At 72.0% G+C, this 225505-nt stretch carries 221 protein-coding genes, 6 tRNA genes, 1 other RNA gene and 1 riboswitch (2 of these 229 cut by a window edge); of the genes, 149 read left to right on the top strand and 79 right to left on the bottom strand.

Features of this window, described 5'->3' with window-relative positions; translation table 11 throughout:
• Positions 1-344, top strand: the end of a protein-coding gene (locus K4G59_RS05955) for a thermonuclease family protein (protein WP_231250019.1). The gene continues 358 nt to the left of window position 1, outside the view; the window shows 344 of its 702 coding nt (coding positions 359-702); its start codon lies off the left edge, out of view; it ends in the stop codon at positions 342-344.
• A gap of 106 nt (positions 345-450) precedes the next feature.
• Here K4G59_RS05955 and K4G59_RS05950 read toward each other — a convergent pair whose 3' ends face one another.
• Positions 451-903 carry a hypothetical protein gene (locus K4G59_RS05950; protein WP_231250018.1) on the bottom strand — a complete coding sequence of 151 codons (453 nt, stop codon included), beginning with the start codon at positions 901-903 and terminating at the stop codon, positions 451-453.
• A 35-nt stretch (positions 904-938) separates the two neighbouring features.
• Here K4G59_RS05950 and K4G59_RS05945 point away from each other — a divergent pair, with 35 nt between their 5' ends.
• From K4G59_RS05945 to K4G59_RS05850, 20 genes are all read left to right on the top strand, one after another.
• Positions 939-1481 (top strand): ATPase, T2SS/T4P/T4SS family, encoded by a 543-nt coding sequence (locus tag K4G59_RS05945; RefSeq protein WP_231250017.1) that lies wholly within the window; start codon positions 939-941, stop codon positions 1479-1481.
• Complete coding sequence (locus K4G59_RS05940) at positions 1481-2335, top strand: type II secretion system F family protein (protein ID WP_231250016.1); 855 nt, start codon at positions 1481-1483, stop codon at positions 2333-2335. Before K4G59_RS05945 ends, K4G59_RS05940 begins: the two co-directional genes overlap by 1 nt.
• Positions 2332-3273, top strand: a complete 942-nt coding sequence (locus K4G59_RS05935) for a type II secretion system F family protein (protein ID WP_231250014.1) — start codon at positions 2332-2334, stop codon at positions 3271-3273. The genes K4G59_RS05940 and K4G59_RS05935 overlap by 4 nt, the downstream gene beginning before the upstream one ends.
• A 49-nt stretch (positions 3274-3322) precedes the next feature.
• The gene (locus K4G59_RS05930; RefSeq protein WP_231250013.1) at positions 3323-3520 is read left to right on the top strand and encodes an RNA-binding protein; all 198 of its coding nucleotides are present in this window, start codon (positions 3323-3325) and stop codon (positions 3518-3520) included.
• A 9-nt stretch (positions 3521-3529) separates the two neighbouring features.
• Positions 3530-3931, top strand: a complete 402-nt coding sequence (locus K4G59_RS05925; protein WP_231250011.1) for a TadE/TadG family type IV pilus assembly protein — start codon at positions 3530-3532, stop codon at positions 3929-3931.
• Positions 3928-4395 carry a hypothetical protein gene (locus tag K4G59_RS05920; RefSeq protein ID WP_231250009.1) on the top strand — a complete coding sequence of 156 codons (468 nt, stop codon included), beginning with the start codon at positions 3928-3930 and terminating at the stop codon, positions 4393-4395. Before K4G59_RS05925 ends, K4G59_RS05920 begins: the two co-directional genes overlap by 4 nt.
• Entirely contained in the window at positions 4392-4841 is a 450-nt protein-coding gene (locus tag K4G59_RS05915; RefSeq protein ID WP_231250007.1) for a pilus assembly protein TadG-related protein, read from the top strand. Before K4G59_RS05920 ends, K4G59_RS05915 begins: the two co-directional genes overlap by 4 nt.
• A 124-nt stretch (positions 4842-4965) precedes the next feature.
• On the top strand, positions 4966-7146 hold the full coding sequence (gene glgX / locus K4G59_RS05910; protein ID WP_231250006.1) for a glycogen debranching protein GlgX: 2181 nt from the start codon (positions 4966-4968) through the stop codon (positions 7144-7146).
• Complete coding sequence (treY, locus tag K4G59_RS05905) at positions 7143-9464, top strand: malto-oligosyltrehalose synthase (protein WP_231250004.1); 2322 nt, start codon at positions 7143-7145, stop codon at positions 9462-9464. The genes glgX and treY overlap by 4 nt, the downstream gene beginning before the upstream one ends.
• Positions 9465-9469: 5 nt before the next feature.
• Positions 9470-11209: a malto-oligosyltrehalose trehalohydrolase gene (gene treZ, locus K4G59_RS05900; RefSeq protein ID WP_231250003.1), complete on the top strand. Its 1740-nt coding sequence runs from the start codon at positions 9470-9472 to the stop codon at positions 11207-11209.
• 59 nt (positions 11210-11268) lie between these two features.
• Positions 11269-12045 carry a hypothetical protein gene (locus K4G59_RS05895; RefSeq protein WP_231250001.1) on the top strand — a complete coding sequence of 259 codons (777 nt, stop codon included), beginning with the start codon at positions 11269-11271 and terminating at the stop codon, positions 12043-12045.
• A 144-nt stretch (positions 12046-12189) separates the two neighbouring features.
• A complete protein-coding gene (gene prfB / locus K4G59_RS05890; RefSeq protein WP_231250000.1) occupies positions 12190-13305 on the top strand; it encodes a peptide chain release factor 2 in 1116 nt (371 codons plus the stop codon).
• 61 nt (positions 13306-13366) lie between these two features.
• The gene (gene ftsE / locus K4G59_RS05885; RefSeq protein ID WP_231249998.1) at positions 13367-14056 is read left to right on the top strand and encodes a cell division ATP-binding protein FtsE; all 690 of its coding nucleotides are present in this window, start codon (positions 13367-13369) and stop codon (positions 14054-14056) included.
• A 62-nt stretch (positions 14057-14118) separates the two neighbouring features.
• Positions 14119-15030, top strand: a complete 912-nt coding sequence (ftsX, locus tag K4G59_RS05880; RefSeq protein ID WP_231249996.1) for a permease-like cell division protein FtsX — start codon at positions 14119-14121, stop codon at positions 15028-15030.
• A 54-nt stretch (positions 15031-15084) separates the two neighbouring features.
• On the top strand, positions 15085-16347 hold the full coding sequence (locus K4G59_RS20400; RefSeq protein WP_231249994.1) for a M23 family metallopeptidase: 1263 nt from the start codon (positions 15085-15087) through the stop codon (positions 16345-16347).
• 31 nt (positions 16348-16378) lie between these two features.
• Entirely contained in the window at positions 16379-16858 is a 480-nt protein-coding gene (smpB, locus tag K4G59_RS05870) for an SsrA-binding protein SmpB (RefSeq protein WP_231249992.1), read from the top strand.
• Positions 16859-16862: 4 nt separating this feature from the next.
• Positions 16863-17741: an amidohydrolase family protein gene (locus K4G59_RS05865; protein WP_231249990.1), complete on the top strand. Its 879-nt coding sequence runs from the start codon at positions 16863-16865 to the stop codon at positions 17739-17741.
• A gap of 34 nt (positions 17742-17775) precedes the next feature.
• Complete coding sequence (locus K4G59_RS05860) at positions 17776-19536, top strand: hemolysin family protein (RefSeq protein ID WP_231249988.1); 1761 nt, start codon at positions 17776-17778, stop codon at positions 19534-19536.
• A 76-nt stretch (positions 19537-19612) separates the two neighbouring features.
• Positions 19613-19982: a transfer-messenger RNA gene (ssrA, locus tag K4G59_RS05855) on the top strand.
• 169 nt (positions 19983-20151) lie between these two features.
• Positions 20152-20850, top strand: coding sequence for a type 1 glutamine amidotransferase domain-containing protein (locus K4G59_RS05850; RefSeq protein ID WP_231249986.1), 699 nt, complete (start codon positions 20152-20154; stop codon positions 20848-20850).
• A gap of 12 nt (positions 20851-20862) precedes the next feature.
• On the opposite strand, the gene K4G59_RS05845 is transcribed toward K4G59_RS05850, so the two are convergent.
• Both K4G59_RS05845 and K4G59_RS05840 read right to left on the bottom strand, forming a co-directional pair.
• Positions 20863-22149 carry a nucleotide disphospho-sugar-binding domain-containing protein gene (locus K4G59_RS05845; RefSeq protein ID WP_231249985.1) on the bottom strand — a complete coding sequence of 429 codons (1287 nt, stop codon included), beginning with the start codon at positions 22147-22149 and terminating at the stop codon, positions 20863-20865.
• Between the two features lie 13 nt (positions 22150-22162).
• On the bottom strand, positions 22163-24274 hold the full coding sequence (locus K4G59_RS05840) for a glycosyltransferase (RefSeq protein WP_231249983.1): 2112 nt from the start codon (positions 24272-24274) through the stop codon (positions 22163-22165).
• An 89-nt stretch (positions 24275-24363) separates the two neighbouring features.
• On the opposite strand from K4G59_RS05840, the gene K4G59_RS05835 reads away from it, so the two are divergent.
• A complete protein-coding gene (locus K4G59_RS05835) occupies positions 24364-24855 on the top strand; it encodes a GNAT family N-acetyltransferase (RefSeq protein ID WP_231249982.1) in 492 nt (163 codons plus the stop codon).
• A 7-nt stretch (positions 24856-24862) separates the two neighbouring features.
• Here the strand turns inward: K4G59_RS05835 and K4G59_RS05830 are convergent, their stop codons facing one another.
• The 3 genes from K4G59_RS05830 to K4G59_RS05820 form a co-directional block, all read right to left on the bottom strand.
• Positions 24863-26047 (bottom strand): glycoside hydrolase family 6 protein, encoded by a 1185-nt coding sequence (locus K4G59_RS05830; protein ID WP_231249980.1) that lies wholly within the window; start codon positions 26045-26047, stop codon positions 24863-24865.
• A gap of 64 nt (positions 26048-26111) precedes the next feature.
• Positions 26112-26984 (bottom strand): cobalamin-binding protein, encoded by an 873-nt coding sequence (locus K4G59_RS05825; RefSeq protein WP_231249979.1) that lies wholly within the window; start codon positions 26982-26984, stop codon positions 26112-26114.
• A gap of 9 nt (positions 26985-26993) precedes the next feature.
• A complete protein-coding gene (locus K4G59_RS05820) occupies positions 26994-28355 on the bottom strand; it encodes a hypothetical protein (RefSeq protein ID WP_231249977.1) in 1362 nt (453 codons plus the stop codon).
• A 111-nt stretch (positions 28356-28466) separates the two neighbouring features.
• On the opposite strand from K4G59_RS05820, the gene uvrA reads away from it, so the two are divergent.
• Both uvrA and K4G59_RS05810 read left to right on the top strand, forming a co-directional pair.
• Positions 28467-30905, top strand: coding sequence for an excinuclease ABC subunit UvrA (gene uvrA / locus K4G59_RS05815; protein WP_231249976.1), 2439 nt, complete (start codon positions 28467-28469; stop codon positions 30903-30905).
• Positions 30906-30921: 16 nt separating this feature from the next.
• On the top strand, positions 30922-31338 hold the full coding sequence (locus tag K4G59_RS05810) for an HIT family protein (RefSeq protein ID WP_231249975.1): 417 nt from the start codon (positions 30922-30924) through the stop codon (positions 31336-31338).
• Here K4G59_RS05810 and K4G59_RS05805 read toward each other — a convergent pair.
• Positions 31335-32381, bottom strand: coding sequence for a phosphatase PAP2 family protein (locus K4G59_RS05805; protein WP_231249974.1), 1047 nt, complete (start codon positions 32379-32381; stop codon positions 31335-31337). The two genes, K4G59_RS05810 and K4G59_RS05805, sit on opposite strands and share 4 nt — an antisense overlap.
• A 71-nt stretch (positions 32382-32452) precedes the next feature.
• Between K4G59_RS05805 and K4G59_RS05800 the strand changes: the two genes are divergently transcribed.
• The 7 genes from K4G59_RS05800 (at position 32453) to K4G59_RS05770 (ending at position 38598) form a co-directional block, all read left to right on the top strand.
• Entirely contained in the window at positions 32453-33220 is a 768-nt protein-coding gene (locus K4G59_RS05800; RefSeq protein ID WP_231249973.1) for an SDR family NAD(P)-dependent oxidoreductase, read from the top strand.
• 373 nt (positions 33221-33593) lie between these two features.
• Complete coding sequence (locus K4G59_RS05795) at positions 33594-34136, top strand: C40 family peptidase (protein WP_231249971.1); 543 nt, start codon at positions 33594-33596, stop codon at positions 34134-34136.
• A gap of 87 nt (positions 34137-34223) precedes the next feature.
• A complete protein-coding gene (locus K4G59_RS05790) occupies positions 34224-35234 on the top strand; it encodes a DUF3048 domain-containing protein (protein ID WP_231249969.1) in 1011 nt (336 codons plus the stop codon).
• A 66-nt stretch (positions 35235-35300) separates the two neighbouring features.
• The gene (locus tag K4G59_RS05785; RefSeq protein ID WP_231249968.1) at positions 35301-35855 is read left to right on the top strand and encodes a YqgE/AlgH family protein; all 555 of its coding nucleotides are present in this window, start codon (positions 35301-35303) and stop codon (positions 35853-35855) included.
• A gap of 23 nt (positions 35856-35878) precedes the next feature.
• Positions 35879-36160, top strand: a complete 282-nt coding sequence (locus K4G59_RS05780; RefSeq protein ID WP_207082229.1) for a DUF3039 domain-containing protein — start codon at positions 35879-35881, stop codon at positions 36158-36160.
• On the top strand, positions 36157-37935 hold the full coding sequence (locus K4G59_RS05775) for a DEAD/DEAH box helicase (RefSeq protein WP_308189353.1): 1779 nt from the start codon (positions 36157-36159) through the stop codon (positions 37933-37935). The genes K4G59_RS05780 and K4G59_RS05775 overlap by 4 nt, the downstream gene beginning before the upstream one ends.
• 27 nt (positions 37936-37962) lie before the next feature.
• Positions 37963-38598 carry an IclR family transcriptional regulator gene (locus tag K4G59_RS05770; protein WP_231249966.1) on the top strand — a complete coding sequence of 212 codons (636 nt, stop codon included), beginning with the start codon at positions 37963-37965 and terminating at the stop codon, positions 38596-38598.
• 29 nt (positions 38599-38627) lie between these two features.
• On the opposite strand, the gene K4G59_RS05765 is transcribed toward K4G59_RS05770, so the two are convergent.
• Positions 38628-39113, bottom strand: coding sequence for an Lrp/AsnC family transcriptional regulator (locus K4G59_RS05765; RefSeq protein ID WP_231249964.1), 486 nt, complete (start codon positions 39111-39113; stop codon positions 38628-38630).
• Positions 39114-39195: 82 nt separating this feature from the next.
• Between K4G59_RS05765 and hppD the strand changes: the two genes are divergently transcribed.
• The 4 genes from hppD (at position 39196) to K4G59_RS05745 (ending at position 42359) form a co-directional block, all read left to right on the top strand.
• Entirely contained in the window at positions 39196-40428 is a 1233-nt protein-coding gene (gene hppD, locus K4G59_RS05760; protein WP_231249963.1) for a 4-hydroxyphenylpyruvate dioxygenase, read from the top strand.
• Between the two features lie 234 nt (positions 40429-40662).
• Positions 40663-41295 carry a DUF2975 domain-containing protein gene (locus tag K4G59_RS05755; protein WP_231249961.1) on the top strand — a complete coding sequence of 211 codons (633 nt, stop codon included), beginning with the start codon at positions 40663-40665 and terminating at the stop codon, positions 41293-41295.
• On the top strand, positions 41295-41549 hold the full coding sequence (locus K4G59_RS19905; protein ID WP_269209643.1) for a helix-turn-helix domain-containing protein: 255 nt from the start codon (positions 41295-41297) through the stop codon (positions 41547-41549). Before K4G59_RS05755 ends, K4G59_RS19905 begins: the two co-directional genes overlap by 1 nt.
• 12 nt (positions 41550-41561) lie before the next feature.
• Positions 41562-42359, top strand: coding sequence for a helix-hairpin-helix domain-containing protein (locus K4G59_RS05745; protein ID WP_231249960.1), 798 nt, complete (start codon positions 41562-41564; stop codon positions 42357-42359).
• A 12-nt stretch (positions 42360-42371) separates the two neighbouring features.
• Here the strand turns inward: K4G59_RS05745 and K4G59_RS05740 are convergent, their stop codons facing one another.
• Positions 42372-42971, bottom strand: coding sequence for a LysE/ArgO family amino acid transporter (locus K4G59_RS05740; protein ID WP_231249958.1), 600 nt, complete (start codon positions 42969-42971; stop codon positions 42372-42374).
• Between the two features lie 72 nt (positions 42972-43043).
• On the opposite strand from K4G59_RS05740, the gene K4G59_RS05735 reads away from it, so the two are divergent.
• Together K4G59_RS05735 and K4G59_RS05730 are read left to right on the top strand one after the other, a co-directional pair.
• The gene (locus K4G59_RS05735) at positions 43044-43955 is read left to right on the top strand and encodes a LysR family transcriptional regulator ArgP (protein ID WP_231249957.1); all 912 of its coding nucleotides are present in this window, start codon (positions 43044-43046) and stop codon (positions 43953-43955) included.
• 112 nt (positions 43956-44067) lie between these two features.
• Entirely contained in the window at positions 44068-44874 is an 807-nt protein-coding gene (locus K4G59_RS05730) for a hypothetical protein (protein ID WP_231249955.1), read from the top strand.
• Positions 44875-44883: 9 nt separating this feature from the next.
• On the opposite strand, the gene K4G59_RS05725 is transcribed toward K4G59_RS05730, so the two are convergent.
• The 3 genes from K4G59_RS05725 to K4G59_RS05715 are packed head-to-tail and all read right to left on the bottom strand — an operon-like array spanning position 44884 to position 47272.
• The gene (locus K4G59_RS05725; protein ID WP_231249953.1) at positions 44884-45651 is read right to left on the bottom strand and encodes an amino acid ABC transporter ATP-binding protein; all 768 of its coding nucleotides are present in this window, start codon (positions 45649-45651) and stop codon (positions 44884-44886) included.
• Entirely contained in the window at positions 45651-46445 is a 795-nt protein-coding gene (locus K4G59_RS05720; RefSeq protein ID WP_231249951.1) for an amino acid ABC transporter permease, read from the bottom strand. Before K4G59_RS05720 ends, K4G59_RS05725 begins: the two co-directional genes overlap by 1 nt.
• Before the next feature lie 29 nt (positions 46446-46474).
• Entirely contained in the window at positions 46475-47272 is a 798-nt protein-coding gene (locus K4G59_RS05715; protein ID WP_231249950.1) for a basic amino acid ABC transporter substrate-binding protein, read from the bottom strand.
• Between the two features lie 146 nt (positions 47273-47418).
• On the opposite strand from K4G59_RS05715, the gene K4G59_RS05710 reads away from it, so the two are divergent.
• On the top strand, positions 47419-47955 hold the full coding sequence (locus K4G59_RS05710; RefSeq protein WP_231249948.1) for a DUF1697 domain-containing protein: 537 nt from the start codon (positions 47419-47421) through the stop codon (positions 47953-47955).
• A 3-nt stretch (positions 47956-47958) separates the two neighbouring features.
• Here K4G59_RS05710 and K4G59_RS05705 read toward each other — a convergent pair whose 3' ends face one another.
• Positions 47959-48534 (bottom strand): isochorismatase family protein, encoded by a 576-nt coding sequence (locus K4G59_RS05705; protein ID WP_231249947.1) that lies wholly within the window; start codon positions 48532-48534, stop codon positions 47959-47961.
• Between the two features lie 9 nt (positions 48535-48543).
• Entirely contained in the window at positions 48544-49824 is a 1281-nt protein-coding gene (locus K4G59_RS05700) for a nicotinate phosphoribosyltransferase (protein ID WP_231250133.1), read from the bottom strand.
• A gap of 44 nt (positions 49825-49868) precedes the next feature.
• Between K4G59_RS05700 and clpS the strand changes: the two genes are divergently transcribed.
• From clpS to K4G59_RS05685, 3 genes are read left to right on the top strand one after another with little or no spacing between them, the layout of a single operon-like run.
• Positions 49869-50165: an ATP-dependent Clp protease adapter ClpS gene (clpS, locus tag K4G59_RS05695; protein ID WP_231249946.1), complete on the top strand. Its 297-nt coding sequence runs from the start codon at positions 49869-49871 to the stop codon at positions 50163-50165.
• A gap of 1 nt (position 50166) precedes the next feature.
• Positions 50167-50757, top strand: a complete 591-nt coding sequence (locus K4G59_RS05690; RefSeq protein ID WP_231249944.1) for a DUF2017 domain-containing protein — start codon at positions 50167-50169, stop codon at positions 50755-50757.
• Positions 50754-51953: a DUF429 domain-containing protein gene (locus K4G59_RS05685; protein WP_231249943.1), complete on the top strand. Its 1200-nt coding sequence runs from the start codon at positions 50754-50756 to the stop codon at positions 51951-51953. Before K4G59_RS05690 ends, K4G59_RS05685 begins: the two co-directional genes overlap by 4 nt.
• Before the next feature lie 10 nt (positions 51954-51963).
• Here K4G59_RS05685 and K4G59_RS05680 read toward each other — a convergent pair whose 3' ends face one another.
• A complete protein-coding gene (locus K4G59_RS05680) occupies positions 51964-52584 on the bottom strand; it encodes a hypothetical protein (protein ID WP_231249941.1) in 621 nt (206 codons plus the stop codon).
• A 141-nt stretch (positions 52585-52725) separates the two neighbouring features.
• Positions 52726-53976: an MFS transporter gene (locus tag K4G59_RS05675; protein WP_231249939.1), complete on the bottom strand. Its 1251-nt coding sequence runs from the start codon at positions 53974-53976 to the stop codon at positions 52726-52728.
• An 86-nt stretch (positions 53977-54062) separates the two neighbouring features.
• On the opposite strand from K4G59_RS05675, the gene K4G59_RS05670 reads away from it, so the two are divergent.
• Genes K4G59_RS05670 through K4G59_RS05660 form a run of 3 tightly spaced genes read left to right on the top strand, consistent with a single transcriptional unit; the run spans position 54063 to position 55776 of the window.
• Entirely contained in the window at positions 54063-54515 is a 453-nt protein-coding gene (locus K4G59_RS05670; protein ID WP_231249937.1) for a M67 family metallopeptidase, read from the top strand.
• On the top strand, positions 54515-54811 hold the full coding sequence (locus tag K4G59_RS05665; protein ID WP_224278806.1) for a MoaD/ThiS family protein: 297 nt from the start codon (positions 54515-54517) through the stop codon (positions 54809-54811). Before K4G59_RS05670 ends, K4G59_RS05665 begins: the two co-directional genes overlap by 1 nt.
• Entirely contained in the window at positions 54811-55776 is a 966-nt protein-coding gene (locus tag K4G59_RS05660; protein WP_231249935.1) for a PLP-dependent cysteine synthase family protein, read from the top strand. The genes K4G59_RS05665 and K4G59_RS05660 overlap by 1 nt, the downstream gene beginning before the upstream one ends.
• Positions 55777-55780: 4 nt before the next feature.
• On the opposite strand, the gene K4G59_RS05655 is transcribed toward K4G59_RS05660, so the two are convergent.
• Together K4G59_RS05655 and K4G59_RS05650 are read right to left on the bottom strand one after the other, a co-directional pair.
• Entirely contained in the window at positions 55781-56623 is an 843-nt protein-coding gene (locus K4G59_RS05655) for a DUF3152 domain-containing protein (protein WP_231249933.1), read from the bottom strand.
• Between the two features lie 14 nt (positions 56624-56637).
• Positions 56638-57684 carry an alkaline phosphatase family protein gene (locus tag K4G59_RS05650; RefSeq protein WP_231249931.1) on the bottom strand — a complete coding sequence of 349 codons (1047 nt, stop codon included), beginning with the start codon at positions 57682-57684 and terminating at the stop codon, positions 56638-56640.
• Between the two features lie 103 nt (positions 57685-57787).
• Here K4G59_RS05650 and murI point away from each other — a divergent pair, with 103 nt between their 5' ends.
• Complete coding sequence (murI, locus tag K4G59_RS05645) at positions 57788-58600, top strand: glutamate racemase (protein WP_231250132.1); 813 nt, start codon at positions 57788-57790, stop codon at positions 58598-58600.
• The gene (locus tag K4G59_RS05640; protein WP_231249929.1) at positions 58597-59367 is read left to right on the top strand and encodes an MBL fold metallo-hydrolase; all 771 of its coding nucleotides are present in this window, start codon (positions 58597-58599) and stop codon (positions 59365-59367) included. The genes murI and K4G59_RS05640 overlap by 4 nt, the downstream gene beginning before the upstream one ends.
• 1 nt (position 59368) lies before the next feature.
• Here the strand turns inward: K4G59_RS05640 and K4G59_RS05635 are convergent, their stop codons facing one another.
• Both K4G59_RS05635 and K4G59_RS05630 read right to left on the bottom strand, forming a co-directional pair.
• The gene (locus tag K4G59_RS05635; RefSeq protein WP_231249928.1) at positions 59369-60019 is read right to left on the bottom strand and encodes a response regulator; all 651 of its coding nucleotides are present in this window, start codon (positions 60017-60019) and stop codon (positions 59369-59371) included.
• The gene (locus K4G59_RS05630) at positions 60016-61185 is read right to left on the bottom strand and encodes a sensor histidine kinase (RefSeq protein WP_231249926.1); all 1170 of its coding nucleotides are present in this window, start codon (positions 61183-61185) and stop codon (positions 60016-60018) included. Before K4G59_RS05630 ends, K4G59_RS05635 begins: the two co-directional genes overlap by 4 nt.
• 232 nt (positions 61186-61417) lie before the next feature.
• Here K4G59_RS05630 and rph point away from each other — a divergent pair, with 232 nt between their 5' ends.
• Both rph and rdgB read left to right on the top strand, forming a co-directional pair.
• The gene (rph, locus tag K4G59_RS05625) at positions 61418-62158 is read left to right on the top strand and encodes a ribonuclease PH (protein ID WP_231249924.1); all 741 of its coding nucleotides are present in this window, start codon (positions 61418-61420) and stop codon (positions 62156-62158) included.
• Positions 62155-62769, top strand: coding sequence for an RdgB/HAM1 family non-canonical purine NTP pyrophosphatase (gene rdgB / locus K4G59_RS05620; protein WP_231249923.1), 615 nt, complete (start codon positions 62155-62157; stop codon positions 62767-62769). The genes rph and rdgB overlap by 4 nt, the downstream gene beginning before the upstream one ends.
• On the opposite strand, the gene K4G59_RS05615 is transcribed toward rdgB, so the two are convergent.
• The 3 genes from K4G59_RS05615 to bcp all read right to left on the bottom strand — a co-directional run bounded on the left by K4G59_RS05615 (position 62761) and on the right by bcp (position 64244).
• Positions 62761-63633: a bile acid:sodium symporter family protein gene (locus tag K4G59_RS05615; protein WP_231249922.1), complete on the bottom strand. Its 873-nt coding sequence runs from the start codon at positions 63631-63633 to the stop codon at positions 62761-62763. The two genes, rdgB and K4G59_RS05615, sit on opposite strands and share 9 nt — an antisense overlap.
• A gap of 54 nt (positions 63634-63687) precedes the next feature.
• A tRNA-Leu gene (locus K4G59_RS05610) sits at positions 63688-63763 on the bottom strand.
• Between the two features lie 10 nt (positions 63764-63773).
• Positions 63774-64244 carry a thioredoxin-dependent thiol peroxidase gene (gene bcp, locus K4G59_RS05605; RefSeq protein ID WP_231249921.1) on the bottom strand — a complete coding sequence of 157 codons (471 nt, stop codon included), beginning with the start codon at positions 64242-64244 and terminating at the stop codon, positions 63774-63776.
• Positions 64245-64411: 167 nt separating this feature from the next.
• Between bcp and K4G59_RS05600 the strand changes: the two genes are divergently transcribed.
• The 9 genes from K4G59_RS05600 to K4G59_RS05560 all read left to right on the top strand — a co-directional run bounded on the left by K4G59_RS05600 (position 64412) and on the right by K4G59_RS05560 (position 69638).
• On the top strand, positions 64412-65101 hold the full coding sequence (locus K4G59_RS05600; protein WP_231249919.1) for an energy-coupling factor ABC transporter permease: 690 nt from the start codon (positions 64412-64414) through the stop codon (positions 65099-65101).
• Complete coding sequence (locus tag K4G59_RS05595; protein ID WP_231249917.1) at positions 65098-65430, top strand: PDGLE domain-containing protein; 333 nt, start codon at positions 65098-65100, stop codon at positions 65428-65430. The genes K4G59_RS05600 and K4G59_RS05595 overlap by 4 nt, the downstream gene beginning before the upstream one ends.
• A complete protein-coding gene (gene cbiQ / locus K4G59_RS05590) occupies positions 65430-66113 on the top strand; it encodes a cobalt ECF transporter T component CbiQ (RefSeq protein ID WP_231249915.1) in 684 nt (227 codons plus the stop codon). Before K4G59_RS05595 ends, cbiQ begins: the two co-directional genes overlap by 1 nt.
• Complete coding sequence (locus K4G59_RS05585) at positions 66110-66865, top strand: energy-coupling factor ABC transporter ATP-binding protein (RefSeq protein ID WP_231249913.1); 756 nt, start codon at positions 66110-66112, stop codon at positions 66863-66865. Before cbiQ ends, K4G59_RS05585 begins: the two co-directional genes overlap by 4 nt.
• A complete protein-coding gene (locus K4G59_RS05580) occupies positions 66862-67110 on the top strand; it encodes a DUF3618 domain-containing protein (RefSeq protein ID WP_207082198.1) in 249 nt (82 codons plus the stop codon). The genes K4G59_RS05585 and K4G59_RS05580 overlap by 4 nt, the downstream gene beginning before the upstream one ends.
• Before the next feature lie 17 nt (positions 67111-67127).
• A complete protein-coding gene (locus tag K4G59_RS05575) occupies positions 67128-67427 on the top strand; it encodes a GroES family chaperonin (protein WP_207082197.1) in 300 nt (99 codons plus the stop codon).
• 31 nt (positions 67428-67458) lie between these two features.
• A complete protein-coding gene (locus tag K4G59_RS05570; RefSeq protein ID WP_231249911.1) occupies positions 67459-68832 on the top strand; it encodes a flavin-containing monooxygenase in 1374 nt (457 codons plus the stop codon).
• Positions 68819-69379, top strand: coding sequence for a 1-acyl-sn-glycerol-3-phosphate acyltransferase (locus K4G59_RS05565; RefSeq protein ID WP_231249910.1), 561 nt, complete (start codon positions 68819-68821; stop codon positions 69377-69379). Before K4G59_RS05570 ends, K4G59_RS05565 begins: the two co-directional genes overlap by 14 nt.
• A 115-nt stretch (positions 69380-69494) precedes the next feature.
• Positions 69495-69638 carry a GPGG-motif small membrane protein gene (locus K4G59_RS05560; protein ID WP_231249908.1) on the top strand — a complete coding sequence of 48 codons (144 nt, stop codon included), beginning with the start codon at positions 69495-69497 and terminating at the stop codon, positions 69636-69638.
• Between the two features lie 120 nt (positions 69639-69758).
• Here the strand turns inward: K4G59_RS05560 and K4G59_RS20395 are convergent, their stop codons facing one another.
• The 8 genes from K4G59_RS20395 to K4G59_RS05520 all read right to left on the bottom strand — a co-directional run bounded on the left by K4G59_RS20395 (position 69759) and on the right by K4G59_RS05520 (position 80203).
• The gene (locus tag K4G59_RS20395) at positions 69759-70934 is read right to left on the bottom strand and encodes a glycoside hydrolase family 16 protein (protein ID WP_231249906.1); all 1176 of its coding nucleotides are present in this window, start codon (positions 70932-70934) and stop codon (positions 69759-69761) included.
• Positions 70935-71054: 120 nt separating this feature from the next.
• Positions 71055-71127: transfer RNA gene (locus K4G59_RS05550), tRNA-Lys, on the bottom strand.
• A 127-nt stretch (positions 71128-71254) separates the two neighbouring features.
• A complete protein-coding gene (locus tag K4G59_RS05545) occupies positions 71255-73048 on the bottom strand; it encodes a calcium-binding protein (protein WP_231249905.1) in 1794 nt (597 codons plus the stop codon).
• An 85-nt stretch (positions 73049-73133) separates the two neighbouring features.
• Positions 73134-74216, bottom strand: coding sequence for a DUF4915 domain-containing protein (locus K4G59_RS05540; RefSeq protein ID WP_231249903.1), 1083 nt, complete (start codon positions 74214-74216; stop codon positions 73134-73136).
• Positions 74213-75277 (bottom strand): TIGR03032 family protein, encoded by a 1065-nt coding sequence (locus K4G59_RS05535; protein ID WP_231249902.1) that lies wholly within the window; start codon positions 75275-75277, stop codon positions 74213-74215. Before K4G59_RS05535 ends, K4G59_RS05540 begins: the two co-directional genes overlap by 4 nt.
• Positions 75274-77463: an Ig domain-containing protein gene (locus tag K4G59_RS20390; RefSeq protein WP_231249901.1), complete on the bottom strand. Its 2190-nt coding sequence runs from the start codon at positions 77461-77463 to the stop codon at positions 75274-75276. The genes K4G59_RS05535 and K4G59_RS20390 overlap by 4 nt, the downstream gene beginning before the upstream one ends.
• 51 nt (positions 77464-77514) lie before the next feature.
• A complete protein-coding gene (locus tag K4G59_RS05525; RefSeq protein WP_231249900.1) occupies positions 77515-79086 on the bottom strand; it encodes a phytoene desaturase family protein in 1572 nt (523 codons plus the stop codon).
• A 52-nt stretch (positions 79087-79138) separates the two neighbouring features.
• Entirely contained in the window at positions 79139-80203 is a 1065-nt protein-coding gene (locus K4G59_RS05520) for an NAD(P)-dependent alcohol dehydrogenase (RefSeq protein ID WP_231249898.1), read from the bottom strand.
• A 159-nt stretch (positions 80204-80362) separates the two neighbouring features.
• Here K4G59_RS05520 and K4G59_RS05515 point away from each other — a divergent pair, with 159 nt between their 5' ends.
• Entirely contained in the window at positions 80363-81265 is a 903-nt protein-coding gene (locus K4G59_RS05515) for a universal stress protein (RefSeq protein WP_231249897.1), read from the top strand.
• 140 nt (positions 81266-81405) lie between these two features.
• Here the strand turns inward: K4G59_RS05515 and K4G59_RS05510 are convergent, their stop codons facing one another.
• The 5 genes from K4G59_RS05510 to K4G59_RS05490 are packed head-to-tail and all read right to left on the bottom strand — an operon-like array spanning position 81406 to position 86390.
• On the bottom strand, positions 81406-81591 hold the full coding sequence (locus K4G59_RS05510; RefSeq protein ID WP_231249895.1) for a DUF8730 family Cys-rich protein: 186 nt from the start codon (positions 81589-81591) through the stop codon (positions 81406-81408).
• A 47-nt stretch (positions 81592-81638) separates the two neighbouring features.
• Positions 81639-83825, bottom strand: coding sequence for an MMPL family transporter (locus K4G59_RS05505; RefSeq protein ID WP_231249893.1), 2187 nt, complete (start codon positions 83823-83825; stop codon positions 81639-81641).
• 38 nt (positions 83826-83863) lie between these two features.
• A complete protein-coding gene (locus tag K4G59_RS05500; protein WP_231249891.1) occupies positions 83864-84685 on the bottom strand; it encodes a sulfite exporter TauE/SafE family protein in 822 nt (273 codons plus the stop codon).
• Positions 84682-86073, bottom strand: coding sequence for an MBL fold metallo-hydrolase (locus K4G59_RS05495; protein WP_231249889.1), 1392 nt, complete (start codon positions 86071-86073; stop codon positions 84682-84684). Before K4G59_RS05495 ends, K4G59_RS05500 begins: the two co-directional genes overlap by 4 nt.
• Positions 86073-86390 carry a rhodanese-like domain-containing protein gene (locus tag K4G59_RS05490; protein ID WP_231249887.1) on the bottom strand — a complete coding sequence of 106 codons (318 nt, stop codon included), beginning with the start codon at positions 86388-86390 and terminating at the stop codon, positions 86073-86075. The genes K4G59_RS05495 and K4G59_RS05490 overlap by 1 nt, the downstream gene beginning before the upstream one ends.
• Positions 86391-86508: 118 nt before the next feature.
• Here K4G59_RS05490 and trxA point away from each other — a divergent pair, with 118 nt between their 5' ends.
• From trxA to K4G59_RS05470, 4 genes are all read left to right on the top strand, one after another.
• A complete protein-coding gene (gene trxA, locus K4G59_RS05485; protein WP_231249886.1) occupies positions 86509-86883 on the top strand; it encodes a thioredoxin in 375 nt (124 codons plus the stop codon).
• Complete coding sequence (locus K4G59_RS05480) at positions 86883-87293, top strand: DUF302 domain-containing protein (protein ID WP_231249885.1); 411 nt, start codon at positions 86883-86885, stop codon at positions 87291-87293. The genes trxA and K4G59_RS05480 overlap by 1 nt, the downstream gene beginning before the upstream one ends.
• On the top strand, positions 87293-87556 hold the full coding sequence (locus tag K4G59_RS05475; RefSeq protein ID WP_231249883.1) for a metal-sensitive transcriptional regulator: 264 nt from the start codon (positions 87293-87295) through the stop codon (positions 87554-87556). The genes K4G59_RS05480 and K4G59_RS05475 overlap by 1 nt, the downstream gene beginning before the upstream one ends.
• Positions 87557-87617: 61 nt before the next feature.
• On the top strand, positions 87618-88730 hold the full coding sequence (locus K4G59_RS05470; RefSeq protein ID WP_231249881.1) for an FUSC family protein: 1113 nt from the start codon (positions 87618-87620) through the stop codon (positions 88728-88730).
• Between the two features lie 51 nt (positions 88731-88781).
• On the opposite strand, the gene K4G59_RS05465 is transcribed toward K4G59_RS05470, so the two are convergent.
• Both K4G59_RS05465 and orn read right to left on the bottom strand, forming a co-directional pair.
• Positions 88782-88857, bottom strand: a tRNA-His gene (locus K4G59_RS05465).
• 47 nt (positions 88858-88904) lie between these two features.
• Positions 88905-89549: an oligoribonuclease gene (orn, locus tag K4G59_RS05460; protein ID WP_308189351.1), complete on the bottom strand. Its 645-nt coding sequence runs from the start codon at positions 89547-89549 to the stop codon at positions 88905-88907.
• A gap of 75 nt (positions 89550-89624) precedes the next feature.
• On the opposite strand from orn, the gene K4G59_RS05455 reads away from it, so the two are divergent.
• The 3 genes from K4G59_RS05455 to K4G59_RS05445 are packed head-to-tail and all read left to right on the top strand — an operon-like array spanning position 89625 to position 91990.
• Positions 89625-90185, top strand: coding sequence for a MauE/DoxX family redox-associated membrane protein (locus tag K4G59_RS05455; RefSeq protein ID WP_231249879.1), 561 nt, complete (start codon positions 89625-89627; stop codon positions 90183-90185).
• Positions 90151-90924 (top strand): DsbA family protein, encoded by a 774-nt coding sequence (locus K4G59_RS05450; RefSeq protein ID WP_231249878.1) that lies wholly within the window; start codon positions 90151-90153, stop codon positions 90922-90924. The genes K4G59_RS05455 and K4G59_RS05450 overlap by 35 nt, the downstream gene beginning before the upstream one ends.
• A 22-nt stretch (positions 90925-90946) precedes the next feature.
• On the top strand, positions 90947-91990 hold the full coding sequence (locus K4G59_RS05445; protein ID WP_231249877.1) for an adenosine deaminase: 1044 nt from the start codon (positions 90947-90949) through the stop codon (positions 91988-91990).
• Positions 91991-92155: 165 nt separating this feature from the next.
• On the opposite strand, the gene K4G59_RS19890 is transcribed toward K4G59_RS05445, so the two are convergent.
• The 4 genes from K4G59_RS19890 to K4G59_RS19885 form a co-directional block, all read right to left on the bottom strand.
• Positions 92156-92287 (bottom strand): hypothetical protein, encoded by a 132-nt coding sequence (locus tag K4G59_RS19890; protein ID WP_269209641.1) that lies wholly within the window; start codon positions 92285-92287, stop codon positions 92156-92158.
• Positions 92288-92508: 221 nt separating this feature from the next.
• Positions 92509-92584: transfer RNA gene (locus K4G59_RS05440), tRNA-Arg, on the bottom strand.
• A 58-nt stretch (positions 92585-92642) separates the two neighbouring features.
• Positions 92643-94040, bottom strand: coding sequence for a dicarboxylate/amino acid:cation symporter (locus K4G59_RS05435; protein WP_231249875.1), 1398 nt, complete (start codon positions 94038-94040; stop codon positions 92643-92645).
• 66 nt (positions 94041-94106) lie between these two features.
• Positions 94107-94235 (bottom strand): hypothetical protein, encoded by a 129-nt coding sequence (locus tag K4G59_RS19885; RefSeq protein ID WP_269209640.1) that lies wholly within the window; start codon positions 94233-94235, stop codon positions 94107-94109.
• Between the two features lie 80 nt (positions 94236-94315).
• On the opposite strand from K4G59_RS19885, the gene K4G59_RS05430 reads away from it, so the two are divergent.
• Positions 94316-94918, top strand: coding sequence for a hypothetical protein (locus K4G59_RS05430; RefSeq protein WP_231249874.1), 603 nt, complete (start codon positions 94316-94318; stop codon positions 94916-94918).
• Position 94919: 1 nt separating this feature from the next.
• Here K4G59_RS05430 and K4G59_RS05425 read toward each other — a convergent pair whose 3' ends face one another.
• Positions 94920-95981, bottom strand: a complete 1062-nt coding sequence (locus tag K4G59_RS05425; RefSeq protein WP_231249873.1) for a methyltransferase domain-containing protein — start codon at positions 95979-95981, stop codon at positions 94920-94922.
• A 55-nt stretch (positions 95982-96036) separates the two neighbouring features.
• The gene (locus K4G59_RS05420; RefSeq protein ID WP_231249871.1) at positions 96037-97422 is read right to left on the bottom strand and encodes an aminopeptidase P family protein; all 1386 of its coding nucleotides are present in this window, start codon (positions 97420-97422) and stop codon (positions 96037-96039) included.
• A gap of 106 nt (positions 97423-97528) precedes the next feature.
• Between K4G59_RS05420 and K4G59_RS05415 the strand changes: the two genes are divergently transcribed.
• The 5 genes from K4G59_RS05415 (at position 97529) to ettA (ending at position 104469) form a co-directional block, all read left to right on the top strand.
• On the top strand, positions 97529-98638 hold the full coding sequence (locus tag K4G59_RS05415; protein ID WP_231249869.1) for a PrsW family intramembrane metalloprotease: 1110 nt from the start codon (positions 97529-97531) through the stop codon (positions 98636-98638).
• Positions 98635-100428: a dynamin family protein gene (locus K4G59_RS05410; RefSeq protein ID WP_231249868.1), complete on the top strand. Its 1794-nt coding sequence runs from the start codon at positions 98635-98637 to the stop codon at positions 100426-100428. The genes K4G59_RS05415 and K4G59_RS05410 overlap by 4 nt, the downstream gene beginning before the upstream one ends.
• 43 nt (positions 100429-100471) lie before the next feature.
• Positions 100472-102127 carry a YfjP family GTPase gene (locus K4G59_RS05405; RefSeq protein WP_231249867.1) on the top strand — a complete coding sequence of 552 codons (1656 nt, stop codon included), beginning with the start codon at positions 100472-100474 and terminating at the stop codon, positions 102125-102127.
• Between the two features lie 148 nt (positions 102128-102275).
• Positions 102276-102686 (top strand): single-stranded DNA-binding protein, encoded by a 411-nt coding sequence (locus K4G59_RS05400; RefSeq protein ID WP_231249865.1) that lies wholly within the window; start codon positions 102276-102278, stop codon positions 102684-102686.
• Positions 102687-102786: 100 nt separating this feature from the next.
• Positions 102787-104469 (top strand): energy-dependent translational throttle protein EttA, encoded by a 1683-nt coding sequence (gene ettA / locus K4G59_RS05395; RefSeq protein WP_231249863.1) that lies wholly within the window; start codon positions 102787-102789, stop codon positions 104467-104469.
• Between the two features lie 65 nt (positions 104470-104534).
• Here the strand turns inward: ettA and K4G59_RS05390 are convergent, their stop codons facing one another.
• A complete protein-coding gene (locus tag K4G59_RS05390; protein WP_231249861.1) occupies positions 104535-105029 on the bottom strand; it encodes a MarR family winged helix-turn-helix transcriptional regulator in 495 nt (164 codons plus the stop codon).
• Positions 105030-105064: 35 nt separating this feature from the next.
• A complete protein-coding gene (locus K4G59_RS05385) occupies positions 105065-106279 on the bottom strand; it encodes an acetyl-CoA C-acetyltransferase (RefSeq protein WP_231249859.1) in 1215 nt (404 codons plus the stop codon).
• A gap of 155 nt (positions 106280-106434) precedes the next feature.
• On the opposite strand from K4G59_RS05385, the gene K4G59_RS05380 reads away from it, so the two are divergent.
• On the top strand, positions 106435-107283 hold the full coding sequence (locus tag K4G59_RS05380; RefSeq protein ID WP_231249858.1) for an acyl-CoA thioesterase: 849 nt from the start codon (positions 106435-106437) through the stop codon (positions 107281-107283).
• On the opposite strand, the gene K4G59_RS05375 is transcribed toward K4G59_RS05380, so the two are convergent.
• Together K4G59_RS05375 and K4G59_RS05370 are read right to left on the bottom strand one after the other, a co-directional pair.
• A complete protein-coding gene (locus K4G59_RS05375; protein ID WP_224279898.1) occupies positions 107267-107644 on the bottom strand; it encodes a globin in 378 nt (125 codons plus the stop codon). The genes K4G59_RS05380 and K4G59_RS05375 overlap by 17 nt on opposite strands.
• 43 nt (positions 107645-107687) lie before the next feature.
• Positions 107688-108812 carry a mechanosensitive ion channel family protein gene (locus K4G59_RS05370; protein ID WP_231249856.1) on the bottom strand — a complete coding sequence of 375 codons (1125 nt, stop codon included), beginning with the start codon at positions 108810-108812 and terminating at the stop codon, positions 107688-107690.
• 31 nt (positions 108813-108843) lie between these two features.
• On the opposite strand from K4G59_RS05370, the gene K4G59_RS20385 reads away from it, so the two are divergent.
• Together K4G59_RS20385 and K4G59_RS20380 are read left to right on the top strand one after the other, a co-directional pair.
• On the top strand, positions 108844-109236 hold the full coding sequence (locus K4G59_RS20385) for a hypothetical protein (protein ID WP_231249854.1): 393 nt from the start codon (positions 108844-108846) through the stop codon (positions 109234-109236).
• A complete protein-coding gene (locus tag K4G59_RS20380) occupies positions 109223-109606 on the top strand; it encodes a DUF5130 family protein (protein ID WP_231249853.1) in 384 nt (127 codons plus the stop codon). The genes K4G59_RS20385 and K4G59_RS20380 overlap by 14 nt, the downstream gene beginning before the upstream one ends.
• A 133-nt stretch (positions 109607-109739) precedes the next feature.
• On the opposite strand, the gene pepN is transcribed toward K4G59_RS20380, so the two are convergent.
• Positions 109740-112295, bottom strand: a complete 2556-nt coding sequence (pepN, locus tag K4G59_RS05355) for an aminopeptidase N (RefSeq protein ID WP_231249851.1) — start codon at positions 112293-112295, stop codon at positions 109740-109742.
• A 79-nt stretch (positions 112296-112374) separates the two neighbouring features.
• On the opposite strand from pepN, the gene K4G59_RS05350 reads away from it, so the two are divergent.
• The gene (locus K4G59_RS05350) at positions 112375-112974 is read left to right on the top strand and encodes a mycothiol-dependent nitroreductase Rv2466c family protein (RefSeq protein WP_231249849.1); all 600 of its coding nucleotides are present in this window, start codon (positions 112375-112377) and stop codon (positions 112972-112974) included.
• On the opposite strand, the gene K4G59_RS05345 is transcribed toward K4G59_RS05350, so the two are convergent.
• Positions 112967-114544: a cation:proton antiporter domain-containing protein gene (locus K4G59_RS05345; protein WP_231249847.1), complete on the bottom strand. Its 1578-nt coding sequence runs from the start codon at positions 114542-114544 to the stop codon at positions 112967-112969. The two genes, K4G59_RS05350 and K4G59_RS05345, sit on opposite strands and share 8 nt — an antisense overlap.
• 100 nt (positions 114545-114644) lie before the next feature.
• Here K4G59_RS05345 and metG point away from each other — a divergent pair, with 100 nt between their 5' ends.
• The 9 genes from metG (at position 114645) to tig (ending at position 122310) form a co-directional block, all read left to right on the top strand.
• Complete coding sequence (gene metG, locus K4G59_RS05340; RefSeq protein WP_231249846.1) at positions 114645-116450, top strand: methionine--tRNA ligase; 1806 nt, start codon at positions 114645-114647, stop codon at positions 116448-116450.
• A 10-nt stretch (positions 116451-116460) separates the two neighbouring features.
• Positions 116461-117030, top strand: a complete 570-nt coding sequence (locus K4G59_RS05335) for an LURP-one-related family protein (protein WP_231249844.1) — start codon at positions 116461-116463, stop codon at positions 117028-117030.
• Positions 117030-117932, top strand: coding sequence for an alpha/beta hydrolase (locus K4G59_RS05330; protein ID WP_231249843.1), 903 nt, complete (start codon positions 117030-117032; stop codon positions 117930-117932). Before K4G59_RS05335 ends, K4G59_RS05330 begins: the two co-directional genes overlap by 1 nt.
• Positions 117933-117945: 13 nt before the next feature.
• Positions 117946-118482 (top strand): ribose-5-phosphate isomerase, encoded by a 537-nt coding sequence (locus tag K4G59_RS05325; RefSeq protein WP_231249842.1) that lies wholly within the window; start codon positions 117946-117948, stop codon positions 118480-118482.
• The gene (locus K4G59_RS05320) at positions 118475-119365 is read left to right on the top strand and encodes an Fpg/Nei family DNA glycosylase (RefSeq protein WP_231249840.1); all 891 of its coding nucleotides are present in this window, start codon (positions 118475-118477) and stop codon (positions 119363-119365) included. Before K4G59_RS05325 ends, K4G59_RS05320 begins: the two co-directional genes overlap by 8 nt.
• Complete coding sequence (locus tag K4G59_RS05315) at positions 119362-120450, top strand: PP2C family protein-serine/threonine phosphatase (protein WP_231249838.1); 1089 nt, start codon at positions 119362-119364, stop codon at positions 120448-120450. The genes K4G59_RS05320 and K4G59_RS05315 overlap by 4 nt, the downstream gene beginning before the upstream one ends.
• Before the next feature lie 96 nt (positions 120451-120546).
• Positions 120547-120620 (top strand) — tRNA-Gly (locus K4G59_RS05310).
• A gap of 46 nt (positions 120621-120666) precedes the next feature.
• Positions 120667-120739: transfer RNA gene (locus K4G59_RS05305), tRNA-Pro, on the top strand.
• Positions 120740-120876: 137 nt separating this feature from the next.
• Complete coding sequence (gene tig / locus K4G59_RS05300) at positions 120877-122310, top strand: trigger factor (protein ID WP_231249837.1); 1434 nt, start codon at positions 120877-120879, stop codon at positions 122308-122310.
• Positions 122311-122374: 64 nt separating this feature from the next.
• On the opposite strand, the gene K4G59_RS05295 is transcribed toward tig, so the two are convergent.
• Complete coding sequence (locus K4G59_RS05295; RefSeq protein WP_231249835.1) at positions 122375-123580, bottom strand: phosphotransferase; 1206 nt, start codon at positions 123578-123580, stop codon at positions 122375-122377.
• A gap of 24 nt (positions 123581-123604) precedes the next feature.
• On the opposite strand from K4G59_RS05295, the gene K4G59_RS05290 reads away from it, so the two are divergent.
• The 5 genes from K4G59_RS05290 (at position 123605) to K4G59_RS05270 (ending at position 127621) form a co-directional block, all read left to right on the top strand.
• Positions 123605-124096, top strand: coding sequence for a MarR family winged helix-turn-helix transcriptional regulator (locus K4G59_RS05290; protein WP_231249833.1), 492 nt, complete (start codon positions 123605-123607; stop codon positions 124094-124096).
• Positions 124097-124142: 46 nt separating this feature from the next.
• Positions 124143-124748, top strand: coding sequence for an ATP-dependent Clp protease proteolytic subunit (locus K4G59_RS05285; RefSeq protein WP_207085578.1), 606 nt, complete (start codon positions 124143-124145; stop codon positions 124746-124748).
• Between the two features lies 1 nt (position 124749).
• A complete protein-coding gene (locus K4G59_RS05280; RefSeq protein ID WP_207082143.1) occupies positions 124750-125358 on the top strand; it encodes an ATP-dependent Clp protease proteolytic subunit in 609 nt (202 codons plus the stop codon).
• A gap of 146 nt (positions 125359-125504) precedes the next feature.
• The gene (gene clpX / locus K4G59_RS05275) at positions 125505-126785 is read left to right on the top strand and encodes an ATP-dependent Clp protease ATP-binding subunit ClpX (protein WP_231249832.1); all 1281 of its coding nucleotides are present in this window, start codon (positions 125505-125507) and stop codon (positions 126783-126785) included.
• A gap of 128 nt (positions 126786-126913) precedes the next feature.
• Entirely contained in the window at positions 126914-127621 is a 708-nt protein-coding gene (locus tag K4G59_RS05270) for a hypothetical protein (RefSeq protein ID WP_231249830.1), read from the top strand.
• Positions 127622-127720: 99 nt separating this feature from the next.
• Here the strand turns inward: K4G59_RS05270 and valS are convergent, their stop codons facing one another.
• On the bottom strand, positions 127721-130339 hold the full coding sequence (gene valS / locus K4G59_RS05265; RefSeq protein ID WP_231249829.1) for a valine--tRNA ligase: 2619 nt from the start codon (positions 130337-130339) through the stop codon (positions 127721-127723).
• A gap of 93 nt (positions 130340-130432) precedes the next feature.
• Here valS and K4G59_RS05260 point away from each other — a divergent pair, with 93 nt between their 5' ends.
• From K4G59_RS05260 to K4G59_RS05190, 15 genes are all read left to right on the top strand, one after another.
• A complete protein-coding gene (locus K4G59_RS05260; protein WP_231249827.1) occupies positions 130433-131338 on the top strand; it encodes a GNAT family N-acetyltransferase in 906 nt (301 codons plus the stop codon).
• 34 nt (positions 131339-131372) lie between these two features.
• Positions 131373-132758: a bifunctional tetrahydrofolate synthase/dihydrofolate synthase gene (gene folC / locus K4G59_RS05255; protein WP_231249826.1), complete on the top strand. Its 1386-nt coding sequence runs from the start codon at positions 131373-131375 to the stop codon at positions 132756-132758.
• Positions 132755-133159: a DUF4233 domain-containing protein gene (locus K4G59_RS05250; RefSeq protein WP_231249824.1), complete on the top strand. Its 405-nt coding sequence runs from the start codon at positions 132755-132757 to the stop codon at positions 133157-133159. Before folC ends, K4G59_RS05250 begins: the two co-directional genes overlap by 4 nt.
• A 38-nt stretch (positions 133160-133197) precedes the next feature.
• The gene (gene ndk / locus K4G59_RS05245) at positions 133198-133626 is read left to right on the top strand and encodes a nucleoside-diphosphate kinase (RefSeq protein WP_231249822.1); all 429 of its coding nucleotides are present in this window, start codon (positions 133198-133200) and stop codon (positions 133624-133626) included.
• A 130-nt stretch (positions 133627-133756) separates the two neighbouring features.
• The gene (locus K4G59_RS05240) at positions 133757-134800 is read left to right on the top strand and encodes a rod shape-determining protein (RefSeq protein ID WP_231249820.1); all 1044 of its coding nucleotides are present in this window, start codon (positions 133757-133759) and stop codon (positions 134798-134800) included.
• On the top strand, positions 134800-135738 hold the full coding sequence (gene mreC, locus K4G59_RS05235) for a rod shape-determining protein MreC (protein WP_231249819.1): 939 nt from the start codon (positions 134800-134802) through the stop codon (positions 135736-135738). Before K4G59_RS05240 ends, mreC begins: the two co-directional genes overlap by 1 nt.
• Positions 135735-136247 (top strand): rod shape-determining protein MreD, encoded by a 513-nt coding sequence (gene mreD, locus K4G59_RS05230; RefSeq protein WP_231249817.1) that lies wholly within the window; start codon positions 135735-135737, stop codon positions 136245-136247. Before mreC ends, mreD begins: the two co-directional genes overlap by 4 nt.
• A complete protein-coding gene (mrdA, locus tag K4G59_RS05225; protein ID WP_231249815.1) occupies positions 136244-138358 on the top strand; it encodes a penicillin-binding protein 2 in 2115 nt (704 codons plus the stop codon). The genes mreD and mrdA overlap by 4 nt, the downstream gene beginning before the upstream one ends.
• Before the next feature lie 15 nt (positions 138359-138373).
• Positions 138374-139576, top strand: coding sequence for a rod shape-determining protein RodA (rodA, locus tag K4G59_RS05220; protein WP_231249814.1), 1203 nt, complete (start codon positions 138374-138376; stop codon positions 139574-139576).
• Between the two features lie 117 nt (positions 139577-139693).
• Positions 139694-141667 (top strand): TIGR03960 family B12-binding radical SAM protein, encoded by a 1974-nt coding sequence (locus K4G59_RS05215; protein WP_231249812.1) that lies wholly within the window; start codon positions 139694-139696, stop codon positions 141665-141667.
• A gap of 75 nt (positions 141668-141742) precedes the next feature.
• Positions 141743-142489 (top strand): FkbM family methyltransferase, encoded by a 747-nt coding sequence (locus K4G59_RS05210; RefSeq protein WP_231249810.1) that lies wholly within the window; start codon positions 141743-141745, stop codon positions 142487-142489.
• On the top strand, positions 142486-143541 hold the full coding sequence (locus K4G59_RS05205) for a glycosyltransferase domain-containing protein (RefSeq protein WP_231249809.1): 1056 nt from the start codon (positions 142486-142488) through the stop codon (positions 143539-143541). Before K4G59_RS05210 ends, K4G59_RS05205 begins: the two co-directional genes overlap by 4 nt.
• A 108-nt stretch (positions 143542-143649) precedes the next feature.
• Positions 143650-144735 (top strand): class I SAM-dependent methyltransferase, encoded by a 1086-nt coding sequence (locus K4G59_RS05200; RefSeq protein WP_231249807.1) that lies wholly within the window; start codon positions 143650-143652, stop codon positions 144733-144735.
• Positions 144732-146393 carry a glycosyltransferase family 2 protein gene (locus tag K4G59_RS05195; RefSeq protein ID WP_231249806.1) on the top strand — a complete coding sequence of 554 codons (1662 nt, stop codon included), beginning with the start codon at positions 144732-144734 and terminating at the stop codon, positions 146391-146393. The genes K4G59_RS05200 and K4G59_RS05195 overlap by 4 nt, the downstream gene beginning before the upstream one ends.
• A gap of 31 nt (positions 146394-146424) precedes the next feature.
• Positions 146425-147117, top strand: coding sequence for a class I SAM-dependent methyltransferase (locus tag K4G59_RS05190; protein WP_231249804.1), 693 nt, complete (start codon positions 146425-146427; stop codon positions 147115-147117).
• Positions 147118-147136: 19 nt separating this feature from the next.
• Here K4G59_RS05190 and K4G59_RS05185 read toward each other — a convergent pair whose 3' ends face one another.
• Positions 147137-148207, bottom strand: coding sequence for an acyltransferase family protein (locus tag K4G59_RS05185; protein WP_231249802.1), 1071 nt, complete (start codon positions 148205-148207; stop codon positions 147137-147139).
• A gap of 28 nt (positions 148208-148235) precedes the next feature.
• Positions 148236-149108, bottom strand: a complete 873-nt coding sequence (locus K4G59_RS05180; RefSeq protein WP_231249801.1) for a glycosyltransferase — start codon at positions 149106-149108, stop codon at positions 148236-148238.
• A 22-nt stretch (positions 149109-149130) separates the two neighbouring features.
• Between K4G59_RS05180 and K4G59_RS05175 the strand changes: the two genes are divergently transcribed.
• Both K4G59_RS05175 and K4G59_RS05170 read left to right on the top strand, forming a co-directional pair.
• Positions 149131-150426: a hypothetical protein gene (locus K4G59_RS05175; RefSeq protein WP_231249799.1), complete on the top strand. Its 1296-nt coding sequence runs from the start codon at positions 149131-149133 to the stop codon at positions 150424-150426.
• Positions 150413-151189: a glycosyltransferase gene (locus K4G59_RS05170; protein ID WP_231249797.1), complete on the top strand. Its 777-nt coding sequence runs from the start codon at positions 150413-150415 to the stop codon at positions 151187-151189. The genes K4G59_RS05175 and K4G59_RS05170 overlap by 14 nt, the downstream gene beginning before the upstream one ends.
• On the opposite strand, the gene K4G59_RS05165 is transcribed toward K4G59_RS05170, so the two are convergent.
• From K4G59_RS05165 to K4G59_RS05150, 4 genes are read right to left on the bottom strand one after another with little or no spacing between them, the layout of a single operon-like run.
• The gene (locus tag K4G59_RS05165) at positions 151179-152069 is read right to left on the bottom strand and encodes a glycosyltransferase family 2 protein (RefSeq protein ID WP_231249795.1); all 891 of its coding nucleotides are present in this window, start codon (positions 152067-152069) and stop codon (positions 151179-151181) included. The two genes, K4G59_RS05170 and K4G59_RS05165, sit on opposite strands and share 11 nt — an antisense overlap.
• Positions 152066-152440, bottom strand: coding sequence for a DUF2304 domain-containing protein (locus K4G59_RS05160; protein WP_231249794.1), 375 nt, complete (start codon positions 152438-152440; stop codon positions 152066-152068). Before K4G59_RS05160 ends, K4G59_RS05165 begins: the two co-directional genes overlap by 4 nt.
• Complete coding sequence (locus K4G59_RS05155; RefSeq protein WP_231249792.1) at positions 152437-153252, bottom strand: glycosyltransferase family 2 protein; 816 nt, start codon at positions 153250-153252, stop codon at positions 152437-152439. The genes K4G59_RS05160 and K4G59_RS05155 overlap by 4 nt, the downstream gene beginning before the upstream one ends.
• A gap of 10 nt (positions 153253-153262) precedes the next feature.
• Positions 153263-155176 (bottom strand): DUF7657 domain-containing protein, encoded by a 1914-nt coding sequence (locus K4G59_RS05150; RefSeq protein ID WP_231249790.1) that lies wholly within the window; start codon positions 155174-155176, stop codon positions 153263-153265.
• 73 nt (positions 155177-155249) lie between these two features.
• Here K4G59_RS05150 and K4G59_RS05145 point away from each other — a divergent pair, with 73 nt between their 5' ends.
• From K4G59_RS05145 to proB, 6 genes are all read left to right on the top strand, one after another.
• Positions 155250-155978 carry a TIGR03936 family radical SAM-associated protein gene (locus K4G59_RS05145; RefSeq protein WP_231249788.1) on the top strand — a complete coding sequence of 243 codons (729 nt, stop codon included), beginning with the start codon at positions 155250-155252 and terminating at the stop codon, positions 155976-155978.
• A gap of 325 nt (positions 155979-156303) precedes the next feature.
• Positions 156304-159555, top strand: coding sequence for an Rne/Rng family ribonuclease (locus tag K4G59_RS05140; RefSeq protein ID WP_231249787.1), 3252 nt, complete (start codon positions 156304-156306; stop codon positions 159553-159555).
• A gap of 185 nt (positions 159556-159740) precedes the next feature.
• Positions 159741-160043 (top strand): 50S ribosomal protein L21, encoded by a 303-nt coding sequence (rplU, locus tag K4G59_RS05135; RefSeq protein ID WP_231249785.1) that lies wholly within the window; start codon positions 159741-159743, stop codon positions 160041-160043.
• A gap of 55 nt (positions 160044-160098) precedes the next feature.
• Positions 160099-160353: a 50S ribosomal protein L27 gene (gene rpmA / locus K4G59_RS05130; protein WP_135840891.1), complete on the top strand. Its 255-nt coding sequence runs from the start codon at positions 160099-160101 to the stop codon at positions 160351-160353.
• Between the two features lie 87 nt (positions 160354-160440).
• Positions 160441-162006, top strand: a complete 1566-nt coding sequence (gene obgE / locus K4G59_RS05125; RefSeq protein WP_231249784.1) for a GTPase ObgE — start codon at positions 160441-160443, stop codon at positions 162004-162006.
• The gene (proB, locus tag K4G59_RS05120; RefSeq protein WP_231249782.1) at positions 161996-163120 is read left to right on the top strand and encodes a glutamate 5-kinase; all 1125 of its coding nucleotides are present in this window, start codon (positions 161996-161998) and stop codon (positions 163118-163120) included. The genes obgE and proB overlap by 11 nt, the downstream gene beginning before the upstream one ends.
• Positions 163121-163154: 34 nt before the next feature.
• On the opposite strand, the gene K4G59_RS05115 is transcribed toward proB, so the two are convergent.
• On the bottom strand, positions 163155-163526 hold the full coding sequence (locus K4G59_RS05115) for a hypothetical protein (RefSeq protein ID WP_231249780.1): 372 nt from the start codon (positions 163524-163526) through the stop codon (positions 163155-163157).
• A 255-nt stretch (positions 163527-163781) separates the two neighbouring features.
• On the opposite strand from K4G59_RS05115, the gene K4G59_RS05110 reads away from it, so the two are divergent.
• Entirely contained in the window at positions 163782-165044 is a 1263-nt protein-coding gene (locus K4G59_RS05110) for an HNH endonuclease signature motif containing protein (RefSeq protein ID WP_231249779.1), read from the top strand.
• Between the two features lie 611 nt (positions 165045-165655).
• Here K4G59_RS05110 and K4G59_RS05105 read toward each other — a convergent pair.
• Together K4G59_RS05105 and K4G59_RS05100 are read right to left on the bottom strand one after the other, a co-directional pair.
• Positions 165656-165973 carry a MazG nucleotide pyrophosphohydrolase domain-containing protein gene (locus tag K4G59_RS05105; protein ID WP_231249777.1) on the bottom strand — a complete coding sequence of 106 codons (318 nt, stop codon included), beginning with the start codon at positions 165971-165973 and terminating at the stop codon, positions 165656-165658.
• Between the two features lie 14 nt (positions 165974-165987).
• Complete coding sequence (locus K4G59_RS05100) at positions 165988-166344, bottom strand: HIT family protein (RefSeq protein WP_308189367.1); 357 nt, start codon at positions 166342-166344, stop codon at positions 165988-165990.
• A 98-nt stretch (positions 166345-166442) separates the two neighbouring features.
• Between K4G59_RS05100 and K4G59_RS05095 the strand changes: the two genes are divergently transcribed.
• Entirely contained in the window at positions 166443-167039 is a 597-nt protein-coding gene (locus K4G59_RS05095; protein ID WP_231249776.1) for a nucleotidyltransferase domain-containing protein, read from the top strand.
• Between the two features lies 1 nt (position 167040).
• On the opposite strand, the gene K4G59_RS05090 is transcribed toward K4G59_RS05095, so the two are convergent.
• Positions 167041-168288 carry a hypothetical protein gene (locus K4G59_RS05090; RefSeq protein WP_231249774.1) on the bottom strand — a complete coding sequence of 416 codons (1248 nt, stop codon included), beginning with the start codon at positions 168286-168288 and terminating at the stop codon, positions 167041-167043.
• 73 nt (positions 168289-168361) lie between these two features.
• Between K4G59_RS05090 and K4G59_RS05085 the strand changes: the two genes are divergently transcribed.
• The 4 genes from K4G59_RS05085 to K4G59_RS05070 are packed head-to-tail and all read left to right on the top strand — an operon-like array spanning position 168362 to position 172590.
• A complete protein-coding gene (locus K4G59_RS05085; protein WP_231249773.1) occupies positions 168362-169543 on the top strand; it encodes a cysteine desulfurase family protein in 1182 nt (393 codons plus the stop codon).
• 10 nt (positions 169544-169553) lie between these two features.
• Positions 169554-170657 (top strand): tRNA 2-thiouridine(34) synthase MnmA, encoded by a 1104-nt coding sequence (mnmA, locus tag K4G59_RS05080; RefSeq protein ID WP_231249771.1) that lies wholly within the window; start codon positions 169554-169556, stop codon positions 170655-170657.
• Positions 170654-171604 (top strand): serine hydrolase domain-containing protein, encoded by a 951-nt coding sequence (locus tag K4G59_RS05075; RefSeq protein WP_231249770.1) that lies wholly within the window; start codon positions 170654-170656, stop codon positions 171602-171604. Before mnmA ends, K4G59_RS05075 begins: the two co-directional genes overlap by 4 nt.
• Entirely contained in the window at positions 171601-172590 is a 990-nt protein-coding gene (locus K4G59_RS05070) for a uroporphyrinogen decarboxylase/cobalamine-independent methonine synthase family protein (RefSeq protein ID WP_231249769.1), read from the top strand. The genes K4G59_RS05075 and K4G59_RS05070 overlap by 4 nt, the downstream gene beginning before the upstream one ends.
• Here the strand turns inward: K4G59_RS05070 and K4G59_RS05065 are convergent, their stop codons facing one another.
• Genes K4G59_RS05065 through K4G59_RS05050 form a run of 4 tightly spaced genes read right to left on the bottom strand, consistent with a single transcriptional unit; the run spans position 172591 to position 176671 of the window.
• Positions 172591-173634 carry a hypothetical protein gene (locus K4G59_RS05065; RefSeq protein ID WP_231249768.1) on the bottom strand — a complete coding sequence of 348 codons (1044 nt, stop codon included), beginning with the start codon at positions 173632-173634 and terminating at the stop codon, positions 172591-172593. It lies immediately after the preceding gene.
• Positions 173635-173688: 54 nt separating this feature from the next.
• The gene (locus tag K4G59_RS05060; RefSeq protein WP_231249766.1) at positions 173689-174342 is read right to left on the bottom strand and encodes an alpha/beta hydrolase; all 654 of its coding nucleotides are present in this window, start codon (positions 174340-174342) and stop codon (positions 173689-173691) included.
• Between the two features lie 50 nt (positions 174343-174392).
• On the bottom strand, positions 174393-176012 hold the full coding sequence (locus tag K4G59_RS05055; protein WP_231249765.1) for an MFS transporter: 1620 nt from the start codon (positions 176010-176012) through the stop codon (positions 174393-174395).
• Positions 176013-176056: 44 nt separating this feature from the next.
• Entirely contained in the window at positions 176057-176671 is a 615-nt protein-coding gene (locus K4G59_RS05050) for a TetR/AcrR family transcriptional regulator (RefSeq protein WP_231249763.1), read from the bottom strand.
• 189 nt (positions 176672-176860) lie between these two features.
• Between K4G59_RS05050 and ligA the strand changes: the two genes are divergently transcribed.
• The 7 genes from ligA to K4G59_RS05015 all read left to right on the top strand — a co-directional run bounded on the left by ligA (position 176861) and on the right by K4G59_RS05015 (position 187387).
• Positions 176861-179023 (top strand): NAD-dependent DNA ligase LigA, encoded by a 2163-nt coding sequence (gene ligA / locus K4G59_RS05045; protein ID WP_231249761.1) that lies wholly within the window; start codon positions 176861-176863, stop codon positions 179021-179023.
• 91 nt (positions 179024-179114) lie between these two features.
• Positions 179115-180362 carry a calcium-binding protein gene (locus K4G59_RS19875; protein ID WP_269209636.1) on the top strand — a complete coding sequence of 416 codons (1248 nt, stop codon included), beginning with the start codon at positions 179115-179117 and terminating at the stop codon, positions 180360-180362.
• A 75-nt stretch (positions 180363-180437) separates the two neighbouring features.
• On the top strand, positions 180438-180737 hold the full coding sequence (gene gatC / locus K4G59_RS05035; protein WP_207082100.1) for an Asp-tRNA(Asn)/Glu-tRNA(Gln) amidotransferase subunit GatC: 300 nt from the start codon (positions 180438-180440) through the stop codon (positions 180735-180737).
• On the top strand, positions 180737-182278 hold the full coding sequence (gene gatA, locus K4G59_RS05030) for an Asp-tRNA(Asn)/Glu-tRNA(Gln) amidotransferase subunit GatA (RefSeq protein WP_231249759.1): 1542 nt from the start codon (positions 180737-180739) through the stop codon (positions 182276-182278). The genes gatC and gatA overlap by 1 nt, the downstream gene beginning before the upstream one ends.
• On the top strand, positions 182275-183783 hold the full coding sequence (gatB, locus tag K4G59_RS05025; RefSeq protein ID WP_231249757.1) for an Asp-tRNA(Asn)/Glu-tRNA(Gln) amidotransferase subunit GatB: 1509 nt from the start codon (positions 182275-182277) through the stop codon (positions 183781-183783). The genes gatA and gatB overlap by 4 nt, the downstream gene beginning before the upstream one ends.
• Positions 183784-183942: 159 nt before the next feature.
• Positions 183943-185352 (top strand): prenyltransferase/squalene oxidase repeat-containing protein, encoded by a 1410-nt coding sequence (locus tag K4G59_RS05020; protein ID WP_231249755.1) that lies wholly within the window; start codon positions 183943-183945, stop codon positions 185350-185352.
• Positions 185353-185456: 104 nt separating this feature from the next.
• Positions 185457-185595: riboswitch (cobalamin riboswitch) on the top strand.
• 76 nt (positions 185596-185671) lie between these two features.
• Positions 185672-187387 (top strand): hypothetical protein, encoded by a 1716-nt coding sequence (locus tag K4G59_RS05015; RefSeq protein WP_231249754.1) that lies wholly within the window; start codon positions 185672-185674, stop codon positions 187385-187387.
• Positions 187388-187790: 403 nt separating this feature from the next.
• Here K4G59_RS05015 and K4G59_RS05010 read toward each other — a convergent pair whose 3' ends face one another.
• Positions 187791-188363 carry a hypothetical protein gene (locus tag K4G59_RS05010; RefSeq protein ID WP_231249752.1) on the bottom strand — a complete coding sequence of 191 codons (573 nt, stop codon included), beginning with the start codon at positions 188361-188363 and terminating at the stop codon, positions 187791-187793.
• A gap of 82 nt (positions 188364-188445) precedes the next feature.
• Between K4G59_RS05010 and K4G59_RS05005 the strand changes: the two genes are divergently transcribed.
• From K4G59_RS05005 to K4G59_RS04995, 3 genes are read left to right on the top strand one after another with little or no spacing between them, the layout of a single operon-like run.
• On the top strand, positions 188446-189558 hold the full coding sequence (locus K4G59_RS05005; protein ID WP_231249751.1) for an energy-coupling factor transporter transmembrane component T family protein: 1113 nt from the start codon (positions 188446-188448) through the stop codon (positions 189556-189558).
• A complete protein-coding gene (locus K4G59_RS05000; RefSeq protein ID WP_231249750.1) occupies positions 189555-191147 on the top strand; it encodes an ABC transporter ATP-binding protein in 1593 nt (530 codons plus the stop codon). The genes K4G59_RS05005 and K4G59_RS05000 overlap by 4 nt, the downstream gene beginning before the upstream one ends.
• Entirely contained in the window at positions 191144-191965 is an 822-nt protein-coding gene (locus tag K4G59_RS04995; protein ID WP_231249748.1) for an ECF transporter S component, read from the top strand. Before K4G59_RS05000 ends, K4G59_RS04995 begins: the two co-directional genes overlap by 4 nt.
• A 13-nt stretch (positions 191966-191978) precedes the next feature.
• Here the strand turns inward: K4G59_RS04995 and K4G59_RS04990 are convergent, their stop codons facing one another.
• From K4G59_RS04990 to K4G59_RS04980, 3 genes are read right to left on the bottom strand one after another with little or no spacing between them, the layout of a single operon-like run.
• The gene (locus tag K4G59_RS04990; protein WP_231249746.1) at positions 191979-193112 is read right to left on the bottom strand and encodes a PQQ-dependent sugar dehydrogenase; all 1134 of its coding nucleotides are present in this window, start codon (positions 193110-193112) and stop codon (positions 191979-191981) included.
• Positions 193109-194020: an EamA family transporter gene (locus tag K4G59_RS04985; protein ID WP_231249744.1), complete on the bottom strand. Its 912-nt coding sequence runs from the start codon at positions 194018-194020 to the stop codon at positions 193109-193111. Before K4G59_RS04985 ends, K4G59_RS04990 begins: the two co-directional genes overlap by 4 nt.
• 9 nt (positions 194021-194029) lie before the next feature.
• A complete protein-coding gene (locus K4G59_RS04980) occupies positions 194030-194611 on the bottom strand; it encodes a PadR family transcriptional regulator (protein WP_231249742.1) in 582 nt (193 codons plus the stop codon).
• A gap of 53 nt (positions 194612-194664) precedes the next feature.
• On the opposite strand from K4G59_RS04980, the gene K4G59_RS04975 reads away from it, so the two are divergent.
• The 8 genes from K4G59_RS04975 (at position 194665) to K4G59_RS04940 (ending at position 201707) form a co-directional block, all read left to right on the top strand.
• Complete coding sequence (locus K4G59_RS04975; protein ID WP_231249740.1) at positions 194665-195768, top strand: WD40/YVTN/BNR-like repeat-containing protein; 1104 nt, start codon at positions 194665-194667, stop codon at positions 195766-195768.
• An 8-nt stretch (positions 195769-195776) separates the two neighbouring features.
• A complete protein-coding gene (locus tag K4G59_RS04970; RefSeq protein ID WP_231249738.1) occupies positions 195777-196232 on the top strand; it encodes an SRPBCC family protein in 456 nt (151 codons plus the stop codon).
• Positions 196233-196487: 255 nt separating this feature from the next.
• Positions 196488-197096, top strand: a complete 609-nt coding sequence (locus K4G59_RS04965) for a helix-turn-helix domain-containing protein (RefSeq protein WP_231249737.1) — start codon at positions 196488-196490, stop codon at positions 197094-197096.
• A gap of 54 nt (positions 197097-197150) precedes the next feature.
• Positions 197151-198842 carry a dihydroxy-acid dehydratase gene (gene ilvD, locus K4G59_RS04960; RefSeq protein ID WP_231249735.1) on the top strand — a complete coding sequence of 564 codons (1692 nt, stop codon included), beginning with the start codon at positions 197151-197153 and terminating at the stop codon, positions 198840-198842.
• Positions 198843-198897: 55 nt separating this feature from the next.
• The gene (gene kynU, locus K4G59_RS04955; protein WP_231249734.1) at positions 198898-200103 is read left to right on the top strand and encodes a kynureninase; all 1206 of its coding nucleotides are present in this window, start codon (positions 198898-198900) and stop codon (positions 200101-200103) included.
• Positions 200100-200852 (top strand): GNAT family N-acetyltransferase, encoded by a 753-nt coding sequence (locus K4G59_RS04950; protein ID WP_231249732.1) that lies wholly within the window; start codon positions 200100-200102, stop codon positions 200850-200852. The genes kynU and K4G59_RS04950 overlap by 4 nt, the downstream gene beginning before the upstream one ends.
• 1 nt (position 200853) lies before the next feature.
• A complete protein-coding gene (locus K4G59_RS04945; protein WP_231249731.1) occupies positions 200854-201270 on the top strand; it encodes a VOC family protein in 417 nt (138 codons plus the stop codon).
• A complete protein-coding gene (locus tag K4G59_RS04940; protein ID WP_231249729.1) occupies positions 201267-201707 on the top strand; it encodes a deoxycytidylate deaminase in 441 nt (146 codons plus the stop codon). Before K4G59_RS04945 ends, K4G59_RS04940 begins: the two co-directional genes overlap by 4 nt.
• On the opposite strand, the gene K4G59_RS04935 is transcribed toward K4G59_RS04940, so the two are convergent.
• Entirely contained in the window at positions 201708-202151 is a 444-nt protein-coding gene (locus K4G59_RS04935) for a DUF6973 domain-containing protein (RefSeq protein ID WP_231249728.1), read from the bottom strand.
• A 25-nt stretch (positions 202152-202176) separates the two neighbouring features.
• Here K4G59_RS04935 and K4G59_RS04930 point away from each other — a divergent pair, with 25 nt between their 5' ends.
• The 7 genes from K4G59_RS04930 to K4G59_RS04900 all read left to right on the top strand — a co-directional run bounded on the left by K4G59_RS04930 (position 202177) and on the right by K4G59_RS04900 (position 209992).
• The gene (locus K4G59_RS04930) at positions 202177-203193 is read left to right on the top strand and encodes a S66 family peptidase (protein WP_231249726.1); all 1017 of its coding nucleotides are present in this window, start codon (positions 202177-202179) and stop codon (positions 203191-203193) included.
• A gap of 49 nt (positions 203194-203242) precedes the next feature.
• Positions 203243-203935, top strand: coding sequence for a 4a-hydroxytetrahydrobiopterin dehydratase (locus K4G59_RS04925; RefSeq protein ID WP_231249724.1), 693 nt, complete (start codon positions 203243-203245; stop codon positions 203933-203935).
• A gap of 252 nt (positions 203936-204187) precedes the next feature.
• Positions 204188-205945, top strand: coding sequence for an acetolactate synthase large subunit (locus K4G59_RS04920; RefSeq protein WP_231249723.1), 1758 nt, complete (start codon positions 204188-204190; stop codon positions 205943-205945).
• Entirely contained in the window at positions 205945-206499 is a 555-nt protein-coding gene (gene ilvN / locus K4G59_RS04915) for an acetolactate synthase small subunit (RefSeq protein ID WP_231249721.1), read from the top strand. The genes K4G59_RS04920 and ilvN overlap by 1 nt, the downstream gene beginning before the upstream one ends.
• Before the next feature lie 75 nt (positions 206500-206574).
• Positions 206575-207603: a ketol-acid reductoisomerase gene (gene ilvC, locus K4G59_RS04910; RefSeq protein ID WP_308189348.1), complete on the top strand. Its 1029-nt coding sequence runs from the start codon at positions 206575-206577 to the stop codon at positions 207601-207603.
• 91 nt (positions 207604-207694) lie between these two features.
• Positions 207695-209167, top strand: a complete 1473-nt coding sequence (locus K4G59_RS04905; protein WP_231249719.1) for a purine-cytosine permease family protein — start codon at positions 207695-207697, stop codon at positions 209165-209167.
• A gap of 108 nt (positions 209168-209275) precedes the next feature.
• Positions 209276-209992, top strand: a complete 717-nt coding sequence (locus K4G59_RS04900) for a DsbA family oxidoreductase (RefSeq protein WP_231249718.1) — start codon at positions 209276-209278, stop codon at positions 209990-209992.
• A gap of 14 nt (positions 209993-210006) precedes the next feature.
• Here K4G59_RS04900 and K4G59_RS04895 read toward each other — a convergent pair whose 3' ends face one another.
• Positions 210007-210582 (bottom strand): YdeI/OmpD-associated family protein, encoded by a 576-nt coding sequence (locus K4G59_RS04895; protein ID WP_231249716.1) that lies wholly within the window; start codon positions 210580-210582, stop codon positions 210007-210009.
• Between the two features lie 179 nt (positions 210583-210761).
• Between K4G59_RS04895 and serA the strand changes: the two genes are divergently transcribed.
• A complete protein-coding gene (serA, locus tag K4G59_RS04890; protein ID WP_231249715.1) occupies positions 210762-212357 on the top strand; it encodes a phosphoglycerate dehydrogenase in 1596 nt (531 codons plus the stop codon).
• Positions 212358-212364: 7 nt separating this feature from the next.
• Here serA and yczR read toward each other — a convergent pair whose 3' ends face one another.
• The gene (yczR, locus tag K4G59_RS04885) at positions 212365-213825 is read right to left on the bottom strand and encodes a MocR-like transcription factor YczR (protein ID WP_231249714.1); all 1461 of its coding nucleotides are present in this window, start codon (positions 213823-213825) and stop codon (positions 212365-212367) included.
• A gap of 61 nt (positions 213826-213886) precedes the next feature.
• Here yczR and yczE point away from each other — a divergent pair, with 61 nt between their 5' ends.
• Positions 213887-214564 (top strand): membrane protein YczE, encoded by a 678-nt coding sequence (gene yczE / locus K4G59_RS04880; RefSeq protein WP_231249713.1) that lies wholly within the window; start codon positions 213887-213889, stop codon positions 214562-214564.
• Positions 214565-214567: 3 nt separating this feature from the next.
• Here the strand turns inward: yczE and K4G59_RS04875 are convergent, their stop codons facing one another.
• The 4 genes from K4G59_RS04875 to K4G59_RS04860 form a co-directional block, all read right to left on the bottom strand.
• On the bottom strand, positions 214568-216058 hold the full coding sequence (locus tag K4G59_RS04875) for a signal peptidase I (protein WP_231249711.1): 1491 nt from the start codon (positions 216056-216058) through the stop codon (positions 214568-214570).
• A 31-nt stretch (positions 216059-216089) separates the two neighbouring features.
• On the bottom strand, positions 216090-216698 hold the full coding sequence (locus tag K4G59_RS04870; RefSeq protein ID WP_231249710.1) for a hypothetical protein: 609 nt from the start codon (positions 216696-216698) through the stop codon (positions 216090-216092).
• Positions 216699-216807: 109 nt separating this feature from the next.
• Positions 216808-218337 (bottom strand): gamma-glutamyltransferase, encoded by a 1530-nt coding sequence (locus K4G59_RS04865; protein ID WP_231249708.1) that lies wholly within the window; start codon positions 218335-218337, stop codon positions 216808-216810.
• A gap of 29 nt (positions 218338-218366) precedes the next feature.
• A complete protein-coding gene (locus K4G59_RS04860) occupies positions 218367-218933 on the bottom strand; it encodes an O-methyltransferase (RefSeq protein WP_231249707.1) in 567 nt (188 codons plus the stop codon).
• A 399-nt stretch (positions 218934-219332) separates the two neighbouring features.
• Between K4G59_RS04860 and K4G59_RS04855 the strand changes: the two genes are divergently transcribed.
• Genes K4G59_RS04855 through K4G59_RS04845 form a run of 3 tightly spaced genes read left to right on the top strand, consistent with a single transcriptional unit; the run spans position 219333 to position 221663 of the window.
• Positions 219333-219473, top strand: a complete 141-nt coding sequence (locus tag K4G59_RS04855) for a hypothetical protein (RefSeq protein ID WP_231249705.1) — start codon at positions 219333-219335, stop codon at positions 219471-219473.
• A gap of 10 nt (positions 219474-219483) precedes the next feature.
• Positions 219484-220575: a 3-isopropylmalate dehydrogenase gene (locus K4G59_RS04850; RefSeq protein ID WP_231249704.1), complete on the top strand. Its 1092-nt coding sequence runs from the start codon at positions 219484-219486 to the stop codon at positions 220573-220575.
• Between the two features lie 14 nt (positions 220576-220589).
• Complete coding sequence (locus tag K4G59_RS04845) at positions 220590-221663, top strand: branched-chain amino acid aminotransferase (RefSeq protein WP_231249702.1); 1074 nt, start codon at positions 220590-220592, stop codon at positions 221661-221663.
• Positions 221664-221778: 115 nt separating this feature from the next.
• Here the strand turns inward: K4G59_RS04845 and K4G59_RS04840 are convergent, their stop codons facing one another.
• Complete coding sequence (locus K4G59_RS04840) at positions 221779-223518, bottom strand: DEAD/DEAH box helicase (RefSeq protein ID WP_231249701.1); 1740 nt, start codon at positions 223516-223518, stop codon at positions 221779-221781.
• Between the two features lie 41 nt (positions 223519-223559).
• The gene (locus tag K4G59_RS04835; RefSeq protein WP_231249699.1) at positions 223560-223901 is read right to left on the bottom strand and encodes a TraR/DksA family transcriptional regulator; all 342 of its coding nucleotides are present in this window, start codon (positions 223899-223901) and stop codon (positions 223560-223562) included.
• Between the two features lie 104 nt (positions 223902-224005).
• On the opposite strand from K4G59_RS04835, the gene K4G59_RS04830 reads away from it, so the two are divergent.
• Positions 224006-225505 carry the 5' portion of a serine/threonine protein kinase gene (locus tag K4G59_RS04830; RefSeq protein ID WP_231249697.1) on the top strand. Its footprint extends 216 nt past the window's final position, so the window shows 1500 of its 1716 coding nt (coding positions 1-1500); the start codon lies at positions 224006-224008; its stop codon lies beyond the right edge, outside the window.

Here is a 225505-nt window from a genome sequence, read left to right as displayed (position 1 = left end):
GCGGCGCACTGGTCAGCGTCCGCATGCTCGGCATCAACACGCCCGAACGCGGCCGCTGCGGCGCAGCAGACGCCACCCGCAACCTCCGCAGGCTCGCACCCGTCCGCTCCACCGTCGACCTCGTCTCCGACCGCAGCCAGGCCGCTAAGGACCGCTACGGCCGCCTGCTCCGCTACGTGGCCAAGCGCGGCGGCTTCAAGGACCTCTCCTACCGGCAGGCCTACAACGGCTACACCAAGCGCTACGTCTTCGGCGGCAAGCCCGTCGCGCGCGACGGTCAGTACGTCCGCGCCATCAACCAGGCCCGCAACAAGAACCGCGGCCTGTGGAACTCCTGCTGGTGATCAACGGGCGCATCCACGCGGCACCCGCCGCTGCCTAGACCGAACGGCGAACCGCCCCCGGCGCTACCTTCGCCGGGGGCGGTTTCTCTTTCGTACGGAGGGAGCGTCAGCCCTTGCCCCCTGCGACGTCGGCGAGGTGCGTCAGGACGAGGGCCAGCTCTCGAGCGTCCTCGACCGTGAGTCGCAGGCGGTCGGGGTCGTAATGCATGACCGAGGAATAGAGGCCGTTGTCTCTCCGCTCGCGCTTGTAGTGCCGTAGCGCCACCTCGATCTGCGGGTCCTCGCAGCCGTCCTGCTCGATGGCGACCTCCAATGTGGCGGACCTGACGACGTCCCCCTTCTCTTGGTCCGCGCCGTACAGGCTCGCGCGCACGTCGATGGGGTCCCCGGTCGTGTGGCGAGCCACAGTGATCCGGTCGGGGTCGGTCTCGTGCGGGTACCTGTTGACGTTGTCGGTGGCGACCCAGCACCACGACGGGCAGGGCCGAGTGTCGAGGTGGTTGTCCTCGGAGAGCTCCTTGCTTCGGAGCGGGATTGCGGTGTGAATGGACGTGGTCACGGTGACTCCTAGTGGTCTGTAGTAGCCGCTTGTTTGTGCTGCGGTTCAACCACCCCGACTGGGTCGCCATGCAGACCCGCCAGGCGGGCCTCGAGCAGACGGGCGCGATCGTGCTGCGTGACCTGGTCAAGGAGGCGCTCCGGATGCGTCCGAGCCGGATCCTGGTCGGAGAGGTGCGCGCCGCGGAGTGCCTCGACCTGCTGCTGGCGCTCAACTCCGGCCTGCCGGGCATGTGCACCCTCCACGCCAACAGTGCGCGCGAGGCGCTGGTGAAGATGTGCACGCTCCCGCTGCTGGCCGGGGACAACATCTCGGCGCGCTTCGTCGTGCCGACGGTGGCGAGCTCGGTGGACCTCGTCGTCCACCTCGGCCTCGGCGCTGACGGCGTACGCCGTGTCAACGAGATCGTGGCCGTCCCGGGCCGCGTCGAGGCGGACGTGATCGAGGTGGAGCCGATCTTCGTGCGCGACGGTGCGGAGCTGCGCCGCACCGGGGGAGTGCCCGCGCGGGTCGAGCGCTACGAGCGGGTCGGCATCGACATCCACCAGGTCCTGGCAAGCACGGCCGGAGAGCTCTGATGGGTGCGCTGGTCGGCCTCGGCGTGGGCGTGGGGCTGATGCTCGTCTGGTCGGCCTTCGCGTTGCCGCGCCGGCCGCGCACCCCGACCCGCACGTCCACGGCGCTGGGGAGGCTGCTCGGCCGGGCCGGCCTGGGGGACGTCACCTCCGCGAGCGTGCTGTCGCTGTGCGCGGCCCTTTTCGTGGTCGCATTCGTGCTGGTGCAGGCCGTCTCCCGCACCGCCCCGGTGGCCTTCGTCTTCGCGGTGATGGCGGCCTACCTGCCGATCGCGGTCCTGCGCCAGCGGGCCGCGCGGCGCCTGCGCGACTTCGCCGAGGTGTGGCCCGAGGCCGTCGACAACCTCGCCAGCGCCGTGCGCGCGGGGCTGTCCCTGCCCGACGCCGTCGCCGCGCTCGGCGCCACCGGTCCCGAGGCGCTGCGCGCCGACTTCGCACGCTTCGCCCTCGACTACCAGGTCACCGGCCGCTTCGGCGAGTGCCTCGACCGGCTCAAGGACCGCCTCGCCGACCCGGTCGGGGACAGGGTGGTCGAGGGCCTGCGGCTCGCCCGCGAGGTGGGTGGCGGTGACCTCGGTCGCCTGCTGCGCAACCTCTCGGGCTTCCTGCGCGACGACGCCCGCACGCGCTCCGAGCTCGAGTCGCGCCAGGCGTGGACGGTCAACGGCGCCCGGCTCGCTGTCTCGGCACCCTGGATCGTGCTGCTGCTGATGTCGTTCCAGACCACGGCCATCCGGCACTACGCCTCGCCCGGCGGCGTGGTCGTCCTCGGGATCGGAGCAGGTGTCTGCGTGCTCGCCTACACCGCGATGATGCGCATCGGCCGGCTCCCGGTCGAGAAGCGGATCCTGTCGTGAGCGCCGCGATCTGGGGTGGAGCGCTCGGCGGCGTCGCCGCGGTCGGCCTGCTGATGGTCGTGCTCCGGGTGATGGTGCTGCGCCGTCCGCAGCTCGACGTGCGGGTCCTGCCCTACCTCCGTGACGTCCCGCTACGTGACCAGCCCCGCGCGCTCCACCCGGCGCCGAGCAGCCCGACGTCAGCCGCAGCCGGGATCTTCGGGCCTGTGCTGCGCTCGGCCGCCGACATGGTCGAGCGCGTCCTGGGCGGCGGCACGTCCGTACGCCGTCGCCTGCAGCGCGCCGGGCTCGATCGGACCGTTCAGGACTTCCGCATCGAGCAGGTGGTGTGGGGCCTGGTCGGCTTCAGTGCAGCCGCCGCGGTCGCGCTGCTCCGCGCGCTCGGCGGTGTCGGCGGCGTCGGGTCGGCGGTGGTGTTCTGCCTCCTGGGCTTCGTCTGCGGACTCTTCCTGCGCGACAACCGGCTCAGCACCCAGGTGAAGAACCGCGAGCGCCAGGTGCTCACCGAGTTCCCCACGGTCGCCGAGCTGCTCGCGCTCTCGGTCGCAGCGGGGGAGAGCCCGGTCGCCGCGCTCGACCGGGTGGTGCGCCGCAGCCACGGCGCGCTCTCGGAGGACCTGGCCACGGTGCTCGCCCGGATCCGCACCGGTGAGCCGGTCGGCCAGGCCTTCGAGTCCCTCGCCCGCTCCACCGGGCTGCCGATCGTGGCGCGCTTCGCCACGGGCATCACCGTCGCGATGGAGCGCGGCACACCCCTGGCCGATGTGCTGCACGCCCAGGCCGCCGACGTACGCGAGGCCGGACGCCGCCTGCTCATCGAGACCGCCGCGCGCAAGGAGATCGCGATGATGGCGCCCGTCGTCTTCTTCGTCCTGCCGGTGACCATCCTGTTCGCCTTCTACCCCGGCGTGCTGGGCCTGCGCCTCACCACGCCCTGACACCGCCGACTCCCCTCCGCCGACCTGTCGCACCCTGAAAGGACACGACATGCACCACTTCATCTCGGGACTCCTCCTCCAGGTCGCCCTCCCGACCGCCGACCGACCACGCGACGACCGGGGCGACGTCCCCGGCTGGGTGATGGTCACCCTGATGACCGCCATCGTGGTCGCCGCGCTGACGCCGTTCGTGAGCGACGAGCTCATGCGGCTGCTGCGCCAGGCCTTCTCGATGGTGCAGGGCTAGGCCGGACCCGTGTCGGCTCGCGCCCGGACCGGAGAGCGCGGGGCGGCGGTCGTGGACTTCGTCCTCGTCCTGCTGGTCCTGCTGCCGCTGGTCCTCGGCATCCTCCAGCTCGCGCTCGTGCTCCACGTGCGCAACACCCTCGCCTCGGCCGCGTCCGAGGGGGCGCGCCATGCAGCCGTCGCGGGATCATCGGCGCCCGCCGGTGCGGCCAAGGCGCAGGAGCTGGTCGACGGCGCGCTGTCCGAGGAGTTCTCCCGCTCGGTCAGCGTGCGACCCGCCCTCGTCGGTGGCGCACCGGGCTTCGAGACGGTCATCGAGGCGGAGGTCGCCGTCCTCGGCCTCGGCGACACGGGAATCCGCGTCCGCGTCGAGGGCCACGCCATCGCCGAGCGGGCTGCGGTGCAGCCATGAGGAGCCGCGACGACTCCGGCTCCGCGCTCGTCGAGTTCAGCTGGCTGGCGATCATCCTGATCGTCCCGCTGGTCTGGATCATCCTGTCGGTCTTCGAGGTCCAGCAGGGCGCGTTCGCCACGACGGCCGCGGCGCGCGCAGCCGGACGGGCGTACGCCCTCGCTCCCGACGACGCGACCGGCCAGGCGCGGGCCGAGGCGGTGGTGCAGCAGGTCCTCGCCGACCAGGGCGCCCCCGGACAGCGGGCCCGCGTCCAGGTCACCTGCGAGTCGCCGACCGGCAGCTGCCACGCCGGCACGGCGGTGATCACCGTACGGGTCGACTCCGGTGTGGACCTGCCGCTCTTCCCGGCGGTCCTCGACGCGGAGGGCGCACCCAGCTTCTCCCTCGACGCCACCCACACCGTGCCCATCGGCCAGTACGTCGAGAGCGCGCCGGACGACGACGAGGAGCCCGAACCGTGAGGCGGCGGGTGCGCGACGAGGCCGGCCAGGTCACGATGTTGATCCTCGGTCTCGCCGGCATCCTGGTGATGGCAATCGTGGTCGTCGTCGACGCCTCGGCGGCGTACCTCCAGCGGCAGGGGCTCGACAACCTCGCCGACGGAGCTGCCCTCCACGGCGCGGACCTCGGTTCGGCAGGGGTCTACGAGCAGGGCCTCGACGGGCAGCGGCTGCTGCAGCAGGAGGCCGCGGTCGAGGCTGCCGTGCGCGACTACCTCGGCCGTGCCGGGGCCGGCGCGAAGTACCCCGGCATCGACGTGGCCGTGCGGGTCGATGCAGCCGGTCGCTCGGTGACGGTGCTCCTGCGAGCGCCGCTCGACCTGCCGCTGCGGATCCCGGGCTCTCCCGCCAGGCCGGAGATCGGTGCGAGCAGCACGGCCGCGGTGACGGTCGTGCCTGCCGGGTGAAGCCCCGGGCAGGGGAGGGACGTCCGGAAAGGCAGCCGGAGGTCGAGGTGACGACCGCCACCGGCTCCCACCCCATGAGATGAGCCATGAGGAACTACCGGCCGGTCGCCGGTAGCGTCGTGCCATGACCGAGACCTGGCCCGGCACGGCCTACCCCCTGGGCGCCACCTTCGACGGCAGCGGCACGAACTTCGCGCTCTTCAGCGAGGTCGCCGAGCGCGTCGAGCTCTGCCTTTTCGACCCCGACCCGGACAACCCCGGCAGCTTCGTGGAGACGAAGCTCGAGGTCACCGAGGTCGACGCCTACGTCTGGCACTGCTACATCCCGACGGTGCAGCCCGGCCAGCGCTACGGCTACCGCGTCCACGGGCCGTGGGACCCGACGCAGGGGCAGCGATGCAACCCCAACAAGCTCCTCCTCGACCCGTATGCCAAGGCCACGGCCGGCGAGATCGACTGGGACCAGTCGCTGTTCGCCTACAACTTCGGCGACGAGGACAGCAGGAACGACGACGACTCCGCGGCGCACATGACGCACGGCGTGGTCATCAACCCGTTCTTCGACTGGGAGGGCGACCGCCGCCTCGGGATCCCCTACAACGAGTCCTTCATCTACGAGGCGCACGTCAAGGGCCTGACCCAGCTGCACCCCGACGTGCCCGAGGAGCAGCGCGGGACGTACGCCGGACTGGCGCACCCGGCGATCACCGGCCACCTGGCCAAGCTCGGGGTCACCGCCATCGAGCTGATGCCGGTGCACCAGTTCGTCCAGGACTCCACCCTGCTCGACCAGGGCCTGCGCAACTACTGGGGGTACAACACCCTCGGCTTCTTCGCCCCGCACGCCGACTACGCCTCGAGCAACCAGGGCCAGCAGGTCCAGGAGTTCAAGGCGATGGTCAAGGCCATGCACGCCGCCGGCATCGAGGTCATCCTCGACGTGGTCTACAACCACACCGCCGAGGGCAACCACCTCGGCCCGACGCTGAGCTTCAAGGGCATCGACAACGCGGCCTACTACCGCCTCGTCGAGGACGACCAGCGCTACTACATGGACTACACCGGCACCGGCAACACCCTCAACGTGCGCCACCCGCACTCGGTGCAGCTGATCATGGACTCCCTGCGCTACTGGGTCACCGAGATGCACGTCGACGGCTTCCGCTTCGACCTCGCCGCGACCCTGGCCCGCGAGTTCTACGACGTCGACAAGCTCTCCACCTTCTTCGAGATGGTGCAGCAGGACCCGGTCGTCAGCCAGGTCAAGCTGATCGCCGAGCCGTGGGACATCGGCCCCGGCGGCTACCAGGTCGGCGGCTTCCCGCCCCAGTGGACCGAGTGGAACGGCGACTACCGCGACACCGTCCGCGACTTCTGGCGCGGCGAGCCCTCGTTGGGCGACTTCGCCTCGCGCCTGTCCGGCTCCTCCGACCTCTACGAGCACTCCGGCCGCCGCCCGTTCGCGAGCATCAACTTCGTCACCGCCCACGACGGCTTCACGCTGCGCGACCTCGTGTCCTACAACGAGAAGCACAACGACGCCAACGGCGAGGACAACAACGACGGCGAGAGCCACAACCGCTCCTGGAACCACGGCGTCGAGGGCCCGACCGACGACCCCGAGATCCTCGGGGCGCGCGCCCGCGAGCAGCGCAACTTCATCGCCACCCTGCTGCTCAGCCAGGGCGTGCCCATGCTGCTGCACGGCGACGAGCTCAGCCGCACCCAGGACGGCAACAACAACACCTACGCCCAGGACAGCGAGATCAGCTGGGTCCACTGGGACGACGCCGACAAGCCGCTCATCGAGTTCACCGCCGCGGTCGCCAAGCTGCGCGCGGAGCACCCGACCTTCCACCGCAAGCGCTTCTTCACCGGCCACACGGTGCGCACCGGCGACGGCGAGCGCCTCAACGACATCGTGTGGCTCGACCTCGACGGCGAGCCGATGGAGGACGGCGACTGGGAGGGCGGCAAGGCGATCGGGATGTACCTCAACGGCAACGGCATCGCCGGCAAGGACGCCCGCGGCGGCACCATCACCGACGACCACTTCCTGCTCTACTTCAACGCCGACGGCGACGCGCAGGTGACGCTGCCGACGGAGGAGTACGCCGGCGCGTGGGACGTCGTCATCGACACCGGCGGTGACGCCGACGCCGAGACGGCGCTGCAGGCCGGCGGCACGTTCGCGCTCGGCACCCACAGCCTCGTCGTGCTCCGCGAGCACTCCGAGCCCGAGGGAAGCCCGGACCACTCGGTCGCCGCATCGCTGGCGGCCCGGACGGGTACGGAGACCTCGTGACCGATCCGGCCAGCGAGACGCGTACGCCCCACAGCACCTACCGGCTCCAGGTCAGCCCCGACTTCGACCTGTACGCCGCGGCGCGGGTGCTGCCCTACCTCCACGACCTCGGCGTGGACTGGGTCTACCTCTCGCCGCTGCTGGCGTCGGAGCCGGGCAGCACGCACGGCTACGACGTGGTCGCCTTCGACCACGTCGACCCCGAACGGGGCGGCGAGGAGGGGCTGGCCGCGGTCTCCGCCGAGGCGCGCCGCCTCGGCATGGGGATCCTGGTCGACATCGTGCCCAACCACGTCGGTGTGGCCACACCGAGCGAGGACCCCTGGTGGTGGGACGTGCTGCGGCTGGGTCGTGCCTCCGAGCACGCCAACGCCTTCGACGTCGACTGGGCCGCAGGCGACGGTCGCATCGTGATCCCCGTGATCGGTGACGACGACGAGGACGCGATCAAGGTCGTGGTCTCGGCCAGGGGCGGAGGCGAGGTGCGCTACCACGACCAGCGCTTCCCGCTCGCGCCCGGCACCACGACGCTGGAGGAGCAGCACTACGAGCTGGTCAACTGGCGCGCGGCCGACGAGGACCTCAACTACCGCCGTTTCTTCGCGGTCAACAGCCTCGCCGCCGTCCGTGTCGAGGACCCCGAGGTCTTCGCCGAGACCCACGTCGAGATCAAGCGCTGGTTCGACGAGGGCCTCGTCGACGGCCTCCGCGTCGACCACCCCGACGGCCTGCGCGACCCCAAGCGCTACCTCGACGACCTCGCTGCCCTCACCGGTGGCGCCTACGTCCTGGTCGAGAAGATCCTCGAGCCGGGGGAGGAGCTGCCGTCGGAGTGGGCGACCGCCGGCACCACCGGCTACGACGCGCTCGCGCTCGTCGACCGGGTGCTCACCGACCCCGCCGGCGAGGCGCCGCTGTCGGCGCTCGAGGACCGCCTCCGCGGCGCCCCCGTCGACTGGGCCCGGATGGTCCACGACAACAAGCGCGCCGTCGCCGACGGGATCCTGCACTCGGAGGTCCTGCGGATCTCCCGCGAGGTGGACACCTACCTCGAGGCCCGCGACGAGAGCGCCGACGAGGACGCCGTCGCCGACGCGATCGGGGAGCTGCTCGCCTGCTTCCCGGTCTACCGCTCCTACCTCCCCGAGGGCCGTCACCACCTCGACGAGGCCTTCGCCGCGGCGCGCGCCGAGCGGCCCGACCTCGCGGGGACCTTCGACGTCCTCGAGCCGGTCATGAATGACGAGTGGGGCCAGCCGGCCCGCCGCTTCCAGCAGACCTCCGGCATGGTGATGGCCAAGGGCGTGGAGGACTGCTCGTTCTACCGCTGGTCCCGCCTCACCTCGCTCAACGAGGTCGGCGCCGACCCGTCGGTCTTCTCCGTCGACGTCGCGACGTTCCACGACGCGATGGCCGCCCGCCAGCGCGACTGGCCGGTCTCGATGACCACCCTGTCGACCCACGACACCAAGCGCGGCGAGGACGTTCGAGCCCGCATCACGGTGCTGGCCGAGGAGCCGGGCCACTGGAAGCAGGCGCTCGAGGAGCTGCTGCGCCTCGCGCCCGTCCCCGACCCCGCCTTCGGCTCGCTGCTGTGGCAGGCCGTGCTCGGCGCGGTCTGGACCTGGGAGACCCCCGACCACCTGCCCGACCTCCCCGAGCGCCTCCACGGCTACGCCGAGAAGGCGATGCGCGAGGCCGGCGACCGCACCACGTGGACCGAGCCCGACGAGGCGTACGAGGCCGCGGTGCACGCCGCGGTCGACGCGGTCTTCGCCTCCGAGGAGGTCCGTGCGGTGCTGACCGACCTCGCGGCCCGCATCGACGCACCGGCCCAGGCCAACTCGCTCGCGGCCAAGCTGCTCGCCCTGACGATGCCGGGTGTCCCCGACGTCTACCAGGGCAGCGAGCTGTGGGAGACCTCGCTCGTCGACCCCGACAACCGCCGCCCGGTCGACTTCGGCCACCGCGCCGCGGTGCTCGCCGGCACGGCCGAGGACGACGCCGCCGCCAAGCTCCACGTCACCTGCTCGGCGCTCACCCTGCGCCGCGAGCGGCCCGAGCTGTTCACCGGCTACACCCCGGTCGCCGCGACCGGCTCCGCCGCGGGCCACGCGGTGGCGTACAACCGCGGCGGCGCGATCACGGTCGTCACCCGGCTCCCCGTCGGCCTCGCGGCCGCCGGCGGCTGGGGCGACACGACGCTCGACCTCCCGTCCGGGACGTGGCACGACGTGCTCACCGGGCTCGACACCGACGGCCGGCTGGCCGACCTGCTGGCGGTGCACCCCGTCGCCCTGCTGGTGAGGAAGGACTGATCCGCATGCGTGGTCCGTACGACGTCTGGGCCCCGCGGCCCGAGCGCGTCCGCCTGCAGGTGGCCGGCGAGGTCGTCGCGATGACCCGCGGTGACGACGACTGGTGGACCCCGACCGGCCCGGTGCCGGACGGGGCACTCGACTACGGCTACCTCCTCGACGACGAGCCCGACCCGCGGCCCGACCCGCGCTCGCGCCGCCAGCCCGACGGCGTGCACGGGCTGTCGCGGCGCGACGTGACGGCGCACGAGTGGGCCGACGGCTCCTGGACCGGCCGTCAGCTCGCCGGGTCGGTGGTCTACGAGCTGCACGTCGGCACGTTCACCCCCGGCGGCACCCTCGACTCCGCGATCGAGCGGCTCGACCACCTCGTCGACCTCGGTGTGGACCTGGTGGAGGTGATGCCGGTCAACGCCTTCAACGGCACCCACAACTGGGGCTACGACGGCGTCGCCTGGTTCGCGGTCGCCGAGCCCTACGGCGGCCCGGACGCCTACCGCCGCTTCGTCGACGCGTGCCACGCCCGCGGACTGGGCGTCGTGCAGGACGTCGTGCACAACCACCTCGGCCCCTCGGGCAACTACCTCCCGCTGTTCGGGCCCTACCTCAAGGCCGGGCGCAACACGTGGGGCGACCTGGTCAACCTCGACGGCGAGGGCTCGGCCGAGGTGCGGCGCTACATCCTCGACAACGTGCGGATGTGGTTCGAGGACTTCCACGTCGACGCGCTCCGCCTGGACGCGGTGCACGCGCTCAGCGACACCTCCGAGGTCCACCTCCTCGAGCAGATGGCGATCGAGACCGCCGCCCTGTCCGCGCACCTGCGCCGGCCCTTGACGCTCATCGCCGAGTCCGACCTCAACGACACCACCCTCGTCACCCCGCGCGAGGCCGGTGGGCGTGGCCTCGACGCGCAGTGGAGCGACGACTTCCACCACGCCGTCCACGTCGCGCTCACCGGCGAGACCACCGGCTACTACGCCGACTTCGAGCCGCTCGAGGCGCTGGCCAAGGTGTGCGAGAAGGGCTTCTTCCACGACGGGACCTTCTCCTCGTTCCGCGACCGCGACCACGGCCGGCCGGTCGACACCGCGCACATGCCGACGTGGCGCCTCGTCGTTGCCAACCAGAACCACGACCAGGTGGGCAACCGCGCCCGCGGCGACCGTCCGGCCGAGCATCTCGACGACGACCAGGTCGTCTGCGCCGCGCTGCTGACGCTGGCCGGACCGTTCACCCCGATGCTCTTCATGGGGGAGGAGTGGGCGGCGTCCTCGCCCTTCGCCTTCTTCACCTCCCACCCCGAGCCCGAGCTCGGCAGGGCGACGGCGGACGGCCGGATCGCCGAGTTCGAGCAGATGGGGTGGGACCCCGACGAGGTGCTCGACCCGCAGGACCCCGAGACCTTCCACCGCTCGCGCCTCGACTGGGACGAGCGGGCCGGCGGCCGCCACGCGGTGGTCCTCGACTGCTATCGCCGCCTCGGCCGGCTGCGGCGCGAGCTGCCCCAGCTCACCGACCCCGAGTTCGGCGCCGTGTCGTGCACCGTGGACGGGCGGCTGTTCACGATGCGGCGCGACGACGTGCTGGTCGTCGTCAACACCGGCGACTCCGCGACCGAGCTGGAGGTCGGTGACCGCGAGGTGCTCTTCGAGACGCCGGCGGGAGTCGTCGTACGCGACGGGGTGCTGTCGGTGCCCGCACACGCGGGCGCGCTGCTCGGACCGGTCGCAACTTTCCCCTGAGTCGGCGCGTCTCCCACGTGAACGGCCCGCACACAGGGCCCCACACGACGGGGAACGTCATGAACCGCATCACCGCACTCGCCGCCACCGTGGCACTCACCGCAGGATCGCTCGCCCTGACTGCTCCGGCCGCCCAGGCGGCGCCGGCGAAGTACAAGGTCACGGCCAAGGCGAACACCGAGATCGCCATCGTCAAGGAGGACACGGTCAAGGTCCGCGGCCGGGTGACCCCCAAGGCCGCCGGCCAGAAGGTCGTCCTGCAGCAGCGCGTGGGCAACAAGAAGTCGTGGAAGGTCACCGCGAGCACGAAGGTCAAGCGTAACGGCACCTACGTCCTCAAGGACAAGCCCACCACGCCCGGGTCGCGCGAGTACCGCGTGGTCAAGCCCGCCAGCAAGGGCATCAGGAAGGGCATCAGCACGTCCATGCCCGTCGAGGTCTACCGCTGGCAGACCCTGACCTCGCGCACCCCCGGCCCGATGACCAACATCGCTCCGATCGGCGTCAACATCGGGGCTGAGTTCTACGGCCAGAGCCTCGCCACCACGACCGCCGGCACGCCGTCGACGGTGGAGTACACCCTGGGTCGCAAGTGCCTCGAGATGCGCGCGTCCTACGCGCTGACCGACGAGTCCGCCTCGGGCGCGACCGGCCTGGTCGCCGTGTCTGCGGACGGGAAGGTCCTCGCCAGCCACGCGCTGGCCGTCGGCACGCTCGTCGCCGACGAGACGCTCGACCTCGACGGCGTCTTCCGCCTCAAGTTCGACGCCACCACCACCGCGGCCCCGGCGGCGACCGTCGCCGTCGCCACTCCCGAGGTTCTCTGCACCCGCTGACCGGGAGCAGCACGGTCCGCAGCGGCGGGCGCCACCGGGAATCACAGGCCCGATGGCGTCCGCCGTTGCCTGAGGCCGTCCCGCCCGCCGACGCCGGACCGCCGATCAGCAGCGTGCGTGGGTTTGCCCGTAGGCTTGGCTCTTGTGGCAGGCATCGACTACGAAGCAGAGATCAAGCAGCTCCAGGCGACGATGAAGACCATCGGCTCGGTGCTGAACATCGACCGGATGCGCGGCGAGATCGCCGACCTCAGCGAGCAGGTCGCCGCGCCCGACCTCTGGGACGACGTCGAGAGCGCGACCCGCATCACCGGCCGCCTGTCCGCGCTCCAGGGCGAGCTCGACCGCTTCACCGGCCTGGAGTCCCGCATCGAGGACCTCAGCCTGATGGTCGAGATGGCCCAGGACGAGGGCGACGCCGACTCGCTCGCCGACTCCGAGGCCGAGCTCGCCCGGATCAAGAAGTCCGTGGAGTCGCTCGAGATCCGCACCCTGCTGTCGGGGGAGTACGACGAGCGTGAGGCGATCGTGACGATCCGTTCGGGCGCCGGTGGCGTCGACGCCGCCGACTTCGCCGAGATGCTGATGCGGATGTACACCCGCTGGGCCGACCAGCACAAGTACGGCGTCGAGGTCTACGAGGTGTCCTACGCCGAGGAGGCGGGGATCAAGTCCGCCGAGTTCGCCATCCACGCGCCCTACGCCTACGGCACGCTCTCGGTGGAGGCCGGCACCCACCGCCTGGTGCGGATCAGCCCCTTCGACAACCAGGGCCGCCGCCAGACCTCCTTCGCCGCGGTCGAGGTGGTGCCCATGCTCGAGCAGACCGACGAGATCGAGGTCGACGAGAACGAGATCCGCACCGACGTCTTCCGCTCCGGCGGTCCCGGCGGCCAGTCGGTCAACACCACCGACTCCGCGGTGCGCCTGACCCACATCCCGACCGGCATCGTCGTGTCCTGCCAGAACGAGAAGTCGCAGCTGCAGAACAAGGCCTCGGCGATGGTCGTGCTCAAGGCCAAGCTCCTCGCCCGCAAGAAGGCCGAGGAGGCCGCGCTCAAGAAGGACCTCAAGGGTGACGTGCAGGCCAGCTGGGGCGACCAGATGCGCAACTACGTCCTCAACCCCTACCAGGTCGTCAAGGACCTCCGGACCGGCCACGAGTCGGGCAACCCCAGCGCCGTCTTCGACGGCGACCTCGACGACTTCATGGAGGCCGGCATCCGCTGGCGGCGCGGGGCGGACAAAGTCGATGCCTGAGTCCGGCAGCGCCTCGGGCGCGTTTCGGGTCTGCGTCCACCGCTGACGTAGCCTCGACGCCGTGATTCGCTTCGAGAAGGTCACCAAGGCCTACCCCGGCCACCCGCACCCCGCGCTCGACAACATCTCGGTCGACGTGGAGAAGGGGGAGTTCGTCTTCCTCGTCGGGTCGTCGGGCTCCGGCAAGTCGACCTTCCTGCGGCTGGTGCTCCGCGAGTACCGCCCCACCTCGGGCCGGGTCTACGTCGCGGGCAAGGAGATCAACCGGCTCGCGAGCTGGAAGGTCCCGCGGCTGCGCCGCGACATCGGCACCGTCTTCCAGGACTTCCGGCTGCTGCCCAACAAGACCGTGACCGAGAACGTCGCTTTCGCGCTCCAGGTGATCGGCAAGTCGCGCAAGGAGATCAAGGACCTGGTGCCCGAGACGCTCGAGATGGTCGGGCTCAGCGGCAAGGGCGACCGGATGCCCGACGAGCTCTCGGGCGGCGAGCAGCAGCGCGTGGCCGTGGCCCGCGCCTTCGTGAACCGGCCGATGATCCTCATCGCCGACGAGCCGACCGGGAACCTGGACCCGACCACGTCGGTCGGGATCATGAAGCTCCTCGACCGGATCAACCGCACCGGCACCACCGTGGTCATGGCGACCCACGACTCCGGGATCGTCGACCAGATGCGCAAGCGCGTCATCGAGCTCGAGCACGGCCACGTCGTGCGCGACCAGGCGCAGGGCGTCTACGGCCACCAGACCTGACGCGCGCGCGTGCGCTGACAACACCCAGATCTTCGACGCAACAGATCGAGAGCCTCCCCTCCATGCAGCTTCGCTACGTCTCCTCCGAGCTCGGTCAGGGCCTGCGGCGCAACGTGTCCATGCACCTCGCCGTGGTGCTGACCCTGTTCGTCTCGCTCACGCTCGTCGGCGTCGGCGTCCTGTTCAACCAGCAGGCGTCGAAGGCGGCCGACCACTGGGGCAACCAGCTCCAGATCACGGTCTACCTGTGCCGGGTCAACGACAGCAGCGCGGTGTGCCCCAACGCGGTCACCGACGCGCAGAAGACCGAGATCGCCGCCGTCGTCGAGGACAACCCGGAGGTGGCGGACTACCACTTCGAGTCCAGCGAGCAGGCGCTCTCCAAGGCCCGCGAGCTCTACGGTGACGAGCTCTTCACCGGTGAGAACCCCGCGATCACCGCTGCGGACATGCCGCAGACGTTGTGGATCACGCTGCAGGACCCCGACGAGTACGAAGGCATCACCAGCGCCGTGCAGGGCCTCGACGGTGTCTCCAAGGTCCGCGACATGCGCGAGCAGGTGGCCCCGATCCTGGAGTCGATCAACATGCTCCAGTGGGTCGCGCTCGGCACCGCCGCCTTCCTGGTGTTCGCCGCCCTGCTCCTGGTGGCCAACACGATCAGGCTCGCGGCCTTCGCGAGGCGCAAGGAGATCGGCATCATGCGGCTGGTGGGCGCCTCGACGCTCTACATCGCGCTGCCCTTCCTCCTCGAGGCGTTGGTGACCGCCCTGATCGGCGTCGTGCTGGCCGGCGGTGCGCTCTGGGGCTTCATGTACTTCGGCATCGACGACCTCTCCGCGAACCGGCTGAAGTTCGTCCCGTGGATCGGCTGGGACGAGTTCTGGCTGGCCGCCGGGGCGGTCGCGATCCTCGGTCCGCTGCTCACGCTGCTCCCGACACTCGTGCTGACGCGCAAATACCTCAAAGTGTGAGCCGCGGGGGTTAGCGTCTGGGTGTTCCCTTCCCCGAACACAAAGGCTTCCCCGGTGCGTTCCTTCCCCCGTACCGCTCACCGCCGCACGGCCGCCGCACTTGTCGCCGTCATGGCCCTGGGCGTCTCCGCCGCGCACGCGGACGACCTCAAGGACAAGCAGGACAAGGTCGAGAGGCAGCTCGAGAGCGCCCAGGACGACCTCGGCGAGTCGAGCTCGCAGCTGCGCCGTGCCAGTGCGCGCCTCGCAGCCGCCCAGGCCCAGCTCGCCGACGCCAAGACCCAGCTGGCGACGGCGCGCGGCAAGGTCGAGGTCGCCCGGGAGCGCGACGCCCGGATGCAGGCCGAGCTCGCCGCCGCCGAGGCCGAGCTCGCCTCGGCCGAGGAGGCGCTGGGGCAGGGCCAGGTCGACCGTGAGCAGCAGCGCGAGCGCGTCGCGGCCACGATCGCCGACATGTACTCCGAGGGCGACCCCGAGCTGATCGCCTTCTCCTCGCTCATCGACGCCGAGACGACCGAGGAGCTCACCCGCCGCGACGGCGTACGCGACGTCATCGTCGGGCAGGAGGCACGGGCGTACGACGAGCTCACGGCCGCCGAGGTGCTCCTCGAGGTCCGCGAGCAGCAGGTCACCGAGGCCCGTGACGACGTGGCCGCCAAGCGCGAGGCCGCCGCCGAGCACCTCCTGCTCATGCAGCAGCTCGAGGCCGAGGAGCAGTCGGCCAAGGACTCCGTCGTCTCGATGGTCGTCGAGCGTCGCGACGCCCGGGTCGGCGCCCGCGAGGCCCGTGCGGCCGACGTGGCCAAGCTCCGCAAGCTCCAGCGCGAGCAGCAGCGGATCGAGGAGATGCTGCGCAAGCGGGCCCTCGCGGCCCTGCGCCGCCAGCGGGCGCTGGCGCGCTCGCAGGCGGCCGCCCCGAGCCCGGGGCTGCTCGCCTACCCGGTCGACGGCTACGTCACCTCGCCCTTCGGCTACCGCACGCACCCGATCTACCGCTACTGGGGCCTCCACGACGGCGTCGACTTCGGCGGGGGCTGCGGCACGCCGCTGCGCGCGGCCGCTCCCGGGCGGGTGGTGTCGTCCTACTTCAGCGGTGTCTACGGCAACCGGCTGATCATCGACCACGGCGTCCTCGGCGGTCGTGGGGTCGCCACGATCTACAACCACGCCAGCGGCTACAACGTCGGCGTGGGCGATCGCGTCGTCGAGGGACAGGTCGTCGGCTTCGAGGGCAGCACCGGCTGGTCCACCGGCTGCCACCTGCACTTCACCGTGATGGCCAACGGTCGGGCCGTCGACCCGATGAACTGGCTGTAAGGCGCTGGACACCGCCTGAGAGAATGGCTCCATGGCGAAGGAGCAGGGCCAGAAGATGGTCGCGCAGAACAAGAAGGCCCGCCACGACTACCACATCGAGGACACCTGGGAGGCCGGGCTGGTCCTCATGGGCACCGAGGTGAAGTCGTTGCGCCAGGGCCGCGCGTCCCTCGTCGACGGCTTCGCCGAGATCGACAACGGCGAGGCGTGGCTGCTCGGCGTCCACATCCCTGAGTACAGCCAGGGCACCTGGACCAACCACGCCGCGCGCCGCCGCCGCAAGCTGCTGCTCAACCGCTCCGAGATCGACAAGATCGAGCGCAAGATCACCGACAAGGGCTACACGATCGTCCCCCTCGCCCTCTACTTCAAGGACGGCCGCGCGAAGGTCGAGATCGCGCTCGCCAAGGGCAAGAAGTCCTACGACAAGCGCCACACCCTCGCCGAGCGCACGGCCAACCGCGAGAAGGTGGAGGCGGTGCAGCGTCGCCTCAAGGGCCACCGGGACTGACCGGGTGAGGGACCCCGTCGCGTTCGCCGAGTCGCTCGGCCTCCCGGGCCTGCTCGACCTGCACACCCACTTCCTCCCGCCGCGGGTGATGGCCAAGGTGCGCGCGCAGTTCGACGCCGCCGGGCCGCTGATCGGGCGTCCGTGGCCGCTGCACTACCGCGACGCCGACGACGCGCTGGTCGAGACCCTGCGCTCCTTCGGCGTACGCCGCTTCACCGCACTGCCCTACGCCCACCGGCCCGACATGGCCGAGTTCCTCAACGACTGGGCCGCCGGCTTCGCGGACCGGGTGCCCGAGGCCCTCGTGTGCGGGACCTTCTTCCCCGAGCCGGGCGTGGCGGCGTACGTCGCCTCCCGCTCCGCCCCCTCGCCGCACCGGGTCCAGGTCTGGAAGGTCCACGTGCAGGTCGGCGCCTTCGACGTCACCGACCCGCTGCTCGACCAGGCGTGGGGGATCGTCGCCGACACCGGCACCCCGGTCGTGCTCCACGCCGGGAGCGGGCCCGTCGCCACCGAGCACACCGGACCCGCGCCGGTCGCCGCGCTGTTGGCGCGTCACCCGCGGCTGCGGCTGGTGATCGCGCACGCCGGCGCGCCGGAGTACGCCGAGTTCCTCGCGCTCGCCGAGGCCCACGAGCGGGTCGCGCTCGACACCACGATGGCGTTCACGTCGTTCTTCGAGGAGATGGGCGGCGCCTACCCGCCCACGCTGCTGTCGCGGCTGCGTGACCTCGGGCTGGCCGGCAAGGTGCACCTCGGGAGCGACTTCCCCAACATCCCCTATCCCTACGCCACCCAGCTCGACGCGCTCGAGCGGCTCGACCTGGGCGAGGAGTGGCTGCGCGCGGTGTGCTGGACCAACACCGAGGCCCTGCTCGGATAAGAGCCCTCTCAGGATCCGCCGATAGGTTCTCCCTGTGGAACCTGGCACCTGGATCGACGTCCTGCTCGTCCTCGCGTTCATCCTCGTGGGCGGTGTGTTCGCCGCGACCGAGATCGCGCTGGTCTCGCTGCGTTCGGGACAGGTGGACCGGCTGGAGACCGAGGGCGGGCGTGGTCACTCCGTGGCCTCGCTGGCGCGCGACCCCAACCGGTTCCTCTCGGCCGTGCAGATCGGCGTCACGGTGGCGGGCTTCTTCTCGGCCGCCTTCGGGGCCTCGACGCTCGCACCGTCCTTCACCCCGGTCTTCGAGGGGCTCGGCCTCCCGGGCCCGGAGACGGTGTCGCTCGTCGTGACGACCCTGGTGGTGTCCTACCTCTCGCTCGTGCTCGGTGAGCTCGTGCCCAAGCGCCTCGCGCTCCAGCGCTCGGTCGGCGTGGCCAAGCTCTTCGCCCCGCCGCTGGGTCGCTTCGCCACCGTCATGACGCCCGTCATCTGGCTGCTCTCGCTCTCGACCAACCTCCTCGTCCGGCTGCTGGGCGGCAACCCCGACGCCACCAACGACGACGTGGACGAGGAGGAGCTGCGGATGATGATCTCGGGGCACGAGGACATCCCCGAGGGCGAGCGCCGACTCGTCGACGACGTCTTCGAGGCCGGCGACCGCTCGCTGAGCGAGGTGATGAAGCCGCGCGGCGACGTGGTCTTCCTCGCCGGTGACCTCACCCTGGCCGAGGCGGTCGCGGTGATCGTCGCCGAGCCCTACACCCGCTACCCGGTCACGGGGGAGTCGTTCGACGAGATCCTGGGCTACCTCCACCTGCGCGACGTCCTCGGCCACGCCGACGACCACTCCCGCACGGTGGGCGACATCGTCCGCGACCTGCCGGTCCTGCCGCGCACCAACCGCGTGCTGCCCTCGATCGACCAGCTGCGCGGCCAGGGGGCCCACATCGCGCTGGTCGTCGACGAGTACGGCGGCACCGACGGCATCGTGACCCTCGAGGACCTGATGGAGGAGCTCGTCGGTGAGATCCACGACGAGTACGACCGCGACGCCGAGATCGCCGCGTCCGCCGATCCCGAGACGGTCGACGCAGGCCTGACGATCGAGGAGTTCGGCGAGCGCACCGGCGTCGAGCTCGTGGACGGGCCCTACGAGACGGTAGCCGGCTTCCTGCTCCACCGCCTGGCCCGGATGGCCGACACCGGCGACAAGGTCCCCGTCGGCGACCACACCCTCGAGGTGGCCGAGGTCGACGGACACCGCATCACGCGCGTACGCGTCCACGAGCCGATCCTCCCCACCGAGCCGGGCGAGGACGAGGTGACGGAGGGCACCGCGCAGCAGGCCGCCTTCGCGCGCTACTTCGGCGCCTGGGGCCTCTTCCTCCCCGACCTCGCCGTCACGGAGAAGCGCGACGGCCACGTCCGCGGCGACGGGTGGTCCGTACGCTTCCGCTGGCGCGAGGACGGCTCCCTGCTGGTCCGCGCGGGCCACCGGATGACCAACGAGCGCGTCTTCGCCCTCACGCCCGACGGCGAGGTGGAGCCGGCCGAGCCGACCGCGCCGCTCGAGGCCGTGGTGACGCCTCCGGGTGCGAGCGACGAGGACAGGACCCGTGCCGAGCAGGAGCACCGCGCAGCCTGGACCCGGCACTCCCGGGCCGTCACCGCGGCCGGGCTGGACCACGACACGTCCGCGCCTCCCGCCGCTCTCGAGACGGGCCCGGACGCCCAGCTGTGGCGTCTCGACGACGGCGAGTGGCACAGCGACCCACTGCTCGCGACGGAATAGCGTTCGCCGAGTGTCGGTTGTGGCACGTAGACTGTGGGTGCAGGCCAGCACCACCGGTCTGCTTGACAACACAAGAGGGGCTGATCGGTTTCGACTTGGGACGTTAGTTCCAGGAGAAGCGGGTCGAGAAGCCAGCGTCATCTCGTAAACGACCGCTGGAAACCACAGTTGCCAACACCAATCGCAACGACTTCGCTCTCGCTGCCTGAGCAGTGATCGAAGGGTCTGACCGGGCACCCGTCTCCGTCCCGGACCCAGGCCTCATCTAGGAGACTTGCTGGTCGCTCTCTGTCAGGAGGGGCGGCCGGGACTCAATCCTGACTGAGCTTGTCGGTGACCTGTCCGTGGGAGCACCGAGGCCGAGAAAAGCGACAGCACGGACTGCACCCGGAGAAGACCTGGATCGACGCTCGAGGACCGGGGTTCGATTCCCCGCAGCTCCACGCGCAGCCCTCTTGACGAGAGCCGTCCCGACACCCGTCGGGGCGGCTCTCGTGCTGTCCGGGGACCGTCGACGTCGCCGGTCCGGCGGTGGTCTGAACCGCCGACCATCCGGTGGGTAGCGTCGGATCAGACGCTGCGCGGCGTCCAGACCCCTACCAGAGGAGCTCCACCGTGCCGAAGATCCTGATCGTCCTCACCGGTTCCGACCACTGGACCCTCAACGACGGCAGCAAGCACCCGACGGGCTTCTGGGCCGAGGAGCTGCTGGCGCCCCTGCAGGTGTTCGCCGACGCCGGGATCGACACCGACCTCGCCAGCCCCGGAGGCACGACGCCCGTCGTGGACGAGGGCAGCCTGGACCCGGACGCCATCGGTGAGGAGGAGTCGGCGGAGCAGCGCAAGGCCCTCGACGCCCTCGCCGACCGGCTCGGCTCGACGCTGGTCCTGGCCGACGTGGACCCCGGCTCCTACGACGCCGTCTTCGTGCCCGGTGGCCACGGACCGATGGAGGACCTCGCCGTGAGCGAGGACCTCGGGCGCGTCCTCGTGACGATGCTCGATGGCGGCAAGGTCGTCTCCTCGGTCTGCCACGGCCCCGCTGGCCTCCTGCCGGCCCGGCGCGACGACGGCTCCTGGCTGTTCGCCGGTCGCAACCTGACCGCCTTCACCGACGCGGAGGAGGAGCAGGCCGGACTCGCCGACAAGGCACCCTGGCTGCTGGAGTCGCGTCTGCGCGAAGCCGGTGCGACCTTCTCCTCGGGGGAGTCGTGGGCACCGTTCGTGGTCGTCGACGACAAGCTGGTGACGGGCCAGAACCCCGCGTCGAGCACGGAGGCCGCGCAGGAGGTCGTCAAGCTGCTCACGGCCTGACAGCACCCCCGCTCAGCCGAGCATGGCTGAGCGGGCCACGTCGCGGCCGGGCTCGTGGCGCAGCTCCTCGCCGACCCCACGGGCACGGCCCGGTGCGGGTCCGTCGAGGACGGCGCGCACGGCAGCACGCAGGTCGGACGAGGTGGCGGCGTTCGGATCGAGTGCGACCCCCAGCCCGGCGGCCTCGATCGCCGCCGCTCCCGCGAACTGGTCGGTGGAGAAAGGCAGGACCACCATCGGCACCCCGGCGGTGAGCGCCTCCGTCACGCTGTTGTTGCCGCCGTGCGTGACCGCCACCGCCGCGCGGTCGAGCAGGGCGACCTGCGGGAGGTAGGGACGCACCAGCCAGTCCTCCGGGACGTCCGGCAGCCCGGAGGCGGAACCGGTCGCCACCGCGACCCTGAGGTCCAGCGGACGCAGCGCCTCCAGCACCGTCGCCAGCACGTCGCCGCGTGCCGAGAGGAAGCTGCCGAAGCTCACGTAGACCACCGGCCGGTCGTCGGCCGCGAGCCAGTTCCGGACGTCGTCGTCCGCCGGGTCGGCCCGCACGGCGGACCCGAGGAACGCGTGCGGGGGCAGCAGCGTCGTACGCGCCGGGTCGTGGAGGGCCGCGGGGTAGTTCAGCAGCAGCAGCTCGCCGTGCTCGGCGAAGGCGTCCGTCGACGGCGCGGACCCGGGCTCGAGCACGTCCAGGGCGGCGTTCCACTCCTCGGTGAAGGCGTCACGGACCTCGCAGCACAGCCGGCGCAGCGCGTCGAGCTCGGACTCCGGCGCGTCGAGGGCGGCCGGCCAGGCAGTCGGGTAGCCGTACACCTCGTCGCCGACCGGGAGCGCTGACGGGTGGCCGAGGACGACGTCGGCGTGCGGGACGCCCGCCGCGACCAGCGCGAGGCGGGCGCTGAACGCGAGGTGGTCGACGACGACCTGGTCGGGCCTGACCCGGTCGACGACGTCGAGGACGGCCCGGGCCCGGCCGACCGGGTCCCACAGCAGGTCGTTGCGCCGGGCCTCGGCCTGGTAGCGCAGCGTGGCCACCATGCCGCGCCGGGTGGCGTCGAAGAAGCCACGCAGTGCGTCGTCCTCCCCGGGTGGTTGCTGCTCGGCCCGGATGACACCGGGGTTGGAGCCGCGGCCCAGGACCAGGTCCGCGCGGTCGAAGCCGAAGTCGGCGACGATGCCGGCGGTCGCCGGGCCGGTCGCCACCACCACCGACTCGCCGGCGTCGCGCCAGGCCGTCGCGAGGGTCGCCAGCGGCAACAGGTGCGAGGCGTAGTCCGGGCTGATCACCAACAGGGTCATGGGTGCAACGCTGTCACGAGCGGGCGGCGGTCCGGACAGCGCCGGCGTAGATGGTGCTCAGACGCTTGGACATCGCCTGGACGGTGAAGTCGGCGTCGATCCGCTCCCGGGCCCGGCGCACCCGCTCGGCCTGCCCGGGTGCGGTGGCGAGGTCGAACGCTGCCCGGATGGCGCGAGCCACCTCGTCGGGCCGGCGCGTGTCGACCAGCACCCCGGTCACCCCGTCGTCGATGTAGGTGGCCGGACCACCGGCTGCCGGGCCCACCACGACGAGGCCGGAGGCCAGCGCCTCCAGCAGGGCGAGGCCGAACTCCTCCTTGAGGCTGCTGCACACGTAGACCCCGGCGGGGCCGATGCCGTCCGCCCGGCCCTCGCAGGCGGCCGCGAGCCACACCGCGACGACGTCGTTGGGGCGGTGGCCGGGCATCAGCAGGCCGTCGGCCGCCCCGGGGAACCGCGCGAGCACCTCCGCGATCCGGCTCAGCTGCTCGCGCTCGTCCTGGGACGGGTCGGCGAGGTCCCCGCCGACGACGAGCAGGTTGCACCGCTCGGCCAGCTCCGGGTCACCGGCCCAGGCCTCGACCAGGGTCGCCATCCCCTTGACCCGGTGGAGGCGCCCCACGCTGACCACCAGCGGCAGTCGGCGCCGGTGCTCGGGGAGTGCGGCGACGAGCGCGTCGAGCTCGGCCAGTGCCGGTCCGGGCGACCCGGGGCGCTCCAGCTCGGCGGCGGCCGCGGCGCTGACGCCCAGGTCGATGCCCTCCGGCACCACGGTGAACCTGCCGGGCTGCCCGGCCACGTCCAGGCCGAGGAGCTCGCGCATGTCGTGCTGGAGCTCGGGCCGGGGGAAGAGGACGATGTGGGCGGACTCCTCGGCCAGTCGCTGCACGAGCCGCGCCCGGAACCAGTAGTGCTCCCGGGCGTCCTCCGTGCCGAAGTTGCCCCGGTGCAGACCGCCCGTCATGTCGAGCGCGTGGATCACGGCGTGGGGGTCGGGCGCGAGGGTGAAGACCACCGGGATGCCCAGCTCGCGGGCCACCTCGGCGGCGGCCAGGCTGCCCACCTCGGCCATCCGCAGGTGCAGGACGTCGGCGCGGTGCGTGCGCAGCACGCGACGGATCCCGCGCTCCGCCGCGATCCGCGAGGGCCAGGCCTGCGGGGCGGAGGTGGCCTCGGCAAGGAGGGGCACCGGGGTCAGCAGGTGCCCGTCCGCCGGCGCCAGGGCGTCCCGGGCGTCGCGCGCGGTGCCCCGGGACAGGGTCAGCACCCGGCCGACGCCCGGCCCCGTCGCCAGCGCGTCGCCCAGCCGGACCAGCAGGGTGGCGACACCGCCGTTGTCCCCGGCGCCCGCCCGGCTGATGTCGCGGTCGATGTCGGCGTGCAGGAAGAGCTGGGCGACGGTCAGGCCGGTCCCGGACCCGCCGTGCTCGACGACGTCGAGGCCGAGGTCGATCGCGGCGAGCCGGGCCACGTCGCCCAGGTCGCCCTCGGTGGTGCTGAGGCCGCGGACGACTGCCACTGCAGCGCCGTCGGCCGGGCGGTCGCCGAGCGCGGCGACGGCGGACGCCCGTGCCGCCGGGTGCTCGTGGGCGTCGGTCGCGTGCGCGAGCAACGCGCGGCCGGCGAGCGGGCCGGGCACCAGGCCGAGGGTCTCGACCAGCCTGCTGCGGATCGACGGACCGGACGCACCGGCGAGCGCACCCTCGACGGCGAGCGCGACCTGCTCGGGCGCACAGTCACCCCACTGGCCGAGCGTGCGCTGCGCGAGGACGCCGGGGAACCCCCCGGTGACGACGACCCCGACCAGCCGGCCGATCGCGTCGATGCGGGGGAGCCGGCGCTGGAGGGCCCAGCTCGCGTGCTCGCGCAGGAAGGGCCGGGGGTGCGAGAGCAGCTCCGTGAGCACCGCGTCCGCGCCGTCGTCGAACACCCGGGCGAGGGCGTGCACGGCCGCGACAGCGGTCAGCTCGTCGGGCTCCTGGACCACCCCGGCGAGCAGTCGGACCGCTGCCGGTCCGTCCTCGCCGCCGGCGGCAGCTGCCAGGCGGTCCCCGCTGCGCAGCACGTCCACGACGAACGGTGCCTGCTGGACCTCGTCGAGGGCGCGCTGGAGAGACTGAGCCATGCACGGGGTTCGACGCAGCGGCCACATCGGATGGCCGCGATCGACCGGTCTGGACCACCCCGTGGGTGGCCTGGTGGGAACATGCGCGCGTGCATCCTGCTGTCGATCCCGCGTCCATCCGCATCGCGCCGCTGACCCGCGCGCACGCCGAGGACATCGCGACGTGGCGCTACGCCCCGCCGTACGACGTCTACGACATGACGGACGCCGCGCCGGACGATCTGCTCGCCCCGCAGTCCGGCTTCCACGCCGTCGTGACGGGCGATGAGCTGATCGGTTTCCGGTCCTTCGGTCCGGACGGCCGGGTGCCCGGCTGGGACTACGACGACTCGGCCCTCGACACCGGGGGAGGACTGCGACCGTCGTTGACCGGACAGGGCCTGGGCCGGTCGGCGATCGCCGCCGGGCTCGACTTCGGACGAGAGCGGCTCGTGCCCGCCGCCTTCCGGGTCACGGTCGCGTCGTTCAACGTCCGCGCGCGGCGTACGGTCGAGTCGCTCGGTTTCGAGGTGGTCGGGTCGTTCGCCGCCCGTCGCGACGGACGGCCGTTCGACGTGCTGGTCCGCGACGAGAGGACCTGACGAGTCGTCAGCGGGGGCCGGTCGCCGTCCAGGGCGTCGTCCGGACCATGTCGAGCGCGCGACGGGCCACGAACGGGTCGGCCTGGTTGTACAGCCAGGGGCGGCCGAACCAGACGAAGCCGTCGACGGACCTCGCGGCCACCGCGCGCTGCTCGGGGGGCAACCCCCACTGCGGGTCGGCCGGGCGCGGCGTCGGCGGGATCCCGAGGGTGACGCAGCGCTTCATCGCCCTGATCCTGCACGTGCGCGCGTTGTCCTTCAGGTCCCTCTTCGTCGCCGGGACCATGTCGCGCCACAGGGTGGGTCGGCCGGACTTCGCGGTGTCGACGATGAAGTGCTTCTCGCCGTAGCCGTCGGCCTCCAGCAGCGCCAGGATCTCGCTGCCGCGGTCGATGTTCTCGACCGGACCGGCGTAGTGGGTGGAGTCGAGCGCGAAGCCGCGGGCGTACTGGATGCCGGAGAGCTTCAGGATCTCGGCGCAGCGGAACGACTCCTGAGCAGTGCCGTTCTCGCACCAGTCGGCCGCGCCCGCGTCGATGTAGACGCTGGTGTTCGGCAAGGCGCTCAGCGTCTGGGTGGCCCAGGTGAGCAGCTCGGACTTCGCCGCACGGTCCGGCGCGCAGAGCAGGAACGGTCCGTCGGGCTGCATCACCACGAGAGTGTGCGCGCTGCCGATGCCGGCGGCGAGCTCGGTGATCCAGGCGCGATAGCTGGCCGCTTCGGCGGGTGTCGTCGGGCGCCTGCAGGCCTCGCCCTCCCACGGCTTCATCCTGAAGACGGCCATCTGGGCCAGGGTCTCGGGGTTGCCGTCCTGCGCGGACGCGACGTAGTCGGTCACCGTCGTGCGGATGCGGTGGTCGGGCACGAACGCGCCGTACCACTTGGTGCGGGGCCGCTCGGCGATGACGGCGAGCGCCTCCCGCTTGCGTCCGGTCGCCGTGGTGAAGGGTCGCCACACCTGGTCCTGCGGTCCTTCGTAGACGCCCCACCGACGTCCCGCCAGCGGGTTGGTCGGGTTCTCGACGTGGGCGCCGACAGGCGCGAGCCAGACCGGCAACGACGTACGGGTGGACGCCTGCGCAGCGGCGGACACCGTCGCGGCCGGCGCCGCGGGGCTTGCGCCGGGCACGGCCAGGGGCACCGCCACCAGGACGGCGGAGGCGAGGACACGGACGACCCGGGTGAGGAGCATGGTGCGCCCATCGTGCGCGAGCGCGTCGACGACCGTCGGCGTTTTCGCGATTTCCGACGGGGCGTCAGACCTGACGGGCGTGGGGCGAGGGCTCATCGACCTCCGGGTGCAGGATGCTGGCCAGCACCTCGACCCCGTCGACGAGCCGCGGGCCCGGCCGGGCGAACTGGCCGTCGGCGTCCACCGCCCACACCGGCACGCCGGGGAAGCGGTGGCGTACGTCCTGGGCGAGCGCCGCGCTGCCCGCGAGGTCGAACCCGCAGGGCGCGCAGACCACCACGTCCGGTCGGGAGCCGGTGGCCTCGTCCCAGGTGATCCGGGTCGACCTCGCGCCGGCCGTGCCGAGGGTGGGATCGCCGCCGGCGCGCTCGACCATCTCGGGGATCCAGTGCCCCGGCGCGAAGGGCGGGTCGGTCCACTCGAGCACCAGCACCCGGGGTCGAGGTCGACCGGCGACCCGCTCGGCCACCGCGGACAGGCGCTGCTCGAGGGACCGCACCAGCTCCGCGGCCCCGGACTCGCGGCCGGTCAGCCGGCCGACCTCGGTGATCGAGGCCAGCACGTCGTCGAGGACGTGCGGGTCGATCGTCGCCACCTCCGCCCGGCAGCCGAGGTGGGAGAGGGCGTCGTCGACGGTGGACACGTCCACGGCACACACCGCGCACAGGTCCTGGGTGACCACGAGGTCGGCGTCGATCTCGGCGAGCGCGCCGGCGTCGAGGCGGTAGAGGTCCTCGCCCGCCGCCGTCGCGGCCCCGACGAAGTCGTCGATCTCCTTCGGCGTCAGCCCCTCGGGCATGGCCGACGTCGACACCACGCGGCGCTCGCGCGCGGCAGGCGGGTGGTCGCACTCGAAGGTCACCCCGACCACGTCGTCACCGGCTCCGACCGCGAAGAGGATCTCCGTCGCGGACGGGATGAGGGACACGATGCGCATCGCGCGAGCCTAGGGGCTGGGGGTCACCAGCCGCAGGCTCACCGTGCCGGTGGCGCCGGGTGCGGGCAGTGCGACCGCGACCGGCTCGCGCAGGAAGAAGTACGACGTCGCGACGGGCACGGTGGCTGAGACCCGGGCGAAGCCGTTGTCGCCGCACCCCAGCGGCCCGCCGGGCTCCTGGCCGCAGGTCCAGGGGGAGCGAGGACCCAGCTCCACCGACCACCCCTCGTCGGCACCCAGGTCCTGCGAGGTGCTCTCCAGCCGGCGCCCGGTGCCGGTCGCGAAGGCGTAGAGGCGCGTCCCCGAGCCGTCGAGGGAGATGTCGAGCGTCGGGCCGTCGGTGACGAGGTCCGCCACCCGGACGCCCTTGCGCAGGCGGACGGTGGCGGTGCGCGCGCCGCCCACCGCGTCGGTCATGGTCGAGATCTCGGTCGCGCCGGAGGTGCGCAGGACGAAGCTCTCGGACACGCTGTCGGTGTGGCTGAGCAGCCCGGGGTTCGTGGCGCCCCACCGGTCGAGCGCGCTGTTGCTGTCGCTGAGTCGAGCACCCGCGACGTCCTCGGTGTAGACCAGGTCGTCGGCCGTCCCGTCGAAGGTGAGCACGACCTCGCGCAGCGCGCGGCGCTCGGCCGAGATGGTGACGGGTGCGCCGTCGGGTTGTGCGGCCACCTCGACGGCGCGGGCGGCGGTGACACGACGGCCGGTGCGCACCCGCACCAGCGTCCGGCCGGGCAGGGCCTCGTCGCAGACGGCCGAGACGTCGTTGGCCACCCGGATGTCGTGTCCGGGGCGCAGCAGCAGGGGCTCGCCGTAACCGACGCAGGAGGTCCCGTCCGGCAGGTAGACCCGCTGCTCGTAGCGGCCGCTGTCCACGGTCACGCGGTCGCCGCGACGGAGGCGGATCGCCGCGAGGTCGATGTGGCCGCGGCGGTTCGAGGTGCGGAGCGCGCGGCCGTCGACGGCCAGGCGGTGGACGCGGGCCTTGACCAGGCCCACGCGCTGCCTGCCGAACCGGTTGGCGGGCACCCGGAAGGTGAAGCGCCCGTCGCGCGGCAGCCGGAAGAGGTCGCTGTCCTCCCAGGCCGGACGCACCGCACGCCCACGGGAGAACAGCCGCGCGAAGCGGCCGGTCGTGACGAGGTCGCCACGACGACCCTCGAAGCTCAGGAAGAGCCGGCTGCCCTTCGGGGTCCACACGGCCTTGTCGCCGTAGGCCACGAACTTCCGCAGGACCGGGGCGGCAGCAGCGGCTGGCGCGACCGTGGTCTGCGCGGCGCTGGGGGCCGCGGCGGCGGATGGTGCGATGGCTGTCTGCGGCGTCGTCAGCGCTGCCAGCAGGACCGATGCGACGAGCGCCCGTGCACGGATCATGGAAGTTCCCCCCGGAAGTGACGTGATGTGGTGTCGGTCTATCAGACGCACCGTAGTGGCTGGAAGTTGCCCTGCGAGCGCATCAGCTCCCCGAGGGGGTAGGAATGTCGGGTGACCCATGACCCGACGGACCACTTCGTCCGCGTCCGCAGGGCGAGCGAGAACAACCTGCGCGACGTCGACCTCGACCTCCCACGCGACGCGATGGTGGCCTTCACCGGCGTCTCGGGGTCCGGCAAGTCGTCCCTCGCCTTCGGCACCCTCTACGCCGAGGCGCAGCGGCGCTACTTCGAGTCCGTGGCGCCGTACGCCCGTCGCCTGTTGCAGCAGGTCGGCGCTCCGCACGTGCAGGAGATCACCGGGCTGCCGCCCGCCGTGGCGCTCCAGCAGCGGCGCGGCGCGCCCAGCTCGCGCTCGAGCGTCGGGACTCTGACGACGTTGTCCAACCTGGTCCGGATCCTCTACTCGCGGGCCGGCACCTACCCGGAGGGAGCCGAGAGGCTGGCGGCCGAGGCGTTCTCGCCGAACACCGCCGCGGGCGCGTGCCCCACCTGTCACGGGCTGGGGCAGGCGCACGACGTGGCCGAGGACCTGCTCGTGCCCGACGAGTCGCTGAGCATCCGCGAGGGCGCGATCGCGGCCTGGCCCGGCGCCTGGCAGGGCAAGAACCTGCTGCGGGTGACCAACGCGGTCGGCATCGACGTCGACGTGCCGTGGCGCGAGCTGTCCCGCAAGGACCGCGACTGGCTGCTCTACACCGACGAGCAGCCGCGCGTCCTCATCGACCGGCGCGGCGAGGCCGACGACACGACCGGGCGCGACTACCACGGCACCTTCTGGAGCGCGCGCAAGCACGTGCGCCACACGCTGGCCGACACCAAGAGCCAGATGATGCGCGACAAGGCGATGCGCTTCGTCCGCAGCACCGTCTGCCCGGTCTGCCACGGCTCCGGGCTGCGGCCCGAGTCCCTCGCGGTGACCTTCCGGGGACTGAGCATCGCCGAGACCAACGCGCTGTCGTTCGTCGAGCTCGCGGCCCTGCTGCGCCCGGTGGACGGCGAGACGGAGGTCGCGGTGCGCCTCTGCGCGGACGTCGTGGAACGCGTGGAGGTCCTCCTCGACCTGGGGCTCGGCTACCTCGCGCTGGGCCGCAGCTCCACCACGCTCTCGCCCGGGGAGGCCCAGCGGCTCCGCATCGCGACCCAGCTCCGTTCGGGCCTCTTCGGCGTCGTCTATGTGCTCGACGAGCCGTCGGCCGGGCTGCACCCCGCCGACGCCGAGCCGCTGCTCGACGTGCTCGACCGCCTGAAGCGCTCGGGCAACTCGCTGTTCGTGGTCGAGCACGACCTCGACGTCGTACGCCGTGCCGACTGGATCGTCGACATCGGCCCGGGTGCCGGCGAGGCCGGGGGACAGGTGCTCTACTCGGGGCCGGTCGAGGGGCTCGAGCAGGTCGCGGAGTCGGTGACGGGTGCGCACCTGTTCGGCCGGGTGGCCCCGCTCGAGCGCCACGGTCGCACCCCGCACGGCTGGCTCCACCTGCGCGGCATCAGCAGGCACAACCTGACCGACCTCTCGGTCGACCTCCCGCTGTGCGTCCTCACCGCGGTCACCGGCGTCTCCGGGTCGGGCAAGTCCACGCTGGTCACCCAGGTGCTCGCCGAGCTCGTGCGGCGACACCTCGGCCAGGCCCCGGACGACGCCGAGGAGAGCGAGCTCGAGATCGACGTGGACGAGGCAACCGGAATCGAGGCCTTCGACCGTCTCGTGCGGGTCGACCAGCGTCCGATCGGTCGCACGCCCCGGTCCAACCTCGCGACCTACACCGGTCTCTTCGACGCCGTCCGCAAGGTGTTCGCCGCCACGCCCGAGGCGAGGTCCCGCGGCTACGGCGTCGGCCGGTTCTCCTTCAACGTCGCCGAGGGCCGCTGCGAGACCTGCCAGGGCGAGGGATCGGTCTCGGTCGAGCTGCTCTTCCTCCCCGGGACCTACGCGCCGTGCCCGACGTGCCACGGCGCGCGCTACGACGCCGAGACCCTCGAGGTCACCTGGCACGGCCTCACCGTCGCCGACGTGCTTGCTCTCACCGTCGACCAGGCGGCCGACGTCCTGGTCGACGTGCCGGTCGCCGTCCGCAGCCTCCGGACCCTGCAGGAGGTGGGCCTCGGCTACCTCCGGCTGGGTCAGCCGGCCACGGAGCTCAGTGGCGGCGAGGCGCAGCGGATCAAGCTCGCGACCGAGCTGCAGCGGGCCCGACGCGGACACGCGCTCTACCTGCTGGACGAGCCCACCGCCGGCCTGCACCCCGCCGACACCGCGCTGCTGCTGCGCCAGCTGCACAGGCTGGTGGACGCCGGCAACACCGTGGTGCTCGTCGAGCACGACCTCGACACCATCGCCACCGCCGACTGGGTCATCGACCTCGGCCCCGGCGGCGGCGACCGGGGTGGCCAGGTGGTGGCCACCGGGACGCCGGACGACATCGCCGCAGCGCCCGGCAGCGCCACCGGTCCCTACCTGGCCCGGCACCTGGCCCGGCACCTGGACTGACGGGCACACTGGCGCCATGGCCGACTGCGTCTTCTGCCGGATCGTGTCCGGGGACCTGCCCGGCCACCTCGTCCTCGAGACCGACGACCTCGTCGCCTTCCTCGACACGCGGCCGGTCTTCAAGGGCCACGTCCTGCTCGTCCCGCGCGAGCACGTCGAGACCCTGCCGGACCTGCCGGCCGGGCTGCGCGACGGCTTCCTCGCCGCCGCGCAGCGGATCGCGACGGCGGTCAAGGACGGCCTCGGCGCGCAGGGCTCCTTCGTCGCGATCAACAACACGGTCAGCCAGTCGGTGCCGCACCTGCACCTCCACGTCGTCCCGCGCACCAAGGGCGACGGGCTGCGCGGCTTCTTCTGGCCCCGCACGAAGTACGCCGACGGCGAGGGGGCGACGTACGCCGAGCGCCTCCGCGACGCACTCGCGCAGTCCTAGCCTGCGCGGCTCACCTCGTCTGCTGGCTCGGGCCGCAGGGTCCACGCCTCCTCACGCCGCCGCAGCGGGTTGCCCGTGGCGTGCGCGGCGAGTGCCACCGACGCGCACCCGACGGCGATCCCGCCGAGGACGTCGACGACGAAGTGCCAGCCGAGGTAGACCGTCGCCACGATGGTCAGGACGAGGAACGTCCAGCTCGCGACCCGCACCACCAGCGGAAGCCTCATCAGCTCGGTGAACAGGCAGATCGTCACCATCACCGCGACGTGCAGCGAGGCGAAGGCGGCGATCGTCTGCACGGCGGTGGTGTCCCACGGCCCGGCGAGCACCTCGACGCGGTCCGACAGCAGCGTGTCGCGCACCGACGTGTTCGGAGTGTGCGGCAGGTCCGCGAACCACCCGGGAGAGGAGTACGTCGGCCCCAGCGACGGCACGGCGTAGTAGAGCAGCACGCCGAGGCACCAGTTCAGGGACGTGGCCGTGACGTACCACGCGCCCGCCGTCGAGCGGCGCGTCCACACCAGCGCGATGGCCAGGGTGGCCGGCACCAGACCGATCCACACCAGGTAGACCGCGGCCATCACCCAGTTGGCCCACCCGGTGCCCAAGGTGTCGTGCAGGACGAGCGCCGGGTCGTTGCCGAGCCACATGAAGCGGTCCAGCCGGGCCAGGTCCTCGTCGTGGAGGCGGTCGGTGACGAAGGGGACGTAGCCCTTGAGGTTGCGGAACGCGACGTAGGCGACGTACCAGGTGAGCAGCCCGCTGGCGGTGAACCGGACCTGGTCACGATTCCACCGCTCGCGCACCACCTCGCGCAGCGTCGCTCGGGCCGCCATGCCCCGGCGGCGGACCAGCAGCGCCCACCGCGCGAGCACGTCGAGCGCGACGGCGGACGCGACGATGACCGGCAGCCGGAACCACGTGGGGAGGTTCGCGCCGTCGGGGTCGCGCAGCGGGAGGTGGTGGGTCCAGGCGACGAGCGCGGCCGCGAGCGCCATCACGGCAGCGACGACCGCAGCGGCGCGGAACTCCCCCCGACCCATCTGCCCACCGTAGCGACTAGCCTCGGCCTCGATCTGTCTCCCGACCTCCCACATACCCCAAGGAGTTCCCCATGGGCCGGTTCGACCGCCGCGTCGCCGTCATCACCGGAGCAGCCCGAGGCATCGGCTTCGGCATCGCCCAGCGCCTCGCCAGCGAGGGCGCGTCCGTCGCGATCCTCGACCTCGACGAGGCCGCGGCCACCGAGGCCGCGGGCCGCCTCGACCTCGCCGAGGGTGCTCGCGCGGTCGGGATCGGGTGCGACGTCGTCGACTCCGCCGCCGCGGAGGCCGCGGTGCAGCGCGTGGTCGACGAGCTCGGCGGGATCCACGTCCTGGTCAACAACGCCGGCGTCACCCGCGACAACCTGCTCTTCAAGATGACCGAGGAGGACTGGGACCTCGTCATGAACGTCCACCTCAAGGGCGTCTTCAACATGACCAAGGCTGCGCAGTCGCGGTTCGTGGAGCAGAAGTACGGCAAGATCCTCAACCTCTCCAGCGTCTCCGCGCTGGGCAACCGCGGCCAGGCGAACTACTCCGCCGCCAAGATGGGCATCCAGGGCCTCACCCGCACCCTCGGCATCGAGCTCGGCCCGTTCGGCATCACCGCCAACGCCATCGCGCCCGGTTTCATCGTCACCGAGATGACCGACGCCACCGCGCGCCGGCTCAAGATGGAGCCCGAGGAGCTGCAGCGGCTCAACGCCGAGGCCACCCCCGTGCGCCGGGTCGGGCAGCCCGAGGACATCGCCGCGGCCGCTGCCTTCCTGTGCAGCGACGAGGCCTCCTTCATCACCGGCCAGACGCTGTACGTCGACGGCGGGCGCAAGCTCGGCTGAGCGTGATCCTGGCCACGGCCCACGCGGGTCGGGTCGTGGCCGGGTTTGCGCGACCTGCGGGCCTCTGTCACGTTGTGGGAGGAGTCGAGAGACCCACGGGACGGCTCGGGTCGTCCTGCTGGCGTCGGTCTCCGTCACACGATCGTGTCTGACGACACCCGCCCCGGGCGACGCCGAGTCCTGCCCCGCCGGAGCGGCCCCCCGAGAACATCGAGGGCAGGAGTGGGGGACCCACAGGTTCCACTGCCGGTGCGTGCAGCAGCACGCCACGGCTCGGGGTGAAGCCACCCCCTCCTCCGGGAGGGCGGCGGCGGGACACCTTCCGGTCCCAACCCGACAGCTCACCTCACAGGCGTGGGAAAGGACCCACCTCATGCCTGCGACCCCTCGCACGCTGCGCACCTGCGCGCTCGCCCTCGCCGGGCTCGGGCTCTCCGCCTCGACGCTCACGGCCCTGCCCGCCGCCGCGGCCGACGGCGACTCCGCCTCGGTCACCACGACGGCCACGAAGACGACCGCGAAGCGCACCGCCGCGCGCCGCGTGTCCGCCCGCGTGCTCAACGCCCGCGACATCGCCATGCGCCAGCGCGGCGACGCCTACGCCTACGGTGCCGCCGGCCCGAACCGCTTCGACTGCTCCGGACTGATCCGCTACAGCTACTCCCGCGCGGGCTTCGACGTGCCGCGCACGTCCCGGGCCCAGGCCGGTCACACCCGACGCGTGGCGAAGAAGGACATGCGTGCCGGTGACCTGATGTTCTTCCACGGGAGCGGCGGCGTCTACCACGCCGCGATCTTCCTGCGCTGGTCGAAGGGCCACGCGGTGATGCTGCACTCGCCCGGCTCGGGCCAGCGCGTCCGCGTCGCTGTCCCGTGGACCTCGCAGTGGTTCGGTGGGACCCTGCGCCGCCGCTGATCTACCCTGTGGCGCGCCTTCCCCGAACGGGGAGGGCGCGCCTCCACACTTCCAAGGCAGAGTCCCCCGCTCGATCGGAGTTCCCCCGTGCGTCACCGCCTCCACACCTCGGTCGCCGCGCTCGTCGCGGCCTCGCTCCTCCTGGCCGGCTGCGGCGGCAGGGACGGGCAGGAGGCGCCGGCGGACGCCGCTCCGTCCTCGGAGCCGACGGCCTCGGCGTCCAGCGAGCCGCCGGAGCCGTCGTACTGGCCCCTCACCGGGCTCGAGCGCACCGGCAAGCCCCCGAAGCACCCGGTGATCGTGACCAAGGTCGACAACACCTCCTCGAGCGCTCCGCAGGTCGGCCTGGGCGCGGCCGACCTCGTCGTCGAGGAGCTCGTCGAGGGCGGCTACACCCGCCTGGCGGCGTTCTACTACTCGAAGGTGCCTGCCAGCATCGGCCCGGTCCGCTCGATGCGCGCCAGCGACATCGGCATCGTGCCCGAGGGCGCCACGGTCGTGACCAGCGGCGCCGCGCCGATCACCATCAAGCGGGTCAACGGTGCCGGCATCCCGTGGATCACCGAGGGCGCCGCCGGCGTCTACCGCGAGACCACCCGCTCGGCGCCCTACAACCTCTTCGCCAGGCTGGGGGAGATCTCCCGACGGCTGGAGGCCGAGGAGGAGCCGCCCGCCTACCTGCCGTGGGGCACGCCGGCCGACCTCCCGAAGGGCGCGAAGGCTCGGACCCTGACCGCCGACTTCGGCGCCCACTCCACCAGCTGGCAGTTCCAGGGTGGCGGCTACGTCAACACCGACTCCTACGCCGCCGAGGGCGACGAGTTCCCCGCCGACTCCGTGCTCGTCCTGCGGGTGCAGGTCGGCGACGCCGGCTACCGCGACCCGGCGGGCTATCCCGTCCCGGAGACGAAGTTCGAGGGCAAGGGCGCCGCGCTGCTCTTCCACGGCGGTCGCGTCATCCGCGGCACCTGGTCCAAGGACGGCCTCACCGGCGCCATCGAGCTCGCCACGAAGCGCGGCGAGCTCACCGTGCCGGCCGGCAAGGTCTGGGTCGAGCTGGTGCCGGCGGTCAACGGCGACGTCACCTTCGCGAAGTAGCGCCACCGTCCAGGAGCTGGCGGAGCCCGGCCACGATGACGCCGGCCGCCTGACATAGTGGACGGCATGCAGCTGGCATCGGGGATGCTGCTGGTGGCGACACCGGCCCTGCAGGACCCCAACTTCGTCGACACGGTGGTGCTGCTGCTCGACGTCACCGACGACGGCGCCCTCGGCGTCGTGCTCAACCGCCCCTCGCAGGTGCTGGTCGCCGACGTGCTCGAGCCGTGGAGCGACGTCGTGGCCGCCCCCGAGGTCCTGTTCCGCGGCGGACCCGTCGGCACCGACGGTGCGCTCGCCGTGGCCCGGCTGTGCGACCCGGACGACCCACCCGTGGGCTGGCGCCCGGTCGCGGGACTGCTCGGCATGGTCGACCTCGACACCCCCGCCGAGCTCGTCGACGGCTCCCTCGCCGCGATGCGCGTCTTCGCGGGCTACGCCGGGTGGGGCGTGGGCCAGCTGGCCGGGGAGATCGAGGAGGGCAGCTGGTACGTCGTCACCGGTGAGGCCGGCGATGCCTTCCGCGGTGAGACGGACGGGCTGCGCCGCGACGTCATGCGACGCCAGCCCGGGATGCTCGCCTGGCACGTGAACCGGCCCGTCGATCCGGACATGAACTGAGCTCCGCGTTAGGCTTGCCCATCATGAGCACCATCGGATTCTCCCCGGGCAGCCAGACGATCGAAGAGCGTCAGACCGTCCCGACGGACGAGGGTGACCACGAGCGGTTCTCCCACTACGTCCCCAAGGACAAGCTCACCGAGGCGATGGTCATGGGCACCCCCGTGATCGCGCTGTGCGGCAAGGTGTGGGTGCCGTCGCGGGCGCCGGAGAAGTTCCCGGTGTGCCCGGAGTGCAAGGAAGTCTGGGAGTCGATGAAGTCCGGGGACGGCTCGGGTTCGGACGGCTCGGGTCCCGAGGCGTGACGGGGCGCCCCGACGCGCCGCTGCCTCCCGCGTGGCCCGACCGGGCTGCCTGGGGCACCGCGCCCTCGCTGCGTGCCTGGCAGCAGGCGGCGATGGACCTCTACTCCTCGCGCCAGCCGCGCGACTTCCTCGCGGTCGCGACCCCCGGTGCCGGCAAGACGACCTTCGCGCTGACCGTCGCCGCCGACCTCCTCGGGCGTCGTGTCGTCGACCGCATCATCGTGGTCGCTCCGACCGAGCACCTGAAGACCCAGTGGGCCGAGGCCGCCGCACGTGCGGGCATCCCGATCGACCCCGCCTACTCCGCGGGCAAGGGCCGCACCTCCGACGACTACGTCGGGATCGCGGTCACCTACGCCGGGGTCGCGGTGAATCCGCTCGCGATGCGGATCCGCACCGAGCGCTCGAAGACCCTCGTCATCCTCGACGAGATCCACCACGCCGGCGACGCGCTGTCGTGGGGCGAGGGCGTGCGCGAGGCGTTCGACCCCGCGACCCGCCGGCTCTCGCTGACCGGGACCCCGTTCCGATCCGACATCAACCCGATCCCGTTCGTCACCTACGCCCCGGGCGACGACGGCATCCCCACCTCGGTCGCCGACTACACCTACGGCTACGCGCACGCGCTGTCGGACCACGTCGTGCGCCCGGTGCTGTTCATGGCCTACTCGGGCGAGATGCAGTGGCGCACCCGCGCCGGTGACGAGATCACCGCCCGCCTCGGCGAGCCGCTCACCAAGGACATGCACGCCCACGCGCTGCGTACGGCGCTGGACTCGAAGGGGTCGTGGATGCCCGCGGTGCTGCAGGCGGCCGACCGGCGCCTGTCGGAGGTACGCCGTCACGTCCCCGACGCCGGCGGCATGGTCATCGCCAGCGACCAGGAGACCGCGCGCGCCTACGCCGGGCTGCTGAAGAAGATCTCCGGCGAGTCGCCCACGGTGGTGCTCTCGGACGAGAAGGGCGCGTCGAAGAAGATCGCGACCTTCACCGACTCCGACAAGCGCTGGCTGGTGGCCGTGCGCATGGTCTCCGAGGGCGTCGACGTGCCGCGTCTCGCCGTCGGGGTGTGGGCGACCACCACCTCGACGCCGCTGTTCTTCGCCCAGGCCGTGGGCCGCTTCGTGCGCGCCCGCTCCCGCGGCGAGACCGCGTCGGTCTTCCTGCCGTCGGTGCCGCACCTGCTGGAGTTCGCCTCCGACATGGAGGCGCAGCGCGACCACGTGCTGGGGCGTCGGGTCACCGACGAGGGCGACATCTTCGCCGCCGAGGACGACCTGCTCGCCCAGGCCAACGCCGAGGAGGGGACGTCGGAGGAGCTGGAGATGTCGTGGGAGGCGCTCGGGTCCACCGCGTCCTTCGACCACGTCCTCTACGAGGGCGCCCAGTTCGGCCACTCGGGCGAGGTGCACGCCGGCTCGGAGGAGGAGATGGACTTCCTCGGCATCCCCGGCCTGCTCGAGCCCGACCAGGTGCGCGAGCTCCTGCACTCGCGCCAGAGCGAACGGGCGCGCAAGCAGCGCGCCGACGGCGGGGGAGACCGCGTGGTGGAGTCGGTGGCGCAGATGAGCACCCACCAGCAGCTCGGCGTGCTGCGCCGCGAGCTCAACGGGCTCGTCGCCGCGTGGCACCACCGCACGGGCCAGGCCCACGGAATCACCCACTCGGCGTTGCGCAAGGAGTGCGGAGGCCCGCCCGCCGCGGTCGCCAACGCCGAGCAGCTGCACGAGCGGATCAACCGGATCCGCGAGTGGGCGATGCGCCAGACCTCCTGACGCGGCTCCTGCTGCCATGCTGTCCCCATGGCCTCGGAGACCTCGCAGACGCTCGACCGCGGGCTGAGGGTGCTGCGGGTCCTCTCCGAGAGCCCCGGCGGGCTGACCGTCACCGAGCTGTCGGGGCGGCTCGAGGTCAACCGCACGGTCGTCTACCGCCTCGTCAGCACCCTCGAGCAGCACGGGCTCGTGCGCCGCGACGCCCGCTCGCGGCTCTTCGTCGGGCTCGGTGTGCTGCACCTGGCCAGCGGGGTCCAGCCGCTGCTGCGTGACCTCGCGATGCCGGTGCTGCGCCGCCTCGCCGAGTCGGTCGGCTCCACCGCGCACCTCACCGTCGCCGACGGTGACGAGGCGCTCGCCCTCGCGGTCGTCGAGCCCACGTGGACCGACTTCCACGTGTCCTACCGCGTCGGCGCCCGCCACCCGCTCTCGCAGGGTGCGGCCGGGAAGGCGATCTCGCTCACCGACCCGGCCGGGTCGGCGTACGCCGTCACGAGCGGCGAGCTGCAGTCGGGTGCGCGCGGTCTGGCCGCCCCGGTGCTCGGTGTCGAGGGCCTGCACGCCAGCGTGGGCGTGGTGACGCTGGACGGCGCGATCGACGAGGACGTCGTGGCGCCGCAGGTGCTGGCCGCAGCCCACGAGGTGGCCGAGCGGCTGAGGTGACGGCCAGGCTCAGCCGTCGCGCGGCCCGATCATGCCGGTGGGGGGCTGACCGCCGACCGAGCCAGCGGCAGCACCCGGTGCGGGATCTGGGTGGCCAGGGCGATCACGGTCGTCGACCGGTCGATCGCGGGCTCGGTCAGCACCAGGTCGATCACGCGCTGGAGGTCGGCGTTGGACCGTGCGACCACCCGCGCCCACATGTCGCCCGCGCCGGTGATCGTGTAGGCCTCGAGCACCTCGGGGATCTGCGCGAGGTGGGCCGCGACCGCGTCGTGGCCGCCCGCGCTGCCCGAGCCCTGGCGGATCTCCAGGGTCAGGAAGGCCATCACCGGGTAGCCGAGCGCCTCGGGGGAGAGGTCGGGGCCCCAGCCGGTGATGACGCCTGCAGCGGCGAGCTTGTCGAGCCGGGCCTGCACGGTGCCGCGCGCGATGCCGAGGCGGCGGCTCGCCTCCAGGACGCCGAGCCGAGGCTCGCTGGCGAACAGATCGATCACCTTGCCGTCGATCTCGTCCAACTTCTGCTCCCTGACTGTGCAACCTGTCCAACGTTTCGGCGTACTCTTGCACACCTTGCCTGTCGTTGGCAGGGTTCGACCCATGACGACTGACATCGCCTCGACCGGTGGCGCCCTGACCGTGGACGAGATGAAGGCCGACCTCTCGCTGGAGCAGCTGCGCCAGCTCGTCGGCCTCGTGGAGTACGACGCCGATGCCGACCCCTTCCCGGTGACCGGGTGGGACGCGATCTGCTTCGTGGTCGGCAACGCGACGCAGGCCGCGCACTACTACGCCTCCGCGTGGGGCATGGAGCTCGTCGCCTACTCGGGCCCCGAGAACGGCAACCGCGACCACAAGTCCTTCGTGCTGAAGTCCGGGTCCATCAGGTTCGTGCTCAGCGGCGCGGTCTCGCCCGACAGCGACCTCGTGCGGCACCACGCACGCCACGGCGACGGCGTCGTCGACATCGCGCTCGAGGTGCCCGACGTCGACCAGTGCATCGCGCAGGCGCGCGCCGCCGGCGCGACGGTGCTGCAGGAGCCGACGACCGTCACCGACGAGCACGGCTCGGTGCGCATCGCCGCGATCGCGACCTACGGCGAGACCCGTCACACCCTCGTGCAGCGCACCGTGGACGGCCAGGCGTACGCCGGTCCCTACCTCCCCGGCTATGTCGCGCTCGCGCCGCGCTGGGAGAAGAAGGACGACCAGCCCAAGCGCCTGTTCCAGGCGCTCGACCACATCGTCGGCAACGTCGAGCTCGGCAAGATGGACGAGTGGGTCACCTTCTACAACAAGGTGATGGGCTTCGTGAACATGGCCGAGTTCATCGGTGACGACATCGCCACCGACTACTCCGCGCTGATGTCGAAGGTCGTCGCCAACGGCAACCACCGCGTGAAGTTCCCCCTCAACGAGCCCGCGGTCGCGAAGAAGAAGTCGCAGATCGACGAGTACCTCGAGTTCTACGACGGCCCCGGTGCCCAGCACCTCGCGCTCGCGACCGGCGACATCCTCGCCACGGTCGACGCCCTGCGTGCCAACGGCGTGGAGTTCCTCAACACCCCGGACTCCTACTACGAGGACCCCGAGCTGCGCGCGCGCATCGGTGAGGTCCGCGTGCCGATCGAGGAGCTGAAGAAGCGCGGCATCCTCGTCGACCGCGACGAGGACGGCTACCTCCTCCAGATCTTCACCAAGCCGCTCGGCGACCGGCCGACGGTCTTCTTCGAGCTCATCGAGCGCCACGGCTCCCTCGGCTTCGGCAAGGGGAACTTCAAGGCGCTCTTCGAGGCCATCGAGCGCGAGCAGGACGCCCGCGGGAACCTCTGACGAGCGTTGCTTCGCCTGAGCGGTGAGTGGGACAGGTTCCCTGAGTCGGAAACCTGTCTCACTCACCGCTCGGCCCATTCCTGGTGGACCAGCGGTGCGTGGAGCATCTTCCGCCGCTGCAGAACGTGCCTCACTCACCGCTCCCGGATGCCGCGTACGCCGACCCGTGGACGTATCGAAGAACGATGCCCTATCGTTTGTCGACACCATCGACATTCGACATGCGGGGGATCCATGGACAGCACGCGCGGCAACGACCCGTTGAGGACCCTCGAGCTCCTGGTCGGGATGATCGTCTCCGTGATGGCCCTGCTCGCCGGCCTCGTGCTGGTGGGCACCGTCGTCGGCACCGGGGCCATCCCGGGGGTGAACGCCGAGGTGTGCGCCTCCACGGCGGGGGACGCACCTGCCTTCCGCAGGACCGAGGGTGACTCGACCGGTCCGGTGGGCCTGGGCGAGGGGATCACGTGGCGCGCCGACGAGGTGCAGATCTGCGACCCCGACCCGGACGGCGCCACGCGGGCGCTCGCGGTGCTCGGCCTGGTGGTGTGGGCCGGGGCGCCCCTGCTCTTCTTCTCGCTGCTCTGGCGCCTGCTGCGCCGCGCGCGTCGGGAGGGAGTCTTCGCCGACCGGGTGCCGGGCGAGCTCCGCACCCTCGGACGGATCCTGATCGCGTGGGCAGCGCTCGACTTCTTCGTGTCCGGGTTGGTCGACGCCGCACTGCTCACCCGGATGACCGACAGCACCGTGATCCTGTCCGGTGACGTCCCCTGGCTGCCGGTGCTCGTGGGTGTCACCCTGCTCGCACTCGCACGCGTCATCGCGCAGGCGGTCGACCTGCGGCGCGATGCCGAGGCCACGATCTGATGGCGCGACGAGCTGCGGGCCGCTCAGCGTCCGAGCCGGAGCCCGACGAGTCGCACGGTGTGAGCGTGCACCTCGACGAGGTGCTGGCGGCGCGGGGCATGACGCTCACCGAGCTGGCCGACCGGGTCGGCGTCACCGTGGTCAACCTCAGCGTGCTGAAGAACGGGCGGGCCAAGGCGGTGCGGTTCAGCACCTTGACCGGGATCTGTCGGGCCCTGGACTGCCAGCCGGGAGACATCCTGCGGGTCGACTGAGAAACTGCCGCCATGATGATCCGCCCGGCCGAGCTGGCCGCCATCAAGGCCGGCACGGTCGACCTCGCGTTCCGTCGCTGGGCGAGGCCGCGGGTCGTGGTCGGCACCAGGATGCGTACGGCGGTCGGGCTGATCGAGGTCACCTCGGTCGAGCAGGTCGGCGTCGCGAGCCTGCGCGCCGAGGACGCCCGCCGCGCCGGCGCACCGTCGCTGGCCGCGCTCAGGGCGGCGCTCGCCGCCCGACCGGACGACCCCGCCTGGCGGATCGGGCTGGCCTACGCCGGTCCCGACCCGCGTGAGCTGCTGCGCGAGAGCATCCCGGACGCCGACGAGATCGCCGCGATCCACGCGCGGCTCGACCGCCTCGACGGCGCCTCGGCCCACGGGGCGTGGACGCGCGAGACCCTCGACCTGATCGACCTCCACGCAGGTGTGCGCGCGCCCGACCTCGCCGCCCGGTTGGGGCGTGAGACACCGGACTTCAAGAAGGACGTGCGCAAGCTCAAGGAGCTCGGGCTCACGGAGTCCCTGGCCATCGGCTACCTGCTGTCGCCGCGCGGCCAGGCCGTCGTCGACGCCGGCCTGCCCGAACCGCGCGTACGCCGACCGCGCGAGGAGGGCACCCCGCTGCCGCGCGCCATCGGCGCACCGGCCACCCGCGCGCTGCGCGCGGCCGGGCTGACCACGCTCGAGCAGGTGGCCACCCGCTCTGCCGAGGAGCTGGCCGCCATGCACGGGGTCGGGCCGATCGCGATCGCCAGGCTGCGCGAGGCGCTCGCCGAGCAGGGCGCGGAGCTGGCGGAGGAGTAGCCCTCCGGGCGATCAGTGGGCGAGCAGTCCCACGCCGAGCACGCCCATGAACACGGCGATGCCGGAGTCCAGCACCCGCCACGCGCTCGGTCGGGAGAACACGCCACGCAGCAGGCGTGCGCCGAAGCCGAGGCCGAAGAACCACAGCACGCTGGCCACGAGGGTCCCGGAGACGAACCACCACCGGTCGTCGCCGAAGCTGTTGGCGACGGTGCCGAGCATGAGGACGGCGTCGAGGTAGAAGTGCGGGTTGAGCCAGGTCAGCGCGAGCGTGAGGAGGACGGCCCGACCGGGGGTGAGGGTGGTGCCCTCCCCGGTGTCGAGCGCGGTCGGGCGCCACGCGCGCATGGCGGCGTGCAGGCCGAAGGCGATCAGGTAGAGCCCGCCGAGGACCTGGGCGACCGGCAGCACCGAGGGCCAGCGCTCGAGCACGACGCCGAGGCCGGCGACACCTGCGGTGATGGCGACGACGTCGGAGACCAGGCAGGTCAGCACGATGGGCAGGACCTGCTCGCCGCGGATCCCCTGGCGGAGCAGGAAGGCGTTCTGTGCGCCGACGGCGATGATGAGGGCGAGCCCGGTGAGCAGACCGGTGAGAGCAACCTGGAACATGTGATCAACGCTAGGTGCTGGAGGTGCTTCAATCCAGCGAACTATTTTCACTAATCATTAGGATGTCTAAGTATGAAAGACATCACCCAGCTCGACCCCGTCGCGCTGCGCACACTGGCCGTCGCGGTGCGGCTCGGCACGTTCGAGGCGGCCGCGCGCGAGCTGCACGTCACCCCCTCCGCGGTGAGCCAGCGGATCAAGGCCCTCGAGACGCGGATCGGCCGGGTGCTGCTGCACCGGGTGAAGCCGTTGGAGCCCACGGAGGCGGGACTGGTCCTGGTCCGGCTGGCGACCCAGACAGAGCTGCTGGAGCGCGAGGCCGTCGCCGAGCTGGTCGAGGAGGACGACGGTGACGGGACGTCGTACGCCTCGCTGCCGATCGCGGTCAACGCCGACGCGCTCTACGGCTGGTTCGTCGATGCCCTGGCCGAGGTGCAGGGCCGGCACCGGGTCGTCTTCGAGGTGGTGCGCGAGGACCACACCCGCACCGCCGAGCGGCTGCGCCGCGGCGAGGTGATGGCGGCGATCACCGGGGAGCCGAAGCCGGTCCCGGGGTGCCGGGTCGTGCGGCTGGGACGCCTGCGCTACGCCGCGGTCGGGACCCGCGACTTCCACGCGGCCCACTTCGGCGACGGCGTCGGGTCCGCCTCGCTCGCCGAGGCGCCGATCGTGGCCTTCGACCGCAGCGACTCCCTGCAGCACGACTTCATCCGGCGGGTGACCCGCCGCCACCTCGCGCCACCGGTGACCTACCTGCCGTCGGTGCGCGAGTTCGACCGTGCCATCCGGGTGGGCATGGGGTGGGGGCTGCTGCCGGAGTCCGACGTCGCGGGGCAGCTGGCGAGCGGGGACCTGGTCGAGCTGGTCCCGGGGCGCCGTCCGGAGGTGGCGCTGTTCTGGCAGCACTGGCGCCTGGGCTCCGCGCTGGTGGACGACCTGACCGAGGCCGTGGTCGGCGCGGCGCGCGGCTGGATGGCGAGCTGATCGTGGTCTTGACGAGATCTTCGGTTCGCCTGACAGGTTCTCCCGTGCGGTCCTAGGCTCCGGGGCGGGATCCAGCTCGGAGCTCATCCACGGACCGGAACGGGGGAACCCTGTGACACGTCGCAGCAGCGCAGCCTGGGCCGGAGCCCTCGGGGCCGGTCTCCTCATCGCCCTGACCGGGTGCGGCGGGTCCGGCGAGGCCGCGGCCAGCAAGGGCGGCGAGGTCGTCCTGGAGGGCGAGCAGCTCGAGGGCCTGGTCTCGCAGGTGAACAAGATGGGCATCGTGGAGTGGCACGGCCAGCTGCTCACCAAGAACCCCGACAACGGCGGCAAGCGCATCTTCGACCTCGACGGACGCTTCAGCCCCTCGACCGGCTACAGCGAGCTCTCGATGGACTCGGTGATCGACGGCAACGCCCAGCAGGTCGACTACCTCGTCGTCGCCGGGCGCACCTACTTCAACAGCGAGTCGTGGGGCCCGAACGCAGCCACCTGCTACGTCGACATCACCGACGACGCCGACCGCAGCTGGGCGCTCCCGACCGACCTCGACCCGACCTGGCCGGTCACCGCGGCGCGGGCGATCCGCCTGGCCGGCGACGGCGTGAGCGTCGGCGTACCCGCCCAGGACGTGATCACCGGCATGCCCCGCGGGCTCTTCCCCGCCGTGCCCGCGGCGCTCGACGGCGTCGAGGCGAAGGCGGTCATCACCCCGCACGGCCACCTGATCGAGGTCGGCGTCGACGTCGTCAACATGTGGGGCGAGGTGCCCCCCGCGGAGCTCAAGAAGATCGACACGCGCAAGGCCGGCTGGTGGGCGATGACGATGAAGGAGTCGCAGAACGGCGCCAACATCGTGCCCCCGCAGCACGTCTTCGACCCCGCCGTCACTCCGCCCAGCCAGTGCAAGCGGGCCTGAGGCTCCTCGTCAGAGCACCTTCGAGAGGAACGACTGGGTCCTCTCGTGCTGGGGATCGGCCAGCACCGCGGAGGGCTCGCCCTCCTCGACGATGACGCCACCGTCCATGAAGACGAGCTTGTCGCCGACCTCCCGGGCGAAACCCATCTCGTGGGTCACGACCATCATCGTCATGCCCTCCGCGGCGAGGTCCTTCATCACGGCGAGCACGTCGCCGACGAGCTCGGGGTCGAGGGCCGAGGTGGGCTCGTCGAACAACATCATGTCGGGCTCCATCGACAGCGCCCGGGCGATCGCGATGCGCTGCTGCTGGCCGCCGGAGAGGTGGGCGGGGTACGCCGACTCGCGGTCCGCGAGGCCGACCTTCTCCAGGTTGCGACGGGCGATCTCGATCGCCTCGTCCTTCTTGCGTCCCGCGACCTTCTCCTGGGCGATGGTGAGGTTGCGCAGCGCGGTCATGTGGGGGAAGAGGTTGAACTGCTGGAAGACCATGCCGATCCGGGAGCGCAGCTTGTCGACGTCGGCGTCGGGGTCGGTGATCTCCTGGCCCTCGACGAAGATCTTGCCCTTGGTGGGGACCTCGAGCAGGTTGACGCAGCGCAGCAGGGTGGACTTGCCGGAGCCCGACGGGCCGATGACGCACACCACCTCCCCGTTGTCGACGTGGAAGTCGATCCCGGTGAGCACCTCGTTGTCGCCGAAGTACTTGTGGAGGTCGACGACGTCGATGGCGGCGGGCGTCCCTTCGGTGCGGGTGTCGCGGGAGGTGTCGGACATCAGCGGGCCCTCTCGGCTCGAGCTTCCATCCGGCGCACGATGATCGAGAGCGGGACGGTGATCAGGAGGTAGCACATCGCCGCGAGGAAGAGCGGCGTCAGGTTGACGTACTCGGACAGGCTCTGGCGACCGAAGGAGGTGAGCTCCTGGTCGGCGAGGCCGAGGCCGAGGATGTAGACCAGCGAGGAGTCCTTGGTCAGCAGGATCAGCTCGTTGGTCAGCGGCGGGAGGATGATGCGGAAGGCCTGTGGCAGGACGACCGAGATCATCGCCCGGGTCTGGCTCATGCCGAGCGACCGAGCCGCCTCGAGCTGCCCCTTCGGTACCGCCTGGATGCCGGCGCGGATGGTCTCGGCCATGTAGGCCGCCCCCACGAGGCCCAGGGCCACCGTCACCGTGCCGAACGTGCCACCGGGGATCACGTAGCCCGGGAACGCGATCGGGATGCCGTACTGGAACGCGACGAAGACGATCAGGGCCGGGACCCCCCGGAAGAACTCGATGAACACGGTCGCGATCCACCGGTAGGGCGCGACCGGGGAGAGGCGCATCAGCGCCAGCACCAGGCCGAGCAGCAGCCCGAAGACGAACGCTCCGGCGGTGTAGATGATCGTGTTCTTCAGTGCGACGGTGATGATGCGCGGGAACAGCTCGGGGACGATCTCGCTGTTGACGAACTGGTCGCGCAGCTGCGCCCAGTCGGCGAGGATCGCCACCGCCACTGCGGCGAGCACCAGGACGGCGTACTGGATGCCGCGGCTGATCCGCGCGCGCTTCCGGGGGGTCAAGGCCATGGCTCAGGCTCCTGTCGGAGTGGAGGGTGTCACTCGGACGCGGGAGCCTGGCCGAACCACTTCTCGTAGAGCTCGTCGTAGGAGCCGTCCTCCCGTGACTCCGAGATCACGGTGTTGATCGAGTCGAGGAGCTCGTCGTTGCCGTCCTTCTTCACCGCGAAGCCGTACTCCTCACCGGTGTCGAACTCGGCGGTGACGAAGACGTCGGGGTTGTCCTTGGCGAAGTCGAGCAGCGGGCCGTTGTCCTGCACGGCCGCATCGATCTGCCCGCTCTTGACCGCGGTGCTCTGGAGGCCGAGGTCCTCGAAGACCCGGACCTCGACGCCGTCGGGGGCGTTCTCGTCGACGTAGATCTCACCCGTGGTGCCGGTCATCACGCCGAGTGACTTGCCGTCGAGGTCCTCGAGGGAGGTGATGCTCTCGTCGTTGGTGAGCAACGCCTGAGTGGCCTCGAAGTAGCCGTCGGAGAAGTCGATGACCTCTGCCCGCTCGTCGGTGATGGTCATGCCGGCCGCAGCCATGTCGCACTGGTTGGTGTTCAGGGCCTGTCCGGACTGGATGCCCTCGAAGCCGGTGATCACGAGCTCGAGCTCGAGGTCGTTGGCCTGGGCGATCCGGTCGGCCATGTCGATGTCGAAGCCGACGACCTCGCCGCCCTGGCGGAACTCGAAGGGCTTGAAGGGCAGGGAGGTGCAGACGGTGAGCGTGCCCTCGGTGATGACGTTGGCGCCCGACTCGGTGGTGGTGGCCTCCTCGACGGCGCAGCCGGCGGCGCCCAGGCTCAGGAGTGCGGCAGCGACGCCGACGGTCAGGTTTCGGGTAGTCATGCCCAGCACGCTAACCATCACGGAGCGCCCGAAATCATGCTCTGGCGGGGCCCACGCGAAGGCGCCGCTCGATCGTCGCAGGACTGACACGAGGACGTCATGAGACTGGTGTCGGACCGATGCGGAGTCTTGTCACAATCGTGACCATGCCGACCTATGTGGCCTTCCTGCGCGCGATCAACCTCGGTGCGCGGCGCACGTTCCCCAAGGACGCGGTCAAGGCCGCCACCGAGGCCGCCGGCGGCACCGGGGTCGAGACCTACGCCAACACCGGCAACGTCCGGCTGACGCACCCGGCGCGGTCGGCGGCGAAGGTGCGCGCGGCCCTCGAGGACGCGTACGCCGCCGAGGCCGGCTTCGAGGTGCCGACGGTCGTCTTCACGACCGCCGAGCTCGCGGCGCTCACCGCACGGGCCGAGGAGCTGCACGTCGAGCACGAGCCAGGGGGCCAGCACTACGTCACCCTTTTCTCCGTCGCCCCCGACGCCGCCGCGGTGGAGGCGGCGCACGCCCTCGAGCTCGAGGGGGAGACCATCGTCGTCGACGACCGAGCCGCCTACGTGCTGCTCGACGGTGACATCCACACCTCCAGGGTGCTGTCCAGCAAGCAGTTCGACGCGCTCGGCCAGGGCACCGCGCGCACGGTGAAGGTGCTGCGGACCGTCACCGACAGGTGGTGCTGAGGCTCACGCGATCTCGACCCCGGCCTCGCTCATCTCGGTGATCGCGGCCGCCGTGGAGTCCTCGGCCACCCCGGCGCACAGCGGGAGCAGCACGCGAGTCGCGAACCCCGCTCCCGCGCTGTCCAGCGCCGTGGCCCGCACGCAGTGGTCGGTGGCGATGCCGCACACGTCGACCTCCTCGACCTGCCGGGCGCGCAACCAGTCCGTGAGGGCCTGGCCCGACGACGTACGCCCCTCGAAGCCGCTGTAGGCGGCCTCGTGCTCGCCCTTGTAGAACACCTCGTCGAAGGGTTGCGGGTCGAGGTTGGGGTGGAAGCCCGCGCCCTCGGTGCCGACCTTGCAGTGCACCGGCCACGACTCGGCGAAGTCGGGCTTGAGCGACCAGTGGGCGCCGGGGTCGACGTGGTGGTCCTTGGTGGCGACCACGACGTCGTACGCCGGCGCGTCGACCGCCTTCGAGTGCCAGCGGTGCAGCAGCGCACCGATGTCGGCGGCGACGCGTGCGCCTCCCGCCACGGCGAGGGACCCGCCCTCGCAGAAGTCGTTCTGGACGTCGACCACGATCAGCGCTCGGCTCATCTGCTGAGGCTACTGCTCGAACACCGTCGGGATCACCGGCTCTCCGGCCGACATCATCGTCACCGCGCGCGGCAGCTCGGCGACCGACGCGCGGTGGCGCGCCCGGGCCTCGTCGAGGCTCGCCCGCCCGACGACCTCGCCGGCCGCGACCAGCGGCACGAGCAGCGACCTGTCGTCGCCATCGTCCTCGGGCCGCTCCCCGATGCCGACCACCTCGGCCTGGGCCGTCCCGGCGGGGGAGCGGCGGCGCAGCGCGTACTTCCGCCCGCCGACCGACGCCTTGTCGGTCGAGCGCTTGGCGACCGACACCAGCTCGCCGTCCGCACCCTCGCGCGCGACGAGCTTGTAGACGAACCCGCACGTCGGGTGGCCCGAGCCGGTGACGAGCTGGGTGCCGACGCCGTACGCGTCCACCGGCGCGGCGGCCAGGGCGGCGATGGCGTGCTCGTCCAGGTCGCTGGTCACCACGATCCGGGTGGACGTGGCGCCGAGGGAGTCGAGCTGGGCCCGCACGTCGCGGGCCACCAGGCCGAGGTCCCCGGAGTCGAGCCGCACGGCGCCGAGGTCCGTCCCGGCCACCTCGACGGCGAGGCGCACCGCCTCGGTCACGTCGTAGGTGTCCACCAGGAGCGTGGTGCCGACGCCGAGGGTCTGCACCTGCGCCCGGAAGGCGTCGACCTCGGTGTCGTGGAGCAGGGTGAAGGAGTGCGCGGCGGTGCCGGCCGACGGGACGCCGTACGCCGCCCGCGCGGCCAGGTTGCTCGTCGAGTCGAAACCGGCGACGTACGCCGCCCGCGCCGCCGCGACGGCCGCCTGCTCGTGGGTGCGCCGCGAGCCCATCTCGATGCAGGGTCGACCGCCCGCGGCCAGCGTCATCCGCGACGCGGCCGAGGCGATGGCGGAGTCGTGGTTGTAGACGGACAGCAGCACCGTCTCCAGGAGCACCGCCTCGGCGAAGGTGCCCTCGACGACCAGCAGCGGCGAGTGGGGGAAGTAGGCCTCGCCCTCGGCGTAGCCCCACACGTCGCCGGAGAAGCGGTAGGAGGCCAGCCACTCGAGCATGTCGGCGTCGACGACGCCCTCCAGGGCGGCGAGCGCGGCACCGTCGAAGCGGAAGGCCTCGATCGCGTCGAGCGCCCGACCGACGCCCGCCACCACGCCGTACCTCCGCCCCGCGGGCAGCCGGCGCGGGAACAGCTCGAAGACCGAGCGCCGGCCGGCGGTGCCCGCCTGCCGGGCGGCCTGCACCATGGTGAGCTCGTAGTGGTCGGTCAGCAGCGCCGCAGACACCGGGGGAGGGCTCGTCACGACCGACACTGTGCCACGATGGCTTCGTGTCAGCCGCCAGTCCCGTAGAGGTCGAGCCGACCCTGACCCCCGACGAGATCACCTTCCTGGCCAAGCCGTGGGTGACGCTGGTGTGGGACGACCCGGTGAACCTCATGTCCTACGTGTCCTACGTGTTCCAGAAGTACTTCGGGTACGACAAGTCGAAGGCCGAGAAGCTGATGCTCGAGGTGCACACCGAGGGCCGCTCGGTCGTCTCGACCGGCACCCGCGAGGAGATGGAGCGCGACGTCCAGGCGATGCACGAGTACGGCCTGTGGGCGACGATGGAGAAGGCGTCCTGAGGTGAGCGGTTTCGAGCGTCACCGGCGGTCCGCGCGCGTCATCGCCACCTTCACCGGCTTCGAGGCCGACCTGCTGCGCTCGCTCGCCTCGCAGATGGTGGAGCTGCTGCGCAACGAGCGTGCCGAGCCGGCGGCCCCCTCCGCCGATGCCTTCGAGGCGCTGATGGCGGAGTTCTCCGGTGCCACGACCGTCCCCGAGGACCCCGTGCTGGCGCGGTTGTTCCCGACGGCCTACCCCGACGACGAGGAGGCGGCGGCGGACTTCCGCCGCTTCACCGAGGGCGGCCTGCGCGACGGCAAGGCCGGCGCGGCGGCGCTGATCATCGACACCCTCGAGGATGCGGGCCTGCCCGAGGAGCTGCGCGAGGACGGGCTGGTGATCGACGTCGAGCTGACGCCCGAGGACGCCGAGACGTGGATGCGTGCCTTCACCGACATCCGGCTCGCGCTCGCCACCCGCCTCGGCGTCGAGGCCGGTGACGAGGACTACTGGCACTCCCTGCCCGAGGACGACCCGCGGGCCCAGGCGCACGACATCTACGAGTGGGTCGGCTACCTCCAGGAGACGGTCGTCGAGGCGCTGATGTCGTGAGCCCGGTCCCCGACTTCGTCGTCGCGATCCGCGAGAAGATCGGCCACGACCCGCTGTGGCTGCCCGGCGTCACCGCCGTCGTGCGCCGCGGCGACGAGGTGCTGCTCGTCAAGCGTGCCGACAACGGGCACTGGACGCCCGTCACGGGGATCCCGGACCCCGGCGAGGAGCCCGCGGTCGCCGCGGCCCGCGAGGCGCTGGAGGAGACCGGCACGCGGATCCGGGTCGACCGGCTCGCCTCGACCGCCGTCCACGGCGAGGTCGTGCACGTCAACGGCGACCGCGCGACCTACCTCGACCTCACCTTCGCGTGCACCTGGCTCGAGGGGGAGGCCCACGTCGCCGACGACGAGTCGAGCGACGTGCGGTGGTGGCCGACGGCGGCGCTGCCGGACATGTCGGACGTGATGCTCGAGCGCATCGCGGCGGCACTCAGCGACGAGGGTGCGGCGCGCTTCGTGGTGCCACCGGACCAGCCTCCACCCGTCGAGGTGCTGACCCCGGACGTGCCGGTCCTCGGGGTGGACGCGTGCCCCGGCGGTTGGGTCGGCGTGCTCATCGACACCGGTGGCCGGGCCTCGGTCTTCGTCGACGCGACCATCGACGGGCTGGTCGCGCTGGTGCGCGAGACGACCCACGTCGCCGTCGTCGCGATCGACATCCCCATCGGCCTGCCCGACGCCTCGGGTCGGCTCGCGGACGCCGAGGCCCGCCGTCAGCTCTCCGGCAGGTCCTCCTCGGTCTTCTCCACCCCGACCCGGGCGGCCCTCGAGGCCGAGTCGTACGCCGCCGCCCGCGCGGCCAACCTCGCCGCCACGGGCGGACGTACGAGCGTCAGCGCGCAGGCCTACGCGCTGCGGGAGAAGGTGCTGCAGGTCGACGCGTGGGTGCGCTCGCGCCCCGGCGCCACGGTCATCGAGGTGCACCCCGAGGTGAGCTTCGCGCGGATGGCCGGCTCCCCGGTGCTCGCCCGCAAGAAGGACACCGACGGAGTGGCCGCGCGTCGGGAGGCGCTGGCCGCGCACGGGATCGTCGCGCCGCCGTGGTTCCGCGGCGCCGGCTTCGGCGAGGACGACCTGCTCGACGCCTGCGCGGCCGCGTGGTCCGCCGTACGCCACTCCCTCGGGGTCTCGGAGTCCTTCCCCTCCACGCCCGAGGTGTTCTCCGACGGGATCCCGGCTGCGATCAGGGTCTGACGCGCCACTGTCAGCCGGCGCCCGCGAGACCGGCCAGGACGCTGCCGGCGCGCACCGTCGTCGTACCGCTGCGCAACGGGGCGTAGCTGGCACGGAGACCACGCACCGCGGCGAGGACCAGGTCCACCTCCCGCTCGAGGCGCTCGACCTCGTCTGGCCATGACGGCTCGAGCAGCCTCCGGACCAGGTCTCTCTCGCGGTCCTGCACGGTGGCTACGGCAGCACCGACGGTCTCGTCCCAGCGGCCTGCCTCGACGATGGTGAGCCAGATGCCGTCGTACACGTCCTCGTTCCAGGACTGCGGAAGGAGGGCCTCTGCGACGTCGGACGAGGTGCGCACCCTGTCCCGGGAGAACGTCCGCGTCCGTGCGAGGTTGTCTCGCTCGCGGATCCACCGGTCACCATAGACCGCCGCGACGGCCGCACGCATCGCCGCCACCGAGGGGAACCACGCGGCGATGGCCTGCGGCGTGACGTTCGCGGCAGCCGCCACGTTGCGCAGCGTGAGCGCCGGCCAACCGCCGTCGGCCAGGATCGGGATGGCGAGGTCGGTGGCCATCTGGGCCTTCGCCGGGCTGCTGCGGGAGAACATCGGGCCCGAGCGGGGGATGAAGCGGTTGTCAGCGTCCATGGAAGGAGCACAGCAGACCGATCGGTGCTCGCGGGACTCTCATCCACAGGCACCCAACAGCGACTGTCAACGAGTTGAATTGAAGTCAATTCAACTCGCGACCGACCGGTTGGCGCGGGCGGGTAGGTAGGTCGTTCAGTGCTATCCCGAGTGGCTCAGCACGCCGTAGCGCTCGCGCGAGGCCAGCGCCCAGCGCGAGACCGGCACCGAGACCAGCGCGATGGCCATCATCATCCCGGCGAGGACGAGCCAGCCCGTCTCACCCATCTCGACGCACAGCAGGGTCACGACCGGCGGCCCGATGACCGCGACCACGCTGAAGCCGAGCCCGGCGAAGCCCTGGTACTGGCCCTGCCGCTCGTGGGGTGCGAGCCCCATCTGGAGGCCCCACTGGCCACCGGAGCCGATCATCTCGCCGACCACGTGCACCAGCGATCCGACGACCAGGACGACGATCGCGAAGGTCGCGTCGCCTCGGTCGGCCAGCGCCACGATCGCGAAGCCGGCCGCGATCCACACCGCACCGCGCACGAGGGCACGGGCTCCGGCCTCGACCGAGTCGGCCCGTCGGGACAGGCGGACCTGGAAGAGCGCGACGGCCGCCGTGTTCACGACGAGCAGGATCGCCACCATCACCGGCGGGGCCGACGTGCGCTCCGAGATGTAGAGCGCCAGGCCGAGCTCCATGACGAAGAAGTGCATCGAGAACAGGCCGGTGATCGCCACCACGACGACGTAGGGCCAGTCGCGCAGCACCGCGAGCCGCGGCTCGCCCTCGACCCGCACGTAGGGCGGCAGCTCGGGCAGGCGCGTGCTGTTCCACGCGGCGAAGCCGGTGAAGACGGCGTTGAGGACGAAGACCGCGACGTAGGCCCAGGTCTCGTCGATCACCAGCGCGGCGCCGCCGAAGACCGAGCCGAGGCCGATGGCGGTGTTGGTCACCGCACGCAGGTAGGCCTTGAAGAGCACGCCCCGCCCGCCCGTCGCGAGCTGGGCGATGACGCCCTGCTGCACGGAGCCGGCGGACCGCTCGAAGAGCGCCAGCAGGCCGAGGAGCAGCGCGAGCTGCCACGGCGTACGCGCCAGGACCGGCAGCGCGCTCGTGAGCGCGGCGCCGACCATGCACCAGGTGAGCACCCGGCGGGGGCCACGGGTGTCGCCGAGCTGGCCTGCCGGGACCTGGACGACGATCCCGACGATCGCGGCGACCGACAGCGCGAGCGCCACCTCGGCGGCGGAGAAGCCGACCTGACGGGTGAAGTAGAGCGCGCTCGTCGTCATGACCGCGCCGGCGCCGAACCGGTTGGCGAAGGAGCCGATCGCCAGCACCCGCAGGTCGCGCTCGAGCGGGACGCCCCGTCGGGTCAGTGGCGGAACATCGTGCAGCGTCATGCGGTCCTTCCCCCAGGTCTCTCGACGTCAAGACTAAGCGGTGAGACGTGTGCGGGCCGCTTCGGTCGGCTGCCTAGGGTGGAGCCGTGCTGACCATCGCCCAGGAGACGTACGACGCCATCGTGGCGCACGCCAAGCGCGACCACCCCGACGAGGCGTGCGGGGTCGTCGCCGGCCCCGAGGGCAGCGACCGACCCGAGCGCTTCGTCCCGATGGTCAACGCCGCGGGCAGCCCGACCTTCTACGAGTTCGACTCCACCGAGCTGCTCGCGCTCTACAAGGACATGGACGCCCGCGACGAGGAGCCGGTGGTCGTCTACCACTCCCACACCGCCACCGAAGCCTACCCGAGCCGGACCGACATCGGCCTGGCCAGCGAGCCGAACGCGCACTACGTGCTCGTCAGCACACGCGAGCACGGGAATAGTGAGGGCCCGGTGGAGTTCAGGTCCTACAGAATCACCGACGGAGTCGTGACCGAGGAAGAGGTCACGATCACGCCCACCGGCACCGCAGACCAGAGAGAGAGCACCCCCTGATGGCCATCGAGGTCCGGATCCCCACCATCCTGCGCACCTACACCGACGGCGCCAAGGCCGTCGAGGGCTCGGGCGGCACCCTGTCCGCGCTCATCGACGACCTCGAGGGCAACCACCCCGGCATCAAGGAGCGCCTCGTCGAGGACAAGTCCGGCTCGGTGGACCTGCGCCGCTTCGTCAACGTCTACATCAACGACGAGGACGTCCGCTTCATCGGCGGGCTCGACGCCGAGCTCTCCGACGGCGACCAGGTCGTCGTCCTGCCCGCCGTCGCCGGCGGGGCCCTGCCCGCCTGATGACCCGCTACGACGACCTGCTCGCCTCCGTCGGCAGCACGCCGCTGGTGGGCCTGCCGCGGTTGTCGCCCGGCCGCCAGCCCGACGGCACCGAGGTGCGCCTCTGGGCCAAACTGGAGGACCGCAACCCGACCGGCTCGATCAAGGACCGCCCGGCCCTGAAGATGATCGAGCAGGCCGAGGCCGACGGCACGCTGCGACCGGGCTGCACGATCCTCGAGCCCACCAGCGGCAACACCGGCATCTCGCTGGCGATGGCCGCGAAGCTCAAGGGCTACCGCATCGTCTGCGTGATGCCCGAGAACACCTCCGAGGAGCGGCGCCAGCTGCTGCGGATGTGGGGCGCCGAGATCGTGTCCTCGCCCGCGGCGGGCGGCTCGAACGAGGCCGTGCGCGTGGCGAAGAAGATCGCAGGGGAGCACCCCGACTGGGTCATGCTCTACCAGTACGGCAACGAGGCCAACGCGCTCTCGCACGAGGAGGCGACCGGCCCCGAGCTGCTCGCGGACCTGCCGTCGATCACCCACTTCGTCGCCGGCCTCGGCACCACCGGCACGCTCATGGGCGTCTCGCGGTTCTTCCGCCGGGCCAAGGCCGAGGTGACGATCGTGGCCGCCGAGCCGCGCTACGGCGAGCTCGTCTACGGCCTGCGCAACCTCGACGAGGGCTTCGTGCCCGAGCTCTACGACGCCTCGCTGATCGACTCGCGCTTCAGCGTCGGCCCGCGCGACGCCGTACGCCGGGTGCGTGAGCTGCTCGAGCTCGAGGGGATCTTCGCCGGCATCTCGACCGGCGCCATCCTCCACGCAGCCCTCGGTCAGGCCGCCAGGGCGGTCAAGGCGGGCGAGTCGGCCGACATCGCCTTCATCGTGTGCGACGGCGGCTGGAAGTACCTCTCGACCGGTGCCTACGAGGGCACGGTCGACGACGCGGAGGACGCCCTGGACGGGCAGCTCTGGGCCTGAGGGCTCAACGCTCCCAGGGCAGCGGCCAGGGGTTGAACGTGCACGCGCCCGTGCCCTTGGACTGCTGCATCATCACCGGGGCCGGTCCCGATCCGGGGCAACCCACGTGTCCTCGGCCGAGCCAGTGGCCCGTCTCGTGGTTGACCACCAGGTGCCGGTAGTCGCGCAGGCTGCGTCCGGCGCGGTTCCAGGCCGGCGAGGCGTGCTTCCAGCGGTCCTGGTTGATGACGACGTGACGTCCGACGCGGCACGACCACATGGCCGAGCACGAGGGGGAGAACGACGGCACCATCCGCGCCTCGGACAGCACCAGCGTGAAGTCGCCCCCGCGTCGGACCCGGCGGAACTGGACGCCGCCGGCGCGCCAGCCGCGCGCGTCGTCGTACGTCTCCTGCGCCAGGCGGGCGAAGTCCCGCACGCTGGTGCTGATCCGACCCCGTGTCGCGACCGAGAAGGTCACCCGGCGCCGCACCGGGGTGGCATGGTCGACCCGTGCCGTCGCAGCGGACACCGCGGGGGTCCACGCGTGCCCAGGGGCCCGCACCCGCACCTCGACGCTCATGCGCGCGCCGACGTCGAGCGCCGTCAGGCGGTAGCGCCGCTCCCGAGCGCCGCGCACGCGCTCCCCGTCGCGCAGCCAGCGGTAGCGGGTCTCCTGGCGACGGGGTTGCCACCGGCCCGGGAAGGCCCGCAGCACCTGACCCGCACGCGGCGTGCCGTTCGCCTCGGGTGCCTCCACCGCGACGAGCGCAGGCAGCGGGGCGTCCGCGACGGCCGCATCCGCGGGGCCGGTGCCCGTCAGCAGGAGCGCGAGAACGGCGGCCAGTCCGGCCGCGGGGCGGATCATGGGCCGAGCCCAGGTCACCCGGCCGGGGTGACGTCGAGGTCGAGCGTCGCGTTGTGCTCGCTGCCGGGCACCGCGTCCAGGTCGAGCAGGTCGAGCGCGAGGTTGGCGAGGTCGCCGTTGCGGACGGGCTGGAGCGCGTCGTCGTACGTCGTGCGGCGCGCGCCCGGGTCCTGCAGGTCGTCGGGGTTGAGCGCGTAGAGGTCGGTGCCGGGCATCACGCCGGGGCCGGAGACCATGAAGGCGATGCGGTAGTTGGGCAGGCGCCGGGCGTCGGAGTGGCCGGTGCCGAGACCGCCGTGGTCGCTGGTGAGGATGATCGCCGTGCTGCCGTCGAGCTCGGCGTCGGAGTGCACGGTGTCGGCGAGGATGCCGACGAGCGCGTCGACCTTCTTGACCGCGCGCAGGTAGGGCTTGGACATGAAACCGCGCGCGTGGCCGACCTGGTCGGGCAGCGAGAAGTGGACGAAGCGGAAGGCGCGGTCGCGGCGCCGCAGGTCACGCCGTACGGAGCGGGTCAACGTGGTGTTGTCGAGCCGGATCCGGGTGGTGTCGATGCTCAGCGGCCAGCTGCGCTTCCACAGGGAGAACTTGGTCTTGCTGGCGAACAGCGCGGTCGACCCGCCGGCCTCGTGGATCGAGGTGAAGACCGACTCCACGCGCTCGCCGGCCGCGGCCTGGACGGTCGCGGGGCGGCGCCGGTCGTCGTTCCACGTCACGCCGTGACCGCCGCTCGAGGCCTCGACCCGGCGGCCGGTGACCATCCCGGTGTGGTTGGGCAGCGTGATGGTGAGCTCGTGCTCGGTGCGGGCGTTGAGCGTGGAGGCGCCGGAGTCCATCAGGGCGTGCAGGTGCGGGGTGCCCTTGCGCCCGAGGATGCGCAGCGCCTCGGGGTTGAGGCCGTCGAGGGAGATCGCGAGCACGGACTCCACCGCGTCGTCGGCGGAGACGCGCGCGGTGCTGGCGCTCGGGCTGCCGTCAGGCACCTGGGCCGGTGCTGCGGTCAGGCAGAAGCCGACCGCGGAGCAGGCGAGGACGGAGGCGAGCACGGAGCGCAGGGTCACGCGCCGACCCTAACCCGGCGAGGGCGGTGTGACGGGTCCGACGCCCGCAACGGCGTGACCGGCGACGGGGCGAGCGCCTAGCCTGCTGCCTGTGCCGACTCCCATGCCGCGGTTGACCGCCGACGCCCCGATCGGCATCTTCGACTCCGGCTTCGGCGGTCTGACGGTCGCGCGCTCGGTGATCGACCAGCTCCCGCACGAGTCGGTGGTCTACCTCGGCGACACCGCCCGCCAGCCCTACGGCCAGAAGCCGATCGGCGAGGTCCGCGAGTACGCCCTCGAGTGCCTCGACCATCTCTACGCCGAGGGCGTCAAGGCGCTGGTCATCGCGTGCAACTCCGCGAGCGCCGCCATGCTCCGCGACGCACGTGAGCGCTACGACGTGCCGGTCGTCGAGGTGATCCTGCCCGCCGCACGCCGGGCCGCGGCCGCCACGCGCAACGACCGCGTCGGCGTCATCTGCACACGTGCGACCGCGAGCTCGATGGCGTACGACGACGCGTTCGCCGCCGCGCCGCACCTCGACCTGCACATCCAGGCCTGCCCGAGCTTCGTCGACTTCGTCGAGCAGGGAGTCACCGGCGGCGAGGAGCTGCTCGCCGCCGCCCACGACTACCTCGACCCGCTCGCGGCTGCGGGCGTCGACACCCTCATCCTCGGCTGCACCCACTACCCCCTCCTCACGGGCGTCATCTCCTACGTGATGGGCGACGGGGTGACCCTGGTGAGCTCGGCTGAGGAGTGCGCGAAGGACGTCTACAAGATGCTCGCGCGCACCGGGCTGATGCGCGAGGCAGGAGAGCCGGCCTACACCTTCTCGACCACCGGCAGCCCCGAGGACTTCGCCACCATCGGCCGACGCTTCCTCGGCTCGGAGCTGCTCAGCGCCACCCAGTTCGCCGGAGGAGTGCGATGAGACTCACCGTCGTCGGCTGCTCCGGTTCCTACCCCGGACCCGAGTCGCCCGCCAGCTGCTACCTCGTCGAGGCCGAGCACACGGACGCGTCGGGGGAGACCCGCACGTGGCGGATCCTGCTCGACCTCGGCAACGGCGCGCTGGGCCAGCTGCACCGCTACGCCGACCCGCTCGGCATCGACGCGGTCTTCCTCAGCCACCTGCACGCCGACCACTGCCTGGACCTCTGCGGCTACTACGTGATGCGCAAGTACCACCCCACCGGGCCGCAGCCGCGGATCCCGGTCTGGGGCCCGGCCGGCACGGCGGAGCGGATGGCACGCGCCTACGACCTGCCGCTGGAGCCCGGAATGACCGAGGAGTTCGCCTTCACCGAGCACGACGGGCCGGTCGACCTCGGTCCCTTCCGCGTCGAGGCGCGCGAGGTGGTCCACCCCGTCGCCGCCTTCGCGCTCACCGTCAGCGCCGGTGGCCGCACCCTCGTCTACTCCGGCGACACCGGCCCGTGCGCGGCGCTCGACGAGGCGGCGGCAGGGGCGCACCTGCTGCTGGCCGAGGCCTCCTTCCGCAGTGTGGACGACAACCCGCCCGACCTGCACATGACCGGCGCCGACTGCGGACGTACGGCCGCGCGCGCGGGCGTGGAGCGCCTCGTGCTGACCCACGTCCCGCCGTGGCACGACCCGGCCGACGCGGAGGCCGAGGCCCGGTCCGAGTGGTCGGGTCCGGTCGAGCTCGCACGCGCCGGCGCGACGTACGAGGTCTGAGTCAGACCAGTCCCGCGTCGTGCACCACCATGGCCACCTGGACCCGGTTCGTGCTGCCGAGCTTGGTCAGCAGTCGCGACACGTGCGACTTGACCGTCGGGATCGAGAGGTAGAGCTCCGAGGCGATCTCGGAGTTGCTGAGCCCGCGGCCCACGCAGACCGCGACCTCGAGCTCGCGCTCGGTGAGCACGGTCAGCCGGTCGGCGGCCTGGGTGACGCGGTGGTTGGCGGTCATGCCCCGCAGCCGTGAGACGAGGCTGCGCGTGGCCGAGGGGGAGAGCATCGCGTCGCCGGCGGCGACGGTGCGGATGGCGCTGACGATGTCGCCGGGCGGGGTGTCCTTCAGCAGGAAGCCGTCGGCGCCGGCAGCGATCGCGCGGACGACGTGGTCGTCGGCGTCGAAGGTGGTCAGCACCACCACGGACGGTGGGGAGGGCCGCTCGTGGAGCGCCTTCGTCGCCTCGAGGCCGTCCATGACCGGCATCCTGATGTCCATCAGGACCACGTCGGGCTCGAGCTCGCCCACGAGCACGAGGCCCGCCTCCCCGTGCGGGGCCTCGCCCACCACCTCGATGTCGGACTGGCCGCCGAGCATCAGCGACAGCGCGGAACGCACGAGCGGGTCGTCGTCGACGAGCAGGACGCGGATCACGCCGACCACGGTAGCCATGCCTCCAGCACGAAGGCGGACTCCTCGGCGCGCTGGTCCAACCGTCCGCCGCGCAGCTCGGTGCGCTCGCGCAGCCCGACGAGCCCCAGTCCGGCCCCCGGGGCGCCGGTGGGGCGGTGCCGCTCGGCGAGCGGGTTGGCCAACGTCACCGTGATGCCCGACCGCGGGTCGCCCGACGAGCGGATCGCGACCGCGGATCCGGGCGCGTGCTTGCGGACGTTGGTGAGGCCCTCCTGCACGATGCGGTAGACCGTGCGGCCGGTCGCGGCGGGCACCGGCGTCGTGGGGTCCAGGTCGTCGGCGAAGTCGACGTCGAGGCCGAGCGACCGCGCCTCGTCGACGAGCGCGGCGATGTCGGCGTACGTCGGCTGCGGGCGGGCGGTGGGAGTCCCGGGGTCGTCCTCGCGCAGCACCCCGAGGACGTCACGCAGCTCGTGGAGGGCGTCGTTGGCCTGGTCCTGGATCTGGGCGAGCCCGTCGCGCAGCCGGTCGCCGTCGAGGTCGTCGCGGAAGGCCAGTGCGCCGGCCTGCATCGAGACCAGGGTGATGCGGTGGGCCAGCACGTCGTGCATCTCGCGGGCGATGCGCGTCCGCTCGGTGGTGCGCGCCTGCGACACCCGCAGCTCCTGCTCGCGCTCGGCCCGCTCGGCGCGGGTGCGCAGGTTCCAGATGATCTCGCGGCGCGAGCCGATGTAGAGGCCCCAGCCCATCATCCCGGCGTTGACCGCGATGTTGACCAGCGTGGTGATCACCGGGTCGTTGTCGTCGAAGGGGGCGACGGACGTGTAGGTCTGCGCGGCCGCCAGGTTCGCGGCGCCGACGACGATGACCTGGCGGGGGTCGCGGCGGGTGGCGACCGAGACCGCCGCCAGCGTCGCCGGACCTGCGGCCACGCCGGAGAGCGCGCTCATCGCCGCGATCGCCAGCGCGATCGGGACGGGGGCCCGACGGCGGAAGTGGACCAGGACGTAGGCACACGCACCCAGCACGAGCTCGGCGGCGAACAGCATCCGCTGCTCGCGCCACTCGATCGCCGCGACCGACTGCCACACCGCGACCGAGATCGCCACGCACAGCGCGTAGCGCCACGCGTGCCCGGCCCGCGTGAGCTCGGGCTGCGTCTCGGCGAGGCTGGGACGGGGCTCCACGGCGCACAGCGTAGTCACCGCGACTCCTCCTTTGGTCGGGGTCGTGAGGGGCCTCAGGGTCGATGCGCCGGGGCGCCGACGCGCCGCACGCTTGGGACACCACCGCGCGGGGGAGCCGCGCGGCGCGGGACCGCGCACCGTGGGCGGGACCGCAGGGGAGGGACGTCGAGCCGGGTCCGGTGGCACACGGGGGTGACCGGACCCGGCTCCGTCAGCCCTCTACCCTCGTGCCATGACTTCTGCTGCGAGCCCCGCGCCCCGCGCCGACGGCCGGTCCGACGACGAGCTCCGCCCGATCACCATCACCCGCCACTGGCTCGACCACGCCGCCGGCTCGGTCCTGGTCGAGTTCGGCGGCACGAAGGTGCTGTGCGCGGCGTCGGCGTCCGAGGGCGTGCCGCGCTGGCGCAAGGGCTCGGGCCTGGGCTGGGTCACCGCGGAGTACGCGATGCTCCCCGCCGCCACCAACACCCGCTCCGACCGCGAGTCGGTCAAGGGCCGCATCGGCGGACGCACCCACGAGATCTCGCGCCTGATCGGGCGCTCGCTGCGCGCGGTCATCGACTACGAGGCGCTCGGGGAGAACACGATCGTCCTCGACTGCGACGTCCTCCAGGCCGACGGCGGCACCCGCACCGCCGCCATCACCGGGGCGTACGTCGCCCTGGCGGATGCGGTCGCGCACCTGCGGGACAACGGCGCGCTGACCGGCGAGCCGCTCACGGGCTCGGTCGCCGCGGTCAGCGTCGGGATCATCGACGGCGTGCCGCGCCTCGACCTCCCCTACGTCGAGGACGTGCGCGCCGAGACCGACATGAACGTCGTGATGACCGGCGAGGGGAAGTTCGTCGAGGTGCAGGGCACCGCCGAGGGCGCCGCCTTCGACCGCGCCGAGCTCGACGCCCTGCTCGCGCTGGCCGAGAAGGGCTGCGCCGACCTCACCCGCATGCAGCAGGAGGCTCTCGCCCGATGAAGGTCTTCCTGGCCTCGGCCAATGCGAAGAAGATCCTCGAGATGCAGCGCATCCTGGCCGAGCACGTCCCCGACATCGAGGTGCTCGGCATCGGCGACGTCGACGGCTACGTCGAGCCGGTCGAGGACGAGCCGACCTTCGAGGGCAACGCGCTGCTCAAGGCCCGCGCCGGCGTCGCCGCGACCGGGCTGCCCTCGATCGCCGACGACAGCGGCCTGTGCGTCGACGCCCTCAACGGGATGCCCGGCGTGCTGTCGGCGCGGTGGTCGGGGCCCCCGAAGAGCGACGAGCGGAACAACGAGCTCCTGCTCGCCCAGCTCCACGACGTACCTGACGAGCGCCGCGGCGCCCACTTCGCCTGTGCGGTCGCGTGGGTGCTGCCCGACGGGCGCGAGCGCGTGGTCGAGGGCCGCATGGACGGCCACATCATCCGCGAGGTGCGGGGGAGCGGCGGCTTCGGCTACGACGTCGTCTTCGTCGCCGTCGAGCACGCCGCCGAGGGGCTGACCTCGGCCGAGCTCGAGCCCGGCGAGAAGGACCTCATCTCCCACCGCGGGCGGGCGTTGCGCGAGCTCGCCCCGCAGGTCGCCGCGGACCTCACCTCAGGCTGACGCGGTCTCCCGCTCGGACACCTGCCGCGAGACCCACATGCCCCACAGCGCCGCGAAGAGGAACATCACGAGCGAGTAGACCGCGGCCGGCACCGAGATCTCGACCTCGTCGAGCACCTCGACCGCCACGAAGATCGCGAGGGTGGCGTTGTGGACGCCCACCTCCATCGACGAGGCGACGGCCTGCGGGCCGGTGACGCCGAACGCCTTGGGCACGTAGAAACCCACCACGAGGCTGATGGCGCAGAAGAGCGCTGCGATCAGGCCGACGTCGGCGAGGTAGTCGCCGACGTTCTCGCGCTGGTCGAGCAGGATGCCGAGCACCAGGACGGCCAGGATCACCGCCGAGCCGATCCGCACCGGCTTGTCCATGCGGCGCGCGAAGTCGGGCGCCCGGTTGTTGACCACCATCCCGATGCCGACGGGCAGCAGGATGAGGGCGAAGACCTTCACGATCTCGACCAGCGGCATCGTCACGTCGTCCTGGCGGTCGTAGAACGCGATGGCCAGGCCGGTGATCAGCGGCAGGGTGACGACCGCGATCACCGTGTTGATCGCGGTCAGGGTGATGTTGAGCGCCACGTCGCCGCGGAAGAGGTGGCTGAAGAGGTTGGCGGTCGTGCCGCCCGGCGACGCCGCGAGGAGCAGCATGCCGATCCCCAGCAGGGCGGGCAGGTCGAAGAGCAGCACCAGGCCGAAGCAGATCACCGGCAGGAGCACGACCTGGCACGCCAGCGCGACGGCCACGGCCTTCGGCGCGCGCCCGACCCGCCTGAAGTCGGCGACCGTCAGGTCGAGGCCGAGGCCGAACATGATGATCGCCAGCGCCAGGGGCAGCCCGACGGTGGTCAGTGCGGAGTCCATGCGCGGACCCTAGTGGTGACGGGGGTCACACGGGAGGGACTTGCGATGGAACAGTGGTGCGCTCGGAGAGATTCGAACTCTCACTGGCCACGACCTAAACGTGGTGCCTCTGCCGTTGGGCTACGAGCGCCGGCTGGTGATCAGTCCAACCCTAGGTCCCGGCGCAGCTTGGCGACGTGCCCGGTCGCCTTGACGTTGTACTGCGCGAGCTCGACCGTGCCGTCCTCGTCGATCACGAAGGTCGAGCGGATCACCCCCTCGACCTCCTTGCCGTAGAGCTTCTTGGTGCCGAAGGCGCAGTACGAGCGGTGCACGTCGAGGTCCTCGTCGGACAGCAGCGTGAGGGAGAGGGCGTCGCGCTCGCGGAACTTCGCGAGCTTGGCCGGCTTGTCCTTCGAGACGCCGAGCACCTCGTAGCCGGCGCCGCGCAGCGAGTCGAGGGACTCGGAGAAGTCGCAGGCCTGCTTGGTGCAGCCCGGGGTCATCGCAGCGGGGTAGAAGTAGAGGATCACCTTCTTGCCGCGCAGGGCCGAGAGGCTCACCTCCTCCTCGGTGTCGCTGGTCAGGGTGAAGTCGGGGGCGGCGTCGCCGGGGGCGAGGCGGTCGGTCATCGCGTTCCTTCTCTCGTGCCGGTGGCGGGTGCGGGAAAGTCGCACCAATCCGATCCGTTGGCTGTTGCGAACTGCTTGCAATAAGGTGGTGGAGGCGGTCGGCACCGGGGGGAGCCGGCCGCCACCATCCAAGCACCAGGCCGATGCGGCCAGGACGGACGAAGCCGATGCACGTACCCGACGGATTCCTCGACGCACCGACGTCGCTGGCCACTGGCGTGGTCGCCGCGGCCGCGGTCGCGGTGTCGCTGCGCGCCGCGCGACGCGAGCTCGACGACCGTACGGCGCCCATGGCGGGCCTGGTCGCGACCTTCGTCTTCGCCGCGCAGATGATCAACTTCCCCGTCGGTGCCGGAACGAGCGGGCACCTGATGGGCGGAGCGCTCGCGGCGGTGCTGGTCGGGCCCTGGACGGCGGTGCTGTGCCTGTCGGTCGTGCTCGTCGTGCAGGCGCTGCTCATGGCCGACGGCGGCATCACCGCCATCGGCACCAACATCTCGCTCATCGGCATCGTCACCGTCGCGGTCGGCTGGGGCGTGTTCGTCCTGCTGCGCAAGGTGCTCCCCGCGCGTCTCTCGATCGTGGCCCCCGCGGCCGCGGCGGGTGCGCTGCTGAGCGTTCCGGTGGCCGCCCTGGTCTTCACCGGGCTCTTCGCGATCGGCGGCAACGCACCGGTCGACCTCACGGCGCTCACTGCGACGATGCTGGGCTGGCACACCGTGATCGGCATCGGGGAGGCCGCGGTGACGGGGCTCGTCGTCGCCAGCGTGGTCGCGGCCCGACCCGACCTCGTCCACGGCGCCCGCCCGCTCCTGGCCGAGCGCGTCCTCGAGACCCGCGCGGCGGTGGCGTCGTGAGCCGCCGCCGCTTCTTCGTCGTCGCGCTCCTGGTGAGCCTGCTCGTCGCCGGCGTCGCGAGCTACTACGCCAGCTCGCACCCCGACGGCCTCGAGTACGTCGCCGAGCAGACCGGCTTCATCGACTCTGCCGAGGACTCCGCCACCAGCGACAGCCCGCTCGCGGACTACCAGACCACCGGCATCGACGACGCCCGGCTCAGCGGCGGGGTCGCCGGCGTGGTCGGCGTCCTGGTGATGCTGCTGCTGAGCACAGGGCTCTTCTGGCTGATCCGGCGCCGCGACAGCGGCGACGTGACGCACGAGGCCACCCACGACTCGAGGGCCTGATGGGCGCCGGGCACGGGCACCGTCTCCACTTCCACGGCCACAGTCCCGTCCATCGCGCCCCCGCGCACCTGAAGGTGCTGGCCCTCCTGGGCTTCATGCTCATCGTGGTCGCGACCCCGCGCGAGGCGTACGCCGTCTTCGCGCTGTGGGCGGTCGTGCTGCTCGGGGTGATCGCCCTGTCGCGGGTGCCGCTGACCTACCTGCTGCCGCGGATGGTCGTCGAGGTGCCCTTCGCGATCTTCGCGGTGCTGATGCCCTTCATCTCCCACGGCCCGCGCACCGAGGTCCTCGGCGTCAGCGTCTCCGAGCCCGGCCTGGTCGCCGGTATCGCGCTGCTCGTCAAGGGCAGCATCGGCGTGCTGGCCTCCCTCACCCTCGCCGCCACCACGGAGCCCCAGGACCTGCTGCGCGGCCTCCAGCGGCTGCGGATGCCCGACCTCGTCGTGCAGATCATGGGCTTCATGATCCGCTACCTCGACGTGGTCACCGCCGAGCTCGGCCGGATGATGACCGCACTGCGCTCGCGCGGGTGCGACCCGCGCTCGCCGCGGCACTGGCCCGTGCTGGCCCGATCGTTGGGGGCGCTGTTCATCCGCTCCTACGAGCGCGGTGAGCGGGTGCACCTCGCGATGCTCTCGCGGGGGTACGACGGCTCCCTCCCGCAGGCGGGAAAGGCGCGATGAGCGTCCCCGTGCTCGAGGTCCAGGACCTCGCCTTCGCCTACCCCGACGGCCACCAGGCCCTCTTCGGCGTCGACCTCCACGTCCACCGCGGCGAGCGGGTGGCCCTGCTCGGGCCCAACGGCGCCGGCAAGACCACCCTGGTCCTGCACCTCAACGGGATCCTCACCGCCGGTCGCGGCACGGTCGCGGTCAGTGGTCTGCCGGTCGCGAAGGAGCACCTGAAGGAGATCCGGCGCCGGGTCGGCATCGTCTTCCAGGACCCCGACGACCAGCTGTTCCTCGGCACCGTCCGCCAGGACGTCGCCTTCGGGCCGGCCAACCTCGGCCTCAAGGGCGCGGCGCTCGAGCGCCGGGTGATGGAGGCGCTGGACCGGGTCGGCATGGCCGACTTCGTCGACCGCCCGCCCCACCACCTGTCCTACGGCCAGCGTCGCCGGGTCGCGGTCGCCACCGTGCTCGCGATGGAGCCCGAGATCCTCGTGCTCGACGAGCCGTCGTCCAACCTCGACCCCGCCTCGCGGCGGGAGCTCGCCGACATCCTGCGCAGCCTCGACGTGACGGTGCTGATGGTCACCCACGACCTCCCCTACGCCCTCGAGCTGTGCCCGCGCAGCGTGGTGTTGAGCCGGGGAGTGGTGGTGGCGGACCGCCCCACGCTCGAGGTGCTGACCGACGACGAGCTGATGGGCGCGCACCGGCTCGAGCTGCCGTGGGGCTTCGACCCGCGCCGCATTGATAGCCTGCCCGCGTGACCCAGGACATGCGCGCGCTCGAGCGCGAGATCGAGGAGACGCGCCAGCGCCTCGCCTCGACCATCGACCAGCTCGCCCACCGCGCCCACCCCAAGACGATCGTCGGACGCCAGGTGACCACGGTGAAGTCGCACTTCGTCGAGCTCGACTCCGGCGCCCCGCGCACCGACAACATCCTCAAGGTCGCCGGTGCCGTCGTCGGCGTCGTCGTCCTGCTCGCCGTCGTCCGCAAGGTCGCCCGCTGAGCACCGCCCCGATCAAGATGCTGCACGACCGCCTGCTGGTCGAGGTCGACCAGGAGGCGGGCGAGCGGCGCTCGTCCGGCGGCATCGTCATCCCCGCGACCGCGGCGATGGGTGCGCGGCGGCTGGCCTGGTCGCGGGTGATCGCGGTCGGACCGCACGCCCGTGCCGTCGAGGTTGGCGACCGGGTGCTCTTCGACCCCGAGGACAAGGCCGAGGTCGAGGTGCAGGGCGAGGTCTACGTCGTCATGCGCGAGCGCGACGTCCACGCGGTCGCCGCCGAGCGCCTCGAGGCCGGCTCGACCGGGCTCTACCTCTGACGGCTCCGTCGATCGTCACCCAGGAGGGTTGATGGGATACCTCGTCAAGCAGTCGCACCGGGCTCCGGCCAACGGTCCCGTGCCGGCCGACGAGTCGCTGCCCCGCGCCTGCGTCATCGGGGCCGGCTCCTCGGGGATCGCGGCCGCCAAGCACCTGCACCAGGCCGGCGTACCCTTCGACTGCTTCGAGATGGGCAGTGACATCGGCGGCACGTGGGTGCTCGACAACTCCAACGGCCAGTCGGCCTGCTACGACACCCTCGAGATCAACACCTCGTGCGCGCGGATGGCCTACTCCGACTTCCCGATGCCAGCCGACTACCCGGCCTACGCGCGCCACGACCAGGTGCGCGCCTACTTCGAGCAGTACGTCGACCACTTCGGCTTCCGCCACACGATCACCTTCGACACGACCGTCGAGGACGTCTCACGGACCCCGGACGGACGCTGGGACGTACGCACCAGCGGGCCGGAGGGCACCGCGACCCGCACCTACGACGCCGTGCTGGTCGCCAACGGCCACCACTGGGACGCGCGGTGGCCCGAGCCCGCCTATCCGGGCACCTTCGACGGCGAGCAGATCCACGCCCACGACTACCGCTCCGGTGACCAGCTCGACGGCCGCGACGTCGTCGTGGTCGGGGCCGGCAACTCCGCGATGGACATCGCCGTCGAGGCGTCCTTCCGCGCGCGTACGACGACGTGGTCGGTGCGGCGTACGGAATGGGTGCTGGGCAAGTGGTTCCTCGGCAAGCCCAGCGACCAGGGCCTGCTGCCGCCCGGCTGGGTGCCGTGGTGGGTGACCGCGCTGCGGCTGCGCATCGGTGCGACCGTGGCCGGCGGCAGCATGGAGGAGTACGGCCTGCCGCGGCCGCAGCACACGCCCGGCCAGTCCCACCCGGTGCAGTCGGAGCGGATCCGCGAGCGCCTCGCCGCGGGCGCGGTGACCGCACGCCCGGCGATCGAGCGCCTCGACAATGACCGGGTCGTCTTCGTCGACCAGACGAGCGCGCCGGCGGACCTCGTCGTGTGGGCCACCGGCTACCGCGTCACCTTCCCGTTCCTCGACCCGGCGCTGGTCTCGGCGCAGGACAACGACCTGCCGCTGTGGAAACGCACCGTGCACCCGGACCTGCCGGGCCTCTACTTCCTCGGCCTGCTCCAGCCGCTCGGTGCGGTGATGCCCCTGGCCGATGCCCAGGCAGCGTGGATCGCCGAGACGCTGCGCGGCGACTACGTGCCGCCGTCCGCCGGCGCCGTACGCCGCCAGATGGCGGCCGAGCACCGGCGCGACACCCGCCAGTTCTACGACTCCCCGCGCCACACGATGGAAGTCGACTTCGACCACTACCTGTGGGACCTCGCGCGCGAGCGCAAGAAAGGACGTGCCCGTGCTTCGTCGTAGGATCGCCGGCCTCGCGCTGCGCGCCGTGCGCTGGGAGGCCGTCGGCGACGTGCCCCAGCGCGGCGTGCTGGTGGGCGCACCGCACACCTCCAACTGGGACTGGGTCCTGACGATGCTCCTGGCCTGGCGCTACGGCATCACGATCCGGCTGCTGGTCAAGAAGGAGCTCTTCGTCGGCCCCCTGGGCTGGCTGCTGCGCCGCACCGGTGCCGTCGAGCTGGACCGCAAGAACCCGGCCGCCACGATCAAGGACCTGCTGGCCGAGTCCGAGGGCGACGACCCGTGGCTGATCGGCATCGCCGCCGAGGGCACCCGCTCGCGCGGCACGCACTGGAAGTCCGGCTTCTACCGGATCGCCCAGCAGACCGGGCTGCCGATCACGCTGGCCTTCATCGACACGCCCTCGCGCACCGTCGGCTGGGGTCCCACCTTCCACCCCACGGGCGACGTCGCCGCCGACATGGACCTCGTCCGCGACTTCTACGCCGACAAGACCGGCTTCCGGCCGGAGAACTTCACCCCGCCGTTGCTGCGTGAGGAGGGCTGAGGCCGCCGGGTCACGCTCGCCTCGCAGGTGTGTCCGCTATCCGAAAGGGTGTGGGTGGCTTTCGGCGAGAGCCGGAGATGGCTAGGTTGAAAGTCCCAAACGAAGGGAGCATGACATGGCTTTGCTGCTGTGGATCCTCGCCGTCATCCTCGTGGTGTCCGGCATCGTCTCGCTCATCCGGGGTCAGATGCTGTGGGGAATCGTCCTCATCATCGTCGGCCTGCTGGTCGGCCCCGGTGGGGTCAGCATCTTCACGTAGGCCCCCGTCCGGGAATCAACGCAGGGAGTCGGTCCGTCACGGGCCGGCTCCCTTCGTGCGTCCGGAGCCCTCACGCGGGCGCCTCGTCCCCCCGCTTCCTCCGTCGGAGGAGGCGGGGCGTCACCGGGACCACACCCGTACCCAGTCCACCTTCGCGGTCTGGCGCATCGTGCGTCGGGTCAGCTTCTCCAGCTCGTAGTCCGAAGTCAGCATCGACAGCAGCAGGTACTCCGGCGCCCGGGACACGACGTCGGTCTCGCGGTAGTACTCCCGGCCGTCGACCCGGAAGACGATGGCGTCAGCGGACCACTCGACGCTGAACACGTGATAGGCCTCGGACCACGTCCGCGCGCGCTCGCGGAGGGTGTTGGCGTAGGGGAACTTGCCGCCCTTCTTGCGGTGCACGTTGTCGCCGTCGTACCAGTGGAGGAACGAGGCGATGGTGGAGTCCCGCTTGGTGCGTCCGAAGAACTCCACGACATCGATCTCGGTGCCCTTGGCGGGCTGGCCGGGCGTGTACCAGTTCGCGGGCTGCATCCAGAACGAGGCGTGCATGCCCTTGTCGAGGTGCATCTTCATCCGGGCGGCGGCGTAGCCGTAGGTGAAGTCGAACTTCCCGCCCGTGTAGAGCTGGGTGTTGAGCATGTAGGGGGCCGAGCCCGACTGGCCGTTGAGCTTCCAGCGGCACGTGCGCCCGGCGCGGGCGGCGTCGCGCGCCACGCCCATCCGCAGCACGCCGCCACCGACCGTCCTGGCCCGCGGCGACAGGCGCGAGCACATGCGCATGTAGGCCGGTGCCAGTGTCTTCTGGTCCGACCAGCGGGAGAAGTCGACCTTGTTGCCGGAGAACTCGTCGCGGAAGATCGTCGTGAAGGCGCGTGCCCGCACCGAGTCGGTGACGGCGGCGGCCGCGCCCGAACCGGTCAGGGCAACGGCGCGGTACACGCTCGTGGTGTCGGGGAGGGTGAAGATCGTCGAGCCGCTCGGGTGCTGGCGCCCGCGCGAGACGGTCTCCCACGCGGTGCCGGTGTCACGCTGCAGCACGACGACCTGCCCGGTGCTCGTGCCCGAGAACGTCGCCAGCGCCTGGGTGCTGCTGCGCGACGTCGTCGGCCGCGTCCCGGGCTGCGCGATGGTGGGCCGAAGGTCGAGCGCACCGGATCCCACCCGTGCGGCGGGCGCCGCAGCAGGAGTCTCGGCAGCGGGAGCGGCCGAGGCGGCGAGCGGCGTGGCGGGTGCGAGCATCGCCGCAGTGCAGGCGAGTGCGGCCAGGAGGGGGGCCAGCGGGAACGCCACGGGGGTACCTCTTCTCGAGACGGGGGGGCGGTCCCGCGAGGGTAGACCGGCGAGCAGGCGCGGCGCCGGGGAACGGTGCGGGAAAGCAGAACGGCCAGCCCGGAGGCTGGCCGTTCGTCGTACGCCATCAGGGACTCGAACCCCGAACCCGCTGATTAAGAGTCAGCTGCTCTGCCAATTGAGCTAATGGCGCGTGCGGTGAAGCAGGAGAAACACTATCAGCGCGCACCGTGGAGCGAAAATCGGCGGAGCGTCAGCCGGGTGGCGACGCCCACGACCTGCCGACACGGCCGATCGTGGGCGCCGCCGCCCGGTCGGGTTCAGCCGACCTTGCCGTCGACCCGGTCGCGGCCGCGACCGCCCTTGACGTTGTTCTTGCCGGGACCACCGGTGAGCACGTCGTCACCGCGGTTGCCCCGGATGCGGTCGTTGCCCGCTCCGCCGCGAGCGGTGTCGTCACCAGCACCCCCGACGATGCGGTCGTCGCCACCGCCGCCCTTGATGGTGTCATCGCCGGTGCGGCCCTTGATGACGTCGTCGCCAGCGCCGCCCTTGACGGTGTCATCGCCGGAGCGTCCCAGGACGGTGTCGTCGCCCCGACCGCCGACGACCTTGTCGGCGCCGGCGCCGGCGAGGATCCTGTCGTCGCCCGCGCCACCCTTGATCACGTCGTCGCCGCCGAGGCCGCAGACGAGGTCGTCCCCGCCGAGGGACCTGATGGTGTCGGCACCGGTGGTCCCGAGGATCACGTCCCTGCCCTCGGTGCCGGTGGTGGGAAAACCGGGCTTCGCCACGATGGTGACGGCCTCACCGTCGCACGACCCGCTCGGTGCGAGGGGCGTCACGGTCACGTCGAACGTGCCGGTGCTGGTGCGTCCCTGCGCGTCGGTCGCGGTGCAGGTGACGGTCGTGGTGCCGACCTTGAACACCGTGCCGGAGGCAGGGGTGCACGTCGGCGTGAGCGGCTGGTTGTTGCCGTCCTTCGCCGATGCGGAGTAGGTCACGGTGGCACCGTCGGGCCCGGTCGCCTGCCGGGTGAGCGCCGCCGGCAGCACCAGGGTCGGCTTGGTGCCGAGACCCTTGAAGTTGGAGACCGCGTTGGCCTCGTCCTGGCTCATGCAGGCCTGGGGGGCGTTCGCGGCGATGGCCGAGGCGGCGGCTGCGGCCGCCGCCTGGGTGGGCCGGAGCACCGTGTAGTTGAGGATCGACCGCGTCTGTCCCGGCGCGAGCTCGACCTGGTAGGTCCAGAACGGGTTGTCGTCGCCGTCGGTGAAGCTCGACTCGAGGAGGGTGGGGGCTGCGCCGTCGCCCTGCAGCACGTGGCCGATGCGGGGGTCGCCCGAGGTGGTGCCGGACCAGTTCTGGAACGTGCCGACCCAGCTGTCGGAGGTGTCGACGGCGGTGTCCCCGCCCGAGCTGTCGAAGATGCGGGTGTTGCTGTCGGAGCCGAGGTTGTTGTCGACGTAGAGCGTGGCCGTGGTGGCCGTGTCGGAGGTGTTGGTCACCGTGTTGGTCCAGCGGGCGTAGCCGGCGTCCGAGGGCACGAAGACCTTGCGGGAGACCGTGAGTGCACCGTTGGCCTGGTCGGGGTAGACCAGTGCACGCCCGTCGCAGCTCGTCGTCGGCTCGGCCCCGAGCTGGTTGTAGCGCAGCGCTTCGGCGGGCGCCTGCGCCGAGGACGTCCGGACGGTCTCGGGCGACGGGGGCAGCGTGCCGACGAAGGTCGACAGCGCGTTGTAGCCGTCGAACGCGTCGCTGAGGGTCGTGCTCGTCGTGCCGCCGCTCGCCGTCGAGGCGACGACCGGGTCCGTGAAGGTGGCATCGGACGCGGCACCGCTGGCACTGCTGGTCGTGCTGAAGGTGATGTTGGTGTTGATGAACCACGTGGCCCCGACGCCGTCGGTGAGGGCCACGTCGCCCGAGCCCTGGGCGACGCGGCCGTCGCCCGCGACCGACTCGGGAGAGACCTGCTTGCCGCCTGCGAACTTGTCCTCCTCGGCTGCGGAGGGTGACGCCGCGACGATCGCGGCAGTGGGGAGGGAGAGGGCGCAGATGGTCGCGATGCTGAGGAGCGTCGAGCGACGACGGCGCTCCAGGATCGAGCGACGGGGCATGGTGAGACCTTTCGGTGGCAGAGGTGGGAGGTCCGAGAGGCCGGGCCGCGACGCGGTCGGCGAACGGAGTCTGGCACCGCTGACGTCAGCCGGTGGTCGTTTCGAGCACAAACCACCCCTCGGCGTCGATGTGCTGCCAGCGGATCCCCACCAGTTGTGCCTGCTCGACGACCGCGACGGCGTGCACCTCGCCCGAGCCGCCGGTGATCGTCAGCGTGTGCTCGACCCGTCCCGCGTCGACGTCCACGACGGCGATCCCGTGCCGCGGCTCCGCGGGGCGCTCGAGCGAGACGGGGAGCGCCGCGTAGGGCCCCTCGTCCGGCGGAACGGAGCACCCGACCACGGCTCGGTCGGCGATGAACGCGAGTCCACGCGCGATCCCCGGCAGCGTGACCACCGACGAGGCGGCACCGGTCCCGCGGTCCACGTGCAGCAGCTCGCCGGTGCCTCCGTCGGTCACGTAGAGCCGGTCGCCGTGCACCCGCGGTGAGCACGGCAGCGACAATCCGCGCGTCAGCACCTTGTCGGCGCGTACGTCGACCACGACCCCGCCATCCGCAACCATGCCCAGCCAGCCTCCGGCCTCGTCGGTCTCTGCCGCGGCCGTGAGGTAGGCGAGCTCACCGTCGTCGAGCCCCAGTCCGAGGGCGTGGCAGCGCTCCTCCACGACGGCCTCGGACACGAAGGGCGGTCGAGCCACGAGGTCGAGGTCGCCGCGGTCGGTGAGCGTGGCAACGCCGTTGCACAACGCGGTGGTGAAGAGCACGCGTCCGGTGCGGTCGACGGCGACGTCGCGGATTCCCACGAAGCCCGTCGTGTGCGAGACCTGGTTGAAGAGCATGCGGTCCTCACCGCCCGGGCCCCGGGAGCCGGCCAGCGCGTCGTGCAGCTCGTGGAGCTGCCAGCGACTGGCGGCGAGCAGGGAGCCGTCCGGGGAGACGGCCAGGCCCATCACGACGTCGAAGCGCAGCTCGCTCACGGCGATCTGGTCGTCGCGCACGCCGATGGTCAGCAGCTTGTCACCGGTGCTCACCACCAGGCTGGCTCCGGCGGCACGCAGCCAGGCGACGAAGCCGGCCGACGGCGTGGCGTTGAGCGAGGCCACGGCGACGAGGCCGGGGCCGACGGTCACCGGGGCCACCGGCTGGGTCCACTGCGCGTCGCTCATGCCGGCGCTCCGGCGAGGCGGACGTGCGTGGTGATCTCGTCCGAGGTGAGCCCGAGGGCTGCGGGACGACGCACCCCGGGAAGCGCGATCACCTCGAAGATCTCGCGAGCCGCGCCGTCGACCTGCAGCCACTCCACGACCTCGCCGGACCGGAGGTCGACCACGAACACGCCCAGGCGTGGCGGCCACCCCTTCGCCGAGAGCCGGTCGTCGAGCGCGAGCCCGGAGTAGATGTCGCCGTGGCGCGGCTTGGACGTGCCGACGACGGCGTGGTCGCCGACGAAGCACAGGCCCCGGGCGAAGCCGGGGAGGGCGGCCACGGGCTCGAAGCGTCCGCGCTCAGTGTCGACTCGTCCGAGCTCACCCGTGCCTGCGTTGGCCACCCACAGGTCGTCGCCGTGCCACCGTGGGGAATGAGGCATCGACAGCCCATGACAGATGACCTCGCCCGAGGCGACGTCGATGATCGCGCCCCCGTCACGCCTGTGGGCGCGCCACCCGTCGACCTCCGTCGACGTCGAGACCGTGGTGACGGCGTCCGGCACGCCGTGACGCATCGCCAGGCCGTTGAGGTGGCAGCGGTCGTTCGGCGCGGGGCCCGGCAGGAACGGGGGCCACCAGACCGGCTTGAACGAGTGCGTCCGGCTCATCTCGGCCAGGCACCCGAACCGGGTGTTGACCATCACCACCCGGCCGTCGTCCTGGACGCCGAGGTCGTGGATGTTGACGTAGCCGGTGCTCGAGCGCCGCATCGGGACGTAGAGGCGGTCATGCCCTCCCGGGGTCTGCTCACCCGGCGCCAAGGCGTTCTGGAGCCGCCAGATCTCCCGGCGGGTCCCGACGTAGATCGCGTCGCGCTCGGCGTCGTGGGCGATGCCCATCGCCTTGTCGAAGGTGCGCTCGAAGACGGCGATGCCGCCGCCGTCGTCGAGTCCGACGAACACCAGCTTCGCCGGTGGGAGGGCGAAGACCAGCGAGGCGTCCGCCGCGGCGAGCCACGCCTCGAACCCCTCGGACATCCGTAGGGGCAGCTCCTCGGTGGAGACCTGGCCTTCGCTCATGGCCGCAACCCTGCCACAGCAGGAGGGCCGGGCGGTGCCACTCGGTCGGACCAGCGCCGCGCTGCTGGGGGGTGGCTCCGGCGCACGATGCGGAGGACGAAGGTGCGCTCGGCGCGTGCACCGACGGCGTCCCTGGCGACGAGTCGCACTGCGTACCTGCCCGCCGCGGTCGGGCGCCCGGACAGGAGGACGGTCCCCGAGGCGCGTCGTACCAGCCGCACGCCGCGGGGCAGCGCGCCGGAACGGCGCCACGTCACCGCTCCCTCGGCGCCGACGGTGGTGATCCGTGTGCGGTAGCGGCGGTGCACGAACCCGGCGCGCAGCCGGCGCGCTGTGAGGAAGCCGAGCACCGCGTCGTCCTCGGGGTCCGTGGCAGCGTCGGGGGACGGGACCGTCGTCGCCGTGGGGGGTTCCAGCGCCCCGGGGGAGGTGGGCACGCCTGGGGCAGCGGCGGGCGCGACCACCAGCGCCAGGCTTGCGGTGTCGGAGGCCCCGGTGGTGTCGGTGGCTGTGAGCGTGACGGAGAAGGATCCCGGATCCGCGGGGACGCCTGACACGGCCGCGGTGGAAGGGTCCATCGCCAGGCCCGCGGGAAGGCCGGCGGCCGACCAGCGATACGGTGCCGCGCCACCCGCTGCGACGCCGAGGGTGGCTGAGTACTCGACACCCACGGTGCCCGCGGGTGGCGTCGTCGGCGTGATCGTGAGCGGGTCCGCGCGGGTGCCGGTGCGGAGCGCGATGCGGTAGTGCCCGACCGAGGCGTAGTCGCTGTAGTTCCCGGCCGTTGCGGGGTCCCCGCTGCCGACCCCATCGACCAGAGCGGTGTAGGAGCTCGTCCCCTCGGGCAGCGTGGCGGTCCAGGTGGCGTCCAGGCCGGTCGCCAGTGAGGGACTGACACGTGCCACGGGCGGGTCGAGCGCGGCGACGACCGTGCCTGCCGAGTCCAGGATCCGAAGGCGCAGGTCGAGGTCGGGATGTCCCGGGCCGGGAGTCGCGGTGACCGAGGTCTCCCCACTGGCCGTGAAGGCGAAGGCGTCGGTGTCCGTGCGGGTCGTGATGACGCCCGCGACGGGAGTGCTGCCCAGTGCGGTCGCCCCGTCGGCGGTGTCCGCGTGGTCGTCGTCGCGGATGCCGAGCCGGGCCGAGATGACGGCGAGGTCGTCCTCGGTGTTGGTTGCTCCGGGGTACTCGCCGGCTGACCACTGGGTCACCGGCTGGTTGTAGGACGTGCCCATGATCGGGGCCCAGGGCGCCGCCCCCGGGTAGTAGGCGGAGGACCCGGCCCCGTCGTGGCCCAGACCGAGCGTGTGGCCGGCCTCGTGTGAAGCGGCCTCACCGAGCCTGCGCCCGGACGTGGAGGTGCCCTGCGTGAAGACCCACGCCGGCTGGTGACGCTCGTGGTCCGCGGTGAGGTCGAAGACGTCGAGGTACGCCACCCCGCCGCACCGGCAGGAGTCGTAGATCGTGCCGCCGGCAGTGACGAGGACGCGCGTCCCGTAGACCGTGTCCGTGGGGCCGGTGCGTTCGATCGCCCCCGGAGCGGGCGTCCTGGTCGTGACGTTGACGTCGAACGGCGCGTAGTCCTCGGCCACGACCTGCCACGCCTTCTGGATCTCCGTGAGCTCCGCCGAGCTGAACGCCGTGTCGACGGGCGCAGTGATGGAGTAGGGGGCGACGTCCATGGTGGGTGCGGCGTAGGTGTCGTTCCAGGCAGTGCCGGACACGCTGCCGCCGGTGAAGTCGAGGTGGATCGTGAGGGCGGCGCCGGGGCGCGACTCGAGGTCCAGCGCCGACGAGAGCGGACCGGGGTCGGTGGTCGACGCGGGGAGGTCCGGACGCTCGCGGGGCCCTGGGAGCACGGGATCGGCGCGTTCGACGTGGAAGGCGCGACCGCAGACGTCGAGCCACAGCGTGCGGTCCGCTGACACCCGCTCCGCCAGGTCGCGCGCATCGACGCCGTTCACCCGAGCCGCCGCTGCCAGGGCACCGGGGGACGAGGCGCGCACGTCCGATCCTCTGGTCGCCCGGTCCAGCAGGGGGCTGGCGCAGGCACCTGCGGACGCAGGGATCCCGGCCGGGGCGGGAGCCGGGACGAGTGCGGTCAGCACGGTCGCCCAGATCGCCAGGGACCGGATGAGGTGGCGCGGAGCAGTGGGCACGGAGAAGTCCCTGTCGGTGGAGAGCACCGCGATCGTAGGCGTACCCGACTCCGTCGGCAGGCGTTCGCCCGAACTCGCTCAGAGCTCGGCGAGCACGGCCTGCGCGGCGTTGTGGCCGCCGAGCCCGGAGACCGCGCCGCCGCGTCGCGCGCCCGACCCGCAGAGCAGCACCGAGTCGTGCCCGGTCTGCACGCCCCACTGCTGCGCGGGCGTGTCGAGCCGCGAGCGGTTGGGCGCCCACGGCCACTCGAGGTCGCCGTGGAAGATGTGCCCGCCGGGCATCGCGAGGTCCTTCTCGACGTCCTGCGGGACCTTGGCCTCGAGGCAGGGGTTGCCGTCGGCGTCGCGGGCCAGGCAGCCCTCGATCGGCTCGGCCAGCACCGCGTCCAGCGAGGCGAGTGCCCGCTGCACAGCCACGTCGCGCGCGGCAGGGTCGGAGTCGAAGAGGGCGGCGGGGGTGTGCAGGCCGAAGTAGGTCAGCGTGTGTGCCGAGCCGGCCCGATCGCCAAGGATCGAGGGGTCGCTGAGGCTGTGGCAGTAGACCTCGCCCGGCAGCGGGTCCGGCACCGAGCCGCCGGCCGCGGCCGCGTACGCCTGCTCGAGGCGGCTGTAGTCCTCGTCGAGGTGCAGCGTGCCGGCGAACGCGACGGCCGGGTCGGCGCCGGAGCGCAGCCGGGGGAGCCGGTCGAGCAGGAAGTTGATCTTGAGCTGCGAGCCGGCCGGCTTGCTCGCCGCGTCCTCGCCCTCGCCGAGCAGGATCCGCAGCACCCACGGCGCGACGCCCGACAGGACCCGGCGTCCGGTGACGGACCGGTCTCGTGCGCCGTCGTGGAAGGTGACCTCGGCGCCGTCGGCGCCGGGCGTGATCGCGCTGACGCCGGCATCGGTGATGATCTCCGCGCCGGCCTCGACCGCGGCCCGGGCGAGCGCGTCGGTGACCGCGCCCATGCCACCGACCGGCACGCGCCATTCTCCGGTGCCGTTGCCGACCAGGTGGTAGAGGAAGCAGCGGTTCTGGATGAGCGAGGGGTCGTCCATCGAGGCGAAGGTGCCGATGAGCGCGTCGGTCGCCACGATCCCGCGCACGGTGTCGTCGGCGAAGCGCGAGGTGATCGCCCGTCCCAGCGGGTCGGTGACGACGTCGGCCCAGATCTGCTCGTCGACGAGGGCGCGGACGTCCCGCTCGAGCGGCAGCGGCTGCATCAGGGTCGGCGCGACCACCTCGGCGAGCTGGCCGACCTCGGCGTAGAACGCCTGCCAGGCGGCGTACTCCTCGTCGCTGCCGGTGAGGTCGCGGAACGACGCGCGCGTCGCCTCGCCCTCGGGTCGCTCGACCAGCAGTCCGCCGGAGCGCCCGTCGCGCGTCCAGGGCGTGTACGACGCGGTGGTGCGCGAGGTCAGGCGCACGTCCAGCGCCAGGTCGGCCATCAGCTGCTCGGGCATCAGGCTGACGAGGTAGGAGTAGCGCGAGAGCCGGGCCGGCTGGCCGGCGAAGGGCTCGATGGAGACGGCGGCGCCGCCGGTGTGGCCGAGGCGCTCGAGCACGACGACCGAGAGGCCGGCGCGCGCGAGGTAGGCGGCGCTGACCAGGGCGTTGTGGCCGCCGCCGACCACGACGACGTCATAGGTGCTGTGGGTGCCGGAAGTCACCGACCCAACGTAGACCCTGACGCCGCCGCGGACCGACGACGGCACGCCTCGCTCAGCGCGTGAACGTGTCGTTCGGCACGATGACGGCCCGCCCGGTCACGCGACCGTGGGCCAGGTCGTCGTACGCCGCCACGGCGTCCTCGAGCGGGTAGATTGTCGTGGCGGCGTGCAGCAGGCCGCGCGCGGCGAGGTCGAGCACCTCGACCAGCTCGCTGCGGTTGCCCCAGTAGGTCGTCTGGACGCTGGCCTCGTAGGGGAGGCCGAAGAACGACACGGGCAGGGTGCCGCCGGCGATCCCGACGATCGTGAGGTCGCCGAGCTGGCGCATCGCGGCCGCGGCAGTGGCCAGGGTCTCGTCGGAGCCGACGAAGTCGAGCACGACGTCCGCGCCCCGCCCGCCGGTCGCCTCGCGGATGCGCTCGGCGGTGCCCGGACCCGGCTCGAGCACCAGGTCTGCGCCGAGGGCGGCGGCATGGGCGCGGGCGCTCTCGCGAGCATCGACGGCGATGACGCGCGTCGCGGTGACCGCCTTGAGCACCTGTACGCCGAGGTGACCGAGCCCGCCCACGCCGATCGCGACCGCCGTGGTGCCGGGGCCGAGCTTGCCCAGCGAGCGGCGTACGGCGTGGTAGGGCGTCAGCGCGGCGTCGGTCAGCGGTGCGGCGTCGACGACCTCGAGGCCGTCGGGAAGCGGGACGAGGTGGCGCGCGGCGGGGACGAGCAGGTGGTCGGCCATCCCGCCGTCCATGCCGAGCCCGCCACCGCCGCCGGCCACCGGCGCCAGGTCGGGGCGCTCGCAATAGGTCTCGAGGCCCGCCAGGCAGTGCGCGCAGGTGCCGCAACCCCAGGCGCCGACGACCGCGACGGCCTGCCCGACCTCGAGGCCGCTCACGCCCTCGCCGAGGGTGTGCACCCAGCCGGCGTTCTCGTGCCCGAGCGTGAAGGGCGGGTTCCACGGGAGGGTCCCCGGCTCGAACTCGTGCATCAGGTGCAGGTCGGAGTGGCACGCGCCCGCGGCCCCCACCTGCACCAGCACCTCGCCGGGTCCGGGCACCGGCACCGGCACCTCCGTGAGCACCGGCTCGCTCTTCCACTCCTGCAGCTGCAACGCGCGCATGTCGACCTCCTCGAGTTCACTCCCAGCATCGCGGGAACGGCCCGCGGACAGCAGGGCCCTTTGCCGCAGGCCCCCGCGCCCAACGGCCCTTCGAGGTCGGCTCCCGGCGGCGAAGAGTGGAGGTGCGGCCCACCGCGCCGCGCCACCCAGGAGGACGCCATGACCGAGCAGAGCACAGCCACCACCCCCGTCATCGTGGTCGGGGTCGGCCCCGAGGAGGTCGACTCGGCGCTCGCGTTCGCCGCCGAGGAGGCGATCCGCGCGCGGTGCGGCCTGCACCTGGTGCACGCCGTGCACGTCTCGCCCCCGGGACCCGAGAACCCCCTGCTGACCGCCGTCGACGTCGAGAAGTGGGGCCGCGAGGTCCTCGGCCTCGCCGTCAAGCGAGCCGAGGACATGGTCGACGGCGCGGTGCCGGTGACTCACGAGCTGCACCGTGGGGCACCCGTCCACGTGCTGGTCGAGGCGGGCCGCGCCGCGCGGATGGTCGTGCTCGAGCACCGGCACCTCTCGCGGCTCTCGCGCATCGTGAACCGCACCGTCGCCGGAGGTGTCGCCGCCCGGCTCGCGGTGCCGGTGGTCGCCGTGCCGAGCGGCTGGACGCCGACGGACGGCCCGAAGGTCGTCGTCGCCGGCGTCGACGTGCCCGAGCGCTCCGACGAGGTGCTGCGCACCGCCGTCGCCGAGGCGCACGCCCGCGGGGCGTCGCTGAAGGTCGTGCACGCCTGGTCGTGGCCGGCGTACGACGCCGAGGCGACGTCGTACGGCGACGAGCGCCGGCGCTGGTCGGAACGCTCGCGCGCCGAGGTGCGCGCCGCGCTCGACCGGCTGGGCGATGAGTCGGTGGCGATGGAGGCCGACGTGGAGGTGCACCCCGGGCGCGTCATCGAGGCGATCCTGGGTGCCGCGGAGGGCGCCGACCTGCTGGTCATCGGGCGCCACGACCCGCTCGTGCCCGTCGGCTCGCACATCGGACCGGTCGCCCGGGCCGTGCTGCGCGAGGCCGCGTGCCCCGTGCTGCTCGCGAATCCGCGACCGCACCGGGCGGTCTACCACCCCTGAGCGCTTCGGGCTCGCCCCTCGGGGATCCCCCCGCGGGATCCCCGGTCGGCCGGGGATCCCTCAGGTTGTCAGGCTCTGCACGGCCTGACAACGTAGGGAAGAGCCGGTCAGCCGGGGATCCCGAAGCAGCGGCGGCGAACTCAGCCCCTGCCGAAGAGCCGCGACAGGAAGCCGCCGCCGGATCCGACGGCCTGCTTCTCCGCAGCGGTGTGCTGGCCGTTGCACCAGTCCTTGGCAGGGACGCCGGCCCTGACCTGACCGACGTGCTGGCCGCAACCGGCCCAGGTGGTCTTGCCGCAGGTCTTGCAACGCACTGCTCGACACATGTGGAGCTCCTTCTGTGTGGGCTTGCTGGGATGTGGGTCGGCCGGGATCAGCCGTGGGAGAACGTGATGGTGGGCAGCACGCGGGTCAGCCAGCGCGGGCTCCACCACGCCGCGCGGCCGGTGAGCCGGAGCATGACCGGCAGCAGGACCAACCGCACGAGGAAGGCGTCGAGCAGGACGGCGACGCCCAGCACGATGCCCATCTCCTTGGGCGGCAGCGGCCCGGACAGCGCGAAGGTGAAGAACACCGCGACCATGACCGCGCCCGCGGCGAAGATCACGCGCCCGGAGTGGGCCAGGGAGCCGACCATCGCCTCGTGCGGGTCGCCCGAGCGCTCGTAGTGCTCCTTGGCCGAGGCGAGGAGGAAGACGGTGTAGTCCATGGCGATCGCGAAGATCATCGCGAAGAAGAACACCGGGGCCCACGCGTCGAGGAAGCCCTGCGACTCGAAGCCGAGCAGGTCGGCCCCGATCCCGTCCTGGAAGACCAGGCGGGCCACGCCGAACGCGGCGGCGGTCGAGAGCAGGCTCGCGAGCGTGCCGAGCAGCGAGATCAGCGGCGCCTGGAGCGCTACGAGCAGCAGCAGGAAGCCCAGCGCCAGCACCACGCCGATGACCAGCGGGGTCGACTCGTCGAGCTGGGCCTTGAGGTCGAGGTTCTCCACTGCGGCGCCCCCGACGAGCGCACTTGCGGGGAGCTCCGCGCGCAGGCGGTCGACGGTCTCGCCGAGCGCGGGGTCGGACGGGTCCACCGTCGGAACTGCCTGGAACAGCACGGTCCCGCTGTCGTCGGTCGCGGGCTGGGCGGGCATGGCACCGGCGATGCCGGCGTCGGCCACCAGGGCGTCGTACGTCGTCTCGGCGTCGGCCTCGTCGGCGACGACCTGCAGCGTGCCCGGGGCACCTTCGCCGAAGGCCTCCTGGACGCGGTCGTAGCCGACGCGGGCGCTGGCCTCCTCGGGCAGGACCTGGATCGACGGCATCGCCGTGCGCAGGCCCATGACGGGCGCTGCGAGGGCCAGGAGCACGACGAGGGAAGCCAGGCCGAAGGCGACCGGCCGCTTCCACAGTCGCTCACCCCAGGCGGCGAACTTCGGCGAGCGGTGCTCGCCGGTGTGGACCCACTTCAGGGCCAGCTTGTTGATGCGGTGGTCAAGCGAGAAGAGGACGAGTGGCAGCAGCGTGAGCGTCGCCGCGAGCACGAACGTCACAGCGAGCATGATGCCGCCGGCCATCGAGCGGAACGACGGTGAGGGCACGAGCATCACGGCCGAGAGCGAGACGAGCACGGTGATGCCGGAGAGCAGGACCGCCTTGCCGGCGGTGTCCATGGTCTCGGCGATCGCCTGGCGGGCGGTCTCGTGGTGGCCCATGCGGGCAGCGCGGAAGCGGACCACCAGGAAGAGGGCGTAGTCGATGCCGAGCGCGAGCGCGAACATCATCGCGAAGTTCATCGCCCAGATGGAGACGGGGACGAGCTCGTTGATGAGCACGAGCGAGCCGGCCGAGGCCACGAGGCCGGCGAGGGTGAGGATCAGCGGGAGGCCGGCGGCGACGAGCGCGCCGAAGGCCAGGACGAGGATGGCCAGGGTCACCGGCCACGAGAGCATCTCCGACTTCAGCATCGCCTCGAGGTTGGCCTCGTTGAAGTCCGACCACAGCAGGGAGGCGCCGGTCGGGTTGACCTCCACGCCGTCGCCGGACAGGGCCTCGAGCTCGCCCTTGATGTCGTCGGCGACCCGCACCATCTCGTTGGGGTCGGCTCCGGCGCCGGCGAGGACGACGGCGGTGCTGCCGTCCTGGCTGAGCGACGCACCCGGCTGGGGGGCGATCACCTCGGCGATACGGGGCTCGGACTCGAGGAGCGCGGTGACCTCGTCGAGGACGTCGCCCCCGCGACCCTCGGTGACGGGACCGTCGGTGCTGTGCACGACGACCTGGATCGCCGAGCTGGCGTTGCCGCCGAAGCTCTCGGTGGCCAGCTCGCGCACCGCGACCGACTCCGAGCCGTCGGCCTGCCAGCCTGCGCCGGAGAGGTTGGCCTCCACCTTGGGGGCGAAGACGCCGAGGCCGACGACGAGGAGCACCCAGATCGCCGCGGTGAGGCGGCGGTGGTGGGTGACCCAGAGACCGAGGCGGCCGAGGGGGCCGGGCCGGTAGCCGAGGTCGTCCGGGTCGGGGACCCGGTCGGGGGAGCGGTGGGCAGCGTGGCGGCGGGTGGCCGTCGACGTCATCGAAGGAGGTCCTGTTCGTGTGGGGGTGGGGGATCGGGTCAGACGAGCGCGGGGAGCGCGGTGGCCGCGGTCCAGGCGGCGACGACCAGCACGAGGGCGGTGAAGGCAGCCGAGAGCCGGCGCGTGTCGATGCGGGCCGCGAGGCGCGCGCCGGCGACGGCGGCCAGGGCAGCCGCGACGGTGAGGGCTGCCACGAGGGTCCAGTCGGGGGTGGCGCCGGCTCCGGCACGCGCGGCGAGGGCGACGGCGCTGGTGATCGTGATGACCACCAACGAGGTGCCGGCGGCGAAGTCGATGGGCAGGCTGAGGGCCACGAGGAGGGCGGGCACGACCAGGAAGCCGCCCCCGACCCCGAGGAACCCGGTGAGCAGGCCGACGGCGGTCGCGGTCACCAGCACCTTGAGGGCGCGCGGGCACTGGCAGGCGAAGGTCGGGCTGAAGGTGATGATCGGGTCGTCGAAGCCGCTCGGACGCTCCGAGTGGCCGTCGGTGACCCGCCGACCACGCCACTGGCGTACGGCCAGGAGCGCGCCGACGCCCAGCATCAGCACGGCGAACGCGCCGAGCAGCACGGGCTCGGCGACCAGCGTCGATGCGCGCGCCCCGGCGACCGCGCCACCGGTCGCGACCAGACCGAAGGCCAGGCCGCGCCCCAGCAGCACGTTGCCGGAGCGGTACGCCGTCAGCGCGCCGGCCAGCGACGTCACCCCCACCACCACCAGGGACCCGGTGGTCGCCTGCGAGGGTCCCTGGCCCAGGGCGACGAGCACGGGGACGGCGAGGATGGAGCCGCCACCGCCGAGCGCGCCCAGGCTGAGCCCGATGAGCGCGCCGGCGGCGACGGCGAGGGCGAGGCTCACGCCTCGGGCCCCACCAGGTGGAGGCCGACCTTCTCGGCGTTGTCGAACGAGTCGTCGATCGCGACGAGGCTGCGACCGGCCGCATCGAGCATCGACGCGGCCACCGAGGCGCGGTAGCCGCCGGCGCAGTGCACCCAGACCTCGCCCGAGGGCACCTCGTCGAGGCGGTCCATGAGCTCGTGGAGCGGGACGTTGACGGCTCCGGCGATCCGGGCCGCGTCGTGCTCGTCGGCACGGCGCACGTCGAGGACGACGACCTCACGGTGGTGGCGCACCTGGGCCAGCTCGGCGAAGGTCGCGGTGGCGAAGGAGCTCAGCGGCCGGTCGCTCCAGCCCTCGGGGCCGCCCGTGGCGTGCGCAGCGGGACGGTCGATGCCGATCCGCACCAGCTCGCGCTGGGCCTCGGCCACGTCGTCAGCGCTCTCGCCGAGCAGCGTGAGCGGAGTGCCCCACGAGATCAGCCAGCCGAGGTAGGTGGCGAAGCCGCCGTCCAGGCCGAAGTTGAGCGTGCCGGGGGCGTGCCCGGCCGCGAAGGCGGTGCGGTTGCGCAGGTCGACGACCCACTCGCCGGCCTCGATGCGACGACGCAGCTCGGCGGCGTCGGCGAGCCCGGGCGGGCTGAGGTCCGGCTCGGACGGTCCGTCAGCGTTCGCCGGCGCCATGTGGGCGTAGTAGGCCGGCCACGGACCGAGCCCGGCCAGGAGCTCGTCGACGTAGGTCTGCTCGTCCTGCGTCAGGACCGGGTTGGCGCGCTTCTCCTGGCCGATGGTCGAGGAGGTCGCGTCGGACTGGCTCGCGGAGCAGAACGAGCCGAAACCGTGGGTCGGGTAGACCTCGGCCTCGTCCGGGAGCAGGTCGGCGAGCCGGTGCGCGGAGGCGTGCTGGTGGTGCACCAGGTCGTGCGTGTGCTCCGGGCCGAGCAGGTCGGGGCGACCCGTCGCGCCGAAGAGGAGCGAGCCTCCGGAGAAGACGCCGACGGCCCGGTCGAGGCCGTCCTCGTCGCGGCTGCCGGCGTCGGTCAAGGCATAGGAGAGGTGGGTGAACGTGTGGCCGGGGGTTGCCAGCGCTGTGATGCGCATACGTCCACCCACCTCGACGACCTGTCCGTCCGCCACGGGGGTGCGGGTGAAGGACACGTCGTCCTCGCCGTTGACGAGGTACTGGGCGCCGGTGCGCTGCGCGAGCGCGAGGCCACCGGTGACGTAGTCGTTGTGGATGTGGGTCTCGAAGACGTGGGTGAGGCGTACGCCGTGCTCGTCGAGCAGGCCCAGCACCCGGTCGATGTCGCGCTGCGGGTCGACCACCAGCGCCACCTCGCCGTCGTGCACCAGGTAGCTGCGGTCACCCAGGGTCGGGGTCTCGATCGCGATGACGGTGAGGTCGGACATCACAGACCCACCCCCACGGCGCGACCGGAGGCGATCCAGGCCTGCGTGCCGCCGACCACCGACACCGCGTCGAAGCCCTGGGCCACGAGCAGGTCGGTCATCGCCTTCGAGCGGTTGCCGGAGGCGCAGATGACGTGCACGCGGGACGAGCGGTCGATCTCACCGAGGCGCGAGGCGAGCTGGCCCATCGGCACGAGGACGGCGCCGGGCACGTGGGCCTGGGCGTACTCCGCGCGCTCGCGGACGTCGACGGTGGTGCCGCGGTCGCGCTCGGCGGCGTAGTCCTCGATCGAGATCTCAGGCGTCTGCTGTGACATGCGATTCCTCTCCTGGGAGTGGGTCCGTGCTGTTGAGAAATACCCTAGGGGGTATGTACGATGAATGCAAAACACCCCAGGGGGTATTCCCCGACCAGCACGCACAGGAGGACCAACCATGAGTACCCAGGATCTGGGAGCCGACACCTTCGAGTCCACGGTCAACGAGCACGAGATCGTGCTCGTCGACTTCTGGGCGGCCTGGTGCGGCCCGTGCCGCCAGTTCGCCCCCGTCTACGAGCGCGTCAGCGAGGCGCACCCCGACATCGTGTTCGGCAAGGTCGACACGGAGGCGGAGCAGTCGCTGTCGGCGGCGGCCGGGATCACCTCGATCCCCACGCTGATGGCCTTCAAGAAGGGCGTGCTGGTCTTCTCGCAGCCCGGCGCCCTCCCGGCGCCTAGTCTGGAGCAGCTGGTCACCGCCGTCCGTGAGCTCGACGTGGACGCGGCACCCGCCGCCGCACCGAGCACCACCGAGGAGAGGAGTGCCTGATGGGCACCTACACGCTGTCCGCCACGATCGCCCGCCCGTACGCCGAGGTGGTGGAAGCCACCCGTGACGCCCTCGCCGAGCAGGGCTTCGGCATCCTCACCGAGATCGACCTCGCCGCCACGATGAAGGCCAAGCTCGACGTCGACCTGCCGCCCCAGGTGATCCTGGGCGCCTGCCGGCCGCCGCTGGCCTACGAGGCGATCCAGGTCGACCCCTCGATCGCGGCCGTGCTGCCGTGCAACGTGGTGGTCCGCGCCGTGGACGACGCCACCACCCTGGTCGAGGCCTTCGACCCGGACGCGATGATGGGGCTGTCCGACAGTGGTGCCCTCGACTCCGTGGCCGCCGACGCCAAGCAACGACTCACCGCGGCCCTCGCCGCACTGTGCGCCCCGCCCGAGGAGAACTGATGGAGCTCGACGCGACCCAGATGACGCCGGTGATCAACCGCATCAAGCGTGCCCAGGGGCAGCTCGCGGGCGTGCTGCGCCTGCTCGAGGAGGGGCGCGACTGCGAGGACGTCGTCACCCAGCTCGCCGCGGTGTCCAAGGCGCTCGACCGCGCCGGCTTCGCGATCGTGGCCAGCGGGCTCCAGCAGTGCCTGGCCGAGGGCGACGGCGTCGACAGCGTGGACGTGAAGAAGATGGAGAAGCTCTTCCTCTCGCTCGCCTGATCGTGGCCTCGCCCCGCCGTCACCCGTAGTGTCGTGCGGCGGGAGAGGGAGGCACGACCTGATGGGACGACTGAGGGAACGCATCGACGACCGGCTGGGTGACCCGATCTGGTGGAACGACGTCCTCCACCTGGCGAAGACGGTGCTGGCTGCGGTCACGGCCTGGGTGATCGCGGCGAGCGTGCTCGACCTGCCCCAGCCGTTCCTGGCGCCGTGGGCGGCGCTGCTGGTGGTGCACGCCACGGTCTACCGCACGTTCTCCAAGGGCTTCCAGCAGGTCGCCGCGACGGTCGTCGCGGTGCTGCTGGCCACGGCGGTCGGGGAGACCCTGGGACTCTCGACCGCGGCCGTCGCGCTGCTCCTCGTGCTCGCCCTGCTGGTGGGCGCCGTCCCGTGGCTGGGCGCCGAGGCCACGACGATCGCCACGACCGGGCTCGTGGTCCTCACCACCGGCTTCGAGAGCGACGTGCTGCTCATCTCGCGGCTGCTCGACACGGCCATCGGTGTGGCGGTCGGCCTGCTCGTCAACGTGGTCGTGTGGCCGCCACTGGGCCGGCGTACGGCGGCCGAGGCGATGGACCGCATCGACGACGAGATCGGCGAGCTGCTGGTCGACATCGCCGGAGGTCTCGGCGACGGATGCCAGGAGGAGGACGTCACGGGGTGGATCGACCGCACCCGTGACCTCGACGGCGACCTCGAGCACGCATGGGCCCTCGTGCGACAGGCGCAGGAGAGCGCCCGGATGAACCCGCGTCGCCCGGCGCGCGAGATGAAGAATCCCGAGCAGTGGCACGAGCTGCTGCGCCGGATGGAGCAGGCGGTCGCCGAGACGCGCAGCCTGGCGCGCACCCTCGGCGGCCAGCAGGCCCACCGCGAGACCTGGGGGGAGGCCTTCGCCGACCCGTGGATCTCGATGCTCGGCGACGCCGGCCGAGCCGCGGGCGGCGCGGACCCGGCGGCCCTGACGGAGGTACGCCACCGGCTCGAGGCCTTCACCGAGGAGCTGCGGGCCACCGAGCGCTCTGCGGAGTGGCCGATCTACGGCGCTCTGATCATCAACCTGCGCAACATCGTCGACGCGATGGGCAAGGTGGCGGAGGCGCACCCGATCCGCGGCAACCGGCTGCCCCTGCAGGTCCCACAGATCCGGGGGGACGCGCCCGCGGGGTGAGCCGAAGACGGATCGAGCCCCCGACCGGTGCGGTCGGGGGCTCGATCTGACTGGGGTGAGTAACGGGACTTGAACCCGCGACATCCGCCACCACAAGGCGGCGCTCTACCAGCTGAGCTATACCCACCATGCCTGCTCGCCCGAGAGGCGAGGACGACGAGAAGTGTAGGGCAATCAGGCCTCGGAGCCGGAATCGGCCCCCGTGTCGGAACCGAGGCCGGTCAGCTGGCCACCGTGGCGGGCCGCGATCTCCCTGGCCTGCGCGCTGTCCGGGCCGGGCTGCGGCACGAACACGGCCTCGCGGTAGTAGCGCAGCTCCTCGATGCTCTCCCGGATGTCGGCGAGCGCTCGGTGGTTGCCGCGCTTGGTCGGCGCGGAGAAGTAGGCGCGGGGGTACCACCGACGCGAGAGCTCCTTGATCGAGGAGACGTCGACGATCCGGTAGTGCAGGAACGACTCCAGCCCGGGCATGTCGCGGGCCAGGAACGCGCGGTCGGTGGCGACCGTGTTGCCCGCGAGCGGCGGACGGCTGCCGTCAGGGCAGTGCTCCTTGATGTAGGCCAGCACCTGCTCCTCGGCGTCGGCCAGCGTCGTACCGCGGGCGAGCTCCTCGAGCAGGCCGGACTTCTCGTGCATGCTCTGCACGAACTCGACCATCTGGTCCAGCGACTCCTGCGAGGGCTTGATGATCACGTCCACGCCCTCGCCGAGCACGTTGAGCTCGAAGTCGGTGACCAGGGCCGCGACCTCGATCAGCGCGTCGGCGCCCAGGTCGAGGCCGGTCATCTCGCAGTCGATCCACACCAGTCTGTCGTTCACGAGCCGCACCCTACCCACCGGTGTCCGTGCGGCCCTCTCAGCCTTGATTCAGGCTGACCTCCTAACCTCAGGGGTGTGAAGGACTGGTTCGGGCTCGTCGCGCGCCTGGTGACGGGCGGGGTGTGGATCGTGGCAGGGGCGCTGAAGCTGCCCCACCCCGACGAGAGCGTGCGCGCGGTGCGCGCCTACGACCTCCTGCCGGAGGCGATCGTCCCGGCGGTCGGGCACCTGCTCCCTGTCCTCGAGGTGGTCATCGGCCTGTGCCTGGTGCTCGGGGTGGTGGTGCGGGGGACCTCCGTGGTCTCGGCGCTGCTCTTCGTGGCCTTCATCATCGGCATCGCCAGCGCGTGGGCGCGGGGGATGTCGATCGACTGCGGCTGCTTCGGCGGCGGCGGTGAGATCCCCGACGCGGCCGCGAAGTACCCGGGCGAGATCGCCCGCGACGTCGGGCTCCTGGCCCTGAGCCTCTGGCTCGTGGTGCGACCCGCCTCCCGCCTGGCGCTGGAGAACGTGCTGTTCCCCTCGTCGAGCACCGACCACAGCGACGACGACACCGACGACGACATCCCCGACGACGAACCCGACGACGAAGGAAGCCTCCATGGCGCAGAAGAAGACCTCGCACAGGACCGCTGAGGAGAAGGCGGCCACCCAGGCCAAGCGGGAGGCGCGCCGCGCGCGCACCGAGCGGGCCCGCGCCGAGGCCGAGGAGCGCCGCAAGGCCGCCAAGCGCAAGGAGCAGCTCACCCGGGGTGGCCTGATCGCCGGCGTGCTGGTGCTGGTCGTCGGCGGCTTCTTCCTCGTCACCAACCTGGGCTCGGACAAGCCCGACACCCCGCCGGCGGGCGCGAGCGGCTCCTACGGCCTGCGCATCGGTGAGGCCGACGCCCCCAAGGAGATCGTGGTCTACGAGGACTTCCTCTGCCCCTTCTGCGGCCAGCTCGAGCTGACCGTGCGCGATCAGCTCGACGCCGCCGTCGAGGCCGGCGAGGTGAGCGTGGAGTACCGCCCCCTCGGGTTCCTCGAGCGGATCGACGACTACTCGCCCGCGTCGGCCAACGCGTTCGCGGTGGTCCTCGACGAGTCCGGTCCTGAGGTCGCGAAGGCCTTCCACGACCTGCTCTTCGACAACCAGCCGTCGGAGTCGGGACCGTTCCCCGACGACGACCAGCTCGTCGAGTGGGCCGTCGAGGCGGGTGCGGAGGAGGACGCCGTACGTCCCGGCATCGAGGACATGGCCTTCGAGGGCTGGGTCGACGCTGCCAACGACGCCGCCTCGCGCGAGGGCGTGAACTCCACCCCGACGGTGCTCGTCGACGGTGAGGTCGTCGAGGGCGAGACGCTGCAGGAGATCGCCGCCCAGATGGTCGGCTGAGGTCTCTGCGACACTGCGGGGCGTGAGTCTCGCACCTTTCATCGCCGGCCTGCCCAAGGCCGAGCTCCACGTCCACCACGTCGGGTCGGCGTCGCCGCGGATCGTCTCCGAGCTCGCGGCGCGCCACCCCGACGCCGGGGTGCCCTCGGACCTCGAGAGGCTCCGGGAGTTCTTCACCTTCCGCGACTTCGCCCACTTCATCGAGGTCTACCTCGCGGTCGTCGACCTCGTCCGCACGCCCGAGGACGTCCGCCTGCTGACCTACGAGGTCGCGCGCGAGATGGCGCAGGGCCAGAACCTGAGGTACGCCGAGCTCACCTGCACGCCGTACACGTCCGTGGTTCGCGGGATCGCCATCGAGGCCTACACCGAGGCCATCGAGGACGCGCGCGTCGCGGCTGAGCGCGACTTCGGCATCGTGCTCCAGTGGATCTACGACATCCCCGGCGAGTCAGGCATCCCTGCTGCCGACGCGACCCTGGCGTACGCCCTCGAGCACCGCACCGACGCGCTCGTCGGCTTCGGCCTGGGTGGGCCGGAGATCGGAGTTCCGCGGGCGCAGTTCGAGCCGCACTTCAGCACCGCCCGGGCCTCGGGCCTGCGCTCGGTGCCGCACGCGGGGGAGACCACCGGACCGGAGACCATCTGGGAGTCCGTGCGGCTGCTGGGCGCCGAGCGCATCGGCCACGGCTGCTCCGCCGCGCAGGACCCCGAGCTGCTCGCCCACCTCGCGGAGGCGGGCGTCGTGCTCGAGGTGTGCCCGACGTCCAACGTCGCCACCCGCGCGGTCGACAGGATCGAGGACCACCCGCTGCGCACGTTCGTCGAGGCGGGGGTCACGGTGACGATCAACTCCGACGACCCGCCGATGTTCGCCACGACCCTGAACAACGACTACGATGTCGCAGCCAGCCTCCTCGACCTCGACGAGCGCGGGGTCGCCGACCTGGCGCGTGCGGCCGTCGACGCATCGTTCGCTCCTGCCGAGGTGAAGGCGCGCATCAGCGCCGAGATCGAGGCGTACGCCGCCGACGCGGGGCGTGCGCACGGTCGCCCGACGCCCTGATCCGGCGTGTCGCGCCCGACACGCCGCGCGCTGCGGGAAAGCCTGGCGAAAGGGACGTTCGGCCCCTTGTGCGGCAGGTGCCACAGGCGTAGAACTGAGGTGTTGGAAGGACTCCGGTCCGGAAGACACCGAAGCCCCACCAACTCATACTTGGTGGGGCTTCACCTATTTCTCGCCCGGCAGGTTCTTTCGCGGCACGTTCGTCGGGTCCAGCGCGGTCAGCAGGACCAACAGGGCGGCGAGACCGGCCAGGACGCCGATCACCGTCAACAGTCCCGTCCCCAGTTCGTTCGTCATCGTGGTGCTCCATCTCGCGGGTGCAGGAGACGCGGACGTACCCGATGCGTCGAGATCCATGAGCGGGCTACACCCCTGGGAGGCAAGCGGAGCGGTCGTGGCGGGAAATGTGTGCGGCCCCGCTACCTCATACGTGGCGGGGCCTGGACACATCCTGCGGTGGCGGCGAGCCGCTGCGCCGGAGGCTCGCCGCGGTGTCGCGGATGTCCTGCGACATCACATGGCGCCCCCGGCAGGATTCGAACCTGCAACCAGCGGAGTAGAAATCCGGTGCGCTATCCGTTGCGCCACGGGGGCCGTGGCCCCAGTATCCCAAGCCCGGCCCCCTTGGGTGCGGAGGGCCGGGCGGGACGGTTCAGGCCGCGGTGGTGGCCGTGACCGGACGCGCCTCGAGGTCGGTGTCCTCGCGCCACGCCGTGCGCCCGCGCGGCGCGTCGTACGCCTCCTGGTCGATGATGCCCTCCCGCTTGGCCACGAGCGTCGGCACGAGGGCCTGGCCGGTGACGTTGACCGCGGTGCGACCCATGTCGAGGATCGGGTCGATGGCGAGCAGCAGGCCGACACCTTCGAGCGGCAGGCCCAGGGTCGAGAGCGTCAGGGTCAGCATCACGGTCGCGCCGGTGACGCCGGCGGTGGCCGCGGAGCCGATGACCGAGACGAAGGCGATCAGGACGTAGTCGGTGAGCGAGAGGTCGATCCCGAAGAACTGCGCCACGAAGATCGCCGAGATCGCGGGGTAGATCGAGGCGCAGCCGTCCATCTTGGTGGTGGCGCCGAGCGGCACGGCGAAGGAGGCGTACGCGCGCGGGACGCCCAGGTTGCGCTCGGTCACGCTCTGGGTGAGGGGCATCGTGCCCACCGAGGAGCGCGACACGAAGGCCAGGGTCATCGCGGGCCACGCGCCGGTGAAGAACTGCTTGACCGAGAGGCCGTTGAGCAGCAGCAGGGAGGGGTAGACGCCGAGCAGGACGATCAGCAGGCCGGCGTAGATCGCGAGGGTGAACGTCCCGAGCGAGCCCAGGGCGTCCCAGCCATAGCTGGCGACCGCATTGCCGAGCAGGCCGACCGTCGCGACCGGGGCGAGCAGGATGATCCACCACAGCACCTTCTGCACGACCGCGAGCGCCGAGCGGACGAAGGTGAGGAACGCGTCTGCAGCCTCGCCGACCTTGAGGGTCGCGATGCCGATGGCGATGGCGACGACGAGGATCTGCAGCACGTTGAACGACATCGACACGCTGCCGTCGTCACCGGCGGAACCCGCGAGGCCCAGCACGTTGGCCGGGACGAGGCCGGAGAGGAAGTCGAGCCACGAGCCGGTCGACGACGGGACGGACGCGGCGTCGGAGGCCACGCTGGTGTGGTCGCCGGGCCGGACGACCAGGCCGAGGGCGATGCCGATGCCGACGGCGATCAGCGCGGTGATCGCGAACCAGGCCAGCGTCTTCCACGCCAGGCGTGCGGCGCCGGTGACGTCACGCAGGTTCGCGATCGAGGCGACGATCGCCAGGAACACCAGTGGCGGGACGACCGCGCGCAGCAGCGTGACGAACGTGCCGCCGATGGTGCTGAGGGTCTCGGTGAGCCAGTTGGGGTCGACCTCGCCGGTCGTGGCGTCGACGCCGTCGGCGCCCATGTTTCGGGCCACCAGGCCCAGGACGACGCCCAGCACGAGTCCGACCAGGACCTGCGTGCCGAACGACGGGAGCCGGAAGCGGGTGGGCTTCTCGGTCTCGCTGACAGAAGTGCTCATGGTGAGGGGACAGCCTTTCGAGGACGGCGCGCGGGGACCGCGGCGCCGGGAAGCGCAGTGCGCTGGTCAGTCGGCGGCGAGCGGGAGGCGACAGAGCGCGCTCTCCGTCCGCGCGAGGTCCACGGCGCGACGCTGCGTCAGCAGGTCGCCGACGGTCGCGGGAACCGTCGGCGAGGGGGTGGAAGGCGCGCTCACGTCCGGTCCAACCGATACTTTCGGCTACCTGTTCCGTGGTCCGCCTCACACCCGGCACACCAGTCCCTAGGATCCCGCCCATGTCCCCCCGTCTCGGCGCGCGCCTTGCTGCCCTCCTCGTCCCCGCCACCCTCCTGCTGCCCGTGGCGGCCCACGCCGAGAAGGTGGTCAGCGAGGACAGCGTCGGTGACGTCGTCACCCTCGCCGACGGGTCGACCGATCTCCAGGACGCCGTCCCCGCCCCGGGCTACGGCGGGGTCGACGTGGTCCGGACCTCGGTCGCGCACGGTGCCACACGACTGCGGCTGACCGTCAGCTTCCGGGCGCTTGAGCGCGACCCCCTCCAGTTCACGGTCTTCCGCATCAGCACGCCGAGGGGCACGTTCGACGTCCTCGTCGAGCGCCTGGGCGGGAAGCCGATCTCCAGCATGGACCGGCGCGGGAAGACGGTCGAGTGCGGCGGCCTGAGGTCCAAGGTGGACCGGGGTGCCGACACGCTGACGACCTCGCTGCCCACGTCCTGCCTGGACGCGCCCCGCTGGGTCCGGGTCGGCGTGGGCGCCGTCGGCGTCGCCGCCCAGGCGGAGTCGCCTGACCTCGCGGCCGTCTACGCCGACGACGCACACCGCGACGGGACCGTCCGCGACGCCCTCGCCAAGAGCCCCAAGGTGCGTCGCGGCTGACTCACCGCGCGAGCAGCACCAGCACCTCGTAGTGGGAGGTGTGCGGGAACATGTCGAGCACCCGCGCCTCCACCGGGCGCAGTGACGGCGTGAGCGCGAGGTCGCGCGCCAGGGACTCGGCGTTGCACGAGGAGTAGACGACGTGGCCCACGCCTGACGCCTCGAGCCAGCCCGCCAGGTCGGCGCCGATCCCTCGCCGGGGCGGGTTCACCACGACCAGGTCGGGCACGGCGCTCGAGCCCAGGGCGTACGACGTCGCGTCGGCGGCCACGAACCCGGCCTCCACCCCCAGCTCGGCCGCCGTGGCCCCCGCGGCGGCGATCGCGTCGGCCGAGACCTCGACCCCGAGCACCTCGCGGTCGGCGCGTGCGAGGTGCAGCGCGAAGCCGCCGACCCCGCAGTAGAGGTCCCACACGCTGCGAACGTCCGCCAGGGCGTCCACCCACGCCCGCGCCTGGTCGTAGAGCGCCTCCGCGACGGCGGTGTTGGTCTGGAAGAACGACTTCGGTCCGAGCCGCAGCGTGACCCCGGTGGCGAGGCGCATCGGCAGGCTGGCGTGCTCGGTGAGCACGATCTCGCGCTCGCCCTCGAGCACGGCCTTGTGCTCGGGCTGCACGTTGATCGTGACCACCCGCAGGCCCGGCACGGCCTCGAGCAGGCCGGGCAGCCGGGAGCGGACGCGCGCCTCGAGTGCCGTCGAGCGCATCACCAGGCGGAGCATCAGCTCCGCGTCGGGCGACTCGGTGAGCAGGACGTGCTTGAGCTCGCCGCCGCGCGTCGCGACGTCGTACGGCGTCAGACCGGCGTCGCTGATCCACTCGGCGATCCGGCCGAGTGCCGTCGTCAGGCCGGGGGAGTGCAGGCCGCAGTCGCGCAGGTCCACCCCGGCGAGGTCACGGTCGAGGATGCCGAGGGTCGGGGCGTCGACGGTGCCCCCGACGGCCATCTTGGCCTTGTTGCGAAAGCCCGCCTCCGCGCCTGCGACCGTCGGCAGCCACACGGGCGCGTCGACCCGCGAGCGGGCGTGCTCCTCCTTGTCGATGAGCTGTCGCGCGCGAGGCACCTCCAGCAGCGTGCAGGAGCGGCAGCGGAAGGCGTCGTAGTGGTGGCAGTCCACCTCAGCGCAGCCGGCCCATCCACTCCTCGACGTCCGCCGACGAGCGGGGCAGCGAGGCCGAGAGGTTGGTGTGGCCGTCGGCGGTGACGAGGATGTCGTCCTCGATCCGGATGCCGATGCCGCGCAGCTCCGACGGCACGAGCAGGTCGTCCTCCTGGAAGTAGAGGCCCGGCTCGACGGTGAGCACCATGCCCTCGGCGAGGTCGCCCTTGGGGTAGATGTCGGCCGAGGCGCGGCCGCAGTCGTGGACGTCCATGCCGAGCATGTGGGAGGTGCCGTGCAGCGTCCAGCGCGCGTAGACCTTCGACTCCGGGTCGAGCGCTTCCTGGGCCGAGACCGGCAGGAGGCCGAGGTCCTCGAGCCCGTGCGCCAGCACCTCCATCGCCGCCTGGTGAGCGGCCAGGAACGGGACGCCGGGGCGTACGGCCTCGATGCCCTTCTGCTGGGCGGTGAACACCAGGTCGTAGAGGTCGCGCTGCAGCGGCGTGAAGGTGCCGTCGACGGGGAGGGTGCGCGTCACGTCGGCGGTGTAGAGGTTGATGCCCTCCACGCCCATGTCGAGCAGCACGAGCTTGCCGGGCTCGATGGAGCCGGTGTTGTCGATCCAGTGCAGCGTCGTGGCGTGCGAGCCGCCGGCGCAGATCGAGTCGTAGCCGATGTCGTTGCCCATCGCACGGGCGCGGCGGAAGAACGTGCCCTCGATCCAGCGCTCGCCGAACTCCCGCACCCGGTCCCACTCGCGCACCGAGTCCTCGAACCCGAGCGTGGTGATGTCGCAGGCCTCCTGGAGCTCGCCGATCTCCCACTCGTCCTTGACCAGCCGCAGCTCGTCGGCCACGCGGGCGAGGTCCTCGTCGGTGGTGACGTCGCGGGTCTTGCGGTCGTCGTCGAAGGACGGCAGGTCCTTCACGTGGCGCACCTCGATGCCGAGCGAGTCGGAGATCTCCTGCGCCGAGGGACGGCGACCGGCCCACAGCTCGCCGTACTGCCGGTCGCGGAAGAACTCGTCGGTGTCGCGCTCGGAGCGCGGGCGGGCGTAGAGCACCGACTCGCCGTCCTCGATCACCAGCACGGCGTCGGAGGTCTGGTTGCCGGTGAAGTAGGTGTGCGCGGTGTCCGGACGGAACCGGTAGTCGGTGTCGTTGGCGCGGACCTTGTAGGTGCCGGCGGGAAGCACGAGCCGGTCGTCGGGGAAGGCCTGCGCCAAGGCGGCACGACGGGTCGCGGCGTGGTCGGCAACGGGGTGGCGCGGCATGTCCAGCGCCCGGTCGCCCCAGCCCTTGCGCATGAAGGCGGCGTAGGCGGCCGGCACCGCCGGGTCGTGCGACTCGGTCCGCGGCTCGTCGGCGGGGTTCTCGACAGGGTTCTCTGCGGTGGGCTCGCTCACGCCGTCACTGTACGACGCGAGGGCGTCGGCCCACGAGGGCGTCGGCGCACGCCCCTTGGGGTGCGCCGACCACGGTCGAAGTGCCTTGCTCGGTTAGGCTCCGACCATGCATCGACGCCGCCGGGACAGCGTTGCCTTCACGGTCGTGGTGGCAGTCCTGGTGCTCGTCGGCGCCGCAGCGATGGCCCTCGTCGTCGCCCTCTCCGGGGCTCCCGGGACCCTCGCGCTGGCCGCTCTCCTCGCGGCCCTCCCGGTCGGCCCGCTCGTCGGGTGCTTCATGTGGCTCGACCGCTACGAGCCCGAGCCGCGAGCGCTGCTCGCCGCGGGGCTGCTGTGGGGGGCGTTCGTCGCCACGGCCGCGGCGCTGGTGCTGCAGGTCCTCGGCATGGCCGGCGGCGCGAGCGAGTCCGACTCGCTCTCCGTGGTCGCGCCGGTCACCGAGGAGGTCACCAAGGGCGCCTTCCTGGTGCTGCTGCTGTGGTGGCGGCGCCACGAGCTCGACGGCGTGCTCGACGGCATCGTCTACGCCGGGATGGTCGGCATCGGCTTCGCCTTCACCGAGAACATCCTCTATCTCGCCAGCGCCTACAGCGGGACCGACGGCCTCGAGGGTGGCTCGGCGGCGCTCACGGTGACGTTCATCTTCCGGTGCCTGCTCAGCCCCTTCGCGCACCCGCTCTTCACGGCGTTCACCGGCATCGGTGTGGGGCTCGCGATCTCCAGCTCCCGCCCGCTCGTGCGCCGCCTCGCCCCCGTCGTGGGCCTCGCGCTCGCCGCGCTGCTGCACGGGTTGTGGAACTACTCCACGATCCAGGGCACGTTCCTCGTCGTCTACGCCACGCTGATGCTGCCGGCCTTCCTCGGCGTGGTGGCGTTCGCGGTCTACCGCCGGCGCTCCGAGCGCCCGCTCCTGGTCGAGGCGCTCCAGGACGCCGCCGACCGCGGACTGCTGCCCGCCACCGACATCCCGTGGCTGGTGGACCTGCGCGCCCGCCGGCACGCACGTCGCTGGGCGCTGCACCACGGAGGCAAGCAGGCCGAGCGCGGCATGCGCGAGTACCAGGCGGCGGCCATCGAGCTGGGCTACCTCCACCACCGCTACCTCCGCGGCACCGCTCCGGACGACTTCGCGGTCCGCGGGCAGGAGCACGTCGAGGAGCTGCGGCTCATCCGCCCCTACATCTCCTTCCCCGGACAGGTGGTACCCACCCGATGAGCGAGCCCGAGGCGGACCAGACGCTGCCCCCCGGCCGTCGTACGCCCGACACCACGACCGCGATGGTGACCGCACTCGTGCGGCTGCGCGGTGCGCTCCAGGAGGCCCGGCTGCCGCTGGAGCTGCCCGGTGCCGAGGAGCAGCGGGCCGCGCGTGCCGAGATGGTCGACCAGCTCGAGGACTACGTCATCCCGCGCCTGATGACCCTCGACGCACCGCTGCTGGCGGTCGTCGGCGGGTCCACCGGCGCCGGCAAGTCGACGTTGGTGAACTCGCTCGTCGGGACCCGCGTCACCGCGCCCGGGGTGCTGCGGCCCACCACCCGCTCGCCGGTGCTGGTGCACCACCCCGACGACGCGAAGTGGTTCGGCCAGGACCGGCTGCTGCCCGAGCTCGAGCGCGTCACCCGGCAGACCAACGACCCCGAGGCCCTCCAGCTGGTCGCCTCGTCCGCGATGTCGCCGGGCCTGGCGATCCTCGACGCCCCCGACATCGACTCGGTCGAGGAGCGCAACCGCGTGCTCGCGGCCCAGCTGCTCGCCGCCGCCGACCTGTGGCTCTTCGTCACCTCGGCCGCGAGGTACGCCGACCAGGTGCCGTGGGACTTCCTGCGCAAGGCCGCCGAGCGCTCGGCCGCCGTGGCGATCGTGCTCGACCGCACGCCCCCCGACGCCGTCGACACCATCGCCACCCACCTCGCGCGGATGCTCGCCAGCCGCGGCCTGAAGGACTCCCCGCTCTTCACCGTCGAGGAGGGCGAGGTCTCCGAGACGGGACTGCTGGCCTCGGACTCGGTCATCGACATCCGCCGCTGGCTGCAGGCCCTGGCCGACGACCAGGACGCCCGCGCCGCGGTCGTCCAGCAGACCCTCGACGGCGCGATCCGCACGCTCGGTCGGCGTACGCACGTCGTCGCCGACGCCGCGACCGAGCAGACCGACGCCGTACGCCGCCTGCGCGAGGACGCCAACGAGGCCTACGACCGGGCCGTGAAGGCGGTCGGAGAGGCTTCGGCCGACGGCTCGCTGCTGCGCGGCGAGGTGCTCGCCCGCTGGCAGGAGTTCGTCGGCACCGGCGAGCTGCTCAAGACGCTCGAGACGCGCGTCGGCTGGATCCGCGACCGGGTCGTCAACGCCGTCAAGGGCAAGCCGCAGCAGGCAGAGCGCGTCACCGTCGCCGTCGAGTCCGGGCTCGAGACCCTCATCCTCGAGCACGCCGAGGCCGCAGCCGAGCGTGCCGAGGCGTCCTGGCGCGGCACCGCCGCGGGCCAGGTCCTGCTCCGCGATGCGGGTGAGGACCTCGGTCGCGCGTCGCGCGACTTCCGCCGCCGCGCCGAGCGCGCCGTGCGCGACTGGCAGGACGACGTGCTGGAGATGGTGCGCAGCGAGGGCGCCGACAAGCGCTCCACCGCGCGCTTCCTGGCCTTCGGCGTCAACGGCCTCGCGGTCGCGCTGATGATCGTCGTCTTCGCCCACACCGGGGGCCTCCTGGTCGGCGCCGAGGCGGGCATCGCCGGCGGCTCGGCCGTCCTGGGACAGAAGCTGCTCGAGGCCGTCTTCGGTGACCAGGCGGTGCGCAGCCTCGCCGAGCGCGCCCGCCAGCGGCTCGAGACCTCGATGAGCGACCTGCTCGACGCGGAGCGTCGCCGCTACACCGACCTCCTCGACAGCCTCGAGATCTCGCCCGAAGCACCCGAGCGGATGCGCTCCGCGGCCCGCAAGGTCGACGACCTGCGCTACGCCGCGACGCAGCAGCCCCAGGGTTCGGGCTCTGCCGGGAGCGCCCCCTAGGGTTGAGTCCCCGAGAACCGCACCACCCAACCGTGAGGGAGTCATGACGTCGTTGCTCGAAGGGGCCAAGAAGCTGGTCACCAGGAGCTCTGACATCGGCGCCCGCGTCGACGGGCTCGAGCGCGCCGCCACGGCTGCCCGCGGACGCGTCGACGACTCCGTCGTGGACGACGCGGAGAAGGTCGCCGCCCGCGCGGCCGGCCGGCTGAAGCTGTCTGCCGACCACACCGTCGTCGCCCTCGCCGGCGCCACCGGCTCGGGCAAGTCCTCCACCTTCAACGCGCTGAGCGGGCTCGAGCTCGCCGCGGTCGGCGTACGCCGTCCCACCACGTCGTGGGCCACCGCCTGCGTGTGGGGCAAGGAGGGGGCCGAGGAGCTGCTCGAGTGGCTCGGCATCCCCGCGCGCCACCAGGTCACCCGCGACTCGATGCTGTCGGCGGCCGACGAGGACGTCGAGCTGCGCGGCGTCGTGCTCCTCGACCTGCCCGACCACGACTCCACCGAGGTCTCCCACCACCTCGAGGTCGAGCGCCTGGTGCAGCTCGCCGACATGCTGGTGTGGGTGCTCGACCCGCAGAAGTACGCCGACGCCGCCATCCACGACCGCTTCCTCAAGCCGCTGTCGGGGCACCGCGATGTGATGCTCGTCGTGCTCAACCACATCGACACCGTGCCGGAGGACCGGCGCGCCTCGATGCTCGACGACGTACGCCGCCTGCTCGAGGCCGACGGCCTGTCCGGCGTCCCGGTGCTCGGCGTGAGCGCGCGCCACGGCTGGGGGGTCGATGAGCTGCGCGGCATGATCGCCGAGCGCGTCGCGGCCAAGAAGGTCACCCGTTCCCGGCTCGAGGCCGACGTGAAGAGCGCCGCGCAGCGTCTCCAGGAGGCCACCGGCACCGCCAAGGCGCCGTCCCTGTCGAAGGAGCGGGTCGCCGCCCTCGACGACGCCTTCGCCGAGGCGGCAGGGGTGCCGACCGTGGTGAAGGCCGTCGCAGACTCCACCCGCCTGCGGGCCAACCGGGCGACCGGGTGGCCGGTGACGGCCTGGTTCTCCCGGCTCAAGCCCGACCCGCTCAAGCGGCTCCACCTCGACCTCGGCGCGTCCGGCAAGGCTCTCACCGGCGCTGCCCGCACGTCGGTGCCGAAAGCCACCGGCGTCGAGCGCGCCCGGGTCGACACCGAGGTCCGGGCCCTGGCCGACCACGTCGGCGAGGGCATGGCGCCCGCGTGGGCATCGGCCGTCCGTGCGGCCTCGGTCTCGCGCCTGCCGGACCTGGGTGACCGGCTCGACCGGGCGGTCGCCTCGACCGACCTCGGCGCGGCGAGGATCCCGGTGTGGGCCGGTCTGGTGCGTGTCCTGCAGTACGTCCTGATCGTCTCCGCCGTCCTCGGCGCCGGGTGGCTGGCCCTGCTCGCCTTCGGCTCCTACGCCCGGCTGCCCGAGCCCCCGACCCCTGAGGTCGGCGCCTTCCCGCTGCCCACGCTGATGCTGCTGGGCGGGGTGGGGCTGGGCATCCTCCTGGCGCTGGTGTGCCGCTGGCTTGTGTCGCTCACCGCGAGATCGCGGGCGCGATCGGCCGACAAGCGCCTGCGCGAGGCGATCTCGGAGGTGTCCGCGGAGGTCGTGGTTGCCCCGATCCTGGCCGAGATCGCGTCCTACGCCGAGGTGCGCGACGGCCTCACCACCGCCCTGCGCTGAGGATCGCGGGCCACGAGTCGTCCACAGGGACGTGTCGGGTCGTCTCGTCCACAGCTGGTCGTGGCCTCGGGTCGTGGTTGTCGGCCCCGGTGCACAGTCTTGGGGGACCGCGGCGGAGCCACCGCCGCCGAGTCCAGGAGACACCTCGATGTACGACACCCAGATCACCCTGACCGGTTGGATCGGCGGCGACGTCACGCTGCGCGAGCTCGCCGAGGGCCGACAGGTCGCCTCGTTCCGCGTGGCCTGCACCCCGAGCCGCTACCGCGACGGCGAGTGGGTCCGCGGCACCACCTCGTGGCACACCGTGAAGGCGTGGAACCGGCTGGCCCGCCACGTGGCCGACTCGCTGAGCAGCGGCGATCCCGTGGTCGTGCACGGCCGGCTCGTCGCCGACGTGTGGGAGCGCGAGGGCAAGCCGCAGACCTCCTTCGAGGTCGTGGCGACCTCGGTCGGCCACGACCTGAGCCACGGCACGACCCGGTTCGCGAAGGCGGTGGCGCCCGAGGTCGCCGAGGTGCAGCCGGTGGCGAGCGAGGCGGCGCCGCAGGCGGCCTGAGGAGGGCGGGCCGGCGGCCTCCGGGGCCCGGTCGGTCGACAGCCGCTCCGGGGGAGGCGCGATTGTCGGGCGGGGTCCGGTTCCCCGTAGGCTCGCCCGCATGGCTGAGTACGTCTTCACACTGCGCAACGTGCGCAAGGCCCATGGTGACAAGGTCGTCCTCGACAACGTCACCCTCTCGTTCCTCCACGGTGCCAAGATCGGCGTCGTCGGACCCAACGGCACGGGCAAGTCCTCGCTGCTCAAGATCATGGCGCAGCTCGACCACGCCAACAACGGCGACGCGATCCTCGACCCCGAGGCGAGCGTCGGCATGCTCCAGCAGGAGCCCCCGCTGAGCGAGGGCAAGACCGTCCTGGAGAACGTCGAGGAGGCCGTCGGCGAGCTCAAGGCCAAGATGAAGCGTCTCGAGGACGCCTACATGGAGATGGGCGAGCCCGACGCCGACCAGGACGCGCTCATGGAGGAGACCGGCAACCTCCAGACCGAGCTCGACAACGCCAACGCGTGGGACCTCGACAGCCGCCTCGACCAGGCCATGGACGCACTGCGGTGCCCGCCGCCGGACGTCCTGGTGGACAATCTTTCCGGTGGTGAGCGCCGCCGCGTCGCGCTGTGCAAGCTGCTGCTCCAGCAGCCCGACCTGCTGCTCCTCGACGAGCCCACCAACCACCTCGACGCCGAGTCGGTGCAGTGGCTCGAGGGGCACCTCGCCTCCTACCCCGGCGCCGTCCTGGCCGTGACCCACGACCGTTACTTCCTCGACAACGTCGCGCAGTGGATCCTCGAGCTCGACCGCGGCAAGGCGCACCCCTACGAGGGCAACTACACGACCTACCTCGAGACCAAGAAGGACCGCCTCAAGATCGAGGGCCAGAAGGACGCCAAGCGCGCCAAGGTCCTCGAGCGTGAGCTCGAGTGGGTCCGCTCCAACGCCAAGGCCCGCCAGACGAAGAGCAAGTCGCGTCTCGCGCGCTACGAGGAGATGGCGGCGGAGGCCGACCGGATGCGCAAGATCGACACCTCCGAGATCAACATCCCGGCCGGGCCGCGCCTCGGCGACATCGTGCTGGAGGCCGACGACCTCGCGAAGGGCTTCGAGGGTCGCACCCTCATGCACGACCTCTCGTTCAAGCTCCCGCGCGCCGGCATCGTCGGCGTCATCGGCCCCAACGGCGTCGGCAAGACCACGCTGTTCCGGATGATCACCGGCCAGGAGGAGCCTGACGCGGGTGAGCTCAAGGTCGGCCAGACCGTGAAGATCTCCTACGTCGACCAGAGCCGTGGTGGCATCGACCCCAACAAGAACGTCTGGGAGGTCGTCTCCGACGGCCTGGACTTCATCAAGGTCGCCAACTTCGAGATGAACAGCCGCGCCTACGTCGCGTCGTTCGGCTTCAAGGGCCCGGACCAGCAGAAGAAGGCCGGCGTGCTCTCCGGTGGTGAGCGCAACCGCCTCAACCTCGCGCTGACGCTCAAGATGGGCGGCAACATGCTGCTCCTCGACGAGCCCACCAACGACCTCGACGTCGAGACCCTGTCCTCGCTCGAGGACGCGCTGCTCGACTTCCCCGGCTGCGCCGTGGTCACCTCCCACGACCGGTGGTTCCTCGACCGCGTCGCCACCCACATCCTGGCGTGGGAGGGCGACGAGGAGGACCCGGCCAGGTGGTTCTGGTTCGAGGGCAACTTCGCCGCCTACGAGGAGAACAAGATCGAGCGTCTCGGCATCGAGGCGGCGCGGCCGCACCGCGTCACGCACCGTCGCCTGACCCGGGACTGACCCGGCCCGACACGAAGAGCCGCCCGCGAGAAAGCTTGCGGGCGGCTCTTGTGCTTGAGGCCCGGCTACTGCGTACGGATCTCCGACTCCGGGTGCCGCGTCACCAGGTGGTCGGCCACCTGGTCGAAGACCCGCCCGACCGCGGCGAAGTCGTCCTCGGCGACGAGGTCGACGATGTTGCGGCGCACGCTCTCCACGTGGCACGGCGCGGCCCGCTCGAGCAGCTCGTAGCCCTGGTCGGTCATCGTCGCGACGACGCCGCGACCGTCCTCGGGCGTCGTGCCGCGGGTGACGTAGCCGACGGCCTCCATCCGGGCGACGGTGTGGGTCACCCGGCTGCGCGAGTGCGCCATCGCGTCGGCCAGGTGCGCCATCCGCATCGCCCGGCCCGGACGCTCGGAGAGCCGCACCAGCACCTCGTACTCGGTCAGCGACATCCCGAACTCGCGGCGCAGGTCGTCGTCGAGACGTTCCAGCAGCAGCGTCATGCCCATCATCAGGGCACGCCACGAGTGCTGCTGCGTGTCGTCGAGCCAGCGCGGTTCCCCCGTGGTGGTCATGGCGCCAGCCTAGTGCCGTGCAGTGCCGGGACCCGTCAGCCGACGCGCTCGAGGATCATCGCCATGCCCTGGCCGCCGCCGACGCACATGGTGATGAGGCCGGTGGACTTGTCGTGCCAGTCCAGGCTGTTGAGCATCGTGTTCTGCAGGCGCGCGCCCGTCATGCCGAAGGGGTGGCCGACCGCGATGGCGCCGCCGTTGACGTTGAGGCGGTCCAGGTCGATGCCGAGGTCCTGGTAGGACGGCACGACCTGCGCGGCGAACGCCTCGTTGATCTCGACGAGGTCGATGTCGCCGATGCTCATGCCGGCGTGCTCGAGGGCGCTCTTCGTGGCCTCGACGGGACCGAGGCCCATGATCTCGGGGGAGAGCCCGGAGACACCGGTGGACACGATCCGTGCGAGCGGGGTCAGGCCGAGCTCGGCGGCCTTGGTGTCGGACATGACGACCACGGCGGCGGCGCCGTCGTTGAGCGCGCAGCAGTTGCCGGCGGTGACCACGCCGTCGGGGCGGAAGACCGGGTCGAGGCCGGCGATGGCGTCGTACGTCACTCCGGCGCGCGGGCCGTCGTCCTTCGTCACGACCGTGCCGTCGGGCGTCGTGACCGCGGTGATCTCGCGCTCCCAGAAGCCGTCGGCGATCGCCTTCTCGGCGAGGTTCTGGGAGCGGACGGCGAACTCGTCGAGCTCCTTGCGGTCCAGGCCGCGCATCCGTGCGACGTTCTCGGCCGTCTGGCCCATCGCGATGTAGATGTCGGGCAGCTGGCCGTCCTCGCGCGGGTCGTGCCAGTCCCGGCCGCCCTTGGCGTACTCGTCGGTGCGCGCGCCGGCGTCCTCGAAGAGCGGGTTGCGGGTGCCGGGGATGTGGTCGGAGGTGCCCTTGGCGAAGCGCGAGACGGTCTCGACCCCGGCGGAGACGAAGATGTCGCCCTCGCCGGCCTTGATCGCGTGGAAGGCCATGCGGGTCGTCTGCACCGACGACGAGCAGTAGCGGGTGACCGTGGCGCCGGGGACCTCGAGGCCGAGGAGCGTGGTCACGACGCGGGCCATGTTGTTGCCCGACTCGCCACCGGGGAGGCCGCAGCCGAGCAGCAGGTCCTCGATGGTGGTCGGGTCGAGACCGGGGATCTTGTCGAGCGCGGCCTGCACGGCGAGCGCGGTGAGGTCGTCGGGGCGGAAGTCCTTCAGCGAGCCCTTGTTGGCCCGGCCGATGGGGGTACGCGCTGCGGAAACGATCACTGCCTCGGGCATGGGAACTCCGGGTTGCTCGTGGGTTGGCAAAGTCTCCCGGCACCCTAGTCCGCCGTCCTCCGCAGCGGCACCGGCCCCGGTGTGGCCTACGTCATGGCGACCGGGCCCGGCGGACGGCGTACGCCCCCGCGCTCCGGTTCTGCGACGATCGGTGCGTGCGCCATCTCTACCGCTGCCCGCTCAGGTGGGCCGACCTCGACCTGCTGGGCCACGTCAACAACGTCACCTATGTCGACTACATGCAGGAGGCGCGGGTGGACATGTTCCGCACCCACGCCCCCGACAGCCGGGCCGACGACCTGGCCGAGGGCGTGGTCGTGGTGCGTCACGAGGTCACCTACGTCTCCTCGCTGACCTTCTCCTTCGAGCCGGTCGCCGTCGAGTGCTGGGTCACCGAGATCCGCGCCGCGAGCTTCACCATGGGCTACGAGGTCTTCGCCGAGGACGAGGCGGGGGAGCGCACCGTCTTCCTGCGCGCCCGCACCGTGCTGACGCCCTACGTCTTCGCGACCGAGCGACCGCGGCGCCTGCACGCGGGGGAGAAGGAGTCACTGACCCGCCTCCTCGAGCCGGACGAGCCCGTACGCCCACCGGCGGCGGTCGGGGTCGTGGAAGTCCCCGGCGGCGCCTATCCGGTGCACGTGCGCTTCAGCGACGTGGACATCTACGGCCACGTCAACAACGTGAAGTACTTCGAGTACTTCCAGGAGGCCCGCATCCAGCTGCTGGTCTCGCAGGCCGGCGAGCTGGGCGAGGGCTACCACCTCGTCGTCGCGCAGACCGACGTCGACTACGTGCGCCCGATCCTGTTCCGGCCCGAGCCCTACGACTGCCGCACGTGGGTCTCGCGGACCGGCCGGACCTCGGTGGTCTTCGAGTCCGTCGTGCGCGACGGCGACGAGGTGCTGGCCCGTGCCCGCGTCGTGGGGGTGTGCATCGACAGCGCCACGGGCCGACCGGCTCCCGTCCCGGACGCCTACCGGGAGCTCACTCCAAGGTGTTGACCATGAACTGCGCGGCGTGCGTGACGTAGTCCCAGAACCGCTCGTCCTGCTCCGGTGTCAGGTCCGCGGCGTCGAGGCCGGCCCGGAAGTGGACCAGCCAGCGCTGCGCGGCCGCCGGGGTGACCTGGAAGGGCGCGTGCCGCATCCGCAGGCGCGGGTGCCCACGGGTCTCGGAGTACGTCGACGGCCCGCCCCAGTACTGCACGAGGAACAGCGCGAAGCGCTCCTCGGCCGGGCCCAGGTCGGCCTCGGGGTACATCGGGCGCAGCAGCTCGTCGTCGGCCACACCCTCGTAGAAGCGGTGGACGATCGTGCGGATCGTCTGCTCGCCGCCGATCTCGTCGTAGAAGGTGGTGGTCACCCGACCATTGTGTCGGGTGCACCGGAACGCACCGGAGGCGCCCTCAGGCGGGTCCCTCCGCGCGCGCGGGTCCGTCGGCGGGCGGCGCACCGGGCGGGGGCTCGGCAGGGGAGTCCGCTGCGTCGCCGGCAGCTCGGGGGTCTCCGTCGCGCATCCACAGCACCCGCTGGGCGAAGGGGATCTCGATGCCCTCGTGGTCGAAGCGGTACTTGATCCGCTGGCGCATCTCGCGGGCGACGGCCCACTGCTCGAGCGGCGCGGTCTTGAGGGCGACGCGGACCAGGACGGCGTCCGGGCCGAGGTCCTGCACGCCCCAGACCGACGGCTCCTCGATGATCCGGCCCTTGAAGTCCTCGTCCTCCCACAGGTCGTGCGCCACGTCGGCCAGCACGCTCCGCACGCGCGCGAGGTCCTCGCCGTAGCCGACGCCCACGTCGAGCACCGTGCGGGCCCAGTTCTGGCTCATGTTGCCCACCCGCAGGATCTCGCCGTTGCGGACGTACCAGACCGTGCCGTTGACGTCGCGCAGGCGCGTGACGCGCAGGCTCACGGCCTCGACGGTGCCGACGGCCTCGCCGAGGTCGACCTCGTCACCCACGCCGTACTGGTCCTCGAAGATCATGAAAATGCCCGACAGGAAGTCCTTGACCAGTGCCTGCGAGCCGAAGCCGATCGCGACGCCGATGATGCCGGCGCTGGCGATCAGCGGGGCGATGTCGTAGCCGAGCTCGGAGATGAACATCAGGGCGACCACGGTGAAGATGACGCCGGTGACGATGCTCTTGAGCAGGGAGCCCATGGTCGCCGCGCGCTGCACGCGCCGGGTGTGGCCGGGGTCCTCGGTCAGGTTGAGCGCGGCACCCATCCGGCCACCAGTCACTGCACGGCTGACGCGGCTGGGCAGCATGCCCACCTCGGCGCGCTTCACGACGCGGTCGATGAGGCGGTGGAGCACCCATCGGACCAGGAGTCCGATGAAGATCAGTCCCAGGAGGGCGCTCGGCTTCCCGACGATCCAGTCCGCCGCGTTGGCGAGATCCTGGTTGCCGGTCCACTCGAGCACCCGGGTGCAGAGGTACTCGTCGGTGGAGCATGCGGTGAGGGCGTCGGTCTCGCTCCCGGAGACCCTGGTCACGTCGATGATCGGGGTGGTGAGGGGGTGAGGCATGCCCGCCAGTATGGGCGATACCCTTGTGCCCGTGACCACGCCCGTCAGCCTCGCCACCCGCACCCGGCGCTCCCGTCCCCGGCGGACCGGCCGCGTCGCCGCCGTCTCCAGCGTCCTCCTCAGCGCTGCTGTGCTGGCCGCGCCGGCCCATGCCGACGTGCCGGAGGGCTGGGCAGGTCAGGACGAGGTCAACAACCTCGACTTCCTCGGTGCGCTCGCGCTCTACGCCGGCGCGCCGCTGCTGCTGTTCGTGCTCATCGGGCTCGCGGTCTACCTGCCTGCGATGGTCCGCGGCGAGAAGCTGCTGCCCGACCACTCCGGTGGCGAGGCCCAGTGGATCGGCGGACCCCGTCAGGGCGTCGCCGAGCTCCCCGCCCCCGACGGCGACGGCTCCCGAGCGGGTGGCGCCAGTGGCAGCTGGTGAGCTGCTGAGCGAGAGCGACCGTCTCGCCCTCGACAGGGCGATCCGCGTCGCCGAGCAGTCCTGCCGCTTCGAGTTCTCCGTCTACGCCGGTCCGGCCGAGGGAGATGACACGCGTGCCTGGGCGACCCGGCTGCACAACCGGCTCGTCGCGCCCGCGCGCAGCGTGCTGATCCTGGTCGACCCCGCCAGACGGGTCACCGAGGTGGTCACCGGCGGCGACGTACGCCGGCACCTCACCGACGCCGAGGTCGAGCTGGCCGTGCTGGCGATGACGTCGGAGTTCGCCTCCGGCAAGCTGCTGGGCGGGCTCCAGCGGGGCATCGCGATGCTCGCCGAGCACGCCCGCCCGCAGAACACCCTCCACGCCTGAGCGGGCAGTTCCTCGCGCTGAAATGCGCTGACCGGGCACTTCCTCGCGCTGAAATGCGCTGACCGGGCAGTTCCTCGCGATGCATCGCGAGGAACTGCCCGGTCGACGTGGTCTACCGCGAGGAAGCGCCCGCTCAGCGGGCGTCGCAGGCCTGGGCGGCGAGCGCCCGGGCGATCTCGGAGCGCGCCTCGCCGACGTAGCGCTGCGCACCCTTCGGGGCGCTGTTGTCGGCGAGCCACGCGTCGAGGCGCTCCAGCGTCGCCTGCGACCCGAGCGGCTTGGGGAAGCCGTACTCGAGCACGGTCGAGGCCTTGTGGAAGCCGAGGGTGTCGATGACCGTGTCGGCCGCGCTGAGGAACTTCTCGAGGTAGGGCTCGAGCACGTCCTCCTGGCCGAAGCGGAAGATCGAGAAGACCATCTCGCGCGACGTCTCGTTGGGCGTCGCCGGGTCGAGGATGGCGTTCCAGCCGGCCTCCTTGGCCTCCGCGGTGGGCTGCGAGACCCGAGCAGCGGCGGCCTGCTCCTTGCCGGAGATCGTCTTGTCGACCTCGAGCTCGGCGTCGATCTCGGCGTCGCCGAAGCGGCCGGACTTCGCCAGCGCGGTGATGAGCACCCAGCGCATGTCCTGGTCGACGGCGAGGCCCTCGACCGTGAAGGAGCCGTCCAGCAGGCCGATGAGGTCGTCGAGCGCGGCGTCGCTGTGCGCGGCGGCGGCGTACGACCGGGCGAAGGTCAGCTGGTGGTCGCTGCCGGCCTCGGCGGCGAGCAGCAGCTCGCGCAGCCCGCGCTCCCACGTCGTGCGCAGCTCGGCGCGGTGCGCGGGGTCGGAGTAGGAGTGGACCGCGAGCGCGGTGGACGACGGGATCCGGGTGACGGCCCAGGCGTCGCTCTCCTCGCCGATGTTGGCGAGAACCAGGTCGACCCAGTCGCGCGCCCGCATCTCGCCGTCGCGGGTCATGTCCCACGTCGCACCCCACACGAGCGCGCGGGGGAGCGAGTCGTCGAAGGTCGACAGGGCGGAGATCGCGGTGGCCAGGGAGCGCTCGTCGAGGCGGATCTTGGCGTAGGCGTGGTCCTCGTCGTTGAGCAGCAGCAGCGCGGGCTGCTGGACGCCGACGAGCTCGGGGACGTCGGTGCTGGCGCCCTCGACGTCGACCTCGAGGTAGTCGCGTCGGACCAGGCGGCCCGCGGCGTCGACGTCGTACAGGCCGATGCCGAGGCGGTGGCGGCGCAGCGTCGGCCACTCCTCCGACGCGGTCTGCGCGACCGCGAAGGAGGAGTAGGTGCCGTCCTCGCCGAGCTCGAACGACGGGGAGAGGGTGTTCACGCCAGCGGTCTGCAGCCACTCCTGGGCCCACCCCTGGAGCTCGCGACCGGAGGACTTCTCGAGGGTGGCGAGCAGGTCCTTGAACTCCGGGTTGCCGTACTCCCACTCCTTGAAGTAGGCGCGCAGGCCCTTCAGGAAGGGCTCCAGGCCCACCCACGCGACGAGCTGCTTGAGCACCGACGCGCCCTTGGCGTAGGTGATCATGTCGAAGTTGACCTCGACGGCGTGCAGGTCGACGTTGTCGGCTGCGATCGGGTGCGTCGAGGGCAGCTGGTCGGCGCGGTAGCCGGTCTGCTTGCGGGCGTTGGCGAAGCCGGTCCAGGCGTCGGTGAAGTCGGTCGCGTTGGCCTCGCACCAGTAGCAGGCCCACTCGGCGAACGACTCGTTGAGCCAGAGGTCGTCCCACCACTTCATGGTCACGAGGTCGCCGAACCACATGTGCGCCATCTCGTGGGTGATCACCGACGTGCGGAACTCGAAGAACGAGCGCGGCTGGCGGCTGCGCGGGAGGTACTCGTCGCGCAGGGTCACGCAGCCGGCGTTCTCCATCGCGCCGGCGTTGTACTCCGGGACGTAGAGCTGGTCGTACTTGCCGAAGGGGTAGGGGTAGTCGAACTGCTCCTCGAACCACGCGAAGCTCTGCTTGGTCAGCGCGACCAGCTCGGCGGTGTCCATGTGCTCCTTGAGCGACTGGCGGCAGTAGTGGCCGAGCGGGATCGTGCCGAACTTGCCCTCGTAGGTGTCGAACTCGCCGTGGTACTCGCCGGCCACGACGGCGGTGATGTAGGTCGACATCTTCTTGGTGGTGGGGAAGTTCCACACCGACGCTCCGTCGCCCAGCTCACGGGGCTCGGGGGTCTCGGCGTTGGAGACCACGACCCAGTGCGAGGGCGCGGTGACGTTGAAGGTGAAGACCGACTTGAGGTCGGGCTGCTCGAAGGTGGTGAAGACGCGGCGGGCGTCGGGCACCTCGAACTGGCTGTAGAGGTAGACCTTGTCGTCGGCCGGGTCGACGAAGCGGTGCAGGCCCTCGCCGGTGTTGGAGTAGGCGCAGTCGGCGGTCACGACGAGCGTGTTGGTCGCCTCGAGGTCGTCCAGCGCGATGCGGCTGTCGACGTACGCCGTCGTGGGGTCGAGGCTGCGGCCGTTGAGCGTGATCTCGCGGACCGTGGGCGCGACCAGGTCGGCGAAGGTGCTCGAGCCGGGCTCGCGGCAGGTGAACTCCAGCGTGGTCGTGGAGGAGAAGGTGCCCTGGTCGGGCCGGGTGGCGCTCGTGAGGTCCAGGTCGATGGTGTACGACGTGACGTCCAGGAGGGCGGCGCGGGTGGCGGCCTCGTCCCGGGTGAGGTTGGTTCCAGGCATGCGGGCATCCTGCCACCGGGAGGAGGCCGGACCCACACCGGTGGGGAATAGGTGGCCGGGGCGAGGGATTGATGTGGACATGGCCACCGCTGACCTCTGGTTCGACCCGCTCTGCCCGTTCGCCTGGATCACCTCGCGCTGGATCCGCGAGGTCGAGCAGGTCCGTGACGTCGACGTGCAGTGGCACGTGATGTCGCTGGCCTACCTCAACAAGGACAAGGACATCCCTGCGGAGTACCGCGAGATGCTCCAGGGCACCGAGAAGCCCGTGCGCGTCGCGATCAGGATCGCTCAGGAGCACGACAACGCGACCCTCGGCGAGTGGTACACCGCCGTCGGCACCCGTCACCACAACAACGGCGAGGAGCTCACTCGCGAGACGGTCGCCGCCTCCCTGGCCGAGGTGGGCCTGCCCGCCGAGCTGATCGAGGCCTGGGACGACGCGTCCCTCGACGAGGCCGTGGCGAAGAGCCACCACGAGGGCATGGACCCCGTCGGCGACGATGTCGGCACCCCGACGATCCACATCGACGGCTCGGCCTTCTTCGGTCCGGTGCTGTCGAAGATCCCGCGCGGCGAGGAGGCCGGCGAGCTGTGGGACGGCGCCGTCGCCGTCGCGAAGTTCCCCTACTTCTACGAGCTCAAGCGCTCGCGGACCGGCGACCTCGACTTCAGCTGAGGTCGGGGCCGGCCGTGCGCACCGCGCGGTCGGCCAGCTCCGCGCCTGCCGCGTCGTAGAGCCCGACGACGGCCGCGCGCTCCGCGAGCTGTGCGACCTCCTCGTCATATCGCGTGACCGCGGTGACGGAGCCACCGAAGCCGCTGCGCCGCAGCTGGTCGAGCGCAGCGAGGTTGCTGCCGTGGAAGGGCATCGCCAGCAGGACCAGCCGCACGGTGCCCTCGTCGGTGACCCGCTCCCAGAACAGCGGGTCGGTCGCGTCGCCCTCGACGACGTGCAGACCGTAGGCCGACAGATCCCCGGCGCGCGCAGGGTCGGAGTCGACGCCGACCACGCGCAAGCCGTAGCCCTCGACGAGTCGACTGCTGGCTGCCCGGCCCAACCGCCCCATCCCGAGCACCAGGGCGTCGGCGCGCTGCAGGTCGACGGGGCGCTCCTCGGGGTGCAGGCGCACCGGGTCCGGCAGCCGGTGCGAGGCTGCCGACGACAGGCGGTCGACGACGGCACTCGTCACCGACGCGACCACGAAGCTCAGCGCGACCGCCGTCGACACCACGACCAGCCACTCCGGCCCCAGCGCGCCGGCGGACGCCGCCGCCACGACGACGATGAGGGCGAACTCCGAGTAGCTCGCGAGTGAGGCCGCCGCGCGGGTCGCGGTGCGCACCCGGAACCCGGATGCGCGCAGCAGCAGTGCGAAGAGGACGGCCTTCACCGGCACCAGCGCCACGAGGGCCACGGCCAGCGCGATGCCGGACGCGTCGGGGGCGCCGTGCAGGCCGACCGACAGGAAGAAGGCGACGAGCAGCAGCTCCTTGACGGAGAAGACGGACTTGGCCACCTCCTCGGCACGCGCCGACGGTGCCAGCAGGACCCCGACCACGAGGGCCCCGAGGTCCCCCTTCAGCCCGGCGGCGTCGAACAGGGCGTAGCCGGGGACCAGCGCGAGGGTGACCCCGACGAGGGTGAGCAGCTCGCCGTGGTCGATCCGGTCGAGCACGCGGCGCGCCGGCCACGAGACGGGCACGAGGAACAGGAGCAGCGGTGCCCACCAGCGGGGGGACTCGCCCCCGACGACGACCAGGGCGGCCACCGCGACCAGGTCCTGCACGACCAGGATCCCGATGGTGGTGCGCCCGTGCAGCGATCGCGTGGCGTTCTGCTCCTCGAGGACCTTGACTGCGACCACCGTGCTGGAGAAGGACAGGGCGAGCGCGACCAGCACCAGGTCGGTGCCCTCGACGTCGGCGAGCAGCCCCGCCCCGGCTGCCCCGGCGGCCGCCAGCAGGCCCAGCACCAGCCCGATGCTCAGGACGGCGTGCAGCACGCTCACGCCGAGGACCTCGCGACGCCCGAGCACGCGGACGTCGAACTTCAGCCCGATCGCGAACAGCAGCAGCACCACGCCGAGGTCGGCCAGCGTGTCGAGCGCGGGCGTGCCGGTCACGCCGAGACCGGCCAGGACGAACCCTGCGACGAGGAAGCCGACCAGCGGCGGGAGGCGCAGCAGGTGGGCGAGCAGGCCGCCGGTCACGGCCACCGACAGCATGAGCACCAGGTCGAGCGACATGTCACCTCCCACCGGGCTGTGAGCGTCACCCTAGGCGCTGCGCGGAGCCGTTGTCGTACCGCCGCGGAACCGGCTCGCGTGCCTCACTAGGCTGGCGCCCATGACTCGTGTCCTGTCCGCCGTCGCCTGGCCGTACGCCAACGGCCCGCGCCACATCGGCCACGTGGCCGGTTTCGGCGTGCCCTCCGACGTGTTCAGTCGCTACATGCGGATGGCGGGTCACGACGTGCTGATGGTCTCCGGCACCGACGAGCACGGCACTCCGATCCTCGTCACCGCCGACCAGCAGGGCGTGAGCGCGAAGGACCTCGCCGACAAGAACAACGCGGTGATCGTCGACGACCTCGCCGATCTCGGCCTGTCCTACGACCTCTTCACCCGCACCACGACCGGCAACCACTACGGCGTGGTGCAGGAGATGTTCCGCACCGTGCTGGCCAACGGATACATGGTCGAGCAGACCACGCAGGCGGCGATCAGCCCGTCGACGGGACGCACGCTGCCCGACCGCTACATCGAGGGCACGTGCCCGATCTGCGGCTTCAAGGACGCCCGTGGCGACCAGTGCGACAACTGCGGCAACCAGCTCGACGCCACCGACCTGATCGACCCGCGGTCGAAGATCAACGGCGAGACGCCGCAGTTCGTCGACACCCAGCACTTCCTGCTCGACCTGCCCGCTCTCGCCGACGCGCTGGGGGAGTGGCTCGACGAGCGGGAGTCGAGCGGCACGTGGCGACCGAACGTCATCAAGTTCAGCCAGAACATCCTCAAGGAGATCCGGCCGCGCGCGATGACGCGCGACATCGACTGGGGCATCCCGGTGCCGGGGTGGGAGGACCAGCCGACCAAGCGGCTCTACGTCTGGTTCGACGCGGTCATCGGCTACCTGTCCGCGTCGATCGAGTGGGCCCGCCGCTCCGGCGACGCGGATGCGTGGCGCGCCTGGTGGAACGACCCCGACGCCCTGTCCTTCTACTTCATGGGCAAGGACAACATCGTCTTCCACTCCCAGATCTGGCCGGCCGAGCTGCTGGCCTACAACGGCCACGGCTCGCGCGGCGGCGCGCCGGGGTCCTACGGGCAGCTCAACCTTCCCACCGAGGTGGTCTCGTCGGAGTACCTCACGATGGGCGACCAGCAGTTCTCCACCTCGCGCGGCCACGTGCTCTACGTCGGCGACTTCCTCGCCCGCTACGGCCCCGACGCGCTGCGCTACTTCATCTGCGCCGCCGGTCCGGAGACCTCCGACGCCGCCTTCACGTGGGCCGACTTCGTGACCCGCAACAACTCCGAGCTCGTCGCCGGGTGGGGAAACCTGGTCAACCGGACGGCCACGATGGTCGCCAAGAGCTTCGGCGAGATCCCGCCTCGCGGTGAGCTCGAGCCGGTCGACGAGGCGGTGCTCGCAGCCGTGGGGAGCGGGTTCGAGAGCGTCGGCAGCCTCCTCGGCCACCACCGGCTGCGGGCCGCGACCGCCGAGGCGATGCGCATCGTCGGCGAGGTGAACAAGTACCTCACCGTCACCGAGCCCTACAAGATGAAGGACGAGTCCCAGCGCGACCGCCTCGCGACCGTGCTCCACGTCGCGGTCCAGTGCGTGAGCGACTGCAACACCCTGCTCGCGCCCTTCCTGCCCCACGCCGCCAACAAGGTGCACCGGGTGCTCGGCGGCGAGGGCGACTTCGTGCCGATGCCGCGCATCGAGCAGGTCGACGAGCTCGACCCCGACAACGGCGCCGGGCTGACGTCGTACCCCGTCATCACCGGCGACTACTCCAGCACCCCGCGCTGGGAGTCGCACCCGGTCGTGGTGGGCGCGAAGGTGGACAAGCCGACCCCGGTCTTCACCAAGCTCGACCCGTCGGTGGTCGACGAGGAGCTGGCCCGGGTCGCCGCTGGCTAGGCTGGCGCCCATGCCAGCCGAGATGTACCTCCCGCACTTCGTGGTCAAGCAGAAGCTGACCGTGATGATCAACCGCTACGAGGTCTCCGAGTCCGACGAGGCCGGCAACCCCACGCGCCTGATGGCGCTGGCGGAGCAGAAGCGGATGGCCTTCAAGGAGCAGGTGACCTTCTTCGCCGACGCCGGCAAGTCCCGGGCGGTGTTCGGCTTCAAGGCACGCAAGAAGCTCGACCTCAACGCCGGCTACGACATCACCGACGAGTCCGGCGCGCAGATCGGCTTCTTCAAGAAGGACTTCGGCGCCTCGCTGCTGCGCTCGACCTTCCACATCGAGGGGCCGGGCTACAGCGGCACCGGTCGGGAGCGCAACCAGGTGGCCGGGCTGCTGCGCCGGTTCACCGAGCTCGACTTCATCCCGATCCACTTCGACTTCGTCGACGCCCAGGGCGCCCCGCTCTTCTCGGTCGAGCGCACGATGTCGATCGGCGACCGCTACCGCGTCACCGTCCCGGACCTGCGCGTCGACTTCCGGGTCGCCGCCGCGGTCGCGGTGGCGCTCGACGCGCTCATGTCGCGCTGATGTACCCCGAGGTGCGGGCCGCGGTGGAGGCCGACGCCGGCCCCGTGCTCGGTGCGCCCGGCTTCGACCTCATCGCGCACCGCGAGGAGGCCCGGCAGGCCGACCTCCGCCTGCCGCGGGAGGACGTCGCCGCGGTCGAGGACCTCGACGCGGACGGCGTACGCTGCCGTTTGTTCACGCCGGCCGACGCCCTCCCGGGCCTCGTGGTGCACGCCCACGGTGGTGGCTTCGTGCTCAACGACATCGACGTCCACGACGGGATCTGCCGGCGCTTCGCCAACCGGCTGCGCCGTCCGGTGCTGAGCGTGGACTACCGCCGCCCGCCCGAGGACCCGTTCCCCGCCGCGCCCGACGACCTCGACACCGTGATCGGCTGGCTGCGCCGCGAGGGGACCGACCCCGACCTGGCCGGGCCGTACGCCGTCCACGGCGACTCCGCCGGCGCCAACCTCGCGCTGGTCGCGGCCCTGCGCAACCCGGGCTTCTTCCGTGCCGTGGCGCTCGTCTACCCCTTCCTCGACCCGCACGACAGCTTCCCGTCGTGGAGCGAGGGACCGGGGTCGGGCTTCGACCCCTCCGAGGCGCGCTGGTACTGGGAGCAGTACGCCCGCACCGAGGCCGACTACGACGACCCGGACCTGGCCCCGCTGCTCTCCGACCGCCTCCACACGCTGCCGCCGACCTTCGTCGCGACCGCCGAGCACGACCCGCTGCGCGACGAGGGCGAGGAGCTGGCGCGGCGCTGCGCCGAGGCGGGGGTGGAGACCGTCGGCATCCGCTGCCTGGGCCAGACCCACGGCTTCTGGCGGCACGCGCACTTCACCGCCTCCGAGCCGCTGGTGCGGCAGGTCGCGGGCTGGCTCGACCAGCACCTCGAGCGCGTCGGGTCCGGGGGGCCTTGAGATGATGTCGCCCATGCGCGTTCACCTGGGCTCCGACCATGCCGGCCTCGAGCTGAAGGACCACCTCACCGCGTGGTTGCTCGACCACGACCACGAGGTCGTCGACCACGGACCGTTCGTCTACGACGCCCTCGACGACTACCCCGTCTTCTGCCTGCGCGCGGGCGAGGGCGTGGTCGCCGACCGGGCCGAGGGAAGGATGAGCCTCGGCGTGGTCATCGGCGGCTCCGGCAACGGCGAGCAGATCGCCGCCAACAAGGTGACCGGCGTGCGCTGCGCCCTCGTGTGGTCGGAGGAGACGGCCGTCCTCGCCCGTGAGCACAACGACGCCAACGTCGTCTCGGTGGGCGGCCGGATGCACTCGCTGGAGGACATGACCCGCTTCGTGGAGGTCTTCCTCGCGACCCCGTTCCCCGGCGACGAGCGCCACGTGCGCCGCATCGGCCAGCTGTCGGTCTACGACGAGACCCGCGAGCTGCCGCCGCTGCCCGCGTCGGCGCTGCGCGGCCCGGATGGGACGGATTCCCCGTCCGAGTCCGCGGATGCCTGAGGGGCACACCCTCCGCAAGCTGGCAGACGACCTCGCCGCAGCCTTCGCCGGGCGTACGGTCCGCGTGAGCTCGCCGCAGGGCCGCTTCACCGCGGACGCCGAGCAGCTCGACGGCGCCCGCCTGCTGGGCGCCGACTCGGCCGGCAAGCACCTCTTCGTCGAGCTCGAGGGCGAGCGCTTCGTCCACGTCCACCTCGGCCTCATCGGCACCTTCGCGGTGCACACGGGGGTCGAGGAGGTGCCGGACCCGGTCGGGCAGGTGCGGCTGCGCCTCGTGGCAGGGGAGCCCGGGGCGCTGTCGTACGCCGACCTCCGCGGCGCGATCGTGTGCGACCTGATCGGCCCGGAGCGGCGCGCGGAGGTCCTCGGTCGTCTCGGCCCCGACCCCCTGCGACCCGACGCCGACCCCGACCTGGCCTGGCGCCGGATCTCGCGCAGCCCGCGCGCGATCGGCGACCTGCTGATGGACCAGAAGGTCCTCGCCGGCGTGGGCAACGTCTACCGCGCCGAGGTGCTCTTCCGCCACCGCATCCACCCCCTGCGTCCTGGCAGCACGCTGCGGGTCGGGCAGTGGCGCGCCATGTGGGCGGACCTGGTGGAGCTGATGGCCGAGGGAGTCCGCACCGGCCGCATCGACACGGTCCGCCCCGAGCACACCCCCGAGGCGATGGGCCGCGCTCCCCGACGCGACGACCATGGTGGGGAGGTCTACGTCTACCGCCGCGCCTCGATGCCGTGCCTGGTCTGCGGGTCGGCCGTCCGCACGGCCGAGCTCGCCGGACGCAACTCGTTCTGGTGTCCTCGATGTCAGCCCACCTTCCGCTCGCGAGCCGTACAGTCTGCGATCAAGGACACCACCACGTCGCAAGGAGCTCGACCGTGAGTTCTGCGCGCGAGCACCTCCCCGGGCCGGACCTGCGGCAGCGGACCGAGGGACTGGTCAACCGGCTGGTGCCGCGCGGGTCGCGCATCCTCGTGGTGCTGGTCGTCGCAGCGGCGGCGCTCGGCCTCGCGATCGGGCTCTTCCCCGACTACGTCCCGCTGGTCAGCCTGCTGGTCCCGCTCGTGCTGTCCAGCCTGGTGCTCGGCCCGCGCCAGCTGCCGTGGTTCGTCGTGTTCGTCCTCTTCGTGCTCGCCCTGACGGTGCTGCGGCAGCCCCCGCCCACCCCCCGGATCGTCACCACCGTGGTCATCATCTTCTTCCTCGGGCTCGTGGTCATGATGTCCTCCTTCCGCCGTTCGCGGCTCGGGGTGGCCGGCCTCCAGGGTGAGCAGATGTTCGTCGACCTGCGTGACCGCATCCTGCGCCAGGGCGGAATCCCCGACCTCCCGACCGGGTGGTACGCCGCTGCCGAGCTGCGCTCCGCCGGCGGCACCCCCTTCGCGGGGGACTTCGTCGTCGCCTCGCGGGTCGGCGAGCGCCTCGAGGTGGCCGTCGTCGACGTCTCCGGCAAGGGCCAGGGCGCCGGCACCCGCGCGCTGCTCCTGTCGGGAGCCATCGGCGGGCTCCTGAGCGCGCTGCCGCCGAGCGAGTTCCTCCCGGCCGCCAACACCTTCCTGCTGGGCCAGGACTGGGACGAGGGCTTCGCGACCGCGATCCACCTCTCGCTGGACCTCACGACCGGCCGCTACGACATCCGCAGCGCCGGGCACCCGCCCGCCGCCGTACGCCACGCCGGCTCGGGTCGCTGGGAGGTCATCGAGTCCGAGGGACCCGTCCTCGGCCTGATCGACGGCGCGGACTTCGCAGCGGTGTCGGGCCAGATGCGCCACGGCGACGCGCTCCTGCTCTACACCGACGGCATGGTCGAGACCCGCAACCGCGACATCGCGCTCGGCATCGACCGGATGCTCGGACAGGCCGAGCGGCTGCTGCGCGGCGAGTTCGAGGGGGGCGCGAAGCGCCTCGTGGAGTCCCTCGGCTCACGCAACGACGACCGCGCGCTGCTGCTCGTGCACCGCCGCTGACGACGCATCCGCGCCGCAGCGGCACTGGCTGGGAGAGCGGGCCGGGGGTGTGGCACCATGACTCCCGCACCGGCGTCCACGACGCCGTGGCGACGCGCGGATGTAGCTCAATGGTAGAGCCCCAGTCTTCCAAACTGGCTACGCGGGTTCGATTCCCGTCATCCGCTCCAAGCAGGCTCCCGGAGCCGCCCACCAGGCGGCCCGGGGTCGGTTTGGCGGGGCGTAGCGTAGTGGCTAGCGCGCCTGCTTTGGGAGCAGGAGACCGCAGGTTCGAGTCCTGTCGCCCCGACCCTCCACCACCGCAGCGCACGGCGTGATTCGGCCTGCGCCGACGCCCTCGGTAGACTCGCATGGTTTGCGGTCGCCGGGTGTCAGCCCAGGCGCTGCCGCACGCCCCCCTCAGCCGATCAGCATCAGGAGACATTTGTGAAGAGCGCCGTCGAGAACTTGAGCCCGACCCGGGCCAAGCTGACCGTCGAGGTGCCCTTCGAGGAGCTCAAGCCGAGCCTCGACGCGGCGTACCAGAAGATCGCGAAGCAGATCAACGTCCCGGGCTTCCGCCGGGGCAAGGTGCCGCCGGCGGTCATCGACCGCCAGATCGGCCGCGGCCCGGTCCTCGACGAGGCGATCAACGCCGTCGTCCCCCAGCAGTACATGGCCGCGCTCCAGGAGCACGACCTCGAGCCGCTGGCGCAGCCCGAGATCGAGGTGACGAAGTTCGAGGACAACGAGTCCCTCGAGTTCACCGCCGAGGTCGACGTGAAGCCCGACTTCGAGCTGCCCTCCTACGAGGGCCTCGAGGCCAGCGTCGAGGACGTCGAGATCAGCGACGCCGACGTCGACGAGCAGGTCGAGGCGCTGCGTGAGCGCTTCGGCACCCTCGTCCCGGTCGAGCGTGCCGCCGTCGACGGCGACTTCGTCACCATCGACCTGGTCGCGGCCAAGGACGGCGAGTCCGTCGAGGGCGGCGAGGTCACCGGCATGTCCTACAAGGTCGGCCGCGGCGGCATGATCGACGGCCTCGACGAGGCCCTGGTCGGCCTCAGCGCGGGCGAGGAGGCCACCTTCGACTCCGAGCTCGTCGGCGGCGACCTGGTCGGCGAGCCCGTGCAGGTGACCGTCAAGGTCTCTGCCGTGCAGGAGCAGCAGCTCCCCGAGTACGACGACGAGTTCGCCCAGCTCGCCTCCGAGTTCGACACCGCCGAGGAGCTGACCGTCGACGTGCGTGAGCGCCTCGGCCGCGGCAAGCGCCTCGAGCAGGCAGCCGCCGCCCGTGACGCGGTCCTCGAGGCCCTGCTGGAGAAGGTCGAGGTCCCGCTGCCCGAGGTCATGGTCACCGACGAGCTCAACGCCCGTCGCGCCAACGTCGAGCAGCAGCTCGCCATGGCCGGCATCACCATGGAGAAGTACCTTGAGGACGAGGGCCAGACCGCCGAGGAGTTCGAGGCCGACCTCGAGCGCCGGGTGCGTGACGCCGTCGCCGCGCAGTTCATCCTCGACAAGATCGCCAAGAAGGAGGAGTTCGGCATCGACCAGGCCGAGCTCTCCGAGCACCTCGTGCGTCGCGCCCAGCAGTCCGGGCAGGACCCGCAGGAGTTCGCCAACCACATGTTCGAGCACAACCACATCCCCGAGCTCGTGCAGGAGATCCTGCGTGGCAAGGCCCTCGCCACGATCGTCGAGGCCGCGACCGTCAAGGACGCCTCGGGCAACGTGGTCGAGCTGAAGAACCTCCGCCCCGACGGCACCATCGGTGAGCCCGTCGCCGAGGAGGCCGCCGAGGAGGCTGCGGACGAGTCCGCCGCGGAGACCACCGAGGAGAGCGCCGACGAGGCGGCCCCCGAGGACGACCAGGCCTGATCCGGCCCCGTACCGCCGCACGAACGGCGCCCACCCTCGGGTGGGCGCCGTTCGTCGTTCCTGCTCAGGGCGCCGGATCGGTCCGGGCCAGCACGTCGAGGGCGTAGCGGGCGATGCCGGCGCGCTGGCGGGCCCGGTGGTCGAGCCGGGCCCGGAAGTCGTCGTCGACCCCGCCCTGTCCGGCAAGGTCCGCCTCCTCCTGCAGCATCTCCAGCGGGAGGCTCGGCAGCCCGTTGAAGAGCATCAGGCTCACCGCGTGGCCGCGCCGCACCTCCTCGAGCGGGACCACGAGCCCCTCGTCGGCGAGCCCGGCGGCGTACGCCTCGACGCAGGCGGCCGCGCGCTCGGGCAGGTCGTCGGCGTCCTGGCGCCCCACCTGGATGTCGCCGACCAGGAGCTGGGAGAGGTCGAAGCCGACCGGCTGGGGTCGCCAGAACCCGAAGTCGATGAGGGTGAAGCCCTGGTCGCCCTCGCGGCGCAGGAGGTTGTTCGGACAGGCGTCTCCGTGCGCGGTGAGGTGACGGGCCGCGGCGAACTCGTCCGCCAGCCGGTCGAGGTCGGCCACGACTGCCTCGAGGTCGAGGCGCAGGTCGCCGAAGTGCTCCCGCACGGCGGGGTGACGCCAGGTCGCCTCGTCCGCGAGCCCTGGCAGGACCGTGTGGGCAAGCCGTCCCGCGACAAAGCCCCGGACGTGCCACGGCTGGGGGTCGATGGCGGCGAGCGGAGCCACGCGCGCGCTGGCCGCGAGGCGACCCAGCAACCGGGCGGCGCGGGCGCTGTCCGCCGCGCTCCACTCCACGGGATCGGCCGCCACGGCCTCGAGCCACAGCACGGCCGTCTGGTCGTCGCGCTCCTCGACCCGGAGCGCCCGCGGCATCGACAGGCCGACAGGGAGGCGATCCGCGAGGTCGGAGGTGTAGACCAGTGGCTCGGCACGCCACGGCACCGACGCTGCCGCCCACTCGGCGATCTCGGGGGGCACGGAGGCGAAGGCGGGGGAGTGCCGCCAGTGGTGAACGCGCTTGACGAAGAACGTGAACTCCCGCGGGCCGTCGCCCGCGTCGGCGCGACCGCGCACCCAGGACCGGGCCCCGGTGAGGATGGAGGGCACGTCGTACGCCACCGGCTCGGCGCCCGACTCCACGAGGTGGACCCCGTCGGTCCCCCACAGGTCCGCGACCATCGCCGCCAGCTCGGCATCGCCCACGTCATCGACCCCCAGCGCTACGCGCCGCCCTTCGCCGGGGACGGGTGCGAAAGTGGCTTTCATGACATTGAAAGGTAAGTTGCTTTCATGTCTGAGGTCAAGAGGCTCCCCGCCGCGGAGCCGCACCTGCCGATGATGATGGGGATGGTCTTCGCCCGGGTTCGCGAGCGGCTCGCCGCGGAGGCGCCGGAGCTGCGGCCCTCCCAGCTGCGGGTCCTGGAGTGGCTGCCCCCCGAAGGTCTCACCATCACCGAGCTCGCCGAGTGCGCGGAGATGTCCACGCAGGGGTGCGGGCAGTTCGTGCGCCAGCTCGACGCGCTCGGCATGGTGGAGGTGGCGGTCGCCGCCCACGACGCACGCGCCAGACGCGTACGCATCACTGACCGTGGCCGAGCGGCGCTCGCGCGCTCGGCCGAGGTCCTGCGCGCGTGCGACGAGGCGTGGGCCGACCAGGTGGGCCCGGAGCGCTACCGCGTCTTCCGCGAGGTCCTCGCCGAGGTCGCGCTCGGCGGGGCGGGAGAATCCGCTGTGGGCGAACAGAGCGGGTCAGCGCGTGGAAGTGTCCGACCTTCCGGCTAATGTCGCCAGCGTGAACCAGAACTCCAGCCCAGCCCTCTCGCCCGAGATGAACGGCGCCGGTGGGATGTATGGCCTCGACGACCACATCTACCAGCGCCTCCTCCGTGAGCGCATCGTCTTCCTCGGCTCGGAGGTGCGCGACCAGAACGCCAACGCGATCTGCGCGCAGCTCCTGCTGCTCTCCGCCGAGGACCCGGAGGCCGACATCTTCCTCCACATCAACAGCCCCGGCGGCTCCGTCGACGCCGGCATGGCGATCTACGACACGATGAACTACATCCCCAACGACGTGGCGACCGTCGGCATGGGCCTGGCGGCCTCGATGGGCCAGTTCCTGCTCTGCGCCGGCACCAAGGGCAAGCGCTACGCCCTGCCCCACGCGCGCATCATGATGCATCAGCCCTCCTCGGGCATGGGTGGCTCCGCCTCGGACATCAAGATCCAGGCGCAGCAGTCCCTGCACATCAAGAAGGTGCTGCTCGACCTCATCGCCGACCACACCGGCCAGAGCGTCGAGCAGGTCGTCGCCGACGCCGACCGCGACCGCTGGTTCACCGCCGAGCAGGCCGTCGAGTACGGCCTGGTCGACAAGGTGGTCACCAATGCCCGCGAAGCCGCAGACGAGGGCCGCCCGGCCAGGACGAAGGACTGACATGAACTACTACATCCCGCAGTGGGAAGAGCGGACGTCCTACGGCTTCCGTCGCATCGACCCCTACGCCAAGCTCTTCGAAGAGCGCATCATCTACCTCGGCACGCCGATCAGCGACGACGTGGCCAACGCGGTCATCGCCCAGCTCATGTGCCTGGAGACGATGAACCCCGACACCGACATCAGCATCTACATCAACAGCCCCGGTGGCTCGTTCACCGCGCTGACCGCGATCTACGACACGATGCGCTTCATCAAGCCCGACGTGCAGACCGTGTGCCTGGGGCAGGCGGCCTCGGCGGCCGCGATCCTCCTCGGTGCCGGGGCGAAGGGCAAGCGGATGGCCCTGCCCAACAGCCGCATCCTGATCCACCAGCCCTACACCGAGGGCACGTTCGGCCAGACCTCGGACATCGAGATCCAGGCCAACGAGATCCTCCGCATGCGCGAGCTGCTCGAGCAGATGATCGCCGACTCCAGCGGCAAGAGCATCGAGCAGGTCAGCTCCGACATCGAGCGCGACAAGATCCTCACGGCTGCGCAGGCCGTCGAGTACGGCCTCATCGACGCCGTCATCGAGTCCCGCAAGGGTGCTCCCGCCCTCACCTGAGGTGCACAAAGAGGCTCGCCGACATCCCGTGTCCGGCCCCCGCCGGGGGCCGGCTCGGGGTACCGTCGTGGGGCTTGCGACAAGGCAGCAGTGCAAGGCGTTGAACGCCGGGAACCCCCACCCGGCGAGACTGGAGGACACGACTCGTGGCACGTATCGGTGACGGCGGCGACCTGCTGAAGTGCAACTTCTGTGGCAAGAGCCAGAAGCAGGTCAAGAAGCTCATCGCTGGACCCAACGTCTACATCTGCGACGAGTGCATCGAGCTCTGCAACGAGATCATCGAGGAGGAGCTCGCCGAGGGTTCGGAGGTCAGCCTCGAGGAGCTGCCCAAGCCCAAGGAGATCTTCGAGTTCCTCAACTCCTACGTCATCGGCCAGGAGCACGCCAAGAAGTCGCTCGCCGTCGCGGTCTACAACCACTACAAGCGCGTCCAGGCCGGCATCCAGCCGGTGACGGGCAAGGCGCGTGAGGACGTCGTCGAGGTGGCGAAGTCCAACATCCTCGTCATCGGCCCCACGGGCTGCGGCAAGACCTACCTCGCCCAGACCCTCGCCCGGATGCTCAACGTCCCCTTCGCGATCGCCGACGCCACGGCGCTGACCGAGGCCGGCTACGTGGGCGAGGACGTGGAGAACATCCTCCTCAAGCTCATCCAGGCTGCCGACTACGACGTCAAGAAGGCCGAGACCGGCATCATCTACATCGACGAGATCGACAAGGTGGCCCGCAAGGCGGAGAATCCCTCGATCACGCGCGACGTCTCCGGAGAGGGCGTCCAGCAGGCGCTGCTCAAGATGCTGGAGGGCACGACCGCGTCGGTGCCCCCGCAGGGCGGCCGCAAGCACCCGCACCAGGAGTTCATCCAGATCGACACCACCAACATCCTCTTCATCGTGGGTGGCGCCTTCGCCGGGCTCGAGCAGATCATCGAGCAGCGCGTGGGCAAGAAGTCGCTCGGCTTCACCGCCGAGGTGCGCGGAGCGGCCGAGCGTGAAGGTGACGACCTGCTCGCCCAGGTCCGTCCCGAGGACCTCACGAAGTTCGGCCTGATCCCCGAGTTCATCGGTCGCCTGCCGCTCATCGCGAGCGTGAGCAAGCTCGACCGCGAGGCGCTCGTGCAGATCCTCACGGAGCCGCGCAACGCCCTGGTCAAGCAGTACCAGAAGCTCTTCGACCTCGACGGCGTCGAGCTCGAGTTCACCGACGAGGCGATCGACTCGATCGCCGATGCCGCCCTCGAGCGCGGCACCGGTGCCCGCGGCTTGCGCGCGATCATCGAGGAGGTCCTCCTCTACGTGATGTACGACGTGCCGTCGCGCGGTGACGTCGCCAAGGTCATCGTCACCCGCGAGACCGTCGAGGACGACGTGGCCCCGACGCTGGTGCTCCGCGAGGCCGAGGGCCGCAAGAAGAAGTCGGCCTGACCTCGTCCCCGTAGTCCGCGATGACTGGTCTGATCTGGTCATTTCGGACTATTCAGGGTTATCGGCTGTGATCACGCGTCATGATCCGACCACACTGACGTCTCGTCAGCATGTGGGAAGGGGACCCGGTGGGGGTTGACCAGAAGCGGCCGCTCGTGGGGTTCGCTCTCGTGGCGGTGCTCTGCGCCGTCCTGATGACCCTGTCCATCGGTCGGGGTTGGGCGCTCGAGGACCTGTTCCAGCCCGCCAGGCCCATCGCCGCTGCGGTTGCCGAGCCGCCGGTCGAGTCCTCGCCAGCGACGGCGGAGCCCGCTCCGGTGAGCCTGCCGGCCGAGCTGAGCGCCCAGCCGGTCGGTGCGCCGGTGCCGGCTTCCGCGCCCGCTCCTGCGCCGGCTCCCGCGTCCGCCGCCCTGAAGGCGCCGGAGGCTGTTCCTGCCGCGGTCTCCGTGCTCGCCAGCCGGTCGTCGACGACCGCGCCGGACAAGGCGCAGCGCACGGCTGGGGGTGACGCGGCGAAGGCGGAGCGCAAGGCTCAGCGTGACGCGGCGAAGGCGGAGCGCAAGGCTGAGCGTGAGGCCGCGAAGGCGGAGCGCAAGGCTGAGCGTGAGGCCGCGAAGGCGGAGCGCAAGGCTGAGCGTGAGGCCGCGAAGGCGGAGCGCAAGGCTGAGCGTGAGGCCGCGAAGGCGGAGCGCAAGGCCGAGCGTGAGGCCGCGAAGGCGGACCGCAAGGCCGAGCGTGAGGCCGCGAAGGCGGACCGCAAGGCACAGCGTGAGACCGCGAAGGCGGACCGCAAGGATCAGCGCGACGCAGCCAAGGGTGCTCGCTCGCGCCGCTGAGCGGCGCCTGGTCCTCGACACGTCCACCAGCGGTGCTCCAGCCCCGTCCCGAGGGCTGGGGAGGTGGCTCAGGCACCGCTCGTGAGGGTCAGGCCGCGGTCACTCCTCCGTAGGGGCGAGCTCGGCGGTGACCCTGAGCTCGGTGGCGGAGTCGTCGGTGACGAAGACGAGCTCGCCGACGATGGTGCCGACGGCACGCAGGTCGTCCTGCGCCTCCTGGGCCGCCTCGACCAGCGACGCCGGGCCGGTGATCTCGACCCGCGACAGCGGAGCACGCATCTTGGCCTTGGCCTGCGACTTCGCGCCACGGATGCCGGTCAGCGCGCTGGCCACGGCGTCGAGCACCAGAGGCTGCGCCGCGGCTGCCGAGCCGAGGTCGGCCGCGGTGGGCCAGGCGGCGTGGTGGATGGACCCGTCCTGCCACCACGACCAGACCTCCTCGGTGGCGTACGGCAGGAAGGGCGCCAGCAGTCGCAGCTGGGTGTGCAGGGCGATGGCGAGCGTGGCCCTGGCCGACTCGGTCGCAACCCCGCCGTCGGTGTCGTAGGCGCGCTCCTTGACCAGCTCGAGGTAGTCGTCACAGAACTCCCAGAAGAACTTCTCGGTGACCTCGAGCGCGGTGGTGTAGTCGTAGGCGTCGAAGGCCTCGGTGGCGCGGCGCACGACGACCTCGAGGCCCCCGAGCAGCGCACAGTCGACGGGCGCGCTGACGGCGCTCGGGACGATCCCGGTGGCGCCGACGTTGCCCAGGACGAACTTGGAGGCGTTGAGCACCTTCATCGCCAGGCGGCGCCCGATCTTCATCTGCGACTCGTCGAACGGCGAGTCCATGCCGGGGCGACCGATCGCCGCACGCCAGCGCACCGCGTCGGCGCCGTACTTGTCGAGGATGTCGGTCGGGACCACGACGTTGCCCTTCGACTTCGACATCTTCTTGCGGTCGGGGTCGACGATGAAGCCGGAGATCATCGCGTGCGACCACGGCACCACCTGGTGCTCGAAGTCGGAGCGGACGACCCGGGAGAACAGCCAGGTGCGGATGATGTCGTGGGCCTGGGTGGCCAGGTCGTAGGGGAAGACGCGCGAGAACAGGTCGTCGTCGACGCCCCACATGCCCGCGATCTGGGGGGTGAGGGACGAGGTCGCCCACGTGTCCATCACGTCGGGGTCGCCGACGAAGCCGCCGGGCTTGCCGCGCTGGTCCTCGGTGTAGCCCTCGGGCGCCTGCGTGGACGGGTCGACCGGGAGCTGGTCCTCCGAGGGCATCAGCGGGTGGTCGTGGTCGGGCTCGCCGTCGGCGTCGAGGGGGTACCAGACCGGGAAGGGGATGCCGAAGAAGCGCTGGCGCGAGACCAGCCAGTCGCCGTTGAGGCCGCCGACCCAGTTGTCGTAGCGGTGCTTCATGTGCGTGGGGATCCAGGTGATCTCCTCCCCGCGCACCAGCATCTCCTTGCGCAGCGCCGCGTCCCGTCCGCCGTTCTTGATGTACCACTGGCGGGTGGCGACGATCTCGAGCGGCTTGTCGCCCTTCTCGTAGAAGTTCGCCATGCGCTGGGTCGCCTTGGGCTCGCCGTCGAGGTCGCCGGACCCGCGGAGCAGGCCGACCATCGCCTCGCGGGCGCTGAACGTCGTCTTGCCCGCCATCTCGGCGTACGCCGTCGAGGCCGCGGTGGAGGCCAGCCACTCGGGGGTCTCGCGCAGCAGCCGCCCGTCGCGCCCGACCACGGTGCGGACCGGGAGGCTCAGCTCGCGCCACCACATGACGTCGGTGAGGTCACCGAAGGTGCAGCACATCGCGATGCCGGCGCCCTTGTCGGGCTCGGCAGCGTGGTGGGCCAGCACCGGGATCTCGACGCCGAAGACGGGCGAGGTGACCGTGGTGCCGAAGACGTCCTGGTAGCGCTCGTCGTCGGGGTGCGCGATCAGCGCCACGACGCTCGGGATCAGCTCGGGGCGGGTGGTCTCGATGTGGATCGGGCTGCCGTCCGGCTTGTGGAACGCCACGCGGTGGTAGGCGCCCGGGTAGTCACGCGCCTCGAGCTCGGCCTGGGCCACCGCGGTCTGGAAGGTGACGTCCCACAGGGTCGGCGCCTCGGAGAGGTAGGCCTCGCCGCGCGCGTAGTTGCGCAGGAAGGCGCGCTGGCTGACCGTGCGCGAGTGGTCGCCGATCGTCGTGTAGGTCGGGTTCCACTGGACCGAGAGGCCGAGCTGGCGCCACAGCGCCTCGAAGGCCTTCTCGTCCTCGACGACGAGCTGCTCGCACAGCTCGATGAAGTTGGGCCGGCTGATCGGCACCTGCTTCTTCGCGTCCGGCTTCTCCGGCGGGGTGAAGTCGGCGTCGTAGGGCAGGGCGGGGTCGCAGCGCACGCCGAAGTAGTTCTGCACGCGGCGCTCGGTCGGCAGGCCGTTGTCGTCCCAGCCGATCGGGTAGAAGACGGCCTTGCCCTGCATGCGCTGGTAGCGCGCGATGAGGTCGGTGTGGCTGTAGGAGTAGACGTGGCCCACGTGCAGCGAGCCGCTGACGGTCGGGGGCGGGGTGTCGATCGAGTAGACGTTCTCCCGCGGCTGGGTGCGGTCGAAGGCGTAGGTGTCGTTGTCGGCCCACGCCCGGGACCACTTGTCCTCCAGGCCCTCCAGCGCCGGACGCTCGGGTACGACGACGGCACGCTGGTCGGTGCTCGTGGTCGCGTCCGGGGTCTGGGTGGGGTTCTCAGTCATGCCGGAAGTCTATTGACGGGCCTCCGGCCTGCGAAAACGACCACTCCGGAATGGGTTGGCACCCCGACCGGTCCGGTCGCTAGCGTCGCCGCCATGGAGCTGGAGTTCTTCGACGACCCCCGACCCTTCCTCGACGCGGCCGGCGGGCTGCTCGCCCAGGACCCGGTGCTCGGCAGCGTGATCGCCAGCGTGAGCGAGCGGACGGCCCGCGAGCTGGCCGAGGGACACGACTCCTGGGCCGGGGTGGACGCCCCCTTCGCCCGCTGGTGGCTCGTCGTGCGCGACGACGCAGGGACGGTGGTCTCCGCCGCCATGCGGACCGCGCCCTTCCGTCCCCACCCGACCTTCGCGATGCCGATGCACGAGGAGGCCGCCCGTGCGCTGGCCGCGGCGCTGCACGAGCGCGGGGAGCTCCTCGGCGGGGCCAACGGCGCCCTGCCCGGTGCCGCGACGCTGGCGCGGGAGACGGCCCGGCTGACCGGGGGAGAGCTGGTCACCGACAAGGCGATGCGGCTGTGGGAGGCCACCTCGGTCGAGGTGCCGGCCGCGCCGGCAGGCCGGCTGCGGCGGGCCACCGAGGACGACGCGGAGCTGGTGCTGTCGTGGTTCGAGGCGTTCCACGCCGAGGCCGACGAGCAGGCTGGTCGCGAGCCCGACCCCGACTCGGGGGAGCACAACACGCTCGACAGCGTCCTGGTCCGGATCCGCGAGGGCATCGAGTGGCTGTGGGAGCTCCCGGACGGGACGCTCGCCCACCTCAGCGGCGCGGGGCTGCCGGCGTACGGCGTCTCGCGGATCGGCCCGGTCTTCACGCCCAGCGAGCACCGAGGGCACGGCATCGCGTCGTACGTCGTCGGCGAGCTCACCCGGCGGGGCCTCGAGGCCGGGCACCGGATGTGCCTGTTCACCGACCTGGCCAACCCGACGTCCAACAAGATCTACAGCAACCTCGGCTACGCCCCGGTGGTCGACATGGCCGAGCACGTCGTGCGGATCTGAGCCCTCGGGCGCGCGGCCCTAGACTCGGGGCGAGATGACTGACCCCCACGCCCCGCCCCACGCAGCCCCCGACGACGCCCCGCGCCTCGCCCAGACCTTCGACGAGGTCGAGGACGCCCTGCTGTCGCGCTGGCCCGAGACCCGCCTCGAGCCCAGCCTGGACCGCATCCAGGCCTTCACCGAGCTCCTCGGCGAGCCGCAGCGGTCCTTCCGGGCGGTGCACCTCACCGGCACCAATGGCAAGACCAGCACCAGCCGGATGATCGAGACACTCCTGCGGGCCCTCGACCTGCGCACCGGACGGTTCACCTCTCCGCACCTGGAGCGGATGAGCGAGCGGATCAGCATCGACGGCGAACCCCTCGACGACGAGGCGTTCGTGCGGGCCTTCAACGAGGTCGCCCCCTACACCCACCTCGTCGACGCCGACCAGGACCACCCGCTCAGCTTCTTCGAGACCATCGTGGCGATGGCCTTCGCCGCCTTCGCCGACGCGCCCGTCGACGTCGCCGTGGTCGAGGTCGGGATGGGCGGCAGCTGGGACGCGACCAACGTCGTCGATGCCGACGTGGCCGTCGTGCTCCCGGTCGCGGTCGACCACGCCAAGTACCTCGGCGACGAGCCCGTCGCCATCGCGCGCGAGAAGGCCGGCATCATCAAGCCCGGGTCGGTCGCCGTGCTCGCCGAGCAGACCCCTGAGGTCGCAGCCGTCCTCCTCGAGCGCGCGGCCGAGGTCGGCGCGACCGTGGCCCGCGAGGGCGTCGAGTTCGGCGTCCTGTCCCGCACTCCCGCCGTCGGCGGCCAGATGGTGTCGCTGCAAGGGCTGAGGGGAGCGTACGACGACGTGTTCCTGCCGCTCTACGGCGCCCACCAGGCGCAGAACGCCGCCGTGGCCCTGGCCGCGGTCGAGGCCTTCGCCGGCACCGGCGAGCTCGACGAGGACCTGGTCCGCGCCGCGTTCGCCGAGGTGACCTCCCCGGGCCGCCTCGAGATCATCCGGCGCAGCCCCACCGTCGTCCTCGACGCCGCCCACAACCCGCACGGCGCCGAGGCCCTCGCCGCTGCCCTGGAGGACTCGTTCGCCTTCAGCCCGCTGGTCGGCGTGATGGGCGTGATGGAGGACAAGGACCACGAGGGCCTGCTCAACGTGCTGGAGCCCCACCTCGCCTACCTGGTCTGCACGCAGAACTCGACGCCGCGCTCGATGTCGGCCGCCGCGCTGGGCCGCGCCGCGGTCGAGGTCTTCGGCGAGGACCGGGTCAGCGTCGTTCCCGACCTGTCCGACGCCATCGAGCGCGGCGCCACCCTCGCGGAGGCGGGGGAGGCGATCGACGTCTCGATCGGCTCGGGCGCCGTTCTCGTCACCGGGTCGGTGGTCACGGTCGGGGAGGCGCGCAGCCTGCTGAAGGGACGACGATGAGCGACACCGCACCCGGCACCGCACCGGACCCGGCCAACACGCAGCGCTCGCCGCGGCGCGGCATGTGCGCGGCCGTCCTCAGCCTCGAGGCGATCACCCTCGGGCTGACCACGCCCGTGATGATCACCATCGCCGGCGTCGCCGCCGGCACCGCGATCACCATCGGCCTCGGTCTCGCCGTCGTGTGCCTGCTGCTGGCCGGCATGCTGCGCGCCGAGTGGGCCTACCTCGTCGGCTACGCCGTCCAGGTCGGCGCGATCGCGCTGGGCTTCGTGGTGCCGGTGATGTTCGGCCTCGGCCTCGTCTTCGCCGTGCTCTGGGCCACCGCCGACGGCCTGGGCCGCAAGATCGAGCGTGAGCGCGCCGCGGCGTGGGCGGCGTACCGCGCCGAGCAGGGCTAGCCCCCACCCGCCGGCGGGGCCTCGCTAGGCTGCGGCCCATGACCGACGTCCAGCGCTCCCTCGTCCTCGTCAAGCCCGACGGCGTACGCCGCGGCCTCTCGGGCGAGGTCCTCCGCCGGATCGAGGCCAAGGGCTACACGCTCGCGGCCGTCGAGCTCCGCACCGCGACCCCCGAGATCCTCGCCGAGCACTACGCCGAGCACGAGGGCAAGCCGTTCTACGCCCCGCTGGTGGAGTTCATGCTCTCCGGCCCGGTCCTCGCCGTCGTCATCGAGGGTGAGCGCTGCGTCGAGGGCTTCCGCTCCCTCGCAGGCGCCACCGACCCGACCGTGGCCGCCCCCGGCACCATCCGCGGCGACCTCGGCCGCGACTGGGGCGCGGCGGTCCAGCAGAACCTCGTGCACGGCTCGGACTCCCCGGAGTCGGCGGCGCGCGAGATCGGGATCTGGTTCTCCGACCTGACCTGAGTCTGATGGGACTCGTGTGACGCGCGTGTCCTACCGGATTGCCGCCTGCCTGCTCCTTAACCTGAGTCAGGGTCGGCGGGAGGGCTGCTGACCCCTCTTCCCGGCACGACCGACCCGAGGGCACAGCGGCATGGCACTGAACAGCAGGACCGGCGGCCTCATCGGCCGCGACATGGCCGTCGACCTCGGCACGGCCAACACGCTGGTCTACGTCCGGGGCAAGGGCATCGTGCTCGACGAGCCCTCGGTGGTCGCGATGAACACCACCACCGGCGAGGTCCTCGCCGTCGGCCACGAGGCCAAGCGGATGATCGGGCGCACCCCCGACAACATCGCCGCCATCCGCCCCCTCAAGGACGGCGTCATCGCCGACTTCGAGGCGACCGAGCAGATGCTGCGCTACTTCATCCACCAGGTGCACCGTCGCCGCTACTTCGCCAAGCCCCGCATGGTCATCTGCGTGCCCAGCGGCATCACCGCCGTCGAGCAGCGCGCGGTCAAGGAGGCCGGCTACCAGGCCGGCGCCCGCAAGGTCTACATCGTCGAGGAGCCGATGGCCGCCGCGATCGGCGCCGGCCTGCCCGTCCACGAGGCGACCGGCAACATGGTCGTCGACGTCGGCGGCGGCACCACCGAGGTGGCCGTGATCAGCCTCGGCGGCATCGTCACCAGCCTGTCGGTGCGCACCGCCGGCGACGACCTCGACCAGGCGATCATCGCGTGGATGAAGAAGGAGTACTCCCTGATGCTCGGGGAGCGCACCGCCGAGGAGATGAAGATGACCCTCGGATCGGCCTTCCCGCTCCCCACCGAGCCGGACGCCGAGATCCGTGGCCGCGACATGGTCTCCGGCCTGCCGCGCACCGTGGTCGTCTCCAGCTCCGAGCTGCGACAGGCGCTCGAGGAGCCCCTGCACAACATCATCGACGCCGTCCGCGCCACCCTCGACCAGACGCCGCCCGAGCTGGCCGGCGACATCATGGACCGCGGGATCGTGCTCACCGGCGGTGGTGCGATGCTCCGCGGCCTCGACGAGCGGCTGCGCCACGAGACCGGCATGCCCGTCCACGTCGCCGAGGACCCGCTCTCCTCGGTCGCCTACGGCGCCGGCAAGTGCGTCGAGGAGTTCGAGGCGCTCCAGCAGGTGCTCGTGTCGGACCCGAGGCGCTTCTGATGGGTGCCTGGGGGGGACACGAGGGCCGGGAGCGTCGCTGGAAGGGCCTCGACCGGCTCGAGTCGCGCAACCGCGCGCCGCGCTCACTGCTGGTGGCCCTCGTGCTGGCCAGCGTCACGCTCATCACGCTCGACGTCTCGGGTGGTGGCGACTCGCCGCTGGAGCCGGCTCGCCGCGTGGTCGGGGAGGCACTCGGCCCCGCCGAGTCCGCCGCGGCCACGGCCGTACGCCCCTTCACCGCGGTGCCGGACTGGTTCCGCAGCAAGGGCGACCTCGCCGAGGAGGTGCGCGAGCTGGAGGCCAGCAACGCCGAGCTGCGCGGCCGGGTCGAGCTGGCCGGCTTCGACCGCAACCGCCTCGAGCAGTACGACGGCCTCACCGCCGCCGCCGCCGACCTGGGCTCGGCCCTCGTCCCGGCGCGCGTGGTGGCGATGGGTCCGCGCCAGTCGCAGAGCCTCACCGTCACCATCGACGCCGGCTCGGCCGCCGGGCTCGGCCCGGACATGACGGTCGTCAACGACGACGGCCTCGTCGGTCGCGTGCTCCGGGTGACCCGCAGCACCGCGACCGTGCTCCTGGTCATCGACCCCGACTCCACGGTCGGCGGCCGCGTCGGCTCGAGCATGGAGATCGGCTTCGTCACCGGCAGCGGCTCGCTCGACCAGGAGACCGGGCTCGACCTGCGCCTGGTCGACGACGCCTCCGTCCCGGCCCGCGGCGACACGGTCGTGACGTGGGGGAGCGCCACCGGCCCCTACGCGCCCGGCGTCCCGATCGGCACGATCACCGACGTCTACAGCTCGCTGCGCGAGGCCTCCCAGCGCGCGGTCGTCGAGCCGTTCGTCGACTTCTCCGCCCTCGACGTGGTGGGCGTGATGGTGCCCAGCGGCTCCGGGAGCGACCGCGCCGTCATCGAGGCCGACGGGAGCCTGCGATGACTCAGCTCCGTTGGCTCGCCGCGCTCGGCGCGGTGCTCCTCGCCCTCGTCGTGCAGGTCTCCCTCTTCCCGCACCTGGCGTGGCACGGGATCGTGCCCAACCTCTGCCTGCTGGTCGTCGTCGCGGCGGCGCTGACCGTCGAGGCGCCGTTCGCGCTGGTCCTCGGCTTCACCGCCGGCCTCGTGCTCGACCTCGCCCCGCCGGCCGACCACGTGGCCGGGCGGTGGGCGCTGGCCCTGACGATCGCGGCCTTCCTCGCCGCGCGGGTGCGCCAGGACGTACGCCCCAACGCGCTCGCCGTGGTGGGCACCGTCGCCGCCGCGTCCTTCGCGGCCACCTCGATCTTCGCCCTGTCCGGGATCCTGCTCGACGACCCGGCGATGTCGGTCGCGGGCCTGCTCGAGGTCGTGCTGGTCGCCCTCGTGTGGGACGTGCTGCTCACGCCCTTCGTGCTGCCGCCGCTGATGAGGCTCTTCGCCCGCCTCGGTCCGCAGTGGGCGACCGCGTGAGCCCGTCCAGCCAGCGCAGCCGGCTGCGCCTGGTCGTGGTGCAGGTGCTGGCCTTCTCGCTGTTCGCCACGCTCTTCGTCCGGCTCTACTACCTCCAGGTCATCGGCGGCGAGTCCTACCAGGCCCAGGCGGCCGACCAGTCCGTGCGCGACATCGTCGTCCAGCCGCAGCGCGGGCTCATCGTCGACAGCCAGGGCCGCCCGCTCGTGGCCAACCGGACCTCGTGGGTGATCTCGGTCGACCGGACCCTGCTCGGCAAGCTCGAGGAGCGCCAGCGCACCGAGCTGGTGCGCCGCGTGGCCGTCGCCGTGGAGACCGACCCCGCCGACGTGGAGGCGAGCCTGGTCACGTGCGGCGACCCCGGCAGCGTCCCCGAGGTGTGCTGGAACGGCTCGCCCTACCAACCGGTCCCCGTCGCCACCGACGTCTCCAAGGACGTGGCGCTGCGGGTGCTCGAGCAGCCCGAGGACTACCCCGGCGTCCTGGCCGAGCAGCAGAGCGTGCGGTCCTACCCGCGCCCCTTCGGCATCAACCTCGCCCACGTCCTGGGCTACCTCAGCCCCGTCACCGAGGACGAGTACGACCTCGCCGCCGAGCGTGACGACCGCTCGCTCAACGGCGCCTCCGTCGTCGGCCGGGCGGGTGTCGAGAAGCAGTACGACGAGTGGTTGCGCGGGCTGCCGGGCTACCGCCGCGTCGCCGTCGACTCGATGGGCCGGGTGCTGGGCGACGACTCGCTCATCGAGAGCACCCCCGGCGACACCCTCGTCACCTCGATCGACGCCAAGGTGCAGTCGGTCGTGGAGCGTCAGCTCGCGGCGCGGATCGCCTTCCAGCGCACCCAGCTCGACTCCGTGACCGGGCGCAAGTTCGCCGCGGACTCCGGCGCCGCGGTGGTCCTCGACGCGAAGACCGGCCGGGTCATCGCCATGGCCAGCCAGCCGACGTACGACCCCGACGTGTGGACCGGCGGCATCAGCGAGTCCGAGCTCGCCCGCCTCTACTCCGAGGACGCCGGCACCCCGCTGCTCTCGCGCGTCACGCAGGGCCAGTTCGCCCCCGGCTCGACCTGGAAGCCGTTCATGACCGCCGGCGCGCTGACCAACGGCTACGCGATGGACACCACACTTCCGTGCTCCTCGGGCTTCCAGGTCGGCAACCGGGTCTTCAAGAACTACGAGTCCGGCGCCTACGGCAACATCGGCTTCGCCAAGGCGCTCGAGGTCTCCTGCAACACGTTCTTCTACCGCATCGGCTACGACTTCTGGCAGCGCTACGGCAGCGACCCCGCCGACATCGGCGCGCGCGACCCGCTCGTGGAGGAGGCCCAGGAGTTCGGGTTCGGCGCCCGCACCGGGATCGACCTGCCCGGAGAGGCGCCCGGTCGCATCGCGGACCGCCGCTGGAAGCAGGACTACTACGAGTCCCAGAAGGACTACTACTGCGAGCTGAGCGAGAAGCCGCAGACCGACGACACCAGCGACTTCGTCTACAGGTTCGCCCGGGAGTTCTGCCTCGAGGGCAACCTCTACCGCGCCGGCGACGCGGTCAACTTCTCCATCGGCCAGGGCGACACGATCGTCACCCCGCTCCAGCTCGCCCGCGCCTACGGCGCACTCAGCAACGGCGGCGTCCTCTGGGAACCGACCGTCGCCAAGGCGATCGTCAGCCCCGAGGGCGAGGTGCTGCGCCGCATCGCGCCGCGCAGGTCCGGCCGCGTGGACGTCCCGAAGAAGTACCTCGACTACATCGACAGCGCGCTCGAGAACGTCTCGCGGGTCGGCACGATGGCGTGGAAGCTGGGCGGCTTCCCCATTGACGAGGTCACCATCCGCGCCAAGACCGGCTCCGCGGAGGTCTACGGCAAGCAGTCGACCGGCTGGGTGGCGTCCTACTCCGAGGACTACGTCGTGGTGATGATGATCAGCCAGGGCGGCACCGGGTCGGGCTCCACCGGCGAGGGGATCCGGGCGATCTGGGAGGCGCTCTACGGCATCGAGGGCGAGACCGTGCGGCCCGCCCGCGCCGCCACCCCCGGAACCGTTCCGCCCGCCCGGCTGCCGCAGTTCCTCGAGGACGGCTCGATCATGCCGCCGGCCGTGAAGCCGTGAGAGGGGAGTGACACCGTGACCGTCCTCAGCAACCGTCCCGCCGCGCGTCCTGCGCGCCCGGGCCCGTCCGCGGGCACACGGGCTCCCGGCCTCGACTGGCTGTTGCTGGGTGCCGCGCTGGCACTGGTCACCGTCGGCACGCTGCTCGTCTGGTCGGCGACCACCACGCGCGCTGACCTCACCGGGGGCGACCCCGACGCCTACCTGCGCAAGCAGCTGGTCAATGTCGCGATCGGGCTGGTGCTGATGGTGGCCGTCGTGGCCACCGACCACCGCTGGGTGCGCATCCTCGCGCCCCTGGCGTACGTCGCCAGCGTGGCCGGCCTCGTGATGGTGCTGGTCGCCGGGTCGACCATCAACGGCTCGCGCTCGTGGCTCCAGGTCGGCGGCATGTCGATCCAGCCCTCGGAGTTCGCCAAGCTCGCCGTGGTCATCGGCATGGCGCTCGTCGTCGCCGAGCGCACCGAGCGTCGCTGGGGTCGCGGGGTGGGCAGCCTCGAGGTGGTGGCGATGCTCGCCATCGCCGGCATCCCGGCCGTCCTCATCCTGCTCCAGCCCGACCTCGGCACCATGCTCGTGCTCACCGCGACCGTCTTCGGGGTCCTCGCGGTCGCCGGTGCCTCACGGCGCTGGCTGGTCGGGCTCACCCTGGCCGGGGCAGCAGGAGCGGTCGCCGCGGTCTCGATGGGGGTGCTCAAGCCCTACCAGGTCGACCGCTTCCTGGCCTTCACCGACCCGACGCTCGACCCGCGGGGCGCCGGCTACAACACCGAGCAGGCCCGCATCGCCGTGGGCAACGGTGGCCTGTTCGGACAGGGGCTCTTCGACGGATCGCAGACCCGGTCGGGCTTCGTGCCCGAGCAGCACACCGACTTCATCTTCACCGTGGCCGGCGAGGAGCTGGGCCTCGTCGGTGCGGGCATCCTGATCCTGCTGCTGGCCGTCGTCATCTGGCGCGCGCTCGCGATCTCCGCCCAGGCCGGTGACCTCTTCGGCCGGGTGGCCGCAGCCGGCATCGCCTGCTGGTGGGGCTTCCAGGGCTTCCAGAACATCGGCATGTGCCTGGGCATCATGCCGGTCACGGGCGTGCCGCTTCCGTTCGTGTCCTACGGCGGCAGCTCGCTCTTCGCCGGCATGCTCGCCCTCGGGCTGCTGCAGAACATCCACCTGCGCTCGTCCGGCGCGGTGCCCACCCGCCTGCTCCCCGCACCCCGCTGAGTAGGCCGCGCCGGGCGCGGCGACGTACCCTTGACGACTGAGGCGTCGCGCCGTCCGGCCGCGGCGCCCGCGCCCTGCTTCCCCTGTTCCCCATCCCCGATCGAGGTGTTCCCGAGCATGTCAGTCGCGTCGGTCTTCCCGCGCCTGGAGGGCAAGCTGCCGTCGGTGCAGAAGCCCATCCAGTACGTCGGCGGCGAGCTCAACTCCGTCGTCAAGGACTGGGACTGCGCCGCCAGCTCCGAGACGGGCGGCCCCACCGTGCGGTGGGCGCTGATGTACCCCGACGCCTACGAGGTCGGTCTGCCGAACCAGGGCGTGCAGATCCTCTACGAGGTGCTCAACGAGCGCGACTGGATCCTCGCCGAGCGCACCTACTCGGTGTGGCCCGACATGGAGCAGGTGATGCGCACCGGCGACGAGCAGGGCCCGATCCCGCAGTTCACCGTGGACGGCCACCGCCCCGTCGGTGCCTTCGACCTCTTCGGCCTGAGCTTCTCCACCGAGCTCGGCTACACCAACATGCTCAACGCCCTCGACCTCGCCGGCATCCCGCTGCACGCCGCCGACCGGACCGAGGACCACCCCGTCGTCATCGCCGGCGGCCACGCCGCCTTCAACCCCGAGCCGATCGCCGACTTCGTCGACGCCGCGGTGCTCGGTGACGGCGAGGAGGTCGTGCTCGCCATCTCCGACGTGGTGCGCGAGTGGAAGGCCGAGGACCGTCCCGGCGGACGCGAGGAGCTTCTGCGCCGCCTCGCTGTCACCGGCAACATCTACGTCCCGCGCTTCTACGACGTCGCCTACGCCGCCGACGGCTCGATCGAGGCCGTCGTGCCCAACCGCCCGGGCATCCCGTTCCGGGTGCGCAAGCACACCCTGATGGACCTCGACCAGTGGCCCTACCCGGCCAACCCGCTCGTGCCGCTCGCCGAGACGGTGCACGAGCGCTTCTCGGTGGAGATCTTCCGCGGCTGCACCCGCGGCTGCCGCTTCTGCCAGGCCGGCATGATCACCCGCCCGGTGCGCGAGCGCTCCATCGAGACCATCGGCGCGATGGTCGAGAACGGCATCCGCAAGTCCGGCTTCGAGGAGGTCGGCCTGCTGTCGCTGTCCAGCGCCGACCACACCGAGATCGGGGAGGTCGCCAAGGGCCTCGCCGACCGCTACGAGGGCACCAACGTCTCCCTCTCGCTGCCCAGCACGCGCGTCGACGCCTTCAACATCACCCTCGCCAACGAGTTCTCCCGCAACGGTCGTCGCTCGGGCCTGACGTTCGCGCCCGAGGGCGGCTCGGAGCGGATGCGCAAGGTCATCAACAAGATGGTCAGCGAGGAGGACCTGATCCGCACGGTCGCGGCGGCGTACTCCCACGGCTGGCGCCAGGTGAAGCTCTACTTCATGGTGGGACTGCCCACCGAGACCGACGAGGACGTGCTGCAGGTCGCCGAGCTCGCCAAGCGGGTGATCGCCACCGGCCGCGAGGTCTCGGGCCGCAACGACATCCGCTGCACCGTCTCGATCGGCGGCTTCGTTCCCAAGCCCCACACGCCGTTCCAGTGGGCGGCCCAGCTCGACCACGAGGCGACCGACGCGCGGCTGAAGAAGCTGCGCGACACCGTGCGGGACGACAAGTTGTTCGCCCGCGCGATCGGCTTCCGCTACCACGACGGCAAGCCCGGCATCGTCGAGGGGCTGCTCTCGCGCGGCGACCGCCGCGTCGGGCGGGTCATCGAGGAGGTCTGGCGCGACGGCGGACGCTTCGACGGCTGGAGCGAGCACTTCTCCTACGACCGCTGGATGGAGGCCGCCGGACGCGGTCTCGCCGGCACGGGCGTCGACGTCGACTGGTACACCACCCGTGAGCGCGACTACGACGAGGTGCTGCCCTGGGAGCACCTCGACTCGGGCCTCGACAAGGACTGGCTGTGGGGTGACTGGGAGGACGCCCTCGCGGCCGCCGACGGCGCCGACATCGAGATCGAGGACTGCCGCTGGACCCCGTGCTACGACTGCGGGGTCTGCCCGGAGATGGGCACGGAGATCCAGGTCGGCCCCACGGGCCAGACGCTGCTGCCGCTCTCGGTCGTCTGAGGCTGCGGTTGGTCGGTCGTCCGCTGACATCGAGGAGGGGCAGTGCTCCCGCAGTACACCGAACCAGCCCATGTCGTGTCCGCGACGGGACACCGGATCTACGTCGACCCGTCCGACGGGCGTGGCGCAGAGCTCGTGCGCTCCGCCGGCGCCTTCAACCGGGGGACGCTCGCGATCTGGGACCGGACCCTCGAGCTCGACGACTGGGACGTCGTGGTGGACGTGGGGGTGAACTACGGGGAGATGCTCCTCGGGGCGCAGCTGCCTCCCGGCGCCCGACTGATCGGTTTCGAGCCCAACCCGCGGGTGCTGCCCCACCTGCGGCGCTCGCTCGACGAGTCGGGGCTCGCGGTGGACCTCCACGAGGCGGCGCTCGGGGCGGCGGAGTCGGAGGCCACCTTCGCGGTCGACACCGAGTGGTCGGGCCGGTCAGGGATCGCCGCGTCCCACCGCACCGATGCCGCACACGATATCGAGACGTTCGACGTCCCCGTCCGCACGCTGGACTCCGAGCTGTCGGTGGGTGAGTCCGAGAAGGTGTGCGTCAAGGTGGACGTCGAGGGGGCTGAGTTCGACGTGCTTGCCGGCGCGCAGTCGCTCCGGCAGCGTGCGGCCCCGTGGGCGATACTGGTGGAGGTGCTGCACATGGACGGCTTCGAGAAGGCCTACCTGGCCGAGGAGTACACGATGCGTGCGCTCGACCACAGAGTCGGGGAGCTGGTGACCATCCCGCCCGTCAGTGCGCGACGTGTCGATGAGCTGCTCAGCGGCGGTTGGCTGCACGGCCAGGACGTCGTGCTGACGAAGCGGCACGCGCCGTGAGCGGCCCCAGGCGCGCTGTCTACCGGGCGCTCGTCGGCGGCTACGAGCAGCTGCGCGAGGAGGAGGTCGCCCGCGACTCGGACCTGCCGTTCATCTGCTTCACCGACGACCCCCACCTGACCAGCGACACCTGGGAGGTCGTCCTCGTGGAACGGCGGCTCCCGCGGGACGCCACCCGCAGCGCCCGGGCGCTGAAGATCGTCGGACATCCGGTCCTCGACGACTACGACGAGACGCTGTGGGTCGACAACACCGTCGCCCTCGGCAAGGCTCCCGACGACCTGTTCGACGACTGGTTGTCGGACGCCGACGTCGCTGCCCCGCTCCACTCCTACCGCACCTCCGTGCTCGCCGAGGCCGAGGCTGTCATCGACGGCGGGCTGGACGACTTCGCACGGGTCTACGAGCAGGTGGCGCACCTCCTCATGGACGGCAGCGGCGTCCTCGAGGAGAACCCGCACTGGACCGGCATGCTCGCTCGCCGGCGTACGCCCGTCACCGAAGCCGCGATGCAGACGTGGTGGGAGCAGGTGCTGCGCCACTCGCGGCGTGACCAGCTCTCGTTCGTGCCGGCCATGAGGGCCCATGACGTACGCCTGCGCTCGCTGCCGGTCGACTCGCACGAGTCGCCGTGGCACGAGTGGCCCCGAGCGACCGGGCGGGACGAGCAGCGGCAGGGCACCGGACTGCGCGACCTGCTGCGCCCGCCCGCAGGCAGGATCGGTGCGCTCGAGGAGCAGCTCGGCCAGACCACGCACGCCATGCAGGTTGCCGTTGCCCACCGCGAGGAGGTGATCGTCTCGCTCACCGCCGAGCTGGATGCGGCGCGCGCCCACGCCGCAGCCTCCCGGGAGGAGCTGGACCGTGTCCGCCACGAGCGCAACCTCGCGCACAGTGACCTTGCCGCAGCGGAGGCACGGGTCTCGAGGCTCAAGCGCCGGGTACGCCGGTCCAAGCGCCGGTCGCGCCGTCTCACGGAGATGCTCGAGCGCGAGCGCCGCTCGAGCCTGGACAAGGTGGTCGCCCGGGTGAGGGGCGGCGGCCGCGGCTGAGGTCCCAGCGCGACGTCGTGGAGGTCTCCGGAGAAACCTGCGGTAGCCTCCTTCGCCGAACCGATCGCGTGTCCGGCCCGGGGGCCAGGCGGCAGGAACAGGAATCTCATGGGTGACGATCAGCAGGGCTCCGGCGGCGGGACTGTGGCCTCCGACTACGGCAGCTGCTACTACAACGACGCCCACCTGGGTGGCTACGACAACTACACCTGGGACAACGAGCAGTGGCGTGGGTTCTTCCAGCTCATCGCCGATCGCATCGTCGCCGTCGCGGGACAGGGGCGGGTTCTCGACGTCGGGTGCGCCAAGGGGCTGCTGGTCCAGGCGCTGCGCGAGAAGGGGGTCGACGCGCGCGGCTTCGACATCTCCCAGCACGCGGTCGAGGCAGCGCACGAGGACGTCCGCGAGCACCTGTGGGTGGCCTCGGCCACCGAGCCGATCGAGGGCCACTACGACCTCGTCAGCATGATCGAGATGATCGAGCACATGGGGCCGCAGGACGCCCAGGCGGCGATCGACCGGGTGGCCGCGGTGACCGACCGCGTGCTCTTCTCCTCCAGTCCTGCGGACCATGACGAGCCCACGCACGTCAACACCAAGCCGACCGCTGTATGGGCCGCCTGGTTCGCCGAGCGCGGCTTCCACCGCCGCACCGACGTCGACCTGAGCTTCCTGTCGCCGTGGGCGGTGCTCTTCGAGCGCGCCGACCGGTCCGTGCGCGACGTGGTGCAGGCCTACGAGACGCACCTGGCGTCGCTGAACGCCGAGGTGCTCGAGAAGAGGTCCGCCCTGCTGGCCGCGCACCGCAACATCTCCGAGCTGCGCGAGGGCACGGACGCGCAGACCGTGATGGCCGAGCAGGTCAAGGAGTTCGAGCGTGAGGTGCTCGAGGCGCGCCAGGCCCAGCTGGTCCAGCGCGACCACGTGGTGGGGATCGAGGCGGAGATCGGGCGCCAGAACGACCAGATCCTCCAGCTCAACGGCATGCTGCGCCGCCTCAGTGGTCGGGAGAAGAGGCTGACCGCGCGCAAGACGGCCCAGGCCAGGCGCATCACGGGCCTTCGGGCCAAGCTCGAGACCGCGCAGGCGCGCAACGCCGCGCTGGCCCGCCGCGTACGCGAGCTCGAGGCCAGCGCTGCGCCGCCCTCGCTCACCCGCCGTGTGGTCCGCCGGCTGCGGGCGTCCGGCCGATGAGCGCACCACTCTTCTCGATCGTCACGCCCGTCTACGAGCCTCCGCTGGCGGTGTTCGAGGAGACCTTCGCCTCGGTCCTGGCGCAGGAGCACACCGACTGGGAGTGGATCCTGGTCGACGACGCGTCCCCGTCGCCGCAGGTGCGCGACTTCATCCGGGAGCAGGCTGCGACGGACCCTCGGGTGCGTCTGGTCGAGCGCTCGGAGAACGGGCACATCGTCAAGGCGTCCAACGACGGCGTGGAGGCGGCCCGGGGCGAGTTCCTCGCGTTCGTGGACCACGACGACCTGTTGGCCGTCAACGCCCTGAAGGCGATGGCGCGCCACATCGGGTTCTACGACGACGTCGACTACCTCTACTCCGACGAGGACAAGGCTGACGAGGACGGCAGCCTGCACTCGGAGTTCCGCAAGCCGCGCTGGTCGCCGGAGCGCCTGCGGGGCCAGATGTACACCTCCCACCTGTCGGTGATGCGCACGTCGCTGGTGCGCGAGGTGGGTGCCTTCCGCGAGGGCTACGACGGCTCCCAGGACCACGACCTCGCCCTGCGCGTGAGCGAGCGGGCACGCCGCGTGGTCCACGTGCCGCAGGTGCTCTACCACTGGCGCGCCATCGCCGGCTCGGCCGCCGCCGACATCGATGCGAAGCCCTACGCCACGATCGCCGGGCAGCGGGCTGTGCAGGACCAGCTCGACCGGCTCGGCATCCGGGGCCGCGTCGAGCAGGGCCGCGAGGCCGGTCGCTACGTCATCGAGCGCGAGCTCGACCCCGAGGTCAAGGTCTCGATCATCATCCCGACGCTCGGTGGCTCGGCGCTGGTCTTCGGCGAGCGTCGGGTCCTCGTCGAGGAGACGGTGCGGACCGCGCTGGCGAAGACCGACCACGACAACGTCGAGATCGTCGTCGTCCACGACACGCCCACGCCCCCGGAGGTGCTCGAGCGCCTGCGCGAGACCGCCGGCGACAAGCTCGTGCTCGAGGAGTTCACCAGGCCCTTCAACTTCTCCGAGAAGTGCAACGTCGGTGCCCTGAGGGCGACCGGCGAGCGGCTGGTGTTCCTCAACGACGACGTCGAGGTGATCAGCGAGCGCTGGCTGGAGAACCTCGTCGGTCCGCTCGACGAGCCCGACGTCGGCCTGACGGGAGCGAAGCTCTACTTCAGCGACAGCTCGATCCAGCACGCCGGCCACGGCTACTGGGGCAAGCACTACCACCACCCGTTCCGCTTCCGCACCCGCGAGGACTCCGGCCCGTTCGGCGAGCTGATCGTCAACCGCGAGGTCAGCGGCGTCACGGCGGCGTGCGCGGCGATCCGCCGCGAGGTCTTCCTGGGCATCGGCGGGTTCACCGAGGCGCTGCCGTCCAACTTCAACGACGTCGACTTCTGCTACAAGGTCGCCCACCAGGGCTACCGCACCGTGTGGGTGGCCAACTGCGAGCTGTTCCACTTCGAGTCGCAGACGCGTGACGGCACCGTCCAGTCGTGGGAGCGGCACTTCGTCGTACGCCGGTGGGGGATCCCCGACAAGGACCCTTACACGCCGGCCGAGGTCGCCGCCCCGATGCTCGACCCGCACCGCCTGCTCGAGATGCAGCTCGCGGACGCCGGCCCCGCGAAGCGTGGCGCCAGACGCGGCAAGGCCGGCAAGGCATCCTGAGAGGCCGGCGGCCACCCACTATGGTCGTGACATGCAGGATCGACCGGGGGACCCCGACCCGACCAGGGGTGTGACCGAAGCATTCGTGGGCACGGACTCGCCCTACTGGTCCGAGGCGCGCAGCCACGTCGCCGACCTCGTGCCGGCCACTGCGCAGCGGGTGCTCGACGTGGGGTGCAACGACGGCACGTTCGGCGCCGGGGTCCTGGCCAGGCGGCCGGGTCGTGAGGTCTGGGGCATCGAGCCACACGACCTCGACGCCCAGGCTGCGGCCCAGCGGCTGACCGGCGTCGCGAACGGGTTCTACCCCGACGTGCTCGACCAGGTGCCCGGCACGTTCGACTGCGTCAGCTTCAACCACGTCCTCGAGCACATGGTCGACCCGTGGGCTGCCCTGCGAGCGACCCGGGACCGCCTCTCGCCGGACGGCTGCATCGTGGGCGAGCTGCCCAACGTGCGCCACCTCCCGTTCCTGGTGGACCTCACCTTCCGGGGCCGCTTCGACTACGTCGACGCCGGCCTGCTCGACCGCACGCACCTGCGCTTCTTCACCCGGTCCAGCGCGCACGACCTGTTCACCTCGTCCGGCTTCCAGGTCGACACGTTCTTCCCGGTGGTCGCGATGGGAAACGCGCGGTTCCCCCGTACCTCCAAGATGGTCGCGAAGGTCATCGGCGACCTGTCCTACATGGCGTTCGCGTTCCGGGCGCGCCCAGTCGACTAGGTAGCCCCGGCCTCTCGGGTCAGGTTGCCGGTACGGGTCTCGGTCGCGGCTTCCTGGCGAGCGCCCGTCGCTCGACCAGGCGCCACGAGGCGATGGCGAGCAGCCACACGATCGGCGTGGCCACCACCACGAGGAGCCACGGGTGGATGTCGCCGCCCAGCACCTGCACGATCGTCTGCTGAACCGGGAACGCCCAGATGTAGAGGCCGTACGAGGCGTCACCGAAGCGAGTGAGCCCGCGACCGACCGGCGGCAGGGCGTAGGCGAACCAGAACGACAGGTAGACGGCGCCCACGGTCCAGACGACCACCGACAGCCACTCGGGGCCGAACCCGGCCAGCACGCACGCCGCGAAGGCTGCCGCGGCGACCGGGTGTGAGAGGACGAGCCGGTCGCGCCAGTCGTACGTCGCAGCGGCGAGCGCGAAGGCGGCCAGCACGGACACCGCGCCCAGGGCGGGCGACGTGACGGTGACCCACACAGCCGCCCAGGCGAGGCCGGCGACGGCCAGCGCGGTGACCGCGGCGCGGCTCCTGAGCAGGCCGACCACGCCCATCAGGAAGAGCAGCAGGTAGGCGAACACCTCGACCGGGAGGCTCCACAGCGGGCCGTTGACCGAGTCGCCGTAGATCGACTCGTCGAACACGCCCGGAAGGTCGGCGCCGAAGGGGAGGAGGACCACGATCCGCAGGGGGTAGATCCATGTCTCGCCAGCGGAGAAGTAGGTGACCAGCGACACGCGGGTGACGAGGGGACCGAGCACGAACGCCGTCACGAGTGCGACGACGGCCAGGCCCGGGAGGAGGCGCAAGCCGCGCTTGATCCAGAAGTCCCGTGGTGAGGGGTCGAGCTCCCAGCTGCGCCGGATCAGCAGACCGCTCACTGCGAAGAAGATCAGCACTCCGACGTGGCCCAGGCTCGTGTCGAGCTGGTGGAGCGGCTCCCGCAGGCCGACCAGGGCGTAGGAGTGCGAGACCAGCACCGCCCACGCAGCGAGGAGTCGGAGCACGTCGAAGTTGTTGTCACGGTCGCCGAGCCGATCGCCGAGGACCACCCCCGACGAGTGAAACCTGTCAGAGACCCCCGGCATGCGCAGGAGGGTAGCAACCGGGCGGACCTCAGCCGCGAGGGCCACCGGTCTCGCCGCGGATGCCCGCGCGCAGGCCGGCAAAGGCCTCCCGGAGGCGCCCCCTGCGGCCCGGTGCCACCGCCGTCACGATCGCGAGGTGGCGCGCGGCACGGACCACGGCTCCCGCCGCCCACCTGGGATGACGCCGGCCGTGGCGCCGCACCAGCAGGACCAGGTTGCGCCACTGGTAGTGGTAGCGGAACTGGCTCGCGACCACGAAGGGGAGCTGGCGACCGTTGGCCAGCACGACCGGCTGGCCGAGCCGGTGGTCCAGTGAGGCGCCGGGCGCCACGACCGCCTCGAAGCCGGCGTCGATCGCCCGTAGCCAGTAGTCGGTGTCCACGCCGTCGATGACGAGGGACTCGTCGAAGGCGCCGACCGCGTCGAGGGTCGCCACCGGCAGCAGGAGTCCTGACTGGATGGGCTCGCCGCCGGCCGCGAAGTCCGCGTGCCCGTGTGTTCGGCCACGTCGTACCGTGGCGATGTCGCCCGGCGACGTCATGCCCACGCGGATGCCCGCCCGCGAGGCGGCGCGCTCGGCGCGCGCGAGCGCCTGCACGTAGCCGTCCGGGAGCGCGGAGTCCTGGTCCATGGTCAACACGTGGGTCAGGGTGCGGTCGCCGCTCCTGGCGGCCCCGATCCCCGTGTTGAGCGCCGCGCCGATCCCGCGGTTGACCCCGTGACGCACGACGGCGGCGCCGAGTGCCTCGCACTCGTCGACCAGCTCGCTCCCGGACGGGGACCCGTCGTCGACGACGACGACGTGGTGCACCTGGTCGAGGACCGACCGCACGGCTTCCGGGAGCGAGGGACCAGGCCGGTAGGCGGTGATCACAGCAGCCGCGCGGAAGGAGGAGGTCATGTCCCGACTAGACTAGGCGGCGATGGAACACGAGGACGTGGGGGCTGCCCAGGAACGAGGGCGAGCAGCCCTCCTCGTGGGCGTTGCCGCCGGTGGCTCGGCCGCAGTCAGCTACGCCGTCATGGCGGTGGTGGCCCGCACGCTCAGCACCGCGGACGCCACCGTCTTCCTCACGGTGCTCTCCGTCCTGTTCTTCGCCTACGGCCTGCTCTCGGGCCTCGCCACCGAGGTCACACGCACCTCGGCTGCGGCCCTGCGTGACCGGCGTGCGGTCGGCCCGAGCCTGTGGCGGGTGGCCGTCATCGCGTCCCTCGCCTGCTCGGTGGCCGTGGTCGTGTTCTTCCTGGCCGGGCACCGCCGCCTGCTGGGGCCGGGAGCGACCCTCGACGACGCCTGGCCCCTGGCGCTGCTGCTGGGGGTGGGGGTCCTGGGCTACACGTTCCACTCCACGGCCGTCGGCGCTCTCTCCGGACGCCGCCAGTGGTCGGGCTGCGCGACCGTGATCGGCGCCGAGGCGTCCATGCGGCTCGCGCTGACAGGGGTCGCCGCCGTCGCCGGGGCCGGGCTGCTCGGCATCCTGGTCGGGTCGACGGCATCGGCCCTCGCGGTGGTGCTGGTCCTGGCCGTGGCTCCGACCGTACGTCGGGCGATGAGCACGCCGACCGACTGCTCGGGTCGTCAGCTGTCCTGGCGCATCGCCCAGTCGATGCTCGCGCAGGCCTCGGCGGCAGCCGTGGTCGTGGGCTTCCCCGTCATGCTCGCGTCGACGACCGCGCCCGCCGACTACCGGGGCGCGGCGCCGTTGATCCTCGCGATATCGCTGACCCGCGCCCCGCTCCTGATTCCCCTCAACGCAGCCCAGGGCGTCGCTGTCTCCTACCTCGTGCACGCTGGTCGGCGCTTCGGCCGCGCGCTGCTCGTGGTGGCGACGGCGATCACGGCGGTCGGCGTCGCCGGGAGCCTGCTGGCGTGGGCCATCGGTCCGTGGCTGATGGCGACGATCTTCGGCGCCGACTACCGCGTCGACGGCTGGGTGCTCGCACTGCTCACGCTGTCGGCGACGCTGCTGGCTCTCCTGACGGTCACCGGTGCCACGTGCCAGGCCACGAACCAGCACGCGATGTTCGTCGGAGGCTGGCTGACGGGCACCCTCACCACGCTGGCCCTGCTGCTGCTCCCCGGCTCGCTCGAGGAGCGCAGCGTCCTGGCGCTGCTGGTGGGCCCGAGCGCCGGTCTCGCCCTCCACGTCGTCTCCCTCGCCCGGGGCATCGCCGCCCGTCGGGCCCCTGAGGAGGGACGCGTGCATGCCGACGCCTGATCCGCGCCCGGCTGTCTCGGTGGCGATGGCCACCTTCAACGGCTCGGCGTGGGTCGCCGAGCAGCTGGACAGCATCCTCGCCCAGCTCCGCACCGACGACGAGCTCGTCATCATCGACGACGCGTCCACCGACGACACCGTCAGCGTCGTCCGCTCGGTCGCCGACGACCGTTTGCGCCTGCTCGAGTCGCCGGTCAACCGGGGCTACGTCGCGACGTTCGAGGCTGCGCTCCTGGCCTGTCGTCACGACCTGTTGCTGCTCGCCGACCAGGACGATGTGTGGCCCCCGGGCCGGGTGGACGCCTTGGTGGCGGCGCTGGCACGAACCGACGTGGTGGCGGGCAACCTCGCCCTGCTTGGCACGGGGGAGTCCCTGCACTCGCCGTTCGGCGCGCAGGGCTGGGAGTTGCGCTCGGACGACTCCTCCAGGCGCGTGCGCAACGTCGCGGGAGTGATGGCCGGGATGCGGCCCTACTTCGGCTGCGCGATGGGCATCCGCCGAGCAGCGCTCGACACGGCCGTGCCGTTCCCGCCGTTCCTGCACGAGTCGCACGACCTCTGGCTGGCACTGGTCGGCAACGTGCGGGGCAGCATGACCCACGTGGAGGACGTGGTGGTCTGGCGGCGCCTCCACGAGACCAACACCTCGCCGAGCAGGCCGCGAGGAGTCCTGCCCGCACTCCGGTCGCGATGGATGTTGGTGCGCTGCCTCGTGGAGATCTCCGCGCGCGTGCGCCGCAGGGGCGTACGACTCAGCGGGTGAGGTGCGTCCACAACAGGCGCATCGACCGTGAACGTCCGGAGCTGCGCAGTGCGTCCGGGACGAGGGCCAGACCGTGCAGTCGCGAGACCCATCGGCGTCGGGCCGCGCGTGCCGCCCGCGTCCAGCCGTCGGTGGCGAGCTGCTCACTGATCTCGCGGAAGTAGCGCCGGTCGTCGGCGAAGCGGGTGCCGTCGAGGGCGCTGGAGGACGACAGGCTCGCGGTGTGCCGCCGGTAGGAGAAGGCCTCGTGCGAGTCCACGACCAGCGAGCCGCCCGCTCGCACGACGTCCATGACGAGCGCCAGGTCGAGGATGATCGGGAGGTCCTGGCGGAAACCGCTCTCAGGCAGGCGGGACCGCCGGAAGACGAGGGAGGGCCAGTAGAGCCAGTTCCCGCGGAGCAGGCTCACGGCGAGATCCTCGCCGCTCATCACCCGGGTCGGTCCGGGACGCGGTCGGAGCACGCGCTTGATGCGATCGCCCAGGGGCAGCACGTCCTCACCGGACTCGTCGATCACCCGGACCCCCATCTGCAGGAACGCCGCGTCGGGGTGCTCGGCCATCAGCGCGCGGGCGCGAGCGACGAACGACGTGTGCAGGAGGTCGTCGCAGCCCAGGAAGACGACCAGGTCGCCCGTCGCCAGCTGCCGGCACCGCTCGAAGTTGCCGGCGATGCCGAGGTTGGTGTCGTTGCGGACGTAGGTGATCCGGTCGTCGTCCTCCCGGGCGAAGTGGCGGGCCGCCGAGGCGTCGGGATAGCAGTCGTCGACGATGGTCATCGTCCACCGGGGGTCCGTCTGGGCCTTGACGCTCTCGACGGTGGCGTACAGCAGCTCCGGGTCACCCCAGAACGGGACGAGCACCTCGAGGGTGTCCGTCACGCTGCGTCTCCGCCCTGGTCCTTCTCGACCGACGAACGGCGCTCGAGCTCGACCTGCAGCAGGGCGACGTCCTCGGCGAGCGTACGGGTGCGCTCCTCCAGCCGGCCCAGCTCCGAGCTGTGCTGGAGCGTGAGCATCATGATCACCAGCGAGGCCACGAAGAACAGCAGGTTGGCCGGCACCTGGAGGCCGAGCACGGTCGTCGCCCAGGACAGCAGCCCGGGGAATGCTGCGACGGTGAGGGCGCCGAGCGCGACGATCCCCCAGATCAGTGCGTACTTCTCCCGCAAGCGGTGCCGCCGCAGCATCTCGAAGAGCGACAGCAGGATGACGACGGACCCGACGACTCCCAGGATGCTGACGCCGCTCATCGCTCCACCTCCTCGGTGTGGGTCTGGGGCTCGGTGCGTGGCTCGGTGCGGATCAGCTTGGCCGGCGGGGCGCCGGCGTCGTCGAGCTGGGCCGGCCAGTCGCGGACCAGCGCGAGGCCGAGCGCGAACACGGCGCGCAGCAGGTAGATCGCGGCCTTGACAGGGGAGTGGGACGCACGTCCGGCCATCCGCGGGCGCATCACCACTGCTTCCTGGGTGATCACGCAGCCGGCCCGGGCGCCGATCACCAGGGACTCGACGGTGTCGCCGAGGTACTCGGCCGGATAGTGCCGGGCGAAGAGCGTGATCGCGCGACGGTTGCTGACGCGGAAGCCGGACGTCACGTCCGTGAGGCGGGTCCGGGCCAGCCGGGAGAGCACGCGGGCGAGCAGGATCATCGCCCATCGCCGCGGGCCACGGACCTTGTAGGGATCGTCGTGGGTGGCGAACCGGGCGCCGATGACGATGTCGGCGCCGTCGAGCCGCTCGATCAGGGTGCGGAGGTAGCGGGGGTCGTGCTGGCCGTCGGCGTCGATCTGCACGGCCACGTCGTAGCCGTTGCGCAGCGCGAACCGGTAGCCGGCGCGCATCGCGCCGCCCACGCCCAGGTTGAACGGCAGCCGGGCCACCAGCGCGCCGGCCTCCTCGGCGACGGCGGCGGTGCGGTCGCCGGAGCCGTCGTCGATCACGAGGATGTCCGCGTCGGGGTTGGACCCGGCGATCTCGCGGACCGTCCCCCCGACCGATGCCTCCTCGTTCCACGCCGGCACGATGACCAGGACCCTGAGTCCTGACCGCGGGTGGTCGGGCATGGCAGGCATGCTAGCTCCCGTCCTTGATGTCGTAGACGATGCGCGAGGCTCCGCCCCAGTCGAAGCGGCGGACCTCCTCGAGGCACTGCATGTCGAGGTCGCGCGCGGAGACGATGGTCCGGAGCGCCGGGACGCGCTCGGCGAGCGTGCACGGTGACGCGCGCACCAGGATCACGTCCGGGCCCGGGTTCTCCATCGCGATCCCGGGCTTGTCCTGCCACTGGAACCACACGAACGCGCCGCCGCGGTTCCAGATCGACTCGTCGGCGTCCGGGGCGAGCTCGGTCCAGGCGTCGCGCTCCGGCCCCGCCAGCTGGCGACCCGAGAGGCTCGGGACGCCGGACGAGGCGAGCAGGCTGTCCACCGCGTAGGCGTCGCTGGCCCACAGCCCACCGTCGTCCCTGATGGTCGGGGCGTCCTCGAGGAGCTGGTCGGCTGCCGCGCTCCCGCGCAGGTCGGCCAGGCCGAACAGGATCGGGTTCACGTTCCACACCAGGAGCGCTGCGCCGGCGACCGCGACGACGTAGCCGTAGGGCCTGCGCGGACGCAGGGTGATCGCGAGGACCGCAAGGGCCACGACAGTCGACGACACGTAGATCTCGGTGAGCGTGAGCGTCGGGATGCTGGCGAGGCGCAGGAGGGAGCCGGCGTACGCCGTCGTCGCGCCGGTCGCCAGGGCCGACGCCACCGCGGCCCGACGGGCTCCGAGGTCCGGCAGCAGGGGCAGCACCAAGCAGAGCAGGAGCACGCCGAGCATGCCCACGACGTCCGCGGCACGAGCCTGCGGGACCTGGTTGAGCAGCGGGATCGAGGACGCCAACGACCCGAGGGCGAGGGTGGACCAGGCGAACCACACCGCCGTCATCGCGCCGAGCACGAAGATCGCCACTCGGTGCTCTCGCGGGGCCGGTCGCCACGCGGCCGCGGCGAGGATGGCCACCCAGACGAGGGTGACGCCGAAGGACGCGGAGGTCTCGCTGGCGTTGGAGGCGGCGATCACCGGGTGGTCGCTCAGCACACCGAGCACGGGCGCGGCGAAGATCTCCGGGAGCGCACTGGGGGTGCCGTCGGAGCGCCGCAGGCCGGGGTAGACGGTCTCGGCCAGGACGGTCAGGGTGGCGCGGTTCTCCAGCACGACCGCTCCGATGGCCGCCACCGTCGCGACTCCGGTGGCGCCCACGACGGCGATGGTCCGTCCGCGTCCGACCCGCGGGACGAGAAGGAAGGCGACCGTCGTGGCGAGCACGGCCGTGTCGAGCACCACGCTCCACGGCGGGTAGGCGTACAGCGTGCGGGCCAGGAAGAGGGTCGACAGCGCCCCCCAGACGATCGCGGGCACCGTACGCCGGTCGACGGCGGCCGCCTGCGCTTTCATCAGCGCCGTGCAACCGACGAAGAGCGGACCGAGAGTCGCGATCGGGCCGAAGGACCACCATGCCGCGAGGGGGGAGAGGACCAGCAGGGCGACCGCGAACCAGCCCACGCGCGAGCTCGCGGTGATCCGGCGGAACCAGGCAGGCACGCTCAGCGTGAGGAGCAACATCGGCAGCCACAGCGTGGCGGAGTAGAGGACATGGTCGGGCAGCCACGGGCCGAGCTGCAGGGCCCAGCGGTCGAGGAGGACGACTGTGCTGACCGGCCCGCTGGGCAGCTGGTTGAGGAACTGCTCGTCGGCCGTGAGCGGATTCAGGTCGTCGGTCGAACCGGTCGTCATGACGCGCAGCAGGCCGGGCGTCGATGTCGCCCACTCGTCGGACCGCTCGCTGAGGGGCGTGCCCAGCATCACCCCGGAGGGCTCGCCAGGCTTCTCCCTCAGCTGGTCGATCCCGATGCTGGAGTAGCTCGCCCCCGTCAGCGCCAGGGCGAGGTAGACCAGGACGGGGACGATGACGGACCAGCGCGCCTCGCGCAATCTGTCGCGCACAGGACGCAAGTCGAAGGCCTTCCAGCTCCGGTGGTGGGACCGACCGCACTATACGGTCAACTACCGTTGCACCGTGCCCCAGCAGCAGCCCGAGCAGCAAGCCCCGCCCGTACAGCGCCTCCGGGTGCGCTACGCCAAGCGCGGCCGGCTCCGCTTCACCAGCCACCGTGACTTCAGCCGCGCCTTCGAGCGCGCGGTCTTCCGCGCGCGGATCCCGATGGCGTACTCCTCGGGCTTCAACCCCCACCCGCGCATCTCCTACGCCGGCGCCGCCCCCACCGGCTCGGCCAGCGAGGCGGAGTACCTCGAGCTCGCGCTCGCCCAGGTCGTGGTGCCGCGCGACGTCCACGCGATGCTCGACGAGGCGCTGCCGGCCGGCCTCGACGTCCTCGAGGTGGTGGAGTCGGCCGGCGGGTCGCTGTCGGACCTGCTCGAGGGCAGCCGCTGGCGCATCGCGGTGGACGCTGACCCGGCCACCGCCACCGAGGCCGTCAGCCGCTTCCTCGCGGCCGACGAGGCGCTCGTGGAGCGGATGACCAAGAAGGGCATGCGCGAGTTCGACGCCCGCAGCGCCGTGGTGTCCCTCGTCGTGCTCGAGGGCGACGAAGGCGACGCAGGGCGTACGACGCTCGACGTGGTGCTGCGCCACGCGACCCCGGCCGTACGCCCCGACGACGTCCTGCGCGGGCTCGGGAACGTCGCCGGGCTGGCGGCGGGGGAGGCCCCGCTGATGACCCGGCTCGCCCAGGGGCCGCTGCTGGACTCCGGTGAGGTCGGCGACCCGCTGGCGCCTCGGGCATAGCGCCGCGCCGGGGTCGGTGTGCGATACTCGCCACGTTCGACGCCCTGGCAACCGTCAGGATCCGTCGAGCCGACGACGTTCTCGCCGGTCACTCCGATGTGGTCGGCACCCCGGGTGGGTGGACGTCACCGGACCGCGACGCGGCCACTGAGTCGGTGACAGCGACTCGTCAGTGGCCCGGCGACCGCGGCAGGTGGCGGAACAGCCTCTCGGAGACGCACACGCGGAGGGTGTCGCCGCCACAGAAGCTTTGCGTCTCCCGTGATCGCCGATCGAGAGCGGTGGACGCCGTATCGGCACCACCTCGGTGCCCGAGGAGCACCACATGCTCGATGACGACCAGCCCGACCGCACCACCGACACCGGCGCCGACACCGACCCGGGCACCCCGGAGGCGCCGCCCGCGCCCGTGGTGACGAGGCGTACACGCAAGGCGCCCGCCAAGAAGGCTGCTGCCGCGCCTGCGGCCGCTGCCCCTGCCGAGGCCGAGGCGCAGCCCGGTGCCGAGCCTGCCGCGGAGTCGGCCGGGGCCTCCACCGAGGCCCCGGTGGTGAAGAAGACCGCACGCCGGGCGCCGGCGAAGAAGGCCGCACCCCGCAAGACGGCCGCGAAGAAGGCCGCCGCACCCGACGAGGCGCCGACGCCCGCCCCCGAGGCCGCTGCCTCCGAGGCCGCTGCTGGCGACGACGTCGCTCCCGCGGCCGCTCCCGCCAAGCGCGCCCCGCGCAAGCGGGCCGCCAAGAAGGCCACCGCCCCTGTTGCGGAGTCCGCCGCCCCCGCCGACGCGCCTGCCGACGCCGCGCCCGGTGCCGCTGCTGAAGAGTCCGCCGACGACGCGGCCCCCGCTGTGCTGTTCCAGGCGCCGGTGGTCACGACCACCACGCGACGCACGCGCAAGAAGCCCGCGCCGGCCCCCGTCGAGACGGTCGAGGGGGACGAGCCCGTCGCCGCCGAGACCGCCGCCGAGGAGCCTGGTGTCGAGCGGCCCGCCAAGAAGGCGGCGGCCAAGAAGTCCACGAGCAAGGCCGCCGGCAAGAAGGCGCCCGGATCCGGCAAGGGCAAGGGCAAGGCCGCGGAGCCGGTCGCCGAGGCCACCGCGGTCGAGTCGTCCGAGGACGAAGAGGTGATTGAGGAGGCCGCGGCTGCCGACGGCGTGACCACGGAGACCCCCGAGGTCGCCGCCGACGCCGACGAGTCCGCCCCGACCGACGAGGCTGAGGGTGAGGACGGCGAGGGTGGTTCCGCCCGTCGTCGTCGCCGTCGCGGTGGCCGTCGCCGGCGCAAGTCGTCCGACTCCGCCGGCGACACCGGCGACACCGGCGACCAGGACTCCTCCGACTCCTCCGACGACGCAGCGGACGCCACCGCGTCCGGCGACGGGGACTCGGGCCCCGACTCCGGTGACGGCAACGGCGAGGGTTCCTCGCGTCGCCGTCGTCGTCGCCGCCGCTCGAGCGACGACGCCGAGTCGTCGGACGACGACCCCAACACCGTCACCCGCGTACGCCGCACGCGCTCCGCCGAGGACCAGATCACCTCGGTCGCCGGCTCCACGCGCCTCGAGGCGAAGAAGCAGCGCCGCCGCGAGGGCCGCGAGGCCGGTCGCCGTCGTGCGCCCATCGTGAGCGAGGCCGAGTTCCTGGCCCGCCGCGAGTCCGTGGAGCGCGTCATGGTGATCCGCCAGCGCGAGGACCTCACCCAGATCGGCGTGCTCGAGGACAAGGTGCTCGTGGAGCACTACGTCGCCCGCGAGTCGCAGACCTCGATCATCGGCAACGTCTACCTCGGTCGCGTGCAGAACGTGCTGCCGTCGATGGAGGCCGCCTTCATCGACATCGGCAAGGGCCGCAACGCCGTCCTCTACGCCGGCGAGGTGAACTGGTCCGCGCTCGGCCACAAGGAGGGCGCGCCCCGCAAGATCGAGTCCGTGCTGTCCAGCGGCCAGATGATCCTGGTGCAGGTCACCAAGGACCCGATCGGCCACAAGGGCGCCCGCCTCACCAGCCAGGTCAGCCTGGCCGGCCGATTCCTCGTCTACGTCCCCGACGGCACCACCTCCGGCATCTCGCGCAAGCTGCCCGACACCGAGCGCAACCGCCTCAAGAACCTCCTCAAGGAGATCGTCCCCGACACCGCGGGCGTGATCGTGCGCACCGCGGCCGAGGGCGCCAGCGAGGAGGAGCTGACCCGCGACGTGGAGCGGCTCAAGGCGCGCTGGGAGGACATCGAGAAGAAGTCCTCCAACCGCGGCTCCGGCCCGCAGCTGCTCTACGGAGAGCCCGACCTGACGCTCAAGGTGGTCCGCGACCTCTTCACCGAGGACTTCTCCAAGCTCGTCATCGAGGGCGAGGCCGCGTGGGAGACCGTGTCGGCGTACGTCGAGTCGGTGGCCCCGGACCTCGCCGAGCGCGTGCAGCGCTTCGAGCGCGGCAGCACCGGTGGCGACATCTTCGCGACCTACCGCGTCAACGAGCAGATCCAGAAGGGCCTGGACCGCAAGGTCTGGCTGCCCTCGGGCGGCTCACTGGTCATCGACCGCACCGAGGCCATGACGGTGGTCGACGTCAACACCGGCAAGTTCACCGGCTCCGGTGGCAACCTGGAGGAGACGGTCACCAAGAACAACCTCGAGGCAGCCGAGGAGATCGTGCGCCAGCTCCGGCTGCGCGACATCGGCGGCATCATCGTGGTCGACTTCATCGACATGGTCCTGGAGTCCAACCGCGACCTCGTCGTGCGCCGCCTGGTCGAGTGCCTGGGCCGTGACCGCACCCGCCACCAGGTCGCCGAGGTCACCTCGCTCGGCCTGGTCCAGATGACGCGCAAGCGCATCGGCACCGGCCTGCTCGAGTCGTTCAGCGAGAACTGCGAGCACTGCCACGGTCGCGGCGTCGTCATCAAGGACCAGCCGGTCGACCCCGAGGCGAAGTCCGACGACGGCGAGGGCCGTCGCAGCGGTCGCCGTCGCGGTCGCCGCGGCGCCAACGGCGAGAACGACAACGGCAGCGGCAACGGGGGCGGCAACGACTCGTCCTCCGACCACCACAGCCACGCCCCGTCGCCCAAGGACGTGGCCGCCATGGCCCGCCACGAGAAGCCGACCGACGAGGCTGCTCCCAGCGTGGAGGAGCAGGCCGACGAGCCTTCCGCCTCCGCGCAGGAGCCGACCGTGGAGCCCGCGGCCGAGGTCCCGGCCGAGGCCGCCCCGGAGGTTGCTGCCGAGCCCGCTGCCGCGGACGTTGGCGAGCCCGCTGCCGAGACCCCGGTCGAGGCGCCTGCCAAAGGGGCTGCTGAGGAGCCTGCTGCGCCGGCTCCCGTCGAGGACGAGAAGCCGCGCGTCGTCACCCGCACCCGACGCCGCTCCGCGAGCCGTCCTGCCGGTCCGCCGGCCCCCGTCGCCGTGACCGACCCGGCCGCGGGCGACAGCTCGGGCCAGGTGCCGGGCGTGCTGTCCGGCGCTGCCGGCACCGTTCCGGACACGGGCGTCGTCGAGCCCGGCACCGCCGACTCCGAGCCGGTGGACGCACCCGTGGTGGAGCACGTACCGGTCAAGAAGAAGGGCTCGCGCAAGCGCTGAGCACCCTGGGACGGGGGCGGCCGGACGTCGTTTTGCCGGTCGTCACCCGATCCCGTAGTCTTGACCCTCGGTGTTCGACACACCATCCCTGCGCGCCCGCCACGCGGCGTACTCGCCCTTCCAGGCGGTGTCGTGCGCAGGTAGAAGTTCCCCCAGTTTTCCGCAGTCTGATGAGGAGAGTGGCCGTGTACGCGATCGTGCGCGCTGGCAGCAAGCAGCAGAAGGTTGCCGTGGGCGACGTCATCGAGATCGACAAGACCGACGTGGCCCAGGGTGACTCCATCACCCTCCCCGTCGTGATGGTCGTCGACGGCGAGAAGGTCACCGCGACCGGCCTGGACAAGGCGAGCGTGACCGTCGAGGTCACCGGCGCCACCAAGGGCCCCAAGATCATCATCCAGAAGTACAAGAACAAGACCGGCTACAAGAAGCGCCAGGGTCACCGCCAGAAGTACACCCAGGTCAAGGTCACCGACATCTCCCTCTGAGCGTTCGCTCGAGGTCGACACGTCTCCCCAGCTCAATTCGTCAAAGGACTGAACAATGGCTCACAAGAAGGGTGCCGCAAGCACCAAGAACGGTCGTGACTCGAACTCGCAGCGCCTCGGCGTGAAGCGTTTCGGCGGCCAGGTCGTCGGCGCCGGCGAGATCATCGTCCGCCAGCGGGGCACCCACTTCCACCCGGGCACCGGTGTGGGCCGTGGCGGCGACGACACCCTGTTCGCCCTGCAGGCCGGCGCCGTCGAGTTCGGCACCCGCCGCGGTCGCAAGGTCGTCAACATCGTCCCCGGCGAGTGACCTCCCCGCGACACTGAGCACTTCTGCGAAGGGCGTCCCGATTCCGGGGCGCCCTTCGTGCTTTCACCCACCGATGCAAGGAATCTGATGGCCATCCCCACGTTCGTCGACCAGGTCACGCTGCACCTCGCGGCCGGACGGGGTGGCAACGGCGTGGCCTCCGTCAAGCGCGAGAAGTTCAAGCCGCTCGGCGGCCCCGACGGCGGCAACGGCGGCCAGGGCGGATCTATCATCCTGCAGGTCGACACGAGTGTCACCACCCTCGTCGACTACCACCACAGCCCCAAGCGCCGCGCCGACAACGGCGGCCAGGGCGCCGGCGACCACAAGAACGGCGGCAACGGCAAGGACCTCGTCCTGGCCGTCCCGGACGGCACGCTGGTCAAGGACGCCGACGGCAACGAGCTCGCCGACCTCGTCGGCCACGGCACGACGATGGTCATCGCCCAGGGCGGCCGCGGCGGCCTCGGCAACGCAGCGCTGGCGTCCTCCAAGCGCAAGGCCCCCGGTTTCGCGCTGCTGGGCGAGCCCGGCGACGAGCTCGTCGTACGCCTCGAGCTGAAGGTCGTCGCCGACATCGGTCTCGTCGGGTTCCCGAGCGCCGGCAAGTCCTCGCTCATCGCCGCGATCTCGCGAGCCCGGCCCAAGATCGCCGACTACCCCTTCACCACGCTGATCCCCAACCTCGGCGTGGTCACCGCGGGCGAGACGACCTTCGTGGTCGCCGACGTCCCCGGCCTGATCGAGGGTGCTGCGGAGGGCCGTGGCCTGGGCCATGACTTCCTTCGCCACATCGAGCGCTGCGCGGCGCTGGTCCACGTCATCGACACGGCGTCCATCGAGCCGGGTCGCAACCCGCTCGACGACCTGGAGGTCATCGAGGGCGAGCTGGCCCGCTACGGCGGCCTCGAGGACCGGCCGCGGCTGGTCGCGCTCAACAAGGTCGACGTGCCGGACGGCCAGGACATCGCCGACATGGTGGTCGAGGAGCTGCGCGGTCGCGGGCTGCGGGTCTTCGAGGTCAGCGCCGCGTCCGGTGCCGGTCTGCGCGAGCTGACGTTCGCCATGGCCGAGATCGTGGTCGCGTCGCGGGAGGTCGCCCCCGACGCCGAGCCCGAGCGGATCGTGCTGCGACCCAAGGCCGTCGACGCCAGCGACGACTTCGAGGTCGTCGGGACCGACGACGGGTGGCGCGTGCGCGGCACCAAGCCCGAGCGCTGGGTGCGACAGACCGACTTCAGCAACGAGGAGGCAGTGGGCTTCCTCGCCGACCGGCTCAGCCGGCTCGGCGTGGAGATCAAGCTCGCGCGGATGGGCGCCCAGGAGGGCGACGCCGTCATCATCGGCCCGGAGAACAACTCCGTGGTCTTCGACTTCAAGCCCAGCATCGAGGCGGGCGCCGAGATGCTCGGTCGCCGCGGTGAGGACGAGCGGCTCCGCGAGAACCGCCCGGCCCGCGAACGCCGCCGCGACATCGCCGAGGCGATGGAGACCAAGAGCGAGGAGGAGGCGCGCGCCGACGTCGCCCGCCGCCTCGACGAGGAGCGGAAGAAGAAGGGCCCGAACCGCAGCAGCGGCAGCTCGGGTGTCGGCCCCATGTCCTACGAGATCGGCACCAAGGACGACCCCGACTGGGACGGCAGTGACGACTGACCGCTCGACCCTGGTCCGCGCCGCCCGGCGCATCGTGGTCAAGGTCGGGTCGTCGTCGCTGACCACGGCCTCGGGCGGGATCGACCCCGCTCGCGTACGCCGCCTCGTCGAGGTCCTCGCGGCCGCACGAGGCACCGGCGCCGAGGTGGTCCTGGTGTCCTCGGGCGCGATCGCGGCAGGCCTGGCGCCGCTCGGCTTCAGCACCCGCCCGCGCGCGCTGGCGGCCCAGCAGGCAGCGGCGTCCGTGGGGCAGGGGCTGCTGGCCCACCGCTACCAGGAGGAGTTCGCCCGGCACGGCATCGTGACCGGCCAGGTGCTGCTCACCCTCGACGACGTGGTGCGCCGCGCGCACTACCGCAACGCGCACCAGACCCTCGCCAAGCTGCTCGAGCTGGGGGTGGTGCCGATCGTCAACGAGAACGACACCGTCGCCACCTCCGAGATCCGCTTCGGCGACAACGACCGGCTCGCGGCGCTGGTGGCGCACCTGGTGCACGCCGACCTGCTCGTGCTGCTCTCCGACGTCGACGGCCTCTACGACGGCCCGCCCAGCCGGCCGGGCTCGACGCTGCTGCCGGTGGTGCGCTCCGAGGACGACCTCGCGTCGGTGACCATGGGCGCCGCCGGCTCGTCCGGGATCGGCACCGGGGGCATGACCACCAAGGTCGACGCAGCTCGCATCGCGACCGGCGCCGGCATCCCGGTGGTGCTCACCTCCGCCGAGCAGGGTGCTGCAGCACTCGCGGGCGCCGAGGTCGGCACCCTCTTCGAGGCCACCGGCAAGCGTCGCCCGACCCGGCAGCTCTGGCTGGCGCACGCGACCTCGGGGCTCGGCTCGCTCACGCTCGACGCCGGAGCCGTACGCGCCGTGGTGTCCCGCGGCGCCTCGCTGCTCCCCGCCGGCATCACCTCGGTGACCGGGAGCTTCGTGGCGGGCGACCCCGTCGACCTGCTCGACCCGGACGGCGGAGTGGTGGCCCGCGGACTGGTGAGCTTCGACGCGGACGAGCTGCCCGCGTTGCTGGGGCGTTCGACCGGGGACCTGAAGGAGTCGCTCGGTGCGGCGTACGAGCGCGAGGTCGTGCACCGCGACGACCTGGTGCTGCTGCGCTAGCCGACTGCCGTCCTCAAGACGCAGGTCCGTGCCCTCAGGTGCGGTGGCCGTCCTGCCGGTGGACGGGCACCCACACGCCGCTCCCGGGTTCGGGCAGGTCGAGGTTGTCGGGCAGGCTGTCCGTGGTGGACGGGTCGAGGCAGTAGTCGGTGTATACGGCGAAGCCCTCGTGCGGGCGGAGCGCGAGCAGCGTCTGCTTGACCCGGTCGAGCGCCGATTCGAAGCTGCCGTGGGCGACGCCGATCATGTCGCCCCAATGCTCCGGCGTCATCACGATGACCACCGGTCGCTGACCGCCACCCTCCTTCGTGACCAGCACCCGGATGCGGTCCGGAGCCACCGCGGACGCCGAGGACCACCTGTCCAGGTCCCGGACGAGACGTCGCCAGTGCTTCGCGTGGTCCACACAGCAAGCATGACCGATACAGCGCGGCTGCCGGCGCATCTTGATGGATTCTACATCGAACATGTGTTCTATATCGGTGCATTCCGTAGTAGAGTCGTGCTCACGTTCCACAGTCACCGGGTAGTCGTGATGCCGAGCTGGTGGGGCGAGTTGCGAGGGTGAGTAATAGTCCGGGTGTCCGGGCCTCCAGGAGCGACGACCGTAGAGCCACACGCAGGTGCGTGGGGTACGCCGTCGTCGGAAAGGAGGCAGTCCGTGAACCACCCGATCCTCGCTGCTGCCTCCGACATCCGCGCGGTGTTGAAGGGCGTCGCGGGTGCGAACCCGACGTTCATGACTGTCGATGACAAGGCGGCCGCTCTGCGTGAGCTGGTCGCAGCCGAGGCGCAGCTGGTCGAGCTGAAGTTGCGGGTCCTGGCCGACGCCGGTGACCTCGCGGACGCGACGGGTGCGAGGGACGCGGCGGGGTGGCTGGCGCACCAGACGCGTACGCGGTTCGCCGACGCGCGCGCCGACCTGAGCCTCGCCGGGATCCTGGACCGGGAGCGGCCGGTGCTCGCGGCGGGGATGCGCGAGGGCGCGGTGACGCTGGCGCAGGCGCACGTGATCCGCCGGGCACTCGACGCCCTCCCCGCAGCGGTGGACGCCGACACGGTCGACCGTGCCGAAGCGCACCTGGTGGGGTGTGCGGGTGAGTTCGGGCCCAAGGAGCTGGGGCGGATCGGGCGCCGGGTCCTCGACGTGATCGCCCCCGAGATAGCCGACGCCGCTGAAGCCACCCGACTGGCCGACCTCGAAACAGCCGCCGAAGACAAGACTCGGATGACGATGCGCCGCCAAGGCGATGGCACCACCCGCATCAGCGCGCTCGTGCCGGACGCGGTCGCGACCCGGCTTGCGACGTACCTCGAAGCGTTCGCCAACCCCCGCGCGCAGCGCGGCGAGAATGCGCAGACGTCCGATCCGTTCACCCGGCTGCCGTACCCGCGGCGCATGGGCGAGGCGTTCTCCCGGTTCCTCGAAGCCCTCGACCCGTCCCGGCTCCCGGTCCACGGCGGCGATGCCACCACGGTCGTCGTCACCATCCCCCTCGACTCCCTGCGCGCCGAGCTCGCGACCGCCGACCTCACCGGCGCCGGCCTCGTCCCGGGTGACGACCTCACCGGCGACCGCATCACCGCCAGCCAGGCACGCCGGCTCGCCTGCACCGCTAAGATCCTGCCCGCGGTCCTCGACGGCACCAGCCTGCCGGTCGACCTGGGACGTGCGAAGCGGCTGTTCTCACCGGGCCAGCGCAGGGCGATGCTGATCCGCGACCGCGCCTGTCGTGCCGAGGGCTGCGACACCCCGGGCACGTGGTGCGACGCCCACCACCTCGACCCCTGGCACACCGGCGGACCCACCGACCTGGCCAACGCGATCCTGCTGTGCCCGCACCACCACCACCGCGTCCACGACACCGGCTACCGCACCGACCGCCTGCCCAACGGCGACCTCAGGTTCCACCGACGGACGTAGGAACTCGCCTCGCTGAGGGTGTCCGACGTCTTGGGTATTCGAGGGCTCGGAGAGGAACGCACGCTCATGCCGATGAGCCGTGGTCGTCTCGCTCAGTTGGCACGGGCAGGAGATGTGTCTACCGACAGCCGGTTTCATCGTCGGGACGAAGCCTGTGCTCGATCTCGTAGGCCCACTCGCCGCATACGCCGTCCGGGTCGTGGTCGAAGCCATGCTCTCCCCAGCTGTGACCACACGAGGGGCAGTTGTTCGCGCGCGTCGACGGAGGGGCATCTGAACGCCGCAGCCATCGCAGGATCGAGCCGATCACGGCTCTGATCATGCACGAGAAACGTCCGCTCGCCGCCGCGATGAGTGCGGTGGCTGCGGTGCACCTGATGAACCACAGCCACCGCACAGCTCCACCAGGCCAGCGTCCGGACATGCCGCGCTGAGGGCGGCTACGCTCGCCAGGATCCGCCGCTGCTCCTGGGCGGATCTACCGAGCCGTGGATGCGGGGCCAGAGCGTGTCGTCCTCGAACCCGATCCACGCGACGGAGTCAGGCGACGCTCGCCGAACCGGCTTTTTTCACGGCACGCCGCCAAGCGGCCGGTCCGTCCGTCCCGCCCCTCACGGCATCGAGAGCGACTCCTGCAGCTCGTCCATCGTGCTGGCGAAGGCGCCGGCCAGGTCGACGTCGTACGCGTCGGCGAGCGTCAGCACGCTCCACAGGCAGTCGGCGAGCTCGTGGGCGAGAGCGCCGTCGAGGTCCTCGCGCGGGCGCACGCCGGCCTTGCCCTGCACGAGCTTCGCAAGGTCGCCGACGTCGCCGAGGAAGCCGAGCATGATCTCCTCGGTGGTCCACGAGCGGCCGTAGGTGGCGGCCTCGACCTCGGCGTAGCGTGCGCGGACGGTGCGGGCGCGGTCCTGCATGTGCTGGAAGTCCATGGCGCGATCCTGCCTCAGCCGAAGGTGCGGGGCAGGCCGAGCGCTCCGGCGAGCCGGTCGGCGTACGGCTCTCGCTCCTGCGGTGTCACCCACCGCGTCGAGCGGTGCTGCTCGTAGAGGCGGTCGTCGTCGTGACGCGGGAAGACGTGGACGTGCAGGTGCCACACGTCCTGGTTGCCGGCAGGCTCGTTGTGCTGGCGCGTCGAGCTTCCCTCGCAGTCGTACGCCGACCGCATGGCGACCGCGACCCGCTGGGTCAGGTCCCAGACGGCGTGGCCGACGTCCGTGGGGATGGAGTAGAGGTTCTCGTGGTGGCCGCGGGGGATGACCAGTGCCGCGCCGGGGTTGCCCGGCCACCACTTCGGCGAGATGCGCGCAAAGGCGAGGTCGGTGACGGGCGTCGTAGCCGACGGGCTCGTGGGTGCGCACGCGGCAACCCTGCCACGGCGCCGACCGCTAGCGTCGGTGCGTGGACGACGCGCGGGAGCCCCTGCACCGGACGGCGGAGGAGGTCGCGGAGGACGAGGAGTTCTTCCGCTGGTACGGCCCGTGGGCGCCGCTCGACCCCGACGGGGTGGTGGACTTCATGGCCGGCTTCGACCGTCCGTGGTGGATCGTCGGCGGCTGGGCGATCGAGGCCTTCACCGGTGCCCGGCGCGAGCACGAGGACGTCGACCTGTCCCTGCTGGCCTGCGACATGGCGGCCTTCCGTGAGCACGTCGGCGACCGCTGGCACCTCTGGAGCAACCACGGCGGCACGCTGCGGCCCTTCAACGACCGCCACCCCGAGGTCCTCGACGTACGCAGCCAGGTCTGGGTGTGGACCAGCAAGCGGGACCCCGACCACGTCGCACCCCTCGACGACGTGACCTGGGTGGACGAGGGGGGAGTGCGCTGGCTGAGGCCGGAGGTCACGCTCCTCTACAAGGCCGCGCTGCACCGCCCCAAGGACGACCGCGACCTCGCGGTCGCCTGGCCGCTGCTGGGTTCCGCAGCACAGGGGTGGCTCCGGGACTCGATCCAGCGCCTCTACCCCCAGCACCGGTGGCTGCACCAGATGGCCTGATTCAGGCGGACCGGGCCCAGGCCAGCGCCTGAGTGCTGAGCTGGTCGGTGGACAGGCCGAGCTCGCGCTGCACGACGTCCTCCGACTCCGCCCACGTGGACAACTGCTCAGTCTGGAACGTGCGGACCAGGTCCCACAGCACGCCCTCGCCGCGGGTGCTGGCGAGGTAGTCGCACACGAGGGAGGACAGCGCGTAGCTCACGAGCGGGTCGCGGGTGTAGAAGCGGCGGCTGGGCTCGAGCGCCCGGCCGGAGATGCCGAACAGCTCCTGGGCGGCGATGCGGCGACGGTCGTCGACCGGGAGGACGGAGCGGGCGACGTACTCGGCCGTCCCCTCCACCAGCCACTGGGGCGAACGGTCGTCGGTGGTGCCGAGTGCCACGTGGACCAGCTCGTGGCGGAAGACCCGGCCACGCGCGAGCACGTCGCCGACCACGGTGGGGTTCACCGCGAAGCGGTAGGCCGCGGCCGGACCGCCCGGGCGGGACAGGACCGGGAACGCCACAGCGGCGGTGTCCTCGACCGTCATCGCGCTCATCGCATCGATCGCGGTCACGTCGGAGATGCCGTAGGCCACGAACTTCCCCGACCACTGCGGCAGGTGGCGGCGCACGACGCGGGTCGCCTCGGCGAGGTCGCTCATGACGTAGGAGCCGTGCTCGGCGGTGTCCTCGTCGAAGACCGCGAGGATCCCGCCGGAGCGGCGTACGTCGATGTGGGCGAGGTCCCACGGCGCCGGGGTCCAGCCGGTCTGGGCGTCGATCTGGGAGTTGCGGTCCTCGACGAGGAGCGCGCCGTCGCCGTTGCGCACGAAGGTCCACACCATGCGCTGGGTCACCGGTCGTCGGTCGAAGCCGCGCAACCGCATGGTGAAGTCGACCGGGAGCTGGAGGTCGCCGTCGCCGGCGACCCGCGTCATCACGTCCTCGTCGCCGAGCTCGTAGGACACGTCGGTCACCGGCAGCTGCGCCAGGTTGTCGAACCAGCGCGCCTGCGTCGCGGAGAAGCCGAGCTCGTCGGGGTCGACGGTCGCCAGGAACGCCTCCCGGTCACCGTCGACGAGCGCCCGCTCGCGGGCCTCGACCACGTCGAGCGCGGCGTCGCGCAGCGACTCGTCCATCCCGGCCGGTGCCCCGCTGCTGTCGGGCAGGTCGCGGGGCGAGGGGCCGTCGTCGGCGGGCGGCTGCGCCTGGCAGGCCAGCAGCGGCACGAGCAGCAGGCTGCTCAGCCAGGCCCGGGACATGCGCACCTCGCGAGCCTAGGTGCAGGCGGGGACATCCGAGGCGGGTTCGCGCACGGAGGCCCCGTACGCTTGGCAGGTCATGACCCAGCCGCTCGTCTACCTCGACCACGCCGCGACCACGCCCATGCTGCCGGCCGCGATCGAGGCCGTGACCCGGCACCTGACCGGCGTCGGCAACGCGAGCTCGCTGCACGCCTCGGGGCGCGGGGCGCGACGCATCGTGGAGGAGTCCCGCGAGACGATCGCGGGCGCCATCGGCGCCCGCCCCGGCGACGTCGTCTTCACCTCCGGCGGCACCGAGTCCGACAACCTCGCGCTGAAGGGCATCTTCTGGGCGCGGCGCGAGCAGGACCCGCGCCGCACCCGCATCCTGTCCACGGCGATCGAGCACCACGCCGTCCTCGACCCGCTCGACTGGCTCGCGACCTACGACGATGCCGACGTCGAGCTGCTGCCCGTCACGTCCGAGGGGATCCTCGACGTCGAGGCGTTCCGCGCCTCCATCGCGCGCGACCCGGCGTCCGTGTCGCTCGTGTCGGTGATGTGGGCCAACAACGAGGTCGGCTCGCTCCAGCCGATCGACGAGGTGGTCGCGATCGCGACCGAGCACCAGGTCCCCGTGCACACCGACGCCGTGCAGGCGCTCGGGCAGGTGCCGGTCGACTTCGCGACCTCCGGCGTCGACGCGCTGACCTTCACCGGCCACAAGGTCGGTGGCCCCTACGGCGTGGGCGCGCTCGTCGTACGCCGCGACCTGGCCGTCAGCGCCCTCGTGCACGGCGGCGGGCAGGAGCGCGACATCCGCAGCGGCACCCTCGACGTCCCTGCGATCGCGGGGCTCGCAGCCGCGGTGGAGGAGTCGGTGAAGCACCAGCACGACCACGCCGCCCGCGTCTCCGCACTGCGCGACGACCTGCTGCGCCGGGTGGTGGAGGTCGTCCCCGACGCTCACCTGCACGGCGCGCCGCCCGGCCCGCTCCGGCTGCCGGGCAATGCCCACATCGGCTTCCCGGGCTGCGAGGGCGACTCGCTGCTGATGCTCCTCGACGCGCGCGGCATCGAGTGCTCCACGGGGTCGGCCTGCTCCGCCGGCGTCCCGCAGCCCTCCCACGTGCTGCTCGCGATGGGCTGCGACGACGACCAGGCGCGCCACTCGCTGCGCTTCTCCCTCGGCCACAGCACCACCCCCGCCGACATCGACCGCCTCGTGGAGGCGATCGGCCCCGTCGTGGAGCGCGCGCGGGCCGCCCGGGCCCGATGAGGAGGAACCGATGAGGGTCGTCGCCGCCATGTCCGGCGGGGTGGACTCCGCTGTCGCCGCGGCGCGTGCCGTCGAGGCCGGCCACGACGTCACCGGTGTGCACCTGGCGCTGAGCCGCAACCCCGCGTCGTACCGTTCCGGGGCCCGTGGCTGCTGCACCATCGAGGACAGCAACGACGCGCGCCGCGCAGCCGACGTCATCGGCATCCCGTTCTACGTCTGGGACCTGTCGGAGCGATTCCACGAGGACGTCGTGGAGGACTTCATGGACGAGTACGCCGCCGGGCGCACGCCCAACCCGTGCCTGCGGTGCAACGAGAAGATCAAGTTCGCCGCGGTGCTCGACCGGGCCCTGGCCCTGGGCTTCGACGCGGTGGCGACGGGCCACTACGCCCAGCTGCGCACCGGCGCCGACGGCCTCGTCGAGATGCACCGGGCGACCGACCACGGCAAGGACCAGTCCTACGTCCTCGGCGTGCTCGACCAGCAGCAGCTGCGGCACTCGCTGTTCCCGCTGGGCGACACTGCCAAGCCCCTCGTGCGCGAGGAGGCCGCGCGCCGGGGCCTGCTCGTGGCCGACAAGCCCGACTCCCACGACATCTGCTTCGTCGCCGACGGGGACAACGCCGGCTGGCTGCGCGAGAAGCTCGGTGACCGCGCACCCAACCACGGCGGCGACATCGTCGACGCCACCACCGGCGAGGCCGTCGGCACGCACACCGGCACCTACGGCTTCACCATCGGGCAGCGCCGCGGGCTCCGCCTGGGCACCCCGGCGCCCGACGGCAGGCCCCGCTTCGTGCTCGACATCGAGCCGGTCAGCGGCACCGTGACCGTCGGTCCCCGCGACCGCCTCGCGGTCGACCGCGTCGAGGGCATCCGGCCGCGGTGGTGCGGGACGGTGCCCGAGCGTGTCGAGGGCACCGTGCAGCTGCGCGCCCACGGTGCGGAGCACCGTGCGGTGGTCGTCGTCGAGGGCGACCGCGTCGTCGTCGACCTGATCGACCCCGCCGAGGGCATCGCCCCGGGACAGGCCGTGGTCATCTACGACGGGACCCGGGTCGTCGGCTCGGCCACCATCGCTGCGACCCGCCCCGTCGGGGCCCACGCGTGAGCGCGCTGGGAGAAGAGGCCGGCGAGCTGCTCGGGCCGAAGCACACGACGTACGTCGTCGCGCGGGTCGCTCCCGGCGACACCGAGGTCGACGCGGTCGGTGCGGGCGTCCACGACGACGTCGAGCTCGGATCCGTCTCCAAGGGCGTCACCGGGTTCCTGTGGCGCGACGCCGTCGCCCGCGGCACGCTCGCCGAGGACGCACGACTGGGCGAGCACCTCGCCGTGCCGCAGGCACTGGCGGACATCCGCCTGTCCGCGCTCGCCACCCACACCTCCGGGCTGCCCCGGCTCGCCGGCGGCGACGTGCTACGCCGCACGTGGGCGCTCTGGCGCGCCGGCCGCAACCCCTACCGTGAGGACCTCGCCGGCCTGCTGGCGCAGCTCGACGGAGTGGAGCTCGGCAAGCCCCGGCCGGCCTACTCCAACCTCGGGTTCCAGCTGCTCGGGCACGCGGTCTCCTCCGCCGCCGCGACGCCCTACCCCGACCTCGTCGCCCAGCGGATCGCCGAGCCGCTCGGCCTGGTCGACACCTACGTCCCCCTCGCGCCCGCCCAGCTGCGACCGGGTGCGGTGGCGCCGCGCAACCGCGCAGGTCGCGTGGTCGAGCCGTGGGCCAACGAAGCGATCGCCCCGGCCGGCGGCGTCCGTGCGTCGGCCGCGGACCTGGCGGTGCTGCTGCGCGCGATGCTCGACCGGACGGTCGCAGGTGCCGACGCCCTCGAGCCCAGCACCCCGTTCGGGCGCTCGATGCGGATCGGTGCGGGATGGCTCACCGGACCGATGCTGCGCCGCACCGTCACCTGGCACAACGGCGGGACGGGCGGCTTCCGGTCCTTCGTCGGGATCGACCGCGACCACGGCGTCGGCGTCGCGTTGGTCAGCGCCTCGACCCGCTCCGTCGACGGCGCGGGGGCCCGGCTGCTCGCCGAGGCGGGTGACGCATGAGCACCGCCACCGGCATCGGGTCCATGCCCGGCACGACCAGCGCCGACTTCGCGGAGGCGACGCGGCTCGTGCTCGGCGAGCTGCCCGACCTCCCGCACGTGCCGGAGCTGCCGGGCCGTGGGGTGGGCGCCCAGATGACCGGTCGCGGCCTCGCCGTGGTCGCGGGCCTGGCTGCCGACCTCCAGCCCGCCGGCTGGCGGCTGACCGACGCCAGCGGCGCGGACCACCGACGCGCTCGCTCCCTGCTCGCCCAGGACCTCGACACCGTCGAGGAGCTCGCGCAGGACCACGTCGGCGCCTTCAAGACGCAGGTGGCCGGGCCGTGGACGCTCGCGGCCACCGTCGAGAAGCCGCGTGGCGACAAGGTGCTGAGCGACCACGGCGCCCGCCGCGAGCTCGCCCAGGCGCTGGCCGAGGGGATCGGCGAGCACCTCGCCGACCTGCGTCGGCGCCTGCGCGGTGTCGAGCGCTGGGTCGTGCAGGTCGACGAGCCCGCCCTCGCCGCGGTCGTCCATGCCCAGGTCCCCACCGCCAGCGGCTTCGGGCGTCACCGCAAGGTCGACCTGCCCGAGGCGTCGGCGCACCTCGAGTGGGTCGTCTCCGCGATCACGGCTGCCGGCGCCGAGGCCTGGGTGCACTCCTGCGCGCCGCAGGTGCCGTGGTCGCTGGTCGCCGACACCGGGGTGAGGGGACTGTCGGCCGACCTCGACATGCTCGGTGCGGGCGACCTCGACACCTTCGCGGAGGTCCTCGAGTCGGGGCGTACGGCGGTGCTGGGCGTGGTGCCCTCGACCGAGCGGCCCGCCGACCCGTCGGACGCCCGGGTCACCGAGCGGGTCCAGCGCTGGCTCGACATGCTCGGCCTCGACCCGGAGGTGGTGCGGGAGCGGCTCGTGGTCAGCCCGACCTGCGGGCTCGCGGGCGCGACGCCCGACTGGGCCGCGCGTGCCGTACGCCTCTCGGCGACGGTCGCCCGCAACCTCTGATCAGTCGAACGGCGTGACGGCGACCCGCGCGGGCACCCGGGCAGGCAGGTCGTGCGCGCGAGCTGCCTGGCGGATCGCGGTGCCGGTGACCAGCGCGGTGCTCGGGGCCTGCGCGAAGTTGTAGCCCCGGTCGAACTGCCACACCGACAGGCAGACCGGCCCTGCCGGCAGCAGCTGGAGGGCCTCGGTGGCTGTTCCCCCGACCGGGACGTCGCCCCAGAGGCCCACCCCGACCAGGGTGCTGTCGTCGCCCGGCACCGCGGTGCAGGCGTTCGGCGTGGCGTGGACCTCGAAGCCGGGCTCGCCGTAGGCCCAGGTGCCCAGCCAGTCGGGCACGGCCGGCTCCGGGGCGCGGGTCACCGTCGCGGTGGTCCAGCCGCCGGGCTCGGCGACGGCTGCCACCGCCCCGGTCGCCGGGATCCGCGCGACCGCGTCGCACCAGGCGGGGTCGCGGACCTCAGGCCTGCCGCCGTAGATCCGCTTCGCCCTCCTGAGGTCGACCTTCTCCAGCAGCCGGCACCGCCAGCGTCCGGGCTTGGCCTCGTCGACGCTGTTGCCCAGGCACAGGGTCGGCGCGACGCCGTTGGTGTGCGAGGTGTTCATCAGCGAGCAGCCGGACATGATGTGGTCGAGGCCGAGCACGTGCCCGAGCTCGTGGGCCATGACGATCGTCTGGCCCGGCCACGCGCAGCTCTGACCGTCCGCGGCGGTGCCGTGGAGGATGCCGATCTCGGCCCTGCGACCGGGACCGGGGTAGCCGAGGGTGCCGTAGCCGGTGCCGCAGCCGCCGAGGACCCGCCTGGTGTTGCGGATGACGAGGCGGGCCTTGCGGACGCTCCCCACCTTCACGAAGCGCACGTTGATCCCGCTGGTGTTCCACGCCCGTACGGCCGCCTTCACCGCGTCGGGGTCCAGGGTCCGGTCGACGTAGGTGATGCGTCCCTTCGGCCACTTGCGAGGCGCCGCGTCGGCGCTGGCTGCCAGCCCGACCGTCAGCGCGAGCGCGGCCAGCAGCGCGATGAGGACTCGACCTGCTCGTGTCATGGCGACCCCCGGGTCTGGGCGGCTGGTGCCGCTGTTCGGCAGCCTAGGCCTGTCTCAGCGCTCCGGGGAAGGGAGCTCGGGGGAAGGGACGTGACTGCTGAGCACCTCGAGCGAGGCCCCGACCGCCCAGTCGTGCCAGCGGCGCGAGCCGGTGAGCATGTAGTGGCCCAGGGCACCCATGTCGTGGAGGTTGGCCGTGTCGGCGACGGAACGCGCCCGCTCGACGTAGCGGGCGGTCTCCCGGAAGGACGTGATGCGGTCGCGGCGGCCGTGAGCGGCCCTGAGCGTGCGCCCCGCGAGCGCGTCGACCGGGTCCTCCGCCGACCACCACGGTGCCAGGCCCACGACGCCCACCACGGACGGGTCGTCGGCGACGTGCACGGCGACCCGTGCGCCCATCGAGTGACCCAGCAGCACGACCGGGACCTCGCCGTGCGCGTCGCGCACCGCGTCGAGCGCCCATCGGGCGTCGGCCGCCCGGTCGACGCCGCCGTTCCACCCCCGCTGGCGGTAGCGCACCAGCCACACGCCCGTGCCCGCCTCGTGCGCCCGGTCGGCGATCTCACGCTGCAGCCACAGCGCCCGGCGCCACGACGCGCTGCGCCTGTCGATCGTCTGCGCCGAGCGCGGCTTCCCGCCGTGGAGCACCAGGATCATCGCGCGGGCGCGTCCGTGGGCGTCGTACGTCGTCAGGTGCGGGTCGGTCACGACTCTCCTTCGGTGCGGTGGCGGGTTCGGATGGGCGGGCCGGGCACGGCTCAGTGGACGCCGACGCCGTCCGGGGCAGCCTCCGTGGCGAGCTCCTCGTGCTTGACGTCGAGGAACAGCCACACGATCGCCGAGGCGGCGAGCATCATCAGGGCGCCGACGAAGAAGGCCATCGTCGCGCCCTCGGTGAACGCGCCCAGCGAGGCCAGCTGGCCGAGCGCGGCGGGGTCGAGGTCCGGCGCGGCCGCAGCGATCGACGGTGCGATGTCGTCGGCGCGGGTCTGGGCGAAGTGCAGTGACACCGTGCTCAGGGTCGCCAGGCCTAGCGCGCCGCCGACCTGCTGCATCGTGTTCAGCACGCCGGAGCCGATCCCGGTGTCCTGGGCGCGGAGGTGGTGCACCGCGACCAGGGTCAGCGGCACGAAGTTGAGCCCCATGCCGAGGGCCATCAGCACGATGAACGGCAGGATCTGGGTCCAGTAGCTGACGCCGTCGCCCAGGGCCACGCCCTGGCCGCCGAGGGCGGTCGGCATCGACGCGAGGATCGACGACGGGTCCTCGGGGACGGTGATCCGGCTGAAGCCGTAGAGGGCCGCACCCGAGAGCAGGGTGCCGACGCCGGAGAGGTAGCGCGGGTCGACGAAGCCGATCAGCTTGGAGGCGGCGGTGGCCGAGATGATCATCGCGATCGAGAAGGGCAGGAACGCCACGCCCGTCTGGAGCGGGGTGTAGCCCACGACGAGTTGGATGAAGAGGGAGAGGAAGAAGAACATCGCGAACATCGCGGCCGGGACGATCATCATCACGGCGAACGCGGCGGCGCGGTTCTTGCTCCTGAAGATCCGGAACGGCATGAGTGGGTGCTCGGCCCGCGACTCGACCAGCAGGAACAGCCCGAGCAGCGCGACGCCCACGACGAGGCTGGCGACGGTGGTGGTGTCGTCCCAGCCGTAGCGCTCGTCGCCGGCCCGCGACAGGCCGTAGACGATGGCGAGCAGGCCGCCGGTGCCGGTGATGGCGCCGGGGACGTCCAGCCACCCGGTGTGCCGCTCTGACTCGTCGAAGAAGCGCGGCGCGAAGAACGCGGCGGCCAGGCCGATCGGCACGACGATGAGGAAGGTGTAACGCCAGCCCTCGAGGCCGAGGATCGGCTGGAGACCGGTCAGCCAGCCACCGAGGATCAGGCCGACGGCGGCACCGACGCCCGCCATGGCGGCGTACACGGCGAAGGCGCGGTTGCGCTCGCGGCCTGCGGGGAACGTCGTGGTGATCAGGGCGAGCGCGGCGGGGGAGGCCATCGCGGCGCCGAGGCCCTGGAGGGCTCGCGCCGACAGCAGCATGACCTCGTTGTAGGCGAAGCCGCCGACCAGCGAGGCGACCGCGAAGACCAGGACACCGACGATGAAGATGCGACGGCGGCCGTAGAGGTCGGCCAGGCGCCCGCCGAGCAGCAGGAAGCCGCCGAAGGTGAGGGCGTAGCCGGTGACGATCCACGACAGGTTGGCCTGGTCGATGTCGAGGTCGGCGCCGATGAAGGGGAGCGCGATGTTGGCGATGGTGGAGTCGAGCACCACCATCAGCTGGGCGAGCGAGATGAGCACGAGCGCCCAGCGCAGGCGCTTGTGCTGCTCGGGAGTCACCTCGTCGGCAACAGGAGCGAGGTCGGTCATGGGGAGTCCTTCGGGGCAGGTCGGGTACGAGTGCAGCAGCGAGGTCAGGCAGTGGGGCGCGGCGCGTGCGCCGGGCCGTGGAGCGCGGCAGGGAGGATGACCTCGTCGAGCACGCGGCCCACCAGGTCGGGGGTCACCGCCTCGCCGAGGAGGAACGCGCGGTGCAGCACGATGCCCGCCAAGGAGGGGGCGAGGACGTCGAGGTCGACGTCCGGGTGGACCTCACCACGAACGCGGGCGCGGTCGTAGATCGCGCGGGAGACCGCGATCTTGGGGCCGATGAAGTCGCGCCGGTAGACCTCGGCGAACTCGGGGTCGCGGCCCATCGCGACCACGACCGCGGACAGCACGGACTTCGCGAGCGGGTCGTTGAGGCCCCCGCTGCCGCAGTAGGCGGCGAGCAGGTCGCCACGGAGGCTCCCGGTGTCCGGCACGACGGTCTCGCCCTTGTGGGCCATGATCGCCGCCACGACGAGCTCGGGCTTGCCCTTCCACCGGCGGTAGAGCGTGGCCTTCGACGCCTTCGCGCGGGCGGCGACCGCGTCCATGGTGAGCAGGTCGTAGCCGACCTCGTCGAGGACCGCGAGGGTCGCCTCGAAGATCTCCAGCGCGCGCTCGCCCTCGACCCGGGGTCGGGTGCCGGTCTCGGCTGGGGTCACGCGGTCCTCCGTGGAGGTGATGGATGAAACGGAACGGTTCCGTTTCGCTCCAACTGCGCCGTCGACCGGTCCATTCCCGATGGAACACCTCAGCTACATCCGGTCCAGACCACGGTCCAGTCCACGGTCCGGACCCCATGCGGTCCGAGCCGCGGCGGGGGTGTCGGAAGGGACCGGCAGACTGTGCCCATGAGCACGTCCGACGCAGCCGACCGCGACGCCGGTGTCGCCTCCGCTCCTCCCGAGGCGCGCGAGCGCCACCGCGAGCTCAGCGAGCAGGTCGACGACGCCCGCTGGCGCTACTACGTCCTCGACGACCCGACGCTGTCCGACGCCGACTTCGACGCCCGCCTGCGTGGGCTCGAGGCGCTCGAGGACGACTACCCCGAGCTGCGCACCCCCGACTCGCCCACCCAGAAGGTCGGGGGAGCGGTCTCGACGGAGTTCACCGCGGTCGACCACCTCCAGCGCATGGAGTCCCTCGACAACGCCTTCTCCTTCGACGAGCTGGCCGCCTGGCACGCCCGCATCCTGCGCGAGGGCATCGACGCCCCGGCGCTGCTGTGCGAGCTCAAGGTCGATGGCCTCGCGATCAACCTCCTCTACGAGCAGGGTCGCCTCGTGCGTGCGCTGACCCGCGGCGACGGACGTACGGGCGAGGACGTGACGCCCAACGTCAAGACGATCGCGTCGGTGCCGCACCGCCTCACCGGCACCGACGAGCACCCCGTGCCGGCGCTCGTCGAGGTCAGGGGAGAGGTCTTCCTGCCCACCGCCGCCTTCGAGCGGCTCAACGCCTCCATGGTCGAGGCGGGCAAGCCGATGTTCGCCAACCCCCGCAACGCCGCTGCAGGTTCGCTGCGCCAGAAGGACCCGCGCGTCACCGCGACGCGCGACCTCGGCATGGTCTGCCACGGGATCGGTGCGCGCGAGGGCTTCGAGCCGACGTCGCAGAGCACGGCGTACGACGCCCTCGAGGCCTGGGGCCTGCCGACCTCCGACCAGGTCAGGGTGGTCGCCTCGCTGGCGGAGGTGGAGGAGTTCATCACCCACGTCGGCGAGCACCGCCACACCATCGTCGGCCACGAGATCGACGGGCTCGTGGTGAAGGTCGACGACATGTCGCTGCAGCGTCGGCTCGGGTCCACGAGCCGGGCGCCGCGGTGGGCGATCGCCTTCAAGTACCCGCCCGAGGAGGTCAACACGCTCCTTCGCTCGATCGAGGTCAACGTCGGCCGCACCGGGCGTGTCACCCCCTACGGCGTCATGGAGCCCACCAAGGTCGCGGGCTCCACGGTCGAGAACGCGACCCTCCACAACGCCCACGAGGTCAAGCGCAAGGACGTGCGTCCCGGCGACACCGTCATCCTGCGCAAGGCGGGTGACGTGATCCCCGAGATCCTCGGACCGGTGCTGGCGCTGCGCCCCCAGGGCCTGAAGCCCTGGCGGATGCCGACGAGATGCCCCGCCTGCCGCACGCCGCTGGCCCAGCAGAAGGAGGGCGACAAGGACCTGCGCTGCGCCAACCACGAGAAGTGCCCGGCCCAGGTGCGCGAGCGGGTCTTCCACGTCGCGGGCCGGGGTGCCTTCGACATCGAGGGCCTCGGCTACGAGGCAGCGGTCGCGCTGCTCGACGCCGGCGTGATCACCAACGAGGGCGACCTGTTCGACCTCGACGAGGCAGCCCTGCTGCGGGCGCCGCTGTTCACCCGGGCGCCGAAGAAGGGCGAGGAGGGACCGCAGCTCTCGGCCAACGGCGTGCGCCTGCTGGCCAACCTCCGCGACCGCAGGGCCGCCGTGCCGCTGTGGCGCGTGCTGGTGGCGCTCTCGATCCGCCACGTCGGACCGACCGCAGCGCGGGCGCTGGCCACCGAGTTCGGGTCGATGACCGCGATCCGAGAGGCCTCGGAGGAGGCGCTGGCGGCGACCGACGGGGTCGGACCGACCATCGCCGCCTCGGTGCGGGAGTGGTTCCACGGCACGAGCCTCGGCGACGCCGAGTCCGAGGAGGTGGGCGACAACGCCGACTGGCACAACGCGATCGTCGACGCCTGGGCCGCCGCGGGCGTCTCGATGGCCGACGAGCGCGACGAGTCCGTGCCCCGCACGCTCGAGGGCCTGACCGTCGTCGCCACCGGCTCGCTCCAGCACTACACGCGCGACTCGGTCAAGGAGGCGATCATCAGCCGCGGCGGCAAGGCAGCCGGATCGGTGTCGAAGAAGACCGACTACGTCGTGGTCGGTGAGAACGCCGGGTCCAAGGCCGACAAGGCCGAACAGCTCGGGATCCCGGTGCTCGACGAGGACCAGTTCACCGTGCTGCTGGAGAAGGGACCCGCGGGCCTGGAGTGACCCCGGGCCCGGATCCGGGGGTCGGGCGAGGTTTGGGATGCACCGTTCGTGGTCAGGAGACCCTGAAAGGATCCAAGCCCTGGGAGTCAGCATGCGCATCGTCCGATCACTCGTCCCGGCCCTCGTCGCCACGGCCGGCCTCGCCGCACCGCTCGCCGTCGTGCCGACCGCGCAGGCGGCGGCCCCCACCTGCGCCGGGCTGAGGGCGACCATCGTGGGCAACGACAAGGCCAACGTCATCACCGGCACGGCGCGCCGCGACGTGATCGTCGCCCGCGGCGGCAACGACACCATCCGCGGGCTCGGGGGCAACGACGTGATCTGCGCCGGTGAGGGCGCGGACACCGTCAACGGGGGCGACGGCGACGACCGTCTCTTCGGTGAGACCGACTCCCTGCGCATCGACCGGTTCGGTCGGGTGCTGAAGAAGGGCGACACGATCATCGGCGGCGCCGGCGACGACACCATCGACCTCGGCCACGACCCGCGTGCCGCCTCCGAGGGCACCCGAGTGGTCCTCGACGGAGTCTCGTACGCCGACGCTCCCGCGCCGGTGGTGGTCGACTTCCGCGCCGCCGCCACCGTCCCGGTCGCGGCCGACGGCAACGACACCGTCACCGGCTTCAGCGGCGGCGTGCGTGTCATCGGGACTGCGCTCGGTGACACGATCAAGGGCACCAACTCCGCCGACGCGATCTTCGTCCGCGGCGGCGACGACACCGTCTTCGGCCGTGGCGGCGACGACACGATCGTGGCCGACGCCTCCGGGGCCGCCGGCAACGACCGCCTCTACGGCGACGCCGGCGACGACGACCTCAGCGGCACGCTCGGCAACGACCAGCTCGTCGGCGGCAGCGGGAACGACACGCTCACCTCGGCGTCCGAGCTGCACCAGGTGATGCGGGGCGGGAGCGGCCTCGACACGATCACCTTCCCGATCCCGGCGGAGTCCGGCTTCATCGCCAAGGGCTACGGCGGCCAGGACAAGCTGCGCCTGCTGCCCAGCTCGAACCTCGCGATCAAGCCCACGGTGCGCATCGACCAGATGAGGAAGACCACCATCCGCGACCTGCCCTCCACGATCGAGGGAGTCATCAACGGCTTCAGCGACGTGGTCCTGCCGGCGCGGGCGCTGTCGATCTTCAAGGGCAGCAACGAGTCCGAGGTCGTCACCGCGCACCCCGACTACCGCGCGATGATCTACGGCCGCGGCGGAGCCGACGTGCTCACCGGTTCCGACGAGCCGGACCGTCTCGAGGGCGGCAGAGGCTTCGACATCGTCCGTGGCCGGGGCGGCAACGACACCTGCAGGTCCGCCGAGAAGCGCTCCAGCTGCTGATCGGCGCCGGTTCGCCCGGGTCCCCACGGGAGACCCGGGCGGAGCCGCGCCGCGAACCTCCCTAGGATTGGCCCCATGCCCGAGATCACTCGCGAGGAGGTGGCCCACCTGGCCACCCTCGCCCGCATCGACCTCTCCGACGCCGAGCTCGACCACCTGGCGCCCCAGCTGAGCGTCATCCTCGAGTCCGTCGCCTCCATCAACGGGGTCGCCGGGGACGACGTGCCGCCCACCTCGCACGCGATCCCGCTGACCAACGTCTTCCGCGAGGACGTCGTCGTGCCCGGCCTCAGCGCCGAGGAAGCGCTCTCCGGCGCACCGGCCGTGGAGGAGCAGCGCTTCTCGGTCCCGCGGATCCTGGGCGAGGAGGCCTGATGAGCACCCACGACAGGACCCGGTCGACGGCCGCCGAGCTGGTCGAGGAGCTGGCCGCCGGAACCGTGACCTCGGTCGAGCTGACCGAGGCGCACCTCGACCGCATCGACGCCGTGGACGGCGCGGTGCACGCCTTCCTCCACGTCGACCGCGACGGCGCGCTGCTCCAGGCCGCTGCCTCCGACGAGCGTCGTGAGCGCGACGAGGCCCGCGGTCCGCTCGACGGCGTACCGATCGCCGTCAAGGACGTGCTGACCACCCGTGGCCTGCCGACCACCTGCGGCTCGAAGATCCTCGAGGGCTGGATCCCGCCCTACGACGCCACCGTCGTAGAGCGCCTGCGCGCGGCGGGCCTGCCGATCCTCGGCAAGACCAACATGGACGAGTTCGCCATGGGCTCCTCCACCGAGCACTCCGCCTACGGCCCTACCCGCAACCCGTGGGACCTCGACCGCATCCCGGGTGGGTCCGGCGGCGGTTCCGCGGCTGCCGTGGCTGCCTTCGAGGCGCCGCTGGCCGTCGGCACCGACACCGGCGGCTCCATCCGCCAGCCGGGTGCCGTCACCGGCACCGTCGGCGTGAAGCCGACCTACGGCGGTGTGTCGCGCTACGGCCTCGTCGCGCTGGCCAACAGCCTCGACCAGGCGGGCCCGGTCACCCGGACCGTCCTCGACGCCGCGATGCTGCACGACGTCATCGGCGGGCACGACCTGCGCGACTCCACCTCGATCAAGACCGAGTGGCCCTCCTTCACCGAGGCCGCGCGCCACGGTGCCACCGGCGACATGACCGGGGTCAAGGTCGGGGTCATCACCGAGCTGGCCGGCGACGGCTGGCAGGCCGGGGTGATGAACCGCTTCAACGAGTCGGTCGAGCTCCTCGTGCAGGCCGGAGCCGAGGTGGTCGAGGTCTCGTGCCCGTCCTTCGTGCACGCCCTCGCCGCCTACTACCTCATCCTCCCGGCCGAGGCGTCGAGCAACCTCGCGAAGTTCGACGCGATGCGCTTCGGCCTGCGGGTCACGCCCGAGGGCAACCCCAGCGCCGAGGAGGTCATGCGCGCCACCCGCGACGCCGGCTTCGGCGACGAGGTCAAGCGACGCATCATCCTCGGCACCTACGCGCTGTCCAGCGGCTACTACGACGCCTACTACGGCCAGGCGCAGAAGATCCGCACGCTGATCAGCCGCGACTTCGACGCCGCCTTCGCGCAGGTCGACGTCCTGGTCTCACCGACCGCACCCACCGCGGCCTTCCGGATCGGCGAGAAGCTCGACGACCCGATGGCGATGTACCTCAACGACCTCGCCACCATCCCCGCCAACCTCGCCGGCGTGCCGGGCATCTCGGTGCCCAGCGGGCTCGTCGACGAGGAGCCGCTCCCGGCCGGCTTCCAGGTGCTCGCGCCCGCGCTCGCCGACGACCGCGTCTACCGCGTCGGTGCTGCGCTGGAGAAGCTGCTGACCGACAAGTGGGGCGGACCGCTGCTCGACCGGGCGCCCGCCCTCGACACGTTGCCCGAGACGAAGGAGGTCGTGCGATGACCGAGAACCTGATGTCCTTCGAGGACGTGCTGGCGGCGTACGACCCGGCGCTGGGCCTGGAGGTCCACGTCGAGCTCAACACCGCCTCGAAGATGTTCTGCGGCTGCCCGGCGACGTTCGGCGGCGAGCCCAACGCGGGCGTGTGCCCGACCTGCCTGGGCCTGCCGGGAGCGATGCCGGTGGTGAATGCGAAGGCCGTCGAGTCGGCGATCCGGATCGGCCTCGCGCTGCACTGCGACATCGCCGAGTGGTGCCGCTTCGCGCGGAAGAACTACTTCTACCCGGACATGCCGAAGAACTTCCAGACCTCGCAGTACGACGAGCCGATCTGCTTCGACGGCTGGATGGACGTCGACCTGTCGACCGACGACGGCGGGACCGAGACGTTCCGCGTCGAGATCGAGCGCGCCCACATGGAGGAGGACACCGGCAAGTCGCTGCACGTGGGCGGGTCCACCGGTCGCATCCACGGCGCCGACTACTCCCTCGTCGACTACAACCGCGCCGGCATCCCGCTCATCGAGATCGTCACCCGCCCGATCACGGGTGCGGGCGAGCGCGCACCCGAGGTCGCCAAGGCGTACGTCGCCCAGCTGCGCGAGCTCATCGTGGCGCTCGGTGTCTCCGAGGCCCGGATGGACCAGGGCAACCTGCGAGCCGACGTGAACCTGTCGCTGGCCCCCAAGGGCAGCGGCACCCTCGGCACGCGCACCGAGACCAAGAACGTCAACTCGTTCCGGTCCGTGGAGCGCGCCGTGCGCTACGAGATGCAGCGCCACGGCGCGATCCTCAGCGGCGGCGGCACGATCCTGCAGGAGACCCGTCACTGGCACGAGGACACCGGCATCACCACGAGCGGGCGCGAGAAGTCCGACGCGGAGGACTACCGCTACTTCCCCGAGCCCGACCTCGTGCCGGTCGCCCCGAGCCGCGAGTGGGTCGAGGAGCTGCGCGGCACGCTGCCGGAGAACCCGACGACCCGCCGGGCCCGGCTGCAGGCCGAGTGGGGCTTCAGCGACATGGAGATGCGCGACACCGTCGGCGCCGGTGCGCTCGGGCTGGTCGAGCAGACCATCGCCGAGGGCGCGGCCCCGCAGGCCGCACGCAAGTGGTGGCTCGGCGAGCTGGCCCGCCGCAGCAACGAGGACGGCGTCGACATCGTCGACCTCCCCATCACCCCCGCCCAGGTCGCCCGCATCCAGGCGCTGGTCGACGAGAAGGTCGTCAACGACAAGCTCGCCCGCCAGGTCTTCGAGGGCGTGCTGGCCGGTGAGGGCACTCCCGACGAGGTCGTCGAGAAGCGCGGCCTCGCCGTGGTCTCCGACGACGGCGCCCTGGGAGCAGCGGTCGACGACGCGATCGCGGCCAACCCCGACGTCGCCGACAAGATCCGCGACGGCAAGCACGCGGCCGCCGGTGCGCTCATCGGTGCGGTGATGAAGCAGATGCGCGGGCAGGCCGACGCGGGCCGGGTGCGTGAGCTGATCCTGGAGAAGCTGGGCTGAGCCGACCCCCCGGGGAACCTCCCGATCTGTCTAGACAACTTGTTAGGGTCGGCGCGAGTCACATTGGTCACAACACCAACCAACGCTCGCAACACCCGGGGGACGGCGGCGTCGTCAGACGTCGACGTGCGCCTTTCCCTCGCGAGCGGGAAGGACGTCATGCACCATCGCATTCGACCCATCCGATCAGCCGCGGTCGCGCTGTCGACCGTCGCCCTGGGAGCCGGCCTGCTGGCCGCCCCGCCGGCCTCCGCGGAGCCCTCGCCGGCCCTGCGTGCCGCCAAGGCTGCGGCCTCCACCGACAGCACTCCCTCCACGATCGCCGCCGAGTGGCTCGCCGACGAGCTCACCAACGGCCTCATCGTCGGCGAGAACGGCCCTGACTTCGGTCTCACCATCGACACCGGCATGGCCCTGTCGACGGTCGTCGACCAGGGCGCCGTCAACGCGGCGATCACCAAGGCCCTCGAGGCCCGCATCGGCGAGTACGTCGGCGACGGCACCAAGGAGTCCTACGCCGGACCGCTGGCCAAGGCCGCCGTCTATGCGAAGGTGGCGAAGCAGAACCCGACCAGCTACGGCGGGGTCAACCTCATCGCCCGCCTGGAGGAGCGCACCGCCAACGTGCCCGCAGACCCGGCGGCAGAGCCGCAGGCCGCGGCGATCGCCGGGCGGATCTTCGACAAGTCGGAGTTCGGCAACTACGCCAACGTCGTGGGCCAGTCCTACGCCGTACGGGCCCTGACGCAGTCCCGGTCCACCGAGGCGGCCGCGGCGCGCGACTTCCTGCTCAAGCAGCAGTGCGCCTCGGGCTACTTCCGCACGAGCTTCGCGAAGGCCGACGTGCCCAACCAGGCGTGCACCGAGGGCGCTCCGGGCAGCGAGGCCGACCCGGACGCCACCGCGCTGGCGGTGATCAACCTGGTCGAGTCCGACGACAAGACCCCGGCCGTCAAGGCGGCGCTCGACAAGGCCGGCGCCTGGCTCCTCGACCGTCAGCGGGGGAGCGGGGCGTTCCGCGCGGCCGCGCCGATCAGCAAGATCAACACCAACTCGACGGCCATCGGCGGCTTCGCCCTCGGCCTGCTGAAGGAGCGCGACGCAGCCCTGAAGGCGGCGCTGTGGGTGCGCAAGAACCAGCCGGTCGACAAGTACAAGTGCCGCACGGCGCTGACCAAGGACACCGGCGCCGTGGCCTACCGCAAGGACCGGGTGAAGGCCTCCTCGACGACCGGGATCCCGGCCGAGGCGCGTGACGAGTGGCGCCGCGCCACCGCCCAGGCGGTGCTGGGCCTGCAGTTCGCGCCGGCCAGCAAGGACGACCTCAAGATCGTCTCGGTGCGCAGGAGCGCCCGTGCCGGTGAGCGCGTCCAGTTCCGCGTCTTCGGTCTGGCTCCGAGCGAGAGCGCCTGCGTGCAGGTCAAGGGCGACTTCCGCCGCGTGAAGGGCAAGAAGTCCGGCGACAAGATCGTGCGCAAGCTGCAGCTGCCCGCGGGCAACCAGCGTCGCGTCGGCCTGGTGAAGACCTCGGACGACCAGGCGCGTACGTCCCTCCGGGTCCGCAACTGACCCACCCGCTCCACCTGTCACACCACCCCGGCCCGGCGCCCACCGGTTTCATCTCCGTGGCGCCGGGCCGAGGTGCGCCCGGGGCGGGAGGGGGGTTACGCTGCGACCGCCGCACCTGTCCGGGTCGGCACCACACACGCCCGAGGTGGGGAAAGCCGGTCCGAATCCGGCGCTGACCCGCAACCGTAGGCACGGGAGAGATCCCGTGCGAGCCGGAACACCCGCCCCGTCGCGTCATGACCACCATCGCTGTCGAGGAATGCAGCGGGGCAGAGCGGCGCACGCCGTCCTCCCTCGCTGTCGCAGCGAGGAAGGAACCATGAAGCTCACCTCGTCGTCCGTGCTCCGTCGAGCCGGCGCACTCGTGGTCGCCACCGCGATCACCTCCACCGCCCTGCTCGCCGGCACCGCCCCGGCGCAGGCACACCCCGCGGGTACGCGCGCCCTGGACGCCGGCGGGGCGTGGCTCGCGGCCCAGCTCGAGGAGGGCCTGCTCATCGGGGAGTACGGCCCGGAGTACGGCCCCTCGATCGACGCCGGCCTGGCGCTCTCCGAGGCCGGCAACGCGACGGGCCTCTCCGCCGTGGACACGGCCCTGCGCGGCGCCATCACCAGCTACATCACCGGCGAGGCCTACGGCGACGTCGGCAGCACCTACGCCGGCGCGACCGCCAAGGCCGCGACGTTCGCGACGGTCGCGGGTAGCGACCCGGAGTCGTACGGCGGCGTGGACCTGGTCTCCCGTCTCGAGGATGTCGTCAGCACGACGGCACCGACCACGGGTCGCATCGAGGACGTGTCGGACTACGGCGACTACGCCAACGTGATCAGCCAGTCCTTTGCCGCCCGCGCCCTGACGACGGTCGGCTCGGACCTCGCCGACGAGGCGACCGCCTTCCTGCTCGACCAGCAGTGTGGCGCCGGGTACTTCCGCTTCGGCCTGACCACGAACAAGACCAGCCCGCAGCAGGGCTGCGTCGCGGGCGCCGCCGGCAGCGCCGCCGACCTCGACGCCACGTCGATCACCGTCATCAACCTGCTGTCGACGCCCGGGGCCTCCCCGGACGCGATCGCGGCCGCCCGCTCCGGCGCAGCCTGGCTCGAGACCCAGCAGGCGGCCGACGGCTCGTTCGGTGCGGGCTCCGACGACGGCGTCAACGCGAACACGACCGGCCTGGCCGGCTGGGCGATGGGCGAGGCCGGCAAGGCCTCCGCCGCGACGGCTGCGGCCGGGTGGCTGCGGGGCGTCCAGGTCGCGGACCTCGCGCCGTGCGCCACGACCCTGGCGGCTGACAACGGCGCCATCGCGCCGAGCCCCACCGATCTGGCCGCGATCCGGACCGCCGGTGGCATCCCCGTCGAGAAGCGCTTCACCTACGCCTTCGCGACCGCGCAGGCACTGCCCGCCCTGGGCAACGTGCCCACCGGTGCGGCCGTCACCCTGTCCGCCCCGGCCACCGCGGTCGAGAAGAGCACCGTCACTGTGACCGTCACCGGCCTCGGTGCAGGCGAACCCGGCTGCGTCACCTTCGGCTCGGAGGCGATGAAGGTCACCGGCACGGGCTCGCCCGTCCCGGTCACGTTCGCACTGCCGGCAGGTGCCGCCACGCACACGTTCCGCGTCGCCACGCTGACCGGTTCCACCACCGCCACCACGGTCGCGACCCCCACCCCGGTGACGCCGCCGGCACCGGTGGAGCCCACGGTCGGTGACCTCGCCGTCGCGAAGGTGGTCAAGGTCGGCAGGAAGAACACGCTCAAGCTCGCGATCGACTGCGACTCGACCGTGGACTGCGTCGGCAAGGTCAAGGTCCGCACAGTCGGCAAGATCGTGCGGCCCCATGGCAGGAAGAAGGTGCTGCTCGTCGCGAAGTCGGCGTACAGCGTCGACGCCGGTGACACCGCGAAGCTGACCCTGACGCTGACCAAGCCGGCGCGCCGCGTGGTCGGCGCCAAGCGGATCCGCGTGGTGGCCGTCCAGAGCGCCGATGACGCCGACCCTGCTCGCACGAAGTTCTGGCTGCGTCGGAAGTGACGTCGGTGGGAGCCCTCGCGCGGCAGGTCGCCGCCACCTGCGCCGTCCTGGCCGCGAGCCTGGTTGGCTGCGGCGTGGTGCTCGGACTCGGGCCGGCGGCCGTCCTGCCCGCGGCCGGAGCGGCCACCTGCACCTCCGGCGGAGGCGTCAGCGTCGTCGTCGACCACCGCGAGCTCGGCGGGGGAGTGACGACGGCCTGCGCGGCGGACGGCGGCGGCAAGAGCGCCACGGCGATCGTCGGGTCCGTCGGCGTGAGTCTCACCTACGCCCAGCGTCAGCCCGGGTTCGTCTGTCGCGTCAACGGCGTCCCGACCAGCGACCCCTGCGTCAACACCTCCCCGGCCGACGCGTACTGGGGGCTGTGGTGGTCCGACGGGAAGACGGGCTCGTGGGCCTACTCGTCCTACAGCTCGGGCTCGCTGACCGTCCCGGCCGGCGGCTCGGTCGGCTGGGCGTGGAAGCAGGGCAGTGGCAGCGCCGCGCCGCCGGCCGTCGCCCCGCCGGTGTTCGCGGTCTCTCCGTCGCCGACACCGTCGCCGTCCTCCGCGCCGACCAGCTCATCGTCCTCCTCCCCGTCCTCCACGCCGACGTCCACGCCGACGTCCTCGCCGTCGTCCTCGTCGTCGAGCCCGTCGGGCAGCGGCGGCTCGAACAGCGGATCGGGGAGCGGGTCGCAGTCCAGCAGTCCCTCGCCGAGCGCACCGACCTCGTCGCCCGCGGCGACGTCGGCGGAGTCCGCAGCATCCGACCCGTCCGAGTCGCTCCTCGCCCCTGAGTCTCCCAGCGACTCACGCACTGAGAAGAGCTCCGGGGACCCGTCGGAGAAGTCCGAGCGCGAGGGTGGTGCGAGCGCGGGCGCCGACCCCGAGGACCCCGCACTCGACGCTGAGTCTCCTGGAGACTCGACCCCGAGCGAGCCCGCCGACGCGGGCCCGCCGGCCGCCGCCCAGCCGGCCCGCGTGCCGGCGGTCGTCACGTGGGGAGTCGTCGCCCTGATCGCTGGCGCGATCGCGGTCAGTGGCGTCGTGGCGCGTCGCAGACGGGGGGTCTGACGCCTCGTGACCGGATCGGCTGCGCCGTCGTCGGGGCTGCCGCGTGACCTGCACCCGATCGCCTGGTGGACGTGGGCGATCGGGCTGGCCACCGCAGCATCGCTGACGACCAACCCGCTGTTGCTGCTTTTCGTCATGGGGTCGGCGACGGTCGTGGTGATGGCGCGCCGGTCCGGTCATCCGTTCGGCCGTTCGTTCCGCCTCTACGTCTGGCTCGCGGTGCTGACCGTCGTGCTCCGGGTGGTCTTCCGCATCGTCTTCGGCGGCCAGGAGGTCGGCCACGTCCTGCTCGACCTGCCGGAGGTCCCGCTGCCGGACTGGGCAGCAGGCGTCCGCCTCCTCGGGCCGGTGACGAGCGAGGCACTGCTCGCGGGGCTCTACGACGGGCTCCGGCTCGCCGCGATCATCCTGTGCGTCGGGGCCGCCAACTCGCTTGCCAACCCCAAGCGCCTGCTGGCCTCGGTGCCGCCAGCGCTCTACGAGATCGGCACCGCCCTCGTGGTCGCCGTCACGATCTTCCCCCAGCTGGCCGACAGCGCCCGACGCGTCCGGGCGGCCCAGGCGCTGCGCGGCGGTGCGACGTCCGGTGTCGGGCGGCTGCGTCGCTTCCTCGTCCCGGTGCTCGAGGACGCGCTGGAGCGGTCCTTGTCGCTGGCCGCGGGCATGGACACCCGCGGCTACGGCCGCTCCGGCGGGGCGACCCGGCGGGAGCGCCGGATGACCGGCTCGTTGCTCCTTTTGGCGCTCATCGGCATCTGTGTGGGGACGTACGCCTGGCTCGACCCGACCGCGCCGCAGGTGCTGGCGCTGCCGATGCTGGGCGCCGGGGTCGTCGTCGCGGCCCTCGGCCTGGTCAGCGCCGGCCGTCGCGTGCACCGCACCCGCTACCGCCCCGACCCCTGGCGTACGCCCGAGCTCCTCACCGTGGGCACCGGTCTCGCGGTCGCCGTCCTCGGCTGGTGGGTCGCGCACACCCAGGTGGTCGTGGCCTACCCGGGCGTGGACGTCGCGCCGTACCTGTCGCCGGCCGCGCTGCTCGTCGGCGTCCTCGGCATGGTGCCGGCCGTCGCGACCCCGGTCCCGGCCAGCTCCCCGATCCGCCGGGAGGTGCTCGCATGATCGAGCTGCGCGGCATCGGCTTCCGCTACGAGGAGCACGAGGTGCTCCGGAGCGTGGACCTCACCCTCGACGAGGGCGAGCTCGTCCTCGTGTCGGGCCGCACCGGTGTCGGCAAGTCGACGCTCCTCGGCGTCGTGACCGGACTCGTGCCGCGCTTCACCGGCGGGGTGCTCACCGGCGACGTGCTCCTCGACGGCACCAGCATCGTCGAGCAGCCGCCGCGCGAGCGCGCGCACCTCGTGGGCTACGTCGGGCAGGACCCGCTCGCCGGGTTCGTGGCGGACACCGTCGAGGAGGAGCTCGCCTACGGGATGGAGCAGCTCGCGATCGCGCCGGAGACGATGCGCCGCCGCGTCGAGGAGACGCTCGACCTGCTCGGCATCGCCGACCTGCGCTCGCGCGACCTCCGCACGCTGTCGGGTGGGCAGCAGCAGCGGGTCGCGATCGGGTCGGTGCTGACCACCCACCCGCGGGTCCTGGTGCTCGACGAGCCGACCTCGGCCCTCGACCCCACTGCGGCCGAGGACGTGCTCGCCACGATCACCCGTCTCGTCCACGACCTCGGCCTGACGGTCCTGCTGGCCGAGCACCGCCTCGAGCGGGTCGTGCCGTTCGCCGACCGGATCGCCCTGGTCGCCGGTGACGGGAGCATCCGCGTCGGGCCGCCCGGGCAGGTGCTCGCCGACTCGCCGGTGGTGCCACCGCTCGTCGAGCTCGGCCGGCTCGCCGGGTGGGAGCCGCTCCCGCTCACCGTGCGCGACGCCCGGCGGCGCGCACGGGAGCTCCCGCCGCTGGTCGCTCCCGCACCCGTCGCCGTCCGCGAGTCCGTGCCGCGGCTGGCCGCGCGCGGCGTCACCGTCGTCCACGGCAGCCACGTCGCGGTCCGCGAGATCGACCTGACGCTGTCGGTCGGGCAGGTCACCGTGCTGATGGGCCGCAACGGCTCGGGCAAGTCCAGCCTCATCTGGGCGCTGCAGGGGACCGGCCGGCGCGCATCGGGCACCGTCGACGTCGACGGTGAGGACCCAGCCGCGCTGGCGCCCGCGCAGCGGCGTACGCACGTCGGGCTGGTCCCGCAGACCGCCGCCGACCTGCTCTACCTCGAGACCGTGGCCGACGAGTGCGCCGCCGCCGACACCGGCGCCGGATCCGAGCCCGGCACCTGCCGCGGGCTCCTCGACCGCCTCGCGCCCGGGATCGACGACGCGATCCACCCGCGTGACCTCTCCGAGGGCCAGCGCCTGGCGCTCGCGCTGTCGATCGTGCTCACCGCGCGCCCCCCGGTCGTGCTGCTCGACGAGCCCACCCGCGGGCTCGACTACGCCGGCAAGGCCGAGCTGGCGCGGATCGTGGCCGACCTCGCCACCCACGGCCGCGCGGTACTGCTCGCCACCCACGACGTCGAGTTCGCCGCCCACGTCGCTGACGAGGTGGTGGTCCTGGCCGACGGCGAGATCGTCTCCAGCGGACCGCCGCGCCGGGTGCTCGCCGAGTCGCCGTCGTTCGCCCCCCAGGTCACCAAGGTGCTCGGTGCTCCGTGGCTGGTCGTCGAGCAAGTGGCCGCCGCCCTCGCAGGAGGTGCCCGATGAGCGCGCTCCAGGACCGGCCTCGGACCCTCACCGAGGTCGCCATGCCGATCGGACCGCGCACGGCGGGCGTGCTCGTCCTCGCCTCGCTCGCCGGACTGATGATGCTCTGCTGGCCGCTGCTGCTCGTCGCGCAACCGGGCGAGCGGGTCGAGCCGCCGTTCCTCTTCCTGGTCCTGCTCCCGCTGGTCGTCGTGGTGGTCCTCGCGGAGATGGGCGAGGGCGGCATGGACTCCCGGGTCCTGGCGGTCCTGGGCGTGCTGTCGGCGATCAACGCGGTGATGCGCGGCTTGGGTGCGGGGACGGCCGGCATCGAGCTGGTCTTCTTCCTGCTGGTGCTCGGCGGACGGGTCTTCGGGGCCGGCTTCGGCTTCGTGCTCGGGTGCACGTCGCTGTTCGCGTCGGCACTGCTGACCGCCGGGGTGGGCCCGTGGCTGCCGTTCCAGATGATCTGCGCCGCGTGGGTCGGGATGGGCGCGGGACTGCTGCCGCGGCGCGTCGGCGGACGTGCGGAGATCGCCGTGCTGGTGGCCTACGCGGTCGTGGCCTCCTACGTGTACGGCCTGCTGATGAACCTCAGCTCCTGGCCGTTCACGCTGGGCATCGTGGTGCCCGGCCACGAGGGCTCGCTGGCCTACGTCGCGGGCGCACCGGTGCTCGAGAACACCCACCGGTTCCTCGTCTACACGCTGCTGACCTCGACCGGCGGCTGGGACACCGGCCGCGCGATCACGACCGGGATCGCGATCGTCGTGCTCGGACCGGCGATCCTGACCACCCTGCGCCGCGCGGCTCGACGCGCGGTCGTACGCCCCGGCTGAGCGCGGCCTCCGCTCAGGGGCGGACGACGATGATCCGGTCGTCCGCGGGCGTGGGCTCGCCGCGCCCGTCCCGGTTGGAGGTGGTGACCCACAGCAGGCCGTCGGGTGCGGTGACGACGGTGCGCAGGCGACCGTAGTCCTCGGTGAAGAAGGCGGTCGGGTCCGACGCCCGGCCACGGGGCGAGACGGCGATGCGCCACAGCCGCTGCCCACGGAGCCCGGCCATCCACAGGTGCCCGTCGGCGTACGCCAACCCGCTGGGGGAGGCGTCCTCGACGGGCCAGACGACCTGCGGGTCGACGAAGCGGTCGTCGTCGCCCTTGCCCTCGACCTCGGGCCAGCCGTAGTTGCCGCCCTTCTCGACGAGGTTGAGCTCGTCCCAGGTCGAGTCGCCGAACTCCGAGGCCCACAGCCGCCCCTCGTCGTCCCACGCCAGACCCTGCACGTTGCGGTGGCCGAGGGAGTAGACGGGGGAGTCGGGGTCGGGGTTGCCCGGAGCGGGCTCGCCGTCGGGGGTGATGCGGAGGATCTTGCCGGCCAGGCTGTCGGGCTCCTGGGCCAGCGCGGGGTCGCCCGTCTCGCCCGTGGTGACGTAGAGGTGGCCGTCGGGGCCGAAGGCGATGCGGCCGCCGTCGTGGATGAAGCCGGCCGGGATGCCGTCGAGGACGACCGTCGGCGTGCCGAGCGACGACCCGTCGAGCTCGGCGCGCACGACCCGGTTGTCGGTGCCGGTCGTGAGGTAGAAGAAGAGCGAGCGGTCCTGCTCGAAGTCCGGGGAGACCGCGACGCCGAGCAGCCCGGCCTCGCCCTGCGGGACGATGGCACCGATCGCGCCCAGACGGCCCAGGCCGCCGTCGGCGGTGACGCGCAGGACCCGACCGGTCATCCTCTCGGTCACGACCGCCGCTCCGTCGGGCAGGAAGTCGACTCCCCACGGCACCTCGAGCAGGTCCACGAGCGTGCCCTCGGCACGCGGCGGGCCGTTGCGTCCACCGCCATCGCCCTCGGGCTGCTCGGTCGGGGTTGGCTGGCTGGGCAGGTCCGCGGGCTGGGTGACTCGCGGGATCGGCTCCTGCGTGGTGCCGGAGCAGCCGGTCGCGGCGACGGCGGCCAGCGTCAGCGAGCACAGGGCCAGTCGCGATCTCATGTGGCGATTGTGCCGTGCGCCGCCGAACGGTCCTCGTCCGTCGCCCCCGGCGGCTCGCCCGGCGAGGCTCCCGAACGGGTCGCCCCGATGGACGCGGCCACCACGCAGGCGATGGCGAGCCACTGGACCGGGGTGAGGTGTTCCTCCAGCACGACGATCGCTGCCAGCGCCGCCGCAGCCGGCTCCAGGCTCATCAGGATCCCGAACACGGCCGGCCGCAGGCTGCGCAGCGCGACGAGCTCGCAGCTGTAGGGGATCACCGAGCTCAGCAGGCCCACGACGGCGCCGATCAGCAGGACGCGGGCGTCCCAGAGGCCGGCGCCCGCGCTGAGCAGCGCCGGTACCGTCATCGCGGTCGCTGCGACGATGCTCGCGACCGCCAGGCCGTCGAACCCGGCCCACCGCCGGCCGGTGCTGGCGCTGAGCAGGATGTAGGCCGCCCACGCGACGCCGGCGAGAAGGGCGTACGCCACCCCGACCAGGTCCAGGTCGGTGCGCTGGAAGCCGAGCAGGGCGACGCCCAGACCGGCGAGGACCACCCAGGCGACGTCCCGGGCCCGTCGCGAGAAGAGGACGGCCAGCGTCAGGGGGCCGATGAACTCGATCGTGACGGCGATGCCGAGCGGGATCCGCGCGAAGGACTGGTAGATCGCCCAGTTCATCGTCGCCAGGCTGGCGCCGAAGCCGAGCACCACGACCCAGTCCTGCCGGGTCCGACCCGACAGCCGCGGCCGGGCGACGGCGGCGAGGACAAGGGCGCTGGTGACCAGGCGCAGCCACACCATCGCGGTCGGGGAGATCTCTCCGAACAGGCCCTTGGCGATGGCGGCACCGAGCTGGACCGAGAGGATGCCGACCAGCACCAGCCCCACCGGGCCGAGCAGGGCGGAGCTCGGTCGGGTCGTCACCCCGCCAGCCTAGGCAGTCGCCTCGGTGTCCCCGGCGCCGGTCTCGTCGAGGCTCGCCAGGGCGCGGTGGGTGTGCCGGCGTTCGGCGTCGAAGTAGTCCAGTCCCCACTCGGCGACCAGTGACGGGAACCTGAAGGGCTGGCCCGGCTCGTCTGCCCCGCGCAGGCTCTCACGCACCTGCGCGAGGTCCACGAGCGCCCGGTCCAGCTCGGCGACGTACTCGTGCAGCATCTGTCGGGTCCGCTCGGGCTCGGTCACGTGGCCGACGAGCAGGCGGAGCAGCACTGGGTGCTTGAGCACGGGGAAGCCGGCCGGGGTGGTGTCCATCCACTCGCGCAGCGCGGCCTGGCCCGCACCGGTGATCGCGTACGTCGTCACCTCCCGCCCGCCGTCGGTGCGTACGTCGGCCGTGACGAGGCCGTGGTCGCTGAGCCGTCGGAGCTCGGTGTAGATCTGGCTCATCGCGGGGGAGACCCAGTAGAAGCGGAGCGTGACATCGGCGCGCTGCTTGATCTCGTACCCCGTCAGCTCGTCGCCGAAGGTGAGGAGGCCGAGGATCGCGTATCCGGTGACCGGGATGTCTTGACTCATCGTCGGTCAAGAGTAGTGTTCCTAATCGGAATAGTCACTCATGGAGGTCGGGGATGTCGCGCACGTTGCTCATGGTCGGGACCCGCAAGGGCATGTGGCTCGGCACCTCAGACGAGGCGCGCACGTCGTGGGAGTGGAGCGGTCCGCACTTCCCGATGGAGGAGGTCTACTCCGTCATGGTCGACACACGCGGCGCGACGCCACGACTGCTGGCTGGGGCGTCGTCGAGCTGGCTCGGCCCGCAGGTGTGGCGCTCGGACGACCTCGGTGCTTCCTGGGACGAGACCCCGAACGGTGCGGTTCGCTTTCCCGAGGACACCGGCGCGACCCTCGCGCGGGTCTGGCAGCTCCAGCCCGGCTTGTCCACGGACGGCGGCGACCAGGTGGTGTGGGCCGGAACCGAGCCCGGAGCGGTCTTCCGGTCCGAGGACCGTGGGGAGACCTTCTCCCTCGTGCGCGGCCTGTGGGACCACCCGCACCGCGAGGAGTGGAACGAAGGCTTCGGCGGCCAGGCCTTCCACACGATCCTGCCCCACCCGAAGGATCCCGACCGGGTGCTGGCCGCTCTGTCCACGGGCGGGGTCTACGCCACCTCCGACGGGGGTGCGACGTGGTTCGCGTCCAACGCCGGCGTGAAGGCGGAGTTCTTTCCCGGCGAGCGCAACTACCCGGAGTTCGGTCAGTGCGTCCACAAGGTCGCCCGCGACGCCGTCGACCCCGAGCGGCTCTACCTGCAGAACCACGGCGGCGTCTACCGCTCCGACGACGGTGGTGCCTCCTGGCAGGACATCGCCCCCGGACTGCCCACCGAGTTCGGCTTCGCGATCGTGGCGCATCCCCACCGCGCCGACACGGCGTACAACTTCCCGATCACCGGCGCCGAGGCACGCTGGCCGGTGGACGGCAGGGCGCGCGTCTACCGGACCACGGACGCGGGTGCCTCTTGGGCGCCGCTGGGTGAGGGGGTCCTCCCGGACGGCTACTACGCCGCCGTCATGCGCGACGCGATGTGCACCGACGACCACGAGCAGGCCGGGCTCTACTTCGGCGGACGCAACGGTGGCGTGTGGGCGTCGCCGGACGAGGGCGCCACGTGGCGCGAGATCCACAAGGACCTGCCGGACGTCATGGTGGTCCGCGCCGCCCGGATCGTGTGAGGACCGACATGTCCGACTTCTCCCTCTCCCGCAGCACTCGCGTCCACGCCGCCCCGGCGACGGTCCACGCCCTGATCGATGACTTCCGCGAGTGGACGAAGTGGTCGCCGTGGGAGAACGTCGACCCCGACCTGCTGCGCCACTACACCGGCCCCGCGAGCGGAGTTGGATCGACGTACCGGTGGTCGGGCAATCGCAAGGCGGGCGAGGGCGAGATGCGCATCACCGGCTCGACCCCCACCTCCGTCGTGGTCGACCTCGAGTTCCTCAAGCCCTTCAAGGCCACGAACGTCACCACGTTCCGCCTGGAGCCGGCCGGCGAGGCCACCGACGTGACGTGGACGATGACCGGCACCCGCAACCCCGTCATGGGCCTGATGGGCAGGCTCTTCTTCGACAAGGCCATCGGCCGGGACTTCGAACGGGGCCTGGCCTCCCTGAAGGCCGAAGCCGAGCGAGCCTGATCCACCCCCGCTGCCTCCGGGCCGGACCGGCCCCCGTCGGACCACCCACCCGGACACTCCGGGTTGAGTCGCCCAGAGACTCAACCGGCAGTGCGCGGCGCTGTGCCGCTCGGGCGCCCAGCCGGTAGCCGGGAATCGTCCACAGCGCGACCCTGCCACGCGCGGGTGGGGCAGTCTGTGGATGACGGGTGCGCCGTTGTCGCCACACCTCGCTGGGATGGAGGGAACGACACATCCGACCAATCAGGGGCAGCCATGGAAATGACGGGGACCGTCACGCAGTTCGCGACGAAGGAAGAGCTCGAGTGGCTCGAGATGGGGCCGTTCGACGGGGGCATCCCCGGTCTCGTACGCCGGATCAGGCGGATCCTGGACGTGTCGCAGCGGGGGCTGGCGGCGCGGATCGACGTGTCCCAGTCGGTCGTGGCGCGGTGGGAGACCGGGCGCACCAGCCCGAGGGCGAGTGTGTTGCACGCGCTGCTGAGGCTGGCCGGTCTGGTGCCGAGGGTCCAGAGTGCCGAGACCGGCGAGGAGGTCGGGCCGATGCGCGACGACGGCGCCCGACAGCACGGCGGCAACCGGTTTCCCGCTCACACCGACCTGCGGGTGACCGGCTGGTGGGTGCCGTCCGGGGTGCCGTCGACCTCGAGCAGCCACTACGACTGGATCGACCGGTCGCGGACGGCGAAGGACCCGATGGTCAGGTTCCGCACCTGCGCCCACGACCGTCGGCTCGAGCGCATGGTCCGGGGCACGCCTGTCGATCACCCGTCGCTGCGACAGCTGGCGGCCGAGGCCGAGCACCTCGACGAGCAGCGAGAGGCCAGGCGAGTGGTCTGGGGTCGCAGGGCGTCGGCGGCATGAGCACACGTTGAGACGCTGCTCCACTCGCGGGGAGGGGCGCACTAGCCTGACGGCATGACCCATGCCGCCGACGGACCCGACATCAAGCCCCGCAGCCGCGCCGTGACGGACGGTCTCGAGGCGACCGCGGCACGAGGCATGCTCCGCGCCGTGGGCATGGGTGACGACGACTGGGAGAAGCCGCAGATCGGTGTCGCGTCGAGCTGGAACGAGATCACGCCCTGCAACCTGTCGCTCGACCGGTTGGCCAAGGCGGTGAAGAACGGCGTGCACGCGGCCGGCGGCTACCCGTTGGAGTTCGGCACCATCTCGGTCTCCGACGGCATCTCCATGGGCCACGAGGGCATGCACTTCTCCCTGGTGAGCCGCGAGGTGATCGCGGACTCGGTGGAGACGGTGATGATGGCCGAGCGGCTCGACGGGTCGGTCCTGCTCGCCGGGTGCGACAAGTCGCTGCCCGGCATGCTGATGGCGGCTGCCCGTCTCGACCTGGCCAGCGTCTTCCTCTACGCCGGCACGATCATGCCGGGGCAGGTCGACGGCAAGGACGTCACGATCATCGACGCCTTCGAGGCGGTGGGCGCCTGCCTGGCCGGCAAGATCACCCGCGAGAAGGTCGACGAGATCGAGCGCGCGATCTGCCCCGGCGAGGGCGCCTGCGGTGGTGCCTACACGGCCAACACGATGGCCAGCGTCGCCGAGGCGCTCGGGATGAGCCTCCCCGGCAGCTCCTCGCCGCCGGCGGTGGACCGCCGCCGCGACGGGTTCGCGCACAAGTCCGGCGAGGCCGTCGTGGAGATGTTGCGCCAGGGCATCACCGCGCGCCAGATCATGACCAAGCCAGCCTTCGAGAACGCGATCGCGATGGCGATGGCGCTCGGCGGCTCCACCAACGCCGTCCTCCACCTGCTGGCGATCGCCCGCGAGGCCGAGGTGGACCTGACGCTCGACGACTTCACCCGCATCGGCAAGAACGTCCCGCACCTGGCCGACATGAAGCCGTTCGGTCGCTTCGTGTGGACCGACTTCGACCGCGTCGGCGGCATCCCGGTGCTGCTGCGCGCCCTGCTCGATGCCGGCCACCTGCACGGCGACGTGCTCACCTGCACCGGCAAGACGATGGCGGAGAACCTCGCCGACCTCGACCCGAAGCCCCTCGACGGCGAGATCCTGCGCCAGCTCGAGCGCCCGATCCACGCGACCGGCGGCCTGACCATCCTCAAGGGCTCGCTCGCTCCCGACGGCGCGGTGGTCAAGAGCGCCGGCTTCGACGACTCGACCTTCACCGGCACCGCGCGTGTCTTCGACGGCGAGCGCAAGGCCCTCGACGCCCTCACCGAGGGCCAGATCGAGGCCGGCGACGTCGTGGTCATCCGCTACGAGGGCCCCAAGGGCGGCCCGGGCATGCGCGAGATGCTCGCCATCACCGGCGCGATCAAGGGCGCCGGCCTCGGCAAGGACGTCCTGCTGATCACCGACGGGCGCTTCTCCGGAGGCACGACCGGACTCTGCGTGGGGCACATCGCCCCCGAGGCGAGCGACGGCGGGCCGATCGCGTTCCTCGTCGACGGCGACCAGATCACGCTCGACGTGGCCAACATGTCCCTCGACGTCCACGTCGACGAGGCCGAGCTGGCCCGTCGCGCCGAGGGCTGGGAGCCGCTGCCGCCGAAGTACACCCGCGGCGTGCTCGGCAAGTACCGCAAGGTCGTGCAGTCCGCGGCCCACGGCGCGGTCTGCTACTGACGCGGGCTGGACGTCGGGGACGGACGTCGCCGCGACGACGGATAGGTTGCGGAGCGTGAGCACCGCAACCGACCTCGACGCCGCCGACCCGCTGGCACACTTCCGCGAGCGCTTCGTCGGCGCAGCCTCCGACCTCGTCTACTTCGACGGCAACTCGCTCGGACGGCCCGTCGCGGCGACGGCCGGGCGACTCGGCACGTTCGTCGAGCAGGAGTGGGGCGGGCGCCTCATCCGTGGCTGGGACGAGCGCTGGATGGACCTCCCGACGACCCTCGGGGACGACCTGGCCCGCATCTGCCTGGGCGCTGCCGCTGGCCAGACGGCGGCCGGCGACTCGACCACCGTCTGGCTCTACAAGCTGATGCGGGCCGCGGTCGACCACGTCGCCCGCACCGACCCGGACCGCACCGAGATCGTCATCGACACCGACAACTTCCCGACCGACCGCTACGTCGCCGAGGGGATCGCCGCCGAGCGCGGGCTGTCCCTGCGCTGGATCGAGGTCGACACCTCCGCCGGTGTGACGCCCGAGCAGCTGCGCGAGGTCGTGGGGGAGCGCACGGCACTCGTCGTGCTCAACCACGTGGCCTACCGGTCGGCGTGGCTGGCCGACGCGCCCGAGCTGACCCGGATCGCCCACGACGCGGGCGCGCTGGTGCTCTGGGACCTGTGCCACTCGGCCGGCGCCGTCGAGGTCGAGCTCGACGCCTGGGACGTCGACCTCGCGGTCGGCTGCAGCTACAAGTACCTCAACGGTGGTCCCGGGTCGCCCGCCTTCGGCTACGTCGCCGAGCGGCTCCAGGACGAGCTCACGCAGCCGATCCAGGGCTGGATGGGCCACGCCGACCCGTTCCTGATGGGTCCGGGCTACACACCGGCCGCCGGCATCCGGCGGTTCATCTCCGGCACGCCCCCGATCCTCGGCATGGTCGCGATGCAGGCGATGCTCGAGCTCGTCGAGCAGGCCGGGATCGAGGCGATCCGTGCCAAGTCCGTCGCGCTGACGTCGTACGCCGTCGAGCTCGCCGACGCGGCGCTGCCCGAGGTCACCCTCGCATCGCCGCGCGACCCCGCCCGGCGCGGCGGGCACGTCACGCTCCACCACGACCGGATGCGCGAGGTCACCGCACGCCTGTGGCAGCGCGACGTGATCCCCGACTACCGGGATCCCGGCGGCCTGCGGATCGGGCTGTCCCCGCTGTCCACGTCGTTCGACGAGGTCGAGCGCGGCATCGCCGCTGTTGCGGAGGCCATGCGATGAGCCAGCCCGTAGGAGTGCGGCTCTCCGCGACCCGGACCCGGAACACCAACGACCACGGCCAGCGCATCGGCCGTCCTGTCGACTGGACCCCGGCGAGGGTCCCCGCAAGGGACGCGGTCCTCGAGGGCGGGGGCGTACGCCTCGAGCCGGTCGGCCCGCAGCACGTCGACGACCTGTTCGCGGCCCTGTGCCGCTCCGACGACGACCCCATCTGGACGTACCTGTTCTGGGAGCGCCCCCGCGACCGCGACGAGCTGGCGCGGCTGCTCGACGCCACCCGTGAGGCTGGCCAGGTCACCTTCGCCATCGTGGCCGCCGAGACCGACCGTGCCGTGGGGTTCTGCTCGCTCATGCGCATCGAACCCGCGATGGGCTCGATCGAGGTGGGCGGCATCGCCTTCGGTCGCCAGCTCCAGCGCAGCCGCGCGGCCACGGAGGTGATGGCACTGCTGATGCGCCACGCCTTCGACGACCTCGGCTACCGGCGCTACGAGTGGAAGTGCGACAGCCTCAACGGGCCGTCGCGTCGCGCTGCGATCCGGCTCGGCTTCATCTGGGAGGGTCGCTTCCGCAACGCCGTGGTCTACAAGGGCCGCAACCGCGACACCGACTGGTTCTCGATCACCGACCTCGAGTGGCCGCGGGTCAGCAAGGCCCTCGACGCCTGGCTCGACGACAGCAACTTCGACGACGCGGGACGCCAGCGCACACGCCTGGCCGCACGCCCGCCCGAGAAGACGGAGGACTGACATGGACCAGCGCGTCAGCTTCATCACCCTCGCGGTGTCCGACCTCGGCGCCTCGCGCCGCTTCTACGTCGACGGCCTCGGGTGGGAGCCCGAGCTCGACGAGCCGGACGAGGTCCTCATGTTCCGGGTCGCGGACAAGGTCGTGCTGAGCCTGTGGGACGAGCGCGGCTTCACCGCCGAGATCGGGCACCCGCCCGCGCGCGGCGGCGTACCCCCGATCACGCTCGCCCACAACCTCGCGACCGCCCGCGGCGTCGACACGGTGCTCGAGCAGGCGCGGGTCGCCGGCGCGAGCGAGGTGGGCGAGGCCGCGGAGCGCGAGTGGGGCGGCTACACCGGCTACTTCGCCGACCCGGACGGCTTCCGCTGGGAAGTCGCCTACAACCCCGGCGAGATCGGGCAGTCTGTCCTCCCGTGAGTCAGCCCCCCGCGGTCCCCGGCTGGGACGACTACTTCCTCGGCATCGCCTCGGCCGTCTCGGCGCGCGCGAAGTGCACGCGCCGCCGCGTCGGCGCGGTGCTGACGATCGAGCACCGCATCATCGCGACCGGCTACAACGGCGCAGCGCCCGGCGAGGACGACTGCCTGGCGGGCGCCTGCCCGCGCGGACGCCTGGGGTACGCCGACGTGCCCGGCCTCGGTGACTACGACCGGCCCGGAACGCCCGGCTTCTGCATCGCCATCCACGCCGAGGTCAACGCACTGCTGTTCGCCACGCGCGACACCAAGGGCGCCACCGCCTACATCACCGACCCGCCGTGCCCCGGCTGCCGCAAGGCGCTCGCAGCGGCGGGCGTGGTGCGCGCGGTGTGGCCCGACGGCGAGCACGACCGCGAGGGCCTCACGTCCTGGTGACTACCGCACCCAGACCAGCTCGTCGGCCTCCCACTTCGCCAGCGCCACCGGCACCAGGCTCGCCATCGCCTCGCCGGGGGTGAGTGGCCGTAGGTCCGCGGCGTGCTCGGCGCCGTAGGCCTGGCCCACCTCGTTGTTGTGCACGTCGACGCGCGAGTCCCTGCGGTTCGACGTGCCCGCCTCCTGCGCGGCCGCGATCGCGCGGGCCGCGTCGAGGCCGAAGCGCGCCGTCAGGACGGCCTGCCACATGAAGTGCCGCATCGCGTTGGCGCGCCCGGGCACGCCCCGCCCGTGCTGGGCGGCGCTGGTCATCGCGTCACGGGAGATGCGGAGCGCCTCGAACGTGTCCGAGGTCCCCAGGCCGGCCTTCCTCGCAGCGACGTAGAGGCGCGGCACAGCGCTCGAGGAGTGGATGGCCTGGCCCACGACGTCACCGAAACCCATGGACACAGGGTGTCAGACTCGAGGAATGGACCGTCCGCTCCGCTTCCCGCGCCCGCTACGACCCGGTGACCGCATCGGGGTGACGTCGCCGTCTGCCGGCGTCGAGGGGGCGGGTGCGGCCCGCATCGACTTCTGCGTCGACTGGCTGCGCGGGCGCGGCTACGACGTGGAGGTGGGGGAGTGCATGGACGGCTCCGCCATCACCTCCGCCCCCGCCGCGCAGCGCGCCGCCGAGCTCACCCGGATGCTTGCCGACCCCGACATCGCGTGCGTCGTCCCGCCGTGGGGCGGCGAGACCGCGATCGACCTGGTCGACCTTCTCGACTGGGACGCCCTCGCGGTGGCAGAGCCGACCTGGTTGGTCGGCTACTCGGACATGTCGACGCTGCTCTTGCCGGTCACGACGCGGCTCGGGTGGGCCACGCTGCACGGCGACAACCTCGCGGACACGCCGGTGGAGGTACCCGCCGGCCTGATGCACTGGCTCGACCTCGCCGGCGGCGAGGGCCCGTTCACCCAGAGCGGGTCCGGCCTGGTCGCGACCTGGGTGCGCTTCGAGGAGGACGTCCGGGCCACGCAGTGGCGTCCCGTGTCGAGCGGGGCGTGGCAGGTCGAGGGCGACGGCAGCCTCGACGTGTCGGGGAGGCTCATCGGTGGCTGCATCGAGACGATCGGCCACCTCGCCGGAACGCCGTACGGCGACGTGAGGGGCTGGGCGGAGGCGTTGGACGAGCCGACGATCGTCTACGTCGAGGCCTGCGAGAGCGACGCCGTCGACATCTGCCGCCACCTGCACGGCATGCGGCTGGCCGGCTGGTTCGACCGGGCGGCGGCCGTCCTCGTCGGGCGCACGAACGCCCCCGACCACCGCGAGCTGACGCAGCGCGAGGCGGTGCTGGACGCGCTCGGCCGCCTCGACCTGCCGATCGTCTGGGACCTCGAGATCGGACACGTGCCGCCGCACCTGCCGCTGGTCAACGGGGCCCTGGCGCGCGTCGTGGTCGACGGTGACCGCCAGGAGATCAGCCAGACCCTGGCCTGATCCCGGCAGGGGGTGGCCGCTGTCGGTGGCCCGTGGCAGGGTCGGCCCCATGAGCGACCCGACCGCTGACCCGAAGGCACGGCTGACCCACGACGACGTCCTCGCAGCCGGCCTCGACGACTGGCGCACGGTGCTCAACGGGCTCCGGGCGCGCTTCCGCACCGGCGACTTCGCCACCGGCGTGGCCCTGGTCGACCGGATCGGCGTGGCCGCCGACGAGGCCGACCACCACCCCGACGTCTCGTTGACCTATCCCGAGGTCATCGTCACCCTGTCCAGCCACGACGTCGGCGGCATCACCAGCCGCGACGTCGACCTCGCCCGGCGGATCAGCGGCTTCGCCGCCGAGCTGGGCGCCACGGCGGACGTCTCCGGGCTGACCCAGGTCGAGCCCGGCCTCGACACCGCGGACGGCGCGCGGCTCGCGCCCTTCTACGCCGCGCTCATCGGCGGGGAGGTCCGCGACGGCGAGCCCGTCGACCCCAGCGGCCAGGTGTCGACGCTGTGGTTCCAGGAGCCCGCCACGAGCAAGGACGAGACCGGGCCAGAGCTGCCCGCCCAGGACCACGACCAGCGCTGGCACCTCGACGTGTGGGTGCCGCACGACGAGGCGGAGCGGCGGCTGCAGGCCGTGCTCGACGCCGGCGGGCGGCTGGTCAGCGACGCTGCGGCCCCGTCGTTCTGGGTGGTCGAGGACGCCGACGGCAACCGGTCGTGCATCTGCACCCCGCTGGACCGCTGACGGACACCGACTGGCCACATCGTGGGACTCATGTTCCACATGTTGGGACGACTGTCACACTTGCTTGACGCCGGAGGCCCCCGGCGACGACGGTTGTCGCATGCGCACCGAGATTCTTGTACGCACGCGACGCGTGAGCTGAGGCCCCAGGCCGCAGGCACACGCGTCACCCCTCGTCGCCCACCGGGCCGAGGGGTTTTTTGTTGGGCCGGGCACGGCGGGACACGACGGAACCACGACGGAAGAAGAACCATGACGGAGCAGGGCGGACAGGTCAGCGGATCGGTCACGGGAGCGCAGAGCCTCGTGACGTCCCTGGAGGCGGCCGGTGTGACCGACATCTTCGGCATCCCCGGCGGCGCGATCCTCCCGGCGTACGACCCCCTGATGGACTCCACGCGGATCCGGCACATCCTGGTCCGCCACGAGCAGGGTGCCGGGCACGCCGCGCAGGGGTACGCCTCGGCGACCGGGCGCGTCGGCGTCTGCATGGCCACCTCGGGACCGGGCGCGACGAACCTGGTGACGCCGCTGGCGGACGCGCACATGGACTCGGTGCCGATGGTGGCCGTCACCGGGCAGGTCGGCGCCGCGATGATCGGCACGGACGCCTTCCAGGAGGCTGACATCCGTGGCATCACGATGCCGATCACCAAGCACAACTTCCTGGTCACCGACCCCGCCGACATCCCGCGCACGATCGCCGAGGCCTTCCACATCGCCTCGACCGGTCGCCCCGGCCCGGTGCTGGTCGACGTCGCGAAGTCGGCGCTGCAGGCGCAGACGACGTTCGCCTGGCCGACCGAGCTGCAGCTGCCGGGCTACCGGCCCGTCACCACGCCCCACGCCAAGCAGATCAAGGAGGCCGTGCGCCTGATCCGCGAGGCGCGCCGTCCGGTGCTCTACGTCGGCGGCGGCGTGATCCGCGCCCGCGCGTCGCGCGAGCTGGCCCAGCTGGCGGCGCTCACCGGCATCCCGGTCGTCACCACGTTGATGGCGCGCGGTGCCTTCCCCGACAGCAACCCCCAGCACCTCGGCATGCCCGGCATGCACGGCACGGTGGCCGCCGTCGCGGGCCTGCAGAAGAGCGACCTCATCATCAGCCTCGGAGCGCGGTTCGACGACCGGGTGACGGGCAACCTCGACTCCTTCGCCCCGAACGCTCTGGTCATCCACGCCGACATCGACCCGGCCGAGATCGGCAAGAACCGTCACGCCGACGTGCCGATCGTCGGTGACTGCCGCGAGGTGATCGCCCAGCTGGTCGCCCTGCTCCAGGCCGAGGGCGCCGACGGTGACTACGAGTCGTGGATCGCGTTCCTCGCCGGGCTGAAGAAGAGCTACCCGCTCGGCTACGACGCCCCCGCCGACGGCTCGTTGTCCCCGCAGTACGTCATCGAGCGACTCGGCGCGATCGCCGGTCCCGAGACGATCTTCACCTCGGGGGTCGGCCAGCACCAGATGTGGGCGGCCCACTTCATCGACTACGAGCGGCCCAACACGTGGCTCAATTCCGGTGGCCTCGGCACGATGGGCTTCTCGGTGCCGGCAGCGATGGGCGCCAAGGTCGGCATGCCCGACTCGACGGTGTGGGCGATCGACGGTGACGGCTGCTTCCAGATGACCAACCAGGAGCTCGCCACCTGCGCGATCAACGACATCCCCATCAAGGTCGCGATCATCAACAACGAGTCGCTCGGCATGGTGCGCCAGTGGCAGACGCTGTTCTACAACGAGCGCTACTCCAACACCGACCTGCACTCCAAGCGGATCCCCGACTTCGTCAAGCTCGCCGACGCCTACGGCTGCGTGGGCCTCGCGTGCGAGTCGCCCGAGGAGGTCGACGCCACCATCGAGAAGGCGATGGCGATCGACGACCAGCCGGTCGTGGTCGACTTCCGTGTCCACCGTGACGCGATGGTCTGGCCGATGGTCGCCGCCGGCAGCAGCAACGACGAGATCCAGTACGCGCGCGACCTCGCGCCCCAGTTCGACGAGGATGACCTGTGATGAGCAGCAAGCACACCCTGTCCGTCCTGGTCGAGAACAAGCCCGGCGTCCTGGCCCGCATCGCCGGGCTGTTCTCGCGCCGCGGCTTCAACATCGACAGCCTCGCCGTCGGCCCGACCGAGCATCCGGAGATCTCGCGGATGACCATCGTGGTCAACGTCGAGGAGTCGCCGCTCGAGCAGGTCACCAAGCAGCTCAACAAGCTCGTCGAGGTCATCAAGATCGTCGAGCTCGACGGCTCCGCCTCGGTCAACCGCGAGCTCCTGCTCGTCAAGGTCCGCGCCGACGCCACCACGCGCGGTGCGGTCCTCGACGCCGTCCAGCTGTTCCGCGCCAAGGTGGTCGACGTCGCGCCGGACGCCGTGACCGTGCAGGCCGTCGGCAACGCCGACAAGCTGGCCGACCTGCTGCGCGTGCTGGAGCCCTTCGGCATCCGCGAGCTCGTCCAGTCCGGCATGGTGGCGATCGGTCGCGGCTCGCGCTCGATCAGCGAGCGCCCGCAGCGCACCGTCACCGTCCCCGCCCCGGTTTCCGCGATCACGATCGCCCACTGACCCGATCTCGACCCGCCGCCCCTCGCGGCTGCTCGATCACCGAGTTCCACCCCAACCCATGAAGGAGAGCCCCCAGTGGCTGAGATGTTCTACGACGACGACGCCGACCTGAGCCTGATCCAGGGCAAGAACGTCGCGGTGATCGGCTACGGCAGCCAGGGCCACGCCCACGCGCTGTCCCTGCGCGACTCCGGCGTCGACGTCCGGATCGGCCTGCAGCCCGGGTCGAGGAGCCGGGACAAGGCCGAGGCCGAGGGCCTGCGCGTCCTCACACCCCGCGAGGCAGCGGAGGAGGCCGACCTCATCGTCATCCTCGCGCCCGACCAGCACCAGCGCAAGCTCTACGCCGAGGAGATCGAGCCCGCCCTCACCCCCGGCGACACCCTCGTCTTCGGCCACGGCTTCAACATCCGCTTCGGCTACATCACCCCGCCCGCCGGCGTCGACGTCTTCATGGTCGCGCCGAAGGGCCCCGGTCACCTCGTGCGTCGCGAGTACGTCGACGGGCGCGGCGTGCCGGTCCTCGTCGCGGTGGAGAAGGACGAGTCCGGCAAGGCCTGGGACCTCGCGCTGTCCTACGCCAAGGCGATCGGCGGCCTGCGCGCCGGCGGCATCAGGACCACCTTCACCGAGGAGACCGAGACCGACCTGTTCGGTGAGCAGGCCGTGCTCTGCGGCGGCGCCTCGCAGCTCGTGCAGTACGGCTTCGAGGTGCTCACCGAGGCCGGCTACCAGCCCGAGGTGGCCTACTTCGAGTGCCTCCACGAGCTCAAGCTCATCGTCGACCTGATGTACGAGGGCGGCATCGCCAAGCAGCGCTGGTCGGTCTCCGACACCGCCGAGTTCGGTGACTACGTCTCCGGTCCGCGCGTGATCACCCCGGACGTGAAGAAGAACATGGAGGACGTGCTCGCCGACATCAAGAACGGCGCGTTCGCCGAGCGCTTCATCACCGACATGGACAACGGGTCGCCGGAGTTCACCGAGTTCCGCAAGAAGGGGGAGTCCCACCCCATCGAGCAGACCGGCCGCGAGCTGCGCAAGCTCATGGCCTGGGTGAAGTCCCACGACACCGACTACGTCGAGGGCACCGCCGCGCGCTGACGCGACACCCGCGCACACCTCGTACGGCGCGCCGGGCAGGACCGACCTCCTGCGCGGCGCGCCGTCGCCGTTCCGGGCCTACCCTTCACCCATGAGCGACACAGCGACCACCGGCTCGGGGCTGGAGCAGACGCGCCGTCTCGGCGTGGAGAGCACCGGGATCGAGATCATCGAGGAGTCGGCGCGGACCGCTCGGCCCCGCGACCTGTTCTGGCCGTGGTTCGCCGCCAACGTGTCGGTCTTCGGCCTGAGCTACGCCTCGTTCGTCCTCTACTTCGGGATCTCGTTCTGGCAGGGCGTGCTGGTGTCGGTCGTCGGGATCGTCGTGTCCTTCGCCCTGTGCGGCGTCATCGCGATCGCCGGCAAGCGCGGCTCGGCACCCACGATGATCCTCAGCCGCGCGGCGTTCGGCGTGCAGGGCCAGAAGGTGCCCGGCGTGATCTCGTGGCTGGTCTCGATCGGTTGGGAGACCTTCCTCGCCATCCTCGCGGTCCTGGCGACGTCGACGATCTTCACGCGTCTCGGGTGGGGCGGCGGCACCGGGACCAAGATCGTGGCGGCAGTGGTGGTCGCCGCGCTCATCGTCGCCGCGAGCGTCGCGGGCTACCACGTCATCATGCGGATGCAGTCGGTGCTGACGTGGATCACCGGGGCGGTGACCGTGCTCTACATGGCGCTCACCCTCGACGACATCGACTGGTCGGCCGTGCAGGCCGTTCCGGCCGGTTCCACCCAGGCGGTGATCGGCGCGCTCGTGATGGTGATGACCGGCTTCGGCCTCGGTTGGATCAACATCGCGGCCGACTGGTCGCGCTACCAGAAGCGCACCGCCTCCGGTCCGTCGATCGTCGCCTGGAACACGTTCGGCGGCGCGCTCGCCCCGGTGGTGCTGGTCCTCTTCGGGCTTGCCCTGGCGGGTTCCTCGGCCGAGATCCTTGACGGCGTGGCGGACGACCCGATCGGCACCCTGGCCACCCTGCTCCCGACCTGGTTCCTCGTCCCGTTCCTGCTCGCCGCAGTCCTCTCGCTGGTCAGCGGTGCCGTGCTCGGCATCTACTCCTCGGGCCTCACGCTGCTCTCGCTCGGAGTGAGGCTCACGCGCCCGCAGGCCGCGGCCGTCGACGGCCTGCTGCTGACGCTCGGCACGTTCTACGTCGTGTTCATCGCCGAGGACTTCGCCGGACCCTTCCAGAGCTTCCTGATCACCCTCGGCGTCCCGCTCGCGGCGTGGGCCGGGATCATGATCGCCGACCTCGCCCTGCGCCGTCGCGACTACGACGACGAGGCGCTCTTCGACGCCTCCGGCCGCTACGGCGCCTTCGACTGGACCTCGATCGCCACGATGGCGTTCGCCTCGCTCGTCGGTTGGGGCCTGGTCATCAACTCGTTCAGCGACGCCGCCTCGTGGAACAACTGGCAGGGCTACCTCCTCGGCCCGCTGGGCCTCGGCGGACGCGACGGCGCGTGGGCGTTCGCCAACCTCGGCGTCCTGTTCTCCCTGGTCATCGGCCTGGCCGGCGGCTACCTCCTGCGGCGGCACGCGGTCGCGCGCCAGGAGTCCTGACCTCCGCTGCCCGGGCGCGACACGCCCGGGATACGGGTTGAGTCTCCCAGCGACTCGACCCCGAGCACGCGCGGGAACAGCTCGTCCGATGCCGGTGTTGAGGCACACGTGTTGATCGAGATCTGGTCCGACGTCGTCTGCCCGTGGTGCTACATCGGCAAGCGCCGCATCGAGAACGCGCTGGCCGCGTTCGACCACGCCGACGAGGTGGAGGTGCACTGGCGCTCCTACCAGCTCGACCCCGGCGCACCCACCGAGCCGACCGAGCGCGCGGTGACGATGATCGCCCGCAAGTACGGTCAGTCGGCCGCCGGTGCGCAGCAGATGCAGGACCGCGTGGAGGCAGTCGCGGCCGAGGAGCGGTTGGTCTACCGGCTCTCGCAGACCCTCCACCTCAACACCGTCGACGCGCACCGCCTGATCCACCTCGGTCACGCCGCAGGTGGCAACGAGCTGCAGGGCCGGGTCAAGGAGGCGCTGCTCGCGGCGTACTTCACCGAGGCACGCAACGTCGCCGATCACGCGGTGCTGCGCGAGGTCGCGGTCGGCGCGGGACTCGACGCCGCGCGCGTCGACGAGGTGCTGGCCTCCCGTGAGTTCGAGGCCGACGTGCACGCCGACATCGAGCAGGCGCAGGCCTACGGCGCCGGCGGGGTGCCGTTCTTCGTCGTCGACCAGAAGTACGGCGTCTCCGGGGCGCAGCCGACGGAGACGTTCACCCAGGTGCTCGAGCGGGCGTGGTCGGAGTCGCACCCCCGGATCGAGGTGCTCGCCACCGGCGGCGAAGGCGCCGAGGAGTGTGGCCCCGACGGCTGCCCCGTCTGAGGCACGGCCGGGTCCTAGGGGCGGGACTTCTCCCCACGGGCCGCCTTCTCGGCCGTGGCGGCCACGCGCGCTGCGCGGGTCTCGGGCCGCCTGGCCAGCACGATCCACGTCAGGATCATCTTCTGCGCGGACGCCGACCACGAGTCCCAGTGCTCGCGCGAACCCGGGTGTCGCTCGAAGGCCGCAGCCAAGTCGTCCGGCACCACGCAGTCCTCGACGGCGTCCATCAGCGTCCACATGCCTGACTCCTTGGCGGCCGCGATCGCGGCAGCACCGGCCGGCTCCATCAGACCGGCCTCCTCCAGGCGCGCGACCCGGCCCTTGTTGATCCGGGTCCACATGCTGCCGGGGCGGCGCGGGGCGAACCACTGCATCGAGCGGCGTTCGTCGACGGGTCGCACGGTCGAGTCGACCCAGCCGAAGCGAAGGGCCTCGACGACGGCCGCCTCGTAGGAGAAGGGTCGGTCGCCGGCCCGGCGAGGGCTCACGAGCCACACGCCGGACGGCTGCGCATGGTGCTCGCGCAGCCAGGCGCTCCACTGCTCGACCGCGGTCGGCTCGAGCCGCTCGGCGTCGTCCATCGCACCCATCCGGCCATCGTAGGAGCGCCCCCCGACAGCGCGATGGGACCGACGTGTCAGGGGCGGCGACCTGAGGAGTGGGACGGGTTCGGCCATCATCGGACTCGCGGGTAGTGTGGGCCCGGCACAGCGTCGTGCAGTCCCGGATCTTCCACGATCGTCCGTGATCTTCCACTGAGGAACCCGCTGTGAACGCACCCGCCAAGCCCGTCGTACTCATCGCCGAAGAGCTGAGCCCCGCCACCATCGAGGCGCTCGGTCCCGACTTCGAGATCCGCCACTGCAACGGCGCCGACCGCTCCGAGCTGATCCCCGCGATCGCGGACGTGGACGCGATCCTGGTCCGCTCCGCGACCAAGGTCGACGCCGAGGCGCTCGCTGCGGCGACGAAGCTCAAGGTCGTCGCCCGCGCGGGCGTGGGCCTCGACAACGTCGACGTCAAGGCCTCCACGCAGGCGGGCGTGATGGTGGTCAACGCGCCGACCTCCAACATCGTCAGCGCCGCCGAGCTCGCCGTCGCGCTGATGCTCGCCGCGGCCCGCCACGTCAGCCCCGCGCACGCGGCGCTGAAGAACGGCGAGTGGAAGCGCTCGAAGTACACCGGCATCGAGCTCTACGAGAAGACCGTCGGCATCGTCGGCCTCGGCCGGATCGGCGTCCTGGTCGCCCAGCGCCTCAGCGCGTTCGGCATGAAGGTCATCGCCTACGACCCCTACGTCCAGGCTGGTCGCGCCGCGCAGATGGGCGTACGCCTCGTCGACCTCGACACGCTGCTCACGGAGTCGGACTTCATGAGCGTGCACCTGCCGAAGACGCCCGAGACGGTCGGTCTCATCGGGGCCGAGCAGCTCGCGGCCGCCAAGCAGAGCCTCGTCCTGGTCAACGCCGCCCGCGGCGGCATCGTCGACGAGGCCGCCCTCTACGACGCACTCAAGACCGGACAGATCGCCGCCGCCGGCCTCGACGTCTTCGCCAGCGAGCCGTGCACCGACAGCCCGCTCTTCGAGCTGGAGAACGTCGTCGCGACGCCCCACCTCGGTGCGTCCACCGACGAGGCGCAGGAGAAGGCCGGCATCGCCGTGGCTCGCTCGGTGCGCCTCGCGCTCAGCGGCGAGCTCGTGCCCGACGCGGTGAACGTCCAGGGGGGCGTCATCGCCGAGGACGTACGACCCGGCATCCCGCTGACCGAGAAGCTCGGCCGCGTCTTCACCGCGCTGGCCGGCGAGGTCGCGAGTGCGCTCGACGTGGAGGTGCGCGGCGAGATCACCGAGTACGACGTCAAGGTGCTCGAGCTGGCCGCCCTCAAGGGCGTCTTCGCCGACATCGTCGAGGAGCAGGTCTCCTACGTCAACGCGCCGCTCCTCGCCGCCGAGCGCGGCACCGAGGTGCGCCTGGTGACGGAGTCGGAGAGCCCCGACCACCGCAACCTGATCACGCTGCGCGGCACGCTCGCCGACGGCACCCAGGTCTCCGTGAGCGGCACCCTCGTGGGTCTCGCGCAGAAGGAGCGCCTGGTCGAGGTCAACGGCTTCGACGTCGACATCGAGCCCACCACCCACCTGGCCTTCCTCACCTACGAGGACCGTCCGGGCATGGTCGGCACCGTCGGCGGGATCCTGGGCGCAGCCGCGGTCAACATCGCCGGCATGCAGGTCTCGCGCCAGGACAAGGGCGGCGCCGCCCTCGTCGCCCTCAGCGTCGACTCGGCCATCCCGGCCGAGACGCTCGCCGAGATCGAGACGGCCATGCAGGCCGCCTCGGTGCGCGCGGTCGACCTGACCTGAGCCTGACCTACGCGACCATCACTCGGCCGGCACCTGCCCGGCGCGACCGGCTCGACGCCGGCCGGGTGGTGGTCGACACGTGCTCCCACGCGGCGGCGAGTCGGCGTACGGCCTCGGTGAGCGTCTCCGGCGTTGCGGTCCACGGGATCCGGACGTAGCGGTCGAGGCCGCCCTCGACGGCGAAGACCGGCCCGGGGGCGACCACCACGCCGCGCCGCTCGGCCTCGGCCGAGGTGGCGCTGCCGAGCGCCTCGGGCAGCTCGCACCACAGCGCCAGCCCCCCGTCCGGGACCCGGAAGCGCCACTCCGGCAGGTGCTCGCGCACGGCCGCCACCAGCGCGTCGCGCCCGGCCACCAGGCGCTCGCGGTGCCGGGGGAGCACCTCGTCGGCGTGGTCCATCAGGTCTGCCAGCACGAGCTGCTCGAAGACCGGGGCTCCGAGGTCGAGGCCGATGCGCGCGTGGATGAGGCGGTCCATGTCCGCGAGCGGCGCGCGCACCCAGCCCAACCGCAGCCCGCCCCAGAAGGACTTGCTCGCGCTGCCGATGGTGATCGCGTCGTCGGCGTACGCCGCCAGCGGCCGCGGCATCGCTGCCGCGAGCCCGGGCGTGAGCGCCAGGGCCTGGTGGGCCTCGTCGGCGACGACCACGGTGCGGGTGCGGGCCAGCGCGGTGGCGAGCTCCTCGCGCTGCGCCTCCGACATCAGGTGCCCGGTGGGGTTCTGGAAGTCGGGGATCAGGTAGGCCAGGCGCGGTGACGACTGCCGCAGCGTCGCCGCGAGCGCGTCGAGGTCCCAGCCGTCGGGGTCGACCGCCGCGGGGACCAGCCGGGCGCCCGCGTGGCGCACGGCCTGGGTCGCGTTGGGGTAGGTCGGCGACTCCACCACGACCCGGTCGCCGGGGGAGGTGCTGGCCTGCGCGACGATCGACGCGGCGGCGAGCGCGCCGGCGGTGACCATGACCTGCTCCGGCACCGTGGGCAGCCCGCGGGCGTCGTACGCCGCCGCGATCCGCGCCTGCAGCGCCGGGACCCCGAGCGGGAAGTAGCCCGGGCCGCTGAGGTAGGCCGGCAGCTCCTCGGTCGCGCGCTGGTAGGCCTCGACCAGGCCCGGCGGCGCCGAGTGCGCGGCACAGTTCAGGTCGATGACGTCCTCGCCCCCGGTCCCGGGCAGGAGCGAGCGGTCGTGGGCGCGGCGGTGCCCGCCCGGCACGGTGGTGAAGGTCCCCGATCCACGCCGCGCCTCGGCGTACCCCGCCTCGCGCAGCACCTCGTAGGCCCGCGTGACCGTGGTGCGGGAGACGTCGAGCACGCCGGTGAGCTCGCGCTCGCTCGGCAGGCGTACGCCGATCCCGATCCGTCCGTCGCCGATGAGCACGCGAAGGCTCTCCGCGAGCCCGAGGTAGGCGGGTGAGCGAGGGAAGTCGCCGGTCAGAGTGGCTACGCGCTGGGCACTGATCACCGGGCTCATGCAGGCCACTGTTCCATGATTGGCTATGTCGGACAAGGCCAATCGCGACCATCATGGATGCATGAGCACCACGCCCTGCGACGTCCCCACCGGCACTGCGATCGCCCCTCGCGGCGGGCTGGTCGACCTCGGCCCGCTCGCGCAGCTGCGCGCCGGACGCCTGGCGCGACGCCTGCCCCAGCTCTACGTCGGGCTGTTCCTCTACGGCGTCTCCCTCGCGATGATGGTGCGCGGTGCGCTCGGGCTCGCGCCGTGGGACGTGCTGCACTCCGGCTTCGTGCGCCACGTGCCGATGTCGCTGGGCACGGCCGTCGTGCTCTTCAGCTTCGTGGTGCTGGTGCTCTGGATCCCGCTGCGCGAGGTGCCCGGACTGGGCACCATCAGCAACGCGTTCGTCGTCGGCCTCTCCGCCGACGCGACGCTCGCGGTGCTGGTCCAGCCCGACGCGATGACGGCGCGCCTCGCGCTCATGGTCGGCGGTGTGGTGCTGTGCGGCCTGGCGAGCGCCCTCTACATCGGCGCCCAGCTGGGTCGCGGGCCCCGTGACGGCCTGATGACCGGACTCGCCCGCCGCACCGGGCTGTCGCTCCGGCTGGTCCGCACCGGGCTGGAGGTCACCGTCGTGGTGATCGGCCTGCTCCTCGGCGGCGTGCTGGGGATCGGCACCGTCGCCTACGCCCTCGCGATCGGCCCGCTCACGCAGCTGATGCTGCCGTGGTTCACCGTCGACCTGGACTGAGGCCTAGCGTGCCGCCCAGTGCGCCGCGACCCTCGAGGCGGAGAGCGTGGAGTGGTAGATCGCGACGTTGTCGAGGTCGCCTGTGAACGACGCGGTGAAGCCGTTCTGGTTGCCCGTGCTGCCCTGCCCCACCCGCCAGTACCCCGGGTAGGTGTCGACGTAGGAGCTCGTCCCGCTGACGACGCGCACCCCGTCGACGTAGACCGTCGAGAAGCGCGACGAGGTGCTCGTGACGACCAGGTGGTGCCACGCGCCGTCGTTGTAGGACGCGGCAGTGGTGAGGGGAAGGCCCCCGTTCTTCCAGGCGCCGAAGGTGATGTGCCCGGACGGCGTCATGGTCACGATCCGGTCCGCGGTCGCGCCACGCCAGTTGTCGTCCCGGTCGTCCTCGAAGCCGGCGAGGTGGCTCGACGAGGTGGAGGTCGTGCGGAACCACAGCTCGATCGAGTACGCCGACGGCGCGACGACGGGCTGCGTGCCGAGGACCACGCGGCCGCCGGCGTTGGACACCGCGGTGCCGGGGTTGCGCGGCAGCGCCCCGGGCGTGCCGAGGGCGAGGTGGCCGTAGTACTGCCCGGTGCGGTCGTTGCCCGACCGGTCCGAGGCGTACTGGCCGCTGGTCTCGTCGAGCAGCCAGAGGCCGAACGGCTGGTCGTTCAGGACCTCGGTGACGTAGGGCTGGGTCCAGAAGCCGGCCGTCCACGCCGACCCGCTGTTCCTGGTGTGCCCGGTGAAGCCGGCGCCGGCGGTCGAGGCGAGGGTGCCGACCACGACCAGCGAGGCCACGGCCAGCAGCGGGGTGCGCGAGCGACGTACGCCGTTTCTGGGCGGTGGCCCGGTCGCGGTCCCGCCCGGTCCGGACGGCCCGCCACGAGGCGGCCGCGGGGAGAACCGGTCGCGGACGAGCCGGAGCAGCCGCCACCGCGGCGGCTCGCCCTCGAGCCTCCGGGTGGCGAGCGCGAACGCTGCCGCCGTCAGGAGCAGCCACGCAGCGAGCCGGAGCCACTGGCCGGTCTGGAACCACGTGACCGGCAGGCCGACGTGGGGGACCAGGAGCACGGCGGTCGCGCGGATGTCCCTGCTCGGGAGCGGGGCGACGTCGGTGAGCTCGTTGGCGTCGCCCGCGGTGGTGTAGTCGCCGTCGTCGCGGAGCTCGACGATGCGGTGGACCATCAGGTGCGGGCTGGTCGCGGCCGGGGCGTCGTAGACGAAGACCCGCCCGACCCGGACGCGCTGGTCCTCGGTCCAGGGCTTGGCGACGACGACGTCGCCGACCGCGATGGAGGGCTCCATCGACCCGGAGCGCACGACGTAGGACCCCCACCCGAATGCGACAGGAGCGGTCGCGACGACCACCAGCCCGAGGACGAAGGTCCGGTAGATGCGGGCCAGCAGCACCGCCGCGAGACGGGTCCAGTCGCGGACCTCCGACGTGTGCCCGGGCGTGGAGGCGGGACGGCGGAGGTCCGCGTCGAGGACGGAGGTGGCGGTCATGGAGACGTCATCGGAACGGGTGCAGTGCCTGTCAGTTGCTCTGCATCTCCCACTGCATGTCGATGCCGGTCTTGGCCCCCTGCATGGCGTCGATCTGGGCCTGGCTCATGCCGGTGGTGTCGAACTTCCAGGTCATCCGGTAGGTCTTGGACGAGACGCCGGTGGGCACCGCCCAGCCGCCGAACCCGGTCTCGAAGGTGTTGACCTGCGCGATGCTCGACAGGGGGGCGTCGCTGACGTGGGGCGCACCCACGGCGGTGAAGCCCGTGCAGTCGGCGAACGAGCCTCCGTTGCCGGACTCGATGGTGACCTTCACGCGGTCCTCGAGCTTCGCGGTGGACGTGACGGGGTTGATGGCGTAGCCCTTGACGGTGCTCGGGACCGAGGCGTCCGCGGTGACGGTGATGCACCTGGTCTGGGTGTCGCCCGGCAGCATGTTGGCGACGCGGAAGCGAGCGGCGCCGTTGTCGTCGTCGGTGAGCTTCACCGAGCCGGTGGCCCACTCGTTGCCCGAGTTGCGGGTCTGGCCGGTGAAGGCGGCGTACGACGCCTGGTAGACGGACGCGCCGAGCGCGACGAGGGCGAGGGGGGTGGCGACGACGGCGAGGGCCTGGGTCGTCTTCTGGCCGGGGGACTTCATGGCGAGGGATTCCTTCGTGACGCGGGAGCAGGCAGCCGGTGCTGCCCGCCGGGGCAGCCACACCCTAGGAACGGGACGTCCAAGAAATCTGCCGAACGAGTAACAAACATCACACGGATGGTGGCGTCGAGCTGCCGGCCGCTCGACTCGGAGACGGTGGGTGCCAGGAGCTGATGAGCCGGGACACGCCGTCGCGCCGCGGGTCCGCGACCGCCTCGAGGTGCCCGTCGGCGCCGGTGAGCGCCGCTCCCACCCCGCCGTAGTACATCGACGGCTCGTGCTCGACGCGCACCTCCTCGTCGGGCAGGCCGGCCCGGTGGACGTGCACGCGCGGGTGCGCGACGGCGGCCGCGAGGTCGAGGTCTCCGTTGACGAAGCCCGCCAGGGCCGACACCACGGCCGTCGTGATGCGGTCCGCGCCCGGCGAGCCGATGGCCAGGGTGGCGCCGTCGTCGTGCCGACCGACGGTGGGCGCCATGTTCGACAGCAGCCGCGCCCCGGGCGCCACCGTGCGACCGGGCGGGTTGAGCTCCTGCTCACCGAGGCAGTTGTTGAGCCAGATGCCGGTGCCGGCGGCGATCATCCCGGCGCCGTAGCCCGACGACACGGTGATCGAGCAGGCGGCACCCTCGGCGTCGGTGACCGACACGTGCGCGGTCGACCCCGACTCCAGCACCGCGCGGTGGTCGGCGTCGACTCGGTCCAGCCACGCCCGCGACGCCGCGTCCAGGCCGGACGCCGTCTCGAGCACCTCGCGCCGGTGGCCCAGCACCGCGCGCTGCACCCGCACGAGGTGCGCCACGTCGGCGTCGTCCCACCCGGCGAGCGGGTGTCCGTCGAGGAGCCGCAGCATCGAGGCGACCACGACTCCGCCCACCGACGGGGGAGGGGTGGTGGCGAGGCGCCAGCCTCCGACGCGGGTCGTCAGTGGCGCGCGCACGACCGGGGCGTACGCCGCCAGGTCGGCCGCGCCGAGCAGCCCGCCGCGCGCCTGCAGGTCCGCGGCCAGGAGCGCAGCCAGGTCCCCCTCGTGCAGGGCGCGGGGCCCGGCGTCGGAAACGTGCTCGAGGGTGCCGGCGAGGTCCGCGACCACCACCCGGTCCGCGGTCACCCGGCCGTCCTCGTCGTGCAGCGCCTCGTGGCTGGCGCGGTCCCAGCCGAAGACGGTCTCGTGGACGTGGTCGAGGTAGTAGCGCGACGCCGCACCTAGCCGGAAGCCGCCGCGCGCCACGTCGAGCGCCGGTGCCACGAGCTCACGCCACGGCAGCCGTCCGTCGCGGGCGTGCGCCTCGCCGAAGGCCGCCAGCGAGCCGTGCGTGGCGACCGAGCCCGGTCCGATGGTGATCGTCACCCCGCCGCCGTAGGCCGTCGTCACGTCCCAGGTGCGTGACGGCTCCGCGTCGGGCGCGCGTCCGATCCCGGGACGGTCGACCCACCCGTCCACGGTGTACGCCGCTCCTGCCGCCGGCTGCACGGCCACGAACCCGCCCGAGCTGAGGGAGACGAGGCCGACCTCGTTGACCATGGCGACCAGTGCGGCGGCGATCGCGGCGTCCACGGCGGAGCCCCCGGCCCGGGCGACCTGCTCGGCGGCGTCGGCCGCGGCGGGGTTGGGAGCGGCGACGGCCAGTCCGGTCACGGGGCGGTCATCGTGCGGTCATCGACGGGTCAGCGACGCGTCGCGATCACGGCCGAGGCGTCGGCGGCCACCATCACCTCGACCGCGGTGAAGCGGTCGTCGGTGAGCCACTGCTCGCGCAGCGTGTCGACGCGGCCGTAGGTGATCGGCGGCCACGACTCGCACGGAGCGAAGTCGTCGAGCACGACGATGCCGCCGGGCTCGACGAGGTCGATCACCGACTCCACACCCACCTCCGACGGGGAGCCGGAGTCGAGGAAGAGCAGCGAGAAGGGCCCGCGGTCGCGCAGCACGTTCCAGTTGGCCGCGAGCACCTCGACGCATCCGTCGTCGTCGAAGATCTTCGCCGCCGCGCCGGCCAACGACTCGTCGAGCTCGGCGGTCAGGATCCGCGCCCCGTTGCGTACGCCGCTGCGCAGCCATGCGGTGCCGACGCCGCAGCCGGTGCCGAACTCGGCCATCGTGCCGCCGCGCGTCGCGGCGAGCGTGGCCAGCAGCCGGCCGGTCTCGTTGCGGCAGAAGGCGACGTAGCCGGCCTGGCGGCACACGTCGAAGGCGCGCTGGACGACGTCGGGGAGATCAGGGGGAGCAGACATGAGGTCGCCGAGTCTGTCACCGATCGCCGGGTGTCTCGGTGACCGGTCCGGAGTCTCACGATCTGACACGTTCCCGGAAAGCGGATGCGCGCGTCCGCTGGGCGGTCGTACAGTCGTCCCATCATGCGGAGCGTCTTCGTACTTATCGTTCGCCGCGGCGGGGCCTGACAGAAGGCCACCTCGTCGCGGTGTTCGGCGTTGACGAGGTTCCGCCGCCCGGCCTTCTTCGACTCAGTCGAGCTCGAAGCCGCCGCCTCTGCGGCGGGTCCGCCAGTCACGCGTGATCCGCCCTCCTGCCGGCCGGCAGCCGGATGTCCGGGCGATCCCCGCGGCACCCCCGCTCCCTCACCCGCCGCGGTGTCGGTGGCTTCGGGCTCACGACACTCAGGAGTGAGACCCATGTACGACCTGTATCCCGACGCCTGGGGCCCGGCGGCCCACGACCCCGAGAACCCCCGCAGCCTCGAGAACACCGCGGCCGCCGTGCAGACCGCGCTTGACCTGCGAGACAACGGCGGCATGCGCCCGGACGACAACTAACGTTCGCGGCATGCCAGACGCCCCGCAGACCGTGTCCGACACCGAGAGCTCCCGGAGCCAGACCCTCGCCGTCATCCCCGGCGACGGGATCGGCCCCGAGGTGACCGCCGAGGCCCTCAAGGTCCTCGAGGCGGCCTCCCCGGTGACGTTCGGGTCCACGCGCTACGACCTCGGCGCGGAGCGCTACCTCGCCACCGGCGAGGTGCTGCCCGACTCGGTGCTCGCGGAGATCCGCGGGCACGACGCGATCCTGCTGGGAGCCGTGGGCGGCAAGCCCAACGACCCGAACCTGCCGCCCGGCATCCTCGAGCGCGGGCTGCTGCTCAAGCTGCGCTTCGAGCTCGACCACTACGTCAACCTCCGTCCGTCACGGCTCTTCCCGGGCTCGGCCTCACCCCTGGCCGACTCGGTCCTCGGGCGTGGCGAGATCGACTTCGTCGTCGTGCGCGAGGGCACCGAGGGCCCCTACACGGGCAACGGCGGTGCCCTGCGCGTCGGCACCCCGGCCGAGATCGCCACCGAGGTCTCGGTCAACACCGCGTACGGCGTCGAGCGGGTGGTCCGAGACGCGTTCGCCCGCGCCGAGAAGCGACCGCGCAAGAAGGTGACCCTGGTCCACAAGACCAACGTGCTGACCAACGCCGGCTCGCTGTGGTGGCGCCTCTTCCAGTCGGTCGCCGCGGAGCACCCCGGCGTGGAGACCGACTACATCCACATCGACGCGGCGATGATCTTCATGGTCACCGACCCCGCCCGCTTCGACGTGATCGTCACCGACAACCTCTTCGGCGACATCGTCACCGACCTCGCCGCCGCCATCACCGGTGGCATCGGCCTGGCTGCCTCAGGCAACGTCAACCCGGACCGGACCGCCCCGTCGATGTTCGAGCCTGTCCACGGCTCGGCCCCCGACATCGCCGGGCAGCAGAAGGCCGACCCGACCGCCGCCATCCTCTCCGGCGCGCTGCTGCTCGACCACCTCGGCCACCCCGAGGCCGCGGCGCGGATCGAGTCCGCCGTCCTGGCCGACCTCTCCAAACGCGCGCCCGGCACCACCCGGCGTACGAGCGAGGTCGGGGACGCCATCACCGCCCGACTCTGAGTAGGTTTGCCCCCATGCAGATCAGCACCACCGCGACCACCACGCCCGTCGACGAGGCCCGCCTGGCCGAGATCCTCGCCAACCCGGGCTTCGGCCAGCACTTCACCGACCACATGCTCACGCGTGTGTGGACGCCGGAGCAGGGCTGGCACGACGCGCGCATCACGCCCTACGGCCCCCTGACGCTGGACCCCGCGACCGCGGTGCTGCACTACGCCCAGGAGACCTTCGAGGGCATGAAGGCCTACCGCCACGACGACGGATCGATCTGGACCTTCCGTCCCGAGCAGAACGCCGCGCGGATGGTGCGCTCCTCCCAGCGCCTGGCCTTCCCCGAGCTGCCCGTCGACGACTTCGTGGAGTGCGTCGACGCGCTCGTGGCGGCCGACCAGCGATGGGTGCCCGACAGCGAGGGCGAGAAGTCGCTCTACCTGCGGCCCTTCATGTTCGCCTCCGAGACCTTCCTCGGGGTGCGCCCCGCGCAGCACGTGACCTTCATGGTCATCGCCTCGCCCGCCGGCGCCTACTTCAAGGGCGGCATCAAGCCGGTCAACCTCTGGCTCTCGGAGACCTACACCCGCGCGGGTCGCGGCGGCATGGGCGCGGCCAAGACCGGTGGCAACTACGCCGCGTCGCTGGCAGCGCAGCGCGAGGCCATCGAGCAGGGCTGCGACCAGGTGGTGTTCCTCGACGACCAGGAGTTCCGCTACATCGAGGAGCTCGGCGGGATGAACCTCTTCTTCGTCCACGCCGACGGCCACGTCGTCACCCCCGAGACCGGCACGATCCTCGAGGGCATCACCCGCGCCTCGATCATCGAGCTCGCAGGCAAGCTGGGCCACGCCGTGGAGGAGCGGAAGTTCTCCCTCGACGAGTGGCGTGACGGGGTCGCCTCGGGCGAGATCACCGAGGTCTTCGCCTGCGGCACCGCGGCTGTCGTCACCCCCGTCGGTGAGCTCCGCTCGCCGCAGGGCGTGACTCCCGCACCGGCGAGCACCGAGCTGACGATGCGGATCCGCGAGGCGCTGGTGGGCATGCAGTTCGGCCGCACCGAGGACACGTTCGGCTGGATGCACCGGGTGGTCTGACCGACGCCACCCGGCCGATCGGCCGATCCACCTCCGGCCTGGTGTCGCGACGTGCGCACCCATCAGCGCTGGATGGCCCGGGCGTACGCCGTCGCGCTGGGGGCCGGGGGCCGGGTCAGGCGTCCTCGGTCAGGGTCGTGGCCGGCAACCAGTCGGCACCGAGGAGCTGGGCGACGTCGGCGAGGCCGGTCGTGTCGCCGCCCACGGTGTCGGAGGCCGCGGCGATCCGCTCCACCATCACCTTGCCGACCTGCTCCTCGACGGTGCCCTCGGCATAGGCGATGTGCCACGGCGAGACCTGGTGGTCGCGGTGGGTGCGGCCGGTCACCTGCCGGCCGGCGATGCCGGAGAAGCGGGCCTGGTGGAAGACGCCGACCCGCGGCTCCGTGCTCGCCCGGCGTCCGTCGTCGAGGGTCTCGCCGGCGTGCAGGCTCATGGAGGCGACCGCTGTGAAGACGCAGACCTTCGCCTCGCCGGTCTGGAAGCGGAGCCGTTCGGCCTCCGGGTCGAAGCGGTCGCGGCCGTAGATCGTGGCGACCTCGATGCCGGAGTCGCGCAGCCGGTCGGCGATCGGGTCGGCGGCGGTCCCCACGAACTCGACCGAGCACGCCACCTGGCGCTCCGCCTCGACCTGCTGGGCGATCCAGGCGACCGTCGAGTCGACCCGCAACAGCCCGGCCTTCTGCCGGAACCGCAGCAGCGCGGCCCGTCCCCCGGCGACGTTGCGGCCACGTCGGGCGATGTCCATCTCGCGGCAGAACTCGCCCCACTCCGCCTCGTACGCCGTGCGCTCGGACGGCGTGAGCGTCACCGGCATCCCGGAGATCGGCACCGGTCCCCACGGTGCCGCGCGGTGCAGCATCGCCGGGGGTCGCTCCTCGGCGAGCCACCCGCGCACGAGCGTGAGGTCTGCGGCGCGGCGCTCGGGGTCAGTGGTCCACGTGGCGCCGTAGCGCCCGCGCTCCACCCCGATGCCGTGGCGTTCGAGCGCGGAGGCGAACGCCTCGCCCGGCCGGGTGGCGGAGGTCCACTCCTTCACCGGCTCGCCCAGCACCTGGGCGTACGCCGGGGCGAGGTAGGGCAGCTCGAGCGGCGTGTGACCGGGTGTCGCGGTGGTGGCGATGACGAACGGCGCCCGGTCGTGCGGTGTCCCGTGCCCGGAGATCCGGGACCAGAGCTTCCACCGCTTCGTCGTCGTACGCCGCAGGGCGTGGGCCTCGTCCGCGATGATCACGTCCCAGATGTGGTCCACGACCTTGTCCAGCCGGTCCCACGTGGTCACCACCCACTCCAGCCCGCCGCTGCCCAGCGCGGTGATCGTGCGGCACCAGTGGCCGATCGTGATCGCCGCAGGCCGGTCGGCCACGACGAGCACCCGCCGCGCCCCGCGGAGGTCGCCCACCGCGGTCGCCCCCAGGACCGCGGAGATCGTCTTGCCCACGCCCGGCTCGTCGGCGAGCAGGAAGCCCCGCCCGCCCGCGGCGGCGCGCTCGGCGATCGCGTCGGCCGCCTCGAACTGGATCCTGCGGGGCTCGAGCGCGTCGCTCGGCTCGGGTTCGGGCACCGGACGGTCGGGGTTCAGGGCGTTCTCGACGAAGCGGCCGAGCGTCCACGGCCCCGGGGCGTAGGGCTCGAGGTGCGCGGGCAGGGCGCGCCCGACGTAGAGGTGGGTCCGGACGGCCGGGTGCCAGGTGGCGCCGTCGACCTGGGTCCCGTAGGGGACGTCGAGCACCCACAGCCGCTCGCCCGGCCCGGCGTCCGGCAGCGGCCGCTCCTGCCGTCGGGTGCCACCGCGCCGCGCACCGGATCGGCGGGCGCTGGACCGCCTGGAGCGGGACTGCCGGGAGCTGGGCACCAGCGGACGCTACCGGGCCGACCTGCCGGGTGCGGGGCGGCTCACCCGGCCGCCGCGCACCGGATGCAGAGCCGCGCGGCCGGGAGCGCCTCGAGCCGGGGCGCGCCGATCGGCACGCCGCAGCGCTCGCACCCGCCGTAGGTCCCCGCGTCGACCCGCGCGAGCGCGGCGTCGACCTCGGTGAGGTGGCGGCGCACCTGTCGGACGAGGGATCCGATCTGCGAACGCTCGAAGGCGATGGTGGCGCCCTCGGGGTCGTGCTCGTCGTCGGCATTGGTGTCCAGCGACGCCGCGACCACGGCGTCGTGGTCGGCGGTCAGGCTCGCCAGCCGCGCGAGGGTCGTGCTGCGCTCCTCGCCCAGGCGTCGTCGTACGTCGTCCACCACCCCATCCTCGCGCGCACCTCCGACAGCGGTCCCGACAGTGGTCGGCCCAGCGGCGTGCCGGATGGGGGGCATCGGGGTCCTCCGGCCGTATCCTCGTGTGCGTGACGACGTCCCCGAAGGCGCCGCCGCCGGGTCTGACCGTGGGCGGCTACGCGCTGCGTGCCCGCCTCGGCGAGGGCGGCATGGGCGTGGTGCACCTCGGGCAGAAGCCGGGGGAGCGCCCGGTCGCGATCAAGGTGCTGCGCCCGCACGTCGTCGGTGACGACGAGGCCCGCCGGCGGCTGGCCCGCGAGGTCAGCTCGCTGACCCGGGTCCGCAGCCGCCGCATCGCCGAGATCGTCGACGCCGACCCGTGGGGCGAGATCCCCTACGTCGCCACCCGCTACGTTCCCGGCCTCTCCCTGCACGACCACGTCCAGGACGAGGGCGCGCTCTCCGGCGACGACCTCCTGTGGTTCGCCGACTGCTTGGCCGAGGCGGTCGAGGCGGTCCACGCCGTCGGCGTCCTGCACCGCGACATCAAGCCGTCCAACGTGATCATGGAGGGGCGCACCCCGATCCTCATCGACTTCGGGCTGGCCCGCGTCGCCGAGGACTCCCGCATCACCATGAACGGCTGGCTGCTCGGCACGCCGGGCTACCTCGCTCCGGAGATCCTCTACGGCGACGACGCCTCTGCCGCCTCCGACGTGCACGCCTGGGCCGCAACGGTGGCCTACGCCGGCACCGGCCGCGCGCCGTTCGGCCGCGGGCCGTCGGTGGCGATCATGGACCGCGTGCGCCGCGGCGAGCACGACCTGTCCGGCCTCGACCCGCAGGTGCTGCCGCTGGTCGAGGAGGCGCTGGCCCCGGTCGCGCGGGACCGCCCGTCGCTGGAGGAGGTCCGCGACTGGCTCGAGGACCTGGCCGACCCCGAGGCCCTCGGCGAGGACGACCGGCCACGCGAGCGCCTCGCCGCCAGCCCCGTCACGCTGCCCTACGCCGTGCTGGCCCACGAGGACGCCGCCGCCCCGACCCTCGTCGGCACGGGCGTCGCGTCCCGACAGCCAGAGGCACCCGCGTCCGAGCCGGTGCACTGGTCGGAGGAGTGGGACGAGCAGGACGACGACACCCACCACGACCTTCCGGCCCACGGCTGGGGTGACGACGGGACGGTCCCGCACCGCCAGACGCGCGTGCTGCCCGACGGCACCACCGAGTACGTCACCGACTACGGCCCGCCGGTGCGCGAGCGCGCGCCGGCCGGCGAGCGGCTGCGCCGCTCCGGCACCCTGCTGGCCCTCGGCGGGGTCGTCGCCGGCGGCATCACCGTCGCCCCCTACCTCGCGCTCGCCGTCCTCTTCGCCGGCGTCTGGCTGCTGCGCAGCGGCTCGATGGCGGCCAGCTCGGTCGGCCACCGTCGCAGCCGCCGCGGGATCAAGTGGTACGACGGGATCCAGCTGCTGCTCGCCGCGCCGTGGCACGTGGTGGCCGGCGTCGGCGGCACCCTCCTGCTCTTCCTGTGGAGCCTGGGCATCGCGGCCGCGATCGCCCTGCTCTGCTTCGCCGCGTCCCTCTCGATGCTGACCTCGCTGGGCACCATCGGCGTCTTCTTCGCCGTC

This window comes from Nocardioides furvisabuli (assembly GCF_021083185.1).
Taxonomy (GTDB): Bacteria; Actinomycetota; Actinomycetes; order Propionibacteriales; family Nocardioidaceae; genus Nocardioides; species Nocardioides furvisabuli.
This window is presented reverse-complemented; position numbering and strand designations above follow the sequence as displayed.

Bases quoted from the DNA above. Each gene is read 5' to 3' on its own strand.
- K4G59_RS05480 (WP_231249885.1), top strand. From the start codon at position 86,883: ATGGGCACCTACACGCTGTCCGCCACGATCGCCCGCCCGTACGCCGAG.
- K4G59_RS05510 (WP_231249895.1), bottom strand. From the start codon at position 81,591: ATGTGTCGAGCAGTGCGTTGCAAGACCTGCGGCAAGACCACCTGGGCC.
- metG (WP_231249846.1), top strand. From the start codon at position 114,645: ATGACTCGTGTCCTGTCCGCCGTCGCCTGGCCGTACGCCAACGGCCCG.
- K4G59_RS05350 (WP_231249849.1), top strand. From the start codon at position 112,375: ATGGCCACCGCTGACCTCTGGTTCGACCCGCTCTGCCCGTTCGCCTGG.
- K4G59_RS05740 (WP_231249958.1), bottom strand. From the start codon at position 42,971: ATGTTCCAGGTTGCTCTCACCGGTCTGCTCACCGGGCTCGCCCTCATC.
- rdgB (WP_231249923.1), top strand. From the start codon at position 62,155: ATGAAGGTCTTCCTGGCCTCGGCCAATGCGAAGAAGATCCTCGAGATG.
- K4G59_RS05780 (WP_207082229.1), top strand. From the start codon at position 35,879: ATGAGCACCATCGGATTCTCCCCGGGCAGCCAGACGATCGAAGAGCGT.
- K4G59_RS04980 (WP_231249742.1), bottom strand. From the start codon at position 194,611: ATGAGTCAAGACATCCCGGTCACCGGATACGCGATCCTCGGCCTCCTC.
- yczE (WP_231249713.1), top strand. From the start codon at position 213,887: ATGAGCACCACGCCCTGCGACGTCCCCACCGGCACTGCGATCGCCCCT.
- K4G59_RS05920 (WP_231250009.1), top strand. From the start codon at position 3,928: ATGAGGAGCCGCGACGACTCCGGCTCCGCGCTCGTCGAGTTCAGCTGG.
- K4G59_RS05290 (WP_231249833.1), top strand. From the start codon at position 123,605: ATGTCTGAGGTCAAGAGGCTCCCCGCCGCGGAGCCGCACCTGCCGATG.
- K4G59_RS05370 (WP_231249856.1), bottom strand. From the start codon at position 108,812: ATGCCTCACCCCCTCACCACCCCGATCATCGACGTGACCAGGGTCTCC.
- K4G59_RS05845 (WP_231249985.1), bottom strand. From the start codon at position 22,149: ATGACCCTGTTGGTGATCAGCCCGGACTACGCCTCGCACCTGTTGCCG.
- K4G59_RS05415 (WP_231249869.1), top strand. From the start codon at position 97,529: ATGCATCGACGCCGCCGGGACAGCGTTGCCTTCACGGTCGTGGTGGCA.
- K4G59_RS05575 (WP_207082197.1), top strand. From the start codon at position 67,128: ATGCTGCACGACCGCCTGCTGGTCGAGGTCGACCAGGAGGCGGGCGAG.
- K4G59_RS05215 (WP_231249812.1), top strand. From the start codon at position 139,694: ATGTCAGTCGCGTCGGTCTTCCCGCGCCTGGAGGGCAAGCTGCCGTCG.
- K4G59_RS05325 (WP_231249842.1), top strand. From the start codon at position 117,946: ATGCGCGTTCACCTGGGCTCCGACCATGCCGGCCTCGAGCTGAAGGAC.
- K4G59_RS05535 (WP_231249902.1), bottom strand. From the start codon at position 75,277: ATGAGCGAAGGCCAGGTCTCCACCGAGGAGCTGCCCCTACGGATGTCC.
- K4G59_RS04935 (WP_231249728.1), bottom strand. From the start codon at position 202,151: ATGGGTTTCGGTGACGTCGTGGGCCAGGCCATCCACTCCTCGAGCGCT.
- K4G59_RS04945 (WP_231249731.1), top strand. From the start codon at position 200,854: ATGGACCAGCGCGTCAGCTTCATCACCCTCGCGGTGTCCGACCTCGGC.
- ilvD (WP_231249735.1), top strand. From the start codon at position 197,151: ATGACCCATGCCGCCGACGGACCCGACATCAAGCCCCGCAGCCGCGCC.
- K4G59_RS19905 (WP_269209643.1), top strand. From the start codon at position 41,295: ATGGCGCGACGAGCTGCGGGCCGCTCAGCGTCCGAGCCGGAGCCCGAC.
- K4G59_RS05825 (WP_231249979.1), bottom strand. From the start codon at position 26,984: ATGCGCATCGTGTCCCTCATCCCGTCCGCGACGGAGATCCTCTTCGCG.
- K4G59_RS04895 (WP_231249716.1), bottom strand. From the start codon at position 210,582: ATGGGTGCGATGGACGACGCCGAGCGGCTCGAGCCGACCGCGGTCGAG.
- folC (WP_231249826.1), top strand. From the start codon at position 131,373: ATGACTGACCCCCACGCCCCGCCCCACGCAGCCCCCGACGACGCCCCG.
- K4G59_RS05185 (WP_231249802.1), bottom strand. From the start codon at position 148,207: ATGCCGGGGGTCTCTGACAGGTTTCACTCGTCGGGGGTGGTCCTCGGC.
- K4G59_RS05660 (WP_231249935.1), top strand. From the start codon at position 54,811: ATGACCCGCTACGACGACCTGCTCGCCTCCGTCGGCAGCACGCCGCTG.
- K4G59_RS04870 (WP_231249710.1), bottom strand. From the start codon at position 216,698: ATGAAGTCCCCCGGCCAGAAGACGACCCAGGCCCTCGCCGTCGTCGCC.
- K4G59_RS05470 (WP_231249881.1), top strand. From the start codon at position 87,618: ATGGGACGACTGAGGGAACGCATCGACGACCGGCTGGGTGACCCGATC.
- bcp (WP_231249921.1), bottom strand. From the start codon at position 64,244: ATGACCGACCGCCTCGCCCCCGGCGACGCCGCCCCCGACTTCACCCTG.
- K4G59_RS05505 (WP_231249893.1), bottom strand. From the start codon at position 83,825: ATGACGTCGACGGCCACCCGCCGCCACGCTGCCCACCGCTCCCCCGAC.
- K4G59_RS05335 (WP_231249844.1), top strand. From the start codon at position 116,461: ATGCCAGCCGAGATGTACCTCCCGCACTTCGTGGTCAAGCAGAAGCTG.
- K4G59_RS04995 (WP_231249748.1), top strand. From the start codon at position 191,144: ATGAGCGCGCTCCAGGACCGGCCTCGGACCCTCACCGAGGTCGCCATG.
- K4G59_RS04860 (WP_231249707.1), bottom strand. From the start codon at position 218,933: ATGTCTGCTCCCCCTGATCTCCCCGACGTCGTCCAGCGCGCCTTCGAC.
- K4G59_RS05015 (WP_231249754.1), top strand. From the start codon at position 185,672: ATGAAGCTCACCTCGTCGTCCGTGCTCCGTCGAGCCGGCGCACTCGTG.
- K4G59_RS05720 (WP_231249951.1), bottom strand. From the start codon at position 46,445: ATGGCCTTGACCCCCCGGAAGCGCGCGCGGATCAGCCGCGGCATCCAG.
- K4G59_RS05295 (WP_231249835.1), bottom strand. From the start codon at position 123,580: ATGAAAGCCACTTTCGCACCCGTCCCCGGCGAAGGGCGGCGCGTAGCG.
- K4G59_RS05175 (WP_231249799.1), top strand. From the start codon at position 149,131: ATGGAACACGAGGACGTGGGGGCTGCCCAGGAACGAGGGCGAGCAGCC.
- rph (WP_231249924.1), top strand. From the start codon at position 61,418: ATGACTTCTGCTGCGAGCCCCGCGCCCCGCGCCGACGGCCGGTCCGAC.
- K4G59_RS04970 (WP_231249738.1), top strand. From the start codon at position 195,777: ATGTCCGACTTCTCCCTCTCCCGCAGCACTCGCGTCCACGCCGCCCCG.
- K4G59_RS05640 (WP_231249929.1), top strand. From the start codon at position 58,597: ATGAGACTCACCGTCGTCGGCTGCTCCGGTTCCTACCCCGGACCCGAG.
- K4G59_RS05755 (WP_231249961.1), top strand. From the start codon at position 40,663: ATGGACAGCACGCGCGGCAACGACCCGTTGAGGACCCTCGAGCTCCTG.
- K4G59_RS05540 (WP_231249903.1), bottom strand. From the start codon at position 74,216: ATGAGCGACGCGCAGTGGACCCAGCCGGTGGCCCCGGTGACCGTCGGC.
- K4G59_RS04845 (WP_231249702.1), top strand. From the start codon at position 220,590: ATGCAGATCAGCACCACCGCGACCACCACGCCCGTCGACGAGGCCCGC.
- K4G59_RS05830 (WP_231249980.1), bottom strand. From the start codon at position 26,047: ATGCTCCTCACCCGGGTCGTCCGTGTCCTCGCCTCCGCCGTCCTGGTG.
- ftsX (WP_231249996.1), top strand. From the start codon at position 14,119: ATGCAGCTTCGCTACGTCTCCTCCGAGCTCGGTCAGGGCCTGCGGCGC.
- K4G59_RS04975 (WP_231249740.1), top strand. From the start codon at position 194,665: ATGTCGCGCACGTTGCTCATGGTCGGGACCCGCAAGGGCATGTGGCTC.
- K4G59_RS05800 (WP_231249973.1), top strand. From the start codon at position 32,453: ATGGGCCGGTTCGACCGCCGCGTCGCCGTCATCACCGGAGCAGCCCGA.
- K4G59_RS05155 (WP_231249792.1), bottom strand. From the start codon at position 153,252: ATGCCCGACCACCCGCGGTCAGGACTCAGGGTCCTGGTCATCGTGCCG.
- K4G59_RS05390 (WP_231249861.1), bottom strand. From the start codon at position 105,029: ATGACCACCACGGGGGAACCGCGCTGGCTCGACGACACGCAGCAGCAC.
- K4G59_RS04855 (WP_231249705.1), top strand. From the start codon at position 219,333: ATGTACGACCTGTATCCCGACGCCTGGGGCCCGGCGGCCCACGACCCC.
- K4G59_RS04920 (WP_231249723.1), top strand. From the start codon at position 204,188: ATGACGGAGCAGGGCGGACAGGTCAGCGGATCGGTCACGGGAGCGCAG.
- K4G59_RS05190 (WP_231249804.1), top strand. From the start codon at position 146,425: ATGCAGGATCGACCGGGGGACCCCGACCCGACCAGGGGTGTGACCGAA.
- K4G59_RS05140 (WP_231249787.1), top strand. From the start codon at position 156,304: ATGCTCGATGACGACCAGCCCGACCGCACCACCGACACCGGCGCCGAC.
- K4G59_RS05020 (WP_231249755.1), top strand. From the start codon at position 183,943: ATGCACCATCGCATTCGACCCATCCGATCAGCCGCGGTCGCGCTGTCG.
- yczR (WP_231249714.1), bottom strand. From the start codon at position 213,825: ATGAGCCCGGTGATCAGTGCCCAGCGCGTAGCCACTCTGACCGGCGAC.
- K4G59_RS19890 (WP_269209641.1), bottom strand. From the start codon at position 92,287: ATGACGAACGAACTGGGGACGGGACTGTTGACGGTGATCGGCGTCCTG.
- K4G59_RS04925 (WP_231249724.1), top strand. From the start codon at position 203,243: ATGAGCGACCCGACCGCTGACCCGAAGGCACGGCTGACCCACGACGAC.
- K4G59_RS05560 (WP_231249908.1), top strand. From the start codon at position 69,495: ATGGCTTTGCTGCTGTGGATCCTCGCCGTCATCCTCGTGGTGTCCGGC.
- ilvN (WP_231249721.1), top strand. From the start codon at position 205,945: ATGAGCAGCAAGCACACCCTGTCCGTCCTGGTCGAGAACAAGCCCGGC.
- K4G59_RS05280 (WP_207082143.1), top strand. From the start codon at position 124,750: ATGAACTACTACATCCCGCAGTGGGAAGAGCGGACGTCCTACGGCTTC.
- gatA (WP_231249759.1), top strand. From the start codon at position 180,737: ATGAGCACCCACGACAGGACCCGGTCGACGGCCGCCGAGCTGGTCGAG.
- K4G59_RS05400 (WP_231249865.1), top strand. From the start codon at position 102,276: ATGTACGACACCCAGATCACCCTGACCGGTTGGATCGGCGGCGACGTC.
- ligA (WP_231249761.1), top strand. From the start codon at position 176,861: ATGAGCACGTCCGACGCAGCCGACCGCGACGCCGGTGTCGCCTCCGCT.
- K4G59_RS05710 (WP_231249948.1), top strand. From the start codon at position 47,419: ATGCCGACCTATGTGGCCTTCCTGCGCGCGATCAACCTCGGTGCGCGG.
- K4G59_RS05820 (WP_231249977.1), bottom strand. From the start codon at position 28,355: ATGATCCGTGCACGGGCGCTCGTCGCATCGGTCCTGCTGGCAGCGCTG.
- K4G59_RS05585 (WP_231249913.1), top strand. From the start codon at position 66,110: ATGAGCGTCCCCGTGCTCGAGGTCCAGGACCTCGCCTTCGCCTACCCC.
- valS (WP_231249829.1), bottom strand. From the start codon at position 130,339: ATGACTGAGAACCCCACCCAGACCCCGGACGCGACCACGAGCACCGAC.
- glgX (WP_231250006.1), top strand. From the start codon at position 4,966: ATGACCGAGACCTGGCCCGGCACGGCCTACCCCCTGGGCGCCACCTTC.
- smpB (WP_231249992.1), top strand. From the start codon at position 16,379: ATGGCGAAGGAGCAGGGCCAGAAGATGGTCGCGCAGAACAAGAAGGCC.
- obgE (WP_231249784.1), top strand. From the start codon at position 160,441: ATGGCCATCCCCACGTTCGTCGACCAGGTCACGCTGCACCTCGCGGCC.
- mreD (WP_231249817.1), top strand. From the start codon at position 135,735: ATGACTCAGCTCCGTTGGCTCGCCGCGCTCGGCGCGGTGCTCCTCGCC.
- K4G59_RS05675 (WP_231249939.1), bottom strand. From the start codon at position 53,976: ATGACGCTGCACGATGTTCCGCCACTGACCCGACGGGGCGTCCCGCTC.
- K4G59_RS05285 (WP_207085578.1), top strand. From the start codon at position 124,143: ATGAACGGCGCCGGTGGGATGTATGGCCTCGACGACCACATCTACCAG.
- K4G59_RS05410 (WP_231249868.1), top strand. From the start codon at position 98,635: ATGAGCGAGCCCGAGGCGGACCAGACGCTGCCCCCCGGCCGTCGTACG.
- cbiQ (WP_231249915.1), top strand. From the start codon at position 65,430: ATGGGCGCCGGGCACGGGCACCGTCTCCACTTCCACGGCCACAGTCCC.
- K4G59_RS05895 (WP_231250001.1), top strand. From the start codon at position 11,269: ATGAACCGCATCACCGCACTCGCCGCCACCGTGGCACTCACCGCAGGA.
- K4G59_RS04965 (WP_231249737.1), top strand. From the start codon at position 196,488: ATGGAAATGACGGGGACCGTCACGCAGTTCGCGACGAAGGAAGAGCTC.
- trxA (WP_231249886.1), top strand. From the start codon at position 86,509: ATGAGTACCCAGGATCTGGGAGCCGACACCTTCGAGTCCACGGTCAAC.
- K4G59_RS05195 (WP_231249806.1), top strand. From the start codon at position 144,732: ATGAGCGCACCACTCTTCTCGATCGTCACGCCCGTCTACGAGCCTCCG.
- K4G59_RS04950 (WP_231249732.1), top strand. From the start codon at position 200,100: ATGAGCCAGCCCGTAGGAGTGCGGCTCTCCGCGACCCGGACCCGGAAC.
- K4G59_RS05250 (WP_231249824.1), top strand. From the start codon at position 132,755: ATGAGCGACACCGCACCCGGCACCGCACCGGACCCGGCCAACACGCAG.
- K4G59_RS04930 (WP_231249726.1), top strand. From the start codon at position 202,177: ATGGACCGTCCGCTCCGCTTCCCGCGCCCGCTACGACCCGGTGACCGC.
- K4G59_RS05520 (WP_231249898.1), bottom strand. From the start codon at position 80,203: ATGCGCGCGTTGCAGCTGCAGGAGTGGAAGAGCGAGCCGGTGCTCACG.
- pepN (WP_231249851.1), bottom strand. From the start codon at position 112,295: ATGCCTGGAACCAACCTCACCCGGGACGAGGCCGCCACCCGCGCCGCC.
- hppD (WP_231249963.1), top strand. From the start codon at position 39,196: ATGACGACTGACATCGCCTCGACCGGTGGCGCCCTGACCGTGGACGAG.
- K4G59_RS05545 (WP_231249905.1), bottom strand. From the start codon at position 73,048: ATGCCCCGTCGCTCGATCCTGGAGCGCCGTCGTCGCTCGACGCTCCTC.
- K4G59_RS05810 (WP_231249975.1), top strand. From the start codon at position 30,922: ATGGCCGACTGCGTCTTCTGCCGGATCGTGTCCGGGGACCTGCCCGGC.
- mreC (WP_231249819.1), top strand. From the start codon at position 134,800: ATGGGTGCCTGGGGGGGACACGAGGGCCGGGAGCGTCGCTGGAAGGGC.
- ettA (WP_231249863.1), top strand. From the start codon at position 102,787: ATGGCTGAGTACGTCTTCACACTGCGCAACGTGCGCAAGGCCCATGGT.
- K4G59_RS05745 (WP_231249960.1), top strand. From the start codon at position 41,562: ATGATGATCCGCCCGGCCGAGCTGGCCGCCATCAAGGCCGGCACGGTC.
- K4G59_RS05475 (WP_231249883.1), top strand. From the start codon at position 87,293: ATGGAGCTCGACGCGACCCAGATGACGCCGGTGATCAACCGCATCAAG.
- K4G59_RS05160 (WP_231249794.1), bottom strand. From the start codon at position 152,440: ATGAGCGGCGTCAGCATCCTGGGAGTCGTCGGGTCCGTCGTCATCCTG.
- K4G59_RS05615 (WP_231249922.1), bottom strand. From the start codon at position 63,633: ATGGACTCCGCACTGACCACCGTCGGGCTGCCCCTGGCGCTGGCGATC.
- K4G59_RS05055 (WP_231249765.1), bottom strand. From the start codon at position 176,012: ATGACCGACCTCGCTCCTGTTGCCGACGAGGTGACTCCCGAGCAGCAC.
- gatC (WP_207082100.1), top strand. From the start codon at position 180,438: ATGCCCGAGATCACTCGCGAGGAGGTGGCCCACCTGGCCACCCTCGCC.
- K4G59_RS04850 (WP_231249704.1), top strand. From the start codon at position 219,484: ATGCCAGACGCCCCGCAGACCGTGTCCGACACCGAGAGCTCCCGGAGC.
- K4G59_RS05705 (WP_231249947.1), bottom strand. From the start codon at position 48,534: ATGAGCCGAGCGCTGATCGTGGTCGACGTCCAGAACGACTTCTGCGAG.
- K4G59_RS04905 (WP_231249719.1), top strand. From the start codon at position 207,695: ATGAGCGACACAGCGACCACCGGCTCGGGGCTGGAGCAGACGCGCCGT.
- K4G59_RS05450 (WP_231249878.1), top strand. From the start codon at position 90,151: ATGGCGCAGAAGAAGACCTCGCACAGGACCGCTGAGGAGAAGGCGGCC.
- K4G59_RS05490 (WP_231249887.1), bottom strand. From the start codon at position 86,390: ATGTCACAGCAGACGCCTGAGATCTCGATCGAGGACTACGCCGCCGAG.
- K4G59_RS05930 (WP_231250013.1), top strand. From the start codon at position 3,323: ATGCACCACTTCATCTCGGGACTCCTCCTCCAGGTCGCCCTCCCGACC.
- K4G59_RS05430 (WP_231249874.1), top strand. From the start codon at position 94,316: ATGTCCCCCCGTCTCGGCGCGCGCCTTGCTGCCCTCCTCGTCCCCGCC.
- mnmA (WP_231249771.1), top strand. From the start codon at position 169,554: ATGAGGGTCGTCGCCGCCATGTCCGGCGGGGTGGACTCCGCTGTCGCC.
- K4G59_RS05665 (WP_224278806.1), top strand. From the start codon at position 54,515: ATGGCCATCGAGGTCCGGATCCCCACCATCCTGCGCACCTACACCGAC.
- K4G59_RS05795 (WP_231249971.1), top strand. From the start codon at position 33,594: ATGCCTGCGACCCCTCGCACGCTGCGCACCTGCGCGCTCGCCCTCGCC.
- K4G59_RS04875 (WP_231249711.1), bottom strand. From the start codon at position 216,058: ATGACCGCCACCTCCGTCCTCGACGCGGACCTCCGCCGTCCCGCCTCC.
- K4G59_RS05515 (WP_231249897.1), top strand. From the start codon at position 80,363: ATGACCGAGCAGAGCACAGCCACCACCCCCGTCATCGTGGTCGGGGTC.
- K4G59_RS05200 (WP_231249807.1), top strand. From the start codon at position 143,650: ATGGGTGACGATCAGCAGGGCTCCGGCGGCGGGACTGTGGCCTCCGAC.
- K4G59_RS05735 (WP_231249957.1), top strand. From the start codon at position 43,044: ATGAAAGACATCACCCAGCTCGACCCCGTCGCGCTGCGCACACTGGCC.
- K4G59_RS05180 (WP_231249801.1), bottom strand. From the start codon at position 149,108: ATGACCTCCTCCTTCCGCGCGGCTGCTGTGATCACCGCCTACCGGCCT.
- K4G59_RS05105 (WP_231249777.1), bottom strand. From the start codon at position 165,973: ATGGACTTCCAGCACATGCAGGACCGCGCCCGCACCGTCCGCGCACGC.
- K4G59_RS19875 (WP_269209636.1), top strand. From the start codon at position 179,115: ATGCGCATCGTCCGATCACTCGTCCCGGCCCTCGTCGCCACGGCCGGC.
- K4G59_RS05680 (WP_231249941.1), bottom strand. From the start codon at position 52,584: ATGGACGCTGACAACCGCTTCATCCCCCGCTCGGGCCCGATGTTCTCC.
- K4G59_RS05170 (WP_231249797.1), top strand. From the start codon at position 150,413: ATGCCGACGCCTGATCCGCGCCCGGCTGTCTCGGTGGCGATGGCCACC.
- treZ (WP_231250003.1), top strand. From the start codon at position 9,470: ATGCGTGGTCCGTACGACGTCTGGGCCCCGCGGCCCGAGCGCGTCCGC.
- K4G59_RS05600 (WP_231249919.1), top strand. From the start codon at position 64,412: ATGCACGTACCCGACGGATTCCTCGACGCACCGACGTCGCTGGCCACT.
- K4G59_RS05000 (WP_231249750.1), top strand. From the start codon at position 189,555: ATGATCGAGCTGCGCGGCATCGGCTTCCGCTACGAGGAGCACGAGGTG.
- K4G59_RS05065 (WP_231249768.1), bottom strand. From the start codon at position 173,634: ATGACACGAGCAGGTCGAGTCCTCATCGCGCTGCTGGCCGCGCTCGCG.
- K4G59_RS05345 (WP_231249847.1), bottom strand. From the start codon at position 114,544: ATGTCGCTCGACCTGGTGCTCATGCTGTCGGTGGCCGTGACCGGCGGC.
- K4G59_RS05435 (WP_231249875.1), bottom strand. From the start codon at position 94,040: ATGAGCACTTCTGTCAGCGAGACCGAGAAGCCCACCCGCTTCCGGCTC.
- K4G59_RS05240 (WP_231249820.1), top strand. From the start codon at position 133,757: ATGGCACTGAACAGCAGGACCGGCGGCCTCATCGGCCGCGACATGGCC.
- K4G59_RS05805 (WP_231249974.1), bottom strand. From the start codon at position 32,381: ATGGGTCGGGGGGAGTTCCGCGCCGCTGCGGTCGTCGCTGCCGTGATG.
- K4G59_RS05085 (WP_231249773.1), top strand. From the start codon at position 168,362: ATGACCCAGCCGCTCGTCTACCTCGACCACGCCGCGACCACGCCCATG.
- K4G59_RS05715 (WP_231249950.1), bottom strand. From the start codon at position 47,272: ATGACTACCCGAAACCTGACCGTCGGCGTCGCTGCCGCACTCCTGAGC.
- K4G59_RS05070 (WP_231249769.1), top strand. From the start codon at position 171,601: ATGAGCACCGCCACCGGCATCGGGTCCATGCCCGGCACGACCAGCGCC.
- K4G59_RS05725 (WP_231249953.1), bottom strand. From the start codon at position 45,651: ATGTCCGACACCTCCCGCGACACCCGCACCGAAGGGACGCCCGCCGCC.
- K4G59_RS05320 (WP_231249840.1), top strand. From the start codon at position 118,475: ATGCCTGAGGGGCACACCCTCCGCAAGCTGGCAGACGACCTCGCCGCA.
- K4G59_RS05570 (WP_231249911.1), top strand. From the start codon at position 67,459: ATGGGATACCTCGTCAAGCAGTCGCACCGGGCTCCGGCCAACGGTCCC.
- K4G59_RS05655 (WP_231249933.1), bottom strand. From the start codon at position 56,623: ATGATCCGCCCCGCGGCCGGACTGGCCGCCGTTCTCGCGCTCCTGCTG.
- K4G59_RS05405 (WP_231249867.1), top strand. From the start codon at position 100,472: ATGACGTCGTTGCTCGAAGGGGCCAAGAAGCTGGTCACCAGGAGCTCT.
- K4G59_RS05330 (WP_231249843.1), top strand. From the start codon at position 117,030: ATGTACCCCGAGGTGCGGGCCGCGGTGGAGGCCGACGCCGGCCCCGTG.
- murI (WP_231250132.1), top strand. From the start codon at position 57,788: ATGCCGCGGTTGACCGCCGACGCCCCGATCGGCATCTTCGACTCCGGC.
- K4G59_RS05785 (WP_231249968.1), top strand. From the start codon at position 35,301: ATGCAGCTGGCATCGGGGATGCTGCTGGTGGCGACACCGGCCCTGCAG.
- gatB (WP_231249757.1), top strand. From the start codon at position 182,275: ATGACCGAGAACCTGATGTCCTTCGAGGACGTGCTGGCGGCGTACGAC.
- K4G59_RS05495 (WP_231249889.1), bottom strand. From the start codon at position 86,073: ATGTCCGACCTCACCGTCATCGCGATCGAGACCCCGACCCTGGGTGAC.
- K4G59_RS05940 (WP_231250016.1), top strand. From the start codon at position 1,481: ATGGGTGCGCTGGTCGGCCTCGGCGTGGGCGTGGGGCTGATGCTCGTC.
- ndk (WP_231249822.1), top strand. From the start codon at position 133,198: ATGACCGACGTCCAGCGCTCCCTCGTCCTCGTCAAGCCCGACGGCGTA.
- rpmA (WP_135840891.1), top strand. From the start codon at position 160,099: ATGGCTCACAAGAAGGGTGCCGCAAGCACCAAGAACGGTCGTGACTCG.
- K4G59_RS05260 (WP_231249827.1), top strand. From the start codon at position 130,433: ATGGAGCTGGAGTTCTTCGACGACCCCCGACCCTTCCTCGACGCGGCC.
- K4G59_RS05840 (WP_231249983.1), bottom strand. From the start codon at position 24,274: ATGGCTCAGTCTCTCCAGCGCGCCCTCGACGAGGTCCAGCAGGCACCG.
- K4G59_RS05770 (WP_231249966.1), top strand. From the start codon at position 37,963: ATGGCCTCGGAGACCTCGCAGACGCTCGACCGCGGGCTGAGGGTGCTG.
- K4G59_RS04990 (WP_231249746.1), bottom strand. From the start codon at position 193,112: ATGAGATCGCGACTGGCCCTGTGCTCGCTGACGCTGGCCGCCGTCGCC.
- K4G59_RS05385 (WP_231249859.1), bottom strand. From the start codon at position 106,279: ATGCCCGAGGCAGTGATCGTTTCCGCAGCGCGTACCCCCATCGGCCGG.